Below are 171,593 nucleotides of genomic sequence, written 5' to 3'. Positions count from 1 at the left end.
CTGCCGCAAAAAGCAGCAGGTTAGGGTTCTTACGTGGGTCAGATTTGGACGGAAATTACCTGTGGCAGTGGGTCAGTTCTGCGTGGAAATCAACACTTCAGCGGCTCCGACCAGCATCGACCCATGTCTGTGACCGCTGATCACCGTGGGCGAGAAGATGCCGTGTGCGCTCAGATTGCTGTCCAGCATCGTCATCTCTTTCCGAGTCTCCACCGAAACTTGGGCACAGTTACCGCTGCCGGACGCCACGCGGAGCCGCCGGGTCGATAGTTCGAACGCCTGCTTTCAGGCGCTGAAGACGGGCTCTGCTAATTCGGCGTTGGTCGCAGAGCGCAATCCGTCCCCGCCAAGAGCAGTCGCTCGTCAGGGTTGAGCCGGTGGTCGGTTTTGACCGACCGGTGTCGGTAGTACAGCGGACCGACGCGCCAGTCGATCGTGAGTGGCGGGTCTCGCACGCGGCGGTCACCCAGCGATGAAATTTCAAGGTCAGCAACCAGTCTGGTGCGGCCATCCGCGGATCCGCGTTGACCGACAGCAGATGGCCGAGAGCGTCGCCGCGGCCATGCCCCACATAGCCGTCGTCGAGCGGCAGCCGCCTCGGCTTGATGCAAAGGCAGCCGCTGCGGCTACTCAGATCTCTGTCTGCTCGGAAAGCTCGAGGGCGTCATCGACCTCAATGCCGAGGTATCGCACGGTCAATTCCAGCTTGGAGTGCCCGAGCAACAGTTGCACAGCACGCAGGTTCTTCGTGCGTCGATAGATCAGGGTCGCCTTGGTCCTTCGCATCGAGTGCGTCCCATAGTCCGCGCGGTCGAGGCCCAGCTCTGTGACCCAGTGGCCAAGAATCCGGGCGTACTGCCGCGTTCCCAGATGTGGCGACTCATGAAGCCGGCTGGGGAATAGGAAGTCGTCCGACCTCAGTCCAGCCTGCTTGATCCACGCCGCCAGAACCTCTCGGGTAGCGGCTGTGATCTCGAACTGGACCGGGCGCTGCGTCTTGTGCTGCAGGACGATGGCGCGTGCGGCAACTTGTTCACCATGGCACACGTCGCGAACCTTCAGGGCAACGAGGTCGCAACCGCGCAGTTTGCTGTCAATCCCGAGATTGAAGAGAGCCAGCTCGCGGAGCCGGCCTTCCATCTGGAGGCGAACGCGCAGCGCCCAAATGTCCTTCAACTTGAACGGTGCCTTCTGCCCCACGATCTTGCCCTTGTTCCACGGCTCGTGGTGAGTCGCGTTGCTTCCGGTTTCCATGATGGTCTCCCATCGAGTTCAGGGCCTCATAGGATGCTCCTGGGTGTCAGCGACCGCCCGGGTTGCCCCCTCTGACCAGCAGATCAGAAAGGCCGCATTCAAGCGTTCCGGCGCGTAGGCGCTATCGGCCAGGAGCAGCCGCTCAACTGCTCGCCGCGACCCTGATTCCACTGGGAGTATGCAGAGCGCGGAAACAACGACCCAGTTCTCCATGAACTACACAAACGCTCATCTACTTACAGTAAATCAAGTGACCGCTTGGCGTAGGACCAGTCGTTGGAGCGAGACATCACCTGCGATCCGCGACGAATTGATCAACAACTTCCATCGTTGGTAGGCCGGCTTCAAAGCGTTGACCGACGTGCAGAAGTCGGAAATGCCATCGCCGCCGACACGTAGCGATCAAGGCCGGGTGCAGCGATGTCATGGTTGATGGTTCGGCCAGACCGCTGGAGCAGCTACGCGCACCAGTGGTGCGGACTTTTGAACTCAGATCTTCCTGCCCAGCCCTTCCCAGAACGGCTCGCGCAAACGCCTCTTGAAGATCTTCCCGCTGTCCTCGCGAGGCAGCTGCGCGTGGAACTGGAACAGCCTTGGAATCTTGTAGCGCGCCAGCCGCGGCTCCAGATGTGCACGTAGCTCATTAGGTGTCACCTGCGCACCCGGCAACAACTGGACCGCTGCTGCAAGGGACTCGCCGAACTCTTCGTCCGGGATTCCGAACACCGCGCAGTCCTGCACGCCGGGGCAGTCGGCCAGCACCATTTCCACTTCCGCCGGGTACACGTTGGCGCCGCCGGAGATGACGAGGTCAGAGCGCCGGTCGCATAGGTACAGATGCTCGTCCCGCAGGTAGCCGATGTCGCCGATCGAGATGAGGCCATCCCGCTCCACCTCGGCGCGTTTGTCGTCGTGGTTCAAGTAGGTGAAGTCGGCATAGGCCGGCACCCGCATGTAGACATCACCCGCTTGCCCGTCTGGCACCGGGCGCCCATCGTCACCATAAACAGCGATCTGGGCACCCTTGGTCGCAACGCCGACCGAGCCCGGATAGGCCAGCCAATCGCTCGGTGTCGAGAGCGTCGCGGCACCGACCTCGGTGCCGCCATAAGTCTCGTACACGATGGGGCCCCACCACTGCATCAATGCCTCCTTGATGTCGCGCGGACAGGGAGAGCCGGAATGTGTCACCCATTTCAAAGAGCTCACGTCGTAGCGGTCGCGCACCTCCTTCGGCAGCTTGAGCAGCCGGATGAACATGGTCGGCACCATGACGGCGTTGCAGATGCGGTGCTTCTCGATCAGTGCGAGCGTCTGCTCCGGGTCGAATTTGGACTGCATCACCAATACCTCTGCGCAGGCCAATGCGTGTCTTGCATAGACGTTCGGCGAGGCGTGGTACATCGGGCCGCAGATCAGCGCCCGAATACCGGGCCGAAATCCATAGACCTCGGCCATCAGCTGCTCAAGACTGCTGGTCTGCGCAGGCGTCGCCGGTTGGCGCAGCACGCCCTTGGGCCTGCCGGTCGTCCCGGACGTGTAGAACATGGTCGAGCGGCTCGCGCGCGGCGCGGCGTTCCAAGGCAGGTGGCGCATGCACCAGTCGGCCCAGGCGATGTCACCAGGCTGCAGTAGCCCAGCTACCGGTGTAAGCCCATAGCGTATCTGCACAGACGCCGGCGTGGGCACGACCAACACGCGGATCCAGCCGGGCAGCCGCGCGCGCAACGGCGCGAGCAGGTCTGCATGCGCTATCAGCACCTTGGGCCTGGCGTCCTCCAGCACGTAAAGGATCTCATCGACCGTGGTGTGCCAGTTCAGCGGAATGGCGTAGGCACCGATGGCGCTCGCTGCGCGCATCGCCTCCAGAAAAGCGAAGTCGTTGCGCAGCAGCAGGGCAACGGCGTCGCCTTCGCCGAAGCCCATTTCACCGAAGCCCGATGCAGCGCGGCTGGCATGCGCCAGCACGGCATCGCGCGTCGTTTGCAGGTCGTCCAGGAAGATCGTCGGCTCTGTCATGACCGCGGTGCTCCAAAGACGGAGCCGGCCTCGTTGTCGATGGCGATTGGGCATTCGAACCATTGCAGCTCGAACCTGCCGAAGCGCGACGTGGCACGGGCGACCATCTCGGCGTTGAAACAATCTTGCGCGCTCTGCCGACTGTCAAAGCTGTATATGCCTCCACCCTCCTGGCGATCGGCGTCGTAGATGTAGAGCTTGCGCAACAGCCCCGGCACAGAACGGTAGTGTGGAACCGTCTCGGCCATGGCCGTGGTGAAGGCATCCCACGTCGTGTCGGAGGGCAAGGGGAAAGAAGACTGCACCACGATCACGCTAGCCCACCTTCAGGTTGAGTTGCCGGATCAGCTTGCTCAGCTTGACCGATTCGTTGGTCATGCGCTTCACAAAGGCCTCGGTGGTGGTCGGCGCAGGCGTGGCGCCCGCGGCGTGGAGCCGCTGGACCAACGCGTCTTCGGCCAGGATCCTGCCGACCTCTTGGTGGATGCGCGCAAGGATCGGTGCTTGCAGTCCGGCCGGCCCCCCCAAGCCTGCCCACACCGCGAGATCGAAGTCCCGCAGCAGCGGGTCACTCTCTACAAGGATGGGCACGCTCGGGAACATGGTGCTGCGGGTCGGCATCGCCACCGCCAGCAGCTTCAACGCGCCGCTCTTGATGTGGGGCCCGAAAGTCGCCACCGTGTCGAAGGACAGCTGAATCTGCCCTGCCAGCAAGTCCTGCACGGTGCCAGCGCTGCCCTTGTACGGGATGTGCACGATGCTCGTCCCGGTCAGCGCCTTGAAGACCTCCATCTGCAAGTGCGTCAACGAACCGTTGCCGCTTGAGCCGTAGTTCAGGCGGCCGGGATTGGCTTTCAGGTACTTAATGAGCTCCGAGACATTGTCGACGGGTAGCTCCGGCCGAACGACTAGCAGGATCTCCAGGTTGAACAGCTGCGCGATAGGCGTGAAGTTGCGTAGCGGATCGAGCGGAAGAATGCCGAGCGCCGCATTGGCGATCATCGACGAGCCCAGCATGCCGATTGTGTGCCCGTCCGGCGCCGCGCGCGACACGTACTCGTAGGCGATGGCTCCACCCGCACCCGGCTTGTTTTCCACGATCATGGGCTGGCCAAGCGCCTTGCCAAGCCGGTCGGCCACCGCGCGCGCAATGGCGTCTGTGGGACCTCCCGGAGCAAAGGGGACGACCAGCGAGATTGGCCGCGTCGGCGCCCAGGCGTCCTGGGACAGGACCGCGGATGCCGCGGTAGAGGCGGCGGCGAACGCAACGAATGTGCGCCGGCGGATGGGTTGATGCATTGCATGTCTCCAGTATGTGGGGTGAGGCGCGTTCTCAGGCGCCTTCGAAGGTGATGACGGTTCGCATCGCTTCGCCGGTCTCGAAAGCCGCGAAGGCTTCCTCCACGCGGTCCAGTGGCAGGCGGTTGCTGACCATGGCGTCCAGGTCCAGCCGCCCCTGGCGGTACAGGTCCAGGTAATAGGGCATGTCTACCTGGAAGCGGTTCGAACCCATGAACGAGCCTGTCACCTTGCGTTCGCGCAGCAGGCCGCGCGCGTCGATGGAAAGCTTCTGCCCTGCCGGAATGGCGCCCACGAGCACGGCCATGCCACGCTGGGCCAGGCTCTCGTAGCACTGCGACAGCAGCCGGGTGCTGCCCACGGCGTCGAACGCATAGTCAACGCCGTCGCCGGTGAGCTCCATGATGGCCTCGACCGGATTCGCAGTGGAGGCATGCACGGTGTCGGTCGCACCGAAGCGGCGTGCGCTCTCGAGCTTGGACTGCACGATGTCGACCGCGATGATCTGGCGCGCCCCCGCAATGCGGGCGCCCTGCACGATGGAACTGCCCACGCCACCGCAGCCGAACACTGCCACGCGCGAACCAGGGGCAACCTTGGCCGTATTCAGTGCAGCGCCGACACCTGTCAGCACTGCGCAGCCGATCAATGCGGCCCGGTCCAGCGGAATGTCCTTGTCGATGGGAACGAGCGCGCCACGAGGCAGCAGCATGTACTGGGACAGAGCGCCCAGATCTGAGAAGGCGAGCAGCTTGCTGCCGTCCTGGCTCAGGCGCGGCGGAGCACCGCGCGGGCGGCGTGCCGGCGCACGGTTCATGCAAAGGTGGGGCGCACCCGACAGACATTGCTTGCAGGTCCCGCACGCGATTGCGTTGCACGCGATGACATGGTCCCCGGGCTTGAGGTCGGTTATGCCACTGCCAACCTTTTCCACGACGCCGGCCGCCTCGTGTCCCAGCACGGCGGGCACCGGAAAGTGCGGCATAGACCCTTGTTTGAAATGCAGGTCGCTGTGGCACACACCGCATGCCACTGTGCGCACCAGCACCTCGTTGTCCATGGGATCGTCGACGACAATCTCCTCCACCGAAACGTTGGCGCCGTAGCTGCGCAGGATGGCGCTCATAGATCGCACGCCCATCACCGCACCTCGTCAGGTTGGTGGAAGCCCACCGTGGTGCCCAACGCCTGAGCAGGCGAAATGAACAGCGTGCGCCCGGCATGACGTTCAGTCGCCAGGCCCGCTCCGCGCAGGAACGCCTCTGCCCGCTCGATGTCCTTGACCTGGAAGGTCATGCCGAAGACGCCCTCGCCGAAATCGCCGTAGCGCGCGTCGGTGGAATCGACCAGGTCCACGATGGTGTCGCTGCCAACCTGCAAGGCGGTGCCGCCCTGTCCCGGCAGTGGCGGCACCTCTCGCGCCCCCAGCACCTCCTGGTAAAAGCGCGACGCAGCGACGCGGCTGCGTGTCGTCATCGTGATGCGCAGCGCGCCGCCAATTCCCAGCGGGTGCCGCTCGAGCCAGTAGGTGGCCGACCAATGCCGCTGCACGCGCGGGTCGGTGGTGGTCTCCAGATTCAGCCGCGCGAACTCCAGCGGGCCAAAGCTGTCCTTAGGGTGCGTCCATACGTACTTCGCCTCGGCAGCCTGCTCCCTGGATTCGATCGGACGGCCCGTCACATCTACGAGGCGCACGCCATGCGCGCGCAATACCTCTACGGCGTGGTCGAGGTCATCGACGTACCAGGCGATCGAGTGCAGCCGCGAACCGAAGCGCGCCCGGAAGCGCCCTAGTGGCGACTCGGCCGCGCCAGGCTCCTGCGACAACTGCACCGGCTCGACAACGGTGGCGTCGCCGATGGCCAGCAACGACGCGTGCCGCATCGCCTCCTTCATGTAGCCACGATAGAAGCGACAGGGCGCGAAATGGTGGTTGTACCAGCGGTCTGCCTCGTCCAGATCGTCCACGATCTGTGTGAGATGAAACAGCTTCTGAACTGCAAACAAGGGGATCCTCTCGGGTGAGTGTCTGTTCCAAAAATCTTACGTCGCAGCAATATTTGGAGTCAATGATGATCTCAAATATTCGATTGGTGGAAACCCTCATTTGCTGCTCAGACCGGACAAGAGTCTGGAACACATCCCGTTAAACTTGGAGTCGATGCTGACTCCTTTTCACAAGCCTGTGAGTGTCTGGATCAAGGCCCAGGACACAATGGCGCGGATGCAGCCGGCGGTCAGAACAGGCGCAGCCGGCAACCCTCAAGGAGTCACCATGCCATCCGCCGCAGCCATGCCCGCCGAAGCCGCACCCAACACTGAGCGGCCAGCCGGCGGCCGGTACAGCCGCGGCACCCACGCCGCGCGCCGCGAAATCACGCGCAGCAAAGTGTTCGAAGCGGCCATTGCGTGCCTGCACGAGAGCGGCTACGCCGGGGCCAGCACGCTTGCCGTGGCCAAGCGGGCCGGCATCAGCCGCGGTGCCCTGCTGAAGCAGTTCGCCACCAAGGCCGACCTCTATGCACGACTGCTGGAGTGGCTGCTCGACGGCCTGCGCGAGGAGACCCTGGGCTATGTGCACGGCTTCCCGGCCGGGCTGCCGCGCGTCATGGCCTGGCTCGACTTCACCTGGGAGCTGTACAAGCAACCCCGCGCCTTCGCGGTGCTAGAGGTGATGCTGGGCTCGCGCGCGGACCCGGATCTAGCTGACCAACTCGACAAGGTAGGGCGCTCGCGCCAGCAGATCGAGAAGCAACTGCTGACGCTGGAGTTCGACGCGATGAAGGTAGTGGACACGCACACCGCAGGCGTGGCCTTCCTCCAGATGTTCGCCACGGTGCGCGGCCTCGCCGTGGAGCGCCTGATCAACAAGCGCAGTTCTTCGCTGGACGCGGCCTTCCAGATGCAGCGCCGCCAGACAGAGACCTTTTTGCGCTCCCTTGCACTGCCTGCCTCCAGCTGACCGCCGCCAACCGTTCGGCCGAGGTTGGGAATTCAGGAATCTCAATTGATTCCTTTTTCTGGAAATTCAGCATTTCCCCTATGCAGACGAAGCATTGAATCTCGCAAACTTTGGAGTCAAGTGTGATTCCAAAGTGTGCCGATTTGACACCTTATCCGCGGCACTCTCGGTCCATGTACTTTGTGGAGAGTGCCGCGATGGCTTGCTACTTGGGCGACCACGCCCGTCTCGTTACCGACAAAGCGGCGGTGGTCTGCGCTGAAACCGGTGCAACGCTGAGCTATCGGGAGCTCGACGACCGATCCAACCGACTTGCCCAGTACCTGCACGGGCTGGGCTTGCGCCGAGGCGAGCGTATTGCCGTCATCCTGGAAAACAACATCCGGTTCTTCGAGATCGCCTGGGCGACGCTGCGCTCCGGGCTTCTGCTGACCACCGTCAACCGGCACCTGACCGCAGACGGAGCCGCCTTCATCGTGAACGACTGCGACGCACGCCTGGTGATCTCGTCCTCAGCGGTGGGCGAACTCGCGCATGGCATCGCCGGGCAACTCACGCGATGTCCACACCGCCTGTCGATGGATGGTGACCTCGACGGATGGGGCAGCTACGAGCAGGCTTTGGCGACCAGCACGGCCGAACCCCTGGCCGAAGAGTGGCTGGGCGGCGCCATGCTGTACAGCTCGGGAACTACGGGCAGGCCTAAGGGGGTGGTGCGCGAGCTGCCCATGCGCAAGGTCTGGGAAGGGCTGGAGCCGATCCGGGCCGCGATGATTTCGCGCTTCGGGTGGCGAGCGACGCCGTCTACCTGTCTGTAGCCCCGCTGTACCACGCTGCGGCGCTGGGCTACGCGACCAATCCGCACTTCGTGGGCGGAACGACGGTCTTCATGCGGAAGTTCGACGCCGAAGCCGCACTGCATTGCATCGAGCGCGATGGCATCACCCACAGCCAGTGGGTGCCGACCATGTTCGTGCGGATGCTCAAGCTGCCCGACGACGTACGCGAGCGCCATGACCTGTCCAGCCACCGTGTGGCCATTCATGCCGCAGCGCCCTGCCCCGTGGAGGTCAAACAGCGCATGATCGACTGGTGGGGCCCGATCCTGACGGAGTATTACTCTGGGACGGAAGCCAATGGCCTCACGGTCATCGACAGCGCCCAGGCAATGCGCAAGCCGGGTTCGGTCGGCCAAGCAGTCGTCGGGACGCTGCACATCAGTGGCGACGACGGCGCCGAGCTGCCTGCCGGCGAAGACGGCCAGGTCTATTTCGCGCGCGAGTTACAGCCGTTTCGGTACCACAAGGACGAGGCCAAGACGCGCGCTGCGCAGCACCCACGCCACCCCAACTGGACCACGCTGGGCGACATGGGCCATGTGGACGCGGACGGCTACTTGTTCCTGGTCGACCGCAAGGACTTCATGATCATTTCGGGCGGAGTCAACATCTACCCGCAAGCCGTGTAGAACGCACTCGCACTGCACCCCAAGGTGGCGGACGTGGCAGTGTTCGGCATCCCCGACGCCGAGATGGGCCAGAGCGTGAATGTTGTGGTCGAGCCGCGCCGGGCATCACGCCTTCGGCCGATCTCGGTGCGGAACTGCTGGCGTTCATGCGCACGCGGATCGCAGGCTTCATGGTTCCACGCGTGCTGGAGTTCACCACCCGCATCCCCCGCACCGCCACCGGCAAGCTGAACAAGCGGGCACTGCGCGCCGACGCAACACATCCGAGGCCTTGCAGGTGACCGGGTTCAGCTTGAAGTCCACGCTGTGCCTGATCTCGTCGCGCACTAAGGCGAAACAGGCGGCGGCGATCTCCCGATCCGTGGACCTGCCCTGGGCCAGGTCCTTCGCCAGGGCCCGGACAGCGGCATGGTCGTGGTCGATGTACTGGCTGGCTGCGAGGTAATTCTGCATGGCGAGGGGGTGGTCTGGCGGTGAGCGCGCCGCCAGCATACCCATGACCGGTCAATCGTCCGCCAGCCGCTGCCAGACCTTTGTGCACCGAGACGGCTCCGTCTGGCCCTGTGGGCCACACCGTGCTTTACGCGGAGCGCGCCAGGGAGGGGCGTTCCTGCGCGCAAATGGTGCGCCAGGCAGAAGTTTGGCTGGCACGCGGCTTGCTGATCGCATGGTGTCGCGTCATGCCCTTTCGAGGTCGCATGTCTAGGAGCCATCGGCTCATTTTTTTAACCCATTTCTTGCGAACGGCCGTTCGTTCGCACCCCCCCTGATGATGTACCGCACCTGCACCGTAGCAATCATTGGAAGTGGCCCCGCGGGCTGCTTCACCGCGCAGTTCCTGGCCAAGGCCCTGCCTGCTGCGGAGATCACCGTGTTCGAGGCGCTGCCCGTTCCGTACGGCTTGGTGCGCTTCGGCATCGCGGCCGACCACCAGGGCAACAAGGGCGTCATCAACCAGTTCGAACGCATGTTCTCGCAGGGGCGGGTGCGCTTCCTGGGCAACACGCGCATCGGCGATGCCGTGCTGCTGCAGGACATCCGGCGGAACTTCGACGTCGTGGTCAAGGCCACCGGGCTGAGCGAGGACAAGCCCTTCGCGCTGCTGTCCGGGAGCCGCCACGTGGTCGGCGCCGGCCGGCTGCTCCGGGCCTTGAACAGCTACCCGTTTTCGCGCGGCGAGCGCGCATCGCTGGGCCCGTTTGGCAAGCACATCGCCGTGATCGGCAACGGCAACGTCGCCATGGATGCCGCCCGCCTGCTGGCCAAGACCGCTGCCGAACTCGTGGGCTCGGACATCCACGACCCGACCTTCCATTCGGTCGGCGCCTCGCGGATCGGCGCCATCGACGTGATCGGGCGCTCGGAGATCGGGCGTGCCAAGTTCGACCTGTCGATGCTCAAGGAGCTCATCGCGCTGGAGCGTGTCAGCGTCGGCATGCACGGCGTGGCCGACGACGACCCGTGCGAGGCCGCGCAGATCCTGCGCGCCGCGGCGGCCCGGTCTTCAACGAACGGGCTGCAGCTGGACTTCCACTTCAACACCGAGCCGCTGCTCGTCGACGAGCGCGCCGATGGCGCAAGCCTGCGCCTGATCGACAAGGCCCGCCAGACCTCGTGCGAGCGCAGCTACACCAAGGTGGTCACCGCGATCGGCTTCGAGGAAGACCGCACCACCGCCTGCGGCGATGCAGACGGCGTCTACAAGGTCGGCTGGGCGCGCCGCGGCCCGACCGGCACGGTGGCCGAGAACCGCAAGGATGCGCGATTGGTCGCCGACCAGATCATTGCCGACCTGCAGGCCGGCGCCATCCAGCCCGGAAAACCCGGCCATGCGGTCATGGAGCCCCTGCTGGCCGGCCGCGCGGTCAGCTTCGCGCAGTGGCAGGCCATCGACCGGCACGAACGCGAGGCGGGTACCGGGGAGCGCTGCCGCGTGAAGATCGACAACATCCAGCACATGCTCGACGTGGCCGCGGCGGTCGGCGCGCAGCCCGTCCCCCAGGTGGCCCTTGCCTGAAGCCAGCATGTCCTCGGACCAGGCCATCGGCAGCGGCACCCGCCGCGTGATCGAATTGGCGCTGGCGCTGGGTTGCTTCGCCATCGCCACGTCGGAATTCGCGCTGGTCGGCCTCATGTCCAACCTGGCCCAGGAGCTGGGGTTCACGTTCCAGCAGGTCGGCCAGCTCGTCAGCAGCTACGCCGTGGGCGTGGTGGTCGGCGCGCCGGCCATGGTCCTGCTGGGCGCGGCTTGGCCGCGCAGGAAGGCCATGCTGGTCCTGCTGCTGCTCTGCATCGCCGGCAACGGCGCCTTCGCGCTGTGCAGCGGCTACTGGGAACTGATGGCCGCACGCTTCGTGGCCGGCCTGCCCCATGGGGCGTTCTTCGGCATGGCCTCCGTGGTCGCCGCGTCGTTCGCCGCGCCGAACGAGCGTGCGCGGGCCATCAGCCGGGTCATGGCCGGGGTGACGCTGGCCATCCTGATCGGCACTCCGTTCGCGGCATGGTTCGGCGAGGTCGCGCACTGGCGTGCCGTCTACTGGAGCATCACCGCGCTGGGCGTCGCCGCCTGTGTGGCGCTGGCTCTGGTGCTGCCGGCGCAGTCGGGCCGCGCCGGACCGTCGGCACGGCAGGAGTTCCGCGCCTTCAACATCCCGGCGGTCTGGCTGGCGCTGGCGGTGGCGGCCATCGGCTTCATCGGCACCTTTGCGGTGTTCAGCTTCCTGGCCCCGGTGCTGCAGCATGTGGCCAGGGGGCCTTCCGCGGCCATGCCCTTGCTGCTGGCCCTGTTCGGCCTGGGCGCTTTTCTGGGCAACCTGGTGGGGGGCTGGGGCTACGACCGGCTCAACAAGACTGCCATCGTGCTCTCGCTGTCGTTCAACCTGGTGGCGCTGCTGGCCTTCCCGTTCCTGGCGCAGACCGTGCCGCTGCTCGGCCTGGGCATGTTTCTCGTGGGGGCGACGGTCGCGCTCTCGCCGATCCTGCAGGCCCATTTGATCGAGGCCGCGCCGGCCGCGGCCAACCTGGCCGCGTCCTCCAACCATGCGGCCTTCAACATCGCCAATGCACTCGGCCCCTGGCTGGGCGGGCTGGCGATTGGCCAGGGCCTGGGATTGGTGGCGCCGGCCTACGTCGGCGTGGCCGCCGCGGCATGCGCACTGGCCCTGTGTGTGCAGGGCATCGGCTTCGGCCAGGCCGGCAACAGATTTCGCAGCCGGAAAGTTTCTTGAGGAGAAGATGAACATGCACCATATCGGATTGATGAAAGCGGGCCTCAAGAAATACCTCGGTGCCTTCGACCAGGTGGGGCTGACCGGCGGCAAGCAGAAAATCATCGCGGCCTTTCTGCAGCTGTCGGCCCAGGAGGGTTACTCCTCCGTCACCATGCGCCGCCTGGCGACTATGGCGGGACTCAAGGCGTCGACGATCTATTCGCATTTCTCCGGCGGCCGGGACCAGATTCTCGCGGACAGCCTGCGCAGCAACTACAACCTGTTCGCCCTGGCGGTCCACGATGGCATTGCCAACGCCAAAACACCGGGCGAGGCCTTGCGCCAACTCGTCGAGGTCCATTTGCGCCAGCAACTCACGCGCCCCGAAAACGACATGTGGGACATGCTGGTCGCGACGGACCGCTTCGGCCACTTTCTGCAGGATGCCTTGCGCGCCGAGGTGGACGAGTGGTTGAAATTCTGCGATTTCATGTACGAGGCGATCTTGCTCGACCTCGGTTGCGAAAATCCCCGGACGCACGCCGGATTCATCCGGGTGGCGCTCGATTCCTGCCATGGCTGGTGGAATTTCTCAGGCTCGGAAGAAAGCATCCTGGCCTGCATCGATTTCTCGATGGACATGATCCGGCGGCAGACCTCCATTTCCGCCTGAGCATACTCATATCCGCCCGGCACAGCCTTGGTGCAGCGGCTTCGAGCCGCACCAAGTTCTGCCTTCACAATCATCCTTCGGAACGACGCCAGAAAATCTCAAAAATTTAGAGTGGACCCTGTCAGCAATTGGCTGAATTCATGGGGTAGCACGGTGAGAAAATTCTGGATCACGGCAATGTCGACACTCGCGATCGGTTATTCGGGGCAGGGCTTCGGCATGGATCTGTACGGTTATTTCCGTACCGGGACGGGCAGCACGAGCCATGGGGGAACCCAGCAGTGTTTCCAATTGCCGGGTGCCGATTCCAAATACCGCCTGGGCAACGAGTGCGAGCAGTACGGCGAGTTCGGCCTGCGGCAGGAGTTCGCCAAATTCGAGGACGGCTCGTCGCTGGAGTTCAGCGTCATGCCCGGGCTCCAGGCGCGCTACGGGCGGGATTTCGTCTTCCACGGCGAGACCGGCTACGCCCGCCTGATGGAGGGATACGTCCAGTACAAGAACGTCGGCGCCCTCGCCGGCGGCAGTGTCTGGGCAGGAAAGCGCTACTACAAGCGCAACCAGATCGACATCACCGACTACTACTACTGGAATCCGAGCGGCACGGGATTCGGCGTGGAGGATGTGAATTACGCCGGCCTGAAGTGGAGCTATGCCTTTTTCCGCAGGGATACCCCGTTCCAGCATACGTCCGTGACGCGGCACGATGTCAACGTGAGCGGCATTCCGACCAATGCCGATGGCGCGGTGGACATCGGTTTCAGCTACGTGCCGCGGACCGATGCCGTGAAGGATGGCGGTTGGTCCGTCTTTGCGCAGCACAAGCAACAGTCCTTCCTGGGCGGTGTGAATACCGTGGTCGCGGAATATGGCGAGGGTGCCGGTACCGGATTGGGCGCCGTGGCCACGGCTTCGACCAGCCGCGCCGACAGGATCTGGCTCGCGCTGGACAACCTGAATTGGGAATTCTCGCAGTCCTGGTCCGGCTCCGTGTCGGCTCTTTACAAGAAAACCAAGAGAGCGGACGGAACAGCATCCGACTGGACGTCTTTTGGCGTGCGGCCCGTTTATTCGTTCTCGGAGCACTTCAAATTCATCGTCGAACTGGGTGTGGACCGGGTCAAAACATCCGACAAGGATGCCAGGCTGACCAAATTGACGGTGGCGCCGACGTGGTCTCCCAATGGGCGGGCATTGAATGCGCGGCCGGAACTGCGCCTGTATTACACCTACGCGCGGTGGAACAAGGACGCTCAAAGCCTGGCCGACCAGATCAACCCGCAGACCGCCTTGTCGTCGACGGGGAGCTTCGGTGAAAACACCCATGGCAGTAATGTCGGCGTGCAGCTGGAGTACTGGTGGCCATGATGCAGAAATTCGTTCCGGGGCGGTGCAGCCGTCCCCGGTCTGGTGCATGGACCGGAATGGAGCTGGGGATATTTCATTCTTTAGGCGGATTTCCAGGACAAGGTGGACGCATAGCATTGGATGCGCGCCGAAGTAATGACTTTGAAGACTTCTGCGTGATTAATTCATTGGCCCTTGGCCATCATGGGACGCAACATGACTGCATCTGATCTGAAATCCGACCCGGGGGCGGCTGCGAAGCTGACGGGACACATGGGCGCCGTGGGTCTGGCACTGAGCGTGCTCGCGTTCTCCGCGCCGCTGACCACGGTGGCCGGCTACATCCCGGTCGCGCTGATGTTCGGCGGGACCATCAGTCCGCTCATCTTCATCGGCGTCATGGTGCTGATGATGCTGTTTTCGCTGGGTTACCTCACCTTGAACAACGAGGTGAAGCGCCCGGGCGACTTCTACTCCTTCATCAGCTATGGGCTGGGCAAGAAGTTCGGGCTCGGCTCCGGCCTGCTGGCCATCGTGACGTACTTTGTGATCCTGACCGGCGTGCCCTCGTACTTCGGCGTCGCATCGGCGGAGCTGCTGGCCGCGACGACCGGCATCGCAGTGCCCTGGTACTGCTTCACCTTCGCCTGCCTGGCCGCCATCGCGGTCCTCGGCTACCTGCACGTCGAGCTGTCGGCCAAGGTGCTGACCATCGTCATGGTGGCGGAAGTGGTCATCTGCCTGGCCTTCGGCATCACCGTGCTGCAGGGCGAGGCCGCACCCACGTACAGCACGGCCTCGATGGTCGACCTGGGCCGCCTGTTCACGAAGGACGCACCGTTCGCCATGCTGTTCGCGGTGTCGTTCTTCATGGGCTTCGAGGCGACGGCGCTGTTCCGCAACGAGGTGCGCGATCCGGCACGGACCATTCCGCGCGCGACCATCGGTGCGGTCCTCAGCATCGGCGCGCTCTACACCTTCGCGGCGGTCTCGCTGGTCTGGGCCTACGGTGGCAACGTGCAGTCGGTGGCCACGAACGCCCCGGCCTCGATGTTCATGGATGCGTTCGAGAAGCACACCGGCCCGGGCTTTCGCACCGCCATCGGCCTCTTGGTGCTGACCTCGGCCTTCGCGTCCAGCCTGGCCATCCACAACGTGCTGTCGCGCTACCTGTTCAACCTCGGCGGCGACGGCGCACTGCCGCGCTTCCTCAACCGTGTGCATGTGCGCCACGCCTCGCCCGCCGCGGCATCCGTCACCGTCTCCGTCGCCGTGGTCGCGGTGCTGTCGGTCGTGCTGCTGTTCGGCGCCAAGCCCGAGATCCTGTACGGACAGTTCTCCGGCGTCGGCACCGCGGGCGGCGTGATGCTGATGCTGGTGGTCAACATCTCCTGCCTGGTCTGGTATGTCCGCGAAGGCCGGCACCGCGGCGTGAGCTTCTGGAAGGCATGCGCTGCGCCGGTGGTGTCCAGCATCGGCTTCTTCGGGCTCATCACGCTGATCGCCACCAACTTCCACCTGCTGGTCGGCGGCGAGCCTGGCGAACGCACCTGGATGATCTACATCATCGTCGGCGTGCTGGCTGCCGGTGTGCTGCTGGCCAGCTTCTACGAGCGCGAGAAGCCCGAGGTGTACGGACGCCTGGGCAGCTGGCTGCCCGCCGACACCTGAAGCCCCGGAGCAGCGGCGCTGCTCCTTCCTCCAACCCTTCGTCTGCCCCCGTGCCGGTCTGCCGGCACGCAGGGCTTCCCTCCGATCCCCTCCCACAGGTCTCCCAATGAAAGAAGTACCGCACATCACGATTCTCTACGGCACGGAAAGCGGCAACGCCGAGATGGCCGCCGACGACTTCGCCGCAGCCGCCCAGGCCGATGGACTGCAGGCCGAGGTCGTCTCCATGGCGGACTTCGAGGTGTCGCAGTTGGCGGCGCTCGAGGTGCTGGTGCTGATCACATCCACCTACGGCGATGGCGAGATGCCCGAGACCACCTTGCCCTTCTACGAGAAGCTGCGGCAGCTGGCGCCGGCGCTGGCGGGCCTGCGCTTCGTCGCGTTCGGGCTGGGCGATTCCACCTACGAGAACTACAACCGCGCGATCGACGAGCTGGCGCTGAAGCTGTGCGCCTTCGGCGCCCAGCAGCTGGGCGAGACGGGCCGCCACGACGCCGCGCGCGGCCAGTCCGTGTCCGATGCCATCGGCGCCTGGTCCGCCACGGTGCTGCCGCTGCTGGCCTCGCGGGAGGTCTGCCATGCTTGATACCCGCGGCAACGTCCTGCTGGACCCCTACCTGCCCTGGGCCGACCTGGCCTTCCGCAAGAACCCCTACCCCTGGTACGCCCGCCTGCAGCAGGAGCAGCCGCTCTACCAGATCTCCGAGCGCGAATACATCGTCTCCACCTATGCCGACTACGTCGAGTTCGTGCGCCTGCCGTGCATGAGCATGAAGGAGCCGGACTGGGTCAAGCCGCACACCTGGCAAGTCTTCCTGGACAGCGTGCTGTACTACGACCCGCCGCGGCAGACGCAGCTGCGGCGCCACTTCAACCGGTGGTTCACGCCGAAGATGATCGGCGAGTGGGTCAAGCACACCCGCTCGGTGCTGGAAGAAGCCCTGGCCAAGGTCCCGGCCGACGGCCGCGTGGAGGCGCACCACCACCTGCTGGCCGTGCCCACGCACATCACCATGTGCCGGGTGTTCCAGGTGCCCGAGGACGACATCGATGGCGTGATCGAGAACGCACTGCGCATCGTGTCCGCGCAGTCGCCGGCCTGCACCGAGGAGGACATCGCCCAGTCCGTGGTCGGCTTCGACTACCTGTTCCGCCGCTGCCGGGAGATCATCGCGCAGAAGAAGCTCCAGCCCGGCACCGGTCTGACGGACGCCCTGATCGAGGCGCAGGCGCGCGGCGAGCTGACCGAGGCCGAGGTCGAGCAGACCCTGGTGAACTTCTTCTTCTCCGGGGCGCCCAATCCGAGCTATGTGCTGGCCTGCGCGCTGCACCATTTCACGCGCGATCCTGCGCTCTACCAGCTCTACAAGACCACGCCCTCGGTGCGCACCGCCATGGTCAACGAGTTCCTGCGGCTCTACCCGCCGGAGATGTCCTTCGCGCGCTACAACACCGAGGAGGTCGAGATCCAGGGGGAGCGGATTCCCGCGGGCAGCAAGCTGACCTTCATGACGGCGGCCGTGAACCGCGATGCCAAGGTGTTCGCGGATCCCGACCGCTTCGACCACACCCGCTCGATGCGCGAGAGCCAGCACCTGTCCTTCGGCATCGGCGCGCACAACTGTGCCGGCCAGCTGATCAGCCGTGCCGAGATCGAGACGGTGCTGACCTGCATCACGGAACGCTACTCGGCGATCGAGCTGACGGCCGAGCCGGCGATCCGCTACGACGACCGCATCATGAACTACCTGGACCTGCCGTTGCGGCTCGTGCCGTAGCGCACTGGCACATCAATTGCACATGGAAAAGGCGCGTGCCGGTGCATGCGCCTTCTTCTCCAAGCGGCACCATGCAACTCCACGAAAAACCAGATTGCCTCGAATTCGCCACGCGCACGGCCGAGTTCGCCAAGACGATGCTGGAATGCCCGGCCTGTGTGTTCACATGGATCGACGACAGCCAGCCCATCCCGCCCTGCGTCGACGCCGGACTCGGCCGGGACATGATCCGCAGCTACTATGACGTGTTCCGCGATGTCGACCCGATCGCGCCAGAGTTCCTGCTCAGCCAGCGGATCGAGGTGACCACCTTGCGAAGCGTGGCCGACCAGCGCTTCGGCACGCGTTTCGTGCCGTATGCGCAGTTCATGGCACGCTTCAATTTCGTCGACGATGCGGCGTTCGTGTTCCGCGCCGCGGGCCGGCCCATCGCGTTCCTGAACGTGCTGCGGCGCCACGACTCGCAGGACCTGTTCTCCGAGCACACGCTGCGCCAGCTGCATGGCTACATCGAGACCAGCCTGCTCAACCTGCGATCGCTGCGCACCTTCCAGATGCAGGAGCGCTGGGCCACCGAGTTCCGCCTGACGGCCCGCGAGATGGATGTCGCGGCCCTCGTGGCCACGGGGCTGTCCAACAAGGAGATCGCGGCCCACTCGCACATCGAGATCGTCACGGTCAAGACGCATGTCGCCAACGTCCTGGCCAAGCTCGGGCTGGAGAGCCGCACCCAGATCGCGTCCTTCGCGTAGCCGCCGGGCCGCCGGGGCCTACTCCAGGCGCGCGCCGCTGTCGTCGAGATCTTCTTCCAGCGCGGCTGCTCGGTGCGCATGAACTGCGCGAACCGCACACAGCGCGCGTCGTCGACGGTGTACGAGGGCGGGCCGGAGCCAGCGCGCCAATAAGCGGGGCCCCCGTCCGCGTTCCCTGCTGGAAGAGATCCTAGACGTGGCATCGAGCGCTCCCAGCCACCAATACCCTGCAATGGCAGGTGCTGGCCGTCGCCGGTGCGCACTTGGCAGCGTTGGGCGCCGCGTTGAGGCGCGCCTGCCGAGAGAACACGCTTCCCCCATCCCGCACCCCCCGTCCCCTGCCCTAAGAATACGTCGGGCAGCAGCGGGATTTCGGCGCGATCTACTATGACATGCTCGGCGTGGATGGCTGGGCATGTCGTAGACATCGTCGCCCGATCGCTTTTAACGAACACCTTGCGAAAATGGGGCATGGAAGGTTTTCGCCTCGACCCGACCCGCGTCCGCGACATTTCTGGGGATCTTTTGGACGCACACGGCCGGCTGCAGGTCGTACCAGCAGCCGCTCTGGCCGACACCTCCGCGGAGGAACGGATGTTGTTCGGCGTCCGAAACGGTGTGTATGGCCTACCGACGGCCGAACTATGCGACTTCCTGCGGGGCCGGATCGGTGGTCGCACCGCCATCGAGATTGGAGCGGGAACAGGTGCTCTCGCGCGTGCGCTCGGTATCGTGGCCACCGACAACCGCCAGCAAGAAGGTGCTGCCGTGCGGGCGCACTACCAAAGGCTCGGCCAGCCGACCGTACCTTATGGACCGAACGTTGAAAAGCTGGACGCGCATCGCGCGGTCGAACGGCATCGCCCACAAGTCGTGATCGCCTGCTGGGTGACCCACCGCTTCGACCCCAAGGCTCCCGATGCCGGAGGCAGCGAAACGGGTGTGGACGAAGCGGCCATCATAGCCTCCTGTGAGGAATACATCTTCATCGGCAACGAACACGTGCACCACTACAAGCCCATCTGGAAGCTACCGCATGAGAAGCTGACACCGTCGTGGCTTTATTCCAGGGCGATCAATGGCACTCGAGACTTCATCGGCATCTGGCGCGGCGGCCAGCGTTCGCCGAACACTGGCACCGCTGCATAAACCTGCCAGACCACCCATCGTGTGGCTGCGTCGATTTAGCGGTTTAAAAGTCAGAATCCGCGCTCGGCCAGCTCCCGCGGTTCGACCAGAGTCGGTGACCGGCAGCTCACACGAAGACCAGTCGCTCGGGCAAGCGAATAGGCCAGCTCATGGGACGCCTCTGCGTACCCCGCGTCGGCAATCAGCGGATCGGTAGCGACTTCGACGTTCGTCTTGCCGCAATCCAATATACGGAGCAGTAGCATTCGCAATCGTCGAGAGCTGCCGGCAGGCCGCTTCGCACATTCGAAGGATCTCTGTTCAGAAAAGACGGGGCTGCGCAGTGATTTCTCTCGATAGGGCGTGGCACCGGGCACCCGTCATGCTTTTTAAGGGGTGAGGCTGGTCGTTGGCCCGACATGGATACTGGTCCCAGTACTAGGTTTCACGACGATCCCGCTCCCTCGGTTGGTGATGCTGTGACCCGTCAAGGACGCGCTGGCAGCTCTGGCGAAATGGCGAAGGAGGGTGTCACGCCTGCGGACTCTGGCATACGATGCGCTCGCCGCAAACGTGGGCTGTTTGCGGTGGCCTCGGTCGCTATGGCGGATACCGAGACTGATCCAGTCGAGCATTGCGCGTTTGCTGCAGTCACACGCGCTGTGACGCATGTCCTGTTCGAGCCACCCCGGTTGCATGAGATTGATGGCGACAGCCTCGGTCGTCTGCGCTCTCAACGCTCGGGATAACTGGCACTTCAATAGAAGCCGTGCGGGGCGATCAGTGCCCATGACACTGCCAACGGGGTCGTCCATTAGACTGGGTGCTTCTTTTGCTACCGCATTGACGCCTATGAAGAACCGCCGCACTTCTGCCAAGCCTTCGATGGCCGAACCGACCGAAACGCTCAAAGAGATCGATCAGGAGATCGCAAGACTCAAAGAGCGCGCCGCTTCGATCATCGCCAGCGAAAAGGCTGGGGTGATCGAAAGGATCAAGGAGGCGATCGCCTATTACAGCCTCACGGCCGCCGAACTCAATCTCGGTGCGCAAGGGCGCGCAGGAAAACGTGGCAAGTCGCCAAAGGCGCGATCCGCAAAGGGCAACTCTGAAAAGGCTTTCGTTGATCCGGTAATAGGTTCCTCAACCGCCGCGCCAGTCAAGAAGACGCGTGCTGGTGCCGGAGGTGTGAAGTACAAGGATGGTGCCGGCAACAGCTGGTCGGGCTTCGGTCCGAAGCCACGCTGGCTCACTGAGGCACTGGCCGGGGGGAAGACGCTCGACGAGCTGAAGGCCTGAGCGCACTGTCATGAGGATGTAGGAGTCACGCTCCTAGAGGAAGCCCTCGAGCAGCGACGCCGCAGCCAGGACGTCTCATATCCATCGAGGCGGAGGGCCGAGGCCATTCCAAAGGTCACCGGTCCCCGGATTGCGGTTCTGGTGGTATGCCAACAGCGGACGAGCTGATCGCGCACTGTCTGGGAGCATGCCAAGCATGGGCCAAACGCGACCTTGGGCAGCGATCGGCGCACTGCTTGGATCCCGCGTTTTGGGTATAGGCGCTCGCAACAGATCTGCGCAGAATGTCAGCAAGCTGCGGCATGCATCTCCTAAGAAACGGGCATGTCATGGTCAGACGGCCGGGTGTGTGCTTTCACCCGGCCGTCGCTTTTTGGCTTTGTCGCGACGCCACCTCAGTCAGCTGCAACCACCATGCGCCGCTTGCGAGCCGACTGCGCTCTTTCCTTCGTGTTTGAGCTTTGGATCGAAAAGCAAGTCTTTCATCCGCGGAAGGGTTTGACGTCATCAGAGCGCTGGATGCGAACCAGTCGTTCTTCAATCCCGCGTATGCAGAGGACACGTTGACCGACGACGAGCGGGAAGCATCTCTTCAGGAAGCGATCGACGGCTAGGCGCCAATGACAAGCAATACGACTGCCTGCGTGACCAGCAATGGCGGCCGAACCGGCCTTTCGATGGCCGCGCTCCGTGATGCTGCTTGCCCACCTGCGAGATCTATTTTCCTGAGGTGACGCGTTAGGCTTGCCTTGTTGCAATAGCCGCGACATGAGAGGATCACTTGAAACCAGCAGTCGACCTTCCGGTCCAGCTCAAGGCCACCGATCCCCGACCGAACAACCACCAGCCCGCGGGATGATTGGCAGAAGGTGCTGGTAGGATCCTCGATCAGGGATGCGGAATGGCGGACCGAAGCCCCGCTCTTCCGACCAGCCCATAGCCAGTTCGACCACGCGGTCCAGCATGTTCTCTTTGAGCGCCTGGCTCACGGCACGCCCCGCCCAGACCACCATGCTTGCGGTGCCAAAAGATGGACTTGCCAACCGCATCGTCGCCTTGAAGCGCCAGATTGATGCGCTCCACGGACTCCGCAGGAAGGTGCGCAAAGACGGCGGGGTATAGGTGGTCCTTACCGATCTCCAGACGGAACAGAGCGTTGCGCGCGCATGACTGGTTGAACGCCCGAAGACTCGTTCCCCAGGCGTGGCTCAACTCGCCGGAGTTGACGAGCAGGCCCTGGCGTAACCACTCGACCCGAACGGAATCTGCGCCTGCATGGAGGGCAACATCGTGGTGTCGCGACGGTGGCATCGGCTTTCCTGTTTCTCAAGCAATCGTTCAATGAGCCTGAGCCGTTGCCAGCGCCAAGATGCGGTCACCTGGAAGTCCTTGCTCCAGTGCCGTGCGTGGAGTCGTGCCCTCTAGGGCCATGGAAGGCGTTTCCATGAAAGAGAGCAACTGCCAGCCGTCATTCGTCCCCAGACACTTGGCCAATCGCTGTAGCAGCTGCCAGATGCCGGGCTCGAACTGCCAGCGTGGCAACTTGAAGCCACTGCGAAGGTTCGAAACGCCAATGCAGCGCCCCGCGTTGATCCAAGCGTGCATCGTCACGCCGCTTGTTCCTGCAAGCACGGCTGCCGCGTCGATGGTGATCATGTCTGCGGCTTCCAGCCGATCGCGGCGGTGCTGCATGCCGGACCGCAGCAGCGCAGTCGATTGGGCAGCGGACACGTACAGGTCCGAGCGGCGCTTAGATGGACGAACTTCCGTGGGCATACATCGAGGTGATGGACAGAGATTCGTGCGTGGTGCAACAAGCCTACCCCGTCGAAGACGCATTGGGAAGACCTGGCTTGGCCGCATCCCAGCCGTTGACCTCGGTGTGCAAGCGCCGCTTGAGATCGCCCGAACTCATTGCACTATCATCCGAAAGTCGAGTCCATGTGGGGCCGAAGTATGCGTAGTCGAAGCGTCGATGGCCGTAGGCCGGGTGTGTCGGAACGGGCCCCTGGTGAAGATGAATCTAGGGTGCACGCCCACCGGCGGCGCGCCGTCGAATGCTGGCCAACTGCAGAACTTCTTTCCATCGGCGCGCCCACAGGAGCGGTCGCGAGCCGGACTGGCGTAGTGGGAAACGAGTGCAGCGTCTGAGGTCTTCGGTTCGCGGAGGATCACGTCGCTGACCCGTGCCCTTGCGAGCGCGCGCTGGCCGATGGTCAGTTGCGGCGCTCTGATGATCCGCACGCGCATCTGAACGGCATTGCCTTGGCCTAGTCGGTGACACCAGCCGATCCATTCGAACGCGGCCGTATTGGCGTTGCTGGGTGCCTCATGCGGCTGCGCTGCCGAGCGGGCGCACTGGAGCGCGACCCAGGCTACGAGCCCGCGAACCTCAGGGGCTGGCAGCCATGCGCTCCGTCAATTCACTGAGCCGCTCAACCATGGCGGCGTGCCGGCGGGCCGGCGTCCGCTCCCTGCGCGGACATGAATGCGTGCTCGCCAGCGAGGATCGGCACGAGCCTCTTGTGGTCCACGGGATGACGCCTGGCCAGATAAAGGCCGGCGTCCACAGCTTGTTGAAACGTCAACGCCGCGATTTCTGTTCCCATGTCCATGCCCTCACGGTCGCCGGTAATGGATGCTCAGCATAGGCGCCAGGGAGGTGCACGCACGTACGCCCTACGCCCGAGCCACCGGCACTTCGCGCCAGTCGGTGGTGTAGTTCGGCGTCCTGCGCTCCTGTCGCATGCCCCACTCGCGGCGGTGGTCGTTGACACCAGTGCTGGCTGCGTGCACGGTGCCCTTGCCATATCGCCCGTTCAATGCGTCCATGGCCGACATCAGCCGCGCGCGCGTCGGGTCGGTGGCATCGTCCTCCAGGTCCAGCTCGTGTTGGATGCGGCTGGCCGGCGTCAGGTCCAGCAACATCACGCCGGCCTTGATCAGCTCGTAGCCCGACTCGAAGATCTGGTGCAGCCCGGCCACCGCGGCGCGCACCAGGGCGGGCGTGTCCGCGGTCGGCCGGCGCAGCGGCACAACACGCTGCGATGGAACCGCGGCCCGGGCCGATGGGGCGAGGTGTGCGCGAACACCAGCACCTGCCCCGCATGCCCGTCCTGCTTGCGCAGCTTCTCTGCCGCACGCCCGGCAAACTCGCTCACGGCCTCGATGAGCGGTTCGATGTCCGTCATCGGCCGGCCGAAAGATCGCGTACAGGCGATCTCTTTCTTCGGGGCCGGTGCGTCGTCCAGGCCCACACACGGCATGCCCCGCAGCTCGCGCACCGTGCGCTCCAGCATCACGCCCCAGCGGCGCCGGATCGTGGCCGGGTCGCTGCGCACCAGGTCCAGCACCGTGCGCACGCCGGCCTCCTGCAACGCCGCGCCGATCTTGCGGCCCACACCCCAGACCTCGCCGACCTCGGTGGCATCCAGCACTGCGTGCAAGCCCGCCACAGGCAGCGCCGCCAGGTTGCAGACCTGGGCCAGATCGGGCGGGTACGAGCAGGGCTTGCGCTCTGCGGTCTTGGCAATGTGGTTCGCGAGCTTGGCCAGCGTCTTGGTGCTGCCGATGCCGACGCCGCACGGCACGCCGGTCCAGGCCAGGATGCGCGCGCGCACGCGGCGGCCGCGCTCGACCAGGTCGCCGCGCACGCCGGCCATGCCGATGAAGCTTTCGTCGATGCTGTAAATCTCCTGCGTCGGCCCGAGCCCGGCGGCCAGGCTCATCATGCGGTCGCTCATGTCGCCGTACAGCGTGAAGTTGGCCGACAGTGCCACCAGTCCCTCGGCGTCCTCCAGGTGGCGGATCTGGAACCAGGGCGCGCCCATCTTGATGCCCAGGGCCTTGGCCTCGTTCGACCGGGCGATGGCGCAACCGTCGTTGTTGGACAGCACCACCACGGGCCGGCCCTGCAGGCTGGGCCGGAACACCCGCTCGCAGCTCACATAGAAGTTGTTCCCGTCCACCAGCGCATACATGGCGGCCTCACGTGAAGCGCTTGATGCTGGCCGTGACCACGCCCCAGACCTCCATGGTCTGTCCCTCGCGCGGCGTGATCTCGGGGAAGGTAGGATTCGCCGGCCGAAGCTTGATGCGGCCGGCACGCTGGTACAGGAACTTGACCGTAAATTCGCCGTCCACGACCGCGACCACCACATGCCCATGCCGGGGCTTGACGGCCTTGTCCACCACCAGCATGTCGCCATTGAAAATCCCGGCGTCCCGCATGCTCTCGCCCGACACGCGCAGCAGGAAGGTCGCCTGCGGATGGGTGATCAGCTCGCGCGTGAGGTCGATCCGCTGCACCAGAAAGTCGTCGGCCGGCGACGGGAACCCGGCCTGCACGCCGCACCCGGCCAGCGGCAGCAGCACCGGGGTGCCGACCAACAGGATGGGATAGCAGGGCAGATCAACACTGTTTACACATCCAGTGTAGGCGGGCGCCGTACGATCTCGCCACGTGTTCTCACTACGAAGGCGTCTCCGATCCGAAGCGGCTGGCCGAACATTTCGGCGTCATCATGCCGGCCGGCGTCAAGTTCGACGTGTGGCCGGGCTACGAGTCGATCGTTATCCGCCGGCCCAAGGAATGGGGGAGCGGCGACGACGCGTTGCCGGCACGCGAGGCAGCTGGCGGTGCGTTTGGGCTGGTCCCGCACTGGACCAAGGCGCTCGACGCCAAGGCGGCGTTGGTGGCCGCACGGCGCACGTACAACGCCAGGTCAGAGACCGTGCGCGAGAAGCCGAGTTTTCGCGATGCCTGGCGCCGCGGGCAGCACTGCCTCATCCCGGCCGAGGCGATCTACGAGCCAGACTGGCGCAGCGGCAAGGCGGTGCCCACGCGCATCAGCCGTGCCGACGGCAAGCCCATGGGCATCGCGGGACTGTGGACGGGTTGGCGAGCGCCGGACGGCCCCGTCTTGCGCAGCTTCACCATGCTGACAGTCAATGCCGACAACCACGCGCTGATGAAGAACTTCCACAAGCCGGACGACGAGAAGCGGATGGTCGTGATCCTGCACGAGCACCAGTACGACGCCTGGCTGGACGCGCCGCCCGAGCGCTCCACGGACTTCATGCAGCAGTACCCAGCGGAACTGCTGGTGGCAGTGGCTGCGCCTATCCCGCCCGCCGCCAAGCGCGCTCGGCCGCCAGCGTGAAGGCCTGCCGACAGATCCTGGCGGCGGCTGTCATGGCATGCCCCGGGGCCCAGGCGTTCGCGCAGGCCCGGGTGTGCCTCGTGGTGGGGTGAGCGATGGCGACACCTTGGCGGCCCGCTGCGACGCGCCTGGGGCGTATCTGTAAGTCAGGTTCGACTGTCGGGCATCGATGCCCGACAGCCAATACCACGCAAGATCTGTATCCTTTCGCAAAGTGTGCAACCTGTCGCTTCTTTCACAATAAGTTGTCCAAACGGCCCGAAATCTGATTGAGCCCTTCCGCAGAAGCGTCGCATTCACGGATCGCGGCTCAGCCATTGAGGCCAGCCGCGCACGTGGACGGCGCACGTTAGGCCTTCATTTTCATGTCACCGCGCTTTGCGGTTAACTGAGAACTCGGGACTTCCCATCGGGTTCAGCCGTCATTCAACCACGGCCCGCGTTCTCTCGACCCCTGGCGACGAGCGTGACCAACGCCTGCGGCGATGGTCCTGCTCCGCTCTATGCGTCATACCGTTCAAGCTAGAAAGTTCAGTCGAACGAAACAAGCTTGAACTCACGCCTTACACATTCCATCTGCAGCGGGAAGCTCGCACGCGCCCAATTGAGTGTTCTCCACTTACTTCGGGCCTGCCCCAATTTCAGCCGCCCATACTGGTCACCGCATCATCATCTGCTGGGTCGGATCAATGAGCATCCGACATCGAGCCAGCGCGGTCACATGCAAAAAGGGGAGTGAGCGCAAATTAGCTGTATCTGACATTGACCAACCGCATCATCAATTTCCTAACAGCTAGCCAAAACGACTTTCCGGCGCAAAGCAATGGGAACGACGTCGCGCGGCGGACATCACCCGTTGTCCAGTTACAACATTGACCGACAGCGCGGGTAAAGGCCGGCAATCGAGCGCGAGCAGCAAGACGCTCGGCCCCTCGTTATAGATAACGTTTTGGCATTACCAAATTTTTTCAAGCATTCCGTCGATTATACGAACGGACTCTTAACCCACGAGAATCAATCACTTACGAATTAACCCCGTCCTCTCGATATTTAAGCACTTTCTGAGTGGCTAGCCCAAATGAATAACCTTACGCCCGCTTGAACCTGCGCTCCCCCAGCGAAAAGCTCATCAGAAGCTTTGAACGCGTGGGAAGTCTTAACGACAAAAACTGAGGGCAAAACTCCGCCGAAAAGCCGAATCGGCCACACAGTCCCCAGAATTCACAGTACATTGAGCCCAAGCCAGAACCTTGGTAGCGGCGATTCATCGTCTTTTGCTTCGCTCTGGCCCAAAAAAAAGGCCGGCCCAAACCGGACCGGCCGCTTTCACCCATCAACATCAACACGACTCAACATAGAAAGGAATTGAAATGAGCTAGCCTCGTTCGAGCCGCCGGACCGAACGCCGAGGCAAATCGATCACGCTTCTTTAACCAGAGACACCCAGTTCATTGAAAGCGCCTTCATTATGCGCGGATTTTCCCCGGGTGTCAATGGGATTGGTTTGCCTAACGGCTTTTCGGTCCAGTTTTTTTGATCACCTGGAGAATATTGCATGTTCGTCACGCTCCCTAATAAACGGCATCATCGCCAAGCCGCCAAGCTTTTCGCCACACCGGCCAAAAAACCTTCGTCATTGACCCTTGATAAGCCGGTCGTCCTTCCTTTTCTCAACCAAACTGGCGTTCGCACTGCTCGACGCAAGTGCGATCCGATTCAGGCCTCGACAGATCCGCACTTGATGTCCATGGCGTGCGAAAACGCCGAGGCGGTCAGCTCGCGCGTTCAGGCGCCCTAGCAAAAACCCAGGTTAAGCAAAGCGTCGCTCGCAGGCTCGTCCTGCGAGTGGAGCCGCCGCATGACCAACCAACTCAACAAGGAGTATTCCAATGAACCTTCCTCTCCGCGGCTATAGCCCCGCACTGCCTAGGCCAGCCTTTCCACTGATCTGTCCTAGCCGCACCGCTGAGGCTGCAGAAACTCCGGTCCTTTATGTCGCTTCGCGGTTGCGCCATTCAACGCCGCCAAGGCCGAAAACTACGCAACCGAGACTTTCCAAAGCCTCCGCGACAAGACCGAAAGCGAAAGCCCCACGTATCCCGTCGACGGATTTCGATATTTCCATCTCGGAAGAATCCGGCGCGATCGAATACCGATTCTCATCGAGCACCCGCCCTCGTTTTTTTCATTGAAAGGGAAGCTATGCGTATCTTCAAGCGACCCGACGTGAGACTTAACTCGCACCCGCCAATTTCTCCGCCTGTGAAAGACGTCAATTCGATGCCGCACCGTTCGCCCCGTAAGGCCGCGGAAGTTCTCGAGGAGTTTGACACTGCTTTGATTGAGCTTACTTATTCCCGTAGTCTCTCTGAACTCATCCCACCGACCCCACCGAGGCCCTCTCAAATCGAGACGCGCCCTAACTACCGCGCATCTTGAGCGCATCCGATCTAGAAAGAAATCATGTCAAACAACAACTGGTCCAACAACAGCAATCCCGCAGCCGTCGATCATATCGTCGCCGAACGCGTCAATTCCGCATTGTTTTCTATGCGCGCAAGCCAAGCGTGTCGCGAACACGTGCAGCAGGCAATGCAGGGCCCTGCTCGGCTGGTGCAGGGAAAGCGAGGAAACATCCGTACGAGATTCAAAAGCACCAAGCTCAATCATCAGATCTTTTTGGAGTCGCGCAGCGGCGAGTGGCCGCTCGCCGTGTTGGCAGATGCCGACCCAAAGGTCATTGCCTTTTTTGCCCAGCCCCCCACGGTCTCGCTGGAAATCAAAGATGCAGCTGGGCGCGTGCAGTCTAGGACTCGTTACACCAACGACCTCCTTGTTGTGACCGAGACGGAAGTCATATCGCAACAAGTTCGTGATCTCGTCGCTTTGTCGGATGCGTCTCTGAAAAATCCATTTCAGTTTTATTTGGATGAACACGACATGTCTTGGCACTATCGCGCGGCTGACGAAGCATTTGCAGCACTGGGAATTCGCCATGCAATCATCGACAACAGCAGCATTCCGTCAGTGCTGGTGCGAAACCTACGCTTTCTGGAGGACTATGCGAAAGAGGAGGCTAAGCCGCTCGAACGACATAAGGCTGAAGACATCGCAAATTTTGTCAGAGCCGAGCGCTTCGTCGAAATGCGGCAGTTGCTTGGAGCTGGCTTCGAAAGCGATGACGTCTACAAATCGTTGATCAGCAAAGATGTCTACGTCGACTTGACGACGCAACTGATCGACGCAACGAGCGAACTCTTCTTGTACTCCGACAGGGCTACGTTCGAAGCTCATCAATTTGTCCAAAACACTTCGCTTCAAAACGTGGTACCCGTCCCTGGACGCGCCTGGATTCGAGTGGGCGGACTGCTCAAATACCAAGGCGTCAAATACCACGTTGTGTTGGTGGGCGAACGCGACGTGCTCGTTCGCAACGACTCGGGAGTGGAGTCGACTCTTCCGCTGGCAGCCTTGCAGAACTTGCACCAAGCTGGGCAGCTGGCGACCGACGCATTGAGTTCGAAGTCCGATGAACGCCAACTTTCTGACTACTCGGACCGCGAACTCGCACGCGCAATGAAGCGATTGAAGGCCCTCGAGAACCCGGCCGAGTCCGGGTACTCGGAACGCCAACTCAGGTTGTATCGCGCGAAAACGCAGTTTGCGAAGAACCCGCTGGAAGCGCTGATTGCCCTTACGGATCGGCAGGCCGAGCGCGGCAACTTCAGTCCGCGCCTTTCCGAAACCACCATCGAATTGATGCACAAAGCGATCGACAAGCGGTTCAATACACCGGCAATGCCCAAGATTAAGGCAGCTTACAAGCCATACATCATCAGCTGCGAAAAGCACGTTGCTGAAGATGGGCGTCCCGATCCGCAGATTCCTGCTTCCTACACGAAATTCTGCCGAGAAAGCAAGAAGCGCGCGGACATCGGAAAGCGGCAAGGAAATCGCATGCGATACCAGAAATCCCGGATCGTCACCTCTTTGGACAATGCCTATCCGGTACATGGGGTGCGGCCTCACGAGGTTTTGCATATCGATCACACCATCGCCACGCTTGCCACGATCTCACCAAACGGAACACCCCTTGGTAAGCCGACACTCACGATCGGAATCGATGCATGTACCACATCATGTCGCGCCGTGATTTCGTCTTACGACCCGCCAACGGCGCGACTCGTACTGCTCCTCATGCGAGATTACGTGCGACGGTGGGGGCGTCTGCCGAAGACGATCGTGGTCGACAACGGGAAGGAGTTTCACTCCGCCGAGTTCACGTTCTTCTGCAGCCTGTTCAACATCGAAATCCGCTATCGGTCCCCTGGCATGCCCAGATCGGGCTCGCCCGTCGAACGCGCCTTTCTTGCCATCGAGACAGGTTTTATCGCTCAGTTGGAGGGCAACACGCGGCAACTGCGTGACCCTCGCCTGGTCACGGCGCCTGTTAACGGCTTCAACTTGGCCTCCTGGACGTTGACCGCATTTCACCGCGCCGCTGAACAGTTCCTGTTTGAAATTCGTCCCAACGAGGTATCACCTGCGCTCGGCATGACACCGCGTGACTACGAAGCGATGCGCATGCAAGAGACCGGCACACGCGAGCACATGCTCGTGCGTTACGACGAGAACTTGATGTTGATGACGTCTCCGCATCCGCATAGGCGTCTTCACCGACTCGATCCGCAAAGGGGAGTTTGGGTCGGGGGCTTGTGGTTCAACCATTCGGACTTCAGGGGCCTCCCTGAAAAATCAAAGCTCGAAGTTCGGGTCGAGCCGTGGCTTCACCGGGTCGTGTACGTCTGCATCGGAAAACGCTGGGTCACAGCGACCGCATCTAACGCGCGCTGGCTGGGCAATCGCACGCGCCGCGAGGTGGAGATTGCGTTGCGCGCCGAGAAGCGCAAAGCAAACAAGGACGCCAACAAGAACGCACTGTCGCTCGAAAGCGCAGAAGCCCACGAGCAAATCCGTGAGCCGTTGGAATTTGACGAGCGCCTCAGTTGCCAGCAAGCCGAGATGCTTCATCTCTACACCCAATACGGGCTCACCTTGGCGCTGCCGGATGCCGTACCGCACACGATCGACGCAGCAGCGACATCCACCGTCGTGACTCCCGAGAGTTCCAACACGATCGTCATTCCGGGGCCGACGCCGCCGCCGTTCGCGGGTTCGTACGAGCCACCCCCTTCGCTTGATTCCGACGGTCTTGACGCCGACGGGTGGCACTGACCCGTTGCTTTTCTAACTGGAGAACCTCATGGCAAATCCCTCTTTGCATCCCGCAACGTCCAATTCCACGACCAACATGAACCAGCATCCGCCCACCTCCACACTCAAGATCGCACAGCCGCTTCCCTCGGTTTACGCGCCTCCGTCCGCACCAGCTACGCGCCACCTCTACCCGTCTGCGGCGCCGATCGAATTCAAACAGCCGGTCGGAGCATCCACAACGCACTCACCCAGTGCGAATGCTTTGAAGGCAACAGCCATCGACAACGCTGTGCAATCTGCCTGTCAGTCGGAACAGCTGCAGTTTGATGCCGACCTTCGTAAGCTTGGCCGCGACCAGGCGCTGCATCTGCCCACGCCACTCCGACTTCGCTGGTTCTATCTGAAGCAGGTGAAGCACGCCAACGCGCTGCGTGTGAACGCAGACTTGAAGGAACTTTTGGAGCCAACCAACGAAGTCAACATCATCTCGCTCGTTGGCATGACCGGCATCGGAAAAACCACGATCGCTCAACAAATCGTGCCGCTGCTCGCGAAGATGTACCACGATGCGCCTGCTCATGAGGTGCCGGTGGTCTACGTGAAAGTGCCAGCAAACGGCGAGCATTCGGTCAGCTGGAAAGCACTCTACCGACGCATCAACGAAGCTTTGCACGAAGTGCTGCTTGAAAAGAAAATCTATGTTAGCAAGGCCGACACGGTGGAACTGCGCTACACGTCTAGGAAGGACAACACCGTCTGGGGCCTTCGGGAGCGGCTCGAGCCCGTGTTGGAGAACCGAAACGTACGAGTACTCATCCTGGACGAAGTGTTCCATCTGCTGCGATTCCGAGGCCACGCTGCCATCATGGACAGCATCAAAAGCCTTTCAGATGTCGGCAACGTCAAGCTTCTCTTGATCGGCACGTACGACATCGCCGAACTTGTTTCCAACTACGGGCAAGTCACCCGAAGGGGAGAAATCGTTCACTATCGTCGTTATGTGGTTGGCGAGCGGCCCGGCGAGGGCGAAAAGCTGACCGAAGATCAAGTTGCGTTCAAGGCTGCGCTCGCTTCGTTCGAACAGTTGTGGCCGGCCGAGCAGGTTCCGAACCTTCAAGCGGTATGGTACGACTGGATGCGCCAATCGCTCGGATCTGTGGGATTGCTGAAGCTTGCATTGCTGCGTCTTGCCGCCTTGCAACTTCACTCGTCGAGCAAGACACTGACGGTTGCGATGTTGAAGAAAACGTTCAAAGCGAAGAAAGCGCTGCGCAAGCTTGAAGAAGAAACCGCGAAGGGCGAGAGCCTCCTCAATGGCTTGAGTTATGGGGACAGCGAGTACTGCGGCGAGCAACTGGACATGATGTTCGCTGCGCTGGTGACGAAGGGATGAGCCATGGAAAATCTGTTTAAAGCTTTCCGAAAGCCAACGGCGCTGTATGGCCTGCAGCTACTTCGCACCGACGCCGGGGACCCAGAGTCCCTGTTCAGCTACCTGCTGAGACTCGCGTTTGCACACCGAGTGACTCCAAAGAAGCTTGAGGAGGGTTGCCTAAATCCTTCATTCTTGGCCATGTTTGGACGAGTTCCAAACGCCACACAGCTTGGACATTCGGGAGCGATGATTCTCGGAAACTCGCGAACGGCGTTGGACTTTTCGGGTCTGCTTTCGTCGTTGACAGGGGCGCGTGATCTGCACCGCGGCACCGGTCTGGCGCTGAGGCACCTCGTCGGAACACAAGGCCTGATCACGGAACGCGATCGCGTGTGCCTGTCCTGCATCCGAGAAGATCTGAGTGCGGGCCGCACGGCATTCGGGCGGCTAATTTGGCGACTTTCAAGCGTCACTTGCTGCCCCGTTCATCGCGAGGCGCTGACGGATGTTGGCACCTGTCCAAAACGCGCATGCCATCCCGGCTCCCCGTATCGGCCCGTCAAGCTCTACGGTGTCTGCGGAATGTGCGCGTCGGTGGGCTATCACTGCCACAACGCAGACAATACAGCGAGCGGCGAGCAAATCGATCTGGCCCTTTTGTGCAGGGATTTCTTCGCCGCGCATCCGATTGATGAGCAATCATCGGCCTCTGCGACGAAGAGATCTCTGAGGGAGGCGTCCGCTCGAATCAATGGCGGCTACGCCGCGATCGCACGTAGCGCGAACATTTCGAAGTCGATTTTGGGTCGATGGCTCAATCACGACGACGCAAGACTCGCCCTGGGAACGGTTCTCGCACTATGCGTTGTGCTTGGTGTTTCAGCCCAGGAATTCGCTCGCGGCGACTTCGCGCGCGTGGACGGCCAGCCCGGCAGAACGATCAACTTGCCGCGCAAAAGCAAGCGAAAGCTAGTGACCGCCGACCTCGCAGCGGCGGTTCGAGACGCCCTCAACTCCGAACGAAAGATCGTGGCGGAGGTAGCGCGAGAGCTACAAGTGGACCGCAACATGCTGCGTCGCGCGGACCCTGAGGCATACAGCATGTTGTCTCGAAGAGGAGTCGCGCTTCGTATCAGGAGCCGGGACGCCAGGTGGGACGCTGCCATTGGCCACGCACACGTGATGATCACGAGACTACGAAACTCAGAGAAAACGCTGTCGCTCAAGAACGCATCCGCAGAGGACGAAGGAGTCTGGACACCTTCACAAAGGAGGTCCCAGATCTTCTTGGCGCTTGCGCGATCGGACCCCGATCGGCTTTCCCAGCACTACGGATTTCCACTAGACGTCACAGAGAGGGTCCGAGCGATGTTGAGCCACATTCAAGCCACCCTGCCTCCGCCATCCGATGACGTCAGGCGATAGCACCCCGGTACTCTCAAGACGCTTTTTCAAGCGTCTTTTTTTTGTGCACTTCAGTGAACCACATCTGCGCCGAAGTTGAAATAACCCACTTAAGGAAATTGCGGCGGCGTTGTGGCTAACTTCACAGCTGGGCCGACCTCGTCAAGCCTCAGTACAAGGGCGAGATCGAGATCTCGCACCCGGCCTCCAGCGGCACGGCCTACACCGTGATCGCGGGCCTGGTGCAGCAGATGGGCGAGGACGCGGCCTTCGACTACCTGAAGAAGCTGCACCGCAACGTGACCCAGTACACGCGCAGCGGCCAGGCCCAGGCGCCCAACGTGGCCAAGGGCGAGGTGGCGATCGGCGTGACCTTCGCCTTCAACTTCGAGAAGTGGAAGCTCGACAAGTACCCCGTGAAGACGGCCGCGCCCTGCGAAGGCACGAGCTACGAGATCGGCGGCATCGCGCTCGTGAAGGGTGCGCGCAACAAGGCCAACGCGCAGAAGTACTACGACTGGCTCATGGGCCCGGCCGGCCAGGCCATCGGCGCCACGGTGGGCAGCTACCAGACGCCGGCCAACCGAACCTTCAAGCCCGACCCGCGCATCCCGGCGGTCGACAGCGTCAAGCTCATCAAGTACGACTTCGAGAAGTACGGCAAGTCGGCCGAGCGCAAGCGGCTGATCGACCGCTGGACCAAAGAGGTGGAGGCGCTGCCGAAGTAGTTCAGATGTGCGCGGGATACGGCAAGGCGATGCCCACGCCGGACTGCTGGCCGTCGAACGCGTGCAGGAACACGCGGCCGTGCAGGCGCCGCGCGATCTGCGCCACGATGGCCAGGCCCAGGCCGCAGTGGCCGATGCCCACGCGCCCGGGCTGCAGCCGAACGAAGGGTTGCTGTGCCTCCTCGAAGCGCTCGGCGCCGATGCCGGCGCCGCCGTCGAGCACCAGCAGCTGGCACTCGCGCGCCACGCTGCGGATGCGCAGCACGATGGGCGCCTCGCCATGGGCGGCGGCGTTGTCGATCAGGTTGCTCAGCACGCGGTGCAGCGCGATGTCGGGCACCAGCAGTTCGCCGGCCGCCGGGTCCTCGATCTCGACCTGCACCTTGCCTTCGCCATGGCTGCGCGCGACACGCTGGGCCAGCACGCCCAGCGGCTCAGGCGAGCCGGGCGCCACGTCGGCCTCGCCCTGGGCATAGGCCAGGAACTGGTCGACGATGTGGGCCAGCGCCTGGAAGTCGTGCTCCATGCTTTCCAGCTGGTCGTCCGGGCACATGCACTCCATGCGCAGGCGCAGCCGCGCCAGCGGCGTGCGCAGGTCGTGCGACAGGCCGGCCAGCAACTGCTGGCGCGTGGCGTCGGCCGCGGTCACCGCGCCCACCAGGCCGTTGAAGGCCTCCACCAGCGGCCGCAGTTCGGCCGCCACCGGCCTGGCCTGGTCGATCGGCCGCAGCTCGCGCTGGCGCGCCGCCACCTCGTCGGCCAGGCGCGCCATCGGCCGCGTGATCCAGCGCACACCGGCCACCGTGGCCGCCGCCGCCGTCACCCCCACCCCCACCATGAGCAGCAGGGCCAGCAGCAACGGCGCCATGGGCGGGCGCCCGCCGCCGGCCAGGTCGACCACCCAGGGGTCCTGGTCGACGGTGAAGCCCACGCGCAGCAGCGCCGGCCCCGCCTGTGCTGGATGCAGCCAGGTCATGGTGATGTGGAAATCGAGCTTGCTGCGCAGCTGCTCGGCCCAATCCAGGCGCGCGGGCGGCGGCCCCTCGCGCAGGGGCCCGGGCCAGGGCCGGCCTTCGCGCGGTGGCGACGCGCCGTCCGGCCACATGCCCGGCCGCGGTGGCGGCGGACCGAACATCGGCGGCATGCCGCGCGACGGCGGCTGGCCGAACCAGGGCAAGGGGTCGAACGGCGGCTGCCCCTGTGCGTAGGGCGGCGCGGCCGAGGCCCGGTGCACCAGCAGGCCGCCGAAGCGCAAGGCCTTGGCCAGGGCGTCGCGCTGGCTGGCCGGTGCCTGCTGCAGCGCCGTGCGCACGAGCAGGATGCTGCGCGCCAGCGTGCTGGCCAGTTGCCCGGCCATGGGCTGGGTCGTGCGCAGCACCAGGTAGGCGTTCAGGCACAGCATCACCAGGCTGACCGCCACCACCAGGATGGTCAGGCGCCGGACGATGGAGAACGGGCGGCGGCGCATGGCGAAGAGCATGGCGGGCGAACGCGCAGCCTTCAGGCCAGCAATGCGTCCATGGGCACGAACATGTAGCCGTGGCTGCGCACGGTCTGGATGAAGCGCGGCGAGGCCGGCTCGGGCTCGATCAGCTTGCGCAGCCGCATGATGGCGGCGTCCACGGCGCGCAGCATGACCTCGTCGCCGCGGCTGTGCGAGACGGCCAACAGGCGTTCGCGCGAGACCGGCACCGAGGGGTTGGCCGTGAGCTCGGCCAGCAGCGCGTATTCCACGGTGTTGAGCACGCGCACCTCCTCGCCGCGGTGCAGGCTGCGCGAATCCAGCGCGAACAGGAAGGGGCCCACGCGCACGGTGCGGCGCGCCTCGATCGGCGCGCCCGGGATGAACGAGGCGCGCCGCATCACGGCGTTGATGCGCGCGAGCAGCTCGCGCGCCGAGAAGGGCTTGCCCAGGTAGTCGTCGGCGCCCATCTCCAGGCCGATGATGCGGTCGACCTCCTCGCTGAAGGCCGTCAGCAGGATGATGGGCACGCGGTCGCCCTCGGCGCGCATGCGCTGGCAGGCCTGCAGGCCCGACATGCCGGGCAGGCCCACGTCCAGCACGATCAGGTCGGGTCGCTGGCGGTGCATGCGCTGCAGCAGCTCTTCGGCGCTGCGCATGCTGGTCACCTCCAGGCCGTGGCGGCCCAGGTAGGCGCACAGCATGTCGCGCAACGCGTCGTCGTCCTCGACGATGTAGGCATGGAAGGGCTTGGCGGACTCCACGGATGGCATGGCTTGGATCTGGGTTGTGGTTGTTCGAGCGGACATGCGGCTGGGCCCGCGACAGCGGATTTTCGCGGGGGCACGCCAGCGCCGCCCGCATCTTCGCCGCCCCGCTTGTCCACTCGGTGAAGCGGCTTCGCTGTTGTGTGACGCCGCATGCCATCGGCACCGCGGCATCACACGGCATCACCAATCTCATCCGGACATCGGATGCAGCACATTCCAGCGCATTCGAAACAGCACCGAACGGCATCGTCTTCGCGCTCAATGCGGACTCGAATAATCTCCAAAACAATCCATCACGCAAAATCACAAAACATTTGTGTAAATCATTTGAAATCAACATTCTTCAAAATAATCTAAATCAACAGAATATGACGAAACATCACGTCAAACGATAATCCCCTATTGACGATGATTCACACCCCTTATTCAGGAAAGAAAATCAGCCACGCCCTCTAGGATTCATCCACTTCAAACCACTCGACCAAGGAGTACCGGATGAATCCCATCACATCGGCCACGGCGACAGGCCTGGCGACCGCGGCCCAGGCGGTGCAGCGCGTCGGCAGCCAGCTCGCCAGCGCCAAGCCGGCCGCAGCCGCCGCCAGCACGGTCGTGTCGCTGAGCGCGCAGGGGCTCGAACGCCTGGGCAAGGAAGTCCAGAACGCGGGCACCGCCGCCTCCAGCGCCGTGCGCGGTGTGGCCAGCACGGCCGCCAGCGTGGTCGACGGCGGCACCTCCGTGGTCCAGGCGGTGCAGGACGGACTCGAATCCGTCTGGGACGCAGGCGAGGACGCCATCGAAGCGGTTGCCGACGCGGGCGTGGCCGCCTATGACACGGTCGCATCGTTCGTCAGCGGTGTGGGTACGGCACTCGGTGATGCCGTCGAGGCCGTGGGCGACGCCGCATCCGACGCGGCCGACGCCGTCGGCGACGCGGCCTCCAGCGTGGTCGGCGGCATCAGCTCCACCGCCGGCCAGATCGGCCTGTACGCGGCCATGGCCGCCAACGTCGTGAGCCGGGGCATCGATGAAATCATCTGAAAAACGGCTGCGACGCACGGTGCTGGCGCTCGGCGCCGTGGCGGCGGCCTTGTCGGGCGGCTGCAGCATCATCAGCCCCTGGCCGGCGTGGGAGGTCGTCAAGGGCGCGGGCGCCGTGGCCAGCCTGGCGCTGGAGCGCGCCGACAGCGAGGCCAGCCACACCGTCTACCACCCGCATGCGCCGGTGCGCGAGCTGTGCATCGCCTTCAACCCGCAGGCCGAGGTCGCCGACATGGTGCCCGCGCTGCAGCAGTCGCTGCGCAGCCACCGCGTGGACAGCCGCGTCTTCGAGGACCTGCAGCAGGTGCCCGGCTGCAAGGTCTGGCTGCACTACGCGGCCTGGATCGAATGGGACACGCAGCCGCTGACGCCGCTGCCGCGCCCCTACATCACCGCCGCCGCGCTCACGCTGCGCACCAGCGAGGGCCAGGTGCTCTCGTCCAGCCACTACGTGATGGCCGACGGCCTGCGCACCGACAAATGGGCCACGACGCGCCAGAAGATCGCGCCCGTCGTGACGGCCCTGGTCACCGGCGCGGAGAACGTCGGCTTCTACAAATGCCTGAACGTCGCGCAGCGCGCGAAAGAGGAGTTCCCGAATGCCCCGAACAACTGCTGAGCCGGCGTGCCGCCCGGCTTGGGCCGCCTTGCTCGCCACCGCGCTGGCCCTGCCCGGCTGTGCGCTGTTCCAGACCCCGCCCGCGGTGCCGGTGCAGCCCAGCTACGCGCCGCCCCTGCCCAAGCCACCGAACGTGGAGCGCGTCAACAACGGCGCGATCTACCAGTTGGGCCAGCCCATGGTGTTCTCGTACGCGGGCCGCGCCAAGCCGCGCCGCATCGGCGACACGCTCAAGGTCGACATTGCCGAGAACCTGGCCAGCAGCAACAAGATCGCCAACAGCACCAGCCGCGAGAACGCCGTGGCGAGCAAGGGCCCCGGCACCGGCGAGGACACCTGGAGCATCCTGAAGGGCATCCTGAACCTGGACGTCACGGCCTCGGGCAGCGATTCGTACAAGGGCAGCGGCAGCGCCGAGAACACCAGCAGCTTCTCGGGCCAGCTGGCGGCCTCGGTCATCAACGTGCTGCCCAACGGCAACCTGCTGGTGGCCGGCGAGCGCAGCGTGCTGGTGCGTGGCGACTACACCATGCTGCGCTTCTCCGGCATCGTCGACCCCAAGGACCTGCGCGACGGCAACGTCGTGGCCTCGGTCGACGTGGCGCAGGCGCGCGTGGAGGTGGGCGGCAAGGGCGACATCTCCGAGGCGGCCTCGCGCAGCTGGCTGCAGCGCGTGCTGACCAGCACGCTGTCGGTCTGGTAGGTCGTTCGCAGACATTTCCCGAGGAGCACAGCATGACCAAGCGACTCATCCGCAGATTCCTGGCCACCGCCTGCGCCACAGCCGGCGCCATTGCCTGCCTGCCGGCGCTGCCGGCGGTCGACCTGGGCGAGGTGGCACTGGAGGAATCGACCCAGGTCGGCGGCCAGAACCTCAAACTCAATGGCGCGGGCATCGCCAAGCGGCTGGTGTTCAAGGTCTATGCCATGGGCCTGTACCTGCCCGACCGCACGCAGCACACCGATGCGGTGCTGGCCACCGACGGGCCGCGCCGCATGACCATCCTGCCGCTGCGCGACATCAGCGGCGACGACTTCTCCGAGGCCGTCATGAGCGACCTGTCGCCCGAGCGCTTCACGAGTCCCGAGGTGCTCCAGCAACTGGTCGCGCTGGCCGACGCGATCGGCCGGCAGCCGGGCGGCCTGCGCCGCGGCGACGTGCTCACACTGGACTGGCTGCCCGGCATCGGCGCCGTGGTGGCGCTCAACCGCAAGCCGCTTACGGCACCGATGCGCAACCGGGCCGTCTACAACGCGCTGTTGATGGTCTGGCTGGGCGAGAAGCCGACCGACCCCGCGCTCAAGGCGAAGCTGCTGGGCGGGGGTTCGGCGGACGTGCGCGAGGCGCGGCTGTAGGTCAGCCCGCGCCCACCAGCAGCTGCACGAACATCTGGATCTTGGCGTTGGTCTCCACGCCGATGTGCGTGAACTCCAGACCGGCCAGCAGCCGGCCTTCCTCGCGCTTGACCTTGGTCACGCGGGCGCGCACGTCGTTCACCTGGTAGTCCACCAGCGTCAGGTCGAAGGCCAGCGCCACCTCGTCCTGCACGGCCACCGGGCGCTCCAGCTCGAGCAGCAGGCCGTGGTAGCCCACATCGCGGATCAACGCGCGCTGCGGCTCGCCCACGGGCTGCTCGTTGTCGAGCCGGCGCATGCTGCAGGGCACGCGCACTTCCACGCGGTGGCTGCGGCGGAACTCCTGGCGCGGCACCTTCAGGCGCCGCGACGCGATGGCAATCAGCTCGCGCACCTTGACGGGCAGGCTCTTGCCGGCCACGAAGACTTCCTTGGGCTCGGTGGCCGAGGCCACGCCGTTGCAGCGCGCGTAGGTGTTCTCGCTGATCAGCACCTGCCCGCGCAGGCTGAAGGATTCGATGCGCGAGGCCAGGCTGACCTGGTTGCCGATCACGGCGTATTCCGAATAGGCCTGGCTGCCGAAGCGCCCGGCCATCACCATGCCCGTGTTCACGCCGATGCCCAGGTGCAGCTCGGGCATCTGGCGGCGCAGGTAGTGGTTGTTCAAGTCGCGCATGGCCAGCTGCATCTCCACCGCGCAGCACAGCGCGCGCAGCACGTCGTCCTCGCGCGCGGTGGGCGCGCCGAACAGCACCGTCAGCGAATCGCCGTTGAACTTGTCGATCACGCCCTCGTAGCGGAACACCACCTCGGACAGCCGGGACAGGCACAGGTTCAGCATGGTCACGATGGTGCCGGCCGGCTGCGTGGCCGTCAGCGCCGTGAAGCCGCGCAGGTCGGCCACGAGGATGGTGACCTCGCGCTGGTCGACCGCCAGTTCGGCCGGCACATCGCGGCGCGCCGCCAGGATGGTGGCGAGCTCCGCCTGTACCGCAGGCGCCACCGGCGCCTGGGTTTCACGCGCCAGCACGGCCAGCACGGCGGCCAGCGCGGGGTGTTGTTCTGCTGAGGTCATGGCGGGTGGTCCTTGCAATGGGCAATGGGGCGGCGGCGCAGTATAGAGGGCGCATTGCAGGGCCATTCGGCAGGCCGGGAGCCCTGCCCCGCTGCTTTCCGACAAGCGCATAGGACTGCTCCTACAGGAAGGCGGCGTGTCGGTTTCTAGAATCCCGCTCCTCATGCCCATGTTCCACGCCCCCGCCCCGCCACGCCACGCCATGCGCGCCCCCTGCGGCCGCACCCGGCAGCGGCCGTGAACACGCCCCCCGCCCCTTCCACGGCCCGCAAGCGCTCGCGCTGGCCCCTGCCGCTGGCCAGCCTGGTCGGCTTCGGCGTCGCAATCGCCGCCGTCGCCGCCATTGCCTGGTTCTCCTTCCAGGCCATGGAGAACCGGGCCACAACGGCAGACCGCGTGACCCAGGCCACGCGCGTGATCGAGCAGATCAACGCGCTGCTCTCGCACATGAAGGACGCCGAGACCGGCCAGCGCGGCTTCCTGATCACCGGGCAGGAGCCCTATCTGCGTCCCTACACGGACGCGCGCGTCAACCTGACAGCCACCTTCCAGCAGCTGCGCCAGCTGCTGGCCGACAACCCGTCGCAGCTCGAGCGCATGCAGCGGCTGCAGCGCTATGCCGACCTCAAGCTGGAGGAACTCGCCCAGACCATTGCGCTGCGCCGCGCGGGCGACGGTCCGGGGGCACTGGCCATCGTGGTCAGCGACCGCGGCAAGGACGCCATGGATGGCCTGCGCACGCTGGCCGACGAAGCCCTGCGCGAGGAAGTGGCTCGGCGCACCGAACGCCAGGCCGCCTGGCAGCAGGCGGTGGACTATTCCTCGCGCGTGCAAGGCGGCGGCGCGGCCACGCTGCTGGTGCTGATCCTGGTGTCGGCCGGCATCGCGGTGCGCGAGCACCGCCTGCGCGAAGACCTGGTCTGGCTGCGGGCCGGCCAGGCCGGGCTGGCCGAGCGCGTGCAGGGCGAACACCGTCTGGAGACGCTGGGCGAGAACGTGCTCAGCTACCTGGCCAGCTACCTGGATGCGCAGGTCGGCGCGCTGTACCTGGCCGAGCGCGACGGCAGCTTCCGCCGGCTCGCCGCGTTCGCCGCGCCGGCCGGCAGTGCCCAGGTGCGGCCCGGCGACGGCCTGCTGGGCCAGGCCGCCAAGGAGCGGCGCACGCTGCGCGTGACCGACGTTCCGGCCGGCTACCTGCCGGTCAACTCCACGCTGGGCAGCGCCGATCCGCGCGAGTTGCTGGTGGCACCGGCCCAGGTGGACGGCCGCGTGCGCGCCGTGCTCGAGCTGGGGTTCACGCGCAAGCTGGAGCCGGTGGACGGGCAGTTGCTCGAGCACATGTCCGAGACGCTGGCGATCGCCGTGCGCACCTCGCACGACCGCACCCGGCTGGAGGAGCTGCTGGAGGAAACCCAGCGCCAGGCCGAGGAACTGCAAGCCCAGCAGGAAGAACTGCGCGTGTCCAACGAGGAGCTGGAAGAACAGGGCCGCGCGCTGCGCGAGTCGCAGGCCCAGCTGGAGGTGCAGCAGAGCGAACTGGAGCAGAGCAACGCCCAGCTGGAAGAACAGGCCCAGCAGCTGCAGGCGCAGAAGGACGAGCTGCAGCAGTCGCAGGACGTGCTGAGCACCAAGGCGGCCGAGCTGGAGCGCTCCAACCAGTACAAGAGCGAGTTCCTGGCCAACATGAGCCACGAGCTGCGCACGCCGCTGAACTCCACGCTGATCCTGGCCAAGCTGCTGGCCGACAACAAGAGCGGCAACCTCACGGACGAGCAGATCAAGTACGCGCAGACCATCTCCTCGGCCGGCAACGACCTGCTGACCTTGATCAACGACATCCTGGACCTGTCCAAGATCGAGGCCGGCAAGGTCGAGGTGCATGCCGAGACCGTGCGCCTGGCCGGCCTGCTCGAGGGCCTGGCCAAGAGCCTGCAGCCCGCCGCCGGGCAAAAGGGCCTGCGCCTGTCGGTCGACATCGCCCCCGATGCGCCGCGCCAGATCGTGACCGATGCGCAGCGGCTGGGCCAGATCCTCAAGAACCTGCTGTCCAACGCCATCAAGTTCACGCCCAGCGGCACGGTCGAGCTGCTGCTGGCCGCCGGCCCGGACGGCGGCGTGCAGCTGGCGGTGCGCGACACCGGCATCGGCATCGCGCCGGAGCAGCAGGGGCTCATCTTCGAGGCCTTCCGCCAGGCCGACGGCAGCACGCACCGGCGCTACGGCGGCACCGGCCTGGGCCTGTCGATCTCGCGCGACCTCGCCCATCTGCTGGGCGGCACGCTGACGGTGCAGAGCCAGGCCGGCGCGGGCAGCACCTTCACGCTGGCGCTGCCGGCGCGCTACGTGCCGCGCCAGGCCGACGAGTCCGCCGGCTTGCCCGCCCCCGTGCCGGCCGTGGCACCGCAACGCGTGCAGCGCAGCATCGCACCGTCGCCCGCGTCGGTGCCCCCACCGGCCGCCGTCACCGCGCCCCAGGTGCTGGAGGACGACCGCGACGCGCTGCGTCCCGGTGCGCGGCTGATCCTCGTGATCGAGGACGACCAGCGCTTCGCCGCCATCCTGCGCGACCTGGCGCACGAGATGCACTTCCAGTGCGTGCTCACGCACAGTGCCGCCGACGGCCTGGCCGCCGCGCTGCAGTACCGCCCCAGCGCCGTGCTGCTGGACATGAACCTGCCCGACCATTCGGGCCTCGGGGTGCTGGACCAGCTCAAGCACGACGCGCGCACGCGCCACATCCCGGTGCACGTGGTCTCGGTGGCCGACTACACGCAGGAGGCGCTGGAGCGCGGCGCCATCGGCTACGACCTGAAGCCCGTCAAGCGCAGCCAGCTGGTGGAGGCGCTGCAGCGGCTGGAGGCCAAGATCTCGCAAGGCATCCGCCGCGTGCTGGTGGTCGAGGACGATGCGCGCCAGCGCGAGAGCATCGGCCAGCTGCTGGCCGGACCCGACGTGGAGATCCGCGCGGCGGCCGACGCCGCCGCCGCGCTGCGCGCGCTGGCCGAGCAGACCTTCGACTGCATGATCATGGACCTGAACCTGCCCGACCTGTCCGGCTACGAGCTGCTGGAGCAGATGGCCGCGCAGGAGGGCACGGCCTTCCCGCCCGTGATCGTCTACACCGGCCGCTCGCTCACGCATGCCGAGGAGCAGCAGCTGCGCCGCTTCTCCAAGTCCATCATCATCAAGGACGCGCGCTCGCCCGAGCGGCTGCTCGACGAGGTCACGCTGTTCCTGCACCAGGTGGAAGCGCAGCTGCCGGCCGAGGCCCAGCGCCTGCTGCGACTGGCGCGCGACCGCGATGCCACGCTGGAGGGCCGCCGCATCCTCGTGGTGGAAGACGATGTGCGCAACATCTTCGCGCTGACCAGCGTGCTGGAGCCCAAGGGTGCGCAGATCACGCTGGCGCGCAACGGCCTGGAAGCCTTGGCCGCGCTGGAACGCACGCGCGCCGACAAGGCCGACGCCGAGGCCCAAATCGACCTGGTGCTGATGGACATCATGATGCCGGAAATGGACGGGCTGACCGCCATGCGCGAGATCCGCAAGCAGCCCGCATGGAAGAAGCTGCCCATCATCGCGCTCACCGCCAAGGCCATGCGCGACGACCAGGAGAAATGCCTGGCCGCCGGTGCCAACGACTACATCGCCAAGCCGCTGGACGTGGAGCGCCTGCTCTCGCTCCTGCGCGTCTGGATGCCGAAGTGAGCCATGTCCGACCGCACCTTCGACATCGAGATGGGCCTGCTCGTGGACGCCATCTACCTGCGCTGGCACTTCGACTTCCGCGGCTACGCGCAGGCTTCGCTGCGGCGTCGGCTCAAGACCGCGATGGGGCGCTTTTCCTGCACCTCGCTGTCGCAGCTGCAGGACAAGGTGCTGCACCAGAGCGACTTCTTCCCCGCGCTGCTGGACTACCTCACGGTGCAGGTCAGCGAGATGTTCCGCGACCCGGACTACTTCCTCGCGCTCAGGCGCGAGGTGGTGCCGCTGCTGCGCACCTACCCCTCGCTCAAGGTCTGGGTGGCCGGCTGCAGCACCGGCGAGGAGGTCTATTCGCTGGCCATCCTGCTGCGCGAGGAAGGCCTCCTGGAGCGCACGCTGATCTACGCCACCGACATCAACCCGCAGGCGCTGCAGCAGGCCGAGGCCGGCGTCTACGAACTCGACCGCATCGCCGGCTTCACGCTCAACCACCAGCGCGCCGGCGGCAAAAGCTCGCTGTCGGACTACTACACGGCCGCCTACGGCCGCGCGGTGTTCGACAAGAGCCTGCGCCGCAACGTGGTCTTCTCCGACCACAGCTTGGCCACCGATTCGGTGTTCGCCGAGATGCAGCTGGTCTCCTGCCGCAATGTGCTGATCTACTTCGACCGACCGCTGCAAGACCGTGCGCTCGGCCTGTTCCGCGACGCGCTGTGCCGCAAGGGCTTCCTCGGACTGGGCAGCAAGGAATCGCTGCGCTTCTCGGCAGCGGCCAACGCGTTCACGGAATTCGTGCGCGAAGAGCGCATCTACCAGAAGAGCAATTGACGATGGACTCTCTGGCCCAACGTGTGGACGCCGTCGTGATCGGTGCCTCGGCCGGCGGTGTCGAGGCGCTGTCGATCCTGCTGCCCGCCCTGCCCGCCGGCCTGCGCGCGCCGGTGTTCGTGGTGCAGCACCTGCCGCGCGACCGCGACAGCCTGCTGGTGGAGATCTTCGCGCCGCGCTGCGCCGTGCCCTTGCAGGAGGCGCAGGACAAACATCCCATTGAACCTGGCAACGTCTACTTCGCACCGCCCGACTACCACCTGCTGCTGGACGCCGGTCCCCGGCTGGCGCTGTCGGTGGATGCGCCCGTGCACTACTCGCGCCCGGCCATCGACGTGCTGTTCCAGTCCGCCGCCGAGCTCTATGGCCCGCGCCTGCTGGGCATGGTGCTGACCGGTGGCAACCAGGACGGTGCAGAGGGCCTGGCCAGCATCCGTGCGGCCGGCGGCCTCACGGCCGTGCAGGACCCGGCCGATGCCCAGATGCCGCTGATGCCCGAATGCGCGCTGGCCACCGGCCCGGCCGATTTCGTGCTGCCGCTGCGCGCGCTGGCCACGCTCCTGGGCACGCTGGATGCGGTGTCCAAGACACGGAGCGCCGCATGAACCCGCCCCGCCCCTTCGCCGCGCGCGACGCGCAGCCGGCCGAGCGCCCGGAGCCCATCAAGTGCCTGATCGTCGACGACCTCGACGAGAACCTGCTCGCGCTCGCCGCGCTGCTGCAGAGCGAGGAGGTGGAGGTGCTGCAGGCCCGCTCGGGCACCGAGGCGCTGGAACTCCTGCTGCGCCATGAGGTGGCGCTGGCGCTCGTGGACGTGCAGATGCCCGAGATGGACGGCTTCGAGCTGGCCGAGATGATGCGCGGCATGGAGCGCACGCGCCATGTGCCCATCATCTTCGTGACCGCCGGCACGCGCGATGCACAGCGCATGTTCCGCGGCTACGAGGCCGGCGCGGTGGACTTCCTCTACAAGCCGGTCGAACCGCATGTGCTGTGCGGCAAGGCCGGCGTGTTCTTCCAGCTCTACCGGCAAAAGCAGCAGCTGGCGCGCAACCTGCAGGAACGCACCGAGACGCTGCGCCTGCACGAACTCTTCACGGCGGTGCTGGGCCATGACCTGCGGGGCCCGCTGTCGGCCATCACCACGGCCGCCGAACTGTTGCTGCGCCGGCCCGACGAGACCACGCGCACCGTGGCCCAGCGCCTGCTGCGCAGCGGCCAGTGGATGGGCCGCATGATCGAGGACATGCTGGACCTCGCGCGCACGCGCCAGGGCGGCGGCATGCCCATGGCCAGCGAGCGCTTCGACCTCGGCGTGCTGGCCGAGCGCGTGGTGCAGGAACGCCAGAGCACGCGGCCCGACAAGCAGGTGCTGCTGGACCGGCAGGGCAACCTGCAGGGCGACTGGGACGAAGACCGGCTCACGCAGGTGCTGTCCAACCTGGTCGGCAACGCGCTGCGCCACGGCGACGAGGCACCCGTCCAGGTGGAACTGGACGGCAGACATGCCGCCGAAGTGCGCCTGTCGGTGCACAACGGTGGCGAGATCCCGGCCGACGTGCTGCCGCACATCTTCGACCCCTTCCGCAGCGGCCGCGCGCACGCCGAGGAGGCGCCTTCGCGGCGCACTGCCAGCCGCAACGAAGGCCTGGGCCTGGGCCTGTACATCGTGCGCGAGATCGTGCGCGCGCATGGCGGGCAGCTGCAGGTGGAGTCAGCGGCAGGGCGCACGCGCTTCGGCGTCACATTGCCGCGCGCGCCGCAGGCCGCGGCGGCGGCGCCCGGCCTGGGCACGCTGCCGTAGGCCGCCGCTGCCGGCCCCGTGCCGGCAGCACGCGGCGCGGATGTCCTACATCGCGCGGCCCCGGTCGGCCCGAGCATGGTGTGACACCACACTGCTGGAGACTTTCCATGCCTCGATGCCCTCGGCCCGGCGCGCTGCGCGCTGCCGGCGCCATCGCCCTGCTCACGCTGCTCGTGGCCTGCCAACGCAACGAAGCGCCAACGCCCGGCGTGGCCGGCAGCAGCGCCCATCCGCCCGCGGCCGGCGCCAGCACGCCCACCACGGTGCCCAGCGTGCCCGAGAGCACGGGCGGCACCGGCAAGAGCCCTGGCACGGACACGCCGGCAGGCAGCAGCGGCACCGGCAGCACCATGCCGGCGCCCACGCCGGATCCGGCCGGCAACCCGGCGTCTGCCCCACCGGCCATTCCACCGGCCAGCGCGCCAGGCACCTCGGTACCGGCGCCGGCCGCATCGACGCCTGGAGGCTGACAGCGGTCGGAAGCGTCCTACCGGAGCTTGGCGCCGATCCCCGCCCCGAGGGCCCGGCCGGCGTCGCAATCTACAGGCACAGCACGGCAGGCACTGCCGATTCCCGCAACCATCCACAGGAGCGAAGCAGCGATGGCACACCGCAACCAAGGCTACGACCAGCAGGACACGTGGCAACAGAACGACCGCCACCAGATGGGGCAATACGCCGACCAGCAACGCCAGCACGGCGGCGAACACGATGGGGACAGCCGGCACGATGCGCGCAACTGGGGCGCACGCCGCGAAGGCAGCGACCTGCGCCGCCACGATCCGGCCCAGGCCAGCTACGGCCGCGCCAGCGCGCCCGATGTGCATGGCGGCCCCAGCGGCGGCTACCAGCGCGACTGGCAGGCCGACCCCGGCTACAACCGGCCCGGCTACATGCGCAATCCGGGCCCCCAGGGCTACGGTAGCCGCGACGAGCGCCACAGCAGCGGCTACGGCGGTTACGGCGGCGCAGACCAGGGCTACCGCAACCAGAGCTACCGCCAGGGCGACCACGGCTACGACGAGGGCCGGGACTGGCGCCGGCACGACGGCGCCAACGGCAGCGACGAAGACCGCTATGGCCACGGACGCTTCCAGGGCGGCGGAGGCGGCTACCGTTCCAATGCCGGCCCCTACGCCGGCAGCCAGACCTACGGTGGCTACGGCGACCAGCTGGGCTACGGCTCCTACCAGGGCGGCCGCCAGCAGCAGCACCACGACCCCGACTACCAGCAATGGCGTGAACAGCAGCTGCGCAATCTGGACGACGACTACCAGTCCTGGCGCGGCGAGCGCTACAAGAAGTTCTCCGACGAGTTCGACAGCTGGCGCAAGAACCGCCAGGAGGCCGGGCAGAAAAACGACCTGCCGGGCAGCGCGGGCGATCCCGGGAAGACCAGCGGCACCAAGTGATGCGGCGCTGGCCGCAGGCAAATGGGGGCGCCAGGCGGCGCCCCTTTCGTTTTACAGCGGCAAGGTGGCAGAAAGGCCCACGAGCCAGTTGCGGCCCGGGGCCGGTTCGAAGAATCGGCTGTTGCCTTCATTGACGATGACCGAGCCCGCGTAACGCTTGTCCAGCAGGTTGTCCGCGCGCACGAAGCCTTCCAGCTGCCAGCTGCCCAGCCGCGCGGCATAGCCCGTGTACAGGCCCAGCACGCCGTAGCCGGCCGCCGCGTCGCTGTTGGCGTCGTTCACCATCACGCGGCTCAGCGCGCGCCAGTCGGCACCGGCGCGCCAGCCCTGTGGCGGCACCCAGCCGGCGCTGGCGTACAGGCTGCTCTTGGCCAGGCCCGGCAGGCGCGCGCCGGCGTTGGCGCCGTCGCGGTAGCGCGCATCGAGGAAGGTGGCCGCGACCTGGGTGCGCAGGTGTTGCAGATGGCGCTGCTCCCAGGCCAGCTCCAGGCCGTTGCGACGCGTCTTGCCGGCGTTCTGCGCGGTCGAGCGGCCGTTGACGGTGCTGGTCACGATCTCGTCTTCGGTGCAGGTGCGGAACACCGCGGCCGTCCATTCGCCCAACGCCGCGCTGCGGTGCTTCAGGCCCGCCTCCACGCTCTTGCTGCGCGCCGGCTGCAGGCCGAAGTTCAGGCCGGGCTGCTGGTCCGGACGGTAGGACAGCTCGTTGAGCGTCGGCGTCTCGAAGCCCTTGCCCACCGAGGCGTACACGCGCAGGCTTTCGGTGATGGCAAAGCTGGCACCGACCACGGGCAGCGTGGCGCCGTAGCGCGCCTGGCCGCTGTCGTCCGGGTTGACGCCCACGACGTAGCGGTCCTGTGAATCGAAGCGCACGCGGCTGTGGCGCAGGCCGGCGTTCACGGTCCAGTGCTGGGTCACGCGCCAATCGGCCTGCAGGTACTTGTCGAAGTTGTTGACGCGGTTGCGCTCGTTGCGGCGCAGTGCGCCCTGCACACCCAGCGTGCTGCCGACGAAGTTGGCGTAGCCGCGCCGGTCCTCGCGCAAGCCATCGTAGGCCAGGCCCGCCACCACGCTCAAAGGCGCGTCGGCCAGCTCGGTGCGCCAGGTCCAGCGCAGGTCGGCACCTGCGTAGTCGCGGTCCAGATCGATCACCCCGCCGGGGTGGCGCGGGTTGTCCTGAACCGCGACCGGGATCGACTGGAACTGCGTGGTGCCGCGCTGCCCGCCGTACAGCGTGGCCTGCAACGCATGGGCTTCACTCAGGTAGTGTTCGTAGACCAAGCCGGCCTGGGTCTGGTCCATGTTCTTGCGCGTATCGAAGCGCAAGGCCGCCGGATCGACGCCGCGCGGATTGGCCTGCCACTGCGCGCGCGACAGGCCCAGCGGATCGTCGGCCTTGGGCAACACCACCCGGTTCGCCACCAGCGTCAGCTTGCCGTCCTCGTGCGGCCGCAGCGTGAGCTTGGCATTGGCGAGCAGGCGCCGCGCCTCGCTGTGCTCGCGGTAGCCGTCCGTGCTGAAGCGGCTGGCCGAGACCACATAGCCCACGCCGCTGTCGTTCGGCCCGGTGTTGCCGCTCACCTTGGCACCGAAACGCAGCAGCCCGTCGCTGCCGGCGGCCGTGTCCAGCCGCAGCCGTGGCGCGCCGCGGCCTTCCTCTGTGAACACCTGCAGCACCCCACCCGAGGAGTTGCCGTACAGGGCCGAGAACGGCCCGCGCAGCACCTCGATGCGCTCGGCCGAGGCCAGGTCCACGTGCGAAAGCTGGCCCTGCCCGTCGGGCTGGGTGGCCGGGATGCCGTCCACGTACAGGCGCAGCCCACGGATGCCGAAGGTGGCGCGCGTGCCGAAGCCGCGCATGGAGATCTGCACGTCCTGGGCGTAGTTCTGGCGCTCGCGCGCCTGCAGCCCGGGCACGGTACCCAGGGCTTCGGAGATGTTGACCTGGGCACGGCCCAGGCGCAGCGCGTCGCCGTCGATGCGCTCGACCGAGGCGGGCACGGCCAGCGGGTCGGCCTCGGTGCGCGTGGCGGTGACCACGGTGGCGGCCAGCGCCGGGGCCGGGGCCTGGGTCTGGGCGTGGCCCGACAACGGCAGTGCGGTGGTCGAGCAGACCAGCAGAGGCATCCAACGCAAGGAGTGGTTCATGCGGCAGGTCAAGACACGGTGGGGGCGCCATTCTCGCCATTCTTCGATCTGGCCTGTAGGACAGTGCCTCAACCCTTGCTCCGCCTCCCGGCCGACCGTTGCGCGGACCCCGAAACCACTTGCGAGGACGGGTATAACCGCCGCCAAGGTCGATAGACCACCCAGACCAACCAACGCACGGAGCGACACGTGTCCGACCTGCCTCCTTCTTCTGCCGACGATCCCATCGAACCCATGGCGCAGATCGGTGTGCCGGGCCTGGACGACGTGCTGGGCGGCGGCCTCACGGCCAACCGCTTGTACCTGCTGGAAGGCGCGCCCGGCGCGGGCAAGACCACGATCGCGATGCAGTTCCTGATCGAGGGTGCGCGGCGCGGCGAATCGGTGCTGTACGTCACGCTGTCGGAGACCGCGAAGGAACTGGCCGGCGTGGCGCGTTCGCACGGCTGGGACCTGCGCAGCGTGCACGTGCGCGAGATGCTGCCCAACAACGATGCGCTCGAGCCCGAGGAGCAATACACCATGTTCCACCCCTCCGAGGTGGAACTCAGCGAGACCACGCTCAAGATCCTGGCCGACGTGGAGCAGCTGCGCCCCCAGCGCGTGGTGTTCGATTCGCTGTCGGAGCTGCGCCTGCTGGCCGGCAGCTCGCTGCGCTACCGGCGCCAGATCCTGGCGCTCAAGCAGTTCTTCGCGGGGCGCAACTGCACCGTGCTGCTGCTGGACGACATGACGGCGATGGAGCACGACCTGCAGGTGCAGAGCATCTCGCACGCGGTGATCCGGCTCGACCAGAACAACTCGGATTTCGGCTCCACGCGGCGGCGCCTGCTCGTCACCAAGTACCGTGGCAGGCACTTTCGCACCGGCTACCACGACTACACGATCGGCCGCGGCGGCCTGCAGGTGTACCCGCGCCTGGTCGCGGCCGAACACCACAAGCCACTGGAACAGGTGCGCATGCCCAGCGGCCTGCCGGCGCTGGATGCGCTGCTGGGCGGCGGCATCGAGCGCGGCACCAGCAGCCTGTTCGTCGGTGCGCCCGGCACCGGCAAATCCACGCTGGGCGTGCAGTTCGCGCTGGCGGCGGCGCGCCGCGGCGAGCGCTCGGCGCTGTTCATCTTCGACGAAAGCATCAACACGCTGCGCACGCGCTGCGCCGGCATGGGCATGGAGCTTGGCCCATTCATCGACCAGGGCCTGATCCGCCTGCGCCAGATCGACCCGGCGGAACTGTCGCCGGGCGAGTTCGTGCATCTGGTGCGCGAGGCCGTCACCGAGCACCAGGCCAAGGTGCTGCTGATCGACAGCCTGAACGGCTACCTGAACGCCATGCCGGACGAGCGCTTCCTGATCGTGCAGCTGCACGAGCTGCTGACCTACCTCGGCCAGCATGGCGTGGCCACGCTGATGGTCGGCGCACACCACGGCCTGATCGGCGGCAACATGACGTCGGCCGTGGATGCCAGCTACCTGGCCGATGCGGTGGTGCTGCTGCGCTACTTCGAACTGGCTGGCGAGGTGCGCCAGGCGATCTCGGTCGTCAAGAAGCGCGGTGGCCAGCACGAGCGGACCATCCGCGATTTCTCGCTGACCGAGACCGGCATCCACATCGGCGAGCCCTTGCGCAACTTCCGCGGCATCCTGACCGGCGTGCCCATCCCTGTCGAAACGCCGGCCAGCAGCCCCCCATGAGCGAAGCCGCCGAAGCGCTCGAACGCCGGGTCCTGATGCGTGCCGCAACAGCCAGGGACGCGCTGATGACACGGGCGGTGCTCGAGCGCGCTGGCGTACCGGTGCTGAACTGCACCACGCTGGCCGCACTGGCGGACGAGCTGGCACGCGGCGCCGGTGCCTTGGTGCTGGCCGAAGAGGCCCTCGCCGATCCGGCCGCCACGGGGCTGACCCAGGCCCTGCAGCGACAGCCGCCCTGGTCCGACCTGCCGGTGCTGGTGCTGGCGCGCCAGGGCGCCGATTCGCGCGTCGTGGCCGAGGCCATGGACAGCGTGGCCAACGTCACCGTGATCGAGCGGCCGATGCGGGTGGCGGCGTTCGTGAGTTCGGTGCGGTCGGCCCTGCGGGCGCGCAACCGGCAGTACGACCTGCGCGCCACGCTGGAGGGCCTGCGGCTGGCCGACCAGCGCAAGACCGAATTTCTGGCCACGCTGGCGCACGAGCTGCGCAATCCGCTGGCGCCGCTGCAAACCGCGCTGACGCTGCTCAAGCGCAAGCGGCCGGGACCCGACGAGGCGGTGCGCCACTACGACATGATGCGGCGCCAGATCGACCACATGGTGCGGCTGGTCAACGACCTCATGGAGATCTCGCGCATCACGCGCGGCAAGATCGAGCCGGACATGGACGCCATCGACCTGCGCCAGGTGCTGCACGACGCGTTGGAGCTGAGCCGCCCACTGCTCGATGCCGCGCAGCACCAGCTCGTGCTGCGTCTGCCCGACAGCCCGCTGCCGCTGGAAGGTGACAGCGTGCGGCTCACGCAGGTGTTCTCCAACCTGCTCAACAACGCAGCCAAGTACACGCCCGCCGGCGGGCACGTCGCGCTGACTGCGCAGGCGATGGACGGCCAGGCCATCGTCAGCGTGCAGGACGATGGCATCGGCATCGCGCCAGAGATGCTGGACACCGTGTTCGACATGTTCGTGCAGGCCAGCGGCGCGTCCAAGGCCGCGCAGGGCGGGCTGGGCATCGGGTTGACGCTGGCGCGCAGCCTGGTCGAACTGCACGGGGGCCACATCGTGGCGCACAGCGCGGGGCTGGGCCAGGGCAGCACGTTCACGGTGCGGCTGCCGCTGCAGGCGGCACAGGCGATGGAGACGCCGGTCGACGCACTGGCGGCGCCCTCCGTGGCACTGACCGCGCTCGTGGTCGACGACAACCGCGATGCCGCCGACAGCCTGGCCGAGTTCCTGCAGGCCATCGGCATGGCCACGGCCGTGGCCTACAGCGGCGACCAGGCGCTGGACCTGCTGCCCGGGCTGCGGCCCGACCTGGCGATCCTGGACATCGGCATGCCGGGCATGGACGGCTACGAGCTGGCGCGCCGCCTGCGCCGGCATCCGGCGGGCCGGGACGCCCTGCTGGTGGCGCTGACGGGATGGGGCCAGGAACGCGACCGCGAGGCGACGGCGCAGGCGGGCTTCGACCACCACCTGGTCAAGCCGCTGGACCCCGAGCAACTGATCGCACTGGTAGAAGGCTTCAGTCGCTGAGCAGTTCTCCGACCGGCTGCAGGTCTTCCACGTGGTCGCAGATGGCCTTGATGACCATCATGATCGGGATGCCCAACAGCAGGCCCGGCACGCCCCAGAGCCAGCCCCAGAAGATCACGCCCACGAACACCGCCACCGGGTTCATGCGGCTGGTGCGGCTGGTGAGCCAGGGCACGAGCAACTGGCCCACCAGTGTGTGGATGGCCAGCGAGCTGCCGGCGATCACGAGCGCCATCTCGTAGCTGTCGAACTGCAGCAGCGCCAGCAGGCCGGCGCCCACCATGACCAGCAGCGAGCCCAGGTAGGGAATCAGGTTGGTGACACCGGCCACGATGCCCCACACCGCCGCGTTCTCCAGGCCGAAGGCCCAGAACACCAGGCCGGTGGCCAGGCCGACGATGGCGCTGGTGAGGATCTGCACGAGCAGGTAGCGCTCCACATGGCCGACGATGTCGTCCAGCACCTGCACCGTGATCTTCTTGCGGCTGAAGCTGGCCCCGCTGATGCGCACGAGCTTGCGCCGGAACATGGTGCCCGAGGCCAGCGCGAAGTAGGTCATGAAGGTCACGAGCGTGAGCTGCAGCGCCATGCTGACCAAACCCATGGTGCCCGTCCACAGGTAGTCGCGCACGTTGAAGCGCGGCCGCTCGATGGTCACGCGCTGGACGCCGCGGCGCGGCGGTTCGGCCGCGCCCTCGGCCGCCTGCTCCAGGTGGGCCGCGGCCTTCTGCACCGTGCTCAGCGCGCTCGCGTCGCCGGGTCGTTGGCCGGCCTGGACGTGCAGGCGCAGCTTCTGCGCGGCCACGGGCAGCGCGTCGAGCAGCGCGCCGGCGCTGCCCGCCAGCCGGTAGCCCGTGAAGCCGATGGCGCCCAGCAGCGCCAGCAGCACCAGCGCCGCACCGATCCAGCGCGACACGTGCCAGCGCGCGAGCCGCTCCACCGCCGGAGACAGCGCGTAGGTGAGCAGCAGGCTCATCATCAGCGGGATGAACACCTGCGCCGCCCAGCGCAGCGCGAACACGCAGGCCAGCACGGCGATCACGGCCAGCGCGGCGTTGCGCATGTCCACCGCGGCGTCTGGCAGCGCGTGCCCGCCCTCTGGGGCGGGCGACGCGGCGACCGGCGCCGGGGCCTCCTCCTTCTGTGCATCCATGGACGCTTCCTTCTTGTGTCGTTGCGCTCGGTGCTGCGCGTGGCCTCGCGGAGCGCCCCGATGCTGGACACAGCCCGCGGCCGGCACTGAGGGTGGGCGCGCCCCGTGCTTGCAGGACAACGCCGCGACTTGTGTGTCGCGGTGTCGAAACGCCGGCTGCGGCTCCTAGAATTTCTGTGACAAAAGCACAGGCATGCGACCGCCATCGTGGCGGCCGGCCCAAAAAGACCCGCCCGAGGACACCCATGGCTTCCCATGCCCAGACCCTGATCGCGCTGTTGCAGGACGAGCGCGCCACCCTGCTCCAGGCGTGGACCACCGCCACACACGGTGCCCATGCCAGCACCGCCAGCCGCGAGGAAGCGCAAGACCTCTTCGATGCGCTGTTGCAGGCCCTGCAGAGCGACGCGCCCGACGACCTGCGGGCCGAGGGCTGGTCCAACGCGCGGCGGCTGCTCGACACGCTGTCGGCATCGCGCGCGGCCCAGGGCCAGAGCGCGGGCGACACCAGCGCCTTCGTGCTGGCGCTCAAGCAGCCGATCTTCGCCGCGCTGCAGCAGCGCCTGGGTCAGGACAGCCAGACATTGCTGCAGGCCGTGGTCAGCGTGACCACCAAGCTCGACGCGATGGCGCAATGGACGGCCACGGCGTTCCAGCGCACGCGCGAGGAACTCATCGCACGCCAGCAGCAGGAGCTGCTGGAGCTGTCCACGCCCGTCATCAAGCTCTGGGAGGGCGTGCTGGCCGTGCCCATGATCGGCACGCTCGACTCCAGCCGCACGCAGATGGTCATGGAGGCCTTGCTGCAGAAGATCGTCGACACCGAATCGGGCCTGGCCATCATCGACATCACGGGCGTGCCGACCGTGGACACGCTGGTTGCACAGCACCTGCTCAAGACCGTCACCGCCATCCGCCTGATGGGCGCGGACTGCATCATCAGCGGCGTGCGGCCGCAGATCGCCCAGACCATCGTGCACCTGGGCGTGGACCTGCAGGGCGTGACCACCAAGGCCAGCCTGGCGGCGGCGCTGGCATTGGCGCTCAAGCGCGGCGGCTGGACCGTCTCGCGCACCGCCTGAGCCACCCCGCCATGTACCGCATCCCGATCCTGCAGATGGGCAGCGCGCTGCTCGTCACCATCCAGGTCGACATGGAGGACCAGACGGCCGTGCAGCTGCAGGACGACCTCGCGACCCGCATCGAGACCACCGGTGCCAACGGCGTGCTGATCGACATCTCGGCCCTGGAGATCGTCGATTCCTTCGTCGGCCGCATGCTGGCCTCGATCTCGGGCATCGCGCGCGTGCTGGACGCCACCACCGTGGTCGTCGGCATGCAGCCGGCCGTGGCCATCACGCTGGTCGAGCTGGGCCTGTCGCTGGAAGGCGTGAAGACGGCGCTCAACGTCAAGCGCGGCATGCTGCTGCTGGAGCAGGGCCAGCGCGGAGAATCCCTTGAGCGCGACTGAGCCCAGCGGCCAGCTGCCACTGCGCGGCGAGCCCGACATCGTGGCCAGCCGCCAGCTGGTGCGCAAGCTGACGCAGCAGTTGGGCTTCTCGCTGGTCGACCAGACCAAGATGATCACGGCCGCCAGCGAACTCTCGCGCAACACCGTGACCTACGGCGGCGGCGGCGAGATGTGCTGGGACGTCGTCGAGCAAGGCGTGCGGCGCGGCCTGCGCCTGCGCTTTCGCGACCAGGGCCCCGGCATCCCCGACATCGCCCAGGCGCTGACCGACGGCTGGACCTCGGGCAAGGGCATGGGCCTGGGCTTGTCGGGCAGCCGGCGGCTGGTGCACGAGTTCGACATCCAGTCCACCGTCGGCGAGGGCACCTGCGTGAGCGTGACGCGATGGAAGTGATCCAGCCCGGCACGCCGCACGTGCTGTTCCCCATGGGCGACGCCAGCCGGGTCGGCGAGGCGCGCCGGCATGCGGCGGCGCTCGCGGAGCGGCTCGCGCTCGATGCCACCACGGCGGGCCGGCTCGCGCTGGTCGTCACCGAGCTGGGCAACAACCTCGTGCGCCATGCCCACGGCGGCCGGCTGCTGATCGCCCAGCGCCAGCACGGCCAGCCCGAGGTCGAGGTGCTGGCGCTGGACGACGGCCCCGGCATTGCCGACCCGGCGCGTGCGCTGGTCGATGGCTTTTCCACCGGCGGCACGCCGGGCACAGGCCTGGGCGCCGTGCGCCGGCTGGCCAGCGACTTCGACCTGCATTCCGAACCGGGCGTGGGCACGGTGGTGCTGGCGCGCGTGCGGCCCGAGGGGCACAGGCGCCCGCCCGCGGCCTTCCGCTGGGGTGCGGTGATGCTGTGCGCGCCGGGCGAACAGGCCTGTGGCGACGCCTGGGCGCTGGCGCTGGACGGCACCCGTGCGGCCGTGCTGGTGGCCGACGGCCTGGGGCATGGCCCGCAGGCGGCCGAGGCTTCGCAGGCCGCGGTGGCGCAGTTCGCGCGGGCGCCGTTCGCGCCGCTGGCCGAACAGCTGGACCGCATGCATGCGGCGCTGCGCATCACACGCGGTGCCGCCGGCTCGCTGGCCCTGCTGGAGCCGGCCCGCCTGTGGCTGGCCGGGGCCGGCAACATCGCCACGCGGCTGGTCTCGGGCACGCACAGCAAGAGCCTGGCCCCGCAGCACGGCACGCTGGGTGTGCAGGTGCGCCGCTTCGAGCCGGTGCAGACCGAGTGGCCGCCGCATGCGGTGGCCGTGCTGCACAGCGACGGGCTGCAAAGCCGCTGGCAGACCGAGCCGCTGGCCCCCCTGGTGGCGCGCGACCCGGCTCTGCTGGCCGCCTGGCTGGTGCGCGGCAACCTGCGCGGCCGCGACGATGCCACCGTGTTCGTGCTGCAAAGGAACGTCCATGGATGAGTCCGCACTGGCCGAGCAACTCGCCGCCGCGCAGGCGCAGGTGGCGCAACTGTCCGAGGAACTCGAAGAGACCAACCACGGGGTGCTGGCGCTGTACGCCGAGCTGGACACCCAGGCCGCCGAGCTGCGCCACGCCAACGAGCTCAAGAGCCGCTTCCTGGCCTACATGAGCCACGAGTTCCGCACGCCGCTGGGCGCCATCCAGAGCATGACGCGGCTGTTGCTGGACCGGCTGGACGGCCCGCTGACGGCCGAGCAGGAACGCCAGGTGCAGTTCATCCACCAGAACGCGCTGGAATTCTCCGACATCGTCAACGACCTGCTGGACCTGGCCAAGGTGGAGGCCGGCCGCATCGACGTGTCGCCGGGCTGGTTCGACATGGTGGACCTGTTCGCGGCGCTGCGCGGCATGTTCAAGCCGGTGCTGACCAACCCGCAGGTCTCGTTGATCTTCGAGGACCCGATCGACGTGCCCCAGGTCTTCAGCGACGACCGCAAGCTCGCGCAGATCCTGCGCAACTACATCAGCAACGCGCTCAAGTTCACGCTGCGCGGCGAGGTGCGCGTGTCGGCGCGGCGCGTGTCCGAGGACGGGCAGGACTGGGTGCGCTTCGCCGTGGCCGACACCGGCATCGGCATTGCGCGCGAGTACCACGGCGCGATCTTCCAGGACTTCTCGCAGATCGACTCGCCGATCCAGAAGAGCCTGCGCGGCACCGGCCTCGGCTTGTCGCTGTCCAAGCGGCTGGCCGAGCTGCTGGGCGGCAGCGTGGGCATGGACAGCGTGCCGGACCAGGGCTCCACCTTCCATGTGCGCATCCCGCTGCGCGGTGCGCCCGCGGGTGACGACACCTCTTCCTGAAGGACCCGCGGCATGCACAAGGTCAGCACCACCATCGACCGCTCGCAGCACACCGTGCTGGTGGTGGACGACAGCCCAGCCACCCGCTATTCCACCTGCCGCATCCTGCATGCGGCGGGCTTCCAGACGCTCGAGGCCGTGACCGGTGCCGAAGGGCTGGACCGCGCCCGCGCCGGCGGCATCTCGGCCGTGGTGCTGGACGTGCATTTGCCCGACATGGACGGCTTCACGGTCTGCCGCATGCTGCGCGAACTGCCCGAGACCGTGGTGTTGCCCGTGCTGCACCTGTCGGCCACCTACATCGAGAGTTCGGACAAGGTGGCCGGCCTGAACTCCGGCGCCGACGCCTACCTGGAGCACCCGGTCGAGCCCCCCATCCTGGTGGCCACGCTGCAGGCGCTGATCCGCGCGCGCATCGCCGAGGAGCAGCTGCGCGTGAGCGAGCAGCGCTACAAGCAGCTGCTGCTGGAACGCGAGCAGGCCGCGCGCGCCAACGCCGAGCGCCACAGCCGCACCAAGGACGATTTCGTCGCCGTGCTCTCGCACGAGCTGCGCAACCCGCTCAACGCCATCCTCATGAACGTGCACGTGCTGCTGCGCAAGCCGCAGACGCAGGACATCGCCAAGGGCCTGGACGCCATCCGCCGCAACGCGCAGACCCAGGCACGTATCATCTCGGACATCCTGGACGTGTCGCGCATCAACTCCGGCAAGCTCACGCTGCAGCGCGAAACGGCCGATCCGGTCGCGCTGGTGCGGTCCTCCATCGATGCGATGCACCAGCAGCTGGGCAGCCGCGAACTGCACCTGGAGCTGGACCTGCAGCCGACCGGCCCGATGCTGCTGGACCCGGCACGCTTCCAGCAGATCTTCTGGAACATCTTCAACAACGCGATCAAGTTCTCCCACCCGGGCGGCACCGTGCGCGTGGGGCTGACACACAACGCCGGATTGCTGGAGCTCACGGTGACGGACCGCGGCAAAGGCATCGCCCCGGCCTTCCTCGACCGCGTGTTCGAGAAGTTCACGCAGAGCGAGGCACCCGGCAAGCGCGCCAGCGGCGGCCTGGGGCTGGGCCTGTCCATCGTCAAACACCTGGCCGAGCTGCACGGCGGCGGCGTGGAGCTGAGCAGCCCGGGCCTGGGCGCCGGCACCACGGCGCGTGTGTGGCTGCCGTTGCAGCCCACCGAGGCCGACGGCACTCCCACGCCCGACAGCCAGCCCGGCGCGTTGGACGATGCCGCACTGGCCGGCCTGAGCGGCCGCCAGGTGCTGGTCGTGGAGGACGACCGCGACGCCGCCGAGATGCTGGGCCACATCCTGGAGGACCGCGGCGCCCAGGTGCGCATCGCAGGCGACCACGACATGGGCCTGGCGGCGCTGCAGGCCCAGCGGCCCGACCTGCTGCTCAGCGACATCGGCCTGCCCGGCAAGGACGGCTACGCGCTGATCCGCCATTGGCGCGCCCAGGAGCAGGACGATGGGCTGACGCGGCTGCCGGCCATCGCGCTGACCGCCTTCGGCCGGCCCGACGACCGCGCCATGGCGCTGGACGCCGGCTTCGACGCGCACGTGGCCAAGCCGTTCGAGCCGCAGCTGCTGCTCAACACCATCCGCCGCCTGCTGGGCTGAGCCACCAGCCGCGCGGCGGACTACACCGCGCGGGCCTGCACACCGGCAGCCGCGGCGGGCCAGTAGCGCCAAGCTGGCGGCAATGCCCCTTCCCGACAGGAGTTTCCCCATGCCCGCGCCGCATCTGCGCCCTCGCCTTCCCGCCTTCTGTGCGATCACCGCCCTGGCCCTGCTCGCCGGTTGTGGCGAGACCTCGCGGCTGCCCGAGACCGGCGTGGCCGGCTCCGCGCCGCAGCTGCCCGCGCCCAGCACCAGCCTGATCCCCACCGTGAAGGTCGCGCCCGTGCAAGGCTGGCCCGCCGACGCCATGCCCAAGCCGGCGCCCGGCACGGCCGTCACGCCCTTCGCGCGCGGACTGGACCACCCGCGCTGGCTCGCCGTGCTGCCCAACGGCGACGTGCTGGTGGCCGAGGGCAACAAGCCGGCCAACGCGGGCGAAGGCAAGAAGCCGTCGCTGCGTGGCTGGGTGCAGGGCCTGTTCATGAAGCGTGCCGGCGCCGGCGTGCCGAGCGCGGACCGCATCACGCTGCTGCGCGATGCCGACGGCGACGGCGTGGCCGAGGTGCGCAGCGTGCTGCTGCAGGGCCTGACCTCACCGTTCGGCATGGCGCTGGTGGGCCAGACGCTGTTCATCGCCAATGCCGATGCCGTGGTGAGCGTTCCCTACCAGAGCGGCCAGACGCAGATCACGGCGCAGCCGACCAAGCTCGTGGATCTGCCGTCGAAGATCAACCACCACTGGACCAAGAACCTGATCGCCAGTGCCGACGGCAGCAAGCTGTACGTGACGGTGGGCTCGAACAGCAACATCGGCGAGAACGGCCTGGAGAACGAACAAGGCCGCGCTGCCATCTGGGAGGTGGATGCGAAGACCGGCCAGCACCGCGTCTATGCCTCGGGCCTGCGCAACCCGAACGGCCTGGCCTGGAACGGCGGCAGGCTGTGGACCGTGGTCAACGAGCGCGACGAACTCGGCAACGACCTCGTGCCCGACTACCTGACGGCGGTCGAGGACGGCGCCTTCTACGGCTGGCCCTGGAGCTACTTCGGCCAGCATGTGGACGAACGCGTGCAGCCGCAGCGGCCCGACATGGTGGCCAAGGCCCGCGTGCCCGACTACGCGCTGGGCGCACACGTGGCACCGCTGGGGCTGGCGATCGGCGACAGCCAGGCGCTGGGCGGCAAGTTCGGCACCGGCGCCTTCATCGGCAACCACGGCTCTTGGAACCGCAAGCCACCCAGTGGCTACAAGGTGGTGTTCGTGTCCTTCGTCGACGGCAAGCCGCAGGGGCTGCCCCGCGACGTGCTGACGGGCTTTTTGAGCGAGGACGGCAAGGCGCTGGGGCGGCCGGTGGGGGTGGCGCTGGATCAGCGCGGGGGGCTGCTGGTGGCGGATGACGTGGGGAATGCGGTGTGGCGGGTGGCTGCACCGGGCGGGTAGACCGCCCGGACCCGGTCGCTTAGAAGTCGACCGAAGCCGACAGCATCAGCGTGCGCGGCGCGCCAACGGTCACATAGGTGCTGGTGATCCAGTACTCCCGGTTGAACACGTTCTCCAGGTTGGCGCGCAGCGTGACGGGCTTGCCCGAGATCTTGGTGGTGTAGCGCGCGCCGATGTCCATGCGCGTCCAGCTCGGCATGTTCAGCGTGTTGGTGACGTTGTAGTAGACGCTGGAGGTGTGGATCACACGGCCGTTCAGGCTCAGGCCGGGCACCCAGGGCGTGTCCCAGTCCAGGCCCACGTTGAAGGTGCGGTCGGGCACGCCAGCCAGGTTGTTGCCCACATTGGCGCCACCGGCCGCGCGCGTCAGCTTCGCGTCGTTGAAGGCGGCACTGGCCATGGCGCGCAGGCCCTTGGCCACCTCGCCGTAAGCTGTGAGTTCCAGCCCGCGGTTGCGTTGCTCGCCGCCAAAGCTGTAAAGCAGCTGATCACCCACTGGAACGTTCACTTGGGCCGGCCGCCTGATCTCGTAGACCGCCACCTGCGTCATCAGACGGCCCCAATCCGCCTTCACCCCAACCTCGTACTGTTTGGATTTTTGGGGCGGGAACATTTCGCCGGGATTGACATAGTCGTCGTTGTTCGGCGCCGTGCCGCCACGGATCAGGCCAGCCGTATAGTTGGCATAGACCGAAATGTTCTTGATCGGTTTGAACACCAGGCCTGCCATGGGCGAGACCGCGCTCTTCTTGTACGTCGAATTGCCTTGTGCATTCTTCTGCTCGATGGTCTGGTCGCGCAGACCCACCGTCAGCAGCAATTGGTCGTTGAACAAGGCCATCGTATCGACCAGCGCCACGCTGTGTTGCTCCAATTCGCCCGACTTCGCCGGCTGCAGGCGCGGCGCATTCACACCCGGCAAGGGCACGGGGTTGTAGATGCTCGACTCCACGGCGTCGGCGGCCCGACCTTGGGTGTAGTAGAAGCCGGTCTCCTGACTTAGCAGGTTCACGCCCAGCGCCAGCGTGTGCTTGACGCTGCCAGTGTTGAAACGCGTGCGAATCCCGGCATCTGCCGCCGTCGTCTTGCCGTAGTAGTCGTAGTAGTTGTTGCTGAGGCTGAAGCTGCCGTCCTGCCGCACCGTGCCGCGCGGGAAGGTCTGCATGTAGTCCACGTCGGAGTAACCGACGCTGCCCCACACCGTGGTGCGGTCGTTCACGTCCACTTCAAGACGCGTCGACACCATGTCGGCGTTGTCCTTCAGATCGGTGCCAGGGTACAGGTTGCCGCGCGACGACGGCGGCTTCAACGGCTGGGTGACGGTCGAGGCAAAGCTGATCTGCGGACGGAAATTGACCGTGTGGCCACGGCTGGACAGCGCGTCGAGAGACCAGCGCACGCCCTCGCCTGCGTAGTCCAGGCCCAGCGAAGCCAGGCCCAGGCGCTGGCGGCCATGGTCGACATTGCCTTCGCCGTTTCGCCAGACGCCATTGAGGCGCACGCCCCACTGGTTGTCCGTGCCGAAGCGGCGGCCCACATCCAGGTGCGTGCCGAACTGGGCTTCGCCCATGTAGGTGCCGGTCAGGCGCGTCAGCGGAATATCACCAGCGCGCTTGGCTACCGCGTTGATGCTGCCACCGATGCTGGCAGTGGGTGACATGCCGTTGGCGAAGGAAGCCGGCCCCTTCAGCACCTCGACACGTTCGACCATCTCCAGCGGCACGCGCGTGGTCGGCATCAGGCCGAAGAGACCATTGAAGCCACTGTCGGCATTGGGCACGGTGAAGCCGCGGATCTGGAAGTCATCGCCGAAACCGCCGCGCGCCGTCAGCGGTCGAACGGACGCGTCGTTCATCACCACGTCGGCCAGCGTCAGCGCCTGCTGGTTCTGGATCAGCTCCGAGGTGTAGTTGGTGGTGCTGAACGGCACGTTCATGAGGTCGGTCGTGCCCAGGATGCCCAGGCTGCCGCCGCGCGCGAGCTGGCCGCCCGAATAGGTCTTCTGCAGGTTGCCGATCGCCTCGGCCTGCTCGGACACCGTCACTTCCTTGAGCTGCGTATTGCCGGTGGCGGTCTGCGCCATCGCGCCCACGGCGGCAAAGGCAAGGCTTGCCCCGATGCAGCGTGCGAGCGGCGTGGGCGCGAAGCGTTTCGGAACGCGTGGGGAACGGTCAGATGAAGACATGAAGACGGTGGCTGTGAAGAGGACAGAGGGAAGCTGGGCTGTGGGCGCAGTTCCAGGACGCATGACGCACGGGCCGGGAAACCCACTTGCCATGCCATGTGGCATAAAAATGCGAACTATTCACATTTGCAAAAAATTCTAACGAAAGCCAGGTGCGATTCGCTATTTGCCCGTAGCGAACGGTTCAGCTGTTGCACATGCGAGACATGCGCAACATCCAGAACGGGACGCCCGGCCGAGGCGGGGACCGGCTTCGCCGCCGCCTGAGCCGCCCTGCGGCAGATCCCGCTGGTGCGCACGCCCGGTCCGGCCGGACCATGGAGACATCCTGTCCAAGGCGCCCACCATGTCCCTCCGCCCCACCGCCCTCGCGATGTGCACCGCCCTGCTGCTCGGTTCGGCCCATGCCGCCACGCCCGAACAGCTCTACCAGCTCGCGCTCGAAGCCCAATCCGAGCGCGCCTACCCGCAGATGCTGGAGCTGCTGCGCCGCTCCGCGCGCGCCGGCCATGTCGAGGCCCAGGAGATGCTGGGGCTGGCCCTGCTGGTCGGGCCCGCCGTCTACGGTCCGGCCGTCACGGCGGACCGCTGCGAAGCCCTGCACTGGGCGCGCCAGGCCTTTGCCCAAGGCAGCCCAGTGGCCTGGCAGCAGCTGGTGTTCCTGAACCGCACGCGTGGCGCGCCGGCCGGCCGCCCCGCCTGCTCAGGCTGAACGCCGCGGCGGCCAGCGCCACCACGCCGCCGCCACGGCCAGGCCGAACAGCGTGTAGGCCAGCGTGAAGACCCAGGCCGGCGCGTCCCAGTAGAGGAGCCGGTGCAGCCAGTGCTGCAGAAAGCCGCCTGCATAGGCCTGCTGCCCGGCCGCCAGGCGCAGCGCCATCTCCCAGGTCGTCAGCGGGCAGGTGACGCCCAGCCAGGCCTCGGCCACCACGAAGCCGATGGCCGCGAGGTGCAGCAGCCGCAGCCACCAGTGGTTGACCCAGCGCCAGCCCGCCAGGTTGCCGCCGACCACGAGCAGCAGCCCGCCCACCACGAACAGCACGATGGCCACGTGCAGCACCAGCACGGCGTCGGCCAACCAACCAAGGTTCATGCAGCCCCCACGCTCCGCGCGACGCGACGTTCGCTGCCCCCCGAGGGGACGCGAGCTTGCTTGGGGCGGCCCGGTGCGGCGCTCATGGATGCATCTCGTCCACCGCCGCCGGCGCGCGGTGCGCCGAGATGCACGACAGCACGGCGCTGGTCACCAGCGCCATCGCAAGCCATTCCAGGGCCGTGGGCCAGCGCGCCTCCCACAGGAAGCCGTAGAGCAGCGCGAACAGCGTCTCGAACACCACCATCTGCCCGACCAGCGTGAGCGGCAGCAGCCGGCTGGCCTGGTTCCACAGCGCATTGCCCAGCACCGAGGCCAGCAGCGCCACGCCGGCCGAGACGCCGACGAAGCGCCACCAGGCACTGCCCGGCTGCAGTGCGAGGTCGGCCAGCACGAAGGCCGGCACTGCCAGCGCCAGCGCCTGCGCGCCCGTGACCACGCCCGTGAGCAGGCTCCAGTCGTGCGCCGATACGCCCTGCAGCCGCGCCAGCTGCCGGCTGTTGCCCACCGCGTAGCTGGACCACGAGACCAGCGCGCCGACCGCGCAGGCGAAACCCAGCCAGCGCTGCGCCGGCGGCTGCGCCGAGGCACCGGCGAGCGACTCCCAGGCGATGCAGGCCACGCCGGCCAGGCCCAGCACCAGGGACGGCGCGAGCCTGCGCAGCGGCACCGCATCGGCACCGCGGCTGCCGACCCAGGTCACGGCCACGGGCAGGAAGCCGATCACGAGCGAGGTCATGGCCATCCCGCCGATCTGCACGGCGCTGGCCAGCAGCACGTAGTACAGGCTGTTGCCGAGCAGGCTGAGCCAGAACAGCGCGCGCCAGGCGCGTGCGCCCACCTGCGGGCGCAGCGCCGGCCAGCGCGGCAGCAGCAGCGCCGCGGCGATCAGGCCGTAGGCCAGGTAGCGCGCGGCCGACAGCTGCAGCGGGTTGAATTCGGGCGCCAGCTCGGGCGCGAGGAACACGAGGCCCCAGGCTGCGCCGGCGGCCATGCCGCAGGCCACGCCGAGCCAGGTGCCCTTGGGGACGGACATGCAGGGTCTCCATGGGTGCCAAAAGGCCGGCAAGCTTAGCCGCATGTAGTCGCCGTCCGACAGCCGGTCCCGCCCAGCGCTGCCGCGCAGACGCTGCCCGGGCCGCCGCCGCGGCAACCGGCACCGGCATAGGCTGCACACCATGCGCGCTTTCTCTCCCGGTCGCGGCACGAAGATCCTGTTGGCCCTGCTTGGCGCACTCATCGTGTTCCTGCTGCTGTTCGACTGGGACTGGCTGCGCGGCCCGCTCAACCGCACCATCAGCGAGAAGACCCAGCGCCGCTTCGACAGTTCACACCTGGCCGTCCGGTTGGGCTGGAACCCCGTGATCCGGCTCAAGGACGTCTACTTCGCCAACGCCGACTGGGCCGACAGCACGGGCGACAAGCCCATGGCGCGCATCGGCACGCTGGAGTTCTCGGTCTCGCTGCGCGACCTGTGGAACGGCAAGGTTTTCGTGCCGCGCGTGGCGATGGACCAGGCCGAGCTCAACTTCGAGAAGGCGAAGGACGAGCGCCGCAACTGGGTGCTGGACGAGCCGTCGGAAACCAAGGAGCCAAGCAAGCTGCTCATCTCCAGCCTGTCGGTCCGCCAGGGCCGGCTGCGCTATGTGGACCGGACCACGCCCTTGGACATCGGCATCGACGTCGAGACCTTCGACCCGGCGGCCGCAGCCAAGGCCGACGACGCCAAGGCCCGCCCCGACAACGCGCGCTACACCACACGCTACCGCTTCGCCGGCACCTACCACGACGCCAAGTTCAGCGGGCAGGCGCAGACCGGCGATGTGCTGAGCTTCCAGGGCTCCGACGTGCCCTTCCCGATCCAGGGCAGGCTCGTGGCCGGCACCACACGGCTCGACGTGGAGGGCACCGTGGCCGATGCCGCCAACATCAGCGGCATCGACGTGCGGCTGAACATCGCCGGCAGCACGCTGGCCAACCTCTATCCCTTCCTGCTGCTGCCGCTGCCGGCCTCGCCGCCCTACCGCCTGTCCGGCCATCTGAAGCTGGACGGCAACCGCTATTCCATGCAGGACATCCAGGGCCGCATCGGCAAGACCGACGTGACCGGCGAAGCCGCCTACGTGCAGCGCGAGCCACGCCCGCTGCTCACGACCAGGCTGCACAGCAAGCTGCTGAACCTGCCAGACCTGGGGCCGTTGGTCGGCCTCACGACCAAGGACACCGCCGACGCACGTCCGCTCACACAGGCCGAGACGCAGACGCGTGAACGGGCCCAGGCCCGCGAGAAGCAGACCAGCGGCGGCCGCGCTCTGCCCACCGGCACCGTGCGGGGCGAGCGCCTGCTGCCCACGGGCAAGTTCGAAGGCGGGCGTTTCAAGGCCATCGACGCCGAAGCCGACCTGCGCGTGGACCGGATCGACGCGCCGGACTTCATCGCGCTGCAGAACCTGCGCGTGAAGCTGGACCTCAAGGATGCCGTGCTGCGCCTGGACCCGTTCGACGTGGACCTGGCCGACGGCGAGATCCGCTCCGTGGTGCGCCTCGACGCGCAGCAGCCCACCCTGCGCGCCGACCTGGACCTCACGGCGCGCCGCCTCAAGCTCGCGCGGCTGGTGCCGCCCTCGCCCCGGCTCGCACCCTCCAGCGGCGCCATGGGCGCGCGCGCCAGGCTCAGCGCCAGCGGCAACTCGATCGCCGACCTCGCCGCCAAGGCCGACGGCCAGGTGCAGGCCGCGCTGTCGCAGGGCCAGGTGTCCAACCTGCTCGATGCCGTCTCGGGCCTGAACGGCGGCAAGATCATCTCGCTGCTGATGGGCGGCGACCAGGCGATCCCGATCAACTGCGGCGCGGTCTCGTTCGATGTGAAGGACGGCCAGGGCCGCTCCGAGGTGTTCGTCGTCGACACCATGGACACGCGCATCGAGGGCGACGGCACGTTCGACCTGGACCGTGAACGCTTCGACCTGACCATCGCCCCCAAGCCCAAGAAGGCCGGCATCCTGTCGCTGCGCACGCCGGTGCGCGTGCACGGCAGCTTCCGCTCGCCCGGTTTCGAACTCGACAAGGCCGGCCTGGCCCTGCGCGGCGGCGGCGCCCTGGCCTTGGCGCTGGTCAACCCGCTGGCCGCCCTGATACCCTTGATCGAGACCGGTCCCGGGGAAGACACCGACTGCCGACAGTTGCTGGCTGCCGCCGGCCCCGCCGCCAAGGCGGCCGCCCCGACCACCCGATCCAAGCCTTGAACCACCCATGCGCACCGTGCCAGACACCTCCCCTGCCCCGCACCGCCAGGTGCCCGACCGCCCCGTCCTGCCCACCTTCAAGCAATGGCTGTCGCTGTGCAAGCAGGCCGTGCAATCCTGGTCCGACGACTACGCGCCCAGCATGGGCGCAGCCCTGTCGTACTACAGCGTGTTCTCGATGGCGCCGCTGTTGCTGATCGTGATCTCGGTGGCCGGCCTGGTGTTCGGCGAGGAGGCCGCGCGCGGCGAGCTGTTCGGCCAGCTGGCCGGCCTGATGGGCGCGGACGCGGCGAAGACGCTGGAGACGCTGCTGGCCAGCGTCAACAAGCCGGCCCAGGGCATCGTCTCCACGCTGATCGGCCTGGGGGTGCTGCTGGTCGGCGCCACCACGGTGTTCGGCGAACTGCAGAACGCGCTGGACCGCATCTGGCGCGCGCCCGCGCGCAACACCTCGGGCGGGCTGTGGAACCTGGTGCACACGCGTCTGCTGTCCTTCGGCATGGTGCTGGGCATCGCCTTCCTGCTGATGGTCTCGCTGGTGCTGGGCGCCGTGGTCTCGGCCCTGGGCAAGTGGTGGGGCGACGCCTTCGTCGGCTGGGAGATCGCGGCCCAGCTCATCAACATCGTGCTGGGCTTCGCGCTGACCACGGGCGTGTTCGCGATGATCTACAAGATCATGCCGCGCGTGCAGGTGCGCTGGTACGACGTGTGGATCGGCGCGGCCGCCACCGCGCTGCTGTTCACGCTGGGCCGCTTCCTGATCGGGCTGTACATCGGCAAGAGCGGCGTGGCTTCCAGCTTCGGCGCGGCCGGCTCGCTGATCGTGATCTTCGTCTGGGTCTACTACTCGGCCCAGGTGTTCCTGATGGGGGCGGAGTTCACCTGGCTGTACGCCAAGCAGTACGGCTCCATGCGCCACCTGCCGGGCTCGGCCACGGAGCCTGCCCCGACCTCGGTCAAGGACTAGGCTGCCGGCGCCACGGCCGCGCCCTGGATGCCGTGGCGCGCGAGCGCCTGGGCCACGAAAGCGCTGGCCTTCATGTCCTCCACGAAGGCGGCCAGCGCAGCCTGGGCGGCGGCGCCGCGGCCGGCCGGCAGACCCATGGCCTGCTGGATCACCATGAAGCAGCCGGGCAGCAGGCGCAGGCCGCCGAGCCGCGCGGCATCGGCCTGGAGCTGCTGCTTGACGCCCGCGGCCACGTCGGCGTTCTCGTCCAGGAAGCTTTGCACCACGGCCGGCGAACTCGGCGCGCGCAGGATGGTCGCGGCCTTCAGTTCGCGCGTGAGGAACAGGTCGTAGGCGCTGCCCTTGCCGACCATGACGGTGCGGCCTGCCGCATCGACCTCGGCATTGGCCTGCAGCGGCGAGCCCGCGCGCACCAGGTAGCAGCCCTCGATCAGCACATAGGGCGCCGTGAAGCGGATGCCTTCGCCGCGCAACGGGTCGATGGCGAAGAAGCCGATGTCGGCCTGCTCGGCCTTGACCGCCTCGACCGATTGGCCCGCGGTGTCGAAGACGACCAGATCGAGCGCCACGCCCAGCCGCTCGGCGAACGCGCGCGCGAGGTCAACCGACACACCCTTGGCCTGGCCATCGGCACCGCGGCCGGCCAGGATGGGGTTGCCCAGGTTGATGGAGGCACGCAGGCGCCCACTGGGGGTGAAGGCCTGGACGAGATCGGACGCGGAGGTGGTCATGCGAAGGCGCTTTCTGCAACGGAAGTCGCAACGCTAGCACGGCGGCCGGACCGCCTGTGCCGGCATCCCCAGGACACGACAATGGCGCCATGTCCGGCACCACCCCTTTCCCCAGCGTCCTCTTCATCTGCACCGGCAACATCTGCCGCTCCCCCACGGCCCATGCACTGCTCGTGCACAAGGCCCGCGCGGCCGGACTGCAGGTCGCGGTCGACAGCGCCGCCATCTCCGACGAGGAGCGCGGCAACCCGTTCGACCGGCGTGCCGCTGCCGAACTCCAGCGCCGCGGCGTGCCAGCCCATGACCATTGCGCGCGCCAGGTGCGGCGCGAGGACTTCGCGCGCTTCGACTGGATCGTCGGCATGACGCAGGCGCACTGCGCAGCGCTGCGCCGGCAGGCGCCCGCAGATGCCCAAGCGCGCATCGCGCTGATGCTGGACTTCGCGCCCGGCCATGCCGGCGAGGACGTGCCCGACCCCTGGTATGGCAGCGCGCAGGACTTCGTCCACGCCTTCGACCTGATCGACCGCGGCGTGGAGGGGCTGCTGGCCAGGCTCAGCCCACCGAGCCGGTGACGGGCAGCACGATGCCGCTGATGTAGCTGGAGCAGCAGGGCGCGGCCAGGAACACGAAGGCGGGCGAGATCTCCTCGGGCCGGGCCGGGCGGCCCATGTCGGTGGCGGCACCGAACTGTTCGATCTCGTCGGCCGGCTTGTCGGCCGGGTTCAGCGGCGTCCAGACCGGGCCCGGCGCCACGGCGTTCACGCGGATGCCCTTGTCCATGAGGTTGGCCGCCAGCGACATCGTGAAGGCGTGGATCGCGCCCTTGGTGGCCGAATGGTCCAGCAGGTGCTTGCTGCCCTTGAGCCCGGTGACCGAGCCGCAGTTGACGATGCTGGCGCCGCGCTGCAGGTGCGGCACCGCCGCCTTGGCCATGTGGAAGTAGCCGTAGACGTTGGTGCGCAGCGTTTCGTCGAAGCGCTCCTCGCTGAGGTCCTCGATGGCCTGGGCGTGCTCCTGGAAGGCCGCGTTGTTGACCAGCACGTCGAGCTTGCCGAAGGCGTGCACGGTCTTGGCCACCGCCTCGCGGCAGAACGCCGGGTCCTTCACGTCGCCCGGGATCAGCAGGCAGCGCCCGCCTTCGGCCTCGACCAGCTGGCGCGTGCGCACGGCGTCCTCGTGCTCGTTGAGGTAGACGATGGCCACGTCGGCACCCTCGCGCGCATAGAGCACGGCCACGGCGCGGCCGATGCCCGAGTCGCCGCCCGTGACCAGCGTGGCGAAGCCCGCGAGCTTGCCGCTGCCCTGGTAGTGCGGCGCGGCGAACTGCGGTTTCTGTGCCATCTCGGCCTCCAGGCCGGGCTTGGCCAGGTGCTGGCGCGACATGGGCGGCGCCGGCTCCTCGCGCTGCGGTCCGGGCGCGGCCTTCTTGCTGCTCTTCTTGCCGCCGGCATCCGGCTGGCCCTTGGCCTGGGCGCGGGCCTCGGCGTCGCGGTGGTCCTGTTCGCGCTGGATGCGCTGCTGCTTGCGGACGGTGTCCTCGGCCTGGGGTGCCTGGCTGTTGCGGGACATGGGATCTCCTTGGCGAATCGCTGTTGTCGCCATGCTCGAGCGCGGGCGGCGTCCGCGGTTTCGGACGACGGCGCGCGCCAGTGTCAGCCGCTGCGCCGCACCCAGATGCCGCGCCTTTCCTACTCCAGCCGACGTGGTGGCCTACAGCGCCGCGGCGGCACGCGCACTAGGCTGGTTTCAGAACCCAACCCAAGGAGAACAGACACATGGCACGCAGCAGCATCATGGGCGGCGAGACACCCGCCACCCGCCCGAGCGGCAACGACATGGACCTGCTGGGCCCCAGCGACACGTCCGACAGCGGCAGCGACGTGCAGGGCGAGCGCCGCATGGCGACGGCGCCCGACAACGCCGCCGAATGGGGCGCAGTGGTGGCCGACCACGATTCCGACAGCGACGCCTCGGGCACGGGCGAACGCGGCGCGGCCGTGGGCGACGATGGCCGCGCCAATGCCGACATCCTGCCCGACCGCATCGTCACGCCCGGCGTGGGCGCTGGCCGGGACGCGCTGGACGAGGTGCCGGGCCTGGCTGGCGAGGACGGAGAGAGCGAGGACGATCCGATCGAAGGCACGGGCGACGACGACAGCATCTGATCATCCCGACGAGGTCTCGCGCAGCGCGCGCTTGAGCACCTTGCCATAGTTGTTCTTGGGCAGCGCCTCGACGAACACATAGCGCTTGGGCCGCTTGAAGCGCGCGATCTGCGCGAGGCAATGGGCGTCGAGCGCGGCCGCATCGAGCACCGCCCCCGGGGCGGCGACGATGTGGGCGACGACCACCTCACCCCACTCGGCATCCGGTGCGCCGACCACGCAGGCCTCGGCCACGCCCGGGTGCGTGAGCAGCACCTCCTCCACCTCGCGCGGGTAGATGTTGGAGCCGCCGCTGATGACCACGTCCTTGGAGCGGTCGCGCAGCGTGAGGCAGCCACCCCCGTCCAGCACGCCGATGTCGCCGGTCCAGAGCCAGCCCCCGCGCAGCGCCTGGGCCGAGGCCTCGGCGTTGCGCCAGTAGCCGGCCATCACGGTGGCGCCGCGCACCGCGATCTCGCCCGCCTCGCCGGCTGGCACCGGATGGCCCTGCGCGTCGAGCACCGCGACCTCGGTGCCGCTGCGCGGCCAGCCGACCGAGGCGAGCTGGCGGGCGTCGCCGCCCACATGGTCCGCGCGCGTGAGGCCGGTGATGGTCATGGGTGTCTCGCCCTGGCCATAGATCTGGGCGAACACCGGGCCGAACGCATCCATGGACCTGCGCAGCTCCTCCAGGTACATCGGCCCGCCGCCGTAGACGATGCAGCGCAGCTGGCGCGGGCGCTGGCCGCCGCGCGCGGCCAACGCCTCGCGCAGGCGCTGCACCATGGTGGGCGCGAGGAAGGCGCCGCAGCCCGGATGCGCATCGCACAGCGCGAGGAATTCGGCGGGCTCGAAGCCGTGGGAGGCCGGCACCACCTGGCGCGCACCGCGCGCCAGCGAAGGCAGCAGGTACAGGCCTGAGCCGTGCGACAGGGGCGCGCCATGCAGCTGGCTGCATGGCGGGCCGAGCTCGGGCTCGATGTCCGCGAGGTGGGCCACGGCCATGGCCATGAGGTTGCCGTGCGTGAGCATGGCGCCCTTGGAGCGCCCGGTGGTGCCACTGGTGTAGAACAGCCAGGCCAGCGCATCGGCGGCCACGGGCGCGATCTGCAGCGCGGCCGGCGCCAGCAGGGCGGCGTAGTCCGGGCTGTCCAGCGCGATGCAGGGGCAAGGCAGGCCCTGCAGCGTCGGCGCCAGGCCCGGCGAGGCGAACAGCAGGGTCGCCTGCGCGTCCTCGACGATCTGGCCCACCTCGCGCGCATGCAGCTTGTAGTTGACGGGCACGGCCACCAGGCCCGCGGCCCAGATGGCGAACAGCAGCTCCACGTACTCGGGCCGGTTCTCCGAGACCAGCGCGATGCGCGTGCCGGGCGCACAGCGCGCGCGCAGCGCCGCCGCGATGGCCGCGGCACGTTCGCGCAACTGCGCGAAGCTCCAGAGCGTCTGGTGCCCCAGGCAGACGGCCGGCAGGCCGGCGTGGCGGGTGGCGGATTGGTCGAGCAGGACGGCAAGGTTCATGGGCGAAGGTCTCCGCCCGCGAGCATAGGGTCAAGCGCGGTCCGGTAGCCTGGAGGCAGTCACACAGCTGACACGAACGCGGCGCAGCATGTCCGGTTGCCCGACGCCATGGACAGCGACCTCCTGATCGAACCCACCCGCTATGGCGCGGATGCGCATGGCCTGGTCTGTGGCTACCGCTTCGAGGCCGCCACGGCGGCCTGCTCCATCGGCTCGGACGAAGCCGCGCAATGGCTGGCCGATGCCACCGACGCCACCGATGCCGCCGACGGCAGCGGCTTCATCTGGCTGCATTTCAACCTCTCGCACGCCGGCGCCGAGCGCTGGCTGCAACGCCATGCGCAGCTGCCCGAGTCCTTCTTCGAGACGCTGCACGACGACCACCGCTCCACGCGGCTGGAGCGGGACGAGGCCGCGCTGATCGCGGTCATCAACGACGTGCAGTTCGATTTCGCGTTCGAATCCTCCGACATCGCCACGCTGTGGATCGGCGTGGACCGGCGGCTGGTGGTCACGGCGCGGCAGTCGCCGCTGCGTTCGGTGGACCGCCTGCGCACGGCGATCCGGCGCGGCGAGCCGCTGCGCTCGACCACCGAACTGCTGGAATGGCTGCTGCGCGCGCAGGCCGAGGTGCTGGTCGACGTGGTGCGCGGCGTCACGCGACGCATCGACGAGGTCGAGGACGCCCTGCTGGCCGGCCGCCTGCAGCACAAGCGCACGCGCCTGGGCGTGTTGCGCCGGCTGCTGGTGCGGCTGCAGCGCCTGCTCGCGCCCGAGCCGGCCGCGCTGTTCCGGTTGCTGCAGCACCCGCCGGCCTGGATGGTGGAGCGCGACGTGGACGAGCTGCGCCAGGCCACCGAGGAGTTCTCGGTGGCGCTGCGCGACATGGCGGCGCTGCAGGAGCGCATCAAGCTGCTGCAGGAAGAGATCGCCGCGGCCGTCAATGAGCGCACCAGCCGCAGCCTGTTCGTGCTGACCGTGGTCACCGTGCTGGCCCTGCCCATCAACATCCTGGCCGGCCTGTTCGGCATGAACGTGGGCGGCGTGCCGCTGGCCGAGAACCCGCACGGCTTCTGGATCCTGGTGGCCGTGGTGATCGCCTTCACGGCCGTGGCCGGCTGGCTGGCCTTTCGCGGCAACAACGACCGCTAGGATCGACCCATGTCCTCCTCCATGACCGAAATCGAATTCAAGTTCGACATCCCCCGCGCCAGCCTGCCAGCCCTGGAGGCCGCGCTGCGCGGCCCCGGCAGCCGCCGCACGCACCTGCAGGCGCGCTACTTCGACACCCCGCAGGGCGACCTGGCCGCGCACGGCGTGGCCCTGCGCCTGCGCAAGGAAGGCCCGCGCTGGGTACAGACCGCCAAGGCCCTGGGCGACGGGCCCGTGCAGCGGCTGGAGCACAACGTGGACCTGGGGCAGATGCGCAAGTCGGCGCCGCTGCAGGCCGACCCCGCGCGCCATGCCGACACACCCGTGGGCCGGCGGCTCGCGCACGTGCTGCAGCGCGCCGGCACGCCGCTGGTGGAGGTCTACGGCACCGACATCTGGCGTGCCACGCAGGAGCTGCAGGTGGGCGCGAGCCGCATCGAGATCGCGCTGGACCAGGGCCGCGTGCTGGCCCCTGCCCCCGACGGCGGCCTGCCGCGCAGCGCCGTGGTCTGCGAGCTGGAACTCGAACTGCTGGCAGGCGATGTGCGCGACCTGGCCTGCGTGGCCGCCGAATGGGCCGCGCGCCACGGGCTCACGCTCAGCACCGTGACCAAGTCCGAGCGCGGGCTGCGGCTCGCGCATGGCCGCTCGACGCGGCCGGCCGTCAAGGCCAGCGCGCCGCAGTGGCCGGCCGGCAGCGGTTTTCCAGACGGCGCCACGGTGCAGCGCGCCGTGGTCGGTGCCTGCCTCGCGCAGATCCTGCCGAACGCGAGCGAGATCGCCGCCGGCAGCGAGGACGTGGAGCAGATCCACCAGCTGCGCGTGGGCCTGCGCCGCCTGCGCACGGCGTTGCGTGAACTCGCGCCGCTGGGCACCGGCCTGGAGCCGGCCTGGGAACCGCCGCTGGCACAGGCCTTCCGCGCACTGGGCGCCCGGCGCGACCAGCAGCAACTGCAGGCGCTCATGCAGCCACGGCTGCTGGCCGCCGGCGCACCGCTCATCGTGCTGCCGCCGGTGGACGAGAGCGCGCCGACGCCGGCCGATGCCGTGCGCGATGCCGGCCTGCAGGCCGCGCTCGTGGGCCTGATCGGCTTTGCTGCCGCCGCGGATGGCACAGGCCTGGCGCCGCAGGCCACGCAGCGCCACCTGCGCCAGCGGCTGGGCAAACTGCACCGCCGCGTGGGCAAGGAAGGCGAGCGCTTCGAGAAGCTCGCGCCGGAAGCCCGGCACAGCTTGCGCAAGCGCTTGAAGCGGCTGCGCTACCTGGCCGAGTTCGTGGGGGCCTGTTTCGCGCCGCGGCGGGCGGCGCAGTTCACGCGCGCACTCGAGCCCGCGCAGGACGCGCTGGGCGCCTACTACGACGAGGTGGTGGCACTGGAAAGCTACCGCGCAGCGGCAGAGCAGGAACCGCGCGCCTGGTTCGCGGTCGGCTGGCTGCAGGCCCGGGCGCCGCACAGTGCGCACCAGGCCGCTCTTGCGCTGACGGAGCTGGCCGGGGCGGCCCGGCCGTTCTGGCGCAAGAAGAAGGACTGATTCAGGACCGCATCAGCAAGGGCTCAGGAGGGGCTGTTCGTCGGCGCGTCGGGCGCGGTCCCGGCCTGCTGCTGCAGTGCAGCCGCCTGCTGCTCCGGCGACTGCAATGCGCTGGCCTGCACGGCGAAGTCGTACAGCTTGGCCTTGCCGGCGTAGTAACGGTCCAGGCGCCATTCCTTGATGATCTGCACCGCCAGATCGAAGTCGCTCAGCTGCAGCGCGTACAGCCGCTCCAGCTGGAAGGGTTCGTGGGATTCGAGGGACAGCACCAGATCCGCAAGCGTCTTGGCAGAAGGCTTGAAAGGGTCCTTGGCGATGAGTTTCTTGGCTTCTTTGATGGCGTTCAACTGGGTCTTCCTGGCGCTCGGGATTAGCGCAAACCCTGATTGGACACTGCCCACCCCACAAAAATTGTGTCAATTGAATGACCAATTCGTGACCACATTGTCACGCCACCAGTTGCAGATGGCCCGTGGATGGTGCATGTTGGACCAATTTCGCCATCAAATCGGGCACTTCGAAGACAGCTTGGTTTCGTAACAGTGCGACACGTGCACGATAAGAAGGCATTTGTTCGCAAAGCGCGCGGACGGCTGGCGCCACCCCGGCGAAGCCCGGCAGCACCAGGCCCAGGCCCTGCTCCTGCAGCCACTGGGTGTTGTAGCGCTCCTGCGGCATGGTGAAGGCGTTGCGGGTGGTCAGCACGGGCAGGCCCATCAGCAAGGCCTCGCTCATGCTGCCGGGGCCGGGCTTGCCGATGAAGAAGTCGGCCAGCGCGAGGTAGCGCCGCACCTCGCGCGTGAAGCCCTGCACCACGCGCGGCGCGGGCGCCGGCAGCGCGCGCAGCCGCGTGGCGAGTCGGCGGTGGTGGCCGCACAGCAGGATCAGCGGGGTGTCGGGCAGCAGCCGGGCAATGCGCTCCATGGCCATGGAGCCGGCACCGCCGAACATGACCACGCCGACCGGAGCGCCCGTGCCAGGCTCGGGCAGGCCCAGCGCGCGGCGCTCGGCCGCGCGGTCCAGCGCCAGGGGCGCATAGAAGTCCGGGTGCACCGGCATGCCCGAGACCAGGTGCAGCCGGCGCGCGTCGTGGCCGGCCGCGCGGGCCTGCGCCAGCGCATGCGGCGTGCCGCAGACCAGGTGCTGCTCCACGCCCTCGGCGCGCCAGAAATGCGGCGGGTGGTCGGCCATGTCGGTCATCACCGTCATGAAGGGCACGCCGGGCCGGGCCTGGGCCAGGCTCTCGCCCAGCGCCCGGTTGAAGTTGGGGATCAGCGAGACCACCAGGTCGGGCCGGCTCGCGCGCCAGTGCGCAGCCAGCCGCTGGCACAGCTGGCCATGGGCCATGCGGATCAGGCCCTGCAGCAGCTTGAGCTCCTGCGCCAGGCCCAGGGTCCAGCCGCGCGCGAGCCGGGCGTTGTAGAGGTCCTCGGGCGCCATACCGGTGCAGCGCTGGAACAGGCCCTGCGGATCGACCACGTCGACGAGGTTGACGGCCTGGACGTCCCAGGGCCGCCGCTGCTGCACGCAGGCGGCCTGCAGCGCCTGCGCGGCCGCGCGGTGGCCACCGCCCGCGTTGAAGTAGACCAGCTGGACCTTCACGGCAGGCCGGCCACCGCGCGCGAGGCCGTCGCCGCGCGGACGCCGGCCGTGCCCTGGCGCGCCAGGGCTTCGAAGGCCGATTCGAGCTCGCCCACGATCTGCGGCCAGGCCAGCGCCACGGCCGCGGCACGGGCCTGCAGCCGCAGCCCCTGCACCAGGGCGCGGTCGCGCGCCAGCCGCTCGGCCTGGGCGATGAACTGCGCCGGCTGTTCCAGCGGCGCCAGCAGGCCGCTCTCGCCTTCGGTGATGAGCTGGGCCGCGGCCGCGTAGCCGTAGGCCAGCACCGCCAGGCCGCTGGCCATGGCCTCGGGCGTCACGTTGCCGAAGGTCTCCGTGACGCTGGGGAACAGGAAGATGTCGCCCGAGGCGTAGTGCGTGGCCAGGTCTTCATCGCGCCGCGCACCGGCGAACACCACGCCCTGGCCGGCGCACGTGCGTTCCAGTTCGGCGCGCAGCGGGCCGTCGCCGACCATGACCAGGCGCACGCGCGGGTCGATGCGGCGCATGGCCTGCACCGCCTGCAGCAGCAGGCCCAGGTTCTTCTCGGGCGCGAGCCGGCCCACGTGCAGGACCACAGGCGTGTCCTCATCAAAGCCCCATTGCGCGCGCAGCGCGGCGCTGCGGCGCGCCGGGTCGAAGCGCTGGGCGTCCACGCCGCGCGCCACCACGCGCAGGCGTTCCAGGCCCTGGCCGGCGAGCTGCTGGCGCAGCGATTCGGTGGGCACCATGGTCAGGTCGCAGCGGTTGTGGAACTTGCGCAGGTAGGCCATCAGCGGCTTGTGCAGCCAGCCCAGGCCGTAGTGCTGACCGTAGGCGTGGAAGTTGGTGCGGAAGTCCGAGCTCACGGGCAGGCGCAGCTTGCGCGCGGCCTGCAGCGCCGACCAGCCCAGCGGGCCCTCGGTGACGATGTGCACCACGTCGGGCCGCTGCAGCGTCCACAGCCGCTGCAGCGCGCGCGTGGCGGGCAGGCCCATCTTGAGATGCGGGTAGCGCGGGATCGGCAGGCCGCGCATCAGCACTTCGGCAGTCGGTGCCTCGGATGCGTCGGCCGCATCCTGGCGCGGGCGCACTAGCTGCACCTGGTGGCCGCGCGCGCGCAGGCCCTGCACCACGCAGGCGATGGTGGCCGCCACGCCGTTGACCTCGGGCGGGTAGGTCTCTGTGACGAAGGCCAGGCGCAGCACGCGCCGGGCTGGCGCGAACTCGTCCACGATGATGGGGGTGGGTTCGGCTTGCGGCATGCCGCCATGCTGCGAGCCGCGCAAGTCAGCGGCGTGACGCTGCCATGGCAGTTCGGTGTCGGAGGGCTAGACCTTCGCGGCCACCAGCCCGCGCGTGCCGAACGCCGCCACAAGGGCCAGCGCCAGCAACACGGCGCCGTAGCCCACTGCGGTGGCATGCAGGCCAAACCAGCCGGTCGCCAGCCCGGCCAGGATGGCCGGCACGCTGAACGCCAGGTAGCTGCACACGAAGAAGCTGGCCATCAGGCCGGCGCGCTGCTGCGGCGACGCCAGCGGCGCCAGCGTGCGCAGCGTGCCGCTGAAGCTGCAGCCCATGCTGAAGCCGGCGACCAGCGCACCGCCGAAGAAGGCCGCCGGCGCATGCCAATGGATGCCGGCCAACGCCAGCACCATGCCCAGTGCAAGCCCGTTCGCGCCGAGCACCAGCGCCAGCGCCGAGGGCCGGCGCTGCATGGCCACGCTGGCCAGCGCCCCCGGCAACACCATGGCCGCGATCAGCGCGCCGCCGGTCAGTGGAGCGGCGTTGCCGGTCACCTGCCGTGCCAACGTGGGGCCAAGCGAGAGGAAGAAGCCCATCAGCGCCCAGCCCACCGTGTTGGCCGGCAGCAGGCGCTGCAATGCACCGCGGGCGGCGTGCGGCACGGCCATCTGGGGGCGCAGCGAGGCCCAGGCCCCGGGCCGGTGCGGCACGGTGTCGGGCAGGCGCAGCGCCACCACCACCTGCACGGCCAGCATCACCAGCAGCAGCTCGTACACCAGCCGCGTGGGCGCCGGCGCGAACTGCACCAGCGCCGCCGTGCCCAGCGCGCCCAGCGCCATGCCGACCATGGGCGCGACGCCGTTCATCATCGAGGCGCGCAGCGGGTTCAGGTCGAGCAGCATGGAACTCAGCGCGCTGGTGGCGATGCCGGTGGCCACGCCCTGCAGGATGCGCGCGGCCAGCAGCCAGGCGACCGATTCGGCCTGCCAGAACAACACGACGGAGACGAACTCCAGCACCAGCGCGCCGACGATCACACGCCGCCGGCCCAGGTGGTCCGACAGCCGGCCGCACATCAGCAGAGCCGCCAGCAGTGCGAACGCGTAGCTGCCGAACACCCAGGTCAGCGTGAGGGCCGAGAAGCCCCAGGCTTCGCGGTACAGCGCGTACAGCGGCGATGGCGCGCTGGACGCGGCCAGGAAGGTGACCATCATCGCGGCCGTCCACCACAGCGCCGGCTGGGGCGCCAGAGGTTGGCGCGGCGAAGGCGTGGTGGCGGGACGGGGGATGGACATGGATGACTTCTCAAACGCAAAGAAATAGCGTTTGCACCATTGTGCACCGGGACAACGCATAAAGCAAACGCTTTGCGTTAAGATCGTTGCATGCCTCCACGCCCCATTTCCCGGCCCGGCGGGCGCAGCGCGCGCGTGCAGGCCGCCGTGCACCAGGCCACGCGCGAACTCATCGAGCAGCACGGGCGCGATGCGTTGACGGTGCCGCTGATCGCGGCACGCGCCGGGGTCACGCCCTCCACCATCTACCGGCGCTGGGGCGACCTGGCGGAACTGCTGGCCGATGTCTCGGTCGAGCGCATGCGGCCCGAGGGCGAGCCGGCCGACACGGGCAGCTTCCGCGGCGACCTGGTGCTGTGGGCCGACCAGTTCCACGAGGAGATGTCGTCCGAGGTCGGCCAGGCCATGCTGCGCGACGTGGTCGCCGCGGCCGGCCGCGGCGAGGCGGCCGGCAGCTGCCAGTGCGCGCAGTTCACGGCCGGCGTGGTGTCGGTGCTGGTGCAGCGCGGCGCGGCGCGCGGCGACGCCGTGCCGACGGTGGAGGACGTGATGGACCGGTTGGTGGCGCCCATCATCTACCGCCTGCTGTTCGGCATGGTTCCGGCCAGCGCGGAGCAGGTCGCCGGCTGGGCCGAGGCCTGTGCAGGCGCGGCCACGACCACCATCCACGGCAAGCGTTCGCGCAGCCACTGAACTGCCGCCTCCCTGTCATCAGTGCTTCATGCGCGCTCGTCACGATCGCGCCACATGACAACGGGAGCCTTCATGCACGACTTTTTCCAGACGGTCCAGGTCCAGCGCGACGACGACCACCGCTTCTACCACCACAGCCGCATCAACCAGAGCCTGCACCTGCTGTCGGCCTGCACCTTCGTGTGCAGCTACGTGCTGCTGTTCATCGACCCGGCCGTGGCCGCGCTGCTGGCCTGGACGGTGGCCATGGTCAGCCGCCAGTCCGGCCACTTCTTCTTCGAGCCCAAGGGCTACGACCATGTGAACCAGGCCACGCACGCGCACAAGGAAGAGATCAAGGTCGGCTACAACCTGCGCCGCAAGGTGGTGCTGATGCTGTTGTGGGTGGCGCTGCCGCTGCTGCTGTGGCTGGAGCCCGACCTGTTCGGCCTGATCGAACCCGCGACCGGCCTGGAAGGCTGGGCGCGCCAGGTGGGCATGGCCTGGCTCGCACTGGGCGTGGCCGCGGTCCTGATGCGCACCGTGCACCTGTTTTTCCTGCAGGGCGTGGTGGCCGGCCTGGCCTGGGCCACCAAGATCCTGACCGACCCTTTCCACGACATCAAGCTGTACTGGAAGGCCCCGCTGGCCCTGATGCGCGGCGAGCTGATCGATCCGATGGACGACGTGCGCAGCGCAGCGCGCTGAGCCAGCATCTGCGGCGCGCGACTTCCGCACCGCATGCCTCGGCACATCCGGCGGCCGCCGCGCACCTGGTTCGACCAGGCCGCCGGCGGCCATTTCCTTGGCTCAAGCCCGCCCGAACATCTCGCGCAGGATGCGGCGCTGGATGGTCTTCTTGCTCAGGCCCGCGTCCTGCCACCACCAGCCATCGGCCTGCATGGCCTGGCAGCCCGCCACGAAGCGGCGCGCCACCTCGGCGAACTCGGCGTCGCCGTAGTTCAGGCTGAAGATCAGCCGGCCGGTGCCGACCCAGCTCAGCGCCAGGCCCTGCTCGCGCAGGTAGTAGGGCAGCATCCAGTGGTAGCGCGAGGCCTGCGTGAAGCCGACGGCCCAGACCGTGGACATGGCGCCCACGCGCACCGGCAGGCCGGCGCCTTCGAGCAGGCCGTTGAGCTGCGCGGCGCGGCCTTCCCAGGTCGCGTCCAGGTGCTCGTACATCTTCTGCACCGCGGGCGTGGCCAGCCGCTCCAGAAACACCTGCATCGCGCCCATCACATAGGGGTGGGCATTGAAGGTGCCGCGCGCAAAGCAGATGTCGGCCGGCTTGTCCTCGCGCCAGCGCTGCATCAGCCGGTGCGGGCCGCAGACCACGCCGACCGGCAGGCCGCCGCCCAGGGTCTTGCCGTAGGTGACCATGTCGGCCTGCACGCCGAAGTACTCCTGTGCGCCGCCGGGCGCCAGGCGGAAGCCCAGGAACACCTCGTCGAAGATCAGCACGATGCCGCGTGCCGTGCAGACGGCGCGCAGCCGCTGCAGCCAGGCGGTGTAGGCCGCGCGGTCGAAGGCCGGCGCGGCGCGGCCGGCGACCAGGGCCGAATCCGAGGGCGCGTTGGCGTTCGGGTGCAACGCCTGCAGCGGGTTGACGAGCACGCAAGCGATGTCGCGCCGGCTGCCGAGCACGCGCAGCGTGCGCTCGTCCATGTCGCGCAGCGTGTAGGTGCGCTCGGCCGAGATCGGGTTGCCGATGCCGGGCTGCACGTCGTCCCACCAGCCGTGGTAGGCACCGCAAAAGCGCACGATGTGCGTGCGTCTGGTGTGGTAGCGCGCCAGCCGCACGGCCTGCATCACCGCCTCGGTCCCCGACATGTGGAAGGACACCTCGTCCTTGCCCGAGATGGCGCGCAGCGCGCGCACGTTGTCCAGCACGGCCGGGTGGTAGCTGCCCAGCACCGGGCCCAGGTCCTGCACACGCGCGCTGCCCTCGGCGATGCAGGACTTGTAGAAGTCCTGCCCGAACAGGTTCACGCCGTAGGAGCCGGCCAGGTCGTAGAACACGTTGCCGTCCAGGTCCGTCACCTGCACGCCCTGGCTGGATTGCACGAAGGCCCCCATCTTGAGGCTCTCGCGCAGCACGCGGCTGTACTGGAAGGGCACGCGGTAGCGGCTGGTGAACTGCAGGTCGGCGATGCCCTCGCGCGCGGCCTCGGTCATGGCCAGTGTCTTCGGAAAGCGTTGGGCGAACAGGGCCGCGAGCCGCGCCAGGCCGGCCTCGCGCTGCGCCGCCACGGCGGCCGGTGCGCCGTCCGAAGCGAAGAAGCGCTCGGGCCCGAAATCGTAGAACGGCAGCCGGCGTGCGACGCGGCGCGCCATCTTGGAATGACCGGCCAGCGAACGGTGCTTGGCGCGCGACAGCGCCAGACGTTGCTGGGCTGCCGGCAGCAGCGCCAGCACGGCCGCGGCTCCGAAGCCGCCGAGAAAAGTGAGTTCGTTCATGGGGTCGTTGAATTGGCGATCCCCCATTGGTAACCCTTCATTTGTCAACACGATGACGCAGACCACCACCACACCACCGTCTTCTGCCCTGACCCGCCTGCGCGACCGCCTGCTGCTGCAGGAGGACCTGAACTTCCTGCTGACCAACCGCGTGCCGCGGCTGGCGCTCACGCGCTTCATGGGCTGGTTCAGCCAGATCGAGAACCCGGTCGTGCGTGCGGCCTCCATCGCCGCCTGGCGCGCCTGCACGGAGATCGACCTGTCGGACGCGCAGCAGCAGCGCTTCAAGAGCCTGCATGCGATGTTCACACGGGCCTTGAAGCCCGGCGCCAGGCCCGTGGCCATGGACCCGGACGTGCTGGCCAGTCCCTGCGACGGCATCGTCGGCGCATGCGGGCCGGTGGATGGCACGCGGCTGTTCCAGGCCAAGGGCTTTCCGTACGAGATCGGCGAGCTGTTCGGCGACGAAGAATCCGCCCGCCCCTGGCATGGCGGCCAATACGTGACGCTGCGGCTGACCTCGGCCATGTACCACCGCTTCCACGCGCCGCACGACTGCACGGTGGAGCGGCTGACCTACCTGTCGGGCGACACCTGGAACGTGAACCCGATCGCGCTCAAGCGCGTGGAGCGGCTGTTCTGCCGCAACGAGCGCGCCGTACTGCACACGCGGTTGGCCGGCGGCCACCCGGTCGCGCTGGTGCCGGTGGCAGCCATCCTGGTGGCCAGCATCCGACTGCACTTCATGGACACGCTGCTGCACCTGCGCTCGCTGGGCGCCAAGCCGGTGGACTGCGCCGAGCGCTTCGCCAAGGGCCAGGAGATGGGCTGGTTCGAACACGGCTCGACCATCATCGTCTTCGCGCCCGAGGGCTTCGCATTGGCCGAGGGCATCGCCGAGGGAGCGCGCATCCGCATGGGCCAGGCGTTGATGCGGTTGCCCCCGGGGCCGGCGGCACCGGTCTGACCATGCCCGCTTGTCGCCCTGCGCACGGCGTCCGTCGAATGGTTCTACAGCACACCACCACGTCATCGATGACGTTTGCATACTAGAAACTCTTGTGAACGACAGGAGCCATCGATGCGCAGCAATCTTCCGGTGACCCAAAAGGAGTACATCTTTCCGGACGACGCGACGCTGTTGTCCACAACCGATCTGCAGAGCTACGTCACCTACGCGAACGCTGCGTTCGTGCAGGCCAGCGGTTTCGACTATGGCGAGCTGATCGGCCAGCCGCACAACCTGGTCCGGCATCCGGACATGCCGGCCGAGGCCTTCGGCGACCTCTGGGCCACGCTCAAGACCGGCAGTTCCTGGTCGGCGCTGGTCAAGAACCGGCGCAAGGACGGCGACCACTACTGGGTGCGTGCCAATGTGACGCCCGTGGTGCGCAGTGGCCAGACGGTGGGCTACATGTCGGTGCGCACCAAGCCCTCGCGCGAGGAGGTGGCACAGGCCGAAACGCTGTATGCACGCTTTCGTTCAGGCAAGGCCAAGGGCTGGGGCTTCCACCAGGGCCTGGTGCTGCGCACCGGCCTGTTGCGCTGGCTGTCGCTGCCGCAGACCATGCCCGTGCGCTGGCGGCTGCGCGCGGCCTTGCTCCTCGTGCTGCTGGTGTCGGTGGGCGGCGCCGAGCTGTTGCCGCGCCTGGGGGCGGCCCCGGAAGCCGTGGCGGCGGCCGTGGCGCTGGTCTGCGCCGCCGCCGCGCTCTGGCTGGAGGCGCGCATCGCCCGGCCCTTGCAGCGCGTGCTGCAGCAGGCCCAGTGCGTGGCCTCGGGCAGCCCGGGCGAGAACGTCCACCTGGACCGCGTGGACGAGATCGGCATGGTGCTGCGCGCCATCAACCAGGCCGGGCTGAACCTGCGCTCGCTGGTGGACGACGTGGGCGAGCAGGTGGTCGGCGTGGAACACGCCAGCCAGGGCATCTCGCGCGACAACCAGGACCTGAGCGCGCGCACCGAGCAGGCGGCGTCCAGCCTGCAGCAGACCGCCGCGTCGATGGAGCAGATGACGGCCACCGTCAAGGCCAGTGCCAGTGCGGCGGCGCAGGCCGTGGGCCTGGCGGGCACCGCAAGCGCAGCCGCGCGCCAGGGCGGGGCCGTGATCGGGCAGGTGGTGCAGACCATGGACGCCATCACGGCGGCCAGCAGCAAGATCCGCGACATCATCGGCGTGATCGACGGCATCGCATTCCAGACCAACATCCTGGCGCTCAATGCCGCGGTGGAGGCCGCGCGCGCGGGCGAACAGGGGCGCGGCTTCGCGGTGGTGGCGGCGGAGGTGCGCGCGCTGGCGCAGCGCAGCGCGCAGGCGGCCAAGGAGGTCGGCAAGCTCATCCACAACAGCAGCGAACAGGTGGACAGCGGCAACCAGCAGGTGCGCGACGCCGGCGCAGCCATGCAGGACATCGTGCAACAGGTGGGCAAGGTGGCCGACCTGATCCAGGAGATCGGCGCCTCGGCGCGCGAACAGTCGCAGGGCATCGACCAGGTCAACGTGGCAGTGACGGAACTCGACCAGATGACCCAGCAGAACGCCGCCATGGTGAGCCACGCGCGCGAGGCCGCGAGCGGCCTGCGTGCCCAGGCGCGCCAGCTGCTCGATGCGATCGGGGTGTTCCAGGCGAACGTTCCTGGTGCGTCCTTGCAGCCGGCCGGTGCCGCGCCGCGGCGCGGCCAGGTGCCTGCCCTGCCGGCGGCCGTCCTGCAGGCCTAGTCGAGCGCGCGCACCATGTAGCGCGCACCAGCGCCGTAGGCCGCAAGCTTGGTCTGGCCGGCACCCAGCGCACGGGCACGGTAGCCCAGCCGCTCCCAGTAGCCGGCCGCATCGCCCACGGCGACCAGCGCACCGCGGACCAGGCCCTGCGCGCGCGCCTGCGCCAGCGCCGGTGCATACAGCGCAGCCGCCATGCCTTGGCCGTGGGCGCGCGAGGCCACGGCGCAGTCGTGCAGATACCAGCAGTTGGCGGCCGCCGGCAAGCGGCCGAGCGCGCTGTGCAGGGCTGGCGGTGCGGCCTCCAGCCAGGGGTGCGAGAGCAGGTAGCCGAGGACGGCACCGGCCGCATCGCAGGCCACCAGGCACAGGGCGGGCGCCAGCGCCATGCGGTCATGGAACACGGCGGGCTGCTCGGGCGCGAAGTCGGCGGCGGCGTAGGCCTCGGCCTGGATGGCCATCACACAAGGCAGATCGGCCGCCGACATGGGACGGACATGCCAGCGGGTACGGACGGGAGCGGAGCGGGACACAACGGACGGAAAAGGCGGGCGGGCCGCTGAAGGAAGGGGCGTTATTTTCGCCGCAGCCGGCCTCAGACCGTGGCCGGCTCCGCCGCGGCCGGGGTCCGCGCCTTGTGCTGGTGCGCGCCATGCCACTGCACGAGCTCGAGCCGGCCGTCGTGGTGCTCCACGAGCGCGGTCAGGCTCTCGACCCAGTCGCCGTCGTTGCAGTAGAGCGTGCCCTCGATCTCGCGCATCTCGGCGCGGTGGATGTGGCCGCAGACCACGCCCTGGTAGCCGCGCTTGCGCGCCTCGGCGGCCACGGCCTGCTCGAAGGCCGTGACGTAGTTGAGTGCCTTCTTGACCTTGTGCTTGAGGTAGGCCGACAGCGACCAGTACGGCAGGCCCATGCGCGCGCGCAGGCTGTTGAGGTGGCGGTTCAGACGCAGCGTGAGCTCGTAGGCGTTGTCGCCCAGGTAGGCCAGCCACTTGGCGCACTGGATCACGGCGTCGAAGTGGTCACCGTGCACGACCCACAGGCGCCGGCCGTCGGCCGTGGTGTGCACGGCCTCCTCGCGCACCTCGATGCCGCCGAAGTGGTGGCCGGCGAAGCCGCGCGCGAACTCGTCATGGTTGCCCGGCACGAAGACCACCTTGCAGCCCTTGCGCGCACGGCGCAACAGCTTTTGCACCACGTCGTTGTGGGCCTGCGGCCAGAACCAGCGCCGACGCAGCTGCCAGCCATCGACGATGTCGCCGACCAGGTACAGGGTCTGGCTCGGGTGGGCCTTGAGGAATTCGAGCAGCGGCGCGGCCTGGCAGCCGGGCGTGCCCAGGTGCAGGTCGGAGATGAAGACGGCGCGGTAGCGCGGCGGGCCGCTGTCCTCGGCGTCCACCAGGCTGGCGGCCTGGTCCGCGGGATCGTGCGTGCCCTGCCAGAAGCCGGTGGCGTCGAAGGCGGCACGCATCAGTGGTTCCCGCCGAAGTGACGACGGTAGCGCGCGGGCATGTCCGGCAGCCGCATCAGCAGCGGCAGGTCGGCGGTGTTGAAGTCGGGGTCCCAGGCCGGCGGCCCCAGCAGCTTGGCGCCCAGGCGCAGGTAGCCCTTGACCAGCGGCGGTGCCTCCACGTCCAGGCTGTCGTCCAGGCGCTCGACCGGCAGGGGCAGGCGCGGCAGCACATGCTCGGTGATGGGGGCCAGGTGATCCGCCCGCAGCCGGCGCCACAGGCTGGCGGCCACGGCCGGGTTGAACACGCCCTGCTGCTGCAGCGGCACGCTGGCGCTGCCGATCACGAGGTCCAGCCCGTTGCGCCGCATGAAGGCGATCAGGGCCGACCACAGGCTCATGATGACCCCGCCCTGGCGGTGGTCCAGGTGCACGCAGCTGCGGCCCAGTTCCATCATGCGCGGGCGCAGGTGGCGCAGCCGCGTCAGGTCGAACTCGGTGTCGGCGTAGAAGCTGCCGATGCGGCGAGCCTGGACCGGCGTCAGCACGCGGTAGGTGCCGACGACCTCGCCGCTGGCGGCCTCGCGCACCAGCAGGTGCTCGCAGTAGTCGTCGAACAGGTCGATGTCGTGGCCGGGCAGCGGCGTGGCCAGGCGCGCGCCCATTTCGCCTGCGAACACGGCATGGCGCAGTCGCTGGGCGGCGCGCACCTCGTCCTGGTGCTGCGCCCACTGCACCAGCAGGCCGCCGGCCGCGGGCAGTGCCTGTGGCGCGGGGCGGGGCCCCAGCGACAGCGGGTAGGCCGGGGACGGCAACTCTCTCATGGTCTGGCTCCTGCGACACGGGCGCTCCACCAGGGAGCGCACGGGAGCCAGTGTGCGAAGCGGCCATGACCGGCGCATGTCGCGCCGATGGCAACTGTATGACGCTCAGCGCAGCGTCGAAGCGATGCGCTCGGCGCAGCGGCGGGCCTGGGCCGCGTCGCGCGCTTCGACCATCACGCGCAGCACCGGCTCGGTGCCACTGGCGCGGATCAGCACGCGGCCATCGTCGCCGAGTTCACGCTCCACCTCGGCCTGGGCCTGGGACATGGTCTGGTTCGACTTCCAGTCCTGGCCGACGGCCAGCCGCACGTTGATCATGGTCTGCGGGAACAGCGTGAGCCCGCCCAGCGCCTGGGCCAGGCTCTGGCCGTTGCGCACGCAGATCTGCAGCACCTGCAGCGCGCTGATGAGGCCGTCGCCCGTGGTGTGCTTGTCCAGCGCCAGCAGGTGGCCGGAGCCCTCGCCGCCCAGCACCCAGCCGCGCTTTTCGAGCTCCTCCAGCACGTAGCGGTCGCCGACCTTGGCGCGCACCAGCTCCACGCCCTTGGCCCGCAGCGCGACCTCCACGGCCTTGTTGGTCATCAGGGTGCCGACCACCCCCTCGACCGCCTCGCCCGCGCGCTTGCTGCGCTGCGCGCCACCGCGCGACAGGCGCTCGTTGACCATGATGTACAGCAGTTCGTCGCCATTGAACATGCGACCGTCGCGGTCGACCATCTGCACGCGGTCGGCGTCGCCATCGAGCGCCACGCCGAAGTCGGCACGGTGCGTGCGCACGGCCTCGACCAGGGCCTCGGGATGGGTGGCGCCCACCTTCTCGTTGATGTTGAGGCCGTCGGGCGCGCAACCGATGCGGATGACCTCCGCACCGAGTTCATGGAACACCATGGGCGCGATCTGGTAGGCCGCGCCGTGGGCACCATCCACCACGATGCGCAGGCCCTTGAGCGTCAGCGCGGTCGGGAACGTGCTCTTGCAGAACTCGATGTAGCGGCCGGCCGCATCCTCCAGCCGCGTGGTCTTGCCCAGGTTGGCGGAGTCCACCCACTGCGGCGGCAGGGCCAAAGCCGCCTCGACCGCGATCTCCCAGTCGTCAGGCAGCTTGGTGCCCTGGGCGCTGAAGAACTTGATGCCGTTGTCGGCGAACGGGTTGTGGCTGGCGCTGATGACCACGCCCAGGCTGGCGCGCTGCGCCCGCGTGAGATAGGCCACGCCGGGTGTGGGCAGCGGGCCCAGCAGCACGACGTCGACGCCGGCCGAGTTGAAGCCCGATTCCAGGGCGCTCTCCAGCATGTAGCCGGAGATGCGCGTGTCCTTGCCGATCAGCACCGTCGGCCTGGCTTCGGTCTTGCGCAGCACGCGGCCCACGGCGTGGGCCAGACGCAGCACGAAGTCGGGTGTGATGGGGGCTTGGCCCACGGTGCCGCGGATGCCATCGGTGCCGAAGTAGCGACGGGTCATGGAGAAGTTCCTTCTTGTTGTCTGACGGGAAAGGGGTTGGGCGTGGCGGCGCGCCACACCTGCAGGGCGGCGACCGTGTCACCCACATCGTGCACGCGCACGATGCGCGCGCCGCGTTCCACCGCCAGCAGGGCTGCCGCCACGCTGGGTACCAGCCGTTCTCTGGCCGGGCGGTCGGCGCCACCGGCCACGGCCGCCAGCGAGGACTTGCGCGACCAACCTGCCAGCAGCGCATGGCCCAGGTCCAGCAGCTCGGCCTGGCGCGCCAGCAGCGCGAAGTTCTGCGCCACGGCCTTGCCAAAGCCGATGCCGGGGTCGAGCACGATGCGCTCGGCCGCCACGCCGCGCGCGCGCAGCTGCAGCGCGGCCTCGGCCAGAAAGGCGCGCACCTGGGCCGGCGCGTCGCCCACCATGGGCTGGCGCTGCATGGTGGCGGGCTCGCCGTGCATGTGCATGAGGCACACGCCGCAGGCCGGATGGGCCGCCACCACGGCCAGGGCCGCGCCAGGCGCCTCGCCAGCCACCGCGTCGTGCCAACGCAGCGCCCAGATGTCGTTGACGATGTCGGCACCCAGGTCCAGCGCGGCCTGCATCACGCGCGGCTTGTAGGTGTCGATCGAGATCGGCACACCCAGCCGTGTGGCCTCGCGCAGCACCGGCAGCAACCTGGCCAGTTCCTCGTCCGCCGGCAGCACGGCCGCCCCGGGGCGCGAGGACTCGGCGCCCAGGTCCAGGATGTCGGCGCCCTCGGTCAGCAACCGCTCGCAATGCCGCAGCGCGGTGACGGGGCCTGCGTGGCAGCCCCCATCGGAAAAGGAGTCCGGCGTCAGATTCACGATGCCCATGACGCGGGGGCGGTCCAGATCGAGGCGGTAGCGGGAGGTCTGCCAGAACATGCGTGGTCGGAAAAACAAAACGGGGCCGCGAGGCCCCGTATTGTTGTTCAGACTTGGTGCGTCAAGCTGCCGACGGCGCCGGCTCCGGATTCACCGCCGGTGCGCCACCGCTGCCGCCGCCGTTGCCGCCCGTGGGCGTGCGCGGCGTGAAGTCCTTGGGTGGACGCGGTTCGCGGCCGGCCATGATGTCGTCGATCTGCTCGGTGTCGATGGTTTCCCATTCGAGCAAGGCCTTGGCCATGGCGTGCATCTTGTCGCTGTTCTCTTCGATCAGGCGACGGGCCAGGTTGTACTGGTCGTCGATGATGCGGCGCACCTCGCCATCGACCTTCTGCATGGTCTGCTCGCTCATGTTGGTGGTCTTGGTGACCGAGCGGCCCAGGAACACCTCGCCTTCGTTCTCCGCGTAGACCATGGGGCCCAGCGCGTCGGTCATGCCGTAGCGCGTCACCATGTCGCGGGCGATCGAGGTCGCGCGTTCGAAGTCGTTGCTGGCGCCGGTGGTCATCTGGTTCATGAACACTTCTTCGGCGATGCGGCCACCGAACAGCATGCTGATCTGGCTCAGCATGTATTCCTTGTCGTAGCTGTAGCGGTCCTGCGAGGGCAGGCTCATGGTCACGCCCAGCGCGCGGCCGCGCGGGATTACGGTGACCTTGTGCACCGGGTCGCATTTGGGCAGCAGCTTGCCGATCAGGGCGTGGCCAGCTTCGTGGTAGGCGGTGTTGCGCCGCTCTTCCTCGGGCATGACCATGCTCTTGCGCTCGGGGCCCATGATGATCTTGTCCTTGGCCTTCTCGAAGTCCTGCATCTCGACCACGCGCGCATTGCGGCGTGCGGCCATCAGCGCGGCCTCGTTGCACAGGTTGGCCAGGTCCGCGCCGGACATGCCCGGCGTGCCGCGCGCGATGATGCTCGGGCTCACGTCCTGGCCGATCGGCACCTTGCGCATGTGCACGTTGAGGATCTGCTCGCGGCCGCGGATGTCGGGCAGCGTGACGTAGACCTGGCGGTCGAAACGGCCCGGGCGCAGCAGTGCGGCGTCCAGGATGTCCGGGCGGTTGGTCGCGGCGACCACGATCACGCCCAGGTTGGTCTCGAAGCCGTCCATCTCCACGAGCATCTGGTTCAGCGTCTGCTCGCGCTCGTCGTTGCCGCCGCCCAGGCCCGCGCCACGCTGGCGGCCCACCGCGTCGATTTCGTCGATGAAGATGATGCAGGGGGCGTTCTTCTTGGCGTTCTCGAACATGTCGCGCACGCGGGCCGCACCCACGCCGACGAACATTTCCACGAAATCGGAACCGGAGATCGAGAAGAACGGCACCTTGGCTTCGCCCGCGATGGACTTGGCCAGCAGCGTCTTGCCGGTGCCCGGAGGGCCGACCAGCAGCAGGCCGCGCGGGATGCGTCCGCCCAGCTTCTGGAACTTCTGCGGGTCCTTCAGGAAATCGACGACTTCCTTCACCTCCTCCTTGGCCTCGTCGCAACCGGCGACATCGGCGAAGGTGACGGTGTTGTTGTTCTCGTCCAGCATGCGCGCCTTGCTCTTGCCGAAGCTGAAGGCGCCGCCCTTGCCGCCACCCTGCATCTGGCGCATGAAATAGACCCAGACGCCGATCAGCAGCAGCATTGGGCCCCAGCTGACCAGCAGGGTCATGAGCAGCGAGCCTTCTTCGCGCGGCTTGACGTCGAACTTGACGTTGTTGGCGATCAGGTCGCCGACCAAGCCGCGGTCCAGGTAGGTGGCGGTGGTGCGGATCCGGCGGTCATCCGTGGTGATGGCCACGATCTCGGTACCGCCCTGGCCTTCCTGGATGGTGGCGGTCTTGACGCGCTTGTTGCGGACCTCCTCCAGGAAATCCGAGTAACCCACGAAGCCTGCGCCTGCCGTGGCACGGGTGTCGAACTGCTTGAACACCGTGAACAGCACCATGGCGATCACGAGCCAGACAGCAACTTTGGAAAACCAGGGATTCTTCAAGCGGGGACTCCGGTAAGCCGTACGACAGACAGCGGCGACAGCGACACTGGGGCGTACTTGCGCGCCATTTTAGGCATTTCAAGGGGGCGGCACGGGCACCAAACCCGCGTCAGCCATAGCTGCAGCAAGGGTTTAAGCCGGTTTTTCACCGGTTGGGGCCGCCTTGAGCCCGATACCGACCAGGAATGTCTCGGAGGACTTGTCGCGCGAGGCCTTGGGCTTGATGGGCTTGACGACCCGGAACGCGCTGCGGAACAGCTGGACCAGTTCGGCGTAGCCGCTGCCATGGAACAGCTTGACCACCAGGGCACCCTCCGGTTTCAGGTAGGTCTGGCAGAACTCCACCGCCAGCTCCACCAGATGGGCGATGCGGGCAGCATCGGCAGACTCGATGCCCGACAGGTTGGGCGCCATGTCGGACACCACGACATCGGCCTGGCGGCCGCCCATGGCGGTGTGCAGCTGCTCCAGCACCTCGGGCTCGCGGAAGTCGCCCTGCAGGAACTGCACGCCCTCGATCGGCTCCATCGGCAGGATGTCCAGCGCGATGATGGTGCCATTGAGCTCGCCCACGGCCGCGCCCTGGGGCGACAGGCGCCGCCGCACATACTGGCTCCAGGCGCCGGGCGTGGAGCCCAGGTCCACCACGAGATGGCCGGGTTGCAGCAGCTTCAGGCCTTCGTCGATCTCCTTGAGTTTGTAGGCCGCGCGCGCGCGGTAGCCCTCCTTGCCGGCGAGCTTGACGTAAGGATCGTTGACATGGTCGTTCAACCATGCCTTGTTGACCTTCTTCGATTTGGTCTTGACTTTCATGCAGACGGGATAATACGGGGATGCCCCAAATTCAACTCACCCCCGCGCAACGCAAGGTCCACCGCGCCGAGGCCCACCATCTGGACCCCGTGGTCATGGTCGGCGGCGACGGCCTGACGCCCGCGGTGGTGCGCGAGACCGATCTCGCGCTCAACGCGCATGGACTGATCAAGGTGCGCGTGTTCTCCGACGACCGCGTCGCACGCGAGGCCATGTACCAGCAACTGGCCGACGAACTCAGCGCCGCGCCGATCCAGCACATCGGCAAGCTGCTGGTGCTGTGGCGGCCCAAGCCCGAAGTCGAACGCGAGCGTGCGGAGGACGAGGACCGCATGCCCGGCCCGCGCGACGTGAAGATCCTCAAGTTCAGCAAGCGCGGCGGCCAGCGGCCCGAGGTCAAGACCCTGCGCGTGCTCGGCAACCAGCGCCTCACGGCCGGCGGCAAGGTCAAGCGCGCCAAGCCCAAGCCACCGACCAGCGTCAAGAAGCGCAGCCAGACCTAATCACAGCACCTTGTCCAGCGCCGTCGCCAAGTGGCCGACGGTGCGGTCCACGTTCTGCCACTTCTCCAGGCCGAACAGGCCGATGCGGAAGGTGCGGAAGTCCGCCGGTTCGTCGCACTGCAGCGGCACGCCCGAGGCAGTCTGCAGGCCGACGGCCAGGAATTTCTTGCCGCTCTGGATCTCCGGGTCGGTCGTGTAGCTCACCACCACGCCCGGCGCCTTGAAGCCCTCGGCCGCCACGCTGGGCAGGCCGCGCGACTCCAGCAGCGAACGCACCTTGCCACCCAGTTCGATCTGCGCCTGGCGCACCGCATCGAACCCGATTTCACGCGTCTCCAGCATCACATCGCGCAAGCGCACCAGCGCGTCGGTCGGCATGGTCGTGTGGTAGGCGTGCTGGCCCTTCTCGTAGCCCTCGGCGATCTGCATCCACTTCTTGAGGTCGCAGGAGAAGCTGCTGCTGGTCGTGCCTTCGATGGCCTCGCGCGCCCGCGCGCTCAGCATCACCATGGCGCAGCAGGGCGAGCTGCTCCAGCCCTTTTGCGGCGCGGAGATCAGCACGTCGACGCCGGTGGCCTGCATGTCCACCCACATGGCGCCCGAGGCCACGCAGTCCAGCACGAACAGCGCGCCGACCTCGTGCGCGGCCGCGCTGACGGTGCGCAGGTAGTCGTCCGGCAGCAGGATGCCGCTGGCCGTTTCCACGTGCGGCGCGAACACCACCTTGGGTTGCTCGGCGCGGATCGTGGCCGCCACCTCCTCGGCCGGTGCCGGCGCCCACGCCGCTTGCGGGCCATCGCCCACGCGGCGCGCCTTGCAGACCACGGCGCCACCGCCCAGACCGCCTGCGTCGAAAATCTGGCTCCAGCGGTAGCTGAACCAGCCGTTGCGCACGATCAGCACCTTCTCGCGGTTGGCGAACTGGCGGGCCACGGCCTCCATGCCGAAAGTGCCGCTGCCGGGCACCAGCACCGCGGTGTGGGCGTGGTAGACCTGCTTGAGCGTGGACAGGATGTCTTGCACCACGCCCGTGAAGCGCTTGGACATGTGGTTCAGCGCGCGGTCGGTGTAGACCACCGAGAATTCCAGCAGGCCGTCCGGGTCGACATCGGGCAAGAGTCCGGGCATGGTCAGTCTCCTTCTTGGGATGGGGGCGCAGGGTGCGCCAGTTGCCACAGCGTGATGCTGGCACAGAGCCATTGCAGCAGCAGCATGCCGCTGCCCAGGTTGTGCCAGAGCTTGAGATTCTCACGCGCCACGATGCGCGGCGCGACCGCGAATTCCACCACCAGTGCCAGCAACAAACCGCCCAGCACCCAGGGCAGCACGGGCCGCGCCCAGGCTGCGGTGCGGTCGGCATCACGCGGGCGCGAGGCCATCAGAATCAGCAGGCAGCAAGCCAGCGTGGCCCAGGTCTGGGCGCTGAACAGCCGCGCCGCGGCACCACCGGCCAGGGCCGGGCTGGGCAGCTGCATGAACAGCAGTGGCACGATCCAGAACAGTGCCGTCAGGCTGCCCCACCACAGGGCGGCCGCCAGCAGCGGCACGCGCGCGCGCATCGGTCCGCCGTCAGATGTAGCGGACGCCGACGACCTCGTAGTGCTTGATGCCGCCGGGCGTCTGCACCTCGGCGCTGTCGCCCTCGCTCTTGCCGATCAGCGCGCGTGCGATCGGGCTGGAGATGTTGATACGGCCCAGCTTGAGGTCGGCCTCGTCCTCGCCGACGATCTGGTAGGTCACGGCCTGGCCGCTGTCCTCGTCTTCCAGGTCCACGGTGGCACCGAACACCACCTTGCCGCCAGCATTGAGTTCGGCCGGGTCAATAACCTGGGCCACGGACAACTTGCCCTCGATCTCCTGGATGCGGCCTTCGATGAAGCCCTGGCGGTCCTTGGCGGCGTCGTAGTCGGCGTTCTCCGACAGGTCACCCTGCGCCCGCGCTTCGGCGATCGCATTGATGATGAAGGGGCGGTCCACGGTCTTCAGGCGGTGCAGTTCGGTCTTCAAGGCCTCGGCGCCGCGCCGGGTCACCGGAAAGGTGGTCGTCATGTTTTCAGGGTCTCCAAAAGCAAACCGCCGAACGTCGCCGTTCGGCGGTTGGAAGGTGAGAGGGGATCAGACGAGTGTTCGTCCGGTCAGCCGGCTCAGAATCGCCAGCGGGCTTGCGGCCGGATTGTATTGGCTCGCCGCCGGCAGATGCAGTGTCTGCTCGGCCATGAACTGGCCCGACATCACCGCGTGCGAAGTCTGGTCGGAGAAGCATACCCAGACCGAGCCTGGCGGGAAGGGCACGGTCTGCTGCGGCGCGCTCTGCTGGTAGTCCAGGTCGGACTTCATCGCGTCGTGCAACTGCAGCATCAGGTGGTCGTACTCGCTGCGCAGCGACTTGGTCACGCGCAGCGCGCGCAGGGCCTTGGCCTGCCAGCGCACGTAGGGCTTGAGCCGGGGCAGGAAGCGCTCGGCCACGGTCTCGAAGGGCTCGCCCACGCGCCAGACACGCGGCGCGCCGTGGGGGTTCAGGTTGGTGAAGACGCGCAGGATGCGCTCGCCGTAGTTGGGCCGCGACGGGAAGGCGTCGACATGCAGGCGCTTGTCGTCCGCACGCCAGGACTGCGTGCGCGTCTCGACCTGCGCGGGCCGAAAGCTCGTGGGCGCCATGCGCAAGGCCGCACCGTAGGCCGGCAGCAGCCCATCCACGAGCTGGCGCGCCTGGCTGCGAAAACGCGCGACCATGGCAGCCGTGGCCTGCTGCTTCCCGGCGTCGCCGGCCGCGCCCTTGAGGCGCCCTGCGGCGTCCAGGCTGATGTTGCGCGAGCCTTCGGCCAGCAGTGCCGGATCCAGCAGGCGTTGCTCATCGGCCAGCAGCTCGAAGCGCAGGCGCGGGAAGTACAGCACCTTGCCCGCCTCCAGCGCAGCGATCCAGTCGTCGTTGGACCGTGCCCTGGTCCAGTCAGACAGGTCCAGTTCCACCAGTTGCGACGTCATCGGCTGGCCCTCACCCGATCACGCCAGCTGCGCGTGCATCTCCTGCACCGAGATCACATCGAGCTGGTCCAGGTAGCGCATGCCTTCGACAGCGGCCTCGGCACCGAAGATGGTCGTGAACGTGGTCACGCGCGCCAGCAGGGACGAGGTGCGGATGGCGCGGCTGTCGGCGATCGCGTTGCGGCGCTCTTCCACCGTGTTGACCACCAGCACGATCTCGTTGTTCTTGATCATGTCGACCACATGCGGCCGGCCTTCGGTGACCTTGTTGACGGTCTTGCAGGCCACGCCCGCGGCCGTGATGGCCTGGGCCGTGCCCTTGGTCGCCACGACGCTGAAGCCCAGCGCCACCAGCGCACGCGCCACTTCCACGGCGCGCGGCTTGTCACTGTTCTTGACCGTCAGGAAGGCGGTGCCCGAGCGCGGCAGCTTGGTGCCCGCGCCCAGCTGGCTCTTCACGAAGGCCTCGCCGAAGGTCTTGCCCACGCCCATGACCTCGCCCGTGGACTTCATCTCCGGGCCCAGGATGGTGTCCACGCCCGGGAACTTCACGAACGGGAACACGGCTTCCTTGACGCTGAAGTACGGCGGCGTGACTTCCGCACCGATGCCTTGCGCGTCCAGCGACTGGCCGGCCATGCAGCGCGCCGCGACCTTGGCCAGCTGGATACCGGTGGCCTTGGACACGAAGGGCACCGTGCGGCTGGCGCGCGGGTTGACTTCCAGCACGTAGATCACGTCCTGGCCGTCCTTCTGCTGGATGGCGAACTGCACGTTCATGAGGCCGACCACGTTCAGGCCTGCGGCCATGGCCGCGGTCTGGCGCTTGAGCTCGTCCACCGTGGCCTTGCTGATGTAGTACGGCGGCAGCGAGCAGGCGGAGTCGCCGCTGTGCACGCCGGCCTGCTCGATGTGCTCCATCACGCCGCCGATGAACACGCGTCCCGTGGCGTCGCGCACGGCGTCCACGTCGCACTCGATGGCGTCGTTCAGGAAGCGGTCCAGCAGCACCGGGGAGTCGTTGCTGACCTTGACGGCCTCGCGCATATAGCGCTCCAGGTCGCGCTGCTCGTGCACGATTTCCATCGCGCGGCCGCCCAGCACATAGCTCGGGCGCACCACCAGCGGGTAGCCCAGTGCGGCGGCCTTCTCCAGCGCCTCGGGCTCGGCCCGGGCCGTGGCGTTCGGCGGCTGGCGCAGGTTGAGGTCGTGCAGCAGCTTCTGGAAGCGCTCACGGTCCTCGGCCGCGTCGATCATGTCGGGCGTGGTGCCGATGATGGGCACGCCGGCCGCTTCCAGGCCCAGCGCGAGCTTGAGCGGGGTCTGGCCGCCGTACTGCACGATCACGCCAACCGGCTTTTCCTTCTCGACGATCTCGAGCACGTCTTCCAGCGTCAGCGGCTCGAAGTACAACCGGTCCGAGGTGTCGTAGTCGGTCGACACGGTCTCCGGGTTGCAGTTGACCATGATGGTCTCGTAGCCGTCCTCGCGCATCGCCAGCGCCGCGTGCACGCAGCAGTAGTCGAACTCGATGCCCTGGCCGATGCGGTTGGGGCCACCGCCCAGCACCATGATCTTCTTCTTGTCGGTCGGCTCGGCCTCACACTCGTCCTCGTAGGTCGAGTACATGTAGGCCGTGTCGGTCGAGAATTCGGCCGCGCAGGTGTCCACGCGCTTGTAGACGGGGCGCACGCCCTGCGCATGGCGCGCGGCGCGCACAGCGTTCTCGTCGGTCTTGAGCAGCTTGGCCAGGCGGCGGTCGGAGAAGCCCTTCTTCTTCAGCAGGCGCAGCTCGTCGGCCGTGACCCTGGACAGCGCCGCGGCGCCGTGCTCCTCGGTGTGCTTGTCCAGATCGAGTTCGATCTTGATGATCTCCTCGATCTGCACCAGGAACCACTTGTCGATCTTGGTCAGCGCATGGACTTCGTCCAGCGTCCAGCCGGAAGCGAAGGCATCGCCTACGTACCAGATGCGGTCGGGGCCGGGCTCGCCGAGTTCCTCTTCGAGCACCTCGCGGTCCTGCGTCTTCTGGTTCATGCCGTCCACGCCGACCTCCAGGCCGCGCAACGCCTTCTGGAAGCTCTCCTGGAAGGTGCGGCCCATGGCCATGACCTCGCCCACGCTCTTCATCTGCGTGGTCAGGTGGCTGTCGGCGGCCGGGAACTTCTCGAACGCGAACCGTGGGATCTTGGTCACCACGTAGTCGATGCTGGGCTCGAAGCTGGCGGGCGTGGCACCGCCCGTGATCTCGTTGCGCAGCTCGTCCAAGGTGTAGCCGATGGCCAGCTTGGCCGCGACCTTGGCGATCGGAAAGCCCGTGGCCTTGGAGGCCAGTGCCGAGGAGCGCGACACGCGCGGGTTCATCTCGATCACGACCATGCGGCCGTCGGCCGGGTTGATCGAGAACTGCACGTTGGAGCCGCCCGTGTCCACGCCGATCTCGCGCAGCACCGCCAGCGAAGCGTTGCGCAGGATCTGGTATTCCTTGTCGGTCAGCGTCTGCGCCGGCGCCACGGTGATGGAGTCGCCCGTGTGCACGCCCATCGGGTCCAGGTTCTCGATCGAGCAGACGATGATGCAGTTGTCGGCCTTGTCGCGCACGACCTCCATCTCGTACTCTTTCCAGCCGAGCAGCGATTCTTCGATCAGCAGCTCGCTGGTCGGCGAGGCTTCCAGGCCGCGCTTGCAGATGGTCTCGAATTCCTCGGCGTTGTAGGCGATGCCGCCACCCGTACCACCCAGCGTGAAGCTGGGGCGGATCACGGTCGGGAAGCCGACGGTCTTCTGCACGCCCCAGGCCTCGTCCATGGTGTGCGCGATGCCCGACCGGGCCGAGCCCAGGCCGATCTTGGTCATCGCGTCCTTGAACTTCAGACGGTCCTCGGCCTTGTCGATGGCCTCGGGCGTGGCGCCGATCAGCTCGACCTTGTACTTGTCGAGGACGCCGTTGCGCCACAGGTCCAGTGCGCAGTTCAGCGCGGTCTGGCCGCCCATGGTCGGCAGGATGGCATCCGGCCGCTCCTTGGCGATGATCTTCTCGACCGTCTGCCAGGTGATGGGCTCGATGTAGGTGACGTCGGCCGTGGCCGGGTCGGTCATGATCGTCGCGGGGTTGCTGTTGATCAGCACCACGCGGTAGCCCTCCTCGCGCAGCGCCTTGCAGGCTTGCACGCCGGAGTAGTCGAATTCGCAGGCCTGGCCGATGACGATGGGGCCGGCGCCGATGATGAGGATGCTCTTGAGGTCTGTGCGCTTAGGCATTCTTCGCCTCCGCCTTGAATTTTTCCATGGACTGCGTGAAGCGGTCGAAGAGGTAGCCGATGTCGTGCGGGCCGGGCGAGGCTTCCGGGTGGCCCTGGAAGCAGAAGGCCGGCTTGTCGGTACGGGCCAGACCCTGCAGCGTGCCGTCGAACAGGCTCACGTGGGTGGCGCGCAGGTTGGCCGGCAGCGTCTTCTCGTCGACGGCGAAGCCGTGGTTCTGGCTCGTGATCGACACGCGGCCGTTGTCCAGGTCCTTGACCGGGTGGTTGGCACCGTGGTGGCCGAACTTCATCTTGAAGGTCTTGGCGCCCGAGGCCAGGGCCATGATCTGGTGGCCCAGGCAGATGCCGAAGGTCGGGATGCCGGTCTCGATCAGCTGGCGCGTGGCCTCGATGGCGTAGTCGCAGGGCTCCGGGTCGCCAGGGCCATTGGACAGGAAGATGCCATCGGGCTTGAGCTTGAGCACATCGGCCGCGGGTGTCTGCGCCGGCACCACGGTGATGCGCGCACCACGCTGGGCCAGCATGCGCAGGATGTTCTTCTTGACACCGTAGTCGAAGGCGACGACGTGGAACTTGGGCGTGATCTGCACACCGTAGCCCGCGCCGAGCTGCCACTCGGTCTCGGTCCAGCTGTAGGTCTCGCGCACCGAGACGACCTTGGCCAGGTCCAGGCCCGACATCGCCGGCGCAGCCTTGGCCTGGGCGATGGCGGAATCGATGTCCTTCTGGGTGACCGTGCTGCCGGCGGCCAGCGCCACGATGGCGCCGTTCTGCGCGCCCTTGGTGCGCAAGTGGCGTGTGAGCTTGCGCGTGTCGATGTTCGCGATGGCGACCGTCTTGCCGGCGACCAGGTACTGGCTCAGGCTGGCATTGCTGCGGAAATTCGATTCCAGCAGCGGCAGATCCTTGATGATCAGGCCGGCGGCGTGGATCTTGTCGGCCTCGATGTCTTCGGCATTGGTGCCGTAGTTGCCGATGTGCGGATAGGTGAGCGTGACGATCTGCTGGCAGTAGCTCGGATCGGTCAGGATTTCCTGGTAGCCGGTCATCGACGTGTTGAACACGACTTCGCCGACGGTTGCGCCAGTGGCGCCGATCGAGTTGCCGATAAAGACCGTGCCGTCAGCTAGCGCCAGGATCGCGGGCGGGAAGGATCCCTGGAGGGATGAAAGCACTGGGTTCTCCGGATGGTGACGGTCGCCCGGCGCCCTCGACAAGCACCTGGAGTGCTTCCCTGGACTGCTGCTTTAAGGGGATGTGGCGGTGGATGCGGCCGGCGACGCGATTGCGAAAAAGCCCACGATTGTAGCGCGGGCCGCCAGCGTGCCCGCCAGCCGGGGAGCTGTGCCGGAGCGCAAACCTGGGATTTACCCTAGGTCCCACATGCCAACCGGCGCTCAGGGCCGGGGCGCGCTCGCGTACAGGCAAATGGCGGCCGCCGCCGCCACGTTGAGCGACTCCTCGCCGCCCGGCTGGGCGATGCGGACGTGCAGGCCGGCGCGCGCCTGCAGCGCCGGCGACACGCCCTGCCCTTCGTGGCCCATGAGCCAGGCACAGGGATAGGGCGGCGCGGCCGCATGCAGCCACTCGCCCTGGTGCGAACTGGTGGCCACCAGCGGCACCTGCAGCGCGGCTACCGCATCCTCGCCCGCCGCCTCGATCAGGCGCAGGCCGAAATGGGCGCCCATGCCGGCGCGCAACACCTTGGGCGACCACAGCGCGGCCGTGCCGGCCAGCGCCAGCACCTGGCGAAAACCGAAAGCACCCGCGCTGCGCAGGATGGAGCCGACGTTGCCGGCGTCCTGCAGCCGGTCGAGCACCACGGTGGCGGCTAGCGGGTCCAGCGCCGGCGTGGCCGGCAGCGCGAGCACGCAGGCGAAACCGGCCGGCGATCCCAGCCCGCTGAGCTGGCTCCACAGCGCATCGGCCACCAGCAGGCGCGGAACGTTGGCATTCAAGCCCAGGGCTGCGGCCGTGGCCTCACCCTGCTCGGACATCACCAGTTGCGCGGGCTGCCAGCCGCGTGCCAGCGCGGCGCGGCACAGGTGCTCGCCCTCGATCCAGATGCGGCCCTGGCGCCGGTAGGCGCCGTTCTCCTGCGCGAGCCGGCGCAGCTCCTTGAACTGCGCGTTCTCGCGCGAGCGGATTTCCAGCAGGCTCATGGAGCCACCACCGTCACGGCGCGCACACCGGCCGCGCGCACGGGCGCGAAGGACTGGCGGTGCCAGGCACAGGCCCCATGCAGGCGCAGCGCTTCCAGGTGTGCCGCCGTGCCATAGCCCTTGTGGGCATCGAAACCGTACTGCGGGAACTGCGCATGGATCTGGCCGCACCAGCGGTCGCGGTGCACCTTGGCAAGGATGGACGCGGCCGAGATGGCCGGCACCAGTGCGTCGCCCTTGACCACGGCCTCGGCCAGCACGTCGAGCACGGGCAGTTGGTTGCCGTCCACCAGCACGCGCACGGGCTTCAGGCGCAGGCCTTGCACGGCGCGCTGCATGGCCAGCAAGGTGGCCTTGAGGATGTTGAGCCGGTCGATCTCCTCGACCGAGGCCTCGCCGATCGCGCAGCACAACGCCTTGGCGCGGATCTCGTCATACAGGCGCTCGCGGCGCAGCGCCGTCAGCGTCTTGGAATCGGCCAGACCCTCGATGGGCTGGCGCTCGTCCAGGATCACGGCCGCGGCCACCACAGGCCCGGCCAGCGGCCCGCGGCCCGCCTCGTCCACGCCCGCCATCAATCCTGGTGCGGCCCAACCCAGCACCTGCTGTTCAGCCCGCAAGAAGTTTTTCGATCGCATCGCTCGCCAACCGTGCCGTATCCCGCCGCAGTTCCAGATGCAGCGCAGTGAAGCGCTGTTCCAAGGCCGCGATTGTCTCCGGCGCCGCATCCCGCGCCTGCAACCAGTGTTCCAGCGCCGCGGCCAGCGCCTCCGGTGTGGCCGCATCCTGGATCAACTCGGGCACCACGGTGTCACGGCACAGGATGTTGGGAAGGCCGATCCAAGGCATCAGGTTGCGTCCACGCATGAGCCAGTACGACAACCGGTTCATGTGGTAGGCGATGACCATGGGCCGCTTGTACAAGGCCGTCTCCAGCGTGGCCGTGCCGCTGGCCACGAGCGCCACGTCGCAGGCCGCCAGCACGGTGTGTGACTGGCCGCGGACGACCTGCAGGCGCGCGCCCAGGCCGGCGGCATCGGCCAGGCGGCAGATTGCGGCCTCCTGCGGCGGCACGGCCGGCACCACGAACTGCAGGGCTGGCCGGCTGCGCAGCAGCGTGCGTGCCGCGGCGAAGAAGCGCGCGCCCATCTGCTGGACCTCCGAACCACGGCTGCCTGGCAGCACGGCGACCACGCAGGCCCCGTCCGCCAAGCCGAGCTGCAGCCGCGCAGCCGCGCGGTCCGGCTCCATCGGGATCACACTGGCCAACGGATGGCCGACATACGTGGCAGGCACGCCATGCGCAGCCAGCAACTCCGGCTCGAACGGAAAGATGCACAGCACATGGTCGGCGCTGCACTTGAGCGTCTCAACCTTCTTCGCGCGCCAGGCCCAGAAGGAAGGGCTCACGAAGTGGACCGTGGGAATTCCGGCGGCCCGCAGCCGGGCTTCCAAGCCGAAGTTGAAATCGGGGGCGTCGATGCCGATGAAGATGTCGGGCCGCTCGCGCAACAGCCGGTCGCCCAGTTCGCGCCGGATCGCCAGCAACCGGCGCAGGTGCGGCACCACCTCCAGGTAGCCGCGCACGGCCAGAGTCTCGCTCGGCCACCACGGCTCAAAGCCACGCGCCTGCATCTGGTGCCCGCCAATGCCCATGGACTGCATGGCCGGCCAGCGGGCCCGTAGCCCGTCGAGCAGCAGCCCGGCCAACAGATCACCCGAGGCCTCGCCGGCCACCATCGCGCAGCGCCGCGCCGAAGCCGCAGCCATCGCTAGCGCGCGATGCCGACGCTGGAGCTGCGCAGAAAGCCCAGCATGTTCGCCACATCGCCCGCCGCCTCGGGGTAAGACGCCGTCAATGCCTCGATGCCGGCCAGCGCTTCGTCCAGCGTCTTGCCCTGGCGGTAGAGCACCTTGTGCATCTCGCGCACCGCGGCCTGGCGGTCGGCGGAAAAGTCGCGCCGGCGCAGGCCGACGAGGTTCACGCTGCGCACCTGCAGCGGATTGCCGTCGACCACGAGGAAGGGCGGCACATCCTTGTTCACATGGCTGGCGAAGCCGATCATCGCGTGGTCGCCGATGCGCATGCGCTGCAGCACACCGGTCAGCCCACCGATGGTGACATGGTCGCCCACCTGCACATGGCCAGCCAGCGTGGCGTTGTTGGCCATGGTGGCATGGCTACCGACCTGGCAGTCGTGCGCGATGTGCACGTAGGCCATGATCCAGTTGTCGCTGCCGATGCGCGTGACACCGGCGTCCTGCACGGTGCCCAGGTTGAAGGTGCAGAACTCGCGGACGACATTGCGGTCGCCGATCACGAGTTCGGTCGGCTCGCCTGCGTACTTCTTGTCCTGCGGCACGGCGCCCAGCGAGGCGAACTGGAAGATCCGGTTGTCGCGTCCGATGGTGGTGCGCCCCTCGATCACGCAGTGCGGACCGACCTCGGTGCCGGCGCCGATGCGCACATGCGGGCCGATCAGGCTGAACGCACCGATCCGGACCGAGGCATCGAGCTCGGCCGCAGGGTCGACGATGGCGCTGGGGTGGACATGGGCCATGTGGCAGGTCCCCCGCTCAGGCCACCTTGCGCATGGTGCACATCAGCTCGGCTTCGCAGGCGATGGTCTCGCCCACGCTGGCCGTGCCTTTGAACTTGTAGATGCCGGCCTTCTGGCGCAGCAGTTCCACATCCAGGACCAACTGGTCGCCCGGCTCCACGGGTCGCTTGAACCGTGCCGCGTCGATGCCGGCGAAGTAGTAGACCGTGTTGTCGTCCAGGTCCTTGCCACTGCTGGCGAAGGACAGCAGCGCCGCGGCCTGGGCCATGGCCTCCAGCATCAGCACACCCGGCATCACCGGCCGGTTCGGGAAATGGCCGACGAAGTACGGCTCGTTGATCGATACGTTCTTGAGCGCCTTGATGCGCACGTCCTTCTCGATCGACAGCACGCGGTCCACCAGCAGGATGGGGTAGCGGTGCGGCAGCTTCTTGAGGATTTGGTGGATGTCCATCATGTCGTCGTCTTCTCTATTCACCACGGGCGGGCAGTTGGCGCTCCAGCGCACGCAGGCGCTCGCGCAGGCTGGGCAGCTGGCGCAGCGTTGCCGCGGACTTTTCCCATTTGCCGAACTCGTCCAGCGGGTACACCCCGCCATACGCACCCGCCTTGCGGATGCTGCCCGTGACCGATGCGCCGCCACCGATGTGCACATGATCGACGATGGTGGCGTGGCCGGTGATTTTGGCCGCACCGCCGATGGTGCAGTGCTCGCCGACCGTGGTGCTGCCGGCAATCGCGGCGCTGCCAGCGATGGCCGAATGCCTGCCGATGCGCACGTTGTGCGCAATCTGGATCAGGTTGTCGAGCTTGACGCCGTCTTCGATCACGGTGTCACCCAGCGCGCCGCGGTCGATGCAGGTGTTGGCCCCGATGTCGACGTCGTTGCCGATGCGCACCGCGCCCAGCTGTTCAATCTTCTCCCAGCGGCCCGCGTTCGGCGCGAAGCCGAAGCCGTCAGCGCCGATCACCGCGCCGGGCTGGATGGTGCAGCGCTCGCCGATGCTGCAGCGTTCACCCACTGTCACGCGTGAGGTCAGCACCGTGTCCGCACCAATGCGCGCGCCGCGCTCGACCACGCACAGCGGGCCAATCCAGGCGCTGGGATGCACTTCGGCCTCGGCGTCGACTACGGCGCTCGGGTGCACGCCTGCCGGGTGTGCTGGCATCTGCGTGCGCTTCCACAGCTGCGTCAACCGCGCGTAGTACAGGTAAGGATCGTCCGTGACGATGCAGGCGCCACGCGCCTGGGCCTGATCGCGCAAGCCCGGGCCGACGATCACGCAGGCCGCCTGGCTGGGCGCCAGTTGCGCGACCAGTTTGGCGTTGCTCAGGAAGGTGATCTGCCCTGCACCGGCAGAAGCTAGCGGTGCCAGGCCTTCTATGGCCACGGAGCGCTCGCCATGCAGCTCCCCACCCAGCGCGTCGATGATCGCGCCAAGGTCCAGAGCCACGTCAGGTCGGCAAGTCCCGCTCACTTGGTGGGGTTGGCCGCGTTCAAAGCCTTGATGACTTTGTCGGTGATGTCGTGCTTGGGATTGATGTACGCGGCCTCCTGCAGGATGGCGTCGTACTTCTCGGTCTCGGCGACCTGCTTGATGATGCGGTTGGCCTTGTCGATGACCTGCTGCAGCTCTTCGTTCTTGCGCAGGTTCAGGTCTTCCTGGAACTCGCGGCGCTTGCGCTGGAAGTCGCGGTCCTGCTCCGTCAGCTGGCGCTGGCGTGCCGCGCGCTGGCTTTCGGCCAGGGTCGGGGCCTCGCGCTCGAACTTTTCAGAGGCGGCCTTGAGCACATTGCCGGCATCCATCAAGTCCTTCTCGCGCTTGGAGAACTCGGCCTCCAGCTTGCCCTGTCCGACTTTGGCCGGATTGGCTTCGCGCAACAGGCGGTCGATGTTGACGAACCCGATCCGGAAGTCTTCAGCCTGCGCTTGGGCTGCCAGTGCCGCCAGCCCCAGCAACAGGGCGGCTCCGAACGGACGCAAAAAAGTCTTCATCAAAACGACGTACCTATCTGGAATTGCAGTTTTTGGATTCTATCGCCCGCGAACTTGCGCACCGGATTGGCGAGGGCCAAGCGCAGCGGACCGACAGGGGAAATCCAGCTCACGCCCACACCGACGGAGGCGCGCATGCTGCTGAGCTCGAACTTGTCGTCTTCACCGTACACGTTGCCCACGTCGACGAAGCCGTACATGCGCAGCGTGCGGTCGTTGCCCGCGCCGGGGAATGGCGTCAGGATCTCGGCGTTCAGCGTGACCTTCTTGCTGCCGCCGATGACGGAGCCGGTCACGTCGCGCGGACCCAGCGTGCCCTGCTCGAAGCCGCGCACCGACCCCAGGCCACCCGAGTAGAAATTCTTGAACACCGGGAATGGCCGGCCCGACAGCCCCTTGCCGTAGCCCAGCTCGCCGTTGAAGGCCAGCGTGTACTGCTTGTTCAAGGGGATGAATTGCTGGTACTGGTAGCTGCTGCGCACATAGCGTGTGTCGCCGAACAGGCCGACCTCGGCGTTGACCTTGTTCAGCGTGCCGTTGGTCGGCACCAGCGTGCTGTCGCGGCTGTCACGCTGCCAACCGACAGACAGCGGGACCGAGTAACTGGTGTATCCGAACTTTTCGCCATAGGCGAGGTAGGCCGCCGGGATGTTGGTGCCCGGCTTGATGGTCGTGCGTTCCAGCGTGCCGCCGAAGTAGACCGTGTCGACCTCGCTGAACGGCACACCGAAGCGCACGCCCGCGCCCGTGGTCTCCAGCTGGTAATTGCCACCCTGGTCGTTGTAGGGCCGCGAGTTGCGGTGGAACAGGTCCAGGGACAGGGACACACCGTCGGTCGTGAAGTACGGGTCGACCGTGTTCAGCACGATGGCGCGGTTGTACTTGCTGGTGTTGATGTCCAGGCCCAGGTAGTTGCCCGAACCGAAGGCGTTTTCCTGCTTGATGCCGAAGGACAGCGCGAGCTTCTCGGCGCTGGAGAAGCCGGCACCCATGGTCAGGCTGCCGGTGGGCTTCTCGGCCACGGTGACCTGCAGGTCGACCTGGTCCGGCACGCCCGGCACCTCCAGGGTTTCCATGTTGACTTCGGTGAAGTAGCCCAGGCGGTCGACCCGGTCGCGCGACAAACGGATCTTGTTGCCGTCGTACCAGGACGATTCGAACTGGCGGAACTCGCGGCGGATGACTTCGTCGCGCGTGCGCGTGTTGCCGACCACGTTGACGCGGCGCACGTAGGCGCGCCGCGAGGGCTCGGCCGTCAGCAGCAGGGCCACGCTGTTGTTGCTGCGGTCGATGTCGGGCCGCGCCTCCACGTTGGCGAAGGCGAAACCGTAGTTGCCGAAGTTGTCGCGGAAGGCCTTGGTGGTCTCGGCCACGCGGTCGGCGTTGTAGGCCTCGCCGGGGCGGATCGTGATCAGCGACTTGAACTCGTCGTCGCGGCCCAGGTAGTTGCCCTCCAGCTTGACGCTGGACACCACGTAGCGCTCACCCTCGGTGATGTTGAGCACGATGGCGATGTCTTCCTTGTCGGGCGAGATCGCCACCTGGGTCGACTCGACCTGGAACTCCAGGTAGCCGCGCGACAGGTAGTACGAGCGCAGCGTCTCGATGTCGGCATTGAGCTTGGCGCGCGAGTAGCGGTCGGACTTGGTGTACCAGCTGAGCCAGCCACCGGTGTCGAGCTCGAACAGGTCGCGCAGCGTGCCTTCGCTGAAGGCCTTGTTGCCGACGATGCGGATTTCCTTGATCTTGGCCGGATCGCCTTCGGTCACCGTGAAGGTCAGGTTCACGCGGTTGCGCTCGATCGGCGTGACCGTGGTGACGACCTGCGCGCCGTACAGGCTGCGGTTGATGTATTGGCGCTTGAGTTCCTGCTCGGCACGATCGGCCAGAGCCTTGTCGAATGGCCGGCCTTCAGTCAGGCCGATGTCGCGCAGGGCCTTCTTCAGGGCATCCTGCTCGAACTCCTTGGTTCCGGCGAAGGTGACGTCAGCCACCGTGGGGCGCTCTTCGACCACCACCACCAGCACATCGCCATTGACCTCGATGCGCACATCGGTGAACAGGCCCAGCCCGAACAGGGAACGGATCGCCGAGGCCCCCATCTCGTCGGAATACGTGTCGCCCACCCGCAGCGGCAACGATGCGAACACAGTGCCGGGCTCCACGCGTTGCAAGCCTTCGATGCGGATGTCACGCACCTTGAATGGGTCAACCGCCCAAGCCTGGTTAGCCACCAACATCAGGCCCAGGGCCGTGGTCAGTGCGCGCATGCGAAAGCGATGGATGGAATGTTTCATGGATAAGAAGGAGAGCCGACGGCGCTGGCCGGGCTACGCGGCCAACCGCGATGCCGGGTCAGCCGAAGATTCGTGTCACGTCGTTGAACAAGGCGATGGACATCATCACGAGCAGCAAGGCGACCCCGGTGCGCTGCATGCGTTCCATCCATGCATCCGACACGCCTTTGCCGGTCACGGCCTCCCAAAGATAATACATCAGGTGACCCCCATCCAAGACCGGGAGCGGCAGCAGGTTCAGCACCCCCAGGCTCACGCTGATCAGGGCCAGGAACACCAGATATTGCGTCAATCCCAGGCTGGCGGACTTGCCCGCGTAGTCGGCGATCGTGAGCGGGCCACTGAGGTTTTTGAGGGAGGCTTCGCCGATGACCATGCGGCCCATCATGCGCAGCGTGAGGGCCGACACCTCCCAGGTCCGCACCACTCCGTTCCACAGCCCATCGATCGGACCATGGCGCACCGTGACCATGGCCGGCGGCGCGCCGACCATGGCGCCGATGCGGCCGATCCAGGCCTCTCCCTCGCGCAGGGCCTGCGGCGTGACCTCGATCTCCTGGCGCTGGCCGGCGCGCTCGATGCGCCAGCGCTGTGTGAGCGGCTCCTCGCCGCGCACCGAGGCGCGGATGGTCTCGCGCAGTTGCGGTCCGTCGACGATGGGCGTGCTGCCGATGGCCAGCACCACATCGCCGCTCTGCAGGCCGGCCTTGGCGCCGGCGCCGTCGGCAACGACCTCGCCGATGACGGGCTGGGTCCAGGGCGAGACGATGCCGATGCGCCGGAACAGATGGGCATCGGCCTCGCGCACGCCCATCTGCGCGAGCGGCAGCACGAGCTCGCGCATCGCGCCCTGCGCCTCGAGTTCGAGCCGCACATCGTGCCCGTCCAACGCGCCGCGCGTCAGCAGCCAGCGCAGCTCCTCGAACGAGCGCAGCGGCTGCAGCGTGTCGCCGTCCCAGGCACCGCGCAGCACGCGCTCGCCGCCGCGCACGCCAGCCTGCTCGGCCATGGAGGCCGGCACCGGGCTGGCCAGCACGGCCTGCGGCTCCTGCACGCCGCTCCAGTTGACCAACGCATAGAGCAGCACGGCCAGCAGCAGGTTGGCGGCGGGGCCGGCGGCGACGATGGCGGCGCGCTTGCCCACGGTCTGGGTGTTGAAGGCGCGGTGGCGCTCGGCCGGATCGACCGGGCTTTCACGCTCGTCCAGCATCTTGACGTAGCCGCCCAGCGGAAAAGCGCCGATGACGAACTCGGTCGGCGAGCCCTTGGGCTGCCAGCGCCACAGCACCTTGCCGAAGCCGATGGAGAAGCGCTCGACCTTGACGCCGCAGGCCACGGCCACGCGGTAGTGGCCGTACTCGTGGACCGCGATCAGCAGGCCCAGTGCAACGATGAAGGCCACGACGGTCAGCATGGGAATCCTTTCAAAGCCGGGCGATGTGCCCGTGCGCGTGTTCGCGCGCCAGCGCATCGAGCGCCAGCAGGTCTGCCAGCGACCCGGGCTTGGAGGGGGCCAGGCCCTCCAAAGTTGCATGGTTGAGCTGGTGGATCTGGTCGAAGCGGATGCGCCGGTCCAGGAAGGCGGCCACCGCCACCTCGTTGGCGGCGTTCAGCACCGCACAGGTGCCAGCGGGCGCCCGCAGGGCCGCCCATGCCAGGGCCAGGCAGGGGAAGCGCGCGAGGTCGGGCACTTCGAAGGTCATGGCCGCCATGCGCGCGAAGTCCAGCCGCGGCGTTCCGCTCTCGATGCGCTCGGGCCACGACAGGCCGTAGGCGATGGGCACGCGCATGTCGGGCGTGCCCAGCTGGGCCATGACCGAGGCGTCGTGGAACTGCACCATCGAATGGATGATCTGCTGCGGATGGATCACGACCTCGATCTGCTCGGGCGTCACGCCGAACAGGTACTTGGCCTCGATGACCTCCAGCCCCTTGTTCATCATGGTGGCCGAATCGACCGAGATCTTGCGGCCCATGGCGAAGTTCGGGTGCGCGCAGGCCTGCTCGGGCGTCACCTCGCGCAGCGTGGCCGGGTCGCGCGTGCGGAATGGCCCGCCCGAGGAGGTCAGCATGATCTTCTCGATGCGCCGGCTCCAGGTGGCGGGATCCTCAGGCAGCGACTGGAACACGGCCGAGTGCTCGCTGTCGATCGGCAGCAGCAGCGCGCCGCCGGCCTGCACGGCATCCAGGAACACCTGGCCGCCGACGACCAGCGCCTCCTTGTTGGCCAGCAGCAGGCGCTTGCCCGCGCGTGCCGCCGCCAGGCAGGGCGCCAGACCCGCAGCGCCGACGATGGCGGCCATCACGGCATGCACATCCGGATGTGCGGCGACCTCGGCAATCGCCTCGGCACCGGCCATGACCTCGACCGGCAGGCCCTCAGCACGGACGCGCTCGCCCAGCCGGCGCGCCGCTTCGGCATCGGCCATCACGGCGAAGCGAGGCCGGAACTGCGCGCATTGCTGCAGCATGCTCTCGACCTGGGTCGCCGCCGTCAGCGCGAACACCTCGAAACGCTCCGGATGCCGGGCCACCACATCCAGGGTGTTGGCGCCCACGGAACCCGTGGAGCCCAGAATACTCAGCCGCTGCCTCATGCCACCACGCAGTACAACATCATTGCCAAGGGGAGCGTCGGCAGCAGTGCATCAACACGGTCCAGCACACCACCATGACCGGGCAGCAACCCGCTGCTGTCCTTGACGCCGGCGCTGCGCTTGATCAGCGACTCGACCAGGTCGCCAACCACGCTCATCGCGCACAGGAACAGCACGGCCAGAGGCATCAGCCAGGGCATGCCGGTCCAGAGCCGGCTGAACAGGTTGTTGCCCGACGGGCCGTCGACCAGGACCCAGCCCGCAGCCAGCAACAGCACGCCGACGGCACCCCCATAGACGCCCTCCCAGCTCTTGCCCGGGCTGATCGCGGGCGCCAGCTTGCGGCGCCCGAAACTGCGGCCTGCGGCGTAGGCGCCGATGTCGGCCATCCAGACCAGCGTCAGCACCGAGAGCAGGAAACCGATGCCGATCACGCGCGCCTGCACCACGGCCAGCCAGGCCAGGCACAGTGCCAGCAGCCCACCAAGGATGCGCAGCAGGCGCGGAATCGGTGCCCAGCCCGGCACGCCGCCACGGATCAACAACACCGCCGCCAGCACCCAGGCGCCGCCGGCGAGGGTCCAGAGCGCGAGCGATGGCCGCACCAGCCAACCGGCCTGCCACATCGCGGCGCACAGGGCGGCGGTCACCAGCGCCAGCGCGCAGGCACCGGCCTGGCCCATCTGGTTGAGGCGGCCCCACTCCCAGCCCGAGGCGGCGATCATCACGAGGGCGACGATGCCGAACGGCGTGGGATCGGCGTAGAACAGCGCCGGCAACAGGACGGCCAGTAGGACCAAGGCGGTGATGATGCGCGTGCGCAGCATGGCGCAGGCCTCAGGCAGCCTGGTTGGCGACGACTTGCTCGGAGGTCTTCCCGAAGCGGCGCTCGCGCCGGCCGTAAGCCGCAATGGCGTCGTCCAGTGCCGCAGGGTCGAATTCGGGCCACAGCTTGTCGCTGAACACGAACTCCGAGTAGGCCGACTGCCAGAGAAGGAAGTTGCTGATGCGGAATTCGCCGCCCGTGCGGATCACGAGGTCCGGATCCGGCACATGGGCCAACGCCATGGCACGGCTCAGGCTGGCTTCGGTGATGGCCTCGCCGGCCGCTGCCAGGCGCTGCGCGGCCTGGGCGATGTCCCAGCGGCCGCCATAGTTGAAGCAGATGTTCAGCACCAGACGCTGGTTGCCTGCGGTTTCGCGCTCTGCCTGCTCCAGGCCACCGCGCACCTTGTCGGACAGCGCATGCAGCGCACCCACGAAGCGCAACTGCACGCCGTTGGCCTTGAGCGGTTTCACTTCCTTGGCCAGCACGCTGACCATCAAGGACATCAGGCCGGAGACCTCGTCCTGCGGCCGGTCCCAGTTCTCGGACGAGAACGCGAACACGGTCAGCACGCGCACGTCGCGGTCCAGGCAGGCCTGCACACAGCGGCGCAGCGACTCGACACCCTGCCGGTGGCCGGCCACGCGCGGCAGGAAGCGTCGCGTCGCCCAGCGGCCATTGCCGTCCATGACGATGGCGATGTGGTGCGGCACCACGCTCACGCGCCAGTCTCCTGCAATTGGCCAGGCTGCTTGCGCATCAAACCGCCAGCAGGTCCTGTTCTTTGGCCGCCACGATGTGGTCGACGTCGGAGATGTGCTTGTCAGTGACCTTCTGGATCTCGGCCTCGGCACGCTTTTGCTCGTCCTCGGAGGCCAGCTTGTCCTTGACCAGCTTCTTGACGGCTTCGTTGGCGTCGCGGCGCAGGTTGCGGATCGCGACCTTGGCGTTCTCGCCTTCGCTGCGCACAACCTTGGTCAGTTCCTTGCGGCGCTCCTCGGTCATCATGGGCATGGGCACGCGGATCAGTTCGCCCATGGACGCAGGATTCAGCCCCAGATCGCTTTCGCGGATGGCCTTCTCGATCTTGGCACCCATGCCCTTTTCCCAGGGCTGCACGCTGATGGTGCGCGCATCCAGCAGCGACACGTTGGCCACCTGGCTGATCGGCACCATGGAGCCGTAGTAATCGACCTGCACCACGTCCAGCAGCGCCGGGTTGGCGCGGCCCGTGCGCACGCGCGCCAGGGCGTTCTTCAGCGAGGCCAGGGACTGGTCCATGCGGCTGTCCGCCGCGCTCTTGATGTCTGCAATCGTCATGCTCTCTCCGGCTTCTTGGGAGTCTGGCCAGCGGCGCTAACAGCCGCAGCGCCAGCCTCAGGCGTAGACCAGGGTGCCTTCGTCTTCACCCAGCACCACACGCTTGAGCGCGCCGTGCTTGAAGATCGAGAACACCTTGATCGGCAGCTTCTGGTCGCGGCACAGCGCGAACGCGGTGGCATCCATGATGCCCAGATTCTGCGAGATCGCCTCATCGAACGAAATCCTGCTGTAGCGCGTGGCCGTCGGGTCCTTCTTCGGGTCGGCGGTGTACACGCCATCCACCTTGGTCGCCTTGAGTACCAGCTCGGCACCGATCTCGGCACCCCGCAGCGCGGCGGCGGTGTCGGTGGTGAAGAAGGGGTTGCCAGTACCGGCGGCGAAGATCACGACCTTACCCTCTTCCAGGTACTGCAAGGCCTTGGGGCGCACATACGGCTCGACCACCTGCTCGATGGCAATCGCCGACATGACACGGGCGATCAGGCCGGCCTTGTCCATGGTGTCGGCCAGGGCCAGCGAGTTCATGACCGTGGCCAACATGCCCATGTAGTCGGCCGTGGCACGGTCCATGCCAACGGAGCCACCTGCGACGCCGCGGAAGATGTTGCCCCCGCCGATCACCACGGCGACCTGGACGCCCAGGCGCGTGATCTCGGCCACCTCCTCGACCATGCGCACGATGGTGGCACGGTTGATGCCGAAGGCATCGTCACCCATCAGGGCCTCTCCCGACAGCTTCAACAAGATGCGCTTGTGGGCTGGCGCGGGAGTGGGCATGGGCAATTCCTTCAGATGGTGCAAATGGGGGGCAATGGTAGCGCGGGCCGGCGACAGTTCAGACGCCGAACCCGCATGGCGCGATCAGGCGCCGGTCTTGGCAGCAGCGACCTGCGCCGCCACTTCGGCCGCGAAGTCGTCGACCTTCTTCTCGATGCCTTCGCCGACCACGTACAGCGTGAAGGACTTGACCTGCGTTTCAGCGGCCTTGAGCATCTGCTCGACGGTCTGCTTGTCGTTCTTCACGAAGGGCTGGTTGTACAGCGAGACTTCCTTGAGGAACTTCTGCACGCCGCCTTCGATGCGCTTGGCCACGATGTCGGCCGATTGCACCGGCTTGCCGGCAGCTTCGGCAGCCTTCTTGTCTTCCTCGGCCTTGGCCGCGGCGACCGAACGCTCCTTCTCGACCAGCTCGGCCGGCACTTCGGACGACGACAGCGAGACCGGCTTCATGGCGGCCACGTGCATGGCGACGTCCTTGGCAGCGGCTTCGCTGCCTTCGTACTCGACCAGCACGCCGATGCGGGTGCCGTGCAGGTAACCGGCCAGCTTGCCGCCGTCGGCGTAGCGCTTGAAGCGGCGGAAGCTCATGTTCTCGCCGATCTTGCCGATCAGACCCTTGCGCACGTCTTCCAGCGTGGGGCCGAAGCCGTCCTGCGCGTAGGCCAGCGCACCCAGGGCCGCGATGTCGGCGGGGTTGTGCTCGGCGACCAGGTTGGCGGCCGCCTGCGTCAGTGCCAGGAAGCTGTCGTTCTTGGTGACGAAGTCGGTTTCGCAGTTCACTTCGATCAAGGCACCCACGTTGCCGTTGATCGCGCTGGCGACCACGCCTTCGGCGGTGACGCGCGAAGCGGCCTTGCCGGCCTTGCTGCCCAGCTTGACGCGCAGCAGCTCTTCGGCCTTGGCCATGTCGCCGGCGGCTTCGGTCAGCGCCTTCTTGCATTCCATCATCGGTGCGTCGGTCTTGCCACGCAGTTCAGCAACCATGCTTGCGGTGATAGCAGCCATGTTCAGATCTCCATCTCGAATTCAAGGAAACTAAAAAAAAGGGGGCCATGCAGCCCCACTTTGATCGCGCGGGATGTCGCGCGTGGGTCAGGCTCAGGCGGCCTCGTTGACCTCGACGAACTCGTCGCTGCTCTCACCGGCTGCAACCGTCTTGACGACATCTGCGCCAGCGCTGTTGCGGCCTTCGATGATCGCATCGGCGATGCCACGGGCGTACAGCGCCACGGCCTTGGCCGAGTCGTCGTTGCCGGGGATCACGTAGTCGATGCCCTGGGGCGAGTGGTTGGAGTCCACCACGCCGACCAGCGGAATGCCCAGCTTGCGGGCTTCGGCGACCGCGATCTTGTGGAAGCCCACGTCGATCACGAAGATCGCATCGGGCAGTGCACCCATTTCCTGGATGCCGCCGATGTCGCGCTCGAGCTTGGCCATCTCGCGGGCGAACATGAGCTGCTCCTTCTTGCTCATGCTGTCCAGGCCGCCTTCCTGCTGGGCCTTCATGTCCTTCAGGCGCTTGAGCGAGGTCTTGACCGTCTTGAAGTTGGTCAGCATGCCGCCCAGCCAACGCTGGTCGACGAAGGGCACGCCGGCGCGGCGGGCTTCCTCGGCCACAATTTCACGGGCCTGGCGCTTGGTGGCGACCATCAGGATGGTGCCGCCATTGGCGGTCAGCTGCTTGGCGAACTTGGCCGCCTCCTGGAACATCGGCAGCGACTTTTCCAGGTTGATGATGTGGATCTTGTTGCGATGGCCGAAGATGAACGGGGCCATCTTGGGGTTCCAGAAGCGGGTTTGGTGGCCGAAATGGACACCGGCTTCCAGCATTTCGCGCATGGTGACGGACATTGAAGTAACTCCAAAGGTTGGGTCTAAAATCCCGCCCGTTTTGCGCCTGCCAGCCCTTTTTTGACTCGGGCGATCGATGCAGGCGCAACACCTTGTGTGGGCGGGTTTGCGATTTGTCTTGCGTTGCTCAAGCTTGGAGCTTGACGTGCGGCATCGAAGGCCGTACCACTTCGCAAAACCCAAAGAGTCTAGCACATTACGGGCCCACCCACTGGCGCCCCTCCCCCATGCACATCGCCATCATCGGTGCCGGCGTCGTCGGCATCACCACGGCCTACGAGCTGGCCGCGGACGGCCACCAAGTCACGGTCTTCGAGCGCCACACCGCCGCCGCGGCCGAAACCAGCTTCGCCAACGCCGGTGTGGTGGCCCCCGGGTATGTGACGCCCTGGGCCGCGCCCGGCATGCCGGGCAAGGTGGCGCGCTACCTGCTCAAACGCCACGCGCCAGTCACGCTGGGCTGGCCCCTGGGCGCACGCGACCTGGCCTGGATGGCGCGCTGGCTGCGCGCCTGCAAGCTGGACACCTACCTCGCCAACCGCGCCCGCATGCAGCGGCTGGCCTTCTACAGCCGCGACCGGCTGCACCAACTGACCCAGGATCTGCGCCTGGCCTACGACCGCAGCGACGGCTACATGGTCCTGCTGCGCTCCGAGCAGGACGCCCGGCTGGTCGAGTCCGGCCTGCAGGTGCTGCGGGACGCCGGCGTGCGCTTCGCGCGGCTGGACGCGGCAGCGGCGCGCCAGGTCGAGCCCGCACTGAGCCCGGACATGGACTTCCACGGCGCGATCCAGCTGCCCGACGACGAGGTCGGCAACTGCCGGCAGTTCTGCATGCTGCTGAAGGCCGAGGCGCAAGGCCTGGGTGTCGACTTCCAGTTCGGCAGCGCCATTGCGCGCGTCGAGCCGGGGCCGCCTGCCACGCTGCGCCTGGCCGATGGCACGGTGCGCAGCTTTGACGCGCTGGTCTGCTGCGCCGGCCTCGGCTCCGCGCAGTTGCTGCGTCCGCTGGGCCTGCGCCTGCCGCTGGCGGCGGTGTATGGCTACTCCATCACGGCCACCATCCGCGAAGCGCTGAACGCACCGCGCAGCGCCGTGATGGACGAGCGCTACAAGGTCGCGATCTCCCGGCTCGGCCAGCGCGTGCGCGTGGCCGGCAGCGCCGAGATCGGCGGCAGACCGGACCTGCACCGCGAAGCCGCGGTGCAGACGCTCTACAAGGTGCTGCACGACTGGTTCCCGGGCGCGGCCAGCATGCAGGCCGGCGTGCAGGTGTGGAAGGGTGCGCGGCCGATGTTGCCGGACGGCCCCCCGGTCCTCGGTGCCAGCGGCATCCCGGGAGTCTGGCTGAACCTGGGCCACGGCTCCAGCGGCTGGGCCCTGAGTTGCGGCAGCGCGCGCGTGCTGGCCGACCAGATCGCGGGGCGCACGCCCGCCGTCGACACCGAAGGCCTGGGCATCGAGCGCCTGCGCCGCTAGGGCCGGCGCGCGCCGCACAATGGGCGGCATGCGTCCCATCACCTTCAACCGCGCCTGGCCGCTGCACGGCGGCGCCGCCACGCGGCAACTCGAAGCCCGCGCGATCGCGGCAGCCGGCCCCCATGTGCTGATGCAGCGCGCCGGCCTCGCGGCGGCCCGGCTCGCGCTCGCATTGGCACCGCACGCGCGGCAGGTCTGGATCGCCTGCGGCCCCGGCAACAACGGTGGCGACGGGCTGGAGGCGGCCATGCACCTGCAGCACTGGGGCCGCAAGCCATGCGTGCGCTGGTTCGGCGACGAATGCCGGCTCGCACCCGACGCCGCGGGATCGCTGGCGCGCGCACGCGCTGCCGGTGTGCCGTTCACCGAGGTCACGCCGGAGCTGCAGCCCCAGGACCTCGCGATCGACGCACTGCTCGGCCTGGGCAACACGCGCCGCGCCACCGGCGATCTGGCCGACTGCATCGCAGCGCTCAATGCCAGCGCGGCACCGGTGCTGGCCATCGACCTGCCGACCGGCCTGGCCGCAGACACCGGCCAGGCGGACGGCCCCGCCGTGCGCGCCCAACACACCTTGAGCCTGCTGACGCTCAAGCCAGGCCTGTTCACCGGCATGGGCCGCGACCTGGCAGGCCAGGTCTGGTTCGACGCATTGCAGCAGGGCGGCACCGCGCAGGCCGATGCGACGCTGGCCGGGCCGCCACCGGCCCGCACACGTGCGCACGCGAGCCACAAGGGCAACTACGGCGATGTGGCGGTGCTGGGCGGCGCGCCCGGCATGCGCGGCGCGGCCGTCCTGGCCGGTTCGGCCGCGCTGCATGCCGGCGCGGGACGCGTCTACGTCGCCACGCTGGACGCCAGTGCGTCCGACCTGGCGCCCGATGCTCCGGAACTCATGTGGCGCGCACCCGCAGAACTCGCGCTGGCCCGGCTGACCCTCGCCTGTGGTTGCGGCGGTGGCCCGCAGGTTGCGGCCTGGTTGCCGCAGGTCCTGGCCGAAGCGGCCCAGCTCGTGCTCGATGCAGATGCACTCAATGCGCTGGCGGCCGACAAGCGCCTGCAGGATGGTCTGCGCCGGCGCCAGCAGCCCACAGTGCTGACACCCCACCCGCTCGAAGCCGCCCGGCTGCTGGGCAACAGCACCGCCGCCGTGCAGGCCGACCGCCCGGCGGCCGCGCAGGCACTGGCAGAACGCTTCGGTGCCGTTGTCGTGCTCAAGGGCTCGGGCTCGGTGGTCGCAGCACCCGGCCACACGCCGTCCATCAATCCCACCGGCAACGCCCGACTGGCCACCGCCGGCACGGGCGACGTGCTCGCGGGCTTCGTGGCGGCGCATATGGCCGCCGGCAGTAGCGCCTGGGAGGCGGCCTGCCACGCCGTGTACCAGCATGGCGCCCTGGCCGACGCCTGGCCCGCGGGCCAGGCGCTCACGGCCTCGGCGCTGGCCCGCGCCGCAAGCTGAGCTTCAGCCGCGGCCGGCGAACGGCATCTTGGTGGCCATGACGGTGTGGAACATCACATTGGCCTCCAGCGGCAGGTTGGCCATGTAGAGCACCGACTGGCCGACGATGTTGACATCCATCAGCGGCTCGACCGCGATCTCGCCATTGGCCTGCGGCACGCCCTTGGCCATGCGCATGGCCATTTCGGTGCCCGCGTTGCCCACGTCGATCTGGCCGACTGCGATGTCGTACTTGCGCCCGTCCAGCGAGGCCGCCTTGGTCAGGCCCTGGACGGCGTGCTTGGTCGAGGTGTAGGCAATCGAGTTCGGCCGCGGCGTGGTGGCCGAGATCGAGCCGTTGTTGATGATGCGCCCGCCGCGCGGCGTCTGCGACTTCATCACGCGGAAGGCCTGCTGGATGCACAGGAACATGCCGGTCAGGTTGATGTCGACCACGTTCTTCCACTGCTCCAGCGTCAGGTCTTCGAGCGGGATGCCGGGCGCATTGACACCAGCGTTGTTGAACAGCAGGTCCACGCGGCCATGGGCCTTCACCGCAGCGTCGAACAGCGCCGCCACCGAGGCCGCGTCGGCCACGTTGGTCGGCACGACCAGCGCACCGCTGCCCGCAGCCGCCTTGACCTCTTCCAGCGGCTCCGGCCGACGCCCGGCCAGCACCACGCGCCAGCCGCCAGCGGCCAGTGCCAGTGCAGCCGCCTTGCCGATGCCCGTGCCCGCGCCGGTCACGATGGCCACTTTTTCATTCGAACCCATTCCCATCTCCTTTTTGTGCATTGCTTGTTTCGAGCGCACCCGGCTCAACGCCGGCTGCGCCCCTTGTTCTTTGCCGCGGCCTTCTTGCCGGCGGCCTTGAGCGTCTGGGCCAGCCCTGAACTCCTGTCTTCGCGGCGCTGCTGGCCATCCCTGCGTCCCGGTTCGCGGCCTTCGCGCGACGCGCTCTTGTCCTTCGGCGCACGCGCAGCGAGATCCTCGCCTTCGCGGATCAGCCGGAAATCGATCTTGCGGCCGTCCAGATCGACGCGGCTGACCTGGACCTGCACGCGTGTGCCGACGGCATAGCGGATACCGGTGCGCTCGCCGCGCAGCTCCTGGCGCGCCTCGTCGAACTTGAAGTACTCGCCGCCGAGCTCGGTGATGTGCACCAGGCCCTCGACGTACATCGCGTCCAGCGTGACGAAGATGCCGAAGCTCGTGGCGGCCGTGACGACGCCGCCATATTCCTCGCCCAGGTGCTCGCGCATGTACTTGCACTTGAGCCAGGCCTCGACATCGCGACTGGCCTCGTCGGCGCGACGCTCGTTGGCGCTGCAGTGCAGGCCCGCCGCCTCCCAGGCCTGCACCTCGGCGCTGACCTTGCGCGGCCGCTGGTCAGGCTCGGCCACCTTGTCGCCCAGGCGCGCGGTCTGGTTCTTCTGCAGCCGCTTGGCCAGCTTGGCATGGGCCTCGCCAGGTGTCGGCAGGGCCGGCAACTGGTAACGGCTGTGTGCCAGGATGGACTTGATCACGCGGTGGACCAGCAAATCGGGATAACGCCGGATCGGGCTGGTGAAGTGCGTGTAGGCCTCGTAGGCCAGGCCGAAGTGGCCGCTGTTGGTCGGTGTGTAGATCGCCTGCTGCATGGAGCGCAGCAGCATGGTGTGGATCTGCTGCGCGTCCGGCCGGTCCTTGGTGGCCTCGGCGATGGCCTGGAACTCTGCGGGTTTGGGGTCGTCGCTGACGGTCTGCGCAACGCCGACGGCCTTGAGGTAGTTGCGCAGCGTTTCCTTCTTCTCGGGCGTGGGGCCTTCGTGCACGCGGTACAGGCCCGGGCGCTTGTTCTGCGCGATGAAGTCGGCGCTGCAGACGTTCGCCGCCAGCATGGCCTCTTCGATGAGCCGGTGCGCGTCGTTGCGCGTGCGCGGCACGATGCGCTCGATGCGGCCGTTCTCGTCGCAGACGATCTGCGTCTCCACGGTGTCGAAGTCGACCGCGCCGCGCTTGCCGCGTGCGCCCAGCAGCGCACGGTAGACATCGTGCAAATGCTCCAGCTGCGGCACCAGCGCGCGCCGACGCACGGCCTCGGCCCCGCGCGTGTTGGCCAGGATGGCCGCCACCTCGGTGTAGGTGAAGCGCGCATGGCTGAACATGACGGCTGGATAGAACTGGTACGCGTGGACTTCGCCCTTGGAGGTGACGAGCATGTCGCAGACCATGCACAGCCGCTCGACCTCGGGGTTCAGCGAGCACAGGCCGTTGGACAGCTTCTCGGGCAGCATGGGGATCACGCGGCGCGGGAAGTACACGCTGGTGGCGCGCTCGTAGGCATCGACATCGATGGCCGAGCCGGTCTCCACGTAGTGGCTCACGTCGGCAATGGCCACCAGCAGACGCCAGCCCTTGCTGCGGCCCACCTTGGTCGGCTCGCAGTAGACAGCGTCGTCGAAGTCGCGTGCGTCCTCGCCGTCGATGGTCACCAGTGGCACATCGGTCAGATCGATGCGTTGGCGCTTGTCCTGCGGGCGCACCTTGTCGGGCAGCGTGCGGGCCAGTGCGATGCAGGCGTCGGAGAACACATGCGGCACGTCGTACTTGCGCACCGCGATCTCGATCTCCATGCCGGGGTCGTCGACCTCGCCCAGCACCTCCTTGACGCGGCCCACCGGCTGGCCGTACAGCGCCGGTGGCTCGGTCAGTTCGACGACGACGACCTGGCCTGGCTTGGCAGTTCCGGTCGCGCCCTTGGGGATCAGGATGTCCTGGCCGTAGCGCTTGTCCTCGGGCGCCACGAGCCAGACGCCGCTTTCCTGCAGCAGGCGGCCGATGATGGGCTGCGGCGGCCGCTCGACGATCTCGACGACGCGCCCCTCAGGGCGCCCCTTGCGGTCGTAGCGCACCACGCGCGCCTTGACGCGGTCCTTGTGCAGCACCGCACGCATCTCGTTGGAAGGCAGATAGATGTCCGACTGGCCATCGTCGCGCTGCACGAAGCCGTGCCCGTCGCGGTGTCCCTGGACCGTGCCCTCCACTTCTTCGAGGAGGCTTGTTGTGTAGTTTGAATTTTTGATGATATGATCGCTTTCTTTCCTGAAATGCCCAGGTGGCGGAATTGGTAGACGCACTAGTTTCAGGTACTAGCGAGTAACATCGTGGGGGTTCGAGTCCCTTCCTGGGCACCAATCATCGATTGGAACACATCAGAAAGAACACAACGAAGCCGCTGAGTCATCAGCGGCTTTTTTGTTGCCCGCACGACAACGGAGGCGCACGCGGAGTTCGTGCACAGGGATTGCGCGCCCACACTTGCACCAACCAAAATTTTTCGGTTGCCGGGGTGCGAAATCGAAAACTGACAAAAAACGCTTGCTATAATCGTAGGCTTCCTGAGATGCCCAGGTGGCGGAATTGGTAGACGCACTAGTTTCAGGTACTAGCGAGTAACATCGTGGGGGTTCGAGTCCCTTCCTGGGCACCAACTATCGGTTGGCACATGTCAGAAAGATCGCAACGAAGCCGCTGAGTCATCAGCGGCTTTTTTGTTGTCCGCCCACTCGAAAACGAAAAGCCTCCCGCATCGGAGAAGGCCTTCGTCGCCGCCAGACTCAAACCGGCACCGCCACGAGATCGTGGCCTTGCGTGCCGACGATGCGGGCGCGCGTGAACTCCCCCACCTTGAGCGTCTTGCTGATCTTCTCGGGCGGCAGAAGGTGCACCACACCATCGATCTCAGGCGCATCCGCATAGCTGCGGCCCTTGCCACCCTTGCGTCCCAGGCCCGGCGCCGAATCCACTAGCACCTGCATGCTGGCGCCGATGCGCCGGCGCAGCCGCGCAGCCGAGACCTCTTCGGCCACCGCCATGAAGCGCGCGCGGCGCTCCTCGCGCAACTCCAGCGGCAGCATCGGCGCGATGGTGTTGGCCATTGCACCCTCGACCGGGCTGTAGGCGAAGCAGCCTGCACGGTCGATCTGCGCCTCGCGCATGAAGTCGAGCAGGTGCGAGAACTCCTCTTCGGTCTCGCCTGGGAAACCGGCAATGAAGGTACTGCGGATCACAAGTTCGGGGCAGATCTCGCGCCAGCGCTGGATGCGCTCCAGGTTCTTCTCGCCGCTGGCCGGCCGCTTCATGCGGCGCAACACATCCGGATGGCTGTGCTGCAGCGGCACATCCAGATAGGGCAGCACGCGGCCCGAGGCCATCAGCGGCAGGATATCGTCCACGCTCGGGTAGGGGTACACGTAGTGCAGCCGCACCCAGGCACCGTGCGGCTCGGCCAGCTCGCCGAGCGCCTGCACGAGTTCGAGCATGCGCGTCTTGACCGGCTTGCCGTCCCAGAAGCCGGTGCGGTACTTGAGGTCCACGCCATAGGCGGAGGTGTCCTGGCTGATCACCAGCAACTCCTTGACCCCGCCCTCGAACAGCGCGCGCGCCTCTTTCAGCACATCGCCCACCGGCCGCGACACCAGGTCGCCGCGCATCGAAGGGATGATGCAGAAGGTGCAGCGGTGGTTGCAGCCCTCGCTGATCTTGAGGTAGGCGTAGTGCTTGGGCGTGAGCTTGATGCCCTGCGCCGGCACCAGGTCGATGAAGGGGTCGTGCGGCTTGGGCAGGTTGGCATGGACGGCGTCCATGACCTCCTGCGTCGCATGCGGGCCGGTCACGGCCAGCACGCTGGGATGCATCTCGCGCACCATGTTGCCACCGCCCTGCCCGGTCTTGGCGCCCAGGCAGCCGGTCACGATCACGCGGCCGTTGTCGGCCAGCGCCTCGCCGATGGTGTCCAGGCTTTCCTTGACGGCGTCGTCGATGAAGCCGCAGGTGTTGACGATCACCAGGTCGGCGCCTTCGAAGGTCTTGCTGGTCTGGTAGCCCTCGGCGCTCAACTGCGTGAGGATGAGTTCGGAGTCCGTGAGCGCCTTCGGGCATCCGAGGCTCACGAACCCGATCTTCGGGGCTTGCGTGGGGGCTTGCGCAACTGTCATCGCGCTATTGTCGCCGCGATGCAGGCGGGGGGGGCGTCAGCGCTTGACGACCAGGGAGCCGAGCAACTGCTCGGTCTGTTTCTGCATCTGCTCTTGCAGTTGCACGAAGACGTTCTTGGACTGCTCGACGTAGTTGCCCATCATGCCCTGCATCATGGGCGACTGCATGCTCAGGAACTGCGACCACAGTTCGGGCGACATGCTCTTGGACTGCTCGGTCATCTTCGTCTGCATGTCGACGAAGGTCTGCATGTTCTTCTCGAGGTAAGGCCCGATGAAGCTCTGCATGGTGTTGCCGTAGAAACGGATGATGTTGGCAAGCGCCTGCTCGGTGAACAGGGGGGCGCCGCCGGCCTCCTCTTCCAGGATGATCTGCAGCAGGATGGAGCGCGTGAGGTCTTCGCCGGTCTTGGCGTCGCGCACGACCAGCGGCTGGCTGCCCATCACCAGCTTCTTGACCTCCGACAGCGTGATGTAGGTCGAAGTGTCCGTGTCGTAGAGACGGCGGTTCGGGTACTTCTTGATCACACGCTGGGCCGGCTTCTCGGCGCTGGGCTTCTTGGTCTGCACTGCGTTCCTCGGGTTGGTGCTCGTTGCACTGCAGCAGATTCTAGAGAGCCCCCTGCGGCCAACGCCCAAGGATAACCCTGACGGTCGGCGCCCGGCTCGGCATGGGCACCGACAGTGGCTTGTCCGCGCACTCCTACACGGCGCCGAGAAATATGTCCTTAGGCTGGATGCCCATGCTCCGCTCGATCCGACGACTTGATCTGCACGCCTCCACTTCAGACGTGGAACAGCTTGGCGCGCGCGGCATGCGTGATGGCCGCCACGCTCGGGTGGCTGATGCGCCGCTCCACCGAGATCGCGAAGAACTCCTCGACCAGCTCCTCGCTGCGCCCCAGCACGCCGACGCGGTACTGCGCCGCGATCTGCGCCTCCAGCACGGTCGGCCCCAGAAACACGCCGCGGCCCTCGCGGCCAAATGCGTTCGTGAGGGCCGTGTCGTCGAACTCGCCGACGATGCGCGGCCGCAGCCGGTGCCGCACCAGCCAGGGATCGAGCTGGCGGCGCACCGAGGCCGTAGGCCCCTGCACCAGCATGGGCGCGTTGTCCAGGCATTGCGGAAAACTCTCGCCCAGCCGCTCGCGCAGGCTGTCGGCGCAGAAGAAGCTCATGGAGCTGCGGCCCAGCAGGTGGTTGAAGGCGCGCACGCTGACCTTGGGCGAGACGCGCTCGTCCGCGATCAACAAATCCAGCCGGTGCAGCGCCAGCTGGGCCAGCAGGTCCTCGTACTTGCCCTCGTGGCAGATCAGGCGCACCGGCTCGGAGCCGTCCAGGGCCGGCTCCAGCAGCTGGTAGACCACGGACTTGGCTACTGCGTCGGCCACACCCACTCGAAAGTCCAGCGAGCGGCGCTCGCCACGCTTGTGCCGCACCGAGGTCTCCAGCTCGGCCCCCAGCGCGAAGATCTCCTCCGCGTAGTCCAGAGCGACGCGGCCCTGCTCGGTCAGTTCGAGCCGGCGACCGACCTTGCGGAACAGCTTGTGCCCGATCCAGTCCTCGAACAGCTTGATCTGGCCCGACAGCGTCTGCGGCGTGGTGTGCAACTGTTCGCCAGCGCGCATGACGCCGCCCGCCTTCGCCACGACCCAAAAATAACGCAAATGCTTGAAGTTCATGGAACCTCCCGCCGAAAGCTGGGTCAATCGCTCAGTAGGTTCCATCGCTTTTCTCGAAGTGTTTTTGTCTCAAATACGAATATACGCGAAGTGTCCGAACCTTTAGAGTTGCACCTTTCCGCCCACATCCCGCTACAACAAGGAGCCCAGCCATGCGATTGACCACCAAGAGCCGTTTCGCGGTGAACGCGATGATCGACGTCGCATTGCGGGAACACCTCGGTCCCGTGACGCTGTCGGCCATCGGCGCCCGGCAGAAGATCTCGCTGTCGTACCTGGAGCAAATGTTCAGCCGCCTGCGCCGCTCCGGCCTCGTCGAAAGCGCGCGCGGTCCGGGTGGCGGCTACACGCTGGCGCGCAAGGCCAGCGCCATCAGCGTGGCCGACATCATCCTGGCCGTGGACGACCAGGCCGCGCAGGACGCGCAAGGGGCCGTGGCGCAGGGCGATCCGGACGCCAAGATGGCCGGCGACCTCTGGGACAGCCTGTCCGCCTGCATGCTCGACTACATGCAAGGCATCTCGCTGCGCCAGTTGGCCGACGAGCAGCGCGCCAAGGGCGTGGAGATCGAGGCCGCGCCCAGCCGCCGCCGGGCCGCCGTGCAGCCGCGGCCGCGCCAGGCCACCGTGCGTGCGCCGAATTCGGTGTTTGCCTACGGCCAGTACCTGCAGCTCAAGGGCTGACACCGCACACTGCAAGGCCTTGTCCCCGGACCTTGCAGTGGTTTGTGTCCGGGTGCATCCTGTGCGCATCGCCCCCAGCTTCGGGAGTTCGCCATGCGCAGCATCCGATCCGCCTGCCTCGCCCTTGCCCTGGCGCTCGCCCAGTGGTCCGGCCAGGCGGCCACCACCACTCCCCCCGTCCAGCAGACCATCGACGCGCTGAGCCGCGCGCACGCAGCCGTGGTCGGCGTGCAGGCCATCGCCGGCGAGGATGCGGGCTCGGCCGAGACCCTGGGGCGCCAGCGCCAGGGCTCCGGCGTGGTGATCGGGCCGGACGGCCTGATCCTCACCATCGGCTACCTGATGCTGGAGGCCGAGCACATCCAGATCCTCACGCAGGATGGCCGGCGGCTGCCGGCACAGGCCGTGGCCTACGACCTGGCCACCGGCTTCGGCCTGTTGCGCCCCCTGCTGCCGCTGCGTAGCGTGGCCCCGGTGCCGCTGGGCAGCCACCCTGAACTGGAGCCCGGCATGGTGCTCATGACCGCCACCGGTGGCGACAGCGGCGATGTGGCCATGACCCAACTGGTCGGCAAGCGCGCCTTCTCGGGCTACTGGGAGTACTTCATCGACACCGCGCTGTTCACGAGTCCGCCGGTCGCCAACCATTCCGGCGCGCCGCTGTTCAACCAGAAAGGCGAACTGGTCGGCATCGGCAGCCTGTTCGTGATGGACGCGCTGGGCACGGGTCAGCAGGTGCCCGGCAACATGTTCGTGCCGGTGGACCTGCTCAAGCCCATCCTCGCGGAGATGCAGAGTACCGGCAGCACGCGGCTCAGCAAGCGGCCCTGGCTGGGCGTCAACTCGGTGGAGCAGTCCGGGCGCGTGCAGGTCGCGCGCGTCGGCAAGGCCAGCCCGGCGTCCGCGGCCGGCCTGCAGCCAGGCGATGTGGTGCTGGCTGTGGACGGCACCAAGGTGACCACGCTGGAGGGCTTCTACAAGAAGCTCTGGGACCGCGCCGATGCCCAGGCCGAGGTCCAGCTCACGGTGCTGCAGGGCGCCGAGGTGAAGACCCTGACCGTCAAGCCCGTGGACCGCATGAGCACCATGCGCAAACCCAAGGGAATCTGATCAGCGCAGCCCGGCCTCCACCGTCGGGTAGTGCAGCGCCAGCCGCAGTTCGCGTTTGAGGCGCTGGTTCAGCAGCCGGCGCGATTCGGACATGAAGCTCAGCACCATCAGCGGCAACTGGCCACGCGCCTCGGCGGCGGCCACGCGCGGCGGCCGCGCCATGCCGTACAGGTCGGCCGCCAGGTCGAAGTAGTCGCCCATCTTGAGCACGGTGTCGTCGCTCGCGTTGACCACACGCTGCGCCCGCCCGCGCCACAGCGCGGCGATGCAGGCGCGCGCCAGGTCATCGGCATGGATGTGGTTCGTGTAGACGTCGTCCTCGGCCCGCAGCACTGGCGTGCCCTTGGCCAGTCGCTCGCGCGGCGTGCCGCCCGCACGGTCCGGCGCGTAGATGCCCGGAATGCGCAGCATGCTGGCGCGCACGCCGCCGGCCCGACCCAGGAAGCGCACGGCGGCCTCGGCATCGAGCCGGCGCAGCGCGCGCTCGGTGCGCGGCGCCGGCCGGCGCGTCTCGGCCACCCAATCGCCGCCGCAGTCGCCGTAAATGCCGCTGGTCGAGCCATAGACCAGCGCCCGCGGCCGCGTGCGCCGCAGCAAGGCCCGGCCCAATGCGCGCGTGCGCGCATCGCGCGTGCCCTCGCCCGGTGGCGGCGCCAGGTGCAGCACGCGGTCGGCCAGCCCCGCCAGCCGGCGCAGCGAGGCCGCATCGTCCAGATCGCCGCGCAGCGGCACCAGGCCCTGGGCACGCAGCGCGGCCACGCGCTCGGCCGACGAGGTCAGCGCCAGCACGCGCACACCGGCCGGCAGCCGGGCCGCCACGCGCTGACCCACGTCGCCGCAGCCGACGATCAGCACACGCGTGCGGCGAAAGCGCGCTGGCAGCGCGCCGAGCGGACATTGGTTTGAAGGCAAAATCCTGGGTTCACTGAAGCGGCGAGAAGCCCACGAGGATACCCAAAGATGACCCCGACGACGGCCGCCGCGCCCCCCTTCAAGATCACCGTGCAGCCCAGCGGCCGTTCCTTCGAAGCCAGCGAAGGCGAGGCCATCCTGGCCGCCGGCATCCGCCAGGGCATCGGCCTGCCCTACGGCTGCAAGGACGGCGCCTGCGGCTCGTGCAAATGCAAGATGCTGGAAGGCCGCGTCGCGCACGGCCCGCACCAGAGCAAGGCCTTGTCGGCCGAGGAAGAGGCCGCCGGCCTGGTCCTCACCTGCTGCGGCGTGCCGCTCACCGACGTGGTGCTCGAGTCGCGCCAGGTCACCGACGAGAGCGCCTTCCCGATCAAGCGCATGCCCGCCCGCGTCGCCAGCCTGACCAAGGTCTCGCACGACGTGATGGTCATCCGGCTGCAGCTGCCGGCCAACGACGCCATGCGCTACCACGCCGGCCAGTACGTGGAATTCCTGCTGCGCGACGGCGCGCGCCGCAGCTACTCCATGGCCAACGCCCCGCACACCGCGGGTGGCCAGCCCGGCGCCGTGCCACCCGTGGGCCCCAGCGTGGAGCTGCACATCCGCCACATGCCCGGCGGCAAGTTCACCGACCACGTGTTCGGTGCCATGAAGGAAAAGGAAATCCTGCGCATCGAAGGCCCCTACGGCAGCTTCTTCCTGCGCGAGGACTCCGACAAGCCCATCGTGCTGCTGGCCTCGGGCACGGGCTTCGCGCCGATCAAGGCCGTCATCGAGCAGCTGCTGTTCAAGGCCAGCACGCGCCCGGCCACGCTCTACTGGGGCGGCCGCCGCCCGGCCGACCTGTACATGGACGCCTGGCTGCGCGAGAAGCTGGCCCAGATGCCCAACCTGCGCTACGTGCCGGTCGTCTCCAATGCCCTGCCCGAAGACAACTGGACTGGCCGCACCGGCTTCGTGCACCGCGCCGTGCTGGAGGACCTGCCAGACCTGTCGGGCCACCAGGTCTACGCCTGCGGCGCGCCCGTCGTGGTCGACTCGGCCCGTGCCGACTACAGCGCCGAGGCCGGCCTGCCGCCCGAGGAATTCTTCGCCGACGCCTTCACCACCGAAGCCGACAAGGCCCAGCCATGACTGCCCGCATCAACACCCTGCGCCGTGCCGCGCTGCTGTCCACCCTGGCGCTCGCGGCCTTGCCCGCGCTGGCCCAGAACAAGCCGATCCGGCTGATCGTGCCCTATGCGGCCGGCGGCCCGATCGATGTCACGGCCCGGGTGCTGGCCGAAGGCGTCAAGGACCAGCTGGGCACCGTGATCATCGAGAACAAGCCCGGTGCCGGCGGCAACATCGGCGCCGACGCAGTGGCCAAGGCGCCGCACGACGGCCTCACCATCGGCATCGCGGCCACCGCCACGCACGCGGTCAATCCCTGGCTGTACCGCAAGATGCCCTTCGACGCCGCGCGCGATTTCGCGCCCGTCACGCAGATGGTGCGCGTGCCCAACGTGCTGGTCATGAACGCCGATGCGGCCAGGCGCCTGCACATCGACACGCTGGCCGACCTGATCCAGTATGCGAAGGCCAACCCGGCCAAGCTCAACTACGCCTCGGGCGGCAACGGCAGCGCCGGCCACCTGGCGGGCGAGATGTTCAAGGCCCAGGCCGGCATCTTCGCGCTGCACATCCCCTACAACGGCGGCAACCCGGCGCAGCTGGCGCTGCTGTCCGGCCAGGTCGACTTCAACTTCGACAACCTGGCCACGGCGGCGCCCGGCATCCGCTCGGGCAAGCTCAAGGCGCTGGCCGTCACCACGCTGCAGCGCTCACCGGCCCTGCCCGATGTGCCGCCCGTGGCCGACACGCTCAAGGGTTTCGCCATCGACACCTGGTGGGGCCTGGTGGCGCCGGCCGGCACGCCAGCCGATGTGCTGGAGCGCCTGAACCACGCCTTCGTCGCGGCGCTGCGGTCCGAGGAGACGCGCCAGCGCTTCGCCAACCTGCTGGCCGAGCCCGTGCCCAGCACATCGGCCCAGTTCGGCGCCTTCATGCAGGCCGAGCTGGCCAAATACCAGAAGCTCGTGAAGGCCTCCGGCGCACAGGTCGACTGACGGCGGGCGTACACGCCATCCCGGCACTGTCCGACAGCGCCAGGCCGTGTGAGCGCGCACCCTGGACACAGGGGTCGCGCAACCCGCGCGCCCATCCACCGGGAGGCACGCCATGATGGGCACTCTGTTGGCCATTGCCATCGTCGCCAGCGTCTGCTGCTTCTGCCACCGCGTGCCTTGAGCCGCGCGGCGCCGCAAGAAAAAGGGCTGCCCAAAGGCAGCCCAATCGATGCATCCGCTTCCCAGAAAGCACCTTGTCTGGATGCACCGCGCATCCATCATCGTGCTGCGGCCTCGCCACTCCTGTAGGAAAGCAGCCCCTCGGCGGGAGAGTCAAGCGCGCAGGGCCTAGCGCACGATGCCGGTGCCGGCCTCGAAATCGTACGCCGCCGCCGCGCGCCGCAGCGCCTCGAAGGCTTCGTTGCCGAGAGCACCCTGGAGCGCGGCCGCCTCGCTGGCGATCAGGTCCTGCGCATCGGCATCGTTGTCCTCCAGCAGCGCAACCAGCCGCTGCAGCAGTGCGGTGGACTGGGCCGGCGTCACCGCCTCCACACGCGATGCCAGCGACTCGTCCGGCAACTGGGCCTCGATCGCCTGCACCAGGACCTGCAAGGGCGCGGCCACTGCCTCCAGCAGCAGCTCCAGCCGCTCGGCCGAAGCCTCGCCGCGCAAGCCGTCCTCCAAATCCGCGGCCAGTCCCTGCAGCTGCAGCGCGCCGATGTTGCCGGCCACCCCCTTGAGCGTGTGGGCCAGCCGCTCGGCCGTGGCCTGCTCGCCGGCGGCCAGCGCCAGCCGGACTGCCGCCACCGTGTCGCGCTGGCCCTGCACGAACTTGCCCAGCAGCGTCAGGTACAGCGAACGCTTGCCCAGCACGCGACGCAGGCCCTTGGCCACGTCCAGCCCTGGCACGGGCCGGGCCAGCACGGGCGCATCGTCCTGCGCCACCGGCGCCTGCACCGCCACCGGCAGGCCCCCCAGGCCCTCGCGCGGACGGATCCACCGGGCCAGCGCGCGCCACAGCGCATCGGGCTCGATCGGTTTGGCGACGAAGTCCTGCATGCCCGCCTCCAGGCAGCGCTGGCGGTCGGCGGCCATGGCGTTGGCCGTCATGGCCAGGATCGGCAGGCCCGCATGGCGCACGTCCTGGCGCAGCAGGCGCGTGGCGCCCACACCGTCCAGCACCGGCATCTGCATGTCCATCAGCACCAGGTCGTAGGGCACGGCCGCAGGCACCGTGGTGGCGGCGATGCGGTCGAGCGCCTGCTGCCCATCGCCGGCCACGTCGACGGTGAAGCCGGCGGCCTGCAGCAGCTCGCAGGCCACCTGCTGGTTCAGATCGTTGTCCTCCACCAGCAGGATGCGCGCGCCGCGCAGCGGCTCCAGCGCATGCAGCGCCGGGGTGCGCCGCTCCTGTCCGGCCGCGGCGGCGGCCTCGTCGCCGGCATCCTCGCCCAGCACGCGCATCATGGTGTCGAACAGCACCGAGGCGCTGACCGGCTTGAGCATCAGGTGGTCGATGCCGGCCTCCTGGGCGCTGCGGATCACCTCCTCGCGGCCGTAGGCCGTGACCACCATCATGCGCGGCACCGGCGCCATGCCCAGTGCGCGGATGCGCGCCGCGGTCTGCAGCCCGTCCATGCCGGGCATCTGCCAGTCCAGCATCACGGTGTCGAAGGGCGTGCCGGCCTCGCAGGCCTCGCGCACCTGGGCCACGGCCTCGGCACCGCTCAGCACCGTGCGCACCTCGAAGGCCTGCGCCGCCAGCAACTCGGACAACACCTGCGCGGCATGCGCGTTGTCGTCCACCACCAGCACGCGGCGACCGCGCAGGTCGATCTGCGGCAGCACCGGCCGGCCGCGCCGTTCGCCCAGGCCCAGCCGCGCCGTGAACCAGAACGTGGAACCCTGGCCCGGCACGCTCTCCACGCCCACCTCGCCGCCCATCAGCGCGGCCAGCCGCTTGCTGATGGCCAGGCCCAGGCCGGTGCCGCCGTACTGGCGCGTGATCGAGCTGTCGGCCTGCTCGAAGCTGCGGAACAGCCGCTGCTGCTGCGCCTCGGTCAGGCCGATGCCCGTGTCGCGCACCTCGAAGCGCAGCAGCACCTGCGGCCCGCCCTCGCCGCCGCCGGGGCTGAACTCGATCACCCGCACGCCGATGTTGACCTCGCCCGTCTCGGTGAACTTGATCGCATTGCTGGCGTAGTTGATGAGGATCTGGCCCAGGCGCAGCGGATCGCCCCTGAGCTGCTGCGGCACGTCGGCCGCCACGTCGCAGATCAGCTCCAGCCGCTTGGCGTTGGCGCGGTCGGCGATCACGCCGGCCACGGTGTCGATCACGCGATCCAGCTCGAACGGGATGTGCTCGACCTCCAGCTTGCCGGCCTCCACCTTGGAGAAATCCAGGATGTCGTTGAGGATGCCCATCAGGTGCTGGCCCGATTGCTGGATCTTGTTCAGATAGTCGCGCTGCTGCGGCGTCAGCTGCGTGCGCAGCGCCAGGTGCGACATGCCGATCACCGCATTCATCGGCGTGCGGATCTCGTGGCTCATGTTGGCCAGGAAGTCGCTCTTGGCCTGGTTGGCAGCGCCAGCCGCGTCGCGCGCCTGCGCCAAGGCCGTGATGTCGATGGCCACGCCGATCACGCGGCGCGCGCGGCCCGTCTCGTCGCGCAGCACACGGCCCACGCTCTGCACCGAGCGGATGCGGCCATCGGCCAGCGGCACGCGGAACTCGTGCTGGAAGGTCGAGACCTGCGGGTCCGCCACGGCCGAGCGGAACAGCGCGGCGGCGCGCTCGCGGTCTTCCACGTGCACGTGCCGCTCCCAGAACTCCGGTGTGCCGTCGTAGCTGCCCGCTTCCAGGCCGTACAGGCGCTCGAGCTGGGGCGCCCAATAGCCCCGGCCGCTGCGCATGTCCAGGTCGAAGACGCCGATGCCGCCGGCGTCCTGGGCCACCTGCAGCCGCTCGTTGGCATCCTGCAGTTGCTGCTGCGCGTCCTTGAGCGGCGTCACGTCCACGATCACGCCCACCAGGCCGGCGCTGGTGTCGTCCGCCATGCGGATCGCGCTCACCGAGAACAGCGTGGTGTGCACGCGCCCATCCGCAAAGCCGAACTGCGCCTCGCGGCTCAGCATGCCGCCGTTGCGCACCAGCGCCAGTTGCTCGGCATGCCCGGCCTCGCGCTGCGGCACGTAGGGCAGGTCCAGCACGGTCTTGCCGATCAGCTCCGCCGGCTGCAGCCCGAACGCCTGCCCGTAGGCCTGGTTGCAACCCAGGAAGCGGCCGTCGTCGTCCTTGTAGAAGATCGGGTTCGGGATGCGGTCCATCAGCGCCTGCAGGAAGGCCGCATGCTCGGCCGCCAGCCGCAGTTCCTCGCGGCGGTGCACCAGCATCTGTCCAGCAAAACGGCTGCCGACCAGAACCAGTGCCAGGCCGAAGGCGGCCAGCAGGCCGGCGACGAGGAGGTGCCGCCGGCGCATGGGCGCCAGCACGTCCAGCTCCGTCAGCGTGAGCAGCTGGTACTGCGGATCGGACAGCGGCTGGCGGCGCAGCAGGTAGGGCCGGCCCTCGATGAGCCAGTGGCCGGCATGCAACGGGTCGGCCGGCGCCCGCACGTCCAGCGGTTCCCCCAGGCTCTCGCCGCCCTCGGGCGGGCGCGCCATGCCGGCGGGCAACAGCGCCGCCAGGTTGCGCAACATGAACGACTCCGATGAGGCGGTGATGACGCGCCCCTGCTGGCTCACGATCAACGCGATCGCCCGCCCCGACAGGTAGGGCGCCATGTCCGGCGCGCCGAACTTGACCGTGACCGAGCCCTGCGGCACGCCACCCGGGCCATCGATGCGGCTGGCCACGAAGTAGGCCGGGACGTTGTTGAGTCGGCCGATGCCGAACTGCTTGCCCACGCCGTCGCGCAGCGCATCGATCAGGTGGGCGCGCCCGCCGTGGATCTGGCCCACGATGCTGTCGTCCTGGTCCCAGTTGCTGGCCGAGACCGTGTCGTCCGACAGGTTGTTCATGGAGATGCGGGCATAGCGCAGGTCGCTCGCCACCGCTTTCATGTAGTCGCCCACCTCGCGCACCTGCGGGTCGCGCGTGAACTGCGCGGCGCGCTGCTGGCGTGTCAGCCGGGCCGCGCCGGGCGCGTCCACGCGGTAGCGCGTGGCAACCTGGATCACCAGGCTCTGGCGCGCCACCATGTTGGACACGCTGACCATCTCGGTGAACAGCCGGTTCACGATGCGCGCGGTGGCCTCGGCATCGTGGTCGGCGCCAGCGGCCAGGCTGTCCAGCTGCGCCGCCAGGATGCGCTGGGAGCCCCACCAACCCAGGCCGGCCACCAGCGCCAGCCACGCCAGCGCCAGGGCCACGGTCGCCTGGCGCACCACCGACGGCACCGGCGGCGTCGGCCGGCCGCGCAGGCCCAGGCGGGCGAAGCCCTGGACGGGCGCGGACGCCGCAGGGCTCACTGGAGTCCCTTCGCGCTGCGCGCTGCCGTGCTGAGCAGCCTGGGGCGGCCCGGCGGTGCTCACGCTGCCTCCGGCAGCCAGGGCGCCAGGGCCGGGCTGCCGCGCAACAGCGCCAGGGCATCTTCCAGATCGTAGTGCTGCACCAGGCGCACCAGCTGCTGCAGCTGCGCAGGCGGCAGCCGCTGCTGCAGCCAGGGCCGCATGGCGTGGAGTTGCGTTCCGGTGTCGCCGTCCATGGACTCCAGCATCTCACACAGGCGTGCCAGCCCGCTACGCGCCTGGGCGTCGGTCAGCGCAGCCACCCCGCCGCTCGTCGAGCCGGCGTCGGCAGGCAGCGGCACGGCGTCGGGCGCGCAAGGCCCCGCCGCGGTTCGGCAAGGCCACTGCAGGCAGATGCAGGTGCCCGCATCCGGCGCGCTCTGCGCCGTGATCGCCCCGCCGGCCGCGTCGGCCAGCCGCCTGGCCAGCGCCAGCCCCAGCCCGAGGCCGCCGAAGCGCCGCGTGCTCGATCCGTCCCCCTGCCGGAACGGCTGGAACAGCTGGGCGAGCTGCTCCGGCGCGATGCCGATGCCGGTGTCGCGCACGGCGATCTCCAACACCACGCCACCGCTGTCCGCCAGCCGGTGCCGGCACTGCAGCACCACCTCGCCCTGTTCGGTGAACTTCAGGGCATTGCCCAGCAACTGGTCCAGCACCTGCTCGAGCCGCTGCACGTCGCTGCACAGCTGCCGCGGCACGATGTCGCCGGCATCCAGGCGCAGCGCCAGGCCCTTGTCGGCCGCCTGCGGCCCGTGGCGCGCCACCAGCCGCGCCAGCAGGGCATCCAGGTCGAAATCGGCCTCCTGCAACACCAGCCGGCCCGACTCGGTGCGCGAGAAGTCCAGCACGTCGTTGGCGATCGCCAGCAAGGCCTGGGCCGCAGCGTGCACCTTCTGCACGTGCCCGCGCTGGGGCGCACCCAACTCGCCCTGCAGCGCCAGGTGCGCCTGGCCGATGATGGTGTTCAGCGGCGTGCGGATCTCGTGGCTCATGTTGGCCAGGAAATCCGATTTGGCCGCGGCGGCCGCCTCGGCCGCGTCCCTGGCGGCCTGCATGGCCTGGGCCGTGCGCTTGCGCTCGGTGATGTCCACGCACCAGCCGAAGGCCACGTCGGGCTGCCCGCCGAAGCTGCCGCGCGTGAACGACAGCTGGGCCCAGAAGCGGCTGCCGTCGCCGCGCACCATCTCCAGGTCCGACGCACGCGCGAAGCCCTCGCGCCACAGCCGCTCCATCAGCACGGCGCGCTGCGACGGATCGGCGTAGCGGGCCCGCATGCCCTGTGCCGCCAGCGTGTCGGCATCGACGCCGAACATCTCCAGCGCGTTCTGGTTGTGGAACAGCACCCGGCCACTGCCGTCGGCCGCCACCACGGTGCCGGGCGCGGACTCCAGCAGGTCGCGCAGCAACTGCTCGCGCTCGCGCAGCGCCGCGCGCGCCTGCGCCTCCTCGCTGATGTCCAGCAGCACGCCGACCATGCCGGCCGTGCCGCCGTCCGGCGCGCGCAGGCCCTGGGCCCAGAACAGCGTCTGGTGCAGGCGCCCGTCGGCCCAGTGGTGTTCGAACGCCCGCTGGATGCGCCCGCCGCTGCGCACGACCTCCATGTCGCAGCGGTGCGCCTCCTCGCGCGCGGCGGCATCGAGCACCGGCAGCTCCAGCACCGTGCGGCCGATGAAGTCCTCGCGCCGCACACCGTAGGCGGCCTCGAAGGCGCGGTTCACGGTGGTGTAGCGGCCCTGGTCGTCCTTGAGGAACAGCGGGTTGGGCAGGGCATCGACGAGGCGCTGCTGGAAGGCCAGCTCGCGCGCCACGGCCGCCTCCGCCTGCCCGCGCTGCCAGGCGCGCCAAGCCTGCCGCGCCTGGCGGCGCAACCAGGCGGCGGCCAGCGCCAGGCTGGCGGCCAGCGCCGCCGCAGCCCCGGCCAGGGCGGTGCCGCCCTGCTCGGCCGCGGTCAGGGGCCGCAGCACCACGAGCTGCCAGTCGCGCCGGGCGGCAGGCCAGTCCAGCGTGGCGAAGGCGCGCCCGACGCGCTCCCCGTCCAGCCGCTCGCCGCCGGCCACCGCCACCAGCGGCAGCGCTGGCGGCGCACCCTTGGCGAACAGGTCGCCGTAACGCGCGTCACGCGCCAGCTGCTCTTGGTCCGCGGCAGCGACGGGCGCCAGCGTGTGCAACAGCCACCGGCTGCGGTTGGTGCCGAACACCACGCCCTCCGGCGACACCAGCAACACCGTGTGCGCATAGCGCCCCAACTGCGCGTCGATGCGCTCCATGCCGATCTTGACCACCGCCACGCCGACCGGCTCGGCCTGCGGATCGAGCTGCCCGCGCACCGGCGCGGCCAGGTAGATACCGCGCTCGCCGGTGTTCTTGCCCACGGCCGGGTACAGGTTGGGCGTGCCGACCATGGCACGCCGGAAGTACGGCCGCATCGACAGGTCGCGCCCCAGGCCGCGGCCGCCGCCGTCCTGTGCGCGGTAGGCCACGGTGCGGCCGTGGCGGTCCAGCACCAGCGCGTTGTCGGCGCCGTACTCGCCGATGACGGCCGCCAGCATGGCCTGCAGGGCCGGGTCCTGTGCCGTCGCCTCGCCATCGAGCAGGCGCTTGATGTGCAGGTCCACCAGGCCCAGCAGCTGCACGCCGCCCATGGCCCGGCCATCACTGCTCAGGGCATGCACCTGGTCGACCAACTGGTCCGCATCGCGCTGCAGCTCCTGCTGCAGCTGCTCCGACTGCCACTGCTGCACCAGCCAGCCCACCAGCACCGCCAGCGCCAGGCAGGCCGCCACGGCCACCCAGGTGGCGCCCTGGCGCAGCGGGCGCCAGGACGGGCCGCCGACGGCAGGCGCGGATGCGTCGGGCATCGCCGGCACGGCCGCCGCGCGCCGCCTTCAGGCCGCCTGCGGCAACGCCAGCTGGGAAGCGGGCCCGTCGAGCTGGAACACGCCGACGATCTGCGCCTGCTTGTGGGCCTCGGTGCGCAGCGAGGACGCAGCGGCGGCGGCCTCTTCCACCAGCGCGGCGTTCTGCTGCGTGGTGCTGTCCATCTCGGTGATGGCGGTGTTGATCTGCTCCAGCCCGCTGATCTGCTCGGCACTGGCCGCGCTGATCTCGGCCATGATGCCGGTGATGCGCTCCACGCTCTGGACCACCTCGTCCATGGTGCTGCCGGCGCGGGCTACCAAGGTGCTGCCGGCTTCCACCTGCTGCACCGAATCGTTGATCAGCGCCTTGATCTCCTTGGCCGCCCCGGCCGAGCGCTGCGCCAGGTTGCGCACCTCGGACGCCACCACCGCGAAGCCGCGCCCCTGTTCGCCCGCGCGGGCCGCCTCCACGGCCGCGTTCAGCGCCAGGATGTTGGTCTGGAATGCGATGCCGTCGATCACCGAGATGATCTCCACCACCTTCTTGGACGAGGTGTTGATCGACTGCATGGTCTGCACCACCTCGCTCACGGCCTGGCCGCCGCGCTGGGCCACCTGGGCGGCGGTCTGCACCAGCTGGTTGGCCTGGCGTGCGCTGTCGCTGTTCTGGCGCACCGTGCTGGTCAACTGCTCCATCGCTGCGGCCGTCTGCTGCAGCGCGCTGGCCTGGCGCTCGGTGCGCACCGACAGGTCGTCATTGCCGCGTGCGATCTCGTTGGTGGCGGTGGCGATGGTGTCGGCGCCCGAACGCACCTCGCCCACGATGCGCTGCAGGCTGCCGTTCATCTCCTGCAGCGCGTGCAGCAGCTGGTCGGGCTCGTCGGGATAGCGCACGCGGATGCGGCTGTTCAGCACGCCCGAGGCCACAACCCGCGCCACCTTCACCGCATGGCGCAGCGGCGCGGTGATACTGCGCGCCACCAGCAGCGCCATCACCACGGCGGCCACCATGGCCAGCACCATGATGCCGAGCAACAGCGCCGTGTCGCGCCCGATCAGCGTGCGCGCGGCGCCCTCGTCCGTCTCCACGCGCTTGGTGGCCAGCACAACCACCTTGTCGATGGCGGCGCGGTGCGTCTCGTACGCCGCGTCCAGCCGCTGCATGGTGCCGGCCACCTTGCCGGCGTCGCCGCTGCGCACTGCCTGCACCAGCTCGTCGAAGGCCAGGCGGTAGAACTCCTGGGCCGGACGGTAGGCATCGTCCAGCAGCAGGCGGCCCATCTCCGGCTCCAGCGCCTGCTTCTGCCAGAAGTCGTGGCGCTCGTCGAATTGCCTCTTCAGGCTGCGGATGCGCTCGGCCAGGGCCTGCTGCCGGCCCGCGTCGTCCGCGCGCGAGAGTTGCAGCACCAGCAGGTAAGACTCGATGATGTATTCGGGCGGCGGCAGGATGTCGGCGATCAAGTCCTTGCCCTGCACGATGCGCTCGTAGATCGGTCCATTGACCTTGAGCGTGTCCAAGGTCTTGAAGGCCCAGCCGCCGGACAACACGAAGCCGATGGCGAAGATGGCGATCAGCACGGCCAGCCGGGCCGAAAGCTTCAACTCTCAACACGTTCATTGCGCTGCCCCCTCCCGCCACGGGAATTTGTAAACCGATGATTAATCAACGACTGCAAAATGTCCACGCCTTTGACACAGGAGGGTTGCAGCACACACGACAAATAGATGTGCGGACATTTGCTCTTGATGAAAGGCCAGAAAATTTGTGCACACTAAGCAACGAACCGATATAAGCAAGATCGACTGTTGCAGAATGCAAGACTTATCTGACATGAACAGCCTTCCACGTCATTTCGGTGCCGTTGCCGCCATCCCACGCGACCGGCCACGCACAGGCTGAGGTGCCTGCCATGCATCCGCGGCTGCCCGACCCCCAGATCCTGGCGCTTGCGCTGCAGGCGACGGTGCTGGCACACGGGCAGCTGCGCGAGGCCGCCACCGCCTTCGCCAGCGAACTGGCCAACGGCAGGGGCTGCGCACGGGTCGGCATCGGCTTCCTGCGTGGCCACCAGATCGAGCTCGTGGCCATCTCGCACGGCAGTGGCGAGAACCTGCACCGCCAGGCCTTCAACCCCCTCACCGCCGCCATGGACGAAGCCGTCCAGCAAGGCGCCAGCGTGCACTGGCCCGCCGAGGGCGCGCCCGCCATCCGCCATGCCCACCGGCTGCTGCTGGGCGAACGCGGCGGCGCCGTGGCCACCGTGCCCATCGTGCACCTGGGCCGCGCCGTGGGCGCCGTCACCTGCGAGTGGACCAGCGCGCCGCCCGAACTGCCCGCCGTGGTGGCCGAACTGGAGAACAACGTCAGCCTGGCCGGTCCCGTGCTGTACCTGATGGCCCAGCGCGAGCAGCCCTGGTACCGGCGGCTGCGCCAGAGCCAGGCGCCGGCGGACGGCAGCCGCCGCCGCACGGCCTGGCTGCTGGCCGGCGCCGCCGGCGTGCTGGCCGGGGCGCTGGCGCTGCCCGTGGAGTACCGCGTGGGCGGCCGGGCCCGCGTCGAAGGCCAGCAGACGCGCGCCATCGTCGTGCCGGCCGACGGCTACCTGCAGGCGGTGCACGTGCGCCCGGGCGACCGCGTGGCGGCCGGCCAGCTGCTGCTGGAAATGTCCGACCAGGACCTGCAGCTGCAAAAGCGCAAATGGAGCAGCGAGCTCGGCCAGTACGAGAACGCCTACGCCAGCGCGCTGGCGCGTGCCGACCGCGCCGCCATGGTCATCGCACTCGCGCGCGTGGACGAAGCCCGGGCCCACCTGGGCCTGGTCGAGTCCGAGCTGGCGCGTGCGCGCATCACCGCCCCCTTCGCCGGCATCGTGGTCGATGGCGACCTCACGCAGTCGCTCGGCGCCCCGCTGGAGCGCGGCAAGCCGCTGCTGCAGCTGGCGCCGCTGGACCGCTACCGCGTCATGCTGCAGGTCGACGAGCGCGACATCGGCCGTGTCCGCGTCGGCCAGACCGGACAGCTGTCGCTGTCGGCCCTGCCCTGGGATGCGCTGACCATCCGTGCCGTGCGCATCACGCCCATGGCGCGGCCGGTCGAGGGGCGCAACGTGGTCGAGGTGGAGACCGACGTGACGGCCGACGCCGAGCGCATCCGGCCCGGCCTGGAAGGGGTCGGCAAGCTCGACACCGGCCGCGCCGCGCTGGGCTGGGTCTGGTTCCACGGCGTGACCGACTGGCTGCGCCTGGTGTTGTGGTCCTGGGTGGCCTAGCCCCATGCGCTGGCTCCGCTCCGCCAAGGCCGGTACGCAGCATGCGGACGCGCAGGCGGCGCAGGAGTCGCTGTTCAATCCCCGCTGGCACCGCGTGGCCGCGCTGCGCCCACAGCTGCGCCCCCATGCCGAACTGCGGCTGCAGGTGCAGCGCGGCAAGCCCTTCCATGTGCTGCGCGACCTCACCAACGACAACGCGCTGCGCCTGAACGAAGCCGCCTACGCCTTCGTGGGCCGCTGCGACGGCCAGTCCAGCGTGCAGCAGATCTGGAACGCGATGCTCGCGGCCCAGCCTCACCAGGCCGTCACGCAGACCGAGATCATCGAGCTGCTGGTCGGCCTGCACGGGCGCAACCTGCTGCAGTTCGACGTCACGCCCGACGTGGAGAACCTGTTCCACGCGCAGGACCGCCGCCGCCGCCGCCGCCGTGCCGGCGGCGTCAACCCGCTGGCCTTCCGGCTGCCGCTGGGCGACCCCTCTCGCCTGCTGGCACCGCTGCGCCCGCTCGGCCCCTGGCTGTTCTCGCGCACCGGCCTCGCGCTGTGGCTGGCCGCCGTGCTGCCGGCGCTGCTGGCCGCGGCCATGCACTGGGACGAACTGGCCCAGGGCGCCGGCAAGGTGCTCGCCTCGCCCGGCTACGTGCTGCTGGCCTGGCTGTGCTATCCCTTCATCAAGGGCCTGCACGAGGCCGCCCACGCGCTGGCGCTGCAGCGCTACGGCGGCGAGGTGCACCAGGCCGGCGTGACCTTGATCGCGCTGAGCCCGGTGCCCTTCGTCGACGCCTCCGCCGCCGACGGCCTGCGCCAGCGCGGCCAGCGCGCGCTGGTGAGCGCCGCCGGCATCCTGGCCGAGCTGGCCATCGCCGCCCTCGCCATGGGCGTGTGGCTCGCGGTGCAGCCGGGCCTGGTGCGCGACCTGGCCTTCGTCGTCATGTTCACCAGCGCCCTGTCCACGGTGCTGACCAACGGCAACCCGCTGCTGCGCTACGACGGCTACTTCGTGCTGTGCGACCTGCTGGACCTGCGCAACCTCGCCACGCGCAGCGGGCGATGGTGGTCCGAGGCGATCGGCGAGCGGCTGTTCGGCGTGCGCGTGCGCACGCCGGTCGAGCCCCTGCCCGGCGAGCGCATCTGGCTGCAGGTCTACGCGCCGCTGTCGTGGACCTACCGCGTCGTGCTGTCCGTCGTCGTCGGGCTGTGGCTGGGTGGCTTTGCGGCCATGCTGGGCGTGGCGGCCCTGATCGTGCTGCTGGGCGCCAACATCGCCGTGCCGTTGAAGAACATGCTGCAGATGCTGGGCCTGTCCGGCCGCGAGGACGGCGAGCGCCGGCGCGCCTGGCTGCGCGCGGGTGTGGTCGGCGCGGCGCTCGCGGCCTTCGTCACGCTGGTGCCGCTGCCGCAGTCCAGCGTCGCCGAGGGCGTGGTCTGGCTGCCCGAGAACGCCCAGCTGCGCGCCGGCACCGACGGCTTCATCGCCGAACTGGACGCCGCCAACGGCCAGCAGGTGCACGCCGGCGCGCGCATCGCGCTGCTGGACGATCCGGTGCTGCCCGCGCAGCGCGCCACGCTCGTCGGCGACGTGGCCGAGGCCAACGTGCGCCTGTTCTACGCCATCGACCGCGCGCCGCAGGACGCGCCCGACCTGCGCCAGCGCCTGGCCTACCACGAGGCCGAGCTGGCGCGCCTGGACGAACGCCTGGCCGTGCGCGAGGTCGCGGCGCTGGCCGACGGCCTGCTGGTGCTGCCCCGGCACGACGAGCTGGTCGGCCAGTTCCGCCGCCGCGGCGAGGCCATTGGCTACGTGCTGACCGCCGCGCCCACCACCGTGCGCGTGGCCCTGCCGCAACAGCAGGCCGAGCTGGTGCGCGCCCGCACCCGGGGCATCGCGGTCCGGCTGCTCGAAAGCCCCGCGCAGCCCCATGCCGGCCGCATCGCGCTGCGCGTGCCGGGCACGCTGAACCAGTTGCCCAGCGCCGCGCTGGGCGAAGCCTCCGGCGGTCGCATCGCCACCGACCCGGCCGACCCGGACGGCCTGCGCACGCGCCAGCCCGTGGTGGTCATGGACATCGAGCTGGACGGACGTGCCAGCCCGCGCTTCGGCACGCGCGCGCTGGTGCGCTTCGACCACGGCACGGCACCGTTGGCACAACAAGCACTGCGCGGCCTGCAGCAACTGCTGCTCGGCCACTTCAACCCGAGATCATGAACACCGCCGCCCTGCAACTGCCAACCCCCGGCATGCGCTGGGGCAGCTACCCCGAGCGGCCCGAGCCGCCCGGCGGGCGCAGCTGGCGCCGCGGACTGCCGCTGCCCTTCGCGCTGCGCTGGCCCGGTGCCTGGCGCCAGCGCGCGCAGGCCGTGTGGGACCAGGCCGCCCGGTGGCAGGTGCTGGACGACAAGGCCTTCTCCGCCATGCGCGAGCCGGTGCAACAGCAACTGCTGCGTTCAGGCCTGGACGGCGCCGCCGCCGCCCAGGCCCTGGCCTACGTGGCCGAGGCCGCGCGCCGCACCCAGGGCCGCCAGGCCTACGTCACGCAGCTGATGGCCGCGCTGGCCCTGCTGCGCGGCCACCTGGCCGAGATGGCCACCGGCGAGGGCAAGTCGCTGGCCGCCGCGCTGACGGCCGGCGTCGCCGCGCTCGCCGGCATCCCCGTGCACGTGCTCACCGCCAACGACTACCTGGTGCAGCGCGACGCCGAGACCTTCGCGCCGCTGTACCGGCTGCTGCACCTGCGCTGCGCCTGGGTCGGCACCCGCCACGACGAGGCCGAGCGCCGCCAGGCCTATGCCGCCGACGTGGTCTACGTCACGGCCCGCGAGGCCGCCTTCGACTACCTGCGCGACCGCATGCGCCACGGCACCGGCGATGCGCCGCTGCGCCAGCGCGCGCGCGCGCTGGCCGACCACGCTGGCGCGGGCCCGGTGCTGCGCGGCCTGTGCATGGCCGTCATCGACGAGGCCGACAGCATCCTCATCGACGAGGCGCAGATGCCACTGGTGCTCTCGCGCGAGGTGGTCGACCCGGCCGCGCGCGCCTTCCTGTGGCAGGCCTGGGCGCTGTCCGGCCGGCTCGTGCTGGGCCACGACTTCGCGCTCTCGGGCCAGCCCGCGCGCGTGGCGCTGCTGCCCGCCGGCCTGGAGCGGCTGGCCCGGCTGGCCGAGGGCCTGGGGCCGCTGTGGGTCAACGCCCAGCACCGTGCCGAGACCGTGGTCACCGCGCTCACGGCGCGCCACCTGCTGCAGCGCGACCGCGACTACGTGCTCGTGCCCGGCGATCCGGCCCAGCGCAAGAAGCCCGAGATCGCCATCGTCGACGCGCTCTCGGGCCGCATCGCCGAAGGCCGGCGCTGGTCGCGCGGGCTGCACGGCCTGGTCGCGCTCAAGGAGGGCATCCCCATGCCGCCCGAGTCCGAGACCCTGCTGCAGATGACCTACCAGCGCTTCTTCCGCCGCTACCACCGGCTGTGCGGCATGAGCGGCACGCTGGCCGAAGGCCGCACCGAGCTGCGCCAGCTGTACGGCTGCACCATGCTGCGCGTGCCGCTGCGCCTGCCCGACCGCAGCAGCGCCTGGCCGCTGCGCTGCTATGCCGACGAGGCCGCGCGCCAGCGCGCCGCCGTCGCGCGCATCCAGGCCCTGGCCGCCAGCGGGCGGCCGGTGCTGGTCGGCTGCGATTCGGTCGCTGCCAGCGAGGCCATGGGCGCGGCCCTGGCCGCCGCCGGCGTGGCACACCAGATGCTGCATGCGCGGCTGGACGCCGCCGAGGCCGCCATCGTCGCGCGGGCCGGCGCGCACGGCCAGGTCACGGTGGCCACCAACATGGCCGGCCGCGGCACCGACATCCACCTGGATGCCCTGGCCCTGGCCGCCGGCGGCCTGCACGTGCTGAGCTGCCAGCACAACGCCTCGCGCCGGCACGACCGCCAGCTCTCCGGCCGCGCCGCGCGCCAGGGCCAGCCCGGCAGCCACGAGACCTGGCTGGTGCCGCGCCCGCCGCCGGCCGCCGGAACGGACGAGGCCGGCGGCACCGGCGCCCGGCTGTCCAGCCTGTACCGGCTGCTGCGCATGCTGCCGGGCCGCGTGCGCGCCGATGGCCGCGCCGCCCTGCCGCCGGCCCTGCTGGCCTGGGCGCTGCGGCGCGAGCAGCAGCGCACCGAGCGGCTGCAGGCCCGGCGCCGGCAACAGTTGTTCCAGCAAGACATCCGCTTCGACGCCAGCCTGTGCTTCACAGGTCAGCGCCGCTGACCGTGCCATCCTTGATGCTGTCCATGCCCATGCTCCACTACCCGACGTTCCACCCACCGCCACGCCGCGACATCCTGTCCTGGCTGCTGCTGGCCCTGCTGGCGCCGGCCGTCCAGGCCCAGCCCGCGCCACAGGCACTGGCCTGCCTGATCCAGCCGGCCCAGGTGGCCGAGGTCGGCAGCGCGGTCATCGGCGTGGTGCAGACGCTGCAGGCCGACCGCGGCGACCGCGTGCAGAAGGGCCAGGTGCTGGCGACGCTGCGCTCGGACGTGGAGCGCGCCAGCGCCGAGGCCGCCCAGTCGCGCGCCAAGAGCCTGGGCGAGCTGCGCGGCGCCGTCGCCGCGCTCGACCTGGCCGAGCTGCGGCGCGACCGCGCCAGATCGCTCAAGGACGAGAACTTCGTCTCGGCCCAGGCGCTGGAGCAGGCCGAGGCCGAATTCCGCGTCGCCAAGGAGCGCGTGGCCCAGGTGCGCGAGGCGCTGCGCACGGCCACGCGCGAGGTCAACACCTCCGAGGCCCAGCTGGCCCAGCGCACGCTGCGCGCGCCCTTCGACGGCGTGGTGGTGGAGCGCTACGCCAACCTGGGCGAACGCTTCGAGGAGAAGGCCTTGTTCCGCATCGCCGCCGTCGCCACCTTGCGCGTGGAGCTGGTGGCCCCGCTGCCGCTGTTCGGCCAGCTCAAGGTCGGCCAGAAGATCCAGGTGACGCCCGAGCTGCCCGGCGCCGAGGTGCGCACTGCCAGCATCGTGCAGATCGACCAGGTGCTGGACCCGGCCAGCAACACCTTCCGGCTGCGGCTGGACCTGCCCAACGCCGACGGCAGCCTGCCGGCCGGCCTGCGCTGCCGCGCCGACCTGGGCCTGGCGGCCGCCGCCAAGGCCGCGCCAGCCGCCCAGATGAACGGCGCCGCAGCGCGCTGAACGCCATGCCCCTGCCGCCACGCCAGCGCCCGCAGCTCGAGGACATCGAGCGGCGCATCCTGTACTCGGCCGACACGCCCGGTGCAGCGCTGGCCGCCACGCTGCCCAGGACCGACGCCCAGACCGAGCAGGCCCAGGCCGCCGCGCCTGCGCAGACGCAGCCGGCGGTGGAACTGGTGGTGCTGGACGAGCGCGTGCCCGACGCCGATGCGCTGCTGGCCGACATCGCGGCCCAGGCCGCCGAGGGCCGCAGCATCGAGGTCGTGCGCGTGGGCGCAGGCGAGGACGGCGTGGCCGCCATCACGGCCGCGCTGGCCGGTCGCAGCGACGTGGCGGCGCTGCACATCGTGAGCCATGGCGGCTCCGGCGCCGTGCAACTGGGCCAGGAGGCGCTGGACAACGACACGCTGCTCACGCGCGCCGCCGACATCGCCGGCTGGAGCGGCCACCTGGCCAGCGGCGCCGACATCCTGCTGTACGGCTGCGACGTGGCCAGCGACGATGCCGGCCGCGCCCTCGTGCAGGGCCTGGCCGACCTGACCGGCGCCGACGTGGCCGCTTCCCTGGATGCCACCGGCGCCACCGCCCTGGGCGGCAACTGGACCCTGGAGATGCAGACCGGCGCCATCGAGGCCCGGCTGGCCTTCGACCTGCAGACCCAGGCGCAGTGGCAAGGCCTGCTGGCCACCTACACCGTGACCAGCACCGCCGACAGCGGCGCCGGCACGTTGCGCCAGGCCATCACCGACGCCAATGCCAACGCCGGCGCCGACACCATCGCCTTCAACATCGCCGGCGCCGGGCTGCAGACCATCAACCTGAGCTCGGCGCTGCCCACCATCACGGGCGCCACCACCATCAACGGCTACACGCAGTCCGACGCCACGGCCAACAGCGCCAGCACCGGCAGCAATGCCGTGATCCGCATCGCGCTCAACGGCTCGGGCGCCGGGGCCGGCGCCAACGGCCTGAACTTCGGCGCCGGCAGCGCCGGCAGCAGCGTGCGCGGCCTGGCGATCGGCGGCTTCAACGGCGCCGGCATCCTGACCAGCGTGGGTGGCCTCACGGTGGCCGGCAACTTCATCGGCACCAATGCCGCGGGCTCGGCGGCCAATGCCAACACCACCGGTGTCTCGGTGGCCGGCACGGGCGCCACCAGCATCGGCAGCGCGGCGCTTTCCGACCGCAACCTGGTATCGGGCAACACCAACAACATCGTCAGCAGCGCCACCGGCGCGCTCACCATCCAGGGCAACCTGGTCGGCACCAACACCGGCGGCAGCACCACCATCGGCACGCCCACGGCCGGCATCAGCATCTCGGCCGGCACGGCCAATGCGGTCGGCGGCGCCAACGCCGGCGAGGGCAATGTGATCGCTGGCGGCGCCAGGGGCGTGGTGGTCACCAACGCCGGCACGCTGGCCAGCATCGTCGGCAACACCATCTCGCAGACCACGGTGCAGGGCATCGACCTGGCCAACAACGGCGCCACAGCCAACGATGCTGGCGACGCCGACACCGGCCCCAACGCGCTGCAGAACTTCCCGGTCCTCACCGGCACGCAGACCAGCGCCGACGGCTACCTGGCCCTGCAGGGCACGCTGAACAGCACGGCCAGCACCAGCTACCGCATCGACTTCTACGCCTCGCCCTCGGGCACCACGGTGCGCGAAGGCCGTGTCTACCTGGGCAGCACCACCGTCACCACGGACAGCGCGGGCAACGTGAGCTTCGCCGCCTCGCTCAGGGGCAGCACGGTGGCCGTGGGCGCCCTCGTCAGCGCCACGGCCACGCGCATGAGCGGCACGGCCTTGGCCGAGACCTCGGAGTTCTCGGCCTACCAGAGCACGACGGCGATCAACGTGCAGACCGTCACGACGACGGCCTTCACCGGCCCCGGCTCGCTGTGGGATGCCATCGAGGCGGCCAATGCCGCCTCGGGGCCGACGCTGATCCGCTTCAACATCGCGGGCACGGGCCTGCACACCATCACCTTCCCGCCCCATGACCCCGACGACCCGCAGTTCTACCGCATCACCCAGCAGGTCATCATCGACGGCAGCACCGACGACAGCTTCGCCGCCAACGGCAACCAGCCGGCCATCCAGATCGACGCCAGTGGTGGCGAGAATGTCTTCGCTCTGACCTCCAGCGCGGACGGCAGCACCATCCACGGCCTGGCGCTCACCAATCTCTATTACACCGCCATCTACATCGAGCCCGGCAGCGACAACAACGTCATCACCGGCAACTACATCGGCACCATCGGCGCGGGCGGGCAGATGCTGTCCACCTCGATGGTCTACGGCATCTGGGTCGACAGCGCCAGCAACAACCGCGTCGGCGGCAGCACCGCGGCGGACCGCAACGTCTTCACCGGCATCACGGGGGTCGCCATCACGGTCAGTGCGGATGGCGGCACCGCCACCGGCAACCTGGTGCAGGGCAACTACATCGGCGTGATGCCCAACGGCCTGTCGGCCGTGAACAGCCCCGGCCAGGGCATCCAGGTGGCGACACCGACCGCGACCAACACGCGGGTGCTGGACAACTGGATCGCCCGCACCGACTACAGCGCCATCTCGGTCAACGCCGGCGCCACAGGCACCACCGTGCAGGGCAACCGCATCGGCACGGACGCCGCCGGCACCGCCAACTGGGGGGTGCGCCTGGCCGCAGGCATCTACCTGAGCGGCGGTGCCGCCGACAACCTGTTCCAGAACAACGTGGTGGCGTTCAGCGGCGCCAACGGCGGCATCCTGCTGGACGCCAACGCGGGCACGGGCAACGCCATCCTGGCGAACCAGATCTACAGCAACACCGGCCTGGGCATCGACCTGGGGTTCAACGACGTCACGGCCAACGACACGGGCGACGCCGACACGGGCGCCAACAACCTGCAGAACTACCCCGTGCTGACGGTAGCGCGCACCAACGGCAGCGGCAGCTTCGAGATCAGCGGCAATATCAACAGCACGGCCAACACCTACATCCGCATCGAGCTGTTCGCCAACACGGCCAACGACAGCCTGGGCTACGGCGAGGGCCAGACCTATCTGGGCTTCGTCAACGTGCTGACCGACGGCAGCGGCAACGCGAGCTTCTCGACCACGCTGTCGGCCACCGTGGCGGCCGGCGCCTTCATCTCGGCCACCGCCACCCGCAGCAACAGCGGCTACACCAGCTTCAGCGACACCTCGGAGTTCGCCAGGAGCATCGTCGCCATCTCGACCGTGCAGAACACGCTGGTCGTGACCACGGCGGCCGACACCTTGGACGGCGACACCACCAGCATTTCCACGCTGCTGGCCACCAAGGGAGCGGACGGCTTCATCAGCCTGCGCGAGGCCTTGCTGGCCATCAACAACACGCCGGCCGGCAGCCTGCCCACGCTGGTGAGCTTCAACATCGCCGGCAACGTGGTGCACACCATCACGCTGGCTTCCGCGTTGCCCTACATCACCAAGCCGGTGGTCATCGACGGCACGACCGACACGGGCAGCGTCACGGCGAACGGCGGGCGGCCGGCGATCGTCATCAACGTCAACGGCATCGCCGACGACGGCCTGCGGCTGGCCGCGGGCTCCGGCGGCTCGACCATCCGCGGGCTGGTGATCCAGAACTACGCGGCCGGCCCGGACACCTCGGCCATCCGCATCATGGCCGGCTCCGACGGCAACACCATCGCCGGCAACTACCTGGGCGCCGTGGGCGCCAACGGCGAGCAGGCGGCCGTGGCCTCCGGCGACGATGTCATCTGGGTCCAGAGCAGCAACAACACCATCGGCGGCAACACGGCGGCCGACCGCAACGTGATCGGCATGGATGGCACGCCGACGGGCACCTACGCCATCCTCATCGGAACCGGCAACGGCAATCAGATCCTGGGCAACTACGTGGGCGTGAACGCCACCGGCATGGCGGGCTTCACAGGCCTGCAGTCGGGCATCTGGATCAACAGTGCCAGCTCCGCCAACACGCGCATCGAAGGCAACCTGGTGTCTGGTGCGGGCGACATGACTGCCATCGGCATCAGCACCGCCGGGCCGGGCACACTGGTGCTGAACAACCGCATCGGCATCAACGCTGCGGGAACCGCCCGCATCAGCACCGTGCAGTCCGGCATCACGGTCTACCAGGCAGGCGCAGGCACGATGATCAACGGCAACTGGATCGGCGAGACCACGCTGTCGGGCATCTCCGTCATCAATGGCACCAGCGGCGTCATCGTGCAGGGCAACCGCATCGGCACCGACCTGGCGGGCACAGCCAATTGGGGCGGCCGGGGAAGCGGCATCCGCATCTTCGGCAGCGACACCATGGTCGGTGGCACGCTGCCGGGCGAAGGCAACGTGGTGGCCTTCTCCAACCAGGACAACGCGTCGGCCGATGCCATCCAGGTGGTCAGCGGAGTCCGCAATGCCATCCTGGGCAACAGCATCTACGGCACGGGCCTGAGTTCCAGCGCGCTGGGCATCAACCTGGGCGCCGCTGACGTGGAGGCCAATGACACGGGCGACGCCGACACCGGGGCCAACAACCTGCAGAACTTCCCCGTGCTGACGCTGGCGCGCACCAACGGCAGCGGCAGCTTCGAAATCACGGGGTCGATCAACAGCACGGCCAACACCTACATTCGCATCGAGCTGTTCGCCAGCACCGGCACCACCGCCAGCGGCTATGGCGAAGGCCAGACCTACCTGGGCTTCGTCAACGTGCTGACCGATGGCAGCGGCAACGCGAGCTTCTCGACCACGCTGTCGGCCACGGTGGCGGCCGGGGCCTTCATCTCGGCCACGGCGACCCGGTCGGTGGCGGGCTACGGCAGCTTCAGCGACACCTCGGAGTTCGCGCGCAGCGTGGTGGCCATCCATACCACTCAGCAGAACGTGCTGGTCGTGACCACGGCGGCCGACACCGTGGACGGCGACACCACCAGCATTTCCACGCTGCTGGCCACCAAGGGCGCGGACGGCTTCATCAGCCTGCGCGAAGCCCTCATCGCCATCAACAACACGGTGGCCAACGGCCTGCCCACGCTGCTGAATTTCGGCATCGCCGGCACCGGCGTGCACACCATCAACCTGGCCACCGAGTTGCCGGACATCGTGCGGCCCGTGTTCATCGATGGGCGCAGCGACGACAGCTTCGCGGCCAACGGCAGCCGGCCTGCCATCGTGCTGATCGGGCCCGGCACCGGCGGCAACACCAGTGGGCTGGGGCTGGAGACGGGCAGCGGCGGCAGCACCATCCGCGGCCTGTCGATCCAGAACTTCAACACCGGCATCTTCATCAACCCCGGCTCCAGCGGCAACACCGTGGTCGGCAACTACATCGGTGCGCTAGGATCGGACGGCAGCCTGGGCAGCGGCGCCAACGCCTTCGGCGTCATCTTGCGCAGCGACGGCAACACCATCGGCGGCACGCTGGCGGCCGACCGCAACGTGGTCAGCGGCAACACCGGCGGCAACATCGTGCTGGACGCCAGCACGGCCACGGGCAACCGCATCATCGGCAACTACCTGGGCACCAACGCAGCCGGCGTGGCCGGCGGCAGCGGCGGCTTCTACGGCGTCTGGCTCGCTGGCGGTGCGCACGACAACCAGATCGGCGGCACGGCTGCCGGCGAGGGCAACCTCATCGCGGGCAACACCACGGGCGTGTTCATGGGCGCGACGGCCGGCGTGCGCAATGCGGTGCTGGGCAACACCATCTACGGCAACAGCGCCCTGGGCATCGACCTGGGCGCCACCGGGGTCACGGCCAACGACACCGGCGACGGCGACACCGGCGCCAACAACCTGCAGAACTTCCCGGTGCTGACGCTGGCGCGCACCAACGGCAGCGGCAGTTTCGAGATCAGCGGCACGATCAACAGCACGGCCAACACCAGCATGCGCATCGAGCTGTTCGCCAACACGGCCAACGACAGCACCGGCTACGGCGAAGGCCAGACCTACCTGGGCTTCGTCAACGTGCTGACCGATGGCAGCGGCAATGCCAGCTTCTCGACCACGCTGTCGGCCACGGTGGCAGCTGGCGCCTTCATCTCGGCCACGGCGACCCGGTCGGTGGCGGGCTACGGCAGCTTCAGCGACACCTCGGAGTTCGCGCGCAGCGTGGTGGCCATCCACACCACGCAGCAGAACGTGCTGGTCGTGACCACAGCGGCCGACACCGTGGACGGCGACACCACCAGCATTTCCACGCTGCTGGCCACCAAGGGCGCGGATGGTCGTGACCACAGCGGCCGACACCGTGGACGGCGACACCACCAGCATTTCCACGCTGCTGGCCACCAAGGGCGCGGATGGCTTCATCAGCCTGCGCGAGGCCCTCATCGCCATCAACAACACAGTGGCCAACGGCCTGCCCACGTTGTTGAACTTCAACATCGCCGGCACCGGCGTGCACACCATCACGCTGGGCTCGGCCCTGCCGGCCATCACCAGGCCGGTGTTCATCGATGGCCGCTCCGACGACAGCTTCGCGGCCAACGGCAGCCGCCCGGCCATCGTGCTGCAGGGCAACGGCAGCGGCAGCACCTGGTTCGGGCTGGACTTCCAGGGTGGCAGCGGCGGCAGCACGGTGCGCGGCCTGGTCATCCGCGGCTTCAACGCCGCCATCTACCTGCAGGCAGGCTCCGACGGCAACACCATCGTGGGCAACTACATCGGCGCGCTGCAAGCCGACGGCAGCTACACCAGCGCCGCCAGCGCCCAGACCCTCTGGGGCGTGGAGGTGGCCAGCGCCAACAACACCATCGGCGGCACGTTGGCTGCCGACCGCAACGTGATCTCGGGCATGCAGAGCGCGGGCGCCGGCGTGAGCCTGGAGACCTCGGGGGCCACCGGCAACCGCGTGATCGGCAACTACCTGGGCACCGATGCCAACGGCACGCCGCTGGGCCTGGGCGCAGAGGGCGTGATCACCCGCGTCGGCGCCTCCGACAACCGCATCGGCGGCACCGCGGCCGGCGAAGGCAACCTGATCGCGGGCTCGGCGCTGCGGGGCATCTGGATCACGCCGAGCAGCGGCGCCGGCAATGCCATCCTGGGCAACAGCATCTACGCGAACGCTGGGCTGGGCATCGACGTGGACACGGCGGGCGTGACGGCCAACGACGTGGGCGACGCCGACACCGGCCCCAACAACCTGCAGAACTTCCCGGTGCTGACCGTGGCGCGCACCAACGGCAGCGGCAGCTTCGAGATCAGCGGCAATATCAACAGCACGGCCAACACCTACATCCGCATCGAGCTGTTCGCCAGCACGGCCAACGACAGCACCGGCTACGGCGAGGGCCAGACCTACCTGGGCTTCGTCAACGTGCTGACCGATGGCAGCGGCAACGCGAGCTTCTCGACCACGCTCTCCGCCACCGTGGCGGCGGGCGCCTTCATCTCGGCCACGGCGACGAGATCGGTGGCGGGCTATGGCAGCTTCAGCGACACCTCGGAGTTCGCGCGCAGCGTGGTGGCCATCCACACCACGCAGCAGAACGTGCTGGTCGTGACCACAGCGGCCGACACCGTGGACGGCGACACCACCAGCATTTCCACGCTGCTGGCCACCAAGGGCGCGGATGGCTTCATCAGCNCCGCGTCGTTGCAGGTCAACCCTTAGTGGCGCTAGATCCCACCACGCAGCAGAACGTGCTGGTCGTGACCACAGCGGCCGACACCGTGGACGGCGACACCACCAGCATTTCCACGCTGCTGGCCACCAAGGGCGCGGATGGCTTCATCAGCCTGCGCGAAGCCCTCATCGCCATCAACAACACGGTGGCCAACGGCCTGCCCACGTTGTTGAACTTCGGCATCGCCGGCACCGGCGTGCACACCATCACGCTGGGCTCGGCGCTGCCGGCCATCACCAGGCCGGTGTTCATCGATGGCCGCTCCGACGACAGTTATGCCGCCAACGGCAGCCGGCCGGCGATCGTGCTGCAAGGGGGCGGCTACAGCAATGGCTGGGTGGGCCTGGACATCTACAGCGACGACAACACGGTGCGCGGCCTCGTGGTCCAGGGTTTCGAAGTGGGCGTGTACCTGCATGCCGGGTCCGACGGCAACACCATCGCCGGCAACTACATCGGCCCGCTGCAGGCCGATGGCAGCTACACCAGCGCCGCGGCCGCGCAGAGCACCTGGGGCATGATCGTGTCCGGCGCCAACAACACCATCGGTGGCACGACGGCCGCAGACCGCAACGTGATCTCGGGCCTGCGGACCTCGGGCGCGGGCATCTACATCCTGGAGGCCACGGCCACCGGCAACCGCGTGATCGGCAACTACCTGGGCAGCAACGCGAGCGCCACGCCGCTCGCCTTGGGTGGCGAGTCCGTGCTCCTGACCAATGGGGCGGCGAACAACCAGATCGGCGGCACGGCGGCCGGCGAAGGCAACCTGATCGCGGGCAGCCAACTGGCCGGCGTGTGGCTCGCGACGGCCGCCGGCAGCGGCAATGCCATCCTGGGCAACAGCATCCATTCGAACGGTGGCCTGGGCATCGACCTGGGCAACGCCGGCGTGACGGCCAACGACACGGGCGACGCCGACACCGGCGCCAACAACCTGCAGAACTTCCCGGTGCTGACGCTGGCGCGCACGAACGGGGCCGGCAGCTTCGAGATCAGCGGCACGATCAACAGCACGGCCAACACCTACATCCGCATCGAGATCTTCGCCAACACCAGCAACGACGCAAGCGGCTACGGCGAGGGCCAGACCCTGCTGGGCTTCGTCAACGTGCTGACCAACGGCAGCGGCAACGCCACGTTCTCGACCACGCTGTCCGCCACCGTGGCGGCCGGGGCCTTCATCTCGGCCACGGCCACCCGGAGCAACGCCAGCTACACCACGTTCAGCGACACCTCTGAATTCGCCAGGAGCGTGGTCGCCATTCCGACCACACAGGCCGTGCTGGTGGTCACCACGGCCGCCGACACGCTGGACGGCGACACCACCAGCATCTCCACGCTGCTGGCCAACAAGGGCGCGGACGGTTTCATCTCGCTGCGCGAAGCCCTCACGGCCATCAACAACACGCCGGCCGGCAGCCTGCCCACGCTGGTGCGTTTCGCCATCGCCGGCACGGGCCTGCACACCATCACGTTGACGGAGGATCTGCCCCACATCGCCCGCCCCGTGGTGATCGACGGCACCACGGACGACAGCTACGCCGCCAACGGCAGCCAGCCGGCGATCCAGATCGTCGGCAATGCCGACCCCGACAAGAACGAGAGCGGCCTGGTGCTGCAGTCCGGCGCCAGCGGCAGCACCATCCGCGGGCTGGCGATCACGAACTTCGACTACTCCGGCATCTACATCGAGGCCGGCTCGAACAACAACACCATCGCCGGCAACTACATCGGCAGCATCGGCGCGGGCGGGCAGGTGCTGGGCACCACGGTCGACCATGGCATCTGGGTGGAAAACGGCAGCAACAACCGCATCGGCGGCAGCAGCGCGGCCGACCGCAATGTCATCGCCGGAGTCCCCCAGAATGCCATCCTGATCCAGGGCGGTGCCAGCAATGTGGTGCAGGGCAACTACATCAACGTGATGCCGGACGGCCTGTCGGCCGTGACCAGCACCGGCCAGGGCATCCTTGTCGCAGACGGCGCCACCAACACGCAGATCGGCGGCCTGGCCGCCGGCGAGGGCAACTGGATCGTGCGCACCGACTACAGCGCCATCGGGGTGGTGGACGCCTCTGGCACCACGGTGCAGGGTAACCGCATCGGCACGGATGCAGCAGGCACGGCCAACTGGGGCACGCGCATTGCCGCGGGCATGTTCCTGGACGGCGGCGCCAGCGGCAGCCTAGTCCAGGGCAACGTGGTGGCCTCCAGCGGCGCCAACGCCGGCATCCTGCTGACCGCCGCGGCCGGCGCGGGCAACGCCATCCTCTCCAACCGGATCTACAGCAACGCAGGCCTGGGCATCGACCTGGGCTGGGACGGCGTGACGGCCAACGACCCCGGGGACACCGATACCGGCGTCAACAACCTGCAGAACTTCCCGGTGCTGGACTCGGCCAGCCTCGTGAGCAACCTGTTCTACGTGGCCGGCAGCCTGAACAGCGAGGCCAACAAGACCTACCGGGTCGAGTTCTTCGGCATCCCTTACGGCAGCACGGACGGCAGCGGCAACGGCGAGGGCCATGTCTACCTGGGCTTCCTGGACGTCACGACCGATGCGAGCGGCAATGCGGCCATCAACGCCACCCTGACCAGCGGCGGGCTGAGCTACGGCGCCTGGATCACGGCCACGGCGACGGAGAAGACCGGCGCCAGCAGCTACGGCTCGACCTCGGAGTTTTCGGTCAACGTGCAGGCCGCCAACACGGCGCCGGCGCTCACGGTGGCGGCCAGCGCTGCCACCACCGAGAACGCCGCGGCCGTGGCGCTGGCGCCCGGCGCCACGGCGGTGGACACCGAGCTGGCCGCCGCCGGCAACTACGCGGGTGCCACGCTCACGCTGCAGCGCAACGGCGGCGCCAACGCGCAAGACCTGTTCGCGGCCACGGGCGGCTCGCTCTCGGCGCTGACACAGGGTGGCAACCTGGTCTACGGCGGCACGACCGTGGGCACCGTGACCACCAACAGCGGCGGCACCCTGGTGCTGACCTTCAACGCCAATGCCACGCAGACGCTGGTCGACAACGTGCTGCGCGCCATCGGCTATGCCAACAGCAGCGATGCGCCGCCAGCCTCGGTGCAGTTGGACTGGTCGTTCAGCGACGGCAACACGGGCGCCCAGGGCAGCAGCGGCGCGCTGATCGGCACGGGTAGCACCACCGTCACCATCACGGCGGTGAACGACGCGCCGGTGCTCACGACCACCGGCGGCGCGCTGGCCTACACCGAGAACGCAGCGGCCACGGCCATCGACCCGGGCCTGACCGTCAGCGACGTGGACAGCGCGAACCTGACGGGCGCCACGGTGTCCATCAGCGCGAACTACGTGAACGGCCAGGACGTGCTGGCCTTCGTGAACGCCAATGGCATCACGGGCAGCTGGAACGCGGCGACCGGTGTGCTGACCTTGAGCGGCAGCGCCACGCTGGCCGACTACCAGGCGGCGCTGCGCAGCGTGACCTACGTCAACACCAGCGACAACCCGAGCACGGCCACGCGCACAGTGTCGTTCGTGGTCAACGACGGCACGGCCGACAGCGTGGCGGCCACGCGCGGCATCGCCATCACGGCCGTGAACGACGCCCCCGTGGTGACGACCACCGGCAGCCCGCTGGGCTACACCGAGAACGCGGCGGCCACGGCGGTGGACCCGGGCGTGACGGTCAGCGATGCCGACAACACCACGCTCACCGGCGCCACCGTCAGCATCAGCGCCAACTACGCCAACGGCCAGGACGTGCTGGCCTTCGTGAACGCCAATGGCATCACGGGCAGCTGGAACGCGGCGACCGGTGTGCTGACCCTGAGCGGCAGCGCCACGCTGGCCAACTACCAGGCTGCGCTGCGCAGCGTGACCTACGTCAACACCAGCGACAACCCGAGCACGGCCACGCGCACAGTGTCCTTCGTGGTCAACGATGGCACCGCCAACAGCGTCGCCGCCACGCGCGACATCGCCGTCACGGCCGTGAACGACGCACCGGTGATCACCAGCAACGGCGGCGGCGCCACGGCCGCCGTGTCGGTGGCCGAAAACGGCACGGCCGTGACCACCGTCACGGCCACCGACGCCGACGGCACCACGCCCACCTATGCCATTGCGGGCGGCGCGGACGCGGCCTTGTTCAGCATCGACAGCACGACCGGCGCGCTGCGCTTCATCGGCGCGCCGGACCACGAGAACCCGCTGGACGCCAACGCCGACAACGTCTACGAGGTCATCGTGCGGGCCACGGATGGCGCGCTTGCGGACGACCAGGCCCTGAGCGTGACGGTCACCAACGTCAACGAGGCCCCTGTGGGCGCGGTGACCGACGCCGATGCCGCCGCCAACACCGTGGCCGAGAACGCCGCCAATGGCACGGTGGTGGGCGTGACGGCCTTCGCGGACGATCCGGACACGCCGGACACGGTGAGCTACAGCCTCACGGACAATGCGGGCGGGCGCTTCGCCATCGACGCCAGCACCGGCGTGGTCACGGTGGCCGATGGATCGCTGCTGAACTATGAAGCGGCGACCAGCCACCAGATCACCGTGCTGGCCACCTCGTCCGATGGCTCCACCGCCAGCGCCAACTTCACGATCGGCCTGGCGGACGTGAACGAGGCGCCGGTCGGCGCCGTCACCGACGTGGATGCCGGTGCCAATACCGTGGCCGAGAACGCCGCCAATGGCACCGTCGTGGGCGTCACCGCCCAGGCCCTGGATCCCGACGGCACGGCCACCGTCAGCTACAGCCTCACCGACAACGCGGGGGGCCGCTTCACCATCGACGCCAGCACCGGTGTCGTGACCGTGGCCAATGGCTCGCTGCTGAACTACGAAGCGGCCAGCAGCCACCAGATCACGGTGCTGGCCACCTCGTCCGATGGCTCCACCTCCAGCGCCAATTTCACCATTGCGCTCGGCGACGTGAACGAGGCGCCCGTCGGTGCCGTGGCCGACGTGGATGCCGCGGCCAACACGGTCGCGGAGAACGCCGCCAGCGGCACGGTCGTCGGCATCACCACCCAGGCCATCGACCCGGATGGCACGGCCACGGTGAGCTACAGCCTCACCGACAACGCCGGTGGCCGTTTCACCATCGATGCCAGCACGGGCGTGGTGACCGTCGCCGACGGCTCGCTCTTGAACTACGAAGCGGCCAGCAGCCACCAGATCACGGTGCTGGCCACCTCGTCCGACGGCTCGGCTTCCAGCGCCAGCTTCACGATCAACCTGGCCGACGTGAACGAGGCCCCGGTCGGTGCCGTCACCGATGTCGATGCCGCCGCCAACACCGTGGCCGAGAACGCGGCCAACGGCACGGTCGTGGGTGTCACCGCCCAGGCCACGGATCCCGACGGCACGGCCACGGTGAGCTACAGCCTCTCCAACAACGCCGGTGGCCGCTTCGCCATCGACGCCAGCACTGGCGTGGTGACGGTCGCCGATGGCAGCCTGCTCGACCACGAGACGGCCAGCAGCCACCAGATCACGGTGCTGGCCACCTCGTCCGACGGCTCCACCTCGAGCGCCAACTTCACCATCGCACTCGGTGACGTGAACGAGGCCCCCGTGGGCGCCGTGAGCGATGTCGACGGCACCGCCAACACCGTGGCAGAGAACGCGGCCAACGGCATGATCGTGGGTGTCACCGCACAGGCCACGGACCCGGACGGCACGGCCACGGTGACCTACAGCCTCACGGACAACGCGGGCGGGCGCTTCGCCATCGACGCCAGCACCGGCGTGGTCACCCGTGCTGGCCACGTCGTCGGACGGTTCCACGTCCAGCGCCAACTTCACGATCGGCCTGACGGATGTGAACGAGGCACCCGTCGGTGCCGTGACCGACGCAGATGCTGCCGCCAACACCGTGCCCGAGAACGCCGCCAACGGCACCGTCGTCGGCATCACCGCCCAGGCTCTCGATCCGGACGGCACGGCCACGGTGACCTACAGCCTCACCGACAACGCCGGTGGTCGCTTCACCATCGACGCCAGCACGGGCGTGGTGAGCGTCGCCGACGGCAGTCTGCTGGACCACGAGACGGCCAGCAGCCACCAGATCACGGTGCTCGCCACCTCGTCCGATGGCTCCACCTCGAGCGCCAACTTCACGATCGGCCTGGCGGACGTGAACGAGGCGCCGGTGGGCGCCGTCACCGACGTCAACGCCGCCGCCAACAGCGTGGCGGAGAACGCGACCAACGGCACGGTCGTGGGTGTCACCGCCCAGGCCACGGACCCGGACGGCACGGCCACGGTGACCTACAGCCTCACGGACAACGCGGGCGGGCGCTTCGCCATCGACGCCAGCACCGGCGTGGTCACCGTGGCCGATGGCTCCGGCACGGCCACGGTGACCTACAGCCTCACGGACAACGCGGGCGGGCGCTTCGCCATCGACGCCAGCACCGGCGTGGTCACCGTGGCCGATGGCTCGCTGTTGAACTACGAAGCCGCGGCCAGCCACCAGATCACCGTGTTGGCCACGTCATCCGACGGCAGCACCTCCAGCGCCAGCTTCACGATCAACCTGACCGATGTGAACGAGGCCCCGGTCGGCGCCGTGACCGATGTGAACGCCGCCGCCAACCAGGTGGCCGAGAACGCCGCGAATGGCACGGCCGTCGGCATCACGGCCCAAGCCGTCGACCCGGACGGCACGGCCACGGTGAGCTACAGCCTCACCGACAACGCCGGTGGCCGCTTCACCATCGACGCCAACACCGGTGTGGTGACCGTTGCTGACGGCAGCCTGCTCGACTTCGAGGCGGCCAGCAGCCACCAGATCACGGTGCTGGCGGCCTCCTCGGACGGCTCCACCTCCAGTACCAACTTCACCATTGCGCTCGGCGACGTGAACGAGGCGCCCGTCGGTGCCGTGGCCGACGTGGACGCCGCCGCCAACACGGTCGCGGAGAACGCCACCAACGGCACGGTCGTCGGCATCACCACCCAGGCCATCGACCCGGACGGCACGGCCACGGTGAGCTACAGCCTCACGGACAACGCCGGTGGTCGCTTCGCGATCGACGCCAGCACCGGCGTGGTGACCGTCGCCGATGGTTCGCTCTTGAACTATGAAGCGGCCAGCAGCCACCAGATCACGGTGCTGGCCACCTCGTCGGACGGTTCGACTTCCAGCGCCAACTTCACCATCGGCCTGACGGACGTGAACGAGGCGCCCGTCGGGGCGGTGAGCGACGTGGATGGAGCGACCAACACGGTCGCGGAGAACGCCACCAACGGCACCGTCGTCGGCATCACCGCCCAGGCCACCGATCCGGACGGCACGGCCAGCGTGAGCTACAGCCTCACCGACAACGCCGGTGGCCGCTTCACCATCGACGCCAGCACCGGCGTCGTGACCGTGGCCGACGGCTCGCTCCTGAACTACGAAGCCGCTGCCAGCCACCAGATCACGGTGCTGGCCACCTCGTCCGACGGCTCGACCTCCAGCGCCAACTTCACGATCGGCCTGACGGACGTGAACGAAGCGCCCGTCGGTGCCGTGACCGATGTGGACGCCACCGCCAACTCCGTGGCCGAGAACGCGGTCAACGGCACGGTCGTCGGCGTCACCGCCCAGGCCCTGGACCCCGACAGCACGGCCAGCGTCACCTACAGCCTCACGGACAACGCCGGTGGCCGTTTCGCCATCGATGCCAACACAGGCGTGGTGACGGTGGCCGACGGCAGCCTGCTCGACTACGAAACTGCCGCCAGCCACCAGATCACGGTGCTGGCCACGTCGTCCGACGGCTCCACCGCCAGCGCCAACTTCACGATCGGCCTGGCGGACGTGAACGAGGCGCCCGTCGGGGCTGTCACCGATGGGGACGCCGCGGCCAACACCGTGGCAGAGAACGCGGCCAACGGCACCGCCGTGGGCATCACGGCGCAGGCCCTGGACCCCGACGGCACGGCCACCGTGAGCTACAGCCTCACGGACAGCGCTGGCGGGCGTTTCACCATCGACGCCAGCACCGGCGTGGTGACCGTGGCCGACGGCGCGCTCTTGAACTACGAAGCCGCCGCCAGCCACCAGATCACCGTGCTGGCCACGTCCTCGGACGGCTCGACCTCCAGCGCCAACTTCACCATTGCGCTCAGCGACGTGAACGAGGCGCCCGTCGGTGCCGTGACCGACGTGGATGCCGCGGCCAACACCGTGCCCGAGAACGCCGCCAACGGCACGGTCGTGGGTGTCACGGCCCAGGCCGTGGATCCCGACGGCACGGCCACGGTGACCTACAGCCTCAGCGACAACGCCGGTGGCCGCTTCGCCATCGACGCCAACACCGGCGTGGTGACCGTGGCCGACGGCTCGCTCCTGAACTACGAAGCGGCCAGCAGCCACCAGATCACGGTGCTGGCCACCTCCTCGGACGGCTCCACCTCCAGCGCCAACTTCACCATTGCGCTCGGCGACGTGAACGAGGCCCCCGTGGGCGCCGTGGGCGATGTCGACGGCGCCGCCAACACCGTGCCCGAGAACGCGGCCAACGGCACCGTCGTGGGCATCACGGCCCAGGCCGTGGACCCCGATGGCACGGCCAGCGTCACCTACAGCCTCACGGACAACGCCGGGGGCCGCTTCGCCATCGACGCCAGCACGGGCGTGGTGACCGTGGCCGACGGCTCGCTCCTGAACTACGAAGCGGCCAGCAGCCACCAGATCACCGTGCTGGCCACGTCGTCCGATGGCTCCACCTCCAGCGCGAACTTCACGGTCGGCCTGACGGACGTGAACGAGGCGCCCGTCGGTGCCGTGACCGACGTGGATGGGGCGGCCAACACCGTGCCCGAGAACGCCGCCAACGGCACCGTCGTGGGTGTCACCGCCCAGGCCCTGGATCCCGACGGCACGGCCACGGTGACCTACAGCCTCAGCGACAACGCCGGTGGCCGCTTCGCCATCGACGCCAGCACGGGCGTGGTGACCGTGGCCAATGCTTCGTTGCTGGATTTCGAGGCTGCCGCCAGCCACCAGATCACGGTGCTGGCCACGTCGTCGGATGGTTCCACGTCCAGCGCCAGCTTCACGGTCAGCCTGGGCGACGTGAACGAAGCGCCCGTCGGGGCCATCACCGACATGGACGCCGCCAGCAACACCGTGGCCGAGAACGCCACCAACGGCACGGTGGTCGGCATCACCGCCCAGGCTCTGGACCCCGACGGCACGGCCACCGTGAGCTACAGCCTCACGGACAACGCGGGCGGCCGCTTCGCCATCGACGCCAGCACCGGCGTCGTGACCGTGGCCGACGGCTCGCTCCTGAACTACGAAGCGGCCAGCAGCCACCAGATCACGGTGCGGGCGACCTCGTCCGATGGCTCCACTTCCAGCGCCAACTTCACGATCGGCCTGGCGGACGTGAACGAGGCCCCCGTCGGTGCCGTGACCGACGTGGACGCCGCTGCCAACACCGTGCCCGAGAACGCCGCCAACGGCACGGTCGTCGGTGTCACCGCCCAGGCCATCGACCTGGATGGCACGGCCACGGTGACCTACAGCCTCTCCAACGACGCCGGGGGCCGCTTCGCCATCGACGCCAGCACGGGTGTCATCACCGTGGGCAACGGCAGCCTGCTGGACCACGAGACGGCCAGCAGCCACCAGATCACCGTGCTGGCGACCTCCTCGGATGGCTCCACCTCCAGTGCCACCTTCACCATTGCGCTGGGCGACCTGAACGAAGCGCCGGTCGGCGCCGTGACCGATGTGGATGGCGCGGCCAACACCGTGCCCGAGAACGCGGCCAACGGCAGCGCGGTCGGCGTCACCGCCCAGGCGCTCGATCCGGATGGCACGGCCACCGTCACCTACAGCCTGACCAACGACGCCGGTGGCCGCTTCACCATCGACGCCAGCACGGGGGTGGTGACCGTGGCCGACGGCAGCCTGCTGGACCACGAGACGGCCAGCAGCCACCAGGTCACCGTGCTGGCCACCTCGTCCGACGGCTCCAGCTCCAGCGCCAATTTCACGGTCAACCTGGCCGACGTGAACGAGGCGCCGGTCGGTGCCGTCACCGATGTCGATGCCGCCGCCAACACCGTGCCCGAAAACGCCGCCACCGGCACCGTGGCCGGCATCACGGCACAGGCCCTGGACCCGGATGGCACAGCCAGCGTGAGCTACAACCTCACCGACAACGCCGGTGGCCGCTTCACCATCGACGCCAGCACCGGCGTCGTGACCGTGGCCAACGGCTCGCTGCTGAACTACGAGAGCGCCACCAGCCACCAGATCACGGTGCTGGCCACCTCGTCCGACGGCTCGACCTCCAGCGCCAACTTCACGATCGGCCTGACGGATGTGAACGAGGCGCCCGTCGGCGCCGTCACCGATGTCGATCCAGCGGCCAACACCGTGCCCGAGAACGCCGCCAACGGCACGGTCGTCGGTGTCACGGCCCAAGCCCTGGACCCCGACGGCACGGCCAGCGTGACCTACAGCCTCTCCGACAACGCCGGGGGCCGCTTCGCCATCGACGCCAGCACGGGTGCCGTCACCGTGGCCGACGGCAGCCTGCTGGACCACGAGACGGCCAGCAGCCACCAGATCACCGTGCTGGCGACCTCCTCGGACGGGTCCACCTCCAGTGCCACCTTCACCATTGCGCTGGGCGATGTCAACGAGGCCCCCGTCGGTGCTGTGGCCGACGTGGATGCCGCGGCCAACACCGTCCCCGAGAACGCCACCACGGGCACCGTCGTGGGCATCACCGCCCAGGCGCTGGACCCCGACGGCACGGCCACGGTGAGCTACAGCCTCAGCGACAACGCCGGGGGCCGCTTCGTCATCGACGCCAGCACCGGCGTGGTGACCGTGGCCAACGGCTCGCTGCTGAACTACGAAAGTGCCGGCAGCCACCAGATCACCGTGCTGGCCACCTCGTCCGATGGCTCCACCTCCAGCGCCAACTTCACGGTCAACCTGGCCGACGTGAACGAGGCCCCGGTCGGTGCCGTCACCGATGTCGATGCCGCCGCCAACACCGTGGCCGAGAACGCCGCCAATGGCACCGTGGTTGGCATCACCGCCCAAGCCACGGATCCGGACGGCACGGCCACGGTGAGCTACAGCCTCTCCAACAACGCCGGTGGCCGCTTCGCCATCGACGCCAGCACCGGCGTGGTGACCGTGGCCGACGGCTCGCTCTTGAACCACGAAGCGGCCACCAGTCACCAGATCACCGTGCTGGCCACCTCCTCGGACGGCTCGACGTCCAGTACCGCCTTCACCATCGCGCTCGGCGACGTGAACGAAGCGCCGGTCGGCGCCGTCACCGATGTGGATGCCGCGGCCAACACCGTGCCCGAGAACGCCACCACGGGCACCGTGGTCGGCATCACCGCCCAGGCCATCGATCCGGACGGCACCGCCATGGTGACCTACAGCCTCACGGACAACGCCGGTGGCCGCTTCACGATCGACGCCAGCACGGGCGTGGTCACCGTCGCCGATGGCAGCCTGCTCGACTACGAGACGGCCAGCAGCCACCAGATCACGGTGCTGGCCACGTCCTCGGACGGCTCGACTTCCAGCATGAGCTTCACGGTCGCCCTGGGCGATGCGAACGAGGCACCGGTCGGCCCGGTGACGGACGTGGACGCCGCGGCCAACACCGTGCCCGAGAACGCGGCCAACGGCACCGCCGTCGGCATCACCGCACACGCGATCGACCCGGACGGCACGGCCAGCGTGGCCTACAGCCTGACGGACAACGCCGGTGGCCGCTTCGCCATCGACGCCAACACGGGCGTCGTGACCGTCGCGAACGCCAGCCTGCTCGACCACGAGAGCGCCACCAGCCACCAGATCACCGTGCGCGCCACCTCGTCCGACGGCTCCACCTCCAGCGCGACCTTCACCATCGCGCTCGGCGACGTGAACGAGGCGCCCCTGGGTGCCATCGCCGACGTCGACCCGGCCGCCAACCAGGTGCCCGAGAACGCCGCCACCGGCACGCCAGTCGGCATCACGGCCCAGGCCGTGGACCCGGACGGCACGGCCACCGTCAGCTACACGCTGAGCGACGACGCCGGCGGGCGCTTCACGATCGACCCGGCCACGGGCGTGGTCACCGTGGCCGACGGCAGCCTGCTGGACTACGAAGGCCAGGCCCAGTACCAGATCACGGTGCTGGCCACCTCCTCGGACGGCAGCAGCTCCAGCCTGAACTTCACGGTCCAGCTGACGGACGTGAACGAAGTCCCGGTGGGTGCCATCAGCGACATCGATCCCGCCCCCGACACCGTGCCCGAGAACGCCGCCACCGGCACGCCGGTCGGCATCACGGTCCAGGCCGTCGACCCGGACGGCACGGCCACGGTGCGCTACAGCCTCAGCGACGATGCGGGCGGCCGCTTCGCCATCGACGCCGACACGGGCCTGGTCACCGTGGCCGACGGCAGCCTGCTGGACTACGAGGGCGCCACCAGCCACCAGATCACGGTGCTGGCCACTTCCTCGGACGGCTCGACCTCCAGCGCCAGCTTCACGGTCGCGCTGAGCGACGTGAACGAGGCCGTGATCTCGCCCGTGGTCGACACCGACCCCGCGCCCAACCGCCTGCCCGAGAACGCCACCACCGGCACACCCGTGGGCATCACGGCCTTCGCGCGCGACCCCGATGCCGGCGCCACCGTGAGCTACGCGCTGCTCGACGACGCTGGCGGGCGCTTCGCCATCGACGCCAGCACCGGCGTGGTCACCGTGGCCGACGGCAGCCTGCTGGACTACGAGAGCGCCACCACGCACGGCATCGTGGTGCGCGCCACGAGTTCGGACGGCTCCACCACCGACACGGCCTTCACCATCGCCCTGGCCGACGTCAACGAGTTCGCCGTGGGCCCGTCGGTGGACACCGATCCCGCGCCCAACCGCGTCGACGACAACGCCGCCACCGGTGCCACCGTGGGCGTCACCGTCCAGGCCGTGGACGCCGACGGCAGCAACAACACCGTGCGCTACAGCCTCAGCGACGACGCCGGCGGTCGCTTCGCCATCGATGCCCAGACCGGCGTGGTGACCGTGGCCGACGGCACGCGGCTCCAGGACGCCGACGGCTTCACGATCAAGGTGCTGGCGACCTCGTCCGACGGCAGCAGCAGCGAGACGGCGTTCAACGTGGCCGTGCGCAACACCAACGTCCAGGCCCCGGTGATCACCAGCGCGGCCAGCGTGGCCGTGCCCGAGAACAGCGTCGACGTGCTGCAGGTGACCGCCAGCGATGCCGATTCGCCGGCGAGTGCGCTGGTCTACAGCATCGTCGGGGGCGCGGACGCGGCGCGCTTCAGCATCGACGCGCAGACGGGGGCGCTGCGCTTCACCACCGCGCCCGATGTCGAGATCCCGGCCGATGCCAACGGCGACAACCTCTACGACGTGCGCGTGCGCGTGAGCGACGGCCGCCAATCCAGCGAGCAGCAGCTGGCCGTGCAAGTGACGCCCGTCAACGACAACGCACCGCGTTTCACCACGCCGGGCGGCGTGGTCGAGGTGCCCGAGAACAGCACCGCAGTCGTGCGCGTGCAGGCCGTGGACGCGGACCTGCCGGCCGAGACGCTGCGCTACAGCATCGTGGGCGGCGCCGACGCGGCGCGCTTCACCATCGATGCGCAGACCGGTGCACTGCGCTTCGTCCAGGCACCGGACCGCGAGGCCCCGGTCGATGCCGACGGCGACAACGACTACGCCGTGGTGGTCGGCGTCAGCGACGGCCTGCAGAGCGCCTCGCTGGCCCTGACGGTGCGCGTGCGCGACGTGGTCGACGGCGGCGGGTTGCCAGGCGGCACGGTGCAGGTCAGCGTGCCCGAGCAGCAGACCGCCGTGACCACGGTGCAGGCGTCCGGCACCGGCGGGCAGCCGCTGCAGTATGCGCTGGCCGGAGGTGCCGATGCAGCGCTGTTCACCATCGATGCCGCAACCGGCCGGCTGGCGTTCCGAGCCCCGCCGCTGTTCATGGCGCCGCGCGATGCCGATGGCGACAACCTCTACGAGGTGCTGGTGCGCGTCAGCGACGGCGAACGCACTGGCGACTACCGCGTGCTGGTGACAGTCACGGGCAATCCGGTCGTGCAGCCGAATCCGGTGCCGGCCGCGCCCGTCCCGGGGCCCACGCCCCCGGTGGCGGTGCCCGTGCCGCCAAACCTGCCCGCCAGCGGTGCCGGCCAGAGCCTGGGCAGCGACCCCGCAGCCGGCGAGGCCGGCGCCACGGACGAAGGCGGCCTGCAGTTCGCGGGCGGCGCCGACATGGTGCACGCCGACCATGTTCCCGGCACCCGACCCGCCCCCGCCGTGTTGCTGGCGCCGGCCACGCAGCAGCCGCTGCCGGCCGACCTGCTGCTGCGGGTGCAATGGCGCCAGTCCGACTACCACGCCGCCTGGGGCGACATCGGCCTGCCCGACCTGTTGCTGCCAGACCTGCTGCGCAGTGAGCCTGTCGATGCCAGCGCCCAGACCAACCGCGGCCCACGGCCCGACGCCCTCCCCGTGGTCGCCGACACCGCGGAGGAAGGCCGCGACGGCACGCTGCAGGCGAGCGCCGCACTGGACCAGGCCCTGGCCGGCGGCATCGCCATCGGCCTGGGCGCGGCCTTCTGGGCCAGCCGCGGCAGCGCCCTGCTGGCCAGCCTGCTGGCCATGTCGCCGGCCTGGACCAGCATGGACCCCCTGCCCGTGCTGAACCGGCGCCAGCGCGGGCCGCGCGACCCACGCGCGCAGCAGCCCTTCGGTGACGCGCGGGAAGACAATGGAGACGGGACCGAACCCGAAGATGCCCGGCGCAAGGACGAGGAAACCGTGGCGGAGGACAAGCAGTGAATCCGATGGGATGGTGGCGCCAGCTGTTCACGCCTGCCGTGCGCGTCGCGCTCGGGCTGGTGTCGCTCATGGTCACGCTGGTGCTGATCGCCGAGATGTTCACGGGCTACCCCAGCGACCGCGGCGAACTGGTGCGCAACCACCACGCGCTGGTGACCCGCACGGTGGCCCAGGAGGTGGCCAGGGTGCTGAGTGCCGACGCCAGTGGCGCCGTGCAGTTGCAGCGCGTGCTGGCCGATGCCCACGCACACGAGCCACGCTTGCTGTCCGCCCGCGTGCTCGACAACCATGGCCAGGTGCTGGGACAGGTCGGCAACCACCAGCGCGGCTGGCACCTGGAGACCGGCACCAGTTCCACGCTGGACAACATCCGCATCCCGCTGATGGTGGGCAACCAGCGCTGGGGCGAGATCCAGTTCGTCATGCAGCCCCTGTACCCGGCCACGCTGGCGGGCTGGCTGCGCGAGCCGCTGGTGCACTGGCTGGCCTTCATCTCCGTGGTCGGCCTGCTGGTCTATTCGCTGTACCTGCGCCGTGTGCTGCGCCACCTGGACCCGAACGCCGCCGTGCCCGAGCGCGTGCGCACGGCCTTCGACACGTTGACCGAAGGCGTGCTGGTGCTGGACACCGTGGGCCGCGTGATGCTGGCCAACAAGGCCTTCACGCTGGTCGATGGCGAGGAGGCCAAGGCCTTGACCGGCCGCGACGCCACGGAGCTGCGCTGGCTCGTGGACAGCCTGCCGGCCGAACGGCGCAACCCGCCACCCTGGCGCCAGGCCGTGCAGGACAAAGCGCCCGTGCTGGGCGTGCCGATGCATGTGCTGCGGCCACGGCAGCCGGCGCTGCGGCTGGTGCTGAACTGCTCGCCCATCAGCGACAACGGCCGTGTGCGCGGCTGCCTGGCGAGCTTTTCCGATGTCACGCAACTGCAAGAGCGCACGGAGAAGCTGCGCGTGGCGTTGGAAGACCTGGGTGCCTCGCAAAAGGAGATCGAGCGCCAGAACGAGGAGCTGACGCTGCTGGCCACGCGCGACGCACTGACCGGCATCTTCAACCGCCGCTCGCTGATGCAGCAGGCCGAACAACGCTTCGCCGAGGCACGCGCCAACGGCACGCCCCTGACCTGCATCATGTGCGACATCGACCACTTCAAGTCCGTCAACGACAAGTACGGCCACGGCGGCGGCGACCAGGTGATCCAGGGCGCCGCCCGGGCGCTGAGCCGCGGGCTGCGCATCGAGGACTTCGTCGGCCGCTACGGCGGCGAGGAGTTCTGCGTGATGCTGCCCGGCAGCACGCTGGCGCAGGCGCGCGAGGTGGCCGAGCGGCTGCGCGAGGACATCGCGGCCACGCTGGGCGCAGCGCTGCGCGACCACCCCGGCGTGCGCGTGACCATGAGCTTCGGCGTTGGCGAACTGGAGGCCGGCATGGCGGACCCCGCCGCACTGATCGACCTGGCGGACCAGGCGCTGTACCACTCCAAGAAGAACGGCCGCAACCGCGTGACCGCGTGGCGCACCGAGGACACCGAGACGGCAGGAGCAGTTGCATGACGGACACCACGAACGCCCAGACCCGGCCCACCGTGCTGGTGGTGGACGACACGCCGGACAACCTCTCGCTCATGAGCGCGCTGCTCAAGGACCTGTACAAGGTCAAGGTGGCCAACCACGGCGA

126 protein-coding genes, 2 tRNA genes and 5 pseudogenes are annotated in these 171,593 nt (G+C 68.4%); 69 read left to right on the top strand and 64 right to left on the bottom strand.

What is annotated here, in order from left to right; all coding sequences use genetic code 11:
* Window positions 1–630 precede the first annotated feature (630 nt).
* From ASF45_RS09820 to ASF45_RS09795, 6 genes are all read right to left on the bottom strand, one after another.
* Window positions 631–1,254 (bottom strand): tyrosine-type recombinase/integrase, encoded by a 624-nt coding sequence (locus ASF45_RS09820; RefSeq protein WP_056660721.1) that lies wholly within the window; start codon window positions 1,252–1,254, stop codon window positions 631–633.
* A 489-nt stretch (window positions 1,255–1,743) separates the two neighbouring features.
* The gene (locus ASF45_RS09815; protein WP_063887627.1) at window positions 1,744–3,273 is read right to left on the bottom strand and encodes an acyl-CoA synthetase; all 1,530 of its coding nucleotides are present in this window, start codon (window positions 3,271–3,273) and stop codon (window positions 1,744–1,746) included.
* Complete coding sequence (locus ASF45_RS09810) at window positions 3,270–3,587, bottom strand: YdhR family protein (protein WP_056660717.1); 318 nt, start codon at window positions 3,585–3,587, stop codon at window positions 3,270–3,272. Before ASF45_RS09810 ends, ASF45_RS09815 begins: the two co-directional genes overlap by 4 nt.
* 1 nt (window position 3,588) lies before the next feature.
* A complete protein-coding gene (locus tag ASF45_RS09805; RefSeq protein ID WP_056660713.1) occupies window positions 3,589–4,572 on the bottom strand; it encodes a tripartite tricarboxylate transporter substrate binding protein in 984 nt (327 codons plus the stop codon).
* Between the two features lie 34 nt (window positions 4,573–4,606).
* Window positions 4,607–5,698, bottom strand: a complete 1,092-nt coding sequence (locus ASF45_RS09800) for a Zn-dependent alcohol dehydrogenase (protein WP_056660710.1) — start codon at window positions 5,696–5,698, stop codon at window positions 4,607–4,609.
* A gap of 14 nt (window positions 5,699–5,712) precedes the next feature.
* Window positions 5,713–6,579, bottom strand: coding sequence for a VOC family protein (locus ASF45_RS09795; protein ID WP_056660707.1), 867 nt, complete (start codon window positions 6,577–6,579; stop codon window positions 5,713–5,715).
* Window positions 6,580–6,757: 178 nt separating this feature from the next.
* Here ASF45_RS09795 and ASF45_RS09790 point away from each other — a divergent pair, with 178 nt between their 5' ends.
* The 4 genes from ASF45_RS09790 to ASF45_RS36920 all read left to right on the top strand — a co-directional run bounded on the left by ASF45_RS09790 (window position 6,758) and on the right by ASF45_RS36920 (window position 9,233).
* On the top strand, window positions 6,758–7,534 hold the full coding sequence (locus ASF45_RS09790; protein WP_235580867.1) for a TetR/AcrR family transcriptional regulator: 777 nt from the start codon (window positions 6,758–6,760) through the stop codon (window positions 7,532–7,534).
* 197 nt (window positions 7,535–7,731) lie between these two features.
* On the top strand, window positions 7,732–8,352 hold the full coding sequence (locus ASF45_RS36825; RefSeq protein ID WP_255357783.1) for an AMP-binding protein: 621 nt from the start codon (window positions 7,732–7,734) through the stop codon (window positions 8,350–8,352).
* Window positions 8,322–9,002 carry an AMP-binding protein gene (locus ASF45_RS36820; RefSeq protein WP_255357782.1) on the top strand — a complete coding sequence of 227 codons (681 nt, stop codon included), beginning with the start codon at window positions 8,322–8,324 and terminating at the stop codon, window positions 9,000–9,002. Before ASF45_RS36825 ends, ASF45_RS36820 begins: the two co-directional genes overlap by 31 nt.
* Before the next feature lie 24 nt (window positions 9,003–9,026).
* The gene (locus tag ASF45_RS36920) at window positions 9,027–9,233 is read left to right on the top strand and encodes a hypothetical protein (RefSeq protein WP_369802112.1); all 207 of its coding nucleotides are present in this window, start codon (window positions 9,027–9,029) and stop codon (window positions 9,231–9,233) included.
* On the opposite strand, the gene ASF45_RS35155 is transcribed toward ASF45_RS36920, so the two are convergent.
* Entirely contained in the window at window positions 9,195–9,455 is a 261-nt protein-coding gene (locus ASF45_RS35155) for a hypothetical protein (RefSeq protein ID WP_156472930.1), read from the bottom strand. The genes ASF45_RS36920 and ASF45_RS35155 overlap by 39 nt on opposite strands.
* A 316-nt stretch (window positions 9,456–9,771) precedes the next feature.
* Between ASF45_RS35155 and ASF45_RS09780 the strand changes: the two genes are divergently transcribed.
* From ASF45_RS09780 to ASF45_RS34065, 10 genes are all read left to right on the top strand, one after another.
* Window positions 9,772–11,019 carry an FAD-dependent oxidoreductase gene (locus ASF45_RS09780; protein WP_056660704.1) on the top strand — a complete coding sequence of 416 codons (1,248 nt, stop codon included), beginning with the start codon at window positions 9,772–9,774 and terminating at the stop codon, window positions 11,017–11,019.
* A gap of 7 nt (window positions 11,020–11,026) precedes the next feature.
* Complete coding sequence (locus ASF45_RS09775; protein ID WP_056660693.1) at window positions 11,027–12,229, top strand: MFS transporter; 1,203 nt, start codon at window positions 11,027–11,029, stop codon at window positions 12,227–12,229.
* Window positions 12,230–12,242: 13 nt separating this feature from the next.
* Window positions 12,243–12,884 carry a TetR/AcrR family transcriptional regulator gene (locus tag ASF45_RS09770; RefSeq protein WP_162243983.1) on the top strand — a complete coding sequence of 214 codons (642 nt, stop codon included), beginning with the start codon at window positions 12,243–12,245 and terminating at the stop codon, window positions 12,882–12,884.
* 177 nt (window positions 12,885–13,061) lie between these two features.
* Window positions 13,062–14,252 carry a carbohydrate porin gene (locus ASF45_RS09765; protein WP_056660687.1) on the top strand — a complete coding sequence of 397 codons (1,191 nt, stop codon included), beginning with the start codon at window positions 13,062–13,064 and terminating at the stop codon, window positions 14,250–14,252.
* Window positions 14,253–14,447: 195 nt separating this feature from the next.
* The gene (locus ASF45_RS09760) at window positions 14,448–15,902 is read left to right on the top strand and encodes an APC family permease (protein WP_063887630.1); all 1,455 of its coding nucleotides are present in this window, start codon (window positions 14,448–14,450) and stop codon (window positions 15,900–15,902) included.
* Window positions 15,903–16,008: 106 nt separating this feature from the next.
* On the top strand, window positions 16,009–16,488 hold the full coding sequence (locus ASF45_RS09755; protein WP_056660681.1) for a flavodoxin domain-containing protein: 480 nt from the start codon (window positions 16,009–16,011) through the stop codon (window positions 16,486–16,488).
* Window positions 16,481–17,680, top strand: a complete 1,200-nt coding sequence (locus tag ASF45_RS09750; protein WP_056660678.1) for a cytochrome P450 — start codon at window positions 16,481–16,483, stop codon at window positions 17,678–17,680. Before ASF45_RS09755 ends, ASF45_RS09750 begins: the two co-directional genes overlap by 8 nt.
* Window positions 17,681–17,751: 71 nt before the next feature.
* Entirely contained in the window at window positions 17,752–18,432 is a 681-nt protein-coding gene (locus tag ASF45_RS36915) for a LuxR C-terminal-related transcriptional regulator (protein ID WP_056660672.1), read from the top strand.
* Window positions 18,433–18,837: 405 nt separating this feature from the next.
* Entirely contained in the window at window positions 18,838–19,581 is a 744-nt protein-coding gene (locus ASF45_RS35150; RefSeq protein WP_162243982.1) for a hypothetical protein, read from the top strand.
* Between the two features lie 864 nt (window positions 19,582–20,445).
* Window positions 20,446–20,859 (top strand): H-NS family nucleoid-associated regulatory protein, encoded by a 414-nt coding sequence (locus tag ASF45_RS34065; protein ID WP_063887626.1) that lies wholly within the window; start codon window positions 20,446–20,448, stop codon window positions 20,857–20,859.
* Between the two features lie 1,338 nt (window positions 20,860–22,197).
* On the opposite strand, the gene ASF45_RS09730 is transcribed toward ASF45_RS34065, so the two are convergent.
* The 3 genes and pseudogenes from ASF45_RS09730 to ASF45_RS09715 all read right to left on the bottom strand — a co-directional run bounded on the left by ASF45_RS09730 (window position 22,198) and on the right by ASF45_RS09715 (window position 25,248).
* Window positions 22,198–22,515 (bottom strand): hypothetical protein, encoded by a 318-nt coding sequence (locus ASF45_RS09730; protein ID WP_156472927.1) that lies wholly within the window; start codon window positions 22,513–22,515, stop codon window positions 22,198–22,200.
* A 1,023-nt stretch (window positions 22,516–23,538) separates the two neighbouring features.
* Window positions 23,539–24,839 (bottom strand): annotated as a pseudogene (locus ASF45_RS09720) (Y-family DNA polymerase).
* A 7-nt stretch (window positions 24,840–24,846) separates the two neighbouring features.
* Window positions 24,847–25,248, bottom strand: a complete 402-nt coding sequence (locus ASF45_RS09715) for a LexA family transcriptional regulator (protein ID WP_235580866.1) — start codon at window positions 25,246–25,248, stop codon at window positions 24,847–24,849.
* Between the two features lie 38 nt (window positions 25,249–25,286).
* On the opposite strand from ASF45_RS09715, the gene ASF45_RS09710 reads away from it, so the two are divergent.
* From ASF45_RS09710 to ASF45_RS09695, 6 genes and pseudogenes are all read left to right on the top strand, one after another.
* Window positions 25,287–26,021: an SOS response-associated peptidase gene (locus ASF45_RS09710; RefSeq protein ID WP_056660652.1), complete on the top strand. Its 735-nt coding sequence runs from the start codon at window positions 25,287–25,289 to the stop codon at window positions 26,019–26,021.
* 1,555 nt (window positions 26,022–27,576) lie between these two features.
* Complete coding sequence (locus ASF45_RS35145; RefSeq protein ID WP_156472926.1) at window positions 27,577–27,819, top strand: hypothetical protein; 243 nt, start codon at window positions 27,577–27,579, stop codon at window positions 27,817–27,819.
* Window positions 27,820–28,484: 665 nt separating this feature from the next.
* Window positions 28,485–31,256, top strand: a complete 2,772-nt coding sequence (locus ASF45_RS09705; protein ID WP_082550914.1) for a DDE-type integrase/transposase/recombinase — start codon at window positions 28,485–28,487, stop codon at window positions 31,254–31,256.
* 76 nt (window positions 31,257–31,332) lie between these two features.
* Entirely contained in the window at window positions 31,333–32,631 is a 1,299-nt protein-coding gene (locus ASF45_RS09700; RefSeq protein WP_235580864.1) for an ATP-binding protein, read from the top strand.
* A gap of 3 nt (window positions 32,632–32,634) precedes the next feature.
* A complete protein-coding gene (locus ASF45_RS34405) occupies window positions 32,635–34,038 on the top strand; it encodes a TniQ family protein (RefSeq protein WP_082550912.1) in 1,404 nt (467 codons plus the stop codon).
* A 128-nt stretch (window positions 34,039–34,166) separates the two neighbouring features.
* Window positions 34,167–34,745: pseudogene (locus ASF45_RS09695) on the top strand (extracellular solute-binding protein); the annotation flags it as partial.
* 1 nt (window position 34,746) lies between these two features.
* Here ASF45_RS09695 and ASF45_RS09690 read toward each other — a convergent pair.
* Window positions 34,747–36,225 (bottom strand): HAMP domain-containing sensor histidine kinase, encoded by a 1,479-nt coding sequence (locus tag ASF45_RS09690; protein ID WP_056660640.1) that lies wholly within the window; start codon window positions 36,223–36,225, stop codon window positions 34,747–34,749.
* 20 nt (window positions 36,226–36,245) lie between these two features.
* Window positions 36,246–36,980, bottom strand: coding sequence for a response regulator (locus ASF45_RS09685; protein ID WP_056660636.1), 735 nt, complete (start codon window positions 36,978–36,980; stop codon window positions 36,246–36,248).
* Between ASF45_RS09685 and ASF45_RS35140 the strand changes: the two genes are divergently transcribed.
* The 5 genes from ASF45_RS35140 (at window position 36,974) to ASF45_RS09665 (ending at window position 39,993) form a co-directional block, all read left to right on the top strand.
* Window positions 36,974–37,372, top strand: a complete 399-nt coding sequence (locus ASF45_RS35140) for a hypothetical protein (RefSeq protein WP_156472924.1) — start codon at window positions 36,974–36,976, stop codon at window positions 37,370–37,372. The genes ASF45_RS09685 and ASF45_RS35140 overlap by 7 nt on opposite strands.
* Window positions 37,373–37,472: 100 nt before the next feature.
* Window positions 37,473–38,018 (top strand): hypothetical protein, encoded by a 546-nt coding sequence (locus tag ASF45_RS09680; RefSeq protein ID WP_056660633.1) that lies wholly within the window; start codon window positions 37,473–37,475, stop codon window positions 38,016–38,018.
* Window positions 38,005–38,637, top strand: coding sequence for a cell division protein FtsI (locus ASF45_RS09675; protein ID WP_156472923.1), 633 nt, complete (start codon window positions 38,005–38,007; stop codon window positions 38,635–38,637). Before ASF45_RS09680 ends, ASF45_RS09675 begins: the two co-directional genes overlap by 14 nt.
* Window positions 38,618–39,340, top strand: coding sequence for a flagellar basal body L-ring protein FlgH (locus tag ASF45_RS09670; RefSeq protein ID WP_063887625.1), 723 nt, complete (start codon window positions 38,618–38,620; stop codon window positions 39,338–39,340). Before ASF45_RS09675 ends, ASF45_RS09670 begins: the two co-directional genes overlap by 20 nt.
* A 32-nt stretch (window positions 39,341–39,372) precedes the next feature.
* Window positions 39,373–39,993 carry a chalcone isomerase family protein gene (locus ASF45_RS09665; RefSeq protein WP_056660627.1) on the top strand — a complete coding sequence of 207 codons (621 nt, stop codon included), beginning with the start codon at window positions 39,373–39,375 and terminating at the stop codon, window positions 39,991–39,993.
* Window position 39,994: 1 nt separating this feature from the next.
* Here the strand turns inward: ASF45_RS09665 and ASF45_RS09660 are convergent, their stop codons facing one another.
* The gene (locus ASF45_RS09660; RefSeq protein WP_056660621.1) at window positions 39,995–41,068 is read right to left on the bottom strand and encodes an adenylate/guanylate cyclase domain-containing protein; all 1,074 of its coding nucleotides are present in this window, start codon (window positions 41,066–41,068) and stop codon (window positions 39,995–39,997) included.
* A gap of 237 nt (window positions 41,069–41,305) precedes the next feature.
* Here ASF45_RS09660 and ASF45_RS09655 point away from each other — a divergent pair, with 237 nt between their 5' ends.
* From ASF45_RS09655 to ASF45_RS09630, 6 genes are all read left to right on the top strand, one after another.
* The gene (locus ASF45_RS09655; RefSeq protein WP_056660618.1) at window positions 41,306–44,776 is read left to right on the top strand and encodes a response regulator; all 3,471 of its coding nucleotides are present in this window, start codon (window positions 41,306–41,308) and stop codon (window positions 44,774–44,776) included.
* Between the two features lie 3 nt (window positions 44,777–44,779).
* Window positions 44,780–45,601, top strand: coding sequence for a protein-glutamate O-methyltransferase CheR (locus ASF45_RS09650; RefSeq protein WP_056660614.1), 822 nt, complete (start codon window positions 44,780–44,782; stop codon window positions 45,599–45,601).
* A gap of 2 nt (window positions 45,602–45,603) precedes the next feature.
* The gene (locus tag ASF45_RS09645; protein WP_056660611.1) at window positions 45,604–46,206 is read left to right on the top strand and encodes a chemotaxis protein CheB; all 603 of its coding nucleotides are present in this window, start codon (window positions 45,604–45,606) and stop codon (window positions 46,204–46,206) included.
* Window positions 46,203–47,405, top strand: a complete 1,203-nt coding sequence (locus ASF45_RS09640) for a hybrid sensor histidine kinase/response regulator (RefSeq protein WP_056660608.1) — start codon at window positions 46,203–46,205, stop codon at window positions 47,403–47,405. Before ASF45_RS09645 ends, ASF45_RS09640 begins: the two co-directional genes overlap by 4 nt.
* A 107-nt stretch (window positions 47,406–47,512) precedes the next feature.
* Complete coding sequence (locus tag ASF45_RS09635) at window positions 47,513–47,875, top strand: hypothetical protein (protein WP_056660602.1); 363 nt, start codon at window positions 47,513–47,515, stop codon at window positions 47,873–47,875.
* 132 nt (window positions 47,876–48,007) lie between these two features.
* Entirely contained in the window at window positions 48,008–48,817 is an 810-nt protein-coding gene (locus ASF45_RS09630) for a hypothetical protein (protein WP_056660600.1), read from the top strand.
* A gap of 51 nt (window positions 48,818–48,868) precedes the next feature.
* Here the strand turns inward: ASF45_RS09630 and ASF45_RS09625 are convergent, their stop codons facing one another.
* Window positions 48,869–50,944: a TonB-dependent receptor gene (locus tag ASF45_RS09625; protein ID WP_235580868.1), complete on the bottom strand. Its 2,076-nt coding sequence runs from the start codon at window positions 50,942–50,944 to the stop codon at window positions 48,869–48,871.
* A gap of 255 nt (window positions 50,945–51,199) precedes the next feature.
* On the opposite strand from ASF45_RS09625, the gene ASF45_RS09620 reads away from it, so the two are divergent.
* A complete protein-coding gene (locus tag ASF45_RS09620; protein WP_056660754.1) occupies window positions 51,200–52,660 on the top strand; it encodes an ATPase domain-containing protein in 1,461 nt (486 codons plus the stop codon).
* The gene (locus ASF45_RS09615) at window positions 52,657–54,195 is read left to right on the top strand and encodes an ATP-binding protein (protein WP_056660594.1); all 1,539 of its coding nucleotides are present in this window, start codon (window positions 52,657–52,659) and stop codon (window positions 54,193–54,195) included. Before ASF45_RS09620 ends, ASF45_RS09615 begins: the two co-directional genes overlap by 4 nt.
* On the opposite strand, the gene ASF45_RS09610 is transcribed toward ASF45_RS09615, so the two are convergent.
* On the bottom strand, window positions 54,185–55,348 hold the full coding sequence (locus ASF45_RS09610; RefSeq protein ID WP_056660593.1) for an AI-2E family transporter: 1,164 nt from the start codon (window positions 55,346–55,348) through the stop codon (window positions 54,185–54,187). The two genes, ASF45_RS09615 and ASF45_RS09610, sit on opposite strands and share 11 nt — an antisense overlap.
* Window positions 55,349–55,593: 245 nt before the next feature.
* Between ASF45_RS09610 and ASF45_RS09605 the strand changes: the two genes are divergently transcribed.
* From ASF45_RS09605 to ASF45_RS09575, 7 genes are all read left to right on the top strand, one after another.
* Window positions 55,594–56,430, top strand: a complete 837-nt coding sequence (locus tag ASF45_RS09605) for an STAS domain-containing protein (RefSeq protein ID WP_056660590.1) — start codon at window positions 55,594–55,596, stop codon at window positions 56,428–56,430.
* Between the two features lie 11 nt (window positions 56,431–56,441).
* Window positions 56,442–56,819, top strand: a complete 378-nt coding sequence (locus tag ASF45_RS09600) for an STAS domain-containing protein (protein WP_056660587.1) — start codon at window positions 56,442–56,444, stop codon at window positions 56,817–56,819.
* Window positions 56,806–57,213 carry an anti-sigma regulatory factor gene (locus ASF45_RS09595; RefSeq protein ID WP_056660584.1) on the top strand — a complete coding sequence of 136 codons (408 nt, stop codon included), beginning with the start codon at window positions 56,806–56,808 and terminating at the stop codon, window positions 57,211–57,213. Before ASF45_RS09600 ends, ASF45_RS09595 begins: the two co-directional genes overlap by 14 nt.
* Complete coding sequence (locus ASF45_RS09590) at window positions 57,204–58,220, top strand: ATP-binding protein (protein WP_056660581.1); 1,017 nt, start codon at window positions 57,204–57,206, stop codon at window positions 58,218–58,220. The genes ASF45_RS09595 and ASF45_RS09590 overlap by 10 nt, the downstream gene beginning before the upstream one ends.
* A complete protein-coding gene (locus ASF45_RS09585; protein WP_082550911.1) occupies window positions 58,213–59,082 on the top strand; it encodes a sensor histidine kinase KdpD in 870 nt (289 codons plus the stop codon). Before ASF45_RS09590 ends, ASF45_RS09585 begins: the two co-directional genes overlap by 8 nt.
* A gap of 12 nt (window positions 59,083–59,094) precedes the next feature.
* On the top strand, window positions 59,095–60,714 hold the full coding sequence (locus tag ASF45_RS09580) for a response regulator (protein ID WP_056660572.1): 1,620 nt from the start codon (window positions 59,095–59,097) through the stop codon (window positions 60,712–60,714).
* 109 nt (window positions 60,715–60,823) lie between these two features.
* Entirely contained in the window at window positions 60,824–62,155 is a 1,332-nt protein-coding gene (locus ASF45_RS09575) for a sorbosone dehydrogenase family protein (RefSeq protein ID WP_056660569.1), read from the top strand.
* A 19-nt stretch (window positions 62,156–62,174) separates the two neighbouring features.
* On the opposite strand, the gene ASF45_RS09570 is transcribed toward ASF45_RS09575, so the two are convergent.
* Window positions 62,175–64,340 (bottom strand): TonB-dependent siderophore receptor, encoded by a 2,166-nt coding sequence (locus ASF45_RS09570; protein WP_056660565.1) that lies wholly within the window; start codon window positions 64,338–64,340, stop codon window positions 62,175–62,177.
* Window positions 64,341–64,686: 346 nt separating this feature from the next.
* On the opposite strand from ASF45_RS09570, the gene ASF45_RS09565 reads away from it, so the two are divergent.
* Complete coding sequence (locus tag ASF45_RS09565; protein WP_063887624.1) at window positions 64,687–65,052, top strand: hypothetical protein; 366 nt, start codon at window positions 64,687–64,689, stop codon at window positions 65,050–65,052.
* On the opposite strand, the gene ASF45_RS09560 is transcribed toward ASF45_RS09565, so the two are convergent.
* Together ASF45_RS09560 and ASF45_RS09555 are read right to left on the bottom strand one after the other, a co-directional pair.
* A complete protein-coding gene (locus ASF45_RS09560; RefSeq protein ID WP_056660562.1) occupies window positions 65,044–65,433 on the bottom strand; it encodes a DUF2784 domain-containing protein in 390 nt (129 codons plus the stop codon). The genes ASF45_RS09565 and ASF45_RS09560 overlap by 9 nt on opposite strands.
* An 82-nt stretch (window positions 65,434–65,515) precedes the next feature.
* Window positions 65,516–66,469, bottom strand: coding sequence for a DMT family transporter (locus ASF45_RS09555; protein ID WP_056660559.1), 954 nt, complete (start codon window positions 66,467–66,469; stop codon window positions 65,516–65,518).
* A 142-nt stretch (window positions 66,470–66,611) separates the two neighbouring features.
* Between ASF45_RS09555 and ASF45_RS09550 the strand changes: the two genes are divergently transcribed.
* Window positions 66,612–68,678: an AsmA family protein gene (locus ASF45_RS09550; RefSeq protein WP_056660555.1), complete on the top strand. Its 2,067-nt coding sequence runs from the start codon at window positions 66,612–66,614 to the stop codon at window positions 68,676–68,678.
* A 7-nt stretch (window positions 68,679–68,685) separates the two neighbouring features.
* A complete protein-coding gene (locus ASF45_RS09545) occupies window positions 68,686–69,645 on the top strand; it encodes a YihY/virulence factor BrkB family protein (protein ID WP_082550910.1) in 960 nt (319 codons plus the stop codon).
* On the opposite strand, the gene ASF45_RS09540 is transcribed toward ASF45_RS09545, so the two are convergent.
* On the bottom strand, window positions 69,642–70,376 hold the full coding sequence (locus tag ASF45_RS09540; RefSeq protein WP_056660550.1) for a transporter substrate-binding domain-containing protein: 735 nt from the start codon (window positions 70,374–70,376) through the stop codon (window positions 69,642–69,644). The genes ASF45_RS09545 and ASF45_RS09540 overlap by 4 nt on opposite strands.
* 89 nt (window positions 70,377–70,465) lie before the next feature.
* Here ASF45_RS09540 and ASF45_RS09535 point away from each other — a divergent pair, with 89 nt between their 5' ends.
* Window positions 70,466–70,951: a low molecular weight protein-tyrosine-phosphatase gene (locus ASF45_RS09535; protein WP_063887623.1), complete on the top strand. Its 486-nt coding sequence runs from the start codon at window positions 70,466–70,468 to the stop codon at window positions 70,949–70,951.
* Here ASF45_RS09535 and ASF45_RS09530 read toward each other — a convergent pair.
* Window positions 70,932–71,948 carry an SDR family oxidoreductase gene (locus ASF45_RS09530; RefSeq protein WP_056660549.1) on the bottom strand — a complete coding sequence of 339 codons (1,017 nt, stop codon included), beginning with the start codon at window positions 71,946–71,948 and terminating at the stop codon, window positions 70,932–70,934. The genes ASF45_RS09535 and ASF45_RS09530 overlap by 20 nt on opposite strands.
* 206 nt (window positions 71,949–72,154) lie before the next feature.
* On the opposite strand from ASF45_RS09530, the gene ASF45_RS09525 reads away from it, so the two are divergent.
* Window positions 72,155–72,544, top strand: coding sequence for a hypothetical protein (locus ASF45_RS09525; protein WP_056660547.1), 390 nt, complete (start codon window positions 72,155–72,157; stop codon window positions 72,542–72,544).
* On the opposite strand, the gene ASF45_RS09520 is transcribed toward ASF45_RS09525, so the two are convergent.
* A complete protein-coding gene (locus ASF45_RS09520; RefSeq protein ID WP_056660544.1) occupies window positions 72,545–74,041 on the bottom strand; it encodes an AMP-binding protein in 1,497 nt (498 codons plus the stop codon).
* A 108-nt stretch (window positions 74,042–74,149) separates the two neighbouring features.
* On the opposite strand from ASF45_RS09520, the gene ASF45_RS09515 reads away from it, so the two are divergent.
* Window positions 74,150–75,193: a transporter gene (locus ASF45_RS09515; RefSeq protein ID WP_056660541.1), complete on the top strand. Its 1,044-nt coding sequence runs from the start codon at window positions 74,150–74,152 to the stop codon at window positions 75,191–75,193.
* A gap of 9 nt (window positions 75,194–75,202) precedes the next feature.
* Entirely contained in the window at window positions 75,203–76,726 is a 1,524-nt protein-coding gene (locus ASF45_RS09510; protein ID WP_056660534.1) for a CYTH and CHAD domain-containing protein, read from the top strand.
* 23 nt (window positions 76,727–76,749) lie between these two features.
* Here the strand turns inward: ASF45_RS09510 and ASF45_RS09505 are convergent, their stop codons facing one another.
* The 4 genes from ASF45_RS09505 to ASF45_RS09490 all read right to left on the bottom strand — a co-directional run bounded on the left by ASF45_RS09505 (window position 76,750) and on the right by ASF45_RS09490 (window position 80,844).
* Entirely contained in the window at window positions 76,750–77,073 is a 324-nt protein-coding gene (locus tag ASF45_RS09505; protein WP_063887622.1) for a hypothetical protein, read from the bottom strand.
* Between the two features lie 100 nt (window positions 77,074–77,173).
* Window positions 77,174–78,328: a galactosyldiacylglycerol synthase gene (locus tag ASF45_RS09500; protein WP_056660531.1), complete on the bottom strand. Its 1,155-nt coding sequence runs from the start codon at window positions 78,326–78,328 to the stop codon at window positions 77,174–77,176.
* Window positions 78,325–79,569: a glycosyltransferase family 1 protein gene (locus tag ASF45_RS09495; RefSeq protein ID WP_056660745.1), complete on the bottom strand. Its 1,245-nt coding sequence runs from the start codon at window positions 79,567–79,569 to the stop codon at window positions 78,325–78,327. Before ASF45_RS09495 ends, ASF45_RS09500 begins: the two co-directional genes overlap by 4 nt.
* A gap of 66 nt (window positions 79,570–79,635) precedes the next feature.
* Window positions 79,636–80,844, bottom strand: a complete 1,209-nt coding sequence (locus tag ASF45_RS09490) for an MFS transporter (RefSeq protein ID WP_056660528.1) — start codon at window positions 80,842–80,844, stop codon at window positions 79,636–79,638.
* Between the two features lie 90 nt (window positions 80,845–80,934).
* On the opposite strand from ASF45_RS09490, the gene ASF45_RS09485 reads away from it, so the two are divergent.
* A complete protein-coding gene (locus ASF45_RS09485) occupies window positions 80,935–81,537 on the top strand; it encodes a TetR/AcrR family transcriptional regulator (protein WP_056660526.1) in 603 nt (200 codons plus the stop codon).
* Between the two features lie 72 nt (window positions 81,538–81,609).
* Window positions 81,610–82,224 carry a hypothetical protein gene (locus ASF45_RS09480; protein WP_056660523.1) on the top strand — a complete coding sequence of 205 codons (615 nt, stop codon included), beginning with the start codon at window positions 81,610–81,612 and terminating at the stop codon, window positions 82,222–82,224.
* Between the two features lie 102 nt (window positions 82,225–82,326).
* On the opposite strand, the gene ASF45_RS09475 is transcribed toward ASF45_RS09480, so the two are convergent.
* Window positions 82,327–83,973 (bottom strand): aminotransferase class III-fold pyridoxal phosphate-dependent enzyme, encoded by a 1,647-nt coding sequence (locus tag ASF45_RS09475; RefSeq protein WP_056660742.1) that lies wholly within the window; start codon window positions 83,971–83,973, stop codon window positions 82,327–82,329.
* A 52-nt stretch (window positions 83,974–84,025) separates the two neighbouring features.
* On the opposite strand from ASF45_RS09475, the gene asd reads away from it, so the two are divergent.
* Window positions 84,026–84,940 carry an archaetidylserine decarboxylase gene (gene asd, locus ASF45_RS09470; protein ID WP_056660520.1) on the top strand — a complete coding sequence of 305 codons (915 nt, stop codon included), beginning with the start codon at window positions 84,026–84,028 and terminating at the stop codon, window positions 84,938–84,940.
* 114 nt (window positions 84,941–85,054) lie between these two features.
* Window positions 85,055–86,689: a PAS domain-containing methyl-accepting chemotaxis protein gene (locus ASF45_RS09465; protein WP_063887621.1), complete on the top strand. Its 1,635-nt coding sequence runs from the start codon at window positions 85,055–85,057 to the stop codon at window positions 86,687–86,689.
* Here ASF45_RS09465 and ASF45_RS09460 read toward each other — a convergent pair.
* The 7 genes from ASF45_RS09460 to ASF45_RS09430 all read right to left on the bottom strand — a co-directional run bounded on the left by ASF45_RS09460 (window position 86,686) and on the right by ASF45_RS09430 (window position 94,111).
* Window positions 86,686–87,147, bottom strand: a complete 462-nt coding sequence (locus ASF45_RS09460) for a GNAT family N-acetyltransferase (protein WP_235580863.1) — start codon at window positions 87,145–87,147, stop codon at window positions 86,686–86,688. The genes ASF45_RS09465 and ASF45_RS09460 overlap by 4 nt on opposite strands.
* A gap of 134 nt (window positions 87,148–87,281) precedes the next feature.
* The gene (locus tag ASF45_RS09455; protein ID WP_056660514.1) at window positions 87,282–88,157 is read right to left on the bottom strand and encodes a UDP-2,3-diacylglucosamine diphosphatase; all 876 of its coding nucleotides are present in this window, start codon (window positions 88,155–88,157) and stop codon (window positions 87,282–87,284) included.
* Entirely contained in the window at window positions 88,157–88,960 is an 804-nt protein-coding gene (locus tag ASF45_RS09450) for a GNAT family N-acetyltransferase (protein ID WP_056660511.1), read from the bottom strand. The genes ASF45_RS09455 and ASF45_RS09450 overlap by 1 nt, the downstream gene beginning before the upstream one ends.
* Window positions 88,961–89,065: 105 nt before the next feature.
* Window positions 89,066–90,421, bottom strand: a complete 1,356-nt coding sequence (gene glmM, locus ASF45_RS09445; protein WP_056660508.1) for a phosphoglucosamine mutase — start codon at window positions 90,419–90,421, stop codon at window positions 89,066–89,068.
* Window positions 90,418–91,317 carry a dihydropteroate synthase gene (gene folP / locus ASF45_RS09440; protein ID WP_056660505.1) on the bottom strand — a complete coding sequence of 300 codons (900 nt, stop codon included), beginning with the start codon at window positions 91,315–91,317 and terminating at the stop codon, window positions 90,418–90,420. The genes glmM and folP overlap by 4 nt, the downstream gene beginning before the upstream one ends.
* A 61-nt stretch (window positions 91,318–91,378) precedes the next feature.
* Window positions 91,379–93,298, bottom strand: a complete 1,920-nt coding sequence (gene ftsH, locus ASF45_RS09435) for an ATP-dependent zinc metalloprotease FtsH (RefSeq protein WP_056660502.1) — start codon at window positions 93,296–93,298, stop codon at window positions 91,379–91,381.
* A gap of 132 nt (window positions 93,299–93,430) precedes the next feature.
* Window positions 93,431–94,111 (bottom strand): RlmE family RNA methyltransferase, encoded by a 681-nt coding sequence (locus ASF45_RS09430; protein WP_056660499.1) that lies wholly within the window; start codon window positions 94,109–94,111, stop codon window positions 93,431–93,433.
* 20 nt (window positions 94,112–94,131) lie between these two features.
* Between ASF45_RS09430 and ASF45_RS09425 the strand changes: the two genes are divergently transcribed.
* Entirely contained in the window at window positions 94,132–94,614 is a 483-nt protein-coding gene (locus ASF45_RS09425; protein ID WP_056660496.1) for a YhbY family RNA-binding protein, read from the top strand.
* Here ASF45_RS09425 and ASF45_RS09420 read toward each other — a convergent pair whose 3' ends face one another.
* From ASF45_RS09420 to rpsB, 22 genes are all read right to left on the bottom strand, one after another.
* Complete coding sequence (locus ASF45_RS09420) at window positions 94,615–95,742, bottom strand: aminotransferase class V-fold PLP-dependent enzyme (RefSeq protein WP_056660493.1); 1,128 nt, start codon at window positions 95,740–95,742, stop codon at window positions 94,615–94,617.
* Between the two features lie 2 nt (window positions 95,743–95,744).
* Window positions 95,745–96,173: a DUF4149 domain-containing protein gene (locus ASF45_RS09415; RefSeq protein ID WP_056660490.1), complete on the bottom strand. Its 429-nt coding sequence runs from the start codon at window positions 96,171–96,173 to the stop codon at window positions 95,745–95,747.
* 10 nt (window positions 96,174–96,183) lie between these two features.
* On the bottom strand, window positions 96,184–96,663 hold the full coding sequence (gene greA / locus ASF45_RS09410; RefSeq protein ID WP_056660487.1) for a transcription elongation factor GreA: 480 nt from the start codon (window positions 96,661–96,663) through the stop codon (window positions 96,184–96,186).
* Between the two features lie 66 nt (window positions 96,664–96,729).
* Window positions 96,730–97,599, bottom strand: a complete 870-nt coding sequence (locus ASF45_RS09405; RefSeq protein WP_056660484.1) for a Kdo hydroxylase family protein — start codon at window positions 97,597–97,599, stop codon at window positions 96,730–96,732.
* Between the two features lie 18 nt (window positions 97,600–97,617).
* Window positions 97,618–100,860, bottom strand: coding sequence for a carbamoyl-phosphate synthase large subunit (gene carB / locus ASF45_RS09400; protein WP_056660481.1), 3,243 nt, complete (start codon window positions 100,858–100,860; stop codon window positions 97,618–97,620).
* A complete protein-coding gene (carA, locus tag ASF45_RS09395; protein WP_056660478.1) occupies window positions 100,853–102,037 on the bottom strand; it encodes a glutamine-hydrolyzing carbamoyl-phosphate synthase small subunit in 1,185 nt (394 codons plus the stop codon). Before carA ends, carB begins: the two co-directional genes overlap by 8 nt.
* A 222-nt stretch (window positions 102,038–102,259) precedes the next feature.
* Window positions 102,260–103,024, bottom strand: coding sequence for an RNA methyltransferase (locus ASF45_RS09390; RefSeq protein ID WP_056660475.1), 765 nt, complete (start codon window positions 103,022–103,024; stop codon window positions 102,260–102,262).
* Entirely contained in the window at window positions 103,021–103,662 is a 642-nt protein-coding gene (gene rnhB, locus ASF45_RS09385) for a ribonuclease HII (RefSeq protein ID WP_056660472.1), read from the bottom strand. The genes ASF45_RS09390 and rnhB overlap by 4 nt, the downstream gene beginning before the upstream one ends.
* A complete protein-coding gene (lpxB, locus tag ASF45_RS09380) occupies window positions 103,634–104,764 on the bottom strand; it encodes a lipid-A-disaccharide synthase (RefSeq protein ID WP_056660469.1) in 1,131 nt (376 codons plus the stop codon). The genes rnhB and lpxB overlap by 29 nt, the downstream gene beginning before the upstream one ends.
* A gap of 32 nt (window positions 104,765–104,796) precedes the next feature.
* On the bottom strand, window positions 104,797–105,585 hold the full coding sequence (gene lpxA / locus ASF45_RS09375) for an acyl-ACP--UDP-N-acetylglucosamine O-acyltransferase (RefSeq protein WP_056660466.1): 789 nt from the start codon (window positions 105,583–105,585) through the stop codon (window positions 104,797–104,799).
* 16 nt (window positions 105,586–105,601) lie between these two features.
* Entirely contained in the window at window positions 105,602–106,042 is a 441-nt protein-coding gene (gene fabZ, locus ASF45_RS09370; protein ID WP_056660463.1) for a 3-hydroxyacyl-ACP dehydratase FabZ, read from the bottom strand.
* A 13-nt stretch (window positions 106,043–106,055) separates the two neighbouring features.
* Window positions 106,056–107,039 carry a UDP-3-O-(3-hydroxymyristoyl)glucosamine N-acyltransferase gene (gene lpxD / locus ASF45_RS09365; RefSeq protein WP_056660460.1) on the bottom strand — a complete coding sequence of 328 codons (984 nt, stop codon included), beginning with the start codon at window positions 107,037–107,039 and terminating at the stop codon, window positions 106,056–106,058.
* A gap of 20 nt (window positions 107,040–107,059) precedes the next feature.
* Entirely contained in the window at window positions 107,060–107,581 is a 522-nt protein-coding gene (locus ASF45_RS09360) for an OmpH family outer membrane protein (RefSeq protein ID WP_056660457.1), read from the bottom strand.
* Window positions 107,581–109,878 carry an outer membrane protein assembly factor BamA gene (gene bamA, locus ASF45_RS09355; protein WP_056660454.1) on the bottom strand — a complete coding sequence of 766 codons (2,298 nt, stop codon included), beginning with the start codon at window positions 109,876–109,878 and terminating at the stop codon, window positions 107,581–107,583. The genes ASF45_RS09360 and bamA overlap by 1 nt, the downstream gene beginning before the upstream one ends.
* 58 nt (window positions 109,879–109,936) lie before the next feature.
* Window positions 109,937–111,292 carry an RIP metalloprotease RseP gene (rseP, locus tag ASF45_RS09350; protein ID WP_056660451.1) on the bottom strand — a complete coding sequence of 452 codons (1,356 nt, stop codon included), beginning with the start codon at window positions 111,290–111,292 and terminating at the stop codon, window positions 109,937–109,939.
* Between the two features lie 10 nt (window positions 111,293–111,302).
* Window positions 111,303–112,475, bottom strand: coding sequence for a 1-deoxy-D-xylulose-5-phosphate reductoisomerase (ispC, locus tag ASF45_RS09345; protein ID WP_056660448.1), 1,173 nt, complete (start codon window positions 112,473–112,475; stop codon window positions 111,303–111,305).
* Window positions 112,472–113,302, bottom strand: a complete 831-nt coding sequence (locus ASF45_RS09340; RefSeq protein WP_056660445.1) for a phosphatidate cytidylyltransferase — start codon at window positions 113,300–113,302, stop codon at window positions 112,472–112,474. Before ASF45_RS09340 ends, ispC begins: the two co-directional genes overlap by 4 nt.
* Window positions 113,303–113,312: 10 nt before the next feature.
* Window positions 113,313–114,023 (bottom strand): polyprenyl diphosphate synthase, encoded by a 711-nt coding sequence (uppS, locus tag ASF45_RS09335; protein ID WP_255357781.1) that lies wholly within the window; start codon window positions 114,021–114,023, stop codon window positions 113,313–113,315.
* Window positions 114,024–114,060: 37 nt separating this feature from the next.
* Complete coding sequence (gene frr / locus ASF45_RS09330; RefSeq protein WP_056660442.1) at window positions 114,061–114,621, bottom strand: ribosome recycling factor; 561 nt, start codon at window positions 114,619–114,621, stop codon at window positions 114,061–114,063.
* A 57-nt stretch (window positions 114,622–114,678) separates the two neighbouring features.
* Window positions 114,679–115,401 carry a UMP kinase gene (pyrH, locus tag ASF45_RS09325; protein ID WP_056660439.1) on the bottom strand — a complete coding sequence of 241 codons (723 nt, stop codon included), beginning with the start codon at window positions 115,399–115,401 and terminating at the stop codon, window positions 114,679–114,681.
* Between the two features lie 84 nt (window positions 115,402–115,485).
* The gene (gene tsf, locus ASF45_RS09320) at window positions 115,486–116,409 is read right to left on the bottom strand and encodes a translation elongation factor Ts (RefSeq protein ID WP_056660436.1); all 924 of its coding nucleotides are present in this window, start codon (window positions 116,407–116,409) and stop codon (window positions 115,486–115,488) included.
* Between the two features lie 93 nt (window positions 116,410–116,502).
* Complete coding sequence (gene rpsB, locus ASF45_RS09315; RefSeq protein ID WP_056660433.1) at window positions 116,503–117,255, bottom strand: 30S ribosomal protein S2; 753 nt, start codon at window positions 117,253–117,255, stop codon at window positions 116,503–116,505.
* 227 nt (window positions 117,256–117,482) lie between these two features.
* On the opposite strand from rpsB, the gene ASF45_RS09310 reads away from it, so the two are divergent.
* On the top strand, window positions 117,483–118,733 hold the full coding sequence (locus tag ASF45_RS09310) for a D-amino acid dehydrogenase (protein ID WP_056660430.1): 1,251 nt from the start codon (window positions 117,483–117,485) through the stop codon (window positions 118,731–118,733).
* A gap of 28 nt (window positions 118,734–118,761) precedes the next feature.
* Window positions 118,762–120,195 (top strand): bifunctional ADP-dependent NAD(P)H-hydrate dehydratase/NAD(P)H-hydrate epimerase, encoded by a 1,434-nt coding sequence (locus ASF45_RS09305; RefSeq protein WP_056660736.1) that lies wholly within the window; start codon window positions 118,762–118,764, stop codon window positions 120,193–120,195.
* Window positions 120,196–120,198: 3 nt separating this feature from the next.
* On the opposite strand, the gene ASF45_RS09300 is transcribed toward ASF45_RS09305, so the two are convergent.
* Together ASF45_RS09300 and rnr are read right to left on the bottom strand one after the other, a co-directional pair.
* Window positions 120,199–120,948, bottom strand: a complete 750-nt coding sequence (locus tag ASF45_RS09300; protein WP_369802111.1) for an SDR family oxidoreductase — start codon at window positions 120,946–120,948, stop codon at window positions 120,199–120,201.
* 44 nt (window positions 120,949–120,992) lie between these two features.
* Complete coding sequence (gene rnr, locus ASF45_RS09295; protein ID WP_056660730.1) at window positions 120,993–123,242, bottom strand: ribonuclease R; 2,250 nt, start codon at window positions 123,240–123,242, stop codon at window positions 120,993–120,995.
* A 23-nt stretch (window positions 123,243–123,265) separates the two neighbouring features.
* Between rnr and ASF45_RS09290 the strand changes: the two genes are divergently transcribed.
* A tRNA-Leu gene (locus ASF45_RS09290) sits at window positions 123,266–123,350 on the top strand.
* 211 nt (window positions 123,351–123,561) lie between these two features.
* Window positions 123,562–123,646, top strand: a tRNA-Leu gene (locus ASF45_RS09285).
* Between the two features lie 127 nt (window positions 123,647–123,773).
* Here the strand turns inward: ASF45_RS09285 and rimO are convergent.
* The 3 genes from rimO to nhaR all read right to left on the bottom strand — a co-directional run bounded on the left by rimO (window position 123,774) and on the right by nhaR (window position 126,835).
* Window positions 123,774–125,153, bottom strand: a complete 1,380-nt coding sequence (rimO, locus tag ASF45_RS09280) for a 30S ribosomal protein S12 methylthiotransferase RimO (RefSeq protein WP_056660428.1) — start codon at window positions 125,151–125,153, stop codon at window positions 123,774–123,776.
* A 36-nt stretch (window positions 125,154–125,189) separates the two neighbouring features.
* Complete coding sequence (gene phaR, locus ASF45_RS09275) at window positions 125,190–125,723, bottom strand: polyhydroxyalkanoate synthesis repressor PhaR (RefSeq protein ID WP_082550909.1); 534 nt, start codon at window positions 125,721–125,723, stop codon at window positions 125,190–125,192.
* A 215-nt stretch (window positions 125,724–125,938) separates the two neighbouring features.
* On the bottom strand, window positions 125,939–126,835 hold the full coding sequence (gene nhaR, locus ASF45_RS09270; RefSeq protein WP_056660425.1) for a transcriptional activator NhaR: 897 nt from the start codon (window positions 126,833–126,835) through the stop codon (window positions 125,939–125,941).
* Window positions 126,836–126,987: 152 nt separating this feature from the next.
* Here nhaR and ASF45_RS09265 point away from each other — a divergent pair, with 152 nt between their 5' ends.
* Window positions 126,988–127,518 carry an Rrf2 family transcriptional regulator gene (locus ASF45_RS09265; RefSeq protein WP_056660422.1) on the top strand — a complete coding sequence of 177 codons (531 nt, stop codon included), beginning with the start codon at window positions 126,988–126,990 and terminating at the stop codon, window positions 127,516–127,518.
* Between the two features lie 93 nt (window positions 127,519–127,611).
* Window positions 127,612–128,628: a S1C family serine protease gene (locus tag ASF45_RS09260; RefSeq protein ID WP_056660420.1), complete on the top strand. Its 1,017-nt coding sequence runs from the start codon at window positions 127,612–127,614 to the stop codon at window positions 128,626–128,628.
* Here ASF45_RS09260 and ASF45_RS09255 read toward each other — a convergent pair whose 3' ends face one another.
* Window positions 128,629–129,540 carry an SDR family oxidoreductase gene (locus ASF45_RS09255; protein ID WP_056660417.1) on the bottom strand — a complete coding sequence of 304 codons (912 nt, stop codon included), beginning with the start codon at window positions 129,538–129,540 and terminating at the stop codon, window positions 128,629–128,631.
* A gap of 48 nt (window positions 129,541–129,588) precedes the next feature.
* Here ASF45_RS09255 and ASF45_RS09250 point away from each other — a divergent pair, with 48 nt between their 5' ends.
* Together ASF45_RS09250 and ASF45_RS09245 are read left to right on the top strand one after the other, a co-directional pair.
* Window positions 129,589–130,674, top strand: coding sequence for a CDP-6-deoxy-delta-3,4-glucoseen reductase (locus ASF45_RS09250; protein WP_056660415.1), 1,086 nt, complete (start codon window positions 129,589–129,591; stop codon window positions 130,672–130,674).
* The gene (locus ASF45_RS09245) at window positions 130,671–131,648 is read left to right on the top strand and encodes a tripartite tricarboxylate transporter substrate binding protein (protein ID WP_082550908.1); all 978 of its coding nucleotides are present in this window, start codon (window positions 130,671–130,673) and stop codon (window positions 131,646–131,648) included. Before ASF45_RS09250 ends, ASF45_RS09245 begins: the two co-directional genes overlap by 4 nt.
* A gap of 348 nt (window positions 131,649–131,996) precedes the next feature.
* On the opposite strand, the gene ASF45_RS09240 is transcribed toward ASF45_RS09245, so the two are convergent.
* The 3 genes from ASF45_RS09240 to ASF45_RS36910 are packed head-to-tail and all read right to left on the bottom strand — an operon-like array spanning window position 131,997 to window position 140,617.
* Complete coding sequence (locus ASF45_RS09240; protein WP_156472922.1) at window positions 131,997–136,181, bottom strand: response regulator; 4,185 nt, start codon at window positions 136,179–136,181, stop codon at window positions 131,997–131,999.
* The gene (locus ASF45_RS09235) at window positions 136,178–139,015 is read right to left on the bottom strand and encodes a PAS domain S-box protein (RefSeq protein WP_056660409.1); all 2,838 of its coding nucleotides are present in this window, start codon (window positions 139,013–139,015) and stop codon (window positions 136,178–136,180) included. Before ASF45_RS09235 ends, ASF45_RS09240 begins: the two co-directional genes overlap by 4 nt.
* Window positions 139,016–139,042: 27 nt before the next feature.
* The gene (locus tag ASF45_RS36910; protein ID WP_056660406.1) at window positions 139,043–140,617 is read right to left on the bottom strand and encodes a methyl-accepting chemotaxis protein; all 1,575 of its coding nucleotides are present in this window, start codon (window positions 140,615–140,617) and stop codon (window positions 139,043–139,045) included.
* Window positions 140,618–140,925: 308 nt separating this feature from the next.
* Between ASF45_RS36910 and ASF45_RS09225 the strand changes: the two genes are divergently transcribed.
* The 9 genes and pseudogenes from ASF45_RS09225 to ASF45_RS35125 form a co-directional block, all read left to right on the top strand.
* Entirely contained in the window at window positions 140,926–142,284 is a 1,359-nt protein-coding gene (locus ASF45_RS09225) for an efflux RND transporter periplasmic adaptor subunit (RefSeq protein ID WP_056660402.1), read from the top strand.
* A 4-nt stretch (window positions 142,285–142,288) separates the two neighbouring features.
* Window positions 142,289–144,490 (top strand): hypothetical protein, encoded by a 2,202-nt coding sequence (locus ASF45_RS35810; RefSeq protein ID WP_056660399.1) that lies wholly within the window; start codon window positions 142,289–142,291, stop codon window positions 144,488–144,490.
* A complete protein-coding gene (locus tag ASF45_RS35805; protein WP_056660396.1) occupies window positions 144,487–146,529 on the top strand; it encodes a hypothetical protein in 2,043 nt (680 codons plus the stop codon). Before ASF45_RS35810 ends, ASF45_RS35805 begins: the two co-directional genes overlap by 4 nt.
* A 23-nt stretch (window positions 146,530–146,552) precedes the next feature.
* On the top strand, window positions 146,553–147,449 hold the full coding sequence (locus ASF45_RS09210) for an efflux RND transporter periplasmic adaptor subunit (RefSeq protein WP_162243980.1): 897 nt from the start codon (window positions 146,553–146,555) through the stop codon (window positions 147,447–147,449).
* Between the two features lie 5 nt (window positions 147,450–147,454).
* A pseudogene (locus tag ASF45_RS37070) lies at window positions 147,455–155,048 on the top strand (DUF4347 domain-containing protein); the annotation flags it as partial.
* Between the two features lie 557 nt (window positions 155,049–155,605).
* A pseudogene (locus ASF45_RS36370) lies at window positions 155,606–160,612 on the top strand (beta strand repeat-containing protein); the annotation flags it as partial.
* A 340-nt stretch (window positions 160,613–160,952) separates the two neighbouring features.
* Complete coding sequence (locus ASF45_RS36365) at window positions 160,953–169,916, top strand: cadherin repeat domain-containing protein (protein ID WP_162243979.1); 8,964 nt, start codon at window positions 160,953–160,955, stop codon at window positions 169,914–169,916.
* Window positions 169,917–169,921: 5 nt separating this feature from the next.
* Window positions 169,922–171,469 (top strand): diguanylate cyclase, encoded by a 1,548-nt coding sequence (locus ASF45_RS09200; RefSeq protein WP_056660387.1) that lies wholly within the window; start codon window positions 169,922–169,924, stop codon window positions 171,467–171,469.
* Window positions 171,466–171,593, top strand: a pseudogene (locus ASF45_RS35125) (two-component system response regulator); the annotation flags it as partial. The gene ASF45_RS09200 and the pseudogene ASF45_RS35125, both read left to right, overlap by 4 nt.

The organism is Pseudorhodoferax sp. Leaf265, from assembly GCF_001422365.1.
Lineage (GTDB): Bacteria > Pseudomonadota > Gammaproteobacteria > Burkholderiales > Burkholderiaceae_C > Pseudorhodoferax.
This window is presented reverse-complemented; position numbering and strand designations above follow the sequence as displayed.

What these genes read in the sequence shown, in the direction of transcription:
- ASF45_RS09820 (WP_056660721.1), bottom strand. Translation starts at nt 1,254, where the DNA reads ATGGAAACCGGAAGCAACGCGACTCACCACGAGCCGTGGAACAAGGGC.
- ASF45_RS09815 (WP_063887627.1), bottom strand. Translation starts at nt 3,273, where the DNA reads ATGACAGAGCCGACGATCTTCCTGGACGACCTGCAAACGACGCGCGAT.
- ASF45_RS09805 (WP_056660713.1), bottom strand. Translation starts at nt 4,572, where the DNA reads ATGCATCAACCCATCCGCCGGCGCACATTCGTTGCGTTCGCCGCCGCC.
- ASF45_RS09800 (WP_056660710.1), bottom strand. Translation starts at nt 5,698, where the DNA reads ATGAGCGCCATCCTGCGCAGCTACGGCGCCAACGTTTCGGTGGAGGAG.
- ASF45_RS36825 (WP_255357783.1), top strand. Translation starts at nt 7,732, where the DNA reads ATGGCTTGCTACTTGGGCGACCACGCCCGTCTCGTTACCGACAAAGCG.
- ASF45_RS35155 (WP_156472930.1), bottom strand. Translation starts at nt 9,455, where the DNA reads ATGCAGAATTACCTCGCAGCCAGCCAGTACATCGACCACGACCATGCC.
- ASF45_RS09780 (WP_056660704.1), top strand. Translation starts at nt 9,772, where the DNA reads ATGATGTACCGCACCTGCACCGTAGCAATCATTGGAAGTGGCCCCGCG.
- ASF45_RS09775 (WP_056660693.1), top strand. Translation starts at nt 11,027, where the DNA reads ATGTCCTCGGACCAGGCCATCGGCAGCGGCACCCGCCGCGTGATCGAA.
- ASF45_RS09770 (WP_162243983.1), top strand. Translation starts at nt 12,243, where the DNA reads ATGCACCATATCGGATTGATGAAAGCGGGCCTCAAGAAATACCTCGGT.
- ASF45_RS09765 (WP_056660687.1), top strand. Translation starts at nt 13,062, where the DNA reads ATGTCGACACTCGCGATCGGTTATTCGGGGCAGGGCTTCGGCATGGAT.
- ASF45_RS09760 (WP_063887630.1), top strand. Translation starts at nt 14,448, where the DNA reads ATGACTGCATCTGATCTGAAATCCGACCCGGGGGCGGCTGCGAAGCTG.
- ASF45_RS09755 (WP_056660681.1), top strand. Translation starts at nt 16,009, where the DNA reads ATGAAAGAAGTACCGCACATCACGATTCTCTACGGCACGGAAAGCGGC.
- ASF45_RS09750 (WP_056660678.1), top strand. Translation starts at nt 16,481, where the DNA reads ATGCTTGATACCCGCGGCAACGTCCTGCTGGACCCCTACCTGCCCTGG.
- ASF45_RS36915 (WP_056660672.1), top strand. Translation starts at nt 17,752, where the DNA reads ATGCAACTCCACGAAAAACCAGATTGCCTCGAATTCGCCACGCGCACG.
- ASF45_RS35150 (WP_162243982.1), top strand. Translation starts at nt 18,838, where the DNA reads ATGGCTGGGCATGTCGTAGACATCGTCGCCCGATCGCTTTTAACGAAC.
- ASF45_RS34065 (WP_063887626.1), top strand. Translation starts at nt 20,446, where the DNA reads ATGGCCGAACCGACCGAAACGCTCAAAGAGATCGATCAGGAGATCGCA.
- ASF45_RS09730 (WP_156472927.1), bottom strand. Translation starts at nt 22,515, where the DNA reads ATGATCACCATCGACGCGGCAGCCGTGCTTGCAGGAACAAGCGGCGTG.
- ASF45_RS35145 (WP_156472926.1), top strand. Translation starts at nt 27,577, where the DNA reads ATGTTCGTCACGCTCCCTAATAAACGGCATCATCGCCAAGCCGCCAAG.
- ASF45_RS09705 (WP_082550914.1), top strand. Translation starts at nt 28,485, where the DNA reads ATGTCAAACAACAACTGGTCCAACAACAGCAATCCCGCAGCCGTCGAT.
- ASF45_RS09700 (WP_235580864.1), top strand. Translation starts at nt 31,333, where the DNA reads ATGAACCAGCATCCGCCCACCTCCACACTCAAGATCGCACAGCCGCTT.
- ASF45_RS34405 (WP_082550912.1), top strand. Translation starts at nt 32,635, where the DNA reads ATGGAAAATCTGTTTAAAGCTTTCCGAAAGCCAACGGCGCTGTATGGC.
- ASF45_RS09690 (WP_056660640.1), bottom strand. Translation starts at nt 36,225, where the DNA reads ATGCTCTTCGCCATGCGCCGCCGCCCGTTCTCCATCGTCCGGCGCCTG.
- ASF45_RS35140 (WP_156472924.1), top strand. Translation starts at nt 36,974, where the DNA reads ATGGCATGGCTTGGATCTGGGTTGTGGTTGTTCGAGCGGACATGCGGC.
- ASF45_RS09685 (WP_056660636.1), bottom strand. Translation starts at nt 36,980, where the DNA reads ATGCCATCCGTGGAGTCCGCCAAGCCCTTCCATGCCTACATCGTCGAG.
- ASF45_RS09680 (WP_056660633.1), top strand. Translation starts at nt 37,473, where the DNA reads ATGAATCCCATCACATCGGCCACGGCGACAGGCCTGGCGACCGCGGCC.
- ASF45_RS09675 (WP_156472923.1), top strand. Translation starts at nt 38,005, where the DNA reads ATGAAATCATCTGAAAAACGGCTGCGACGCACGGTGCTGGCGCTCGGC.
- ASF45_RS09670 (WP_063887625.1), top strand. Translation starts at nt 38,618, where the DNA reads ATGCCCCGAACAACTGCTGAGCCGGCGTGCCGCCCGGCTTGGGCCGCC.
- ASF45_RS09665 (WP_056660627.1), top strand. Translation starts at nt 39,373, where the DNA reads ATGACCAAGCGACTCATCCGCAGATTCCTGGCCACCGCCTGCGCCACA.
- ASF45_RS09660 (WP_056660621.1), bottom strand. Translation starts at nt 41,068, where the DNA reads ATGACCTCAGCAGAACAACACCCCGCGCTGGCCGCCGTGCTGGCCGTG.
- ASF45_RS09650 (WP_056660614.1), top strand. Translation starts at nt 44,780, where the DNA reads ATGTCCGACCGCACCTTCGACATCGAGATGGGCCTGCTCGTGGACGCC.
- ASF45_RS09645 (WP_056660611.1), top strand. Translation starts at nt 45,604, where the DNA reads ATGGACTCTCTGGCCCAACGTGTGGACGCCGTCGTGATCGGTGCCTCG.
- ASF45_RS09640 (WP_056660608.1), top strand. Translation starts at nt 46,203, where the DNA reads ATGAACCCGCCCCGCCCCTTCGCCGCGCGCGACGCGCAGCCGGCCGAG.
- ASF45_RS09635 (WP_056660602.1), top strand. Translation starts at nt 47,513, where the DNA reads ATGCCTCGATGCCCTCGGCCCGGCGCGCTGCGCGCTGCCGGCGCCATC.
- ASF45_RS09630 (WP_056660600.1), top strand. Translation starts at nt 48,008, where the DNA reads ATGGCACACCGCAACCAAGGCTACGACCAGCAGGACACGTGGCAACAG.
- ASF45_RS09625 (WP_235580868.1), bottom strand. Translation starts at nt 50,944, where the DNA reads ATGCCTCTGCTGGTCTGCTCGACCACCGCACTGCCGTTGTCGGGCCAC.
- ASF45_RS09620 (WP_056660754.1), top strand. Translation starts at nt 51,200, where the DNA reads ATGGCGCAGATCGGTGTGCCGGGCCTGGACGACGTGCTGGGCGGCGGC.
- ASF45_RS09615 (WP_056660594.1), top strand. Translation starts at nt 52,657, where the DNA reads ATGAGCGAAGCCGCCGAAGCGCTCGAACGCCGGGTCCTGATGCGTGCC.
- ASF45_RS09610 (WP_056660593.1), bottom strand. Translation starts at nt 55,348, where the DNA reads ATGGATGCACAGAAGGAGGAGGCCCCGGCGCCGGTCGCCGCGTCGCCC.
- ASF45_RS09605 (WP_056660590.1), top strand. Translation starts at nt 55,594, where the DNA reads ATGGCTTCCCATGCCCAGACCCTGATCGCGCTGTTGCAGGACGAGCGC.
- ASF45_RS09600 (WP_056660587.1), top strand. Translation starts at nt 56,442, where the DNA reads ATGTACCGCATCCCGATCCTGCAGATGGGCAGCGCGCTGCTCGTCACC.
- ASF45_RS09590 (WP_056660581.1), top strand. Translation starts at nt 57,204, where the DNA reads ATGGAAGTGATCCAGCCCGGCACGCCGCACGTGCTGTTCCCCATGGGC.
- ASF45_RS09585 (WP_082550911.1), top strand. Translation starts at nt 58,213, where the DNA reads ATGGATGAGTCCGCACTGGCCGAGCAACTCGCCGCCGCGCAGGCGCAG.
- ASF45_RS09580 (WP_056660572.1), top strand. Translation starts at nt 59,095, where the DNA reads ATGCACAAGGTCAGCACCACCATCGACCGCTCGCAGCACACCGTGCTG.
- ASF45_RS09575 (WP_056660569.1), top strand. Translation starts at nt 60,824, where the DNA reads ATGCCCGCGCCGCATCTGCGCCCTCGCCTTCCCGCCTTCTGTGCGATC.
- ASF45_RS09570 (WP_056660565.1), bottom strand. Translation starts at nt 64,340, where the DNA reads ATGTCTTCATCTGACCGTTCCCCACGCGTTCCGAAACGCTTCGCGCCC.
- ASF45_RS09565 (WP_063887624.1), top strand. Translation starts at nt 64,687, where the DNA reads ATGTCCCTCCGCCCCACCGCCCTCGCGATGTGCACCGCCCTGCTGCTC.
- ASF45_RS09560 (WP_056660562.1), bottom strand. Translation starts at nt 65,433, where the DNA reads ATGAACCTTGGTTGGTTGGCCGACGCCGTGCTGGTGCTGCACGTGGCC.
- ASF45_RS09555 (WP_056660559.1), bottom strand. Translation starts at nt 66,469, where the DNA reads ATGTCCGTCCCCAAGGGCACCTGGCTCGGCGTGGCCTGCGGCATGGCC.
- ASF45_RS09550 (WP_056660555.1), top strand. Translation starts at nt 66,612, where the DNA reads ATGCGCGCTTTCTCTCCCGGTCGCGGCACGAAGATCCTGTTGGCCCTG.
- ASF45_RS09545 (WP_082550910.1), top strand. Translation starts at nt 68,686, where the DNA reads ATGCGCACCGTGCCAGACACCTCCCCTGCCCCGCACCGCCAGGTGCCC.
- ASF45_RS09540 (WP_056660550.1), bottom strand. Translation starts at nt 70,376, where the DNA reads ATGACCACCTCCGCGTCCGATCTCGTCCAGGCCTTCACCCCCAGTGGG.
- ASF45_RS09535 (WP_063887623.1), top strand. Translation starts at nt 70,466, where the DNA reads ATGTCCGGCACCACCCCTTTCCCCAGCGTCCTCTTCATCTGCACCGGC.
- ASF45_RS09530 (WP_056660549.1), bottom strand. Translation starts at nt 71,948, where the DNA reads ATGTCCCGCAACAGCCAGGCACCCCAGGCCGAGGACACCGTCCGCAAG.
- ASF45_RS09525 (WP_056660547.1), top strand. Translation starts at nt 72,155, where the DNA reads ATGGCACGCAGCAGCATCATGGGCGGCGAGACACCCGCCACCCGCCCG.
- ASF45_RS09520 (WP_056660544.1), bottom strand. Translation starts at nt 74,041, where the DNA reads ATGAACCTTGCCGTCCTGCTCGACCAATCCGCCACCCGCCACGCCGGC.
- ASF45_RS09515 (WP_056660541.1), top strand. Translation starts at nt 74,150, where the DNA reads ATGGACAGCGACCTCCTGATCGAACCCACCCGCTATGGCGCGGATGCG.
- ASF45_RS09510 (WP_056660534.1), top strand. Translation starts at nt 75,203, where the DNA reads ATGTCCTCCTCCATGACCGAAATCGAATTCAAGTTCGACATCCCCCGC.
- ASF45_RS09495 (WP_056660745.1), bottom strand. Translation starts at nt 79,569, where the DNA reads ATGCCGCAAGCCGAACCCACCCCCATCATCGTGGACGAGTTCGCGCCA.
- ASF45_RS09490 (WP_056660528.1), bottom strand. Translation starts at nt 80,844, where the DNA reads ATGTCCATCCCCCGTCCCGCCACCACGCCTTCGCCGCGCCAACCTCTG.
- ASF45_RS09485 (WP_056660526.1), top strand. Translation starts at nt 80,935, where the DNA reads ATGCCTCCACGCCCCATTTCCCGGCCCGGCGGGCGCAGCGCGCGCGTG.
- ASF45_RS09480 (WP_056660523.1), top strand. Translation starts at nt 81,610, where the DNA reads ATGCACGACTTTTTCCAGACGGTCCAGGTCCAGCGCGACGACGACCAC.
- ASF45_RS09475 (WP_056660742.1), bottom strand. Translation starts at nt 83,973, where the DNA reads ATGAACGAACTCACTTTTCTCGGCGGCTTCGGAGCCGCGGCCGTGCTG.
- asd (WP_056660520.1), top strand. Translation starts at nt 84,026, where the DNA reads ATGACGCAGACCACCACCACACCACCGTCTTCTGCCCTGACCCGCCTG.
- ASF45_RS09465 (WP_063887621.1), top strand. Translation starts at nt 85,055, where the DNA reads ATGCGCAGCAATCTTCCGGTGACCCAAAAGGAGTACATCTTTCCGGAC.
- ASF45_RS09460 (WP_235580863.1), bottom strand. Translation starts at nt 87,147, where the DNA reads ATGGCCATCCAGGCCGAGGCCTACGCCGCCGCCGACTTCGCGCCCGAG.
- ASF45_RS09455 (WP_056660514.1), bottom strand. Translation starts at nt 88,157, where the DNA reads ATGCGTGCCGCCTTCGACGCCACCGGCTTCTGGCAGGGCACGCACGAT.
- ASF45_RS09450 (WP_056660511.1), bottom strand. Translation starts at nt 88,960, where the DNA reads ATGAGAGAGTTGCCGTCCCCGGCCTACCCGCTGTCGCTGGGGCCCCGC.
- glmM (WP_056660508.1), bottom strand. Translation starts at nt 90,421, where the DNA reads ATGACCCGTCGCTACTTCGGCACCGATGGCATCCGCGGCACCGTGGGC.
- folP (WP_056660505.1), bottom strand. Translation starts at nt 91,317, where the DNA reads ATGTTCTGGCAGACCTCCCGCTACCGCCTCGATCTGGACCGCCCCCGC.
- ASF45_RS09430 (WP_056660499.1), bottom strand. Translation starts at nt 94,111, where the DNA reads ATGAAAGTCAAGACCAAATCGAAGAAGGTCAACAAGGCATGGTTGAAC.
- ASF45_RS09425 (WP_056660496.1), top strand. Translation starts at nt 94,132, where the DNA reads ATGCCCCAAATTCAACTCACCCCCGCGCAACGCAAGGTCCACCGCGCC.
- ASF45_RS09420 (WP_056660493.1), bottom strand. Translation starts at nt 95,742, where the DNA reads ATGCCCGGACTCTTGCCCGATGTCGACCCGGACGGCCTGCTGGAATTC.
- ASF45_RS09415 (WP_056660490.1), bottom strand. Translation starts at nt 96,173, where the DNA reads ATGCGCGCGCGCGTGCCGCTGCTGGCGGCCGCCCTGTGGTGGGGCAGC.
- greA (WP_056660487.1), bottom strand. Translation starts at nt 96,663, where the DNA reads ATGACGACCACCTTTCCGGTGACCCGGCGCGGCGCCGAGGCCTTGAAG.
- ASF45_RS09405 (WP_056660484.1), bottom strand. Translation starts at nt 97,599, where the DNA reads ATGACGTCGCAACTGGTGGAACTGGACCTGTCTGACTGGACCAGGGCA.
- carB (WP_056660481.1), bottom strand. Translation starts at nt 100,860, where the DNA reads ATGCCTAAGCGCACAGACCTCAAGAGCATCCTCATCATCGGCGCCGGC.
- ASF45_RS09390 (WP_056660475.1), bottom strand. Translation starts at nt 103,024, where the DNA reads ATGAGCCTGCTGGAAATCCGCTCGCGCGAGAACGCGCAGTTCAAGGAG.
- rnhB (WP_056660472.1), bottom strand. Translation starts at nt 103,662, where the DNA reads ATGCGATCGAAAAACTTCTTGCGGGCTGAACAGCAGGTGCTGGGTTGG.
- lpxB (WP_056660469.1), bottom strand. Translation starts at nt 104,764, where the DNA reads ATGGTGGCCGGCGAGGCCTCGGGTGATCTGTTGGCCGGGCTGCTGCTC.
- lpxA (WP_056660466.1), bottom strand. Translation starts at nt 105,585, where the DNA reads ATGGCCCATGTCCACCCCAGCGCCATCGTCGACCCTGCGGCCGAGCTC.
- fabZ (WP_056660463.1), bottom strand. Translation starts at nt 106,042, where the DNA reads ATGATGGACATCCACCAAATCCTCAAGAAGCTGCCGCACCGCTACCCC.
- ASF45_RS09360 (WP_056660457.1), bottom strand. Translation starts at nt 107,581, where the DNA reads ATGAAGACTTTTTTGCGTCCGTTCGGAGCCGCCCTGTTGCTGGGGCTG.
- bamA (WP_056660454.1), bottom strand. Translation starts at nt 109,878, where the DNA reads ATGAAACATTCCATCCATCGCTTTCGCATGCGCGCACTGACCACGGCC.
- rseP (WP_056660451.1), bottom strand. Translation starts at nt 111,292, where the DNA reads ATGCTGACCGTCGTGGCCTTCATCGTTGCACTGGGCCTGCTGATCGCG.
- ispC (WP_056660448.1), bottom strand. Translation starts at nt 112,475, where the DNA reads ATGAGGCAGCGGCTGAGTATTCTGGGCTCCACGGGTTCCGTGGGCGCC.
- ASF45_RS09340 (WP_056660445.1), bottom strand. Translation starts at nt 113,302, where the DNA reads ATGCTGCGCACGCGCATCATCACCGCCTTGGTCCTACTGGCCGTCCTG.
- frr (WP_056660442.1), bottom strand. Translation starts at nt 114,621, where the DNA reads ATGACGATTGCAGACATCAAGAGCGCGGCGGACAGCCGCATGGACCAG.
- pyrH (WP_056660439.1), bottom strand. Translation starts at nt 115,401, where the DNA reads ATGCCCACTCCCGCGCCAGCCCACAAGCGCATCTTGTTGAAGCTGTCG.
- tsf (WP_056660436.1), bottom strand. Translation starts at nt 116,409, where the DNA reads ATGGCTGCTATCACCGCAAGCATGGTTGCTGAACTGCGTGGCAAGACC.
- rpsB (WP_056660433.1), bottom strand. Translation starts at nt 117,255, where the DNA reads ATGTCCGTCACCATGCGCGAAATGCTGGAAGCCGGTGTCCATTTCGGC.
- ASF45_RS09310 (WP_056660430.1), top strand. Translation starts at nt 117,483, where the DNA reads ATGCACATCGCCATCATCGGTGCCGGCGTCGTCGGCATCACCACGGCC.
- ASF45_RS09305 (WP_056660736.1), top strand. Translation starts at nt 118,762, where the DNA reads ATGCGTCCCATCACCTTCAACCGCGCCTGGCCGCTGCACGGCGGCGCC.
- ASF45_RS09300 (WP_369802111.1), bottom strand. Translation starts at nt 120,948, where the DNA reads ATGGGTTCGAATGAAAAAGTGGCCATCGTGACCGGCGCGGGCACGGGC.
- rimO (WP_056660428.1), bottom strand. Translation starts at nt 125,153, where the DNA reads ATGACAGTTGCGCAAGCCCCCACGCAAGCCCCGAAGATCGGGTTCGTG.
- nhaR (WP_056660425.1), bottom strand. Translation starts at nt 126,835, where the DNA reads ATGAACTTCAAGCATTTGCGTTATTTTTGGGTCGTGGCGAAGGCGGGC.
- ASF45_RS09265 (WP_056660422.1), top strand. Translation starts at nt 126,988, where the DNA reads ATGCGATTGACCACCAAGAGCCGTTTCGCGGTGAACGCGATGATCGAC.
- ASF45_RS09260 (WP_056660420.1), top strand. Translation starts at nt 127,612, where the DNA reads ATGCGCAGCATCCGATCCGCCTGCCTCGCCCTTGCCCTGGCGCTCGCC.
- ASF45_RS09250 (WP_056660415.1), top strand. Translation starts at nt 129,589, where the DNA reads ATGACCCCGACGACGGCCGCCGCGCCCCCCTTCAAGATCACCGTGCAG.
- ASF45_RS09245 (WP_082550908.1), top strand. Translation starts at nt 130,671, where the DNA reads ATGACTGCCCGCATCAACACCCTGCGCCGTGCCGCGCTGCTGTCCACC.
- ASF45_RS09235 (WP_056660409.1), bottom strand. Translation starts at nt 139,015, where the DNA reads ATGCCCGACGCATCCGCGCCTGCCGTCGGCGGCCCGTCCTGGCGCCCG.
- ASF45_RS09225 (WP_056660402.1), top strand. Translation starts at nt 140,926, where the DNA reads ATGCATCCGCGGCTGCCCGACCCCCAGATCCTGGCGCTTGCGCTGCAG.
- ASF45_RS35810 (WP_056660399.1), top strand. Translation starts at nt 142,289, where the DNA reads ATGCGCTGGCTCCGCTCCGCCAAGGCCGGTACGCAGCATGCGGACGCG.
- ASF45_RS35805 (WP_056660396.1), top strand. Translation starts at nt 144,487, where the DNA reads ATGAACACCGCCGCCCTGCAACTGCCAACCCCCGGCATGCGCTGGGGC.
- ASF45_RS09210 (WP_162243980.1), top strand. Translation starts at nt 146,553, where the DNA reads ATGCCCATGCTCCACTACCCGACGTTCCACCCACCGCCACGCCGCGAC.
- ASF45_RS09200 (WP_056660387.1), top strand. Translation starts at nt 169,922, where the DNA reads ATGGGATGGTGGCGCCAGCTGTTCACGCCTGCCGTGCGCGTCGCGCTC.